The organism is Rhizobium sp. 01N424 (genome assembly GCF_056399485.1).
Map to the genome: position 1 here is coordinate 110,875 of NZ_JBFTRK010000002.1, position 223,973 is coordinate 334,847.

Here is a 223,973-nt window from a genome sequence, read left to right on the forward strand (position 1 = left end):
GACAGCAGGCCGATATAAGTGGTGACGACGATCGCGCCCGTGATGATCAGCTGGGTTGCGACGAAGCGTGCCAGGCCAACATAGCCCGTCAGCGCGGTGACGATCAGGCCGACGCCAAGCACCCGGAGGATGATTGCCATGCCGCGCGGCCAATGGCGGCCCGGCGCATCCGGATCGCCGCCCCGGGCGAGCATCGGCCGTCCGAAAGAAGCGGCAATCAGGATCAAACCGATGATCATCGCGGCTATCAGGCTGCGCACCACCGTCAGAACCAGCGGCGATCCCATCGCTTCGCTGACGCTGCCGAACAGATAATCGAGCGCGTTGACGACAGCCATGGCCAGCAGGCAGGCGCCGATCGACTGCGCGCCGCGGTTTGAAAGCCTGACCAGCCGCCAATGCGGTTCGCGCGGTGCAAACACGGCATTGGTGAAACGCCGGACGAAATAGATGAGCCCGATCGCACCGAACAGCGCGGCAATCACAGGGGCGATATCGGGCCGGAGCACATTGAAACTGTCGAGGAAGAAATAGGACGTGACGAGCAGTGCGGCCAGCGACGATGTGCGGATCACCGTTGCCCAGAAGGCAATCGACAGGCGGCTGATATAGCTCGGATGCTCGATGCCATCATCGCGCTTCAGGTAGCCGCCGAAGATCCGGTAGCCCCCCGACAACAGGATCAGCGCGGTCGCCAGCGACAGCAAGAGCGCGGTGAACAGCGGCAACCGCTTGAACTTCCAGACGAACACCATCCAGCCGGTCATGGCGTCGTTGAACTTGCCGATCTCGGTGAGGAAGGCGCTGCCGGCATCGTCGAGAACCGACATAGACACATCGGTGCGGCGCAGCAGCGTTGCGGCAAACAGACGGCGGCGGGTTTCGGCAACCTCGTTGATCAGCTTGTTGACCGCCATCGACAGGTTCTCGGCATCACCAGTCACGGCGTTGATCTGCGACCGCTCGGCGGTCAGCGCGTTGCGCTCGTTGGTGACGATCTCCGCTTCCGGCGGCTGCCCTTCCTTCGGCGGCTCGCCGATTTCGGCAAGGCGGTTCTTGATCTGATCGAAGCGCGGACGCAGGCCGACGGATGTAGCGATCACGGCACGGCCGAGCTCGTCGACCTGACCGGAGAGCGTCACCAGCCCATCGTCATTGTCGGAATTGACTTTGGCGCTCTCCTGATAGGCCGCGAGCTTCTTCTTCGCCGCCTCGATATCCTTCAGCGCCTGATCGAGACCGCTATTGGCGAGCGGCGCATCGGCCGCCGGGGCAGGAGCAGGAGTTGCGGCGGGCGCGGGTGCGGGTGCCGGCTGCGGTTGGGAAACGGCGGGAGCAGCCGGCTGGGTGGCCTGCGCCAGCGGCACACCCACGGACTGCACGAGCGTCGCCAGCGTCAGCGCCACGAGTACGAAGGGTCGAAGCAGGAAATGATTGAGCCGCAAAATAATCCCCGCAGGATTCGCTTTTATCGATGAGGCCGCTTCTTATAGCAAAGAAAGGCGACAGAAAGGCGGAAGTCGAAATCCGCCGTTAGAAGCCTGCGCCGGGCTTTGCCAGATACGCAAGTTCTGCCGCGCTGGAATCGCGCCCGACAATGGCGTTCCGATGCGGGAAGCGCCCGTAGGCAGCAATCACCTCCCGGTGACGCAGGGCATAATCCGCATATTCCTCATCGCCGAGAGCAGCAAACAGCGCCACCGAGCGATCCTGCTCTGCCAGCACCTCGGAATGCTCGAACGGCATGTAGACGAAACAGCGATGCGCCGCGTCGATCGCCATGTCGGCGCCCGCATCGACGGCAAGCTTCGCTTCGCGCAGTGCCAGTGGATCAGTGGCAAAGGCCAGCGGCGTTGCCCTGTAGATATTCCGCGGAAACTGGTCGAGCACGATGATTGCCGCCAGCCGCTGCTCCGGGCTTGCCCGCCATGTTTCCACGGCACCTCCGGCCAGAGCCAGATGCGTGTCGCGAAACCGCGCCGTGATTTGCGAGTCCAGCTCCGGGGACGAGCGAAACCATTGATCGCGTCCGCATTCCTCCAGCCAAAAACGCAAAACTTCATCGGGCGTACAGATCGCTGCCAATACGGCCTCCAGCTCAGTTGATCGAAAAGACGAGCGTAGCCCGGGTGCCGCGATGCTGGCGGTCGTAACCGAGCTCGGATTTCAGACTTGCGGCCATCGCCGTCAGGATCTTCGTGCCGAGACCGGTTCCCTTGGCCGGGCTTGCATCGTCGAACCCTGCCCCGTCGTCCTCGACAATCACGGAAAGCTGGCCGTCCGTATGGTCGATGATGACGCGAACCTCGCCCTCGACGCCGTCGCCATAGGCATATTTGAAGGCGTTGGTCACCAGTTCGCTGACGATCAAGCCGAGCGTGATCACCTTGTCGGTGGCGAGATTGACTGCCTGGGCCGTCAGCACCACGCGATGCGGCCGCTTGTCGTCACGCATCGACGCCTCGAGCTCGCTGAGCAGGCTGCCGAGATACTCATCGATCTGGACAGTGCCGACCTGCCGGTTGGTGTAGAGGCGCCGGTGTACGCTGGCGATCGCGTTGATGCGCATCTGCGTTTCCTGCAGCGCGTCGATCGCCACCTGATCCGTCGTCACCGAAGACTGCATGCGGATCAGCGCGCCGACGAGCCCAAGGCTGTTGGCGATGCGGTGGTTGACCTCGGCGAGCAGCATTTCCGCGTGATCGCGCTGCTGGCGGATAACCTCCTGCGCATGCGCCGTGTCGCGGCGGAACCGTGCCCGCTCCAGCCCCTGCTCGAGAGCCGCCGCCAGAAGGTCGAAATAGTCGTGCGAGATTCCCTTCAGCACATAGTCGTCGGCGCCGGCCTTCAAGGCGGCGACGGCAACGCTGGTATCGCCGGAAGCCGTGGCATAGATCACCGGCGGATGATCCGGCAGTTCCATCAGCTTCGGCAGAATGTCGAGCCCGGTCTCGGTCTTCAGGAAATGGTCCAGAATGACGGCATCGATTGCACCTTCGGCAACCCGCTTCAGGCCGGTCGCGCCATCTTCGGCCCATTCGACGGTGAAGCCGCGCCGCGACAGATTCCGGCGCATGAGCATCGCCAGCGCTTCATCGTCGTCGATGTAGAGGATACGGATCGTCTTCTCCGTATCGCCTTTGACCTCACCCATTCCGCCTCCGGACTCTGCCGCGCAGAAACGTGGCAGCCTGTCGGCCGAATCGTCTGCTCCCGATTGTGGTATTGCATCGATCATCGCGCGTAAACAGCGGCAAATCCTCCGCTTCCCGGCAACTGAATCGACTGTCCGATTTCAAACGAACTCATCCGGCAATAAGACCTCAGCCTCCCGGAAAAACCGGCAGAGGCGCAATATGTGAAAGGTAAAACTCAGGAAGACACACTCACCCGCGCTGAAAACGCCTGCGGGCGGAAATGGTTCCATCACTTTTCCAGTTTTTTCACATAACGGCGGTGGCGCGAAACCTCGGCCCCCGCATTATCGGGAAGCTTGATGAAACGCAGGCAGGCGATCACACCGACGATACCAATGGTCAGAAACGCCCAGCGGAAATCCGCAAGCTCCGGACGCAACGCGCCGCGGCTCGCAGCCGAGATGTTGAGGGCGGCGGCAGCGACCGCCACGCCAAGCAGCATCGACACCTGCTGCAGCATGCTTGACAGGGTCGACGCAGAACTGCGCTGCGCTGCATGGATATCGGCGAAAGACAGCGTGTTGAGCGCCGTAAACTCCATCGACCGCGAAAGCCCGGCAATGAAGAGAACCGCGTAGATCAGCAGCGTCGATGTATTCTCGCCGAAAAATCCGCAGGCGATGATCGAGCCCGAGGCGATGAGACCGTTGACGACAAGGACGGTACGGAACCCGAAGATCGCCAGCAACGGCGTCGTCACCGTCTTCATGCCGAGATTGCCAAGGAAATAGACGAGCAGATAGGCGCCCGCCGCGATCGAGCTCATGCCGAAGCCCAATTGAAACAGCAGCGGCAGCAGGAACGGCGTCGCATTGATGGCGACCCGGCAGGCAGTACCCGCCGACAGTGTCGAGAGGGCAAACGTCTGCACTTTGAAGGCAGACAGGTCGAGCAGCGGATTGGGCACTTTCAGGAAATGCCGCGTGGCGAGGTAGGAAAACAGCACGCCGCCGCCAAACATCGCCGCGACGGGCAGCAGCCCGCCGTTCCATTTCACCGACAACTCAAGTGCCGCCAGCAGCAGCGTCAGCCCTGCAGCACTCAGCACGAAGCCCAGGACATCGAGCCGCCCGGCCTCCTCTTCCCGCTGTTCGGGAACGAAGCGCAGCACCAGCGCGAGACCGATCAGGCCGATCGGAATATTGATGAGAAAATTCCAGTGCCAGCTGGCATAGGTGGTGATGAAGCCGCCAAGCACCGGGCCGACGACCGGTGCCGTCAGCGCCGGCCAGGTGATCAACGCGATCGCCTGGACCAGCTCCGATTTCCGGGCGTTCTTCAGGACGATGATCCGTCCGACCGGCGTCATCAGGGCGCTGCCTGCGCCCTGGATCGCCCGGGCAACGATGAATTCGCTTAAGCTGCTGGAAAGACCACAAAACAGCGACGCCGCAGTGAACACGGCGATCGAGATCAGAAACACCCGCCGGGCGCCAAAGCGGTCCCCGAGCCAGCCGGACAGCGGAATGAAGGCCGACATGGTCAGCATGTAGACGGTGATTCCGATGCTCATCGAGACAGGCTGCACGCCAAAACTCGCCGCCATCTGCGGCAGCGAGGTCGCGACGATGGTGCCGTCGAGGATCTGCATGAAGAAGGATACGGCGACGACGAGCGCCACGATCTTCGCCTGGCGTGCGCTGGCGGCTTCGTTAGAAGTGTCTGTCATGTCCGCCGGGGTCATCGAGTGGCCAATGCGATTGCAATTCCGTAGCACCGGCATGAAGCAGCCGAAAAGGCCAGCCGGCAGGGCGATGACAGTGCATACGCCGGTTATCGGATACCGGAAAGGCCAAATCTTGCATCATCTGACGGTTCGCTTGGCACAAAACGCCTCGCCGCACGTTCTTCGATCGTAAGGGCAATTCGCCACTTTTTTCGATTGAGGACATTTTCATGACGCCGGAAGACAGACGCACCGTTTTCAGCAACCGTAAGATTGAAGCAGTCGTTGAAGGAATGACCCAGGATGACGGCACAGACAATCCGATCACCGGCAAATCGCTTGGTGATGCCATTCTCTTCGTCGTCGAACAGGCGGCCACCGATGCATCGAGCGTTCATATCATCTATGGCGGCAAGGGCACGCTCAGCTATACGGATTGCCTGAGCATCTATCGCGAATACGGAGCGCAGCTGCGCAGCGAGGCAAGCTGACCGGGTACCGCATGGCAGCTATTCGCGGTCACCCCTGCCCGCGCCTGCTTTTCTTGCGTATGTGAGGGTGCGATCCCTCTCAAACGCGATTCTATATCATGCCCTCTTCTGCCTCGCCGCTCCGCGGCGTTCTCGTCGCGTTTGCGGCTTACGCCGTTTTTGCCTTCAGCGACGCCTCCATCAAGATCCTGCACGGCGCCATCCCCGCCTATCAGATCGCCTTCCTCGGCTGCGCTTTCGGTCTCGTCGTCATGCCGTTCATCAAGTCCAGGGACGACAGCTGGTTCGACATGGTCAAGACATCAAACCGCACGCTCTGGATGCTGCGTTTCGTCTGCGGTGCCGTCGGCGCCATCGCCTCGATCATCACCTTCACCAAGCTGCCGATGGCCGAGGCCTTCTGCCTGCTCTTCCTGCTTCCGTCCTTCGTCACCATCCTGTCGGTCATCTTCCTCAAGGAAGATGTCCGCTGGCAGCGCTGGACCGCCGTCGTCGTCGGCTTCATCGGCGTGCTGATCGTTCTTCGCCCGGGATTCCGCGAATTGTCGGTCGGTCATCTGGCGGCCGCGATCGGCGGCCTCAGCGCGGCGATCTCCATCGTCATCCTGCGCGCCATGGGACCGGCCGAAAAGCGGCTGTCCCTCTATGGCGCCGGTCTTCTCGGAACATTGACGGTCAGCGGCCTGCTGATGATTTCCAACATCGCCGTACCGACCGCGCAGGAATGGTTCTTCATCGCCAGCTACGGCATTCTCGGCGCCATCGGCAACGTGCTGCTGATGAGCGCCGCCCGCCTGGCGCCAGCGAGCCTTGTCGCGCCGCCGCAATACAGCCAGATGATCTGGGCAATCGCCTTCGGCTACCTGATCTTCGACGACGCCATAGACCTGCCGATGGCAGGCGGCATCGCGCTGATTATCTGCTCCGGACTGCTAACGCTGATCCGCGAACGCAAGCGCGGCACTCCGCTGCCAACGGCCGTGGTATCGACCGACAATCAGGCGCCCGCCGTCACCACGGCAGCAACCGACTGATCCGATTTGAGGCTTCGTAAGCGGAACAATCCCGTCAGCGGCCTGTTCCCCATAAAACAACGGAGGCTTCATGGCTGACACAAAACCAGACGAGGGCCGGCAACCCTCGCTTTCCCCGGCAGAGGAAGAACAGCGTATCTACGCGGCGGAGCGCCGCAGCTGGCTGATCTGGACCTTCGGGATCGCCGGCGCCATCGTCGCGGTCATCATCGCCGGAACGGTGGCGATTTCGCCCTGGCCGGATCCGGCAACCACAGGCTCGACGCCGAAACCACAGCATATCGAGGCGCCGGCGCCGTGAACGGCTTTCCCGGCGCGGATTTCGTCTGTATGACCGGCTCAGTTGAAGAGGATAGCAGATGGCCGCACGCGACCGTTTTTCGAAGAAGCTCACTTGCCCGCAATGCGGCAACAGCGGTATCGCGGAAGTCTCGGAAGACGATCACCCGACCCGCAAGCACCCGGCTTTCCTGGTCGATGAAATGCCGCGCGGATTCTTCGAGGAAAAGGCCTCCAACTTCCAGGAGACCTATATCATCCGCTGCGAATGCGCCCGGAAATTCCCCTTCCGGGCATTGACGGAAAAGACGGCCTGACGCCGGAGAAAGCGCTCAGGCAAGCCCGAGCGGCATTTCTGCAACCTTGCGGCCCGGACCGTAGTCACGCTCATGCGAAGAGCGGTACCGCCCGTCGCGGCGGGTGCTGACATCGATGCGCTGGCTGTCGAAAAGGCCATCCGCATAGGTACCGGTATCGTCGCTCTGGACTTCCGATTTTGCGGCAAAAATTTTAAAGATCATCGTTTCCTCCAGTTCGCTGCCTTAACGGCAAGCAGCTCGCTTCCGTTCCACCCTAACGCCCATATAGTTAAAAAATTAACCATAACCCGGCGAGAAATTTCCGCTCCCCAGGGCTGGCCTGTCGCTGGCCGTGCCCTACCTCATTCCTGGCGATGGAGATCGCTTTTACTCTCACTTCCCCAGCTACCCCCGCTTCGGCGGGGTTTCTTTTTCCTCGAAGAAAAAATAGGACGAGACCACTAACAAAGCATGGATTTTCCCATGCCGGAACAGGTGGTATTCTTGCTGTGGGTTAACAGAGGGAAAATGTCATGCCGCGCTTAGCAGAACTGTACTTCAAGACTGCCGTTATCTTCTTCATCATCGGTATATCGATCGGACTGAAGATGGCGATATCGGAAGATCACACCGTCATCGGCGCCCATGCGCACTGTAATCTCTTGGGTTGGGTCAGCATGGCGCTGTTCGGAGGCTACTATGCGCTCAATCCGAAGAAGGCAGAGCGGCGGATCGCGATGATTCAATATTATGTCTATACGCTGGGCGTCGCGATCATGGTCCCGGCGCTCTACATGATGCTCGAAGGCAACATGGCGATGGAGCCGCTGGTGGCGGTCTCCTCTCTGATCGTCTTCGCCGGCGTGCTGCTGTTTGCTTTCGTCATCTTTTCGCCGAAAGACAGCGTCGCCACACCGACGCCGCAGCCGCTGCGCTAGCCGCATCCGGCACCAGCATCAGGCGCCGTTCGCCAGCGGACGGCGCTATTTCTTCGCGCCTGCAGACAGCACGCGATGCGTGGCATTGTCCATCGCGTGGCTCGCGTCCTGGCCGTCACGCTTCAGGCCCCAGGCGGTATTTCCGCAGGATGCAAGCAAGAGAGCGGAAAGGCAGACGAAAGCGAGAGAAAATTTCGGCATTGATATCCCCTGTGTCGAAACTGGCAATGGGATGAAGATGTTACCAAGCTCGCCGAAATCAATAGCCGCGGCAGGCACGCGCCACTTTATTCAACGCGGCCGCGAAAAGGCCTGTGTCACGGCCATGTCACGCGAAATCCTCAGCGGCGGATGTTACAAGAATAACGAGGCGTCTGTTTTGCGTTATGCCTCCTGTTCGTAGGCCCGCCTCACCCCAAAAGCGGCGGGCCTCTCCACCTTCGGGATCCGACATGTTCAAGAGATTGGCCAAGTTCCTGAATCCGCCACCGCCGAACAGCTATATCTGGCACGAATGCACGCCACCCTACCCGCCGCGCAGCACCGTCGACGGCGCCTTCACGCGCGACGGCCAGCCGACATGGCGCCGGATCACCGCTGATGGCTGGGAGTACCGCCAGGACGGCGAAACCGCAGCCCTCCACCGCCTCTCCGCCTGAGGCCGCCACCGGCCATTTCTAGCAGCTTGCACTACAGCGAGACTCACGGCTGACTGTGGCAATCGCAAAGCCGTTTCAGCGAGCCGTCTGCACATGCTGGTCTATGAAGGCGAAAGCCGGACATCGAAGATCGATCTGCTTCTTGCAACCGCCCTCGCCTTCGTCGCTGGCGGCGTCAACAGTGCCGGATATCTGGCCTTCGGCTATTTCTCGGCGAACATGACCGGCAACGTCTCGATGATCTCCGATCATCTGTCGATCCGGGAGCTTAGTGCCGCCATCGCCTTTACGACCATCGTCGTGATGTTCATCCTCGGCGCCTTCTGCGCCTCGCTGTTTATCGAGATTGGCAGGCAACGGCGGCTTTCGAACATCTATGCGCTAACTCTTTTGGCCGAATCCGCCCTGCTGATGGGCGTCGGCCTCTATACCGCTTCATCGGCCGCCGGCGGCATCACCATTGCCGGCCTGCTCGGCTTCACAATGGGCATCCAGAACGCCGCCTCGACCCGCATATCAGGCAGCCGGGTGCGAACCACCCATGTCTCCGGCATCGCAACCGATATCGGTGTCGGCCTTGCGCTTCTGATCGGCAACAGCACCGCATCCGACCGGGCGCAGACCGTCCGCCGCCTGAGCCTGCACGGCACCACGATCCTTTCCTTCCTGCTGGGCGGCATCGCTGGCGTGCTTGGCTACAAGCTGGCAGGCGGGATGGTCTTCTGTGTCTTCGCAGTCATCCTGCTGGCTCTGTGTGCCCGCTATCTGCGCAGCCGCACAGCAGCGGCCTTGCCGGGGACGAAAACATAACCATCTGATTGGGATGAGGCCGCAAGAGAGCGATCAGCGGCCCGAATTGGAGGCTGGAATGAAGATCCTGATTGCCGCCCTTGCCGTCGCCACCCTGTTGCCATCGGCAGCCCTTGCGCTCGACGCGATCGAGGTCAAAGCTCGCGACCATTCCTGCGAGGAACTGGCAAAGATCATCCGCCAGAACCCGGCGGTCTTCGTCCGGATCGGCATCGGTGGCCGCAGTTTTCGCCACCCGCCGTCGCAGTGCCGTCTGGGCGACAAGTGGGCAACCACGAGCCTCAGAGACGCCACGGGCAAGCAATGCGTGCTCGACTACGCCTGCGTCTACGATCCGGAATCTTTCTACAACAAATTCCCGCACTGACAGCCGCAGACGCATGGCCGAAGAAACGAAAAAGCGGCCTTTCGGCCGCCTGCGTCATCAGCGATATATCTAATCTTTTCAAAGAGAAGATGGTGGGTGATGTAGGGCTCGAACCTACGACCCGCTGATTAAGAGTCAGCTGCTCTACCAACTGAGCTAATCACCCATTCCCTAGCGTTTCCGCCGGTGTCCCGTGCATCTCTGCGCGGTGTGAGGGGGCGTATAAACAGGATATTCGACCTTGTCTAGCGCCCCTGGAAAAATTCTTCGATTAATTCGGAGATTTTTCTGCATGGCTGAAATGCAATGAAATCAAAGGTCGAGCGAACCCGTTGCCAGACGCACTGCCTGGCCGCCGATCCGGGCATTCGAGATCGCCCCGCCCTCCACATCCATGTGAAGATGGATCATCGAGGGCCGCCCCATTTCCACACCCTGCTCGACGGTGATCGGGTGATGGCCATCGGGCAGCCGGTCGAAATGATGGATCGCGCCCGACAATGCGGCGACCGCGGAGCCCGTCGCCGGGTCTTCGGTGATCCCCATTCCGCTCGCAAACATCCGGGCATGGAACCTCGCCGAATGGTTCGGTCCGCCGCGGCAATAGATATAGGCGGACGCCAAGGCCCCATCGACGAAGGGCACGGTCTTTTCCCAAAGCTGCGGATCGAACTCCATGCGCTTGGCCGCGCCGATATCGTGGATCGGCACCAGCAGGAACGGCACGCCGGCGCTCCAGATGCAGGGCACATGATTCTCGAAGCCGATCTCGGTCACCTTCAGCGACAGCGCGTTGGCGATCCCGAGCTTTTCGAGCGGCATGCTGATCTGCTGCGATTTGCGCGGCAGGTCGAACTCGGCGAAGCTCGCCTCGCCCTCGCGCAGCTTCACGGCACAGCGCACCGGGCCGACATTCTCCTCCAGCACGCAGACGAGATCGAGCGCCCCATCCTTGCCATGTGTCCGCTCGGCCAGCGCGATCGCCGTGCCGACGGTCGGGTGACCAGCAAACGGCAGTTCGCGCCCCGGCGTGAAGATGCGGATCCTGGCGCTGTAAGCCGGGTTCGTTGCCTTCTGGACGAAAACGGTCTCGGAAAGATTGGTCTCACGGGCGATCGATTGCATCGCCTCATCGCTCAAGTCCTCGCCGTCGAAGATGACGGCCAGCGGATTGCCGGCGAGCTTGCGGTCGGTGAACACGTCATAGACGCTGTAGCTGCGCGCCACATCGGCCTCCTTGAATCGGTCATCGAAGGCTCAACCTGCCCGACCGGCGAAACGAGTGCAAGATATTAGGTTTCGATTGGATTACCGAAATACCAATCGATGACGGGGAACATCGCGACGTTATAGGGAAAGGCGGCGTGATCGGCCGAACGGATAGCAACCGCACCGGCGATTTCCTTGTCCTCGGCAACAAGCATATGGGCCGCGATCCTCTCGACGATCTCGTCGGCGGTCAGATCGAAACGGAACAGCCGGAAGACCGTGACCGTGCGCCTGAAATGGCTGGCATAATAGCGTTCGCCCGGCGTCGAATCGGCAAGGTCGAGGCCGGTTTCCTCCAGCACCTCGCGGCGCATGTTGAATTCGACATCGCAGACACCGGATACGATATCCTCGGGCTCCAGCGAACCGGCGGCGAAATAGACCTGCCCGGGATTGGCGGTATGCGCGCCCATGCGGATCGCCACCAGCGCGCCGTCGAAGCTTTCGATGACAGGATAGGCGAAGAGATGCATGCCGCCCATGCGATCCTGCTGGCGGCGCCAGTACATGAAGGTCGAGAAGGGTATGATATATCCCTGCCCCTGTAGCCCCTCCTCCCCGAATGCCAACTGGTGCTGAAACACCATGCGCCCGTCGAACAGAGCCGGATTGGCCTCGACTTCAGCCTTCCAGTTCGCGGCGATCTCGTCTCGCCGCGATTCGCGGTACGGATGTTCGCCATCGAGCACCCGAAGGTTCAGGGCGGCGACGGGAAATACGGTCTGCTCCGGCGGCCAGCCGGCAAAATCCTCGGAAAATATGGAATTCATTTTAAATCCAATGTCATGACTACGGGGCAATGGTCGGATGCTTTCGGCCGGTCCCAGCCTGTGCGCGGATAGCGCTCCACCTCCTGGCCCGGCGGAAACACGGTGCGGAAGGGCTGGCCGTGGCGGATGATCTCGGGCTTGCGCCCGGCATTGGCGGCGGAAAGCGCCGGTGACAGCCAGATATAGTCGAGCTGACAAAGCCACTGCTCCTGCGGGCCGCGGGCGTGGTAAAGCGTCCAGCGATCGATCGGGTCGCGGCGGCGCATGACATTCTCCGCAAAACCGTCATGGCTGAAAGCGTCGAGCGCACTTTCCGTCTCGTCGCGATGCTCGAAGCGGTAGCCGGTCCGCCGGCTTCCGATCACGTCGACGCGCTCCTGATAATCATTCATGTCGCCGCAGATGGCGAAATTCTTCGAGGCTGTCGCGCCCGCGCCGAATCGATCCTCGATGATCCGCCGCACCGCCCTCACCTCGGCCCGCCGCACCGGCATGGTCGATTGCCTTCCATCGAGGCCATCGCGCGGACTGCCCATCGATTTGAAATGCACGACATAGAGCGTCAACGGCACGCCGCCGATCAGGAGATCGAGCTCCAGGCAGTCGCGCTTGAACACCTTGTCGTCGATATGTCCATGCGACGCCAGCGTCTCGTCGAACAGGCCGAGCTCGCGATAGGTCACCATCGCATGGCTCTTGATCTCACGTAGTTCGATCTTCTGGCCGTCGCGCGTCTCCTCGCGCATCAGCACGGCGACGTCGATGCCGCGGCTGTCGTTCCCCTCGACAAGATATTTCTGCCGGTAGCCATTGCCGACCATGCGGAACAGATAGCCGTATTCAAAGGCCTGCAGCGCCGCCATGTTGTCGATCTCCTGCAGGCAGAGGATATCGGCGTCGGCATCGGCAATCGCGAGCGCCGTCATCTGCCGCGTGTCATCGGTGGAGGCAATCACACGCGCCTGCTCCAGCTGCTGGTAGACACCTTCGTTGCGCACTTCGAAGAGCTGAATGACCCGGTCCTGACGCAGCTGGTTGCGAAAGCCGGTGAAGTCGAAACGCGTCATCAGGTTTTCGACATTGAACGTGGCAAGGCGAAGCGACATCAGGCATTCCCGGTTGGCATCGCAGCCATTAGTAGAGTCGAAAATCGCGTTCGTGAAGGCCGCAAAGTGATCAGAGCCGCCACGCTGACCGCACGGTGACAGCCAGCCGGTCGCCCGCCGAAACCGGCTCGCGGCTGAAGGCCCGCAGGATCTGCCCATCGGCCAGCGACAGCTTCAGCGCGTAGCGCTCGCCCTCGAACAGCACGGATTCGACCAGCGCAGGGATGCCTTCGCCGCCAATGGTCACATCTTCAGGGCGAACGAGGATATCGCAGCCGGGGCCATCGGCAGCCGCGCCACCAAGCGCCTCGCGCATCGCTTCCCAGTCAAGGCTTCTGGCGTCACCGGTAGGAGACTTCAGATGAAGGATCGCTCCGCGGCCGATCAATCCGCTGACCATGCGGCCCTCCGGGCGGGCATAGATTTCGGCGGGTGGTGCGACCTGCAGCAGCCGTCCTTCGGACATCACGGCGACATCGGTCGCCAGTGCCATCGCCTCGCTCTGATCATGCGTCACATAGATCATCGTCGCGCCCGAACGCTGGTGAAACTCGCGAAAGGTCTCTTCCATTTCCTGCTTCAGGTGGCGATCGAGATTGGCAAGCGGTTCGTCGAGCAGCACGACATCCGGCGACGTCACCAGGCAGCGGGCGAGCGCCACCCGCTGCCGCTGGCCGCCCGACAGGTCTGCAGGGCGCCGCTCCGCATAGTCGGCAAGCCTGACGGTCGCCAGCGCCTCCTGCACCTTGCGGCGATAGGCATCGCCGGAAATGCCCCTGACCTTGAGCGGATAGCCGGCATTGTCGGCGACACTCATATGCGGCCACAGCGCATAGGACTGGAAGACCATCGCCATGTTGCGCTTCTCGGGCGGCAGCGCCTGCGATGCGTCGGCAAGCAGCCGCTCGCCGAGATGGATAGAACCGTCCGTCGGCGTCTCGAAACCGGCGATCATCCTCAGAACCGTCGTCTTGCCGCAGCCGGAGGGGCCGAGCAGCGCCAGGAACCCGCCTTCCCGCACATCAAGCGACAGCCCATCGACCGCCGCTCGTCCGGTGCCGAAATCCTTGCTGACATGATTGAGCGTCAGTTTCGCCACGGCACCACTCCCTTGGGCAGCCGCTTTGCCAGCAATTCCAGAAGCAGCATCATGAAGACGACCATCAGCACGACAAGCACGGACAGCGCCGAGGCGAGGTCCGAGCTGCCGCTGTCGTCGAGATTATAGATCGCCACGCCGAGCGTCTGCGTCCCCGCCGACCAGAGCAGCGCCGAAATCGTCAGCTCGTTGCAGGCGATCAGGAAGACGAGAATGACCGAGGCACCGGCCGCAGGCGCGATCAGCGGCACGATGATATCGGCCAGCCTGCGGAAAAAGCCGGCGCCCGAAAGGCGCGCCGCCTCTTCCAGCGCCGGATCCAGCTGATGGAAGGCGCTGACGACGGGCTTCAGGCTGACGGCAAAGAAGCTCGAGAGATAGGCAAGCAGGATGATCCAGATCGTACCGTAGAGCGTGATGTTCAGCACCGGCAGCGGCGCGGCAAAGACGAGGATGAACGAAACGGCGACGACGATGCCCGGCAGCGAATAAGGAATTTCGATCACGCTCGAGACGGCACGCGCCAGGAGATCGCGGCGGCGGCTCAGGGCATAGGCGGTCAGGACCGTCACCAGCAGGAGACATACCGCGGCACCTGCGGCCAGCGACAGCGAATTGACGAAGGCCGTCCGCGTCACCGCCTGCCGGAACAGGATCTCGTCGAAGGCGTGGAAGGTCATGGTCTTGAAGGTCAGCGGCACGCCATAGGCAGGCACCAGCGCACCGGCGACGAGCGCGAAGAACGGCGCAGCCAGCATGAACAACAGAATGAGCCAGAGAAGCGGCGTGAAGAAAAGCCTCCACGATCCGAGCTCGAAGGCGGCGGTTGCGCCCGACAATCCCAGCACCCGGTAATCGCGGCCGCGCAGTGCCCTGTCCTGGATCGCCAGACCGGCGACCGAGATCAGCGCGATGATGGCGGAGAGCAGCGCAACATCGCCGAATGTCCGGCTGGTGAAGGCCGAGAATTTCGAGAAGATCAGCGTCGGCAGCGTATAGATCGATGCCGGGATGCCGAGAATGGCAGGGATGCCGAAATTGCCGGTACAGGAAACGAAGGATATCGCCGCACCCGCGATGACACCGGGCAGTGACAGCGGAAGGATGATATCTCGGAACACGCGAAGGCTCGACGCACCCGATAGCCGCGCCGCCTCGACGCCATCGCGCGGCAGGCTCATCAGACTGGCCCGCAGCGCCAGGTAAACCAGCGGCGCATGCTGCACACCGTAGAGCAGCGCGATTCCGCCGACCGAATAGAGCGGCTGCGGCGTGCCGAGCGGCGGGGCGATATGCAGCGCCTTCAGAAGCGGACTGGAGGGTCCGGACATCTGCACCCAGGCAAGTGCTGTCACCTGCGGCGGGATCATCATCGGCAGCACGAAAAGGAAGCTGACGAGCCCCCTGCCGCGGATATCCGTCAGCGTCAGCACGAAGGCGAAGATGCAGCCGATGACCAGAGAAATGACGGTGCCGAGAATAGCGGTCACCAGCGTGTAATAGATCGCGGACCAGAGCGCCGGATCGGAGAGCACCGCTGCTGCGCCGCCCTCTGCGAAAGCCTCAACGCCGGCGACGGCAAGCCGCGCCAGCGGCAGGACGCTGAGAATAAGCACCACCAGAACGATAAAAGGAAACAGCCAGACTGGCTGGCTGTTTCCCGGACGAACATAACCTTGCATCGGCGATCCGGTTCGATCAATTCGATCCGTAGATGCCCGAGAAGGTCTTCAGATCCTGATCCGTGTTCTTCAGTGCTTCAGCGGCATTGATCGGCAGCACCTTGATGCTGTCGCGTGCCGGAAAGCCTTCCGGAACCTTCATGCCGTTGCGGGCCGGAATATAGCCGAGCTTCAGGAAGCCTTCCTGGCCTTTTTCCGACAGAACGTAATCGACGAATTTCTTCGCGGCGTCGGCATTCTTGGCGCCGGCGAGAATGCCGACCGGTTCGGTGACGGCCGAAACACCCTCTTCCGGGAAGACGAATTCGACGGGCGCGCCCTTGGCCTTTTCGCGGATCGGCATGTAGTCGACGACGACGCCGTAGGCCTTCTCGCCCGAAGCCACCGACTTCAGGATCGCGCCGTTGCCACCGGCAGCCGTCGCACCATTGCCGGCAAGCGCCTTGTAGTAATCCCAGCCGAGGCCCGGAACGGCCGCCAGCGTCTGCGTGTGGATCAGCGCCGCACCGGAGGTCAGCGGGCTCGGCATGGTCACGAGGCCCTTGGCTTCCGGCTTTGCCAGATCCTTCCAGCTCGTCGGCTTCATTCCGGCCGAAGTGTTGTACATGATGCCTGTCGTGATCAGCTTGGTCGAATAGTAGTAGCCGTCGGCATCGTAGAGCGCCGCGTCGTAATTGACGGCTTCAGGCGACTTGTAGGCGAGCAGCTTGCCCGCTTCCTTCAGGCGCTCGAGCGTCACGGTGTCGGCGATCAGCAGCACGTCGGCAACCGGATTGCCGGCTTCGATCTCGGCCTGCAGCTTCGCCATGATCTTCGGCGTGCCGTCGCGAACCCAATCGACCTTGATATCGGGACTGGCGGCCATGAAGCCATCGACGGTCGCCTGCGCGTCTTCGTTCGGCTGGCTGGTATAGAGAACCAGATTGCCGGCATGGGCCGAAACGGAGGCAAGACCTGCCGCGATCAGCGCGGCCAGTGCGGAGAGCTTCTTGGTCATGGCGATATCCCTGAGCGTGAATGTTAGCCGTTCCATAGACAGGCCGAATAACATGATTGTGACATCCGGCCAAAGATGCCGGAGGCGTGACATCAGCTCTGCGCTTGACCGCAGCGCGCCAGCGCTATTTTCTTGCGGCGGATTGCGTGTTTCCGTTCAAATTTTGGGAGAGAGAATTATGGAATACCGTCTGCTTGGCCGTTCCGGCCTGAAAATTTCGACAGTCACCATGGGCACCATGACCTTCGGCGGCGTCGGCTGGGCCAAGGCAACCGGCAGCCAGGACGTGGCGGAGGCAAGCCGCCTTGTCGAAATGTGCCTGGATGCCGGCGTCAACCTGATCGATACTGCCGACGTCTATTCGTCCGGCGCCTCGGAGGAAATTATCGGCGAGGTGCTCGGCGGCAAGCGCAAGAGCGGCGTCATGCTCGCCACCAAGGCGCGCTTCCGCATGGGCGACGGACCGAACGACGTCGGCTCCTCGCGCCAGCATCTGATCGAAGCCTGCGAAGCCAGCCTGCGCCGCATGAAGACCGATGTCATCGATCTCTACCAGCTGCATGAATGGGATGGTCAGACGCCCGTCGAGGAAACCATGGAAGCGCTCGACACCCTCGTGCGCCAGGGCAAGGTCCGCTATATCGGCTGCTCGAACTTTTCCGGCTGGCACATCATGAAGGCGCTCGGCGTCTCCAGGGAGCACAACTACCAGCGCTTCGTCAGCCAGCAGATCCACTATACGCTCGAAGCCCGCGATGCCGAATACGAGCTGCTGCCCGTGTCGATCGATCAGGGTCTCGGCGTTCTGGTCTGGAGCCCGCTGGCCGCTGGCCTCCTTTCCGGCAAGCACCGCCGCAATCAGGCAACGCCCGAGGGTACGCGCCAGTTTGCCGGCTGGCCGGAGCCGCCGATCCGCGACGAGAACCGCCTGTGGAATATCGTCGATGTGCTGGTCTCGATCGCCGAAAGCCGCGGCGTCTCGGCCGCCCAGGTGGCCCTCGCCTGGCTCATCGGCCGCCGGGCGGTGACTTCAGTCGTCATCGGCGGGCGCACCGAAGCGCAGTTCAAGGATAATCTCGCCGCCGCCGAGCTGACGTTGACCGCCGAAGAGCGCAAGCGCCTCGACGATGTCAGCGTCCCGCCGCTGCTCTATCCCTACTGGCACCAGCGCAACACGGCGAGCGACAGGCTGAGTGAGGCCGATCTCGAACTGCTCGCCCCGCATCTCAACCCGTAATCAGAGCATGATCGGCGCCCTCGGGCGCCGATTTCCTTTGCGATCAGCGAGGCGTTTATCCGCCGGGCCCATCAAGCGTCTTCGTGAATCTCAAGCCGGTATGTTGATACCCGCAACGTTCATAGAGGCGGTGCGCGTCTTCGCGGCGGGAGCTGGGTTTCACTGTCGCGAGGCGGGCACCGCAATCATAGAGCCAGCGCTCGCCATGAGCGACCAACAGTCCTGCGATGCCTTTGCCTCTGAAGTTCGAGGAAACGACCAGCGCTGTGATGGCGCCATCGAGATCGTCTCGATAGAGAGTAGGAATGACGGACAAGGCGATCATTCCCGCCACTGCACCCTCTTCATCGGCGACGAAGATCGCGTAGTCCTCGCGGTCGGTAAGCCGCTCGATTCGGGCGGCCATTTTGTCCGACGTTGTCGGATAGCCCAGCTCGGCCATCAGTTTTGCCAATTCCTCGACATCCGACGGAGTAGCACTCCTGACCTTGATCCCGCTCATCGTCTTCCCTCAATCTTCCAAATGGGCGGGAAGATGCAGCGCGAGGCGAGTCGATGCAACCGTGTATCCGTGTAGGAAGAACGGTAACGAACAGCGTGAGCGGCAGGGGAGCGCTACCCCTCGCCATGCCCCCTAAAGCGCACCAATCTCACCGGCGACCAGCTTGCCGAGGCGGCCGATACCCTCCTCGATCATCGTATCGTTGGCACAGGAGAAGCTGAGGCGGATGGTGTTGGCGCCCGAGCCGTCGGCGAAGAACGCCTTGCCGGGCACGAAGGCCACCCTCGTGGTCTCGATCGATTTGGCCAGCAGCGCCGCGCCATCCATGCCCTCAGGCAGGGTGATCCAGATGAACATCCCGCCCTCGGGCTTGGTCCAGCTGACGCCGGCAGGCATGTGCCGTGCGAGAGCATCAAGCATCGCATCGCGGCGATGGCCGTAGGCCGCCTTGATCTTCGCCACCTGCGCATCGAAACCACGTTCGGCAACCTCGGCAATGGCCATCTGGTTGATGGTCGAGGAATGCAGATCAGCCGCCTGCTTCATCAGCACCAGCTTGCGGATGACCTGCGAATTGGCAACGATGAAGCCGACGCGCAGACCGGGCGCCAGCGTCTTCGAGAAACTGCCGCAATAGATCGTGCGGGTAAGGCTGATATGACCCTTCCTGGCGATCTCGAGCGCCAGGATCGGCGGGATCGCCTCGCCGTCATAGCGCAGGTTCTGATAGGCCGCGTCTTCGATAACCGCGACATCCAGCTCTTCTGCCAGTGCCAGCACCTTTTCGCGTCCCTCGCGATCCACGCTCTCGCCGGTCGGATTGGAGAAATCGGCGGAGAGATAGGCGAACTTCACCTTGCCGCCATGCTTTTCGGCCGCCGCACGATAGCTGTCCGGCGTCCGGTTGCCGTTGGGCGTCAGCTGGTCGTAGGCCGGCTCATAGGCGTTGAACGCCTGCAGCGCACCGAGATAGGTCGGCCAGGTGACCAACGCGGTATCCTTCGGCGACAGGAACAGCTTGCCGAGATAATCGAGACCCTGCTGCGAACCCGAGACAATGAAGACGTTTTCGGTCTCGCAGGCAATGCCGAGCCCGGCCATCTGCGTCACCAGCCATTCGCGCAGCGGCTTGTAGCCTTCGCTGACGGAATATTGCAGCGCCGAGTTGACCGCCGCGCCGTCGAAGATGCCGGCATAGGCAGCCTTGAATTCCTTGTCCGGAAACAGCGCCGGATCCGGTATGCCGCCGGCAAACGAGATGATATCGGGCTGGTCGAGCAGTTTCAGCAGCTCGCGGATCTCAGACGCACGCATCCGCGACGAACGCGTCGCAAACATTTCATCCCAGTTCAACATGGGGTTTCCTCGCACTCTTTTTATAATATCAGCAGATCATCACGCTCCGGAATTTATGTCAACAATACTGACCTATTTTCTTGTCGCGGTGACAAGTTCGTACAGATTGGCATCCAGAAGGCCTGCGCATGCGGAAATCGGGCGGAACTCCCCGGACATTCGGCGCAACCCGCCATCATTCCGCTCACGAAATGCCGAAACTCGGTGAAACAGACCTTTCCAAAACGGGGGCGGCAGCAGTAGTGTGCCGCCCATTATTCAATGGACTACCAAGGTGCCAGCAATGACCGCGACGTCGCCCTCTCCTGAAATCACAATCGAATTCCACAAATCTCCCGTCTCCGACGCAGACCGCACCAAGGCGATCGAAACGCCCGGCTTCGGCAAGGTCTTCACGGATCACATGGTTTTGGCGAAATGGACGGCCGACAAGGGCTGGCACGACGCAAAGGTCACCGCCCGCCGCCCGCTGGAACTCGACCCGGCGAGCGCCGTGCTGCACTACGCCCAGGAAATCTTCGAAGGCATGAAGGCCTATAAGGCCGATGACGGCCGCGTGCTGCTCTTCCGGCCGGAAGAAAATGCCCGCCGTTTCGCCCAGTCTGCCGCTCGCATGGCGATGCCCGCCGTGCCGGAAGAACTGTTCCTGAAGGCGGTCGAAGAGCTCGTCCGCGTCGACAAGAACTGGATCCCCACGGGCGATGCCAGCCTCTACCTTCGCCCCTTCATGTTCGCCAATGAGGCATTCCTCGGCGTGCGCCCGGCGCAGGAATATATCTTCTGCGTCATCGCCTCGCCGGTCGGCGCTTATTTCAAGGGCGGCGCCAAGGCCGTCTCCCTCTGGGTCGAGACCGAATATACCCGCGCAGCAGCCGGCGGCACCGGTGCAGCAAAATGCGGCGGCAACTATGCAGCCAGCCTCGTGGCGCAGGCAGAAGCCTCGAAGAAGGAATGCGACCAGGTCGTCTTCCTCGATGCCGCCGAACACAAGTGGGTCGAAGAACTTGGCGGCATGAACGTCTTCTTCGTCATGAACGACGGATCGGTCGTCACCCCACCACTCGGCGGCACCATCCTGCCGGGCATCACCCGCGCTTCCGTCATCGTGCTGGCCGAGGAAAAGGGCCTGCGCGTCGAGCAGCGCCCCTATTCCTTCGCCGAATGGCAGGCTGATGCCAAGAGCGGCAAGCTCGTCGAAGCCTTCGCCTGCGGCACGGCCGCCGTTCTCGCCGGTATCGGCCTCGTCCGCCATGCCGGTGGCGAATTCCTGGTCGGCGACGGCCAGACCGGCAAGCTGACCACCGACCTGCGCCAACAGCTCGTCGGCCTGCAGAAGGGCACCACCAATGACCAGCGCGGCTGGACCCGCCTCATTCCGGCCTGATCTGCATTTGGCCGAAACACGACACGCACTACGGAAACCGGGCCTCACGCCCGGTTTCTTGCTTTAGGGAGAGGAACAGAATGCCCAAGGACGAAACCTCAGCCTTCTACGACGGCAACCCCGCGGTCTACGCCTCCCGCGAGCGCCGCCTTCCGGCGACACGGCTCGATGCTTTCCTCGCAGCCTTGCCACCCGGCGCGAAAATCCTCGAACTCGGCTGCGGCGGCGGGCAGGACAGCGCCTACATGCTGGAGAAAAGCTTCGACGTGACGCCGACCGACGGCTCGCCCGAGCTCGCCAGGCAGGCGGAAAAACTGATTGGCAGGCCCGTGGCGGTGATGCGCTTTCAGGATCTGGAGACGGTGGAGACGTTCGATGGCGTCTGGGCCGAAGCCAGCCTGCTGCATGTTCCCCGCGCCGAACTCCCCGATGTCTTCACCCGCATCCACTGCGCGTTGAAGCCCGGCGCATCGCTGCATGCAAGCTTCAAGAGCGGCGAGGCCGAGGGCCATGACGGCCTCGGCCGCTATTACAATTACCCGTCTGTCGATTGGCTGACCGAATGCCTGTCTTCAGGCGGCTGGCGCGACATTGCGCTATCGGAAGCCGATGGCGGCGGATACGACGGCAAGCCGACCCGCTGGCTTTTTGTTACCGCCCGCAAATGAAAAAGGCTGGAGCTTTCGCCCCGGCCTCTCTCGCAAAATCAGTCGCAGAACCGATTAGTTGACCGACTTGTCGACCAGCTTGTTCTTGCCGATCCACGGCATCATGCCGCGCAGCTTGGCGCCGACTTCTTCGATCTGGTGGCTGTCGTTCATGCGGCGGATGCCCTTGAAGCGCGAGCCGCCTGCGCGGTATTCCTGCATCCAATCCGACGTGAACTTGCCGGTCTGGATGTCGTGCAGGACGCGCTTCATTTCAGCCTTGGTTTCAGCCGTGATGATGCGCGGGCCGGTGACGTATTCGCCCCATTCTGCCGTGTTCGAGATCGAGTAGTTCATGTTGGCGATACCGCCTTCATAGATCAGGTCGACGATCAGCTTCACTTCGTGCAGGCATTCGAAATAAGCCATTTCAGGAGCATAGCCTGCTTCCGTCAGGGTTTCGAAACCGGCGCGGATCAGCTCGACGAGACCGCCGCAGAGAACGACCTGTTCGCCGAAGAGGTCGGTTTCGCACTCTTCGCGGAAGTTGGTTTCGATGATGCCCGAACGGCCGCCGCCGACGCCGCAGGCGTAGGAGAGAGCGAGTTCAAGAGCGTTGCCCGAAGCGTTCTGGTGAACGGCAACGAGGCAGGGAACGCCGCCGCCCTTCTGGTATTCGCCGCGAACCGTGTGACCCGGGCCCTTCGGCGCGATCATGACGATGTCGACGGATGCCTTCGGCTCGATGAGGCCGAAATGGATGTTGAGGCCGTGCGCGAAAGCGATCGCAGCGCCGTCACGGATGTTGGCGGCGATGTCGGCCTTGTAGATGTCGGCCTGGAGCTCGTCCGGGGTCGCCATCATCATCAGGTCGGCCCAGCCGGCAGCTTCGGCAACGGTCATGACCTTGAAGCCGTCAGCTTCGGCCTTCTTGATCGTCGGCGAACCGGCCTTGAGGCCGATGACGACGTTCTGTGCGCCTGAATCCTTCAGGTTCAGCGCATGGGCGCGGCCCTGCGAACCGTAGCCGATAATGGCGACCTTCTTGGACTTGATCAGGTTGAGATCGGCATCACGATCGTAATAGACGCGCATTGTAAAGTTCCTTCCCTTTTGCTTGTCGCATCGTTTGATAGAAGCGGAAAATCAGGCGAGTGCCGGCATTTCCGCGAGAACCTTCTCCGTTCCGTACAGACGCAGGAAGGCGGTGACCGCCCTCTCCGCCTGACGGGCGGTATCCTTGAGGCCCGGTTCGCCGAGCAGCATGCGCACATGCAGATCGGAGACAACAAGGCCGTAAAGCGTGTGATATGCCTCGTCGGCATCATGGAAGCGCAGGAGCCCCGCCCGCTTGCCGGCATCGATCAGCGCCATGGCGCGGCGATCGATCTGACGACGGCCGCGTTCGAGCAGAAGCTTTCCGAGCTTGGAGCCGTCGCGATGCGACTGGCCGATCGCCAGCCGGTTCAGCGCCAGCGACACGTCGCCTGCCAGAACCTCCAGCAGATCGCGCGCAAAGATGACGAGGTGATCATGCAGGCTGGCCGACGTCAGGCGTTCGCCGTTGCGCTCGAAGGTTCGTACCTTGCTCGCCTGATAGGCGATCATCGCCGACAGCAGGCCGTCGCGGTCGCCGAACCACTTGTAGAGGCTTTCCTTCGAGCAGTTGGCGGCGCGCGCCACACCCGAGGTCGTCAGCGCTTTTTCTCCGCCATCGACGAGAAGCTGCAACGCCTGCTCCAGAACAGCGTTCTGACGCGGCGAAAATTCGCTGGGCTCCAAGGTTTCGACAGACACGATATGCGCTCCCAAATACGTACCGTACCGTACGGTTCGCGACGTCTTATGCCGGAGCCTCTAATCGCCGTCAAGCGAAATTCGTTGCTGCAACGCATCAAAAAACAGCGGCTATTCGGCGGCCATCTGCCCGCGCATGGCGTCGATATCCTTCAGCGGCGGCAGACCGTAGAGGCGGCCATATTCGCGGCTGAATTGCGACGGGCTCTGGTAGCCGACGCGGTAGCCGGCGGTGGCGACATCCACACGCTCGGTCAGAAGCAGGCGCCGCGCCTCGTGCAGCCGCAGTTGCTTCTGATATTGCATTGGCGTCATCGCCGTCACCGCCTTGAAATGGTGATGCAGCGACGAGACGCTCATGCTGACATGATCGGCCAGCGCCTCGATCCGCAACGGTTCGGCAAAATTCGTCCGCAGCCAGGCGACGGCGCGGGCAACCTTGTGGCTCTGGCTTTCCGCCAGCGTCATGTCGAGCAGCCGCGAACCGTCGGGTCCCGTCAGCAGCCGGTAGGAAATCTCCTGCTCGATCAGCGGCGCCATGGCGGCGATATCATCGGGATTGTCGAGAAGCCGCAGGAGACGGGCCGATGCATCAATCAGCTCCGGCGGCGCCGTCTTCACGACCAGGCCGCGCGAATCCTCCGGCGACGGCGTGGCGCGCGAAACCTTGGTGCGCGGCAGCAGGTCGCTCAGCTTTTCGCTGTCGATGAACAGCGTGAAGCAGAGATAGGGAACATCGGCCGTCGCCTGCGTCACATGCGAGGCGACAGGCAGATCGAGCGACGTCAGCACATATTGACCGGCGCCGTAGACATGCACGTCGGAGCCGACCATCAGCCGCTTGCTGCCCTGCAGGACGAGCGAGAAACTCGGCTTGTAGGCCACATGCTGCAGCCGTGTCGGACAGCTGCCCTTGAACACATGCAGGTTTTCGATCGCCGTTTCGGAATTTCCGTCCTTCTTGGCGTAACGGGCAATGATCGATGTCATTTCATCGAAGGGGCCAATATGTAACGTCATAACATTACCGTTTATTTTCTTGATGTTACGCCTGCGGCGCTTGCCCAAATGATGGGATGGATCGTGCTCTTGCGCAAGGAGATTTGCAGGATCGTACAAAAAGCTTGCAGGATCGCTATACCGCTTTTGATGCGACCCGGGGCATAGTCCACCATCCCTTCCACCCTCCCTGAAATGAAGGAAACTACCCATGCCCATCGCAAAAGGCTACGCCGCTACCGATGCATCCAAGCCGCTGACGCCGTTCACCTTCGAGCGCCGCGAACCCAATGCAGATGACGTCGTCATCGACATCAAGTTTGCCGGCATTTGCCATTCGGACATTCACACTGTCCGCAACGAGTGGAAGAACGCCGTTTATCCGATCGTTCCTGGCCACGAAATCGCCGGCGTCGTCACGGCCGTCGGATCCGCCGTCACCAAGTTCAAGGTCGGCGACCATGTCGGCGTCGGCTGCTTCGTCGATAGCTGCGTCGGCTGCGCCAGCCGCGATGTCGACAACGAGCAGTACATGCCCGGCCTCGTCGGCACCTACAACAGCGTCGAAGCCGACGGCAAGACGGCGACCCAGGGCGGCTACTCCGACTCGATCGTCGTCAAGGAAGGCTACGTCCTGTCTATTCCGGAAAACCTGCCGCTCGACGCTTCCGCGCCGCTGCTCTGCGCCGGTATTACCCTCTACTCCCCGCTGAAGCACTGGAATGCCGGCCCCGGCAAGAAGGTGGCAATCGTCGGCATGGGCGGTCTCGGCCATATGGGCGTGAAGATTGGCGCCGCCATGGGCGCTGACATCACCGTGCTCTCGCAGTCGCTGTCGAAGAAGGAAGACGGCCTGAAGCTCGGCGCCAAGGAATATTACGCGACCAACGATGCCGAGACTTTCAAGAAGCTCGCCGGCACCTTCGACCTGATCATCTGCACGGTCAGCGCCGAAATCGACTGGAATGCCTATCTCGGCCTGCTCAAGGTCAACGGCTCGATGGTCGTGGTCGGCGCCCCCGAAAACCCGATCCCGGTTCACGCCTTCTCGCTGATCCCGGGCCGCAAGAGCATCTCCGGCTCGATGATCGGCTCGATCAAGGAAACCCAGGAAATGCTGGATTTCTGTGGCGAGCACAACATCGTTTCGGAGATCGAGAAGATCAACATCCAGCAGGTCAACGAAGCCTACGAGCGCGTCCTTAAGAGTGACGTCCGCTACCGCTTCGTCATCGACATCGCCTCGCTGGCAGCTTGATTTTTGTGAGGGTGGTGCCAAACGCACCACTCTCATTCCTTTGCTCGTCACAGAGACGAGGGGCGCTAGGACGACCGCCGCCTTGCAAAAAGCGGAAGCCCGGCCTCCCCTAATTCTCCTCCCGCATCGTCTCCTTCTGGGTAATCAGCCGTGCGCTGTGCTGGCCGCTGAGATAGATCCACAGCCAGCTCCAGGCGACGGCGAAGCGCGAGCGGGTGCCGATCAGGAAGTAGATGTGGGCAAGGCCCCAGACCCACCAGGCCAGCCACCCCTTCAGCTTGATCCTGCCGAAATCCATGATCGCCGCGCTCTGGCCGATGGTCGCAAGGCTGCCCTGATGCCGGTAGCGGAAATCGCCGGGCGGCTGCCTGCCCGCGATCCGGGTGCGAATGACTTTCGCGGCATAGGCGCCCTGCTGCTTGGCGGCCGGCGCAATGCCCGGCACCGGCTTACCGCCCTCCTGGATCACCGACGCCGTGTCGCCGATAACGAAGACATCGGGTAGTCCCGGCGCTGTCAGGTTCTTTTCGACCACGGCACGCCCTGCCCGGTCGGCCTCCACACCCAGCCATTTCGCCGCCGCCGACGCCTGGACGCCGGCAGCCCAGACGATCGTTCGGCTCGGAATGAATTTCTCGCCGATCGATACACCCTCGGCACTGCAATTGGTGACGGGTTCGCGAAGATGCACCTCGACGCCGAGCTTTTCGAGCTCGCGCTGCGCGTAGGCCGACAGCTCCTCGGCAAAGGCCGGCAGCACGCGCGGCCCGGCCTCGACCAGCACCACCCGCGTCTTGCGGGTATCAATGTTGCGAAACTCACCGGGCAAGGTCTTGTGCGCCAGCTCGGCGATGATGCCGGCCAGTTCCACGCCTGTTGGACCCGCGCCGACGATGGTGAAGGTCAGCAGCGCCTCGCGGGCAAAGGGATCGGTCTCGACCTCGGCACGTTCAAAGGCGATCAGCAGGCGGCGACGGATGGTCGTCGCATCCTCCAGCGTTTTCAGCCCCGGCGCCACCGGCTCCCATTCGTCGCGGCCGAAATAGGCATGCGTCGCGCCGGTGGCGAGCACCAGCGTGTCGTAAGGTAAGGACTTCCCGTTACGCAAGGTGACGGTCTTTGCCGCGGTATCGACACCGGCGACCTCGCCAAGCAATGTCGTTACGTCAGGACGGTTGCCATAGAGATGACGGATCGGCCAGGCAATCTCGGAGGTCGAAAGGATGGTCGTTGCGACCTGATAGAGCAGAGGCTGGAAAAGATGATGATTGCGCCGGTCGACGAGCGTGATTGCCGCCCCCGCGCCCTTCAGATCGTTGACGAGCTGTAGCCCGCCGAAACCGCCGCCGACAACGACGACGCGATGTTCGCTCATGACAACCCCCTTGTGCGCCATTCAGCCAACGCCAATGTCGTCAATTCCGCGGGGCTTTCAATGGATGTTTGCGAATAGCTCCCTTGCACTTACCCGGCATAACCAACGGGAATGGTGGTGCCGCTCTTCAATATCTCCATCGAGATCGATGCCGAGACGTCGAAGAGCTCTATCTTGCGGACGATCTGCTTGTAGATCACGTCGTAATGCTCGACGCGCGGCAGAACGATCTTCAGGATATAGTCGTGATTGCCAGTCAGCCTGTGTGCCTCGACGATCTCTGGAACGCCGCTGATCGCCCTGCGGAAGCTCTCGATCCATTCGTCCGAATGATGTGCCGTCTTGATCAGCGCAAAGACGGTGGTCGGCACGCTCATCTTTTCGCGGTCGAGGACGACGATCCTCCGGGCGATATAGCCGCTTTCCTCCAGCCGCTGGATGCGCCGCGAGCAGGCCGAGACCGACAGCGAAACACGCTCCGCAAGATCGCTGACGGATATGCCTGCGTCCGCCTGTAGCAGGTCGAGAATCTTCCGATCGCGATCATCCAGCATTGCCAAACCTTAAATTGACGCCGATTTTTTGCACATTACTGGAAAATGGCGCAAACTCAAAGCCGCTTGCTGCAATATCGCCCGAACAATGCAAACATTCGGCGCCACACCTGCGGCATGATTTGCCTATCGAAATCAACAAACGGGAACATGGAAATGCGGACAATCGGCCTGATCGGCGGCATGAGCTTCGAAAGCTCGGCAGTCTACTATCGCCTGGTCAACGAGATGGTGCGCGAGCGCCTCGGCGGCCTCGCCTCGGCCGAAGTGCTGATGCATTCCGTGAATTTCGAAGAGATCGTCTCGATGCAGAAGGCCGGCGATTGGGATGGCGCGGCACGCCGCCTCGGCGACGTTGCTTTGAAGCTCCAGGTCGGCGGCGCCGATTGCGTGCTGATCTGCACCAATACCATGCACCTGATCGCCGAACAGGTCGCCGCACGCATCTCCGTGCCGCTGATCCACATCATCGACGAAACGGCTTCGGCGCTGAAGGCTGCCGGGCGCAAGCGCCCCTTGCTGCTCGCCACCCGCTACACGATGGAGCACGGCTTCTATGCCGACCGCATGAAAAGCCTCGGCGTCGAGATCGCCGTACCGGAAGCCGAAGACCGCACCATCGTCCACGACATCATCTTCAGCGAACTCTGCGCCGGCAAAGTGCTGGATTCGTCGCGCGAAAAGCTGATGCGGATCATCGAACGCGAAAAGGCCAAGGGCGCCGACAGCATCATTCTCGGCTGCACCGAAATCTGCCTGATCCTCGACCAGAACAATCTACCACTGCCGGGCTTCGACACCACGACGATCCATGCGAAGGCCGCGATTGAATTTTCGCTGGGTGCCGATCGTAAACGGGAAGCCGCATGATAAATATTTGACTCAGTCAACTAAATATTGGACGAGGTCTCCAACAGGAGATTTTGTCCATGACCGATTCCGCGCTCATCGAAGCCGCACGCGATTTCAACCGCTTCTGTACGAACCTGCTCGGCGTGCTGAACAAGGCCTATCTCGATACGCCCTTCACGCTGACGGATGCGCGGGTGCTGTTCGAAATCGGCTCGCATGACGGCATCGGCGCCACGGCACTTGCGGGAGATCTTCATCTCGACCCTGCCTATCTCAGCCGCATCCTCAAGCGCTTCAAAGCCGAAGGGCTGATCGAGACTGAGGCCGATCAAAGTGACCGGCGCAGCCAGACCATCCGCGTTACCAGTAAGGGACAGACACAGTTCGAGGATTTCGGCCGCCGCTCCAATGCCCAGCTGGCCGAACGCTTCGACCGGCTGGCTGATGGCGAGCCGCAGAGTGTCGTGTTCGCAATGCAGACGATCCGCTCGCTTCTCGATCCCAAGACGCAGCCACCCGCCCCGGTCATCCGCGCCCACCGCCCCGGCGACGTGGGCTGGATCGTCCAGAGCCAGGGCAAGGCCTATGTCGAGGAATATGGCTGGAACATGCGCTTCGAAGGTCTCGTCGCCGAAGTCGCCGGCAAATTCCTGGCGAATTTCGATCCCGCCATGGAATATTGCTGGATCGCCGAGCGTAACGGCATCAACATCGGCTCGGTGCTGATCACCAATGGCGGCGATGGCATTGCAAAGCTGCGTCTGCTCTATATCGACAAGGCGGCGCGCGGCCTCGGCCTTGGCAGAACGCTGGTCAACGAATGCATTCGCTTCGCCCGCGCAAAGAATTACCGGCAGATTTCGCTCTGGACCAACGACATCCTGCATTCGGCGCGGGCAATCTACGTCAAGGCGGGATTCCAGCTTGTCTCCGAAGAGCGACACAGCATGTTCGGCACCGAAGAGAACGGCCAGACCTGGGTGCTCGATCTCTGAAATCAGCCGTCACGAATATTTCGCTTGATTTGGAAACGATCATTTCCTAATTGAGTGAGCCATGACCACGCTCGCCCCCGAAGATATGAGCCGCAGCCGCGGCCGCCCGCGCGAATTCGACATGGACGCCGCCCTCGACAAGGCGCTAGCAGTCTTTTCCGAACGCGGCTACCACGCCACCTCAATCAGCGAACTGACCGAGGCGATGGGGCTAACCTCCGGCAGCGTCTACAAGGCCTTCAAGGACAAGCGCGGCGTCTTCCTCGCCGCCTTCGACCGCTATCGCAAGATCCGCCGTGGCAAGATCACCGAGAGCATGGCGGGTGCAGAGACCGGACGGCAGAAACTGCGCGCCCTGCTCCGCCTCTACGCCGTCTCGTCGCACGGCGAATCCGGCCGCCGCGGCTGCCTCGTCGTCGGCAGCGCCAATGAGATCGCCACCTTCGATCCAGAAGCCGCCAAGCGCATCGAGGATGCCTTCACCTCGAACGAAGAGTTCATCCTCGACCTCATCCTGATTGGACAGGCCGACGGATCCGTTGCTCCGTCGATCGATGCCGCATCGGCGGCGATCAGCCTGCTCTGCGTGATGAACGGCATGCGCGTCGTCGGCAAGACCGGCAGCACCGCGGCCGAAATGAATGCCGTCGCCGACACCGCCATGAAATTACTGACCTGACGCCGCCCGCCAAAGCAGGTGGCCTGAACCGACTTTTTATACCGATCCTCCCCCAGATCCGCATACTGGAGTTCCCATGAGCATTTCCTCAGCAACGGATGAGACGGCCGCCGCCCCGGCAATCTCGTCCCTGATGACATTTCTATTTGCAGCCACTTGCGGTCTCGTCGCCGCCAATCTCTATTACGGCCAGCCGCTGGCAGGCCTCATCAGCGCCGATCTCGGATTCACGCCTGCCGCCACCGGTCTCATCGTCACCTTGACCCAGATCGGCTACGGCCTTGGCCTGCTGCTGATCGTGCCGCTCGGCGATCTTCTCGAAAACCGCCGCCTGATCCTGCTCCTGATCGGCGTCTCCGCCGTCGCCCTCATTGGTGCATCCTTCGCCTCGACCCCGGCGCTCTTCCTGCTGGCCTCGCTCTGTATCGGCCTGTCCTCCGTCGCCGTTCAGGTGGTCGTGCCCTTCGCCGCCCACATGGCGCCGGATGCAAGCCGCGGCCGCGTCGTCGGCAATGTCATGAGCGGCCTGCTCTGCGGCATCATGCTGGCCCGTCCCTTCGCCAGCTTTGTCGCCGAAGCCTCGTCATGGCACATGGTCTATTACGTCTCCGCCGTCTTCATGGTGCTGCTGGTCCTGTTGCTGCGCGCCACGCTGCCGGTGCGCACGCCGCATACGAAGCTGAGCTATGGTGCGCTCCTCGCCTCCATGGGCCATCTCGCCATGACCTCCCGAGTCCTGCAGCGCCGTGCGCTCTACCAGGCCGGCATGTTCGGCGCCTTCAGCCTGTTCTGGACGACGACGCCCTTGCTGCTCTCCAGCCCGGCTTTCGGCTTCAGCCAGAACGGCATTGCGCTCTTCGCCCTTGCAGGCGCTGCCGGCGCCATCGCTTCCCCGATCGCCGGACGCCTCGCCGACCGCGGCCTGACGAAGGTGGCATCGACGCTTGCCATGGTGCTTGCGATGGTATCGTTCCTCGTCAGCCATTTCGCCACCGACGGATCGACGCTGGCGATCGGCCTACTGACGGCTTCCGCCATCCTGCTCGACTTCGGTGTCACCACCAATCTCGTCTGCAGCCAGCGCACGATCTTCTCGATCAGCGCCGAACATCGCAGCCGCCTGAACGGCCTGTTCATGGCGACATTCTTCATGGGTGGTGCTGCGGGCTCGGCGATCGGCGGCTGGGCCTATGCCACGGGCGGATGGACGATGACGGCCTGGATCGGCTTCTGCTTCCCGGCCTTCGCCTTCCTGCTCTTCCTCACCGAGGGACGCGGCAAGTAAGCCGCGTCTCAGCCTTCCTAGAGCGTTTCCTGGTTATATTGAAGCATTCTGTTGGCTCAAACGGAGTCGGATGGTCGACCGGCTGGCGCGCGCCGTAGCCCAGATCTACGGCCAAGCCAGCCGGTCGATCAGGCGGCCCGTTTCAGCCAACCCCGCAGGGGCCGGGCATCTTTCCGCCAGGATCAAAGACGATCGGCTCGACCATACCTAGGGGTATGCCCTTCGCCAATCGCCTTTGCCCTGTCGAAAACCTGCTCCGGCAGAATGCTTCAATATAACCAGGAAACGCTCTAGGCATCGAAACGAATTCGGGCGGCGCGAACGGCTTCATGGTTCGCTTCCGCCCAATTCAGCAAAAGCGCCAGCGTCGCGTAGAGCGAGACGCCAAGCTCGGTGATCCGGTACTCGACGCTCGGCGGCTTCGTCGCAAATACCTCGCGCTCGATATAGCCTTCGCGCTGCAGGTCCCGCAGCGTCTGCGTCAGCATGCGCTGTGAGATATCGGGGATCTTGCGTCTCAGTTCGCCAAAGCGATACGGCCGCGCTGCAAGCGCTTCCAGCATCAGCGTCGACCATTTTCCGCCGATCTGCTGCATCATGTCCCTGACCGGGCAATTGCCGAAATCGAGCTGCTCGAAATCGATCTCGCGGCGAACGCCGGGGGCCGGCTTGCTCTTCAGGCTGACGACAGTGCCACTCATGACGGGTGGTTCCCTTTTGGTAACGTAGAGCTAAAAAACTGCCTCCTTTACAGAAGGACGTCAATTCCTATTTTAGTGCTAGTCTCTTCTAGAGACCATAAAAAGGATAGATCCATGAGCGATACAATTCTCGTCACTGGCGCCGCCGGTCAGCTTGGCCAGCGCGTTCTCCACCACCTGCTTGAGACCTACAAGGTACCCGCTTCACGGATCATCGCCGCGACGCGCGATCCGTCGAAGCTTGCCGATCTGGCCGCCAAGGGCGTTGCCACCCGCAAGGCGGATTTCGACGAAGCCGCAGGCCTCGTCTCGGCCTTTGAAGGCGCAGGCACGGTCCTCATCATCAGTACCGATGCGCTTGCCGTCCCAGGCCAGCGCCTGAAGCAGCATACGGCTGCCGTCGATTCCGCCAAAAAGGCAGGCGTCAAGCAGCTCGCCTACACCTCGATGCCCTCGCCCGACAAATCGCTCGTCACCTTCGCGCCCGATCATCTCGGCACCGAGAACACCATCAAGGCCAGCGGCATCTCCTACACGATCCTGCGCGACGCCTGGTATTTCGACAATTTCATGCATTCGCTGCCGCATAATCTGCAGGGCGGCAAGTGGTACACCGCCACCAAGGGCGGCAAGGTGCCTTACATCTCGCGCGAAGACTGCGCGCTGGCGATTGCCGCCACGCTCGCTTCCGGCAAGGCTGAAAACAAGACCTACACGCTGACCGGTTCGACCTCCTATTCGATCGCCGATGTCGCCTCCGCCGTCAGCGCCGTCACCGGCCGCCCGCTGGATGTCGTCGAGGTCAGCGACGAGCAGCTTTCCGCCGGCATGACCGGCGCCGGCCTGCCCTCTTTCGTGGTCGAGATGCTGGTGTCTGCCGATGCCAATATCCGCGCCGGCAATTTCGATAGCCTGAGCGGCGACTTCACAACGCTGACAGGCAAGCAGCCGCAGACGCTGCGCAGCTTCATCGAAGAGAACAAGGCAGCGCTCACCGCCTGAGCGAAGCCTGTGAGCCCGCCGTGCACCACCGCGGCGGGCTTTTCAGATCAGATCTTTTGGCCGCAGGCGCGGCAGAAGCGGCGCACGGTTTCGGCCATCCCGTATTCCAGCGCATCCGCCGTCAGCCCATGGCCGATCGAGACTTCCGCGAGAGCGGGAATACGCTTCACCAGCGGCGGCAGATTGGCAACCGTGAGATCGTGACCGGCATTGACGCCGAGGCCGATCGCCAGCGCCGCATCCGCCGTCTTTCCAAGTGCTTCGAGAATGGGGCCGACCCGCTCCGGCGCGTCGTAACAGCCCCCATAGGGGCCGGTATAGAGCTCGATACGGTCAGCGCCGACAGCCTTGGCGATCTTCACCGCTTCCACATCGCCGTCACCATCGGCAAACAGCGACACCCGGGTTCCCATCGCCTTCAGCTTGGCGATCACATCGGTCAGGAAACGCTCGTCCTTGCGGAAATTCCAGCCGTGATCCGATGTCGCCTGCGTCGGGTCGTCAGGCACCAGCGTCACCTGTTCAGGCGCAGCGCTGCGGCAGAGATCGAGAAATTCTTCGGTCGGATATCCCTCGATATTGAACTCGGCTTCGGGGAATTCATCGTCGATCAGGTTGCGGATCACCGGCAGGTCGGAGAAGCGGATATGCCGCTGGTCCGGCCGCGGATGCACCGTCAGCCCGCTTGCCCCCGATTTCAGCGCGATACGGCCAAGGCTTTCGACACTCGGCCACGGCAGATCGCGGCGATTGCGCAGCATGGCGACGGCGTTGAGGTTCACGGAAAGCGTGGTCGGCATGACGATGATCCATTCGATGGCAGATGCGTGCTCCGCTTTTATGCCAATGGCGCCGCCAAGGCCAACGAGATTCGCAGATGGCAGCATGCAAATTCGTGATGCTTCACGCTGCGTGACGCGATCCGTACCGCGAGGAGTATTTCCCGTTCCGCTGGAAGAAACGCTGACCCTCGCGCAAACGGCATCCGGCTATCTTTTCGCGATGTTTCAAGCTTTTCCGTCCGCATTGCTATCCTATTTAAAAACGATTATTTTTAGCACTTACAAAAAAGACCGTTCACGCATAACGTGAAGAATATGTATCGAGTTTAGTACGCCGCGTACTGCTTCCTTCCCCAACGACAAGAACGCCTCGAGGAAAACCCCACTCCGCAGCGCCGTCGAAAGCAACTGGCAACCGCATGAGGTGCAACAGTATGCCCTAGGAGGGTTCATGCCAGACGGTTCCAAACGCATGTTTGCTGCCGCCGGCAACGCTTCGGAGGCCCGGTCGAAATACCGGTTCCTGCCTTCTGCCGCGCTGCCGCCGGATCTCCCTGATGGACCGGTGCCGATCGCCGACATGGCGAATGCATTCGGTGTCACCCACAGGACCTTACATTTCTACGAGGAGAAGGGCCTGCTTTCGGCCAATCGCATCGGCCTGATGCGAGTCTATGGTCAGGACGACGTGATGCGCATGGCCGTCATCAACGTCTGCCGCGAGACCGGCATGCCGATCGCCGTCATCCAGGATCTGATGGATGAGCTGCGCCATGCAAGGTCGCAGGAGGAAGCAGAGACGATGTTTCGCGAAGCGCTGGGGGTGCGCAAGCGTGAACTGACGGCCGAAATGTCGACGCTGCACCGCCAGCTGCAGCAGGTCGGCGACCTGCTCGATCTCGACGCCCATGGGGAGATGCCGCCGCTCAACGACAACGAGGATCCGGACGGGCTCTCTGAGAAGGAACGGCGCTGCCTGTCGCTGATGGCCGAGGGCTATTCGACACAGCGGATCGCCAGAGCGCTCAGCCTTTCCCATGACGAGGCAAAGGCGCTGGAATCGGCAATCATCCTGAAGTTCCGGGCCAATAACCGCTTCCAGGCAATCGCCAAGGCTGTTCTGCTCGGCATCGTCCAGGTCTGAAGACTTTTCACTCCCACGGGAACGGCGTCCGCCACGCCTGCCCGCCTAACGAACGATGGTCAAAGTCTCGGCTGCACGGGTGATTGCCGTGTAAAGCCAGCGCTCGCGCGTATCGCGGAAGGCCCAGCTTTCATCGAACAGCACGACATTGTTCCACTGCGAGCCCTGCGCCTTGTGAACCGTCAGCGCATAGCCGTAGTCGAATTCGTCGTAGCGCTTACGGGTGTTCCAGGGAATTTCGCCCTCGACATCCTCGAAGGCCTGCTTCAGCAATTTGATCTTCGCAGCACCACGATCCATGTCGTCGTCTTCCGGACGGATCAACAGGTTGATGCCGGGCTTCGTCGTTTCCTTGGAGGACGTCATCACCTGCCAGAGCGAGCCGTTGAGCAGCCCCTTGGCCGGATCGTTGCGCAGGCAGACCAGCTTGTCGCCTGTCTGAGGATATTCGGCATTGAAGCCTTTCAGCTCGCGCAGCCGCTGATTATAGCGCCGCCGCGTCCGGTTGGTGCCGACGAGCACCTGATCGGCCTTCATGACGAGGTCCTGATTGACCTCGTTCTTCGAGATCACCTGCGCGGCGCCATAGTCGCCATACATGATCTCGTTGCCTTCGCGTACCTGCATGGCAAGCTTGATGATCGGATTGTCGCGTGCCTGGCGGTGAATATCCGTCAGCAGGTAATCCGGATCCTGATTGGTGAAATAGCCTCCGCCCGAAACCGGAGGCAGCTGGCCGGGATCACCGAGCACCAGGATCGGCGTGCCGAAGCTCATCAGGTCCCTGCCGAGCGCCTCGTCCACCATCGAGCATTCATCGACGATGATCAGCGCCGCCTTGGCGACAGGGCTCTGGCGGTTGATGGTGAACATTGGCGCGATCGATGTCTTGCCGGTCTCCTCGTCCTCGACCGCCTCTTCGCCGCGCGGGCGGTAGATCAGCGAGTGGATGGTCTTGGCATTCGATGCGCCGCGCGAACGCAGCACCTGCGCCGCCTTGCCGGTAAAGGCCGCAAACAGCACGTCACCATCGACATTCTCGGCGAAATGGCGCGCAAGCGTTGTCTTGCCGGTTCCGGCATAGCCGAAAAGACGGAAGAGCGGCGACCGTCCCTCCTTCAGCCATTTCGAAACGGCCTTCAGGGCTTCATCCTGTTGCGGAGCAAATTGCATGATGCGCGACTTGGCAGGATTCGCGCGCCGGACGCAAGGCGAAAACGCCTCTCAGTTGCGCGATCACCAGATTGAAAGCCGGAGCGCACGCCACTAGTCTCACAGCAGTCCGGCGAAAGGGATTCGTGTGAAGAAAACGGCCGCGTTGTTTCTCCTGACGGTATCGGCATCGATGCCGGTTGCCGCCCATGCCGACTGGCAACCTGTCGAACAGATCAAGACCTATGCAATCTCGGGCACAACAGGCGCCGGGCTTTACCAGTCGATCGGCGAACGCGGCCCGGCGGCAGGCAACGGCCAGGTCATCGCCCACACGACGTTCAAACTGACATGGACGCGCAAATACGAGGTCCAGCCGGACAAGTCCTGCAAGATCACCGTCGCGCGCCCGAAGCTGATCATCATCTACACGCTACCGAAGCCATCCTCGGCGCTTTCGCCCGCCGTTCAGGCAAGCTGGCAGAGCTTCATCTCCGGCGTCGAGACCCACGAGCGCTGGCATGGCGGCACGATCAAGGAGATGGTCAAGCAGATCGAAGGCTACAGCCTCGGCCTCAGCGCCACAGACGATCCGCAATGCAAGAAGATCAGGGTCACCCTGCAGCAGCGGCTGGGCGAGCTTTCCGGCTACCAGCGCCAGCAGGGCCGCGATTTCGACAAGGTCGAGATGGGCGACGGCGGCCATATTCAGAGCCTGATCCTGAAGCTGGTGAACGGCCCCTGAACCTTCGAAAGCAAGGAGCTGATGTGACCATACCTGACGCAACGCTCCTAACCCGAAGCACCTATTCGGACCGCGCCTGCGCACCGGAGGAAACGCTCGCCCGCATTACCCCGCTGCTTCCCCGCTTCGGCATCACCCGGCTCGCCCGAGTCACCGGCCTCGATTGCATCGGCATTCCGGTCTGGAACGCCATCGTCCCCAATGCTCGGTCGATCGTCGTCAATCAGGGCAAGGGCCTGACCGATATCGACGCCAAGGTCTCCGCCGCCATGGAAGCGCTGGAGCGGACCATTGCAAGCAATCCGGTGCTGACCACGCGGCTTTGCAGCGGACTGGACCTCACCGCCCACGGCCACGCCTGGCATCCGCTGAACGAACTGATCGCCGCGGGCGCCGCCGATATCGAGCCGGACGAGACAATCGGCTGGGTTGCCGGCACAAGCCTCGAAGACGGCAAAACCATTTTCGTCCCGAAGGATGCAATCCTGCTCGACCGGACCATCGGCCATTGCCGATTCTGGCAATCCTCCGACGGCCTCGCCTCCGGCAACACCATCGACGAGGCACGCCTTCACGCCCTTCTCGAACGGATCGAGCGCGACGCCTACGCGCTTTGGCAGATGACGCCGCCGGAGCGTATCGAGGCGATTGCCCCGGAAAACTTCGCCGATCCGGCCATCGGCGCGCTTTGTGCGAAGATTGCCGCTGCCGGTCTCGCCCTTCGGCTCTTCGAGGTGACCAGTGATATCGGCATTCCCTGCATCGCCGCCCTGCTCGGCCCCGGCGATGTCACCGCTGCCAGACATACCCGCTATGTCGACGTCACCCACGGATGCGGCGCCCATCCCAATCCCGTCCGCGCCGCGATCCGCGCCATCACCGAGGCCGCACAGTCACGCCTGACCTTCATCAGCGGCGCCCGCGACGATATTCTTCCGGAGGTTTTCGAACGTCCGCTTCCGCCGGGAACACGCGCACTCTTCGCCGTGTCGGTTCGGGAGCTGGTGGTCGAGAGGCCCGATCTGCCGGATGGCGCTGCCGCACTGCTGGCAGGCGTGGTGGGCAAGCTCAGCCATACCGGCCTCGGCCCTCCCATCGCCGTCGAGCTGCACGAACCCGGCCTCGCGATCTCCGTCTCCAAGGTCTTCGTCCCCACGCTGGAAAATCCCGAGGGAGACCGCAAGCACCGTTTCGGCCCGCGCGCGCTCTCGCGGTCGATGGAGTTCCTATGAAGACCGTCTTCGTTGGCCCCACCCTGCCCGATGCCGCAGCGCTGACCGGCGGCCGCCTCGATATCCGGCCACCAGCTGCCCAGGGCGATATCCTGACAGCCGTCAGACAGGGTGCTACGGCGATCGGCCTGATCGACGGCTATTTCGAATATGCCGCCCCCGTCTGGCACAAGGAAATCCTCTTTGCGCTATCCAAAGGAATACCGGTCTTCGGCGCGGCCAGCATGGGCGCGCTGCGCGCCGCCGAATGCGCCGCCTTCGGCATGACCGGCATCGGCAGGATCTATGCGATGTATGCGAGCGGCGCGCTGGAGGATGACGATGCCGTCGCCCAGCTGCATGCGCCAGGCGAACTCGGCTACAAGGCGCTCAGCGAACCGCTGGTCAACATCCTGTCTACGCTTGGTGACATGCTGGCACGCGGCGTCATCGATGAGGCCGAGCAGCAGGCGCTCCTGGCCGCATCCCGCACCATCTTCTTCAAGAAACAAACCTGGCGATCAATCCTCGACGGCGCGGCACTTCCAGCTGCACGCTGCACCGATCTGCTGCAATGGGTTGGCGGCAACGCGGTCAATCAGAAGCGCCGAGATGCCGAGGAGCTGATCGCAGTGCTTTCGGCTTACAAGCCCGCAACCGCACCCCTCGCCCGCGATTGGACCTTCGCCCGCACCTCGCTCTGGAACGCTCTTGAAAACGGCATGGAATAAACCGGCGGGCTCGCGTGTCTCATATCCGGCAAAGCAACAAAGCCTGCCGAACGTGAGGAGAGACCGCATGAAAATCGTATCATTCGCAACCGCATTTGCCGTTGCCGCCATGGCTGCGACCGCCGCCTTCGCCGCCGCCCCCGTCCAGACCGTCGATTCCGCCAAGGGCAAGGTTCTTGCCGGCGAAAATGGCATGACGCTCTACACCTTCAAGAAGGACGCCATGGGCACCTCCAATTGCAACGGCGATTGCGCCAAGAACTGGCCGCCGCTCGCCGCCGCTGGCGACGCAAAGGCAGATGGGGCATACTCAGTCATCGATCGTAAGGACGGGACGAAGCAGTGGGCCAAGGACGGCATGCCGCTCTATTTCTGGGTCAAGGACAAGAAGAAGGGCGATGTCACCGGAGATGGGGTCGGCGGCAACTGGGACCTTGCCAAGCCCTGAGTATCCGCGCGTGAAAACACCCGCACCCGAAACCTTCGAGGGCCAGATCCTGGCCCTCCTGCCCTCGCTGCGGCGCTACTCGCGAAGCCTCACCCGCTCCGACAGCGAAGGCGAGGATCTGCTCCAGGACTGCGTCGAAAAGGTCCTGGCCCGCCGTTCGCAATGGCGCGGCCTGAACCTGCGCGGCTGGGCGCTGACGATCATGACCAATCTCTACCGCAACGCCCGGCGCAACGGCCCTCGCCACATGACGGTGGAGCTCGATGCCGCCGAAAGCCTTCCCTCGCCCGCCGTGCCCTCCGATCCGCTGGAGCGCGCCAGGCTGGAGGATGCGCTGAACGGGCTTTCGGAAGAAAACCGCGCCGTGCTGATGCTTGTGGTCGTCGAGGGCTACACCTACAGCGAGGTCGCGACCGCCCTCGATATCCCCATCGGCACCGTGATGTCGCGCCTGTCGCGCGCGCGCCAACGGGTCGCCGAGAGAATGAAAGCCGATAATGTGATTACGCTTCGGAGACCGAAATGACCGAATCCAACCCGACCGTGACCGAAGCGGATCTGCATGCCTATGCCGACGGCCAGCTGCCCGAAGCCGAGCAAGCCCGCATCGAGGCATGGCTGAAGGACAATCCCGAGGAAGCGGCAGCCGTCGCCGAATGGAAATCGCAGAGTGCCGCCATCCAGAAAATGTTCGGCCCCTATGCCGTTGCCAAGCCCAATGACGTCCTGCTCGTCACACCGCGCAACGCTCGCCCGTCATGGCCGCGCCGCGCCGCGATCGCCGCCTCCATTGCCGCCATATTCGCGGCAGGTGCGGTGAGCGGCCACTATGGCCCCGCGCTGTTCGAAAAGCCGCAACTGCAGCTCACCGCCTCCGAGACCTTGCCGCAGCAGGCGCAGAACGCCTTTCTCGTCTATGCCAGCGAAGTCCGCCATCCCGTCGAAGTCTTTGCCAACGAGGAGGCGCATCTCGCCACCTGGCTCGGCAAGCGGCTGGCGATCCAGAACCTGAAGGTACCCGACCTGCAGACGCTAGGTTTCCACCTCGTCGGCGGCCGTCTGCTGCCTGTCGATGGCAAGCCGGGCGCGATGTTCATGTATGAGGATCAGGGCGGCGAACGTCTGACGGTTCTGGTCGGGCGCAATGCCGGCAACCACACCACCAGCTTCCGCTTCGCCTCGGCCGATAATCTCGAGACCTTCTACTGGATCGACGGCGAGCTCGGCTATGCCGTGACCGGCGAGATATCGCGTAACCAGCTGCGGCAAGTGGCCGAGGAATGCTACCGGCAATTCCCGTCCTAAACTTCAGCGCAGCGGATCGTTGGCAAGCTCGATCGGCCTGCCATGCGGCGTCGCCTCGGCGGCGCGCTGCCAGCTCTGCTGCAGCGACAGGATCGTCTCACCGTCCGTGACGCCCTTGCTGGCGAGGATATGCGAGAGCGCCGCCACCCAGCAGTCGAAATAATCGCTGCCATCGATGGCGCGGCCGGGCTGGTGCAGCTCGGCAGACAGCGTCTTCGCCCATTCGCTCCAGGTGAACAATCCGCGCTGGTGCAGATGCACGGTCATCGCGAAGGCTTCGGCTGCCCAGGGTTCGGGAAAGACCGGATCGCCCTCGGCCGATTTCGGCAACTGCGGCGAGTCCCGCAGCGGTGACATGTGATCACACTGGCTCAAGATAGCTCTCCCAGGCGTCGATCGACACCATCAGCGACGGATCTGCGCCCTCGCCCCAGATCTCTCTGCCATCGAAAACAACGGTGTAGATCCATTGCGGGTTCTCGCCTTTTCCATGCGCATGATCGTCAGGAAAGACGAAGGAGCCCTGCACCGCCTCGACGACACCGGTCTTTGCCCGGGCGTAGCGCGGCAGCCGCGTATGGGTCTCGGGATTGAAGTTTCGCGTCCGCACCCGTTGCCCGGCGGCGAATTTCGCGGGCGCATCGACCGGCCGGTCGCAGGGTGCGCCCTTGGCCAGCACACCCGCGACCATGTCGGCCTTCAGCACACGTTTCGGCACCGCGCCGTCGTCACGCTTGTGGCCTTTGGCGATCTCGTCCTGTGCCACGAAGCCGTGGCGTTCCAGCAGCACTTCGAGCGCCCGGGTCCATATCTCGTAATAGCTGGCCGACAGGTAATCGGCTGGCGGGATGCGCTCGCGCGCATGGCGGCTTTCATCGATCGTCCAGGCGCCGAAGGCACCGCAGGAAAGCACGACGCCAAGTGCCCGCTTTTCCCATTCCGCATGGAAATACGGCTCGTTCGGTTCTGGCGCCACCGGCCCGAAGCCCATCTGTCCGCCGAGATCGTGCGGCCCGTTCATGCGCAGGCTCCCGGAGCGGCCGCAATACCGGTGCCGATCATCGCGTCGCGGCTGACGAGGTCGGCCAGCGCCTCCTCGCCGAAACCATCGGTTCCCTCAGGACGTTCGGGAATCACGAGGTAACGCAGCTCCGCAGTCGAATCCCAGACGCGAATCTTCTTGTCTTCAGGCAGTGACACCCCGAATTCCGCCAGCACGCCGCGCGGATCGATGACGGCGCGCGAACGGTAGGCCGGTGCCTTGTACCAGACAGGCGGCAGGCCGAGCACCGACCAAGGATAGCAGGAGCAGAGCGTGCAGACGACGAGGTTATGCGTCTCGGGCGTGTTGAAGACGGCGCGCATATGCTCGCCCTGGCGGCCCGTGTAACCGAGGCTGGCAATCGCCGCCGTTGCATCGCGCTTCAGCCATTCGGAAAATTGTGGATCGCTCCAGGCCTTGGCCACGACCCGTGCCCCGTTGCGGGGACCGATCTTCGTCTCGTAGGTCTCGACGATGGCGTCGATCGCTGCCGGATCGATCAACCCTTTCTCGGTCAGCACCGTTTCCAGCGCCCGGACCCGCGCCTGCATGTCGGTATAGCGGTTGTCGTGATGGTGGTCGTGCCCATGATCGTGGTCATGGTGATGGTGATGGTCGTGATCATGATCGTGCAAGACGATGCCCTCCGCGATGTCGAACCCTGTTTAGGCCTTTGCGATCCAGCCGCCAAGCCACATCAGGCAAAACTCATTTCAGCATAGGCCAAAGGCTGAGCACCAGAAGCAAGGCCATGGTGATGTTGAACCATTTGAGCCTGGCCGGATCAGACAGCCAGTCGCGCAGCGCCGAGCCGAAACCGGCCCAGGTGGAAACGCTGGGCACATTGACCAGCGCGAAAGCCAGGCCGACGATCAGGACGCTGACGACATAAAAATCCGGGTTCGTGTAGGTCGCCATCGCCGTGACGGCCATCACCCAAGCCTTCGGATTGATCCACTGGAAAGCCGCGGCCGACAGGAAGGACATCGGCACAGCACTTGTCTTGCCCTCGCTCAGCGAGCGCGACGAACCGATCTTCCAGGCGATCCACAGCAGATAGGCGCCACCGGCAAACTTCAGCGCCGTATAGAGCGCCGGAACCGTATGGAGGACAGCACCGAGCCCCAGCCCGACGGCCAGCAGCAGCGACAGGAAGCCGGCGCCGATGCCCAGCATATGCGGGATCGTCCGGCGGAAGCCGAAATTCACCCCCGAGGTGAACAGCATCATGTTGTTCGGCCCCGGCGTGATCGATGTCGTGAAGGCAAACAGCACCAGTGCTGCGAACGTATCCAATGGCATTGCGTCCTCCCGGAAGGGCCGGTTTTTCGCGGCCCCTTATTTAGGTCAGTATAACTGTCCTAATTTTCCTGTTCTACCAGATCATTGTCACCGTGACAGGATTGCTTGAAAGATGGACTATCGGCGCAATCTCCTCAACTACATCAGGAAAGGCAGAGCCATGCAGGAAGACATCATCCCGGCCATCGCGTTCCCGGATGGCACCGAAGTCCCCGCCCTTGGCCAGGGCACCTGGAACATGGGCGAGCGCGCTTCCGAGGCCGACCGCGAGATAGTAAGTCTGAAGGCCGGCATCGAGCTCGGCATGACATTGATCGACACTGCCGAAATGTATGGCGAAGGCGGTGCCGAACGCATCGTCGGCCGCGCCATCAAGGGCCAGCGCGACAAGGTCTTCGTGACGAGCAAGGTCTATCCGCACAATGCCAGCCGCACCGGCACCATCGAAGCCTGCAACCGCAGTCTCTCGCGCCTCGGCATCGACCGGATCGACCTCTATCTGCTGCACTGGCGCGGCGAATATGCACTCACGGAGACGGTGGAAGCCTTCGAAGAATTGATGGACGCCGGAAAGATCGGTGCCTGGGGCGTCTCGAATTTCGATGCCGACGATATGGAAGAGCTCTTCTCGGTCCCAGGCGGCCGCAGATGCGCCGCCAATCAGGTGCTCTTCAATCTGGCGCGCCGCGGCATCGAATACGACCTACTGCCCTGGTGCCAGAAACACGGCGTCCCCGTCATGGCCTATTCGCCGATCGAGCAGGGGCGCATCCTGCACAATCCGGAGCTGATCCGTATCGCCAAGGCCAATCAGGCGACACCGGCGCAGATCGCGCTTGCCTTCGTGCTGGAACGCGACGGCGTCATCGCCATCCCCAAGACATCGAGCGCCGAGCGCGCCGCCGAGAACCGCGACAGCGTCACGTTCGATCTCAGCGATGAGGATTGGGCAGCACTCGACAAGGTCTTCCCGCCACCCGGCCGCAAGTCGTCGCTGGAGATGCTCTGACCGGCCGTGGCAAAATGAAAACGCCCGGGCCAAAGACCCGGGCGCTCTCGAATTTTGCCGATCAGCGTCAGGCTTACATGCCCTGCGCCCCGCGGTTCATCGCCGCAATGCCGGTGCGGCAGACCTCGATGAGGCCGAGCGGCTTCATCACCGAGACGAACTGGTCGATCTTCGAGGACTTGCCGGTGATCTCGAGAATGAAGTGATCGACTGTGGCGTCGACCACCTTGGCATGGAAAGCATCGGCAAGGCGCAGCGTCTCGGCACGTGCATCGCCGGAGCAGACGACCTTGATCAGCGCCACTTCACGCTCGATCGGCCGGTCCTGGCCGAGTTCGCGGGCCCGGACCGTCAGATCGACGACGCGGTGAACGGGAACGATGCGTTCCAGCTGCGCCTTGATCTGCTCCAGCACCTGCGGCGTGCCACGGGTGACGACGGTGATGCGCGACAGATGCGCCTGATGCTCGGTTTCGGAGACCGTCAGGCTCTCGATGTTGTAGCCGCGGCCGGAAAAGAGACCGATGACCCGGGCTAGGACGCCGGGCTCGTTGTCGACGAGGACCGAGAGCGTGTGGCTCTCGGCTGCGGCGGTTTCCGGCGAAATGAAGTAGGCGGAACCGGTCGGCTGTAGGTGTGCGTTCATTGTCTTCTTCCTCTACTTCAGATCAAACGAGCGCACGGCCCTTGGCATCGATGGCATTGGCGACCGCTTCGTCTGTCGCTTCGTCCGGCAGCAGCATCTCGTTGTGAGCCTTGCCCGACGGGATCATCGGGAAGCAGTTGGCGAGATTGGCAACGCGGCAATCGAAGATGACAGGCTTCTTGACGTCGATCATTTCCTGGATCGTCGCATCGAGCTCGCTAGGCTTTTCGCAACGCAGGCCAACGGCGCCGTAGGCTTCCGCCAGCTTAACGAAATCAGGCATCGCTTCGGTATAGGAGTTGGACAGGCGGTTGCCATGCAGCAGCTGCTGCCACTGGCGGACCATGCCCATATACTGGTTGTTCATGATGAAGATCTTGATCGGCGCCTCATACTGGATCGCCGCCGACATTTCCTGAATGCACATCTGGATAGAGGCATCGCCGGCAATGTCGATGACCAGGCTTTCCGGATGGGCGATCTGGACGCCGAGCGCTGCCGGCAGGCCGTAGCCCATCGTGCCCAGGCCGCCCGAGGTCATCCAGCGGTTCGGCTTTTCGAAACCGTAGAACTGCGCTGCCCACATCTGGTGCTGACCGACTTCGGTGGTGATGTAGGTGTCGCGATCCTTGGTCAGCTCGTAGAGCCGCTCCAGCGCATATTGCGGCATGATCACGTCGTTGCTCTTGGTGTAAGCGAACGAGTTGCGCGCGCGCCAGCGGTTGATGTCGGCCCACCAATCGGCGGTCTGGCTCTTCGCCGGCTTGTTCGGCAGCGCCCGCCACAGGCGGACCATATCCTCGAGGATGCTGCCGACGTCGCCACGAACAGGGATATCGGCACGGACATTCTTGTTGATCGATGACGGATCGATGTCGATATGGATTTTCTTCGAGTTCGGCGAGAAGGCGTTGAGGCGGCCGGTGATGCGGTCGTCGAAACGCGCGCCGATGCAGACCATGACGTCGCAATCATGCATCGCCATGTTGGCTTCGTAGGAGCCATGCATGCCGAGCATCTTCAGCCAGTTCTTGCCCGATGCCGGATAGGCGCCGAGGCCCATCAGCGTCGAGGTGATCGGGAAATCGGTGAGCTCGACCAATTCGCGCAGCAGCTTCGATGCTTCCGGACCGGAATTGATGACGCCACCACCGCTATAGATGATCGGACGGCGCGCCGTCGCCATCAGCTCGATAGCGGCGTGGATCTGGTTCAGATCGCCTTCGAGCTTGGGCTGATAGCTCTTCTGAATGATATGCGCGGATGGCGGCGTGTAGGTGCCGGTCGCAAACTGGATGTCTTTCGGAATATCGACCAGAACCGGACCTGGACGGCCCGACTGCGCGATGCGGAACGCCTCGTGGATGATCGCCGCCAGCTGGTTGACGTCCTTGACCAGCCAGTTGTGCTTGGTGCACGGCCGGGTGATGCCGACGGTATCGGCTTCCTGGAAGGCGTCGGAGCCGATCAGCGAGGTCGGAACCTGACCGCTGAGGCAAACGAGCGGAACCGAATCCATCAGCGCGTCCTGCAGCGGCGTAACGGCGTTCGTCGCACCCGGACCCGAAGTGACCAGCATGACGCCGACCTTGCCGGTGGAGCGCGCATAGCCTTCGGCCGCATGGCCGGCGCCCTGCTCGTGGCGCACCAGGATGTGCTTGATCTCGTCCTGCTGGAAGATCTCGTCATAGATCGGAAGCACGGCGCCACCCGGATATCCGAAGATATGCTCGACGCCATTGTCCTTCAGCGCCCGGAGTACGATCTCCGCCCCCGTCATCCGATTGCTGTCTGCCGTCTGGTTGTCCGTGCCCGTCATTTTTCTGTTCCGTTTTGACTGCTGGGATTGAAGTTTGTGGTCGGCAAGCCTGAATTTCAGGCATAAAAAAAGGCCCCTTAGGGAGCCTGTCATCTAGCGCATGGGTGGCTACCGCCGGATGGTTACACCATCCTGCCCATGCGCTTTCCCACCACAATAAGAATTGCTGCTATTTTCATGGGCGCAATTGATAGACAGAAAATTTCGTAGCGTCAACGCCAGCCGAAATAAAAAACCGTCCTGCTGGAAAGCCTCTCCTACAGGTTCTCACCCTCCAGAATTAAGGGCCGGAACCATTTGTTAAAAGATAAATCATATCTTTGTCCGCTAACGCAGGGAGTAGGCCGTTGCGCAACAACGACTTGCAGACGTCAGGTAAAGCCGGCGAGCATGACCGCCGCGATATGGGGAAACGGGGAAACCGCTTTCTCGGCCGTGTCGTCGCGTGCAGCGGATCCCGCACAACGATCGCCGCCATTGCCGAAGCCGGCGGCACTGATCTCACCGAACTCTGGTCCGTCGGACGGTTGATTTCGATCAGCGTCGGACGCAATCGCGTCGTCGCCCTCGTCTATCAGATGAATACCGGCTCCCACATGTGGGGTGAAGGCGAGGATAACGGCTTCAGCATCGAGGCCGAACTGCTGGGCGAAGTGCGCGTCGAAGAAGACGGACGCGAGGAATTTTCCACAGGCATCTCGCGCTACCCCTATCTTGGCGCCGTAGCCCACCGCATCCGCTCGGCTGACCTGATGCGGATCTACGATGCAGGCGTAGGTACCACCGCTGTCATCGGCAATCTGACCCAGGACGAAAGCATCGACGCGGCGATCCACGTGCCCTCGATGCTGTCGAAGCATTTCGCCGTCGTCGGCTCGACAGGCGTCGGCAAGTCGACCGCCGTTTCGCTGCTGCTCAACAAGGCGATCGAAGCCGATCCGAAGCTGCGCGTGCTGATCCTCGACCCGCACAACGAGTTCGCAGCCGCCTTCCCCAAACATTCCGTCGTCATCGACACCGATACGCTCGACCTGCCCTTCTGGCTGATGCGGCTGGAGGAATTCGCCGAAGTGGTCTTCCGCGGCCGTCCGCCGGTTCCCGAAGAGCTGGACATGTTGCGCGACATCATGCCGGACGCCAAGCGCGCCTTCCGCGGCAGCGACAGCTCGCTGGTGCGCCGCACGACGGAAAAGAGCTCGATCACCGCCGATACGCCGGTTCCCTATCGCATGGCCGATCTGCTGGCGCTGATCGACGAACGCATCGGCCGCCTGGAAGGCCGCGCTGAAAAGCCGTTCCTGCGATCCTTGAAGATGCGCATCATCGCGGCGATCAACGATCCGCGCTATCACTTCATGTTCTCCAACAACACGATCTCCGACACGATCACCGAGACCGTGGCGCAGATCTTCCGCATTCCGGGCGAAGGCCGCCCGATCTGCACCTTCCAGCTTTCCGGCATTCCCTCCGAAGTCGTGAACTCGGTCGCCTCGGTACTCTGCCGCATGGCCTTCGAAGTCGGCCTCTGGAGCGAGGGCGCGATCCACATGCTGGTTGTCTGCGAAGAAGCACACCGCTACATACCGGCAGACCCGACGCTCGGCTTCGTGCCGACTCGCCAGGCGATCGCACGTATCGCCAAGGAAGGCCGCAAATACGGCGTCTCGCTCGGGATCATCACCCAGCGCCCCGGCGAGCTCGACCAGACGATCCTGTCGCAGTGCTCGACGCTGTTTGCCATGCGTCTTGCCAACGACCGCGACCAGGAAATCATTCGCTCGGCGATCCCGAACTCGTCGATCTCGACGACAAGCTTCATCTCCTCGATCGGCAATGGCGAGGCCATCGCCTTCGGCGAGGCGATCAGCGTTCCGATGCGCATGCGCTTCTCGCGCGTGCCGGAACACCTGCTGCCAAAAGCCAATGGCGCCACGGCCAAACATTCGGACGATGATCCGGATACCGTCGACCTGCGCAAGATCGTCAGCCGTATGCGCGCCGTCAGCGGCGCTGCAGGGCCTGACATCTCATCATTCCAGAATAGCTTCAGCGCCGCGATGCAGAGCGACATGTTATTCGACGACGAGGAGCCGCCGGAAGGGCAGCCCTATCCGCAGCCGGTCACAGCACCCCCGATGTCGCCGTCCGATCCTTACCGGCCGGATATGCTGCCCCGAGCCTACGCATCTCAGGATCAGCAGCCCGCAGCCGCCGGATCGATCGACAGCCGTCTTGAAGCGCTGCGGCGCGAGATACGCCGCGAAGAGGCCAGCCAGCCCCGCGCGTTCGGCAACCAGGAACCGGCCCCGTCGATCCGCCGGGAGCCCGGAACATCGCCATTGCGCGAAAGCATTCTCAAGAAGCCGCTGAGCAGCCTCTACAAGAAGGACTGATTGCTTAGGCGGCACCCGAAAGCCGCGACCAGCTCTCGTCCATCTGATTGCGGAACCAGGTCATCTGGCGCTTCGCATATTGGCGCGTCGCAGCCGAGCCCTTTTCGATCACCTCGGCGCGAGTCATCTGGCCTTCGAACATCGCGGCTATCTGTGAAACGCCGATCGCCTTCATGACAGGCATTTCGGCAGGAAGCCTCAACGCCAGCAGCGCCCTCACCTCGTCTTCGGCGCCCTGCTCCAGCATCTTTTCGAAACGGCCGTTGATGCGCTCATGCAGGACCGCACGATCCGGCAGCACGACGATCTTCTCTGCGGCATCAGGATCGACGATGACTGGTCCGGCCTTTCCCTGGAACTCCGCGATCGACCGTCCCGTCGCCTCGAAGACTTCGAGCGCCCGGACAATCCGCTGGCCATCGACCGGATTGAGGCTCTCGGCCATCGGCGGATCCCTGGATTGCAAGGCCGCGTGGAGTGCTGCTGGCCCCTCCTCGTTCAACTGCCGCCTGAGCCGCGCCCGGATCGCATCGGGAATTTCGGGCATATCGGAGAGCCCTCCCGTCAGCGCCTTGAAATAGAGCCCCGTGCCTCCGACGAAAACCGGCATCAGCCCCCTGCTCTGCAGCTCGGGAAGCAGCGCCGTGACGTCGCGCAGCCAGGCACCGGTCGAATATGCCGCGCCCGCCGGCACATGCCCGTAGAGATGATGCGGTACGCCTTCCATATCCTCGCCGGACGGACGGGCGGTCAGCACTCTCAGCGTGTCATAGACCTGCATGCTGTCGGCGTTGATCACGACGCCGCCATGCTGCTTTGCCAGCTTCACGGCAAGCGCGGACTTGCCGCTGGCGGTTGGCCCGGTTATCAGGATCGCACTCGTTGTGCTCAGAAGGTTTTCCATATGGCTCTCGTTGCCACGCTTGTTGCCAATCCGTCAAACCCCGTTCTGTCACCGGCGCTTGCCGAGAAGGCGCATGACAGCGTCAGCGCAGCCGGTCTCTACTGGCTGGCAGACGGAATTGCCTGCGATATCGCCCTTCGCGACGGCTCGAATGCAGCAGAGGCGGAGGCCGCGATCCGCGCTGTCATCGGCAGTGAGCCTGTGGATGTGGTGGTGCAGGAAGCCGAGACCCGCCGCAAGAAACTGCTGATCGCCGATATGGATTCGACGATGATCGGTCAGGAATGCATCGACGAGCTCGCCGCCGAAGTCGGCCTCAAGGACGAGGTCGCGGCCATCACCGCCCGCGCCATGAACGGCGAGATCGCCTTCGAACCGGCACTGCGCGAGCGCGTGGCGTTGCTGAAGGGCCTGCCAATTTCCGTCGTCGATGATGTCATCGCCAAGCGCATCACGCTGACTCCGGGCGGCCCGGAACTGATCGCCACGATGAAGGCCAAGGGCTTCTACACCGCTCTCGTCTCCGGCGGCTTCACCGTCTTCACCAGCCGCATCGCCGCCACCCTCGGTTTCGACGAGAACCGCGCCAACCTGCTGCTCGAAGAGAACGGCACCCTGTCAGGCTTCGTCGCCGAACCGATTCTCGGCAAGCAGGCCAAGGTCGATGCGCTGAACGACATCGCCGAAAAGCTCGGCATTTCGCCCGAAGAAGCGATGGCGGTCGGTGACGGCGCCAACGATCTCGGCATGATCCATCTCGCAGGCTCCGGCGTTGCGCTCCACGCCAAGCCGGCCGTCGCCGCCGAAGCGAAGATGCGGATCAACCACAGCGATCTCACCGCCCTGCTCTACATCCAGGGCTATCGCAAGACGGATTTCGTCACGCCATGACCGGGACCATCCTCACGACAGAGCGCCTGATAATCCGCAACTGGCGTGAGGAGGATCGCGAACTCTTCCACGAGATCAACTCCGATCCTGATGTCATGGAGTTCTTTCCGAAGCGGCGCAACCGCGCGGAATCGGACGAATTTTTCGACTATGCTCAAAGAATGATCGCCGAAACCGGCCTCGGCTTTTACGCTCTGGAACTGACGGCCACCGGCGAAACGCTCGGTTTCTGCGGCATCGTGCGGACCTCGCATGAGCCGGCGATCCCTGACGGTACCGTCGAAATCGGCTGGCGGCTGGCAAAGCGCCATTGGGGCGCGGGCTATGTGAGCGAGGCCGCAACGGCACTGCTCAAACACGGCTTCGAAAACCACGGTCTCAAGGAAATCGTCGCCTTCACCGTCCCGCAAAACCGCCGCTCCCGCGCCGTAATGCAGCGCATCGGCATGACTCACCGCCCCGAGCGCGATTTCAATCACCCGAAGGTCCCGGACACAGCGCCACAATTCGTGCGCCATGTCCTTTATGCCATCAGCGCGCCCGAGCGCGGCTAGGCTCTTACTCCATCGGTACGGCGATGAAGCGCAGGTCGCCGTTGGCGGCGGCGATCATCATCTGGGCGTTACGGCGGCCTTCCTGCTTCAGCGACTGAACCTTGGCGGCGACCGCATCCGGTGACTTCATGAATTCCTGCGCCACCTCGACGATCACGTCGCCGGGCTTCAGGCCCTTTTCGGCAGCAGCCGATCCGTGCGTCACTTCGGTCACAACGACGCCATCGACGCTCTCGGCGATGTTGAAGGTCTTGCGGATATCGGGGTTGAGCTGCGACAGCGACAGGCCGAGCACGTTCTTCGGCAATGCCGCATCCGGCGCCACCTGACCCTGCTGGTCCGTCTGGCCCTGATTGCCCTTGGCATCCGGTGCCTTGTTCTCCGTGCCCTTGTTGTCGGGCGACGGTTGAGCCTGACCGCTATCCGGCTCGTCCATATCGTCGTTTTCGCCAGGATCGGGGTTGATCACGCCGCCATCCGAAGAGCCGCCGCTATCGCCGCTCGCCGCGGCAGCCTGATCGCTATCCTCCAGACGCCCGAGCGTCACCTTGACGGTCTGCTCCTTGCCGTCGCGGAGCACCAGGACATCGACTTCCTTGCCGACAGGGCTTTCGGCAACGACACGCGGCAGATCGCGCATCTCGTTGACCGCCTTGCCGTCGAATTTCAGAATTACATCGCCGGCCTTGATCGAGCCGTTATCGACAGGTCCGCCCTTGATGACGCCTGCGACAAGCGCGCCCTTGGCGGCATCTAGGCCGAGGCTGTCGGCGACGTCGTCGGTCACAGGCTGTATGCGAACGCCGAGCCAGCCGCGCCGCGTCTCGCCATATTCGCGCAGCTGCGCCACAACACCCGAAGCGAGCTCCGACGGCACCGAGAAGCCGATGCCGATCGAGCCGCCGCTCGGCGAAATGATCGCCGTGTTGATGCCGATGACTTCGCCCTTCATGTTGAACAGCGGACCGCCGGAATTGCCCTTGTTGATCGCCGCATCCGTCTGGATGAAGTTGTCATAAGGGCCGGCATTGATGTTGCGGCCGCGGCCGGAAATGATACCGACCGTCACCGAGCCGCCGAAGCCGAACGGGTTGCCGATCGCCATCACCCAGTCGCCGATGCGCATGCCGCTGGAATCGCCGAACTTGACGAATTTGAGTGGCGCCTTCGGCTCGACCTTCAAGACGGAAAGGTCGGTCTTGGTATCCGTACCGATGAGCTTGGCCTTCAGCTTCGTGCCGTTGGCGAAGTTGATTTCGATGTCGTCGGCACCTTCGATGACGTGATTGTTGGTGACGATATAGCCGGCCGGATCGATGACGAAGCCGGAGCCGAGCGAGCTGACATTGTGGTTGCCGCCGCCCTTGCCGCCCTGCTGCTTGTTGAAGAAGTCGTTGAAGAATTCCTGAAACGGCGAACCATCGGGCGCGCGTGGCGCAGGGCCTGCCCCTTCGTCGCCCTTCACGTTCTGCGATGTCGAGATGTTCACGACGGCATCGAGAAGGCCTTCAGCAAGATCGGCGACGGAAGCCGGGCCATTCACCGGCGGCGTTCCCTGGGCTGCAACGGAGCCGGCAAGACCGATATTGGCAAGAAGGGCAGCGCCGGCCAGGAGAGCGAGCGATCGTCTGAAGGTCGGGCGTGTCGTGGGGGCCATCAAGCTTCCTCATGTCGGGTCAAAGCGGCAGTCTGACCACCAACATAGGGCGGAATGATGGAGCGTGAAATCACCTTTTCGCGAAATCCCGCGCAATCTCAACTTAGCGTCTCAGAAGCCAGACGAAGCCGACACCAAGGCCAATCGCGGCCAGCCCGAAGGCACGAATCTGCTGCTCGGGTATCGAGGGCAGAAGCTTGGACATGCGCACAAGAAAACGAGGGGCCAGTGCATAGACCAGCCCCTCGATGATGAGAAAGAATGCAAGTCCCGTCAGGAAATCCTGCATTCTTCTATTGTCAGTTTGCCGGTGCGGCAGGTGCTGCCGGAGCCGGAGCGGCCGGCGGTACCGACGGCACACCGGTCGAGCTGTCGAAGTAGCGGAAGAACTCCGAATTCGGCGACAGAACCAGCGTCGTATCCTGCGACGAGAGTGCCGAGGAATAGGCCGACATCGAGCGGTAGAACTCGAAGAACGACGGATCCTTGCCGAAGGATTCGGCGAAGATCCGGTTGCGTTCCGCATCGCCCTGACCGCGCAGGATCTCGGAATCACGCTGCGCTTCCGCAGTGATCTCGACAACCTGACGGTCGGCGACGGCGCGGCGGCGCTGACCTTCTTCGTTACCCGAAGCGCGGATACGCTCGGCTTCGGCCAGACGCTCGGAGCGCATGGCGTTGTAGGTGTTCGGCGCAACCTCCGGCGAAAGATCGGTACGGCGGATGCGGACGTCGTCGATGTTGAGGCCGAGGTTTTCGGCATCGATCCGGAGATCGTCACGGATCTCCAGCATCATCGCAACGCGCTCTTCGGAAAGAGCGGCGTTGTAGTCACGCAGACCGTAGACGCGGCGCAGCGACGAATCGAGCTGGGCGCGAAGGCGTGCTTCGGCAGCCTCGCGGTCGCCCGAAACCGTTTCGCGGAAGCGGCGGACATCGGCGATGTTGTAGATGACGAAGGCGTCGACATCGAAGGTCTGGCCGTCCTGCACCTGTACACGGATGTTATCGAGGTCGAGGCGAAGGGCTTGCTTCTCGACATACTGGACGCGGTCCGCATCCATGAAGGCGAACGGCAGCTTGAAATAGAGGCCCGGCTCGGTCTTGACCGACTGGATCTGACCGAAGCGGACGACGATCGCCTGCTCGCGTGCATTGACCACGAAGACCGACGAATAGACGATGAAGAGGATGACCGCGAGCGCGATCAGCACCGCGGGAAGTTTATTGGATGTCATGGCTCAACCTCCCTGCTGTGCCGGTTTGCCGATTTCGTTGAGCGGCAGGTAGGGTACGACCCCCTGCTTCTCGTCGATGATGACCTTCTTCGAATTCTTCAGCACCTGTTCCATGGTTTCCAGGAACAGACGCTTGCGCGTCACATCAGGGGCCTTCGCATATTCGTCGTTGATCGAAGTAAAGCGCTGCGCTTCACCTTCGGCTTCCTTGACAACACGGTCCTTGTAGGCGGCGGCGTCTTCGCGGATTTGAGCCGCCTCGCCTCGCGCCTGGCCGAGCCGCTGGTTGGTGTAGCGGTTTGCCTCTTCGATCGTGCTGTCGCGGTCGCGGCCTGCACGCTGCACTTCTTCGAAGGCATCGGAGACTTCACGCGGCGGAGCAACGTTCTGGATGGTCACGCCGGTGACAGTGATACCCGCCTTGTAGCGGTCCATCGTTCCCTGCACGATATTGAGAACATCGGTCTCGATCGGCTGACGGTTGCTGCGGAATGCGTCCTGGGCCGGGCGGCGTCCGACGATTTCGCGCATCGCGCTGTCGGAAACCTGCTGCAGCGTCTCTGCCGGGTTCTCGACGTTGAAGAGATAGGCCTTCGGATCGCTGACCGTGAAGAACACGGCGAACTGCACGTTGATCACACTGCGGTCACCCGAGAGCATCAGGCCGCTCGAGGATGCAGAGGATGTGGCACCGATATTCTGCTGCTGCACGGTGACCTTGACCGTTTCGACCGTTTCAAGCGGCCAGAAATGGAAATGCAGGCCCGGCATCGAAACTTCCTGCTTCGGCTGACCGAAACGCAGTTCCACGCCACGCTCATCTGGCTGGACGATGTAGATGCACTGGAAAATCCAGAACGCCACAAGGATCGCAACGACGATCAGTGCCACGCCGCCGTTAAAGCCGCCAGGTACGATCTTGCCGAGCTGATCCTGCCCGCGGCGAATGATGTCTTCGAGATCTGGCGGACCGCCCTTGCCCCCACCACCGCCTTTTGGACGGTTCGGGCCCTGCCCCCATGGTCCCTGATTATTGTTGTTACCGCCGCCGCCGCCCCATGGGCCGCCGCCGCCATTCTGATTGCTCCAGGGCATCAAAACCTCTTTGTTCGTTGAACTCCCGATCGCATAATGCCCGCGGGGGCGGCAGACGGTAAGCGATTGTGACCGTTATAGGTATCGCCGCCCCTGCTTTCAACGCGACATGCAGGACTTGGTGTTCTTTCTTGGAAAATAATTCGTTATCAGCCGTTACAGCGCTCGTAGACGACGTAACGCGTCGGATAGTTGTCCTTTTCGCCGGCGGGCACGTCGAGTGTCTCGACCGGCTTCCACAATGACGCGTCGATCGCAGGAAAGGACGTGTCGCCCTCGACCTCGGTCTCGACATGCGTGATGCACAGGCGATCGGCAATCGCCATCGACTGCGCATAGATCTCGCCACCGCCGGCGATGATGATCTCGCTGCCGCCGCTGGCCCGCGCCAAGTCTTCGGCAATAGTGACAGCCTCGGCAAGCGACTGCGCCATCGTCACGTCAGGGTGGTCGATCTGCGCCTGTCTGGAGATCACCACATGCGGACGACCCGGCAGCGGCTTGCCGCCAATAGACTCATAGGTCTTGCGGCCCATGACCAGCGGCTTTCCCGAGGTCAGCGCCTTGAAGCGTTTCAGATCGGTTGACAGCCGCCATGGCATATCGCCGTCCCGGCCGATGATACCGTTTTCGGAAACCGCAACAACGATTGTCTTCACGATGCCAGACATAGCCGCCCCTCTGCACTGATTGCCGAGCGCGACACCTAACCGCTTCTCAAAAGGAAAGCTAGCCGACCGCCCGCCCGGCTATCGCCTGCTGCGGATGCGGATTGCCGAGCCAGATGACGGCGACGCGGTCGCCCGTCTGCTTGGCAAGATACATGTAGTTGTCAGCCCGCTTGACGAAGGAAGCCGGCGTATCCGACGGCTCGAGCAGCGCGACGCCAACGGCCGCGCCGACTTCGGTAATGGCGCCGTCGATGGCAATCGGCTTGAAGATACGCTCCGCGGCGTCGTTGACCGTATGGCGCACATCATGAATGAGCACCGGATCGACCTCGATCAGCACGACGAACTCGTCGCCGCCGATGCGGGCGATGAAGTCGTTGGCCCTGAAACTATCGCGGAAGCGGCTGGCGAGCGTGCGGATCACCTCGTCTCCGGCGCCATGCCCGAGCCGGTCGTTGACCGCCTTGAAACCGTTGAGATCGATGAAAGCGAGCGCCATCGCCTTGTCGGCAGCACGCGCTGCTGCGATCTGCTCGGCAAGCGTCTCGTCGAAACAGGCCCGGTTCGGGAGCCCTGAAAGCGCATCGGTGCGCGCCGACGCCCGGAGCGCCAGTTCGATCTCGCGCTGATGGCGCACGCGGGCCGAGACATCCATGATCACTTCGACATCGAAGGAGACGCCGTCGACGATCGTTCTCTGCGCGGAAATCAACGTCGGGATGATCGTTCCGTCGGCATGGCGGATATCGACTTCCTCGAGGACATAGGCGCCCTCTTCGGCCAGCATACGGTGGCGCCGGTCGCGTGCCGGGTTGTCGATCGCAGCCCCATCCGAGGTCAGCTTCTTGCCGCTGATCTCTTCCCACTTCAGGCCGGTCAACTTCAGATAGGCATCGTTGACCTTCGCGTAGCTCGAGGTCCTCGTGTCGCTGGTGGTGATTGCCATGGCAATCGGCGCAAACTCGAACATGCGCATCAGCATCGACGAAAGAACGTCTGGAGGAAGGAGGTCAGTATCGTCCATAAAAGCCCCGGGAGCTTCACCTAAGCGGGCGAAAATAACCGAGATCTATTAAGATCTTACTGATGGAATGCCGCCGATTTTCAGACATTGCTGCAAAGTGACGTTTTCCGTCGCGGATGCGGCCTGTTCTTGCCTGAAGTTGCGAAGCCTCAAACGGCGATCGGCGCCTTGATGTTGGCATCGGCGTCATAGCCGACGAGTTCGAAGTCCTCGAACCTGAAGCCGAAGATATCCTTCACATCACGCTTGATCAGCATCCGCGGCAGCGGCTTCGGATCCCGCGTCAGCTGCAGCTTGGCCTGCTCGAAATGGTTGTGATAAATGTGTGTGTCGCCGAGCGTGTGAACGAACTCGCCGTATTTCAGCCCGGTCACCTGTGCCACCATCATCGTCAGCAGCGCGTAGGAGGCGATGTTGAAGGGTACGCCGAGAAAGACGTCCGCGGAGCGTTGATAGAGCTGACAGGAAAGCTTGCCGTCGGCGACGTAAAACTGGAACAGGCAGTGGCACGGCGGCAGCGCCATGTTGTCGACCTCGGCAGGGTTCCAGGCCGAGACGATATGGCGGCGCGAATTCGGGTTCTTGATGATGCCGTTCACCAGATTGACGATCTGGTCGATATGGCCACCGTCGGGCGCCGGCCAGGAGCGCCACTGGGCGCCATAGACAGGCCCGAGGTCACCGTTCTCATCGGCCCATTCGTCCCAGATCGAGACGCCGTTTTCCTTGAGGTAGCGGATATTCGTCTCGCCCTTCAGGAACCACAGAAGCTCGTGGATGATCGAGCGCAGGTGCAGTTTCTTCGTGGTCAGGACAGGAAAGCCGTCGTCGAGATCGAAGCGCATCTGATATCCGAAAACGGAGCGCGTGCCGGTACCGGTCCGGTCGCCCCTGTCGGTGCCCTTGTCCATCACATGGGTCAAAAGATCGAGATATTGCTTCATGGCCGCCGGCGACTCCGTTTCCGCCAATATTTAAGCTCTTCCGGGCGTGAAACCAACCGCCGCCGCTGAATTATCCAGCCATTTCCGCACCGTCTGCGATGGTTCTGTGACGAAGCCTCTTCCCATGCTGTCAGGAAAACACTATATCAACCCTTGCCGGTCTTCGGACCGGATATGGCGATAAATGAGCGGTGTAATAAACCTATTGGACCCGGGGGCGGTACCCGGCGCCTCCACCAAAAACAGCCGGTTGGCGACTGCTTTTGATGGGGGCGAAATAGGATCGACAAGGGTGTAAAGATCGTCTTTTTGCTCGGCATGATACCGCCGTTATCGGGTCACAAGTGTAGTTGCAAACGACAACAACGCTAAGGAATACGCTCTCGCTGCCTAACGGCGGTGCGGGAATTCCGCTCCAAGTCCTCTAGGTTAGCCCCTTGAGGCGGGGTCCGAAGGCACCTGGCAACAGAAGCCTTCACCTTCTCCCTGCTATTGAAATCATGTATGCTTCTCATCAAGCATGACTCGGAGCGAGACTTTCGCAGGGCGGCCAGACATGGCATATATCCCTGAGAAAAGACTCCCGAACCAACGAAAGACAGGAAAAGCATGGGGCAGGACCACATCCGCTACGACATTCTGGCACAGGACGCGCTTCGTGGCGTCATCCGTAAGGTTCTGTCTGAAGTCGGAACGACGGGCCGCCTCCCCGGCGACCATCACTTTTTCATCACCTTCCTGACCGGCGCTCCCGGCGTGCGCATCTCGCAGCACCTGAAGAGCAAATATCCGGAACAGATGACCATCGTCATCCAGCACCAGTTCTGGGATCTGAAGATCACCGAATCGCTGTTCGAGATCGGCCTGTCCTTCTCCGACGTTCCGGAAAAGCTGGTTATTCCGTTCAACGCCATCCGCGGCTTCTACGATCCCTCGGTGAATTTCGAGCTGGAATTCGACGTGCCGCTGGCCGATGGTGAAGAACTGCCGGAAGCCGAGATCACCGCCTATCCGGTTGCGGCCGAAAAGAGCGAGGAAACCCCGGCGGCCGCCCCTGCCGAAGGCGGCGAGGAGAAGAAGCCCGGTTCCGTCGTCTCGCTCGACGCATTCCGCAAGAAGCAGTAATCCGAAGGGAAGCAATCGCTTCCCTTTTTTCATTCCGGCCCATTTCCTTTGCAGATGGAGGCACGCCGTGAGCGCCGAAATCGTCAATCTCCGCCAGTTCAAGAAGACGCAGGCCCGTTCCGAAAAAGACAGGCAGGCCGAGCAGAACCGCATCAGCTTCGGCCGAACCAAGGCTGAGAAGCAGCTGACGAAGGCGCTGAACGACAAAGCCGAAAAGACGCATAGTGACGGCCGGATCGAAAAGGACGGCGGCGAAGAGCGCTGAAAAACCGTCTCACGCCAGCCATTTATCCTGGTCTCCTGAATCAATATCTCAAGCAAGCACCGAAACCGGACGATGATCCGCAAGCATTCCGCAACGCTTCATGGCCACCGCACCAGCTTCTCGCTGGAAGACGAATTCTGGTCTGAATTGAGAATGATCGCCGCGGCCCGCTCGATACCGCTTGCCGCCCTGATCTCCGAAATTGACGACGGCCGCGATTCCGAGAGCAACCTCTCCTCGGCATTGCGGCTACATGTCCTGGCATGGCTGAAGGCGCGGTAGATTTGGCGAGGTCGTTGCCGCACCCGTGGGCGCCCGGCAACGACCCCTTGATGGCTAGGTTAGCGGTAACCATCCAAGTTCATCTTATGCAATCTGCAGCCACATAAAACTTGGCCGTTTGTGCGAGCGGCACATCCTTCCAGCCAGCAGCATCGCTGAAAAGGAGAAGCTACTCCCGCCAATGCTTCTTCACCCACGGCGTAGGGCGTATGAAGTGCCGGAGGTGGGAGAACACACTCTCGCCGCCGCGAGACGTCCTGTTGACGATCCGTGAAAGGTGCTCGCGCGCATTGTCGGCAGCGCCGTCCCGATATTGGCCGGCTATCGCGTGTTCAGGCCGCAGCCCACGCGGGAAGATCACCACTTTGGCTCCGGATGGCAGCCGGGGGCCGAAGAAATAATTGAGCGGTGTCGGCCACCGGCAGTCCTGCCGGAAATGCAGCACCCAGCTGCGCGGGAAGAACTTCGGACCTCCCGGCACGTTCTTGGTAACGAACCGCTGCTCGAAACGATATTCGTCGGCGATCTTTTGCGGATTGGCAAAAAACTTGTCCTGCAGAGAAACCAGCTTGCCGACAGGAAACCGGAAAAGCGACGTCTGGCCAAGTCTCTCGAACGGGGTCGTCTGATTTCGGGTCATGACCACGTCATCTGGGCCGCCAACTTCGAAGAAGGCATCGAGCGAGCCGACAATCACCAGATCGAGATCCAGGAAGAGGACGCTGCCTTTCAAGTTCCCCAACGTTGGTCCCCAGAGGCGCGACTTGTTCCAGATCCCGGGCGTATTGATCGGCAGGCTCGGGATGTTGAGCGGCGGCAGATCCTCGCAGAGGATCTCGGGATGCAGTCCCTCGCGGCTATCCGTGAAGCAGGTGAAGGTAAAGGGCGGCGTGATGTTGCGCGCAACCATCGCATAGAGACGGTTGATATAGGCCGGGCCGAACATCGTGCCCCAACTGATGCAGATGACCTGCTTCACGCCATTGCTGCCATCCAAGACGCCTGTCATTCCTGCTCCATAAGTCATCGCGCGCGTTGTCCCGGTGCGTATCAACCTATCAGCATCCTGTGAAGACCGGTGAGAGCGAATTTAGGCATCCGCGGGAAACGGTAATCCCGATCCGCTCTGATTATTGCTGCACCGGCACGCCCGGCAGCGTGTCGAAATTCAGCTTGTTGCCGCTGACGGGCGGTGCCGGATCGACCAGTTGCCCTTCGGCACGGCGCTGCGCTTCCGCGGCAGCGGCCGCCTTGGCGTCAGCTTCTGCCTTGGCTCTCGCATCGGCTTCCGCCTTCTGCCGGGCAGCCTCCTCCGCAAGCGCTCTCAGGCGGTCTTCCTCGGCCTTGCGCTCAGCCTCGATCGCCGCTGCTCTGGCGCGCTCGGCGTCGTTGAACTTATAGAGGGCCACTTCGCGGCGCAGCCGCTGCTTTTCCAGTACGTTGGCCTGCAGCCGCTCGACGCGGCGGCGTTCGCGCTCGAAGGCGCGCAGCGACAGGTAACCGGTGATGTCGGTGACATCCATCGTCCGGCCGGGCGATGCCAGAAGGCCGGAGAAATCAAGCCGCAATGCCGGGTCGGCACCGGACAGCGCCTCGTTGCCGGGGTTGAGGCCGATATCGAGCGAGGCGTTCACCCGCTCCTGCGGCAGATCGATCTGCGCATTGCCGGTGACCTTGGCAAGATCATTGGCGACGGTGACGTTCTGCACGCGCAGCACGCCGTCGGTAATGTTGAAGGGAATACCCAGCGGCGGCAGCTTTGCCTCACCGTTGTTCAGCAGCGTTTCGACGATCGGATGCACCTTGCCGGCGTTCAGCTGGTCCTTCATCGGATCGGTGGCCGACAGCAGCGGCGCAAGGATCGCAAGGTTCAGGCCGCGCACGTTGGTCTCGCCCAGCCGAAGCTCGCCCGAGCCGGTCAGCGAACTCGCAAGCTCCGTCATCGTCTTGCCCGAGGCTTCCGAGCTCATCGACAGGCCGAACTTGCCGCTGGCAACAGGCGTTCCATCGCGCGCCCAGATCACACCGCCGAGATCGGCATCGGCAAGCGCCAGCTTGGTCTGGAAGAACCCGGTTCCGTCGGCATTGGTGAAGAGCATATTGCCGGAAAGCTTGCCGCCGTCCCAGTTGCCCTGCATGCCGTTCAGCTGCAGCTCGTCGCCCTTGTAGGCAATGGTGCTCGAAAAATCGTTGATCGCGCCGGACCAGCCCGGCCAGAACTGTTTCGCCGAGAACTTCAGATTGACGTCGGTGTCCTTGAACACCGGCTGTCCGAGACCCTGTGTCGTCAGATTGCCGGTCGCAGCATCGGTCATCGGCCCGTAGACGGTCTCGCCAAGCCAGATCGCATCCGCTCGGTCGAGCGCCAGGTCACCCGTCGCCGTGGTCTTGTCAGCCTTGCGGTCAACGGTCAGCCCGCCGGAAAACTTGTTGTCGGCGGCATGCCCTTTGAGATCGGCAAAGACGATCTTACCGCCATCGATGGTCGCCGTCGTCTGCAGCCCGAACGGCAGGCCGGTTCCGAGCTGCGGCAGCGCGATGCCGTTCATGATCAGGTATGGGTCGAGATCGGCGCTCTCAAGCGATATGCCGATCTGGCCGTTCATGAAGTTTTCCGGGCGGACATCGACCTTGCCGCTGGCGGTGAACGACGTCCGGTCGGTCGCAAAGGCCAGCGATGCATCGGCGGGATCCGAGTCGGTAACTTGAACCTTCAGCGACAGCCTGCCATTGGCATCGGCCTCTACAGGCAGCGGATCGAGCCCGGCCTGACCGAAGAGCACGGCCGTGGTCGCATTCTCCAGCGTCCCTTCCAGGCTGGTCGTCCCCTTGCCTGTCAGCGCCAGAAGATCGGACATCCGGTAATCAAGATTGACCCGGCTGCCATTCGAAACACCGGCGAGCGTCAGCGTCAGCCCGTCGCCCTGATCGCCGCCGAGCGTCAGCGCTCCGCGCAGCGCCGTGTTGGTGTACCAGGCGGCATTGCGCACCAGCCGGTCCATTACGGGATGACCAGGCAGATGCTCCTTCAGCATGGTGAAGAACGGGCCGGGGTCAGCCGATTTGAAGGTGATCTCGCCGGAGCCTTTGTAGTCGAGCAGCGAGCCTTCGGCGCGGCCGGTGGCAGTCAATTCCGCACCGGCAAAATTCTTAACCGCCAGCTTTTCGATCGCCAGTGCGCCATCGGCAATCGTGAAATTGGTCTCGACATTCGCAGCCTCGACGCCGAAAGCGGTAAACTTGTCGACCTTCAGCTGCGCGGTGATCTTGTGATCGAGCACGTTGTCGCCGCCGTCCTGGCCGGTGAACAGCCCGGTCAGCGCCCGCAGCGCATCGAGATCGAGCGCATCGCCGCCGAGCGCCACGTTCAGCGATGGCGTCTGGTCCTTCGGTGCCAGCCGCTCCAGCCTGCCCTTCAGCGTTGCCGGACCAACGGCGATCTCCAGATTGTCGAAAGCCTGCCTATGGTGGGTCAGGCTGACATCCGCCGAGAAGCCGGCCTGCCGCAACTGACGGATCGACGGATCGACGGAACCGGCAAGCCATGATGCAAGCCCGCTCGGCTGGTTGGATGCCACCGTCACGTGCCCGTTGAAGGACGGCTGACCACGCAGCGCAAGGCGCCCCGTGCCTTCCACCTGCGTGCGGCCGGGCAGCGTTCCGACCGCATCGTCGATCGTCCAGCCGTCGCCGGCCGGCTGCAGGTCGAGCTGCACGTCGCGGATCGTCGTATCGCCGGCAACGATCGCCGGTAGCCGGACGCTCGCCTTGCCGGGCACCTGCGGGATCGGCACCTGGGCAACGATATTGATCAGCGAATTGAGACGCTGGCGGGCCGACAGGCCAGGATCGCGCGCCGTCTTGCCGCCGGCGCCCTGATTGCCGATCCTGTTGACGTCGATCTGCTGGCCATTGGCGATCAGCAGGAATTCCGGCGCACTGCCGGTATCGAGCGTCGCTTCGCCTGTTATCACATAGGGATCGTCCGTCGAGCCAATTTCCAGCCGGTAATCAGGCACGCGGATGCGCTCGTTGGTCAGTTCGAAGCGACCCTTGACGCGAGGGGGCGGCGCGGTCTTGTCGCTCTTCGCCTGCCCGCGGTTCTCGATCGCCGCCGACATCGTGCCCTGATAATTCGGCTTGCGATCGACGAGCTTCAGCTCACCATCAAGATCGACGCTGACGGGGTGCTGATCCGGAACCAGCCGGGTGCGGACCTTCAGCGCACCGTTTTCATCCGGCTGACCGCTGGCGATCACGAAACTGCCATGCTCGCCATCGAGCGTCGCATCACCATCGATCCGCCAGGGACCGGCAAGCGATTTCGCCGACATCTCGGCATTGAGGCCAGTAATATGGCGCGAGCGGCCGGACTGATCGTCGATGAACTGCACGTCGCCGCCGCTGACATGAACGTTTTCGAGCACGACTGTCTTGGCCGGGATCTCAGACTGGCTGCCGCGCGTCCAGTCCAGCGTTCCGTCTTTCTGCAGCCGCAGGCGGATCTTCGGATTGACGACCCGCATGTCGAAAATCAGCGCTTCGCCCGACAGGAAAGGCGCCAGCTCTGCATCCATCGAAAACTGCTCGACCTGCACGATCGGCTGTCCATCGGGCTCCTGGCCGACACGCACGTCATGCAGCGTCACTGACGGAAACGGCAGAAGCCGCGCATCGACGGTGCCATGCACGGTGACTTTCTTGCCGATGATGCGGCTTGCCTGATCCTCGAAATTCTTGCGGAAATCGGTCCAGTCTATGAATAGCGGTGCGAATAGCGCCACAACGAGCACTACGACGATCACTCCCCCTAGAAAGACGAGGAACCGGCCTATCAAATCAAGGATTCTCCATTCGGAATTCTGTTGCCGACACTACTGTTATTCATGCCGGTAGCAAGACCGAAGATCATGAGATTGTTCCGTTTTCAGCCGAGATGGAAAATCTTGCCGGGGTTGAAGATATTGTCCGGATCGAGCGAGCGCTTGACCTGCCGCATCAGATCGACGGTGCCGCCGAGTTCCTGTTCCAGAAATGACATCTTCCCCTGCCCGATCCCATGTTCGCCGGTGCATGTTCCATCCATTTCGAGCGCCCGGGCATTCAATCGCGCCACGAAATTCTCGACGGCCGAAATGCCCTCGCTGGTCTTGTCGTCGAAAAGCACAAGCACATGAAAATTCCCGTCGCCGGCATGCCCGACGATCATCGCCAGCAATCCGTTCGCTTCGATATCTGCCTGCGTCTCGGTGATGCAATCCGCCAGCCGTGAGATAGGAACACAAACATCCGTCGAAAGTGCGGCAAGCTCGGGCGCCAGCGCCCGCGAAGCCCAGTAGGCGTTATGGCGGGCCTTCCAGAGCTTGGCGCGCTCTTCGGCATTGACGGTCCACAGGAATTCGCCGCCGCCGCATTCGGTAGCGATCTCGGCAAACTGCTGCGATTGCAGCGCGACGGTCTCGTCGGTACCGTGGAATTCCAGAAACAGCGTCGGCGTTTCCTCATAGTCGAGGTTCGAATAGGCGTTGCAGCACCTGATCTGCAGCGCATCGAGAAGCTCGATGCGGGCGACCGGAATGCCCATCTGAATGGTCATGATGACAGCGTCACAGGCTGCCTTGATCGTGGGGAAAGAGCAGACACCGCCGCCGATCTTCTGCGGAATGCCCTGCAGCCTGAGCGTCACGGATGTCAGGATGCCGAGCGTCCCCTCGGACCCGACAAAGAGCCGCGTCATGTCGTATCCCGCCGAAGACTTGCGCGCGCGGCGCGCGGTGCGGATTTCCTCGCCATTCGCGGTGACGGCTGTCACCGACAGCACGTTGTCCTTCATCGTTCCGTAGCGCACGGCGTTGGTGCCTGAGGCGCGCGTCGAGGCCATGCCGCCGATCGAGGCATTGGCACCCGGATCGATCGGAAAGAACAGGCCTGTATCGCGCAGATAGACGTTGAGTTCTTCGCGGGTGATACCAGGCTCGACGGTGCAGTCGAGATCCTCGGCATTGACTTCGAGAACACGGTTCATCCGGCTGAAATCGATCGAGATGCCGCCTGAGGGCGCATTCACCTGCCCCTCCAGCGACGAGCCGGTGCCGAAGCCGATCAGAGGTACTTTGTGCTCCGCGCAAACCCTGACGGTGGCTTTCACATCATCAGCGGTCTCGGCAAAGAGAACGCCATCAGGCAGCTGCGCCGGAATATAGGTGGTCGTGTGGGCGTGCTGGGCGCGAAAGGATTCGCCGGTCTGGAAGCGCTCGCCGAAGCTCTGTTTGAGGATGCCGAGAACGGCGGCGATCCCCGCCTCGTTGCGCAACCCGGATTTCGCGTCCTTGAGAGCCATCCCGTTGATCTCCAATACATTCCACCATCGACAGGCAGGCTGGTATGAGACAACTGGGAAGACATGTCCAGTCAAGATTGACCGCAATCAGGATGATGAAGGGGCGGCCTTTTGCATGAGGCCGCCCGCGCTACGAGCAGTCAGACGATCGGCGGATTGAGCCGGGCAAAGCCTTCCTGCCTACGGTACGGGAAGTAGGGATAGGGCGCCGTCTGCGCGCTGACGCTGTCAAGCCTGCCGATCTGCTCCTTGGTCAATGACCAGCCGACGGCGTCGAGGTTCTGGCGAAGTTGCGCTTCGTTGCGGGCGCCTATGATGACGCTAGAGACGGTCGGGCGGCTGGTCAGCCAGTTGATGGCGATCTGCGGCACCGTGCGGCCGGTTTCCGCTGCGATCGCTTCGAGCACATCCACAATGTCGTAGAGCTTCTCGTCGTCAACCGGCGGGCCGAATTCCGCCGTCTGATGCAGGCGGCTGCCTTCGGGCAGCGGCTGGCCGCGGCGGATCTTGCCGGTCAGACGGCCCCAGGCAAGCGGGCTCCAGACCAGCGCGCCGACGCCCTGGTCGGCACCGAGCGGCATCAGTTCCCATTCATAGTCGCGGCCTGCCAGCGAGTAATAGACCTGGTGCGCGACATAGCGCGGCTGGCCGTTGGCGTCAGCGGCGGCGAGCGATTTCATCAGCTCCCAGCCGGCGAAATTGGAGACACCAGTGTAGCGCAGCTTTCCGGCCGCGATGAGACCGTCGAGGGTGGCCAGAACCTCCTCAACCGGCGTGGAAGCATCGAAGGCGTGCAATTGCAGCAGATCGATATAGTCGGTGCCAAGACGGCGGAGCGCGTCGTCGACAGAGCGGATCAGACGCGACCGCGAAGTCCCCCAGTCTGCCGATCCGTCGCCGGTGGGCAGCCCGGTCTTGGTCGAGATCAGCACCTGATCGCGCTTGCCGCGGATCGCCTGCCCCAACACCTCTTCCGAAGCGCCAGCCGAATAGACATCGGCGGTGTCGAACAGATTGACGTCGGCCTCGAGGCAGATATCCACCAGCCGCCTTGCCTCGGTGGCATCGGTATTGCCCCAGGCGCCAAACAGCGGCCCGGATCCGCCAAAGGTGCCGGCGCCGAAGCTGAGCACCGGAACGCGCAGGCCGGATCTGCCGAGATTTCTGTATTCCATGGTCTTTCTCCTGTTGCTCCAGCAGAGATAGACACTGCCATTACCGCGATATAGATTGCCGCAAAGAAACTCATCTATGACTTGAATTCATCATGAGCAGACAGGACATCAACCGCTCGGGCGAAATGGAAGTCTTCGTCCGGGCCGTCGAACTCGGCGGATTCTCGGCGGCCGCCGCGGCCTGCCGCATGACGCCGTCAGCCGTCAGCAAACTGATGACTCGCCTCGAAGCCCGGCTCGGTACACGCCTGATCAACCGCTCGACCCGCAAGCTGCAACTGACGCCCGAGGGAACCGCCTTCTACCAGCGCAGCGTCACCATCCTCGCCGATATCGCCGAGGCCGAGCGCTATGCCTCGGCTGGCGAGCAGGCGACTGGCCCAATCCGCATCAATACCAGCGGCTCCTTCGGCAATCATATCCTCGCACCGCTGGTGCCGCAGTTCATGGCGCTGCATCCCGGCATCACCCTCGACATCACCCAGACAGACCGGATCGTCGATCTGATGGAAGAACGCGCCGACGTCGCGATCCGCGCCGGTCCGATGAAGAGCTCCAGCCTCGTCGCCCGCAAGCTTGGCAGCACGCGCAATTTCATTGTCGCCTCGCCGGACTATCTTGCCCGGCATGGCGAGCCGAAATCCATCGCTGATCTCGAAAAGCACTGCCGCGTCGGCTTCTCCTATTCGCGCGCCATTCAGGGCTGGCCGCTCATCAGCGATGGCCAGACGGTCAACGTGCCGGTAACGCCCGGCGTGCAGGTCAGCGACGGCGAAGCAATGCGCCATATGGCGCTCGCCGGCGCAGGCATGGCCCGGCTCGCGGCCTTCACGCTACGGCAGGACATTGCCGCTGGGAGACTTACCGTCGTCATGGAAGCCTTCAATCCCGGCGATATCGAGGATTTCTATGCCGTCTATATCGGCCAGGGCGGCCCGCTTCCCGCCCGCGTTCGCGCCCTCCTCGATTTTCTGGCTACCCACGCCAAGCTATGAGCCCCTCGCGGCTAGCTCGAAAAGGCGAATTGGCAGAGGCCGCAAAGCATAGTTGTGTTCTTCCCGGCAACGGAGGGACACCGAGATGCAAGCCAAGACCAACCCGAAAATGAGAGGAATGACCGTTCTGTCGTCGACAGGAGCGGTCCTTGCGATGCTGACATCGCCGGCAAGCGCCGAGACCAAGACGGTGACGACAAAGCCGACGGCGGCGACGATGACGCCGGGAGAGCCGGTGCTGTTCGACGACAAGACCTGCCCCGCCGGGATGATCGCAAAGTTCACCAAAGCGAAAAGAAACAACAACATCAGCAAGAAATGCGTTCATAAGTGAACGGACACGCCGCTCGACTCACACGCATCGCGTGCCACCGGTGATGGTGGCGCGCAATGCCAGATTTTGCAGTTGACCCTGACGCGCGCTGACAAATATACCGGCACTGCGCCCCGGCATCCCCCGCCGGTCTGAGAAGTCATGCCGATCCCTGCCTTCAATCGCCCCGCGCGGTAAACCCGATCGGCCAACAAGATCGCATCAATGCCGTTCAAAGCCCTTGCCAGCGTCCTGCCTTCAAGAGCGAGCCTGCCCCGCTGGGCGATCCTGCTGGCGTTTTCGACGCTTCTGGTTCTCGGGCTGGAAATGCTCGGCCTGCCGGCATCGCTGCTGATCGGACCGATGGTCGCCGCGATCGTTCTCGCGTTGACCGCCTCGAAATCGCAGCTCCGCGTCCCGCGCTGGCCGCTGCTCTTCGGCCAGGCACTCGTGGGCTTCCTGATGGCCCGCGCGATTACCGTCGATATCATCCAGACAATGGCCGACGACGCCCTGCTCTTCCTGTCGATGATCTTCTCGATCATCGCTGCCGCGGGTCTGCTCGGCTATGTCCTGACCAGATGGCAGGTCCTGCCAGGCACGACCGCCGTTTGGGGCTCGTCGCCCGGTGCCGCCTCGGCGATGACCATCATGTCGGAAGCCTATGGTGCCGATGCCCGCCTGGTCGCATTCATGCAATATCTGCGTGTCGTCTTCGTTGCCGTCGCCGCCTCGGTGGTCTCGACACTCTGGGCAAGTGCGGAAGGCACTGAGCCGCCGCCGCTGATTTTCTTCCCGCCGATCGACTGGCCGGCTTTTGCCGCAACAATGGCGCTGACCTGCCTCTGCACCTATGCCGCCGCCCGCTTCCGCATTCAGGGCGGCACGATCATCCTGCCGCTGATCGCCGGGTCGACGCTGCAGGGCCTCGGCCTGCTCACCATCGAGCTGCCGCTCTGGCTGCTCGCCATCAGCTACGCCCTGATCGGCTGGAGCATCGGCCTGCGCTTCACGCCTTCGATCATCGCCCATGCCGCCCGCGCCCTGCCGCGCGTGGCCGCCTCGATCCTGACGCTGATGTCGATCTGCGGATTGATGGCCTTCGCGCTTCACAAGCTCGCCGGCGTCGATCCGCTCACCGCCTATCTGGCGACCAGCCCTGGAGGCGCGGATTCCGTCGCCATCATCGCTGCATCGAGCGATGTCGACGTGCCCTTCGTCATGGCGATGCAGGTCGGGCGTTTCCTGGTGATCCTGTTGACCGGCCCGATGCTCGCCCGCTTCATTGCGCGAAAGAGCGGACTGGCGATGAGCCGCGTCTGAGCGAGGCCCACTGCCCCGGCGTCATCCCATAGGCCTTCTTGAAATGCCGGTTGAGATGACTCTGGTCGGCAAAGCCGGTCGCAAAGGCAACCTCCGGCAGCTTCTCGCCTGCAATGATCAACGCCTTTGCCTGCTGCAGCCGCCGCATCAGCAGATAGCGGTGCGGACTGGTGGCGAAGGCGGCGCGGAAATGCCGGGACAGCGTGAACCGGTCGAGGCCGGTCACCGTCTCCAGTTCGCTGGAATGAACGGCGCGCGTCGCATGGGCCTCGAGATAGTCCCGTGCCCGCCGCGCCTGCCGCCAGGCGATCTTGCCGATCGGGCGGACCAATGCACCAGCGTGCCGCACCAGGCCTCCCGCCACGTCGGTCAGAAAATCGTCGACGAACAATCCGTCCAGCTCACCATCGAGATCGGCAAGCGCGCCGAGCAACACGCCAGCCAACGCCGCATCGCCGAAAACAGGCTCATCGACAAATGGCAGGCCCACCTTCTCCATCTCCAGACAGTCGGCGACCAGCGCCGGTTCGATATAGAGCATGCGGTATTGCAGCCCATCCTCGGTTCCCGCACCGCCGTCATGTTCCTCGTCCGGATGCAGCACGATCACCTGCCCCGGCATGCTGAAACGCCTCTCGCCGCGATAGCTGAAGGTCTGCACCCCCTTCATCGTCACGCCGATCGCATAGGTATCGTGCCGGTGCGGTTCGAAGGCATTGCCTGAAAATTGCGCCTCGATGCGCTCGATCCCCGGAAATGCCGGCGCGGTCAGGATCCCGTCGCCAGCAAGAGGCGCGCACAAATGTTCAAGACCCGCAAAGACCGTTGAATTTACATCCTCGCTCAAGGCTACCTCGAAACGCATCTGAAAGACTGGAACATGTTTGATACCAAAATTGCGATCGTCCTGCGAAACAATCTTGCATCCTGGCAGACGCTGAATGTCACAGCCTTCCTGATGAGCGGCATCGCCGGACGGCACCCGGAAATCCTCGGCGAAGCTTACAGGGACCGCGCCGGAAATCTCTACAACCCGCTTTCCATACAGCCGATCATCGTGCTGTCGGCCGACGACGCGACGATATCAGCCGTTCACCGGCGATCTCTTGAGCGCGGCGTCGCGACGTCGATTTTCATCGAGGAAATGTTTGCCACCGGCCACGATGCCGCCAACCGCGCCGTCTTTGCAGAATTCGCGCCCGATGACGCCAAGGTCGTCGGCATCGCGCTGCGCGCCGACAAGAAGATCGTCGACAAGATCACCAAGGGCGCATCCATGCATGCCTGAACGAAAACGGCCGGGCGATGACCCGGCCGTCTGCAATCGAGAAAGACGAATCAGCCCTGGGTAACCGGAGCGATCTGGATTTCGACGCGGCGGTTCTGCGCACGGCCGGCTTCCGTCGCGTTCGATGCGACAGGCTGCGACGGACCGAAGCCCACGGCCGAAACGCGCCGCTGATCGATGCCCTGACCGCCGAGATAATCGGCAACAGAAAGGGCGCGGCGCTGCGACAGATCCTGGTTATGCTGCAGGCTGCCGGTCGAATCCGTATGGCCGTTGACGTCGATGAGCGTGCGGTTGAACTTGCGCAGCACGATCGCGACCGAATTCAGCGTCTGATAGAAGCCCGGCTTCACCGCATCCTGATCGACGTCGAAGGTGATGTTCGACGGCATGTTGAGGATGATGCTGTCGCCGTTGCGGGTCACCGAGATGCCCGTGCCTTCGAGCTGCTGGCGAAGCTCCGCTTCCTGTTGGTCCATGTAGTTGCCGATCGCGCCACCGGCAAGCGCACCGACGCCGGCCCCGATCAGTGCCGCGTTGCGCGCACCATGGCCGCGTCCGCCGAGCGCTGCCCCTGCCAACGCGCCGCCAACGGCACCCAGCATCGCACCACCCGCGGTGTTCGACATCTTCTGCTCGCCCGTATAGGGGTCGGTCGTGGTGCAGGCGCTCAGATAGCTGGCGGCAAGCGCCAGAAGAAGGAATTTCTTGATCATGGGCAGAAGGCTCTCCGTTCGAAGCTGACCCGAGCAAATATTAAGGAATGCGGCAACAAGATGAATGCGATCATCCGATAGCCCAAAATTCTGGAAATGCACACGCAGGACTGCCAACTGTGCCCGGATATCACCAGTTTTACGAAGTGGCCTAACGCAAATCGCCCGGGATGACCCGGGCGATTCGATTTCAGCTTATAGAACTCAGATGCCCTGGAAGAGCTGGGTGATCGTGTTGTAGCTCGCATTGGCGATCTGCAAAGCCTGCAGACCGAGCTGCTTCTGCGTCTGCAGGGCCGCCAGCCGGCCGCTCTCCTCTTCCATATTGGCGTCCACGAGGCGTCCGATGCCGGACGTGTAGGAATCGGTCAGCGACTTGGCGAAATCGTTCTGCAGATCGATACGCTTTTCGAGCGCCCCGAATGACGAGCCAACGGTCGTCATCTGCTTCAGCGCCGCATCGGTCACGCCGATCATATCCTTGATGTCGTCAGCCGAGCTATTGGCGTCGAGTCCGACCTCGACCTGACCGGCCGTATTTCCCTCTTTGCTGAACATCATCACGTAATTCTTCGCGGCGCCAAGCTCGGTCGCAAAATGATCCGTGGTCAGCGCCCCATATTCACCGGTGCCGCCGGCGCGGTCGTCGACCATGTAGCGGGCGTCCTGAGAGGTCGTCACACCAGTGGACGGCATATCGATGTGATAGGTGAGCGTCGAGACCTTGACCGATCCATCATCGCCACGAATGAACGCCGCCGGGATCTCCTTCGGCTTCGTCGGATCGTCTTCGTCGGTCAGAACCACCCAGTTGTCGCCGTTGAAGCTCGCAGCTTCAGACACCGAGCGCAGCTGCGCCTTCAGCTGGGTAATCTCATCGTTGATCTTGGTCTTGTCGACACCGTTCTCGGTGGCCGCAACCAGCTTCGATTTGATCGTGGAGACGATCTCGATGGCGCTGGAAACCGCGGTATAGGCGACCCCCATGGTGGCCGCCGCCATGCCCAGCGCGTCCTGGATCGCGCCGTTCGCCTTGTTGTCGGTGCGGACGGTCGTGGCAATCGCCCAATAGGCACCGTTGTCCTTCGCCTTTTCGACGCGAAGGCCCGAGGAAACATGATTTTGTGTCGTGGTCAAATTGCGGTTGGTATCGCGCAGGATATGAAGCGCCGCATCAACCGATGTGCGTTGAAAGATACTCACAGAACTAGAACTCCGAACACAACTATACGCAACTAACTGACATGACCGGGTCCGCGAAACGTCATGTTCGGGCGCTGAAAATCAGCGGAAAATGCACCTCCAAAAACGCTGGAGGCATTGATCGGTCACGAGGCGATCATTGCCGCTTATACTTAAAAAACGGCTAACATTCGCAATTGATTCACGCTGTTTTGCAATTGCTCGTTGACTATAAAAAGGTGCCGCGGACGAGCCTCGGCACCTTCTCGAAATAGAGTTGCAATGCACTACTCGGCGGCCTGGAGCTGCTGCGGATCCGGCACCGGTTTCGGGCGCGCCGCATCCGACATTTCCTCGTGCAGCCGGGCCTCTTCATGGGCATGCGGCTTGGCGAAGCGGGCGATCAGAAGGTAAGCGACGGGGGTGATGAACAGCGTCACCAGCGTTGCGAAACCCAGCCCGCCGACGATCACCCAGCCAAGCGCGACGCGGGCTTCGGCACCGGCACCATGCGCAAAGACCAGCGGAACGCCCCCAAGAATGGTCGCGATCATCGTCATCATGACCGGGCGCAAGCGCAGCTCGCAGGCCCGCTCGATCGCCTCGCGCACCGCTACGCCATGATCGCGCAGCTGGTTGGCAAACTCGACGATCAGGATGCCATTCTTCGCCATGACGCCGACGAGCAGCACCAGGCCGATCTGGCTGTAGATATTGAGGCTCGATCCGGTGATGATCAACGCAAAGACCGCGCAGGCAAGGCCAAGCGGCACCGTCGACATGATGATCAGCGACGACAGTACGCTTTCAAACTGCGCCGCCAGCACCAGGAAGATGATGACGATCGCGAAGCCGAAGGTCAGCGCCATGCCGCTGGAATTTTCCTCCAGCGTCGCCGCTTCCGCCAGCGGCAGCAGCCGGGCGCCCGGCGGCAGCAGCGGCGTTGCGATCTCGGTGACCTGCTTGACGGCATCGCCGAGCGACATGCCATCCTTCAGACCCGCGGTGATCGCCACCGAGGCCAGCTGCGATTCGCGGTTCAGCTGCGGCGCCACCGAGCCTTCCTTCAGCGAGGCGATGACCGACATCGGCACGATCTTGCCGTCCCCGGTTTTCAGGAAGACGTTTTCGAGATCGGTCGGATCGTCGATCGGCCGCGTCGTCGAGGTCAGAAGCACCGGATAGGACTCACCATCAACGAACACATCGACCACCGAACGCCCCTCCAGCAGCGACTGGATCGCCGTCGAAAGACCGGTGATATCGATGCCTAGATCGGATGCCCGCTCGCGGTCGATCGCCACGGAAACCTGCGCCTGTGACGGCTCGTTGGTCAGGCGCGGCGTGTCATACTGGCCGGTGGCATCGAGTGCCTGGACAAGCTTCAGCGCCGAAGCCGTGAGATCGTCGTAATTGTTGCCGATCAGCGCCAGCTGCAACCCGTTGCCCGCACCACGGATGCGCAGGCTGTTCGACGAGATCGCGTTGCCGCGCAGCGCCGGAACGCGCGATGCCGCCTGGTTGATATCCTGAACGATCTCCGCCTGTGTCCGCTCGCGCTCGCCCCAGGGCGCAAGGGTCAGCACCATGAAGCCGCTATTGGCCTGGCCGCCCTGTCCCGAAATCGAGAAGACGTTGCGGATATCGCCGCTATCGACCAGCGGCTGCAGATACTCCTCGACGCGCTGCATCTTGTCGCGCGTATACTCGAGGCTGGAGCCCTGCGGCGCCGTCAGCCGCATCATCACCATGGCGCGGTCTTCATTCGGCGTCAGCTCGCTCTTGACCGTCGAAAAGGCGATCAGCGCCGCGCAGCCGAACAGCAGCGAAGCGACGATGACCACGAAAGGCGCATTCAGGCAGCGCTGCAGACCCCATTTATAGGTGTCGGCAAACAGCGTTCCGAAGCGGCCGAGCAGGCCATGATCTTCCTTCATCGGCTTGGTCAGCATCCGCGACGCCAGCATCGGGCAGAGCGTCAGCGCCACCAGCGATGAAAGGCCGACCGAGAAGGCGAGCACGAAGCCGAATTCGCGGAAGAGACCGCCCACCTGCCCCGGCAGGAATGACAGCGGAATGAACACGGCGGCCAGCGTTGCCGTTGTTGCGATGACTGCGAAGAACACTTCGCGGGTGCCGAGAACGGCCGCAGCACGCGGCCCCATCCCCTCGGAGCGCCGCCTGACGATGTTTTCGAGCACGACGATCGCATCGTCCACGACGAGGCCCGTCGCCAGCACGATCGCCAGCAGCGTCAGGATATTGATCGAGAAGCCGACCATATAGATCGCCGCCAGCGTGCCGATCAGCGCCACCGGCATGCTGACCGCCGGGATCAGCGTTGCCCGCCAGTCGCGCAGGAAGAGATAGATGACGGCGGTGACGATGACGGCAGCCAGAATCAGCGCCAGCTCGACCTCATGGATCGCGCCGTCGATGAACACGGCATCGTCGCTAGTAATGGCGATCTTGGTGCCCTCCGGCAGCGTCTTCGACAGCTGCTCGACGGCGGCGTGGATACCGGTCGAGATGTTCAGCGTATTCGATTGCGCCTGGCGGATGATGCCGAGACCGATGCCCGGATTGCCGTTGGAGCGCAGCGCGGTTTCGCCGTCGCGCGGTCCGAGCGTGACGGTGGCGACATCGCCGAGCCGGACGCGATCCTGCAGGATGACGTTCTGGAAATCCTCCGGCGTCTGCAGATTGGCCGTGGCACGTACGACGATATCCTGCGTCGTGCTTTTCAGCGAGCCGGCAGGCACGTCAAGCGCCGAATTGGCGAGCGCCTGCGTCAAATCCCCGACCGTCAGGCCGCGGCTAGCCAGTGCGCTCTGATCGACATCGACACGGAACACCTTCTCCTGGTCGCCATATTCCTCGACGTCGGCAACGCCATCGACGGAAGCGAGCCGGTCGACGATCTCGTTTTCGACGAGCAGCGTCAGGTCGTCCATGTTGAGCGTGCTGGATGTCACCGCGAGGCGCATGATCGCCTGCGAATCCGAATCCGCCTTGACGATCTGCGGCGCATCCGCGTCATCGGGCAGGTTCTGGGTGATGCGGCCGATCGCGTCGCGCACGTCGTTGGCGGCAACCGCCAGATCGATGGAATCGGAAAACTCCAGCGTCACCCGGCTCTGGCCGAACTGCGACTGCGAGGAGATCGACTTGAGGCCGCTGACGCGAGCAACCGCGCCCTCGATCACCTTCGTCAACTCCTGATCGATGGTCTGCGGCGAGGCGCCATCGAATGTCGTGCGCACGGTGACGACGGGACGATCGACGTCAGGCAGTTCGCGCACCTCGACGCCGACATAGGCGGCAAGGCCTGCGACGACCATCAGTGTATTGAAGACCAGCGCCAGGATCGGTCGGCGCACGAAGAGCGCAGTGAAACTCTGCTTGCCGGAGGCGCGCTCGGGAATCTCGGTCACGCTCATTGGGTTGCCACTCCGTTGCTGGAGRCAACCTCGTTGCTGACGCGCACCGCTCCGCCCTCACGTACCCGCTGCAGGCCCTGGGTGACGATCGCGTCGCCATCCTTGATATCGGCCTTGACGAGAACAAAGTCCGGATTGCGCTGCACGATGCTGACGCGCACCTTGTGCGACTTGCCATCGCTTACCTGCCAGACGAAGGAGCCCTGCGAATCCCACTGGACCGACAGCGGATCGACCGCCGGATATCTGTCGCCCGCAAACTTCATGCCGACATTGAAGGACATGCCGGCGCGAAGCTCGTCAGATGTATTGTCGATACGCGCCCGGATCCGCAGCGTGCGGCTGGCGGCATCGATACGGTTGTCGACCGCCTCGACCGAGCCAGAGAACACTTGGCCCGCCCGCGCAACCGAAGTCGCATCGACTGGCTGGCCGACAGACACCGTGTTGGCGAACCGCTCCGGCACCCAGAAATCGACGAGGATCTCGCTGCGGTCATCGAGCGTCACGATCGGCGTGCTTGTCGTGACGTTGTCGCCGATATTCACCGGCACGATGCCGACGATGCCGTCGATCGGCGCAACGATATTGCGGCGCGTCAGGTTAAGATCGGCGGCCTGCAGCTGTAGCCGTGCACCCTGCTCGGCGATCTCCGCATCGAACACATCCATGCGCGACACGCTGGACTTGATGTTGTGGTAGAGATTGGACTTCTCAAGCGCTGCCTTCAGCGCCACTTCGGCCTGGCCCTTTGCGATCACCTGCTCTTCGCTGTCGAGCGTCGCCAGAACCTGACCGGCCTTCACCTTGTCGCCGGACTTGATGTGGATTTCGCGTAACGTGCCCGTCGCCTGCGGTGTCACGGCGACGGAGCGGATCGCATCGCCGGTGCCGATGGCGCTCAACTGATCGTTGACCACACCCTGCACCACGGCCTGGGTCACCACCAGCACGGCGCCGTTTCGTCCGCCGCCATTGCGCCGGTTGCCGCCCTCACCGCGGCTCTGGCCTTCGCCGGCCGCTGGCGCCGCTGCATCCGCGGTTTTCTCCGAAGAGGAAATCTTTGAAACGAGACTTTCGGGAACCCCGGCATTTCTCAAACTGTCAGCCGAACCCGGCACAAAAAATATCCATCCGGCAAAACCGGCCGCAATCACGATAATAGAAAGAATAAACTGCTTCCAGAAAGCCATTCACGTCTCCAGAGGGACTCGAGGTTGGACCAGGGTCGGTCGAAAGAGGCGTATGGGGCAAGATTCCCGCCTGTCTGCGGCAATATCACCCCTTTACAAACCGGCTTCAAGCGTATCCGTCCGTCATTACAGAATTGTAATCTGGACGCGCCCCGGAAAGAGGCGATGCAAGTCACTTTTGCTTGAGAATGAGCGATTATTCGGGAAATTTTACCGTTCACTTCTTTAGCAGCACCAGAAAAGCGCAATAAAACCGGCGACACTCCTCCCCAGAATAAGGCAGAACCATGCGCCGCGCCCTTCCCTTCCTGCTGAGTTTCACCGGCGGCTATGTCGATACCGCGGGCTTCCTGGCGCTCGGCGGATTGTTCACCGCCCACGTCACCGGCAACTTCGTGACGCTGGGTGCGGCGCTGATATCGGGGACATCGGGCATCATCGCCAAGCTTCTGGCGCTGCCGGTCTTCTGCCTGACGATCTTTCTGCTGCGTTATGTCACCCGCCGCACCGGAACGGTCGAAGACCGCAGCCTGCGGCTGATGCTGATCCTGAAGCTCCTGTTCCTGATCGCCGCCGCTGTCATGGCGATCCGCCTTGGCCCGTTTGCCAACCCGGACGGCCTGCCGCTTGTTGTCACCGGCATGCTGCTGGTGGTCGCCATGGCCATTCAGAATGCCGTGCACCGCATCCATCTAGCCAGCGCGCCGCCGACAACGCTGATGACCGGCACGACGACGCAGATGATGATCGATCTCGCCGACCTGGCGCAGGGAACGCCCGTTGACGCTGCTGCACCGGTAAAAACCCGGCTCTCGAAGATGGCGCTAGCCGTCGCCTCCTTCGCGCTCGGCTGTGGACTGGCAGCACTGGCTTATGTCCTCGTGGGCATCTGGTGTTTCGCCCTTCCGCCGCTCCTGGCGCTGGTTTCGGTGACGCTGGCCTTCCAGCAACAGCAAACTCCATAAAAGCCTGGGGGTACGGAAGCAGAACATCTTTTCTGGTCTTTCGATACCGAATCACTACATTACGCGGCATGAGCAATAGTTTCGACGATATTCCCTTCTTCGACGAAGAGCCGCAGGCACCGCGCAAGCCGGTCCCCGCCGCGCAAGGTGGCGGCCTCGCGGCTCGCGCCATGGCGGCGCGAAATGGCGCAAACCAGAAGCCGGACTATCTCTCGGGCCTCAACCCGGAACAGACAGAAGCCGTCGAAACGCTTCAAGGCCCCGTCCTGGTGCTCGCCGGCGCCGGCACCGGCAAGACACGGGTGCTGACCACCCGCATCGCTCACATCTTGAACACCAACAGCGCCTTCCCCTCGCAGATCCTCGCCGTCACCTTCACCAACAAGGCAGCCCGCGAGATGAAGGAGCGTATCGCCCATCTGGTCGGCGGCGCCGTCGAGGGCATGCCCTGGCTCGGCACCTTCCACTCGATCGGCGTCAAGCTGCTCCGCCGCCATGCCGAGCTGGTCGGCCTGCGCTCCGATTTCACCATTCTCGATACCGACGACGTCGTGCGCCTCATCAAGCAGCTGATCCAGGCCGAAGGCTTGGACGATAAGCGCTGGCCGGCCAAGCAGTTCGCCGGGATGATCGACACCTGGAAGAACAAGGGCCTCAGCCCCGCCGATATTCCCGAAGGCGATGCCCGCGCCTTTGCCAATGGCCGCGGCCGTGAGCTCTATTTCGCCTACCAGAATCGCCTGTCGACGCTGAACGCCTGCGATTTCGGCGACCTGCTGATGCATCCGATCCATATCTTCCGCAAGAACCCGGATCTGCTGAAGGAATATCACGGCCGCTTCCGTTACATCCTCGTCGACGAGTATCAGGACACCAACACCGCCCAATATATGTGGCTGCGGCTGCTGGCGCAGCGTCCCAAGGGCGAGCCGCAGAATGTCTGCTGTGTCGGTGACGACGACCAGTCGATCTATGGCTGGCGCGGCGCCGAGGTGGACAATATCCTGCGCTTCGAGAAGGATTTCCCGGGCGCCAAGGTCATCAAGCTGGAGCGCAACTACCGCTCGACGGCCCATATTCTGGGCGCCGCCGCCCACCTGATTACCCATAACGAGGGCCGCCTCGGCAAGACGCTGTTCACCGATCGCTCCGACCCTGACGACGTCAAGGTGCAGGTGCATGCCTCCTGGGACTCGGAAGAGGAAGCCCGCGCCATCGGCGAAGAGATCGAGCAGCTCCAGCGCGACAAGCACAATCTGAACGACATGGCGATCCTGGTGCGCGCCTCCTTCCAGATGCGCGAGTTCGAAGACCGCTTCGTGACGCTTGGTCTCAACTACCGCGTCATCGGCGGCCCGCGCTTCTACGAGCGTCTCGAAATCCGCGATGCGATGGCCTATTTCCGCCTCGTCGCGCAGCCTTCCGACGATCTGGCTTTCGAGCGCATCATCAACACGCCGAAGCGCGGCCTCGGCGACACCACGGTGCGCGCCCTGCACGATTATGCCCGCGCCCGCGACATCCCGATGCTGGCGGCAGCCGCCGACATGATCGAGACCGACGAACTGAAGCCGAAAGCCCGCAAAGCGCTGTTCGACGTGATTCAATCGTTCCGCCGATGGCAGGAAATGCTTGAAAGAACTCCGCATACCGATCTCGCCGAGCAGATCCTCGAAGAGTCGGGCTATACCGATATGTGGAAGAACGACAAGAGCGCCGAAGCGCCCGGACGCCTCGACAACCTGAAGGAACTGATCCGCTCGATGGACAGTTTCGAATCGATGCGCGGCTTCCTCGAGCACGTCTCGCTGGTCATGGATGTCGAGCAGAACGAGAACCTCGACGCCGTCTCGATCATGACGCTGCACTCCGCCAAGGGTCTGGAATTCGAAACCGTCTTCCTGCCCGGCTGGGAGGAAGGCCTCTTCCCGCATCAGCGCTCGCTCGACGAAAGCGGCCGCGCCGGCCTCGAGGAAGAACGCCGCCTCGCCTATGTTGGCATCACCCGGGCCAAGCGCCGCTGCCACATCTGGTTCGTCTCCAACCGCCGCATCCACGGCCTCTGGCAATCGACGATCCCCTCGCGTTTCCTCGACGAATTGCCGGAAAGCCACGTCGAAGTCGCCGAAGTCGAGCAGAGCTACGGCGGTTACGGCCGCGGCGGCTATGGCCAGTCGCGCTTCGACAAGTCGGATCCCTTCTCCAATTCCTATTCGACACCCGGCTGGAAGCGCGCCCAGCAGAACAAGACCGAAGCCACCCGCGACAACTGGGGCAGCCGCTCCGGCCACGCCGTCGAGCGCATCGGCTATGGCGAAAGCGGCCCCAAGGGCCGCACCATCGAAGGCGAACTCGTCGCCAAATCGACCTCTGCCGAGCCCTCGAAATTCAGCACCGGCGACCGCGTCTTCCACATGAAGTTCGGCAACGGCAACATTACCGGCATCGAGGGCAACAAGCTGACGATCGATTTCGACCGGGCGGGGCAGAAGCGCGTGCTTGATGGGTTTGTGGAGCGGGTTTAGCTGGCGCCATTCTTTAGATAAGACTGGATCACCGAAACAATCTGGTTCTTCGCTTTGAAGATGTCGGTGACCTGCACGACGTCAAACCGGCTTCCTGCCTTGTCGGCATCGAAGATGGTAAGAAACTTCGTCTTGCCATTCAAATGCAGCCGAACGATCGGCTTTCGATTGTTGTCGTCGAAATTGATGCCGCAATATGACTTCTGATCACGCATGACGATCCTGTCGATATCGGCAACTTCAGCACCGATAGCACGCACGATGTTGAAGCCGTCAATTTCTTCCTGGGTTGTTTCGATGCCGTCAGCATCCTCAGTCAGTTGGGTGACTGAATCGATGTCCTTGATCGTTGGAATGTTGACGTTCTCGTTGAAGGCGGCGGTCAGGCGCTTTTGGATTTTCTGCCGGACAAGGTCCTCGAACGCGCGCTTGATGATAGGCTTGAATTCAAGCACAACCGACGCTGTCAGCTTTCCATCATAGAAACCTCGCGAGATCATTCGAACGAATTCATCATCCGGCTCATTGAACTGAGCTTCGATCGAACTGATGGCAGCCTTCATCCGCTTAAGAGTGCTGGCGGAACTTTTGATGTCCTCAATCGAAAATTTATCGTGATGAAATTTCTCGAGCTCTTTCAGGTCATTGTCATTGTAGTCAAACAGATCAAATTTGAAGAACGGATTGGTGTCGAGCTTGTTGGCTGCGTCGAGATCGGTAAAAAACCAAATCTGAATTCCGTTCGTCAGAATGGCAATCGAGCAATCGGTGGTCGAGAAATACCGATAGAGCTGGCTGTATTGAGCCTCTGAGAGGTTGGCGCTGACGGCTTTTGCTTCCAGGATATATTCAATCTTCCCTTTGATCTTGACTGCGTAATCGACCTTTTCGCCCTTCTTTAGTCCCACATCCGCGACAAACTCCGGAACAATCTGTGTTGGATCGAACACGTCGAATCCAAGAGTTCTTAGAAACGGCATAACCAAGGCATTTTTGGTTGCCTCTTCAGTCAGCGCTATGTTTTGGGCGGAAATAGCTCTCTTCGACAGTTCTGCGACATGCTCTTTAAACGACATGAAAGACCCCTCCGGCTCTGCACGGAGAAGTATTAATTCAGCCCATCAAAAGAGCAATCCAGGCGAGCGCGAATTTTTTCAACACCACCCACGTATAAGGTGCATCGACCTCCGCGCGCTCATCCCAGCATCTGCATCGACCCCAATCCCAGGATATCATTCAGCAGCGCGATCCCCATCCCCAGCGCCACGATCACCAGTCCGATCAGAAACAGCCGGCGTGAGCGGTCGTATTTGGCGGCGATCAGCGAGTCGCGGGCGAGAAGGTCGGCGAAGACCTTGACCTGGATGGCGATGCCGATGGTCAGGAAGACCATTGGCACGATGTCGATGCGGCTCCAGTCGTTCGGGTTCGAGACCCAGCGGCCGATGAAATTCAGTGAGAAGCCGAGGATGATCCCGGCCGCGGTCAGCGAACCGTTGCGGAACGTCGAATCGATCTTCTCCTCAGGGTCCGGCTCGGCCATCGCTCTCCTCCCGATGACGGTCATCGAAAGAAAGGCAGAAATGGGCGGGATCGGCAAGAGCCCGTCTGCAGGTGCCGCGCGCCACGAAGCTTCGGTGGCCCGGGCATCGGCGATGTCACCCATTCGTGACTTCGTCCACGGCGCCTCTTCCCGCATACTGCGCGCGGGCTGGCAAAGGAGGATGCAGATGAAACGCTACTCGCTGCCGATGATCGCCCTCGCGCTCCTGGCCGTCGTGCTCGGCAATCCGGGCATCGCCATGGCTTGCAACAGGATCATCGGAACTTGAGCCCTTGATGCGAACGAAGCGGAGGCGCGGGCCGGGGTTCGCGCCTTCATTGTTTTCGGCGAACGGAAACGAGCGTGCTGATTCTTCCGCCGCGCGGGACGCGCAAAATCGCCCGACAATTTGCCGCAGCAGCACAAGCAGCGTCAAACAGCGCATTGCACCCGCTGGCTGCCGAGACGGCTGGCCATGCGCAACCGGCGGACGCCAACAGCACATAGATTCCACCGCGGCAGACAAAAATTCAATAACGATTTCAATGAAATAAATACGGTAAACGAAAGATTAAACTGCGTCGCCGCCATCCGTCAATGGCAGTTATCCCCTGTCAAAACGTCGCTTTGACCACCTCCGCAAATCGGCTTAGCCCGGCTCCTGTCCGGCCATGAAGACCGGGCTTCACGAAGAACTCGCAAAGGAGGTTCCAGTGACCAGCGTTTCATCCTTGGGCAGCGCCCTCACCCAGTATCAGTCCCCGATTTCGAGCCTCGACAAGAACGGCGACGGCATTATCTCCGCCGACGAGCTTGCAGCGGCAAACATTTCCACCGGTGCTTCGACGACCGCCAACAGTACTGCGAAGGCGTCCTCCACCAGCAGTGACGACGACAGCGGTTCCACCACAGACGTCGTGCAGCGCATCACCGCCGATATCCTCAACATGATGCTGCAGATGCAGCAGCAGTCCGATAGCGGCGCCAGCGATGACGGCAGTGACACCAGCAGCGATGCAAGCGGCCCGCAGGGCATTCTCGCCTCGCTCGACGCCAATGGCGACGGCAAGCTGACGACAGACGAAATCCTCTCCGGCGATACGCAGGCCCTTTCAGGCGATGCCTCCGGCGGCGAAGACGATCAGTTCCTGACCAATATGCTGACCGATATCCAGAAATCGCAGCAGGCTTACCAGAGTACCTACGGCTCTTCGCCGGCCGCCGCTGATGCGGCAGACCATCAGGGCGAAATCCAGGCTATCTGACCCGTGCTAGGCTCCGCCGGGGGAGCCTTGCCGGTGAAGACCATTGTTTGAAGAAGGCCGCAGCATTTCGCGGCGCCGTCAGATTGGCGGAACTGCTTAAAGTACCGCACCATCAATCGAAATACCCGAAAAATAGGGCTTGCATGCTGAGCGCCAGCCCCCCACTAATCGGTGGATACTCACGATCCCGATTGCGGACGGCACGCTTTGACGGAGTCCTTGCATGAGAGCTCTTCTGCTCGTCGATATCCAGAATGGCTTTTGTCCCGGCGGCAATCTTCCTGTTCCCGAGGGCGACAAGGTGGTGGCGGTCGCGAACCGCCTGATCGACAGCGGAAAATACCAGCTCATCGTTGCCTCGCAGGACTGGCATCCGCCAGGTCACGGCAGCTTCGCCTCCTCCCATCCCGGCAAGCAGCCCTTCGAGATGGGCGAGCTTGCAGGCAAGCCGCAGATGATGTGGCCTGATCACTGTGTCCAGTACACCATCGATTCCGAGCTGCATCCGGAACTGAAGGCCGAAGAGATCGATCTCATCCAGCAGAAGGGCGAAGATCCGCGCGTCGACAGCTACTCCGCCTTCCGCGACAACGATCACGACGCCTCGACAGGCCTTTCCGATTTCCTTGAGGACCAGGGCGTCACCGATCTCGACGTCTGCGGCCTGGCGACCGACTACTGCGTCAAGTTCTCGGCCATCGACGCGCTGGACATGATCCCCGGCGTCCGGGTGCGCTTCATCGAGGATGCCAGCCGTGGCATCACGCCCGAGGGTGTCGCGACCGCAATCGCCGAGATGAAATTCCGCGGCATTGCCATCATCGACAGCCGCGACGTGCTCGAAGGCTGAGCCTCAGTCGGTCGCTGCCCGTTCCAGCCCGTAGATATCGTCGGCCAGATCCTCGGCGCGCTTGGCGAAAGCCGCATGCGCATCCTGCAGCCCCTTCTTGTAATAGGCCGCCCCGACCTCCTTGGCGAAGAAATCCATCACCAGCTCCGCCTTGATGATACCGATGGATTGATCGAGTTCGGCATCGAAGAAATGCTGGATACTCGCCATCAGCTGCGCCTTCTCATCCTTTGAAAACTCGATCGCGACCATCTGCTGTCTCCGTGGTTTGCAGCCCACCGTTCAGCGAAATCAATCGTTCAATCAAGGAAATTCGATTGCGGCGGCAGCCTTTGCCTCCTAGAGGAAGCCTATTCGAGAAAAAGGAAGCATGCATGCCGATGAGTCGGTCGGAATTCGTTGACGGCTTGCGGGGCGGCTCTGCCGTGGCCCTCGCCTCCGCCCCTTTCGGTGCGCTGTTCGGCGCCCTTGCCGCCGATCACGGCATGTCGCTTGCCGAGCTCACCTTCATGAGCGCCACGGTCTATGCTGGCGCCAGCCAGATGGTCGGCATCGAGCTTTTTGGCGGAAACGTCCCTGCCTGGGTCATCATCGCCTCGATCCTCGCCGTCAATTTCCGCCACGTTCTCTATTCGGCGGCGATCGCCAAGCACATCCGCCATTTCACGGCGCTGCAGAAATTCTTCACCTTCTTCCTGCTGGTCGATCCGCAGTTTGCCGAGACCGTCAAGCGCAGCGAATCCGGGAGGCAGGTCACCTTTGCATGGTACTTCGGCTTCGGCATCATCATCTACGTTCCCTGGGTGCTGATCAGCCTGCTCGGCGGCGTGCTCGGCAGCTTCATCGGCGATCCCAAGACCCTTGGCCTCGATATCCTGCTGCCCGCCTATTTCCTGGGCATCGTTCTCGGCTTCCGCAGCCGTGACAACTTCCTGCCGGTCGCAGCGGTCAGTGCCGTCGCCTCTGTTATCGCCTATCATCTCGTCGGCTCGCCCTGGCATGTCAGCCTCGGTGCAGCAGCAGGCATCGTGCTCGCCGCCGTCCTGCCGCTTCCCGCCGTCCACCAGCCAGAACCGGCCAACGAACCGCACGAGGTCTGATCATGGAATTCGATCTTCACATGGTCCTGGTCATCATCGCGGCCGCCATCGCCACCTATGCGACACGTATCGGCGGCTATGTATTGATCACCACGATGAAGCGCATCCCGCCGCGCATGGAAGCGGCGCTGAATGCCGTCCCGGCAGCGGTCCTGACCACGCTCGTCGCCCCCGCCTTCTTCGACGGCGGCTGGGATTCGAAGCTGGCGCTCGCCGCCGCGCTGGTCATCGGCCTGCGCTATTCACATATGTGGATGCTGGGCGTCGCCTGGGTCATCGTCATGGTCTGGCGCCACACGATCGGCATGTAATGAAAAAGGGCGGCCAGACCGCCCTTTCCTTTATCCGCTCGTTGAGCCGCTCAATATTCCAGCGGCAGCGTCGCATTCTCCAGCCACGCCTGGATATCCCTGTCATGGATCAGCGGCATCAGCGCCTCGCGGGTGCGGGCGTGGTAGTCGTTGAACCAGTGCAGCTCGTCATGGGTCAGCAGCTCAGGGATGACGATCGAGCGGTCGATCGGGCAGAAGGTCAGCGTCTCGAAGCTGCGCATCGGCGTATCGCCGCCCTCGACCTCCTCGGCCTCGCGCACATAGATCAGGTTCTCGATGCGGATCCCGAAACTGCCCGGCCGGTAGTAGCCGGGTTCGTTGGAGAGAATCATGCCGGGCAGCAGCTCCTGCGTCGAAAGCTTGGAGATGCGCTGCGGCCCCTCATGCACCGAAAGATAGGAACCGACGCCATGGCCGGTGCCATGGCCGAAATCGGCCCCTGCCCGCCAGAGCGCGATACGTGCCAGTGGATCGAGGTCGCAGCCGCGCGTCCCCTTCGGGAAGCGCGCCGTGCTGATCTGGATCATCCCCTTCAGCACCAGCGTGAAGAAGCGCTTGTGCTCCTCGGTGACGGCACCGATCCCGACAGTGCGGGTAATATCAGTCGTGCCGTTGATATATTGCGCCCCTGAGTCAATCAGGAACAGCTCGCCCGCCTGGATCGGCCGGTCGGTATCGACGGTAACGCGGTAATGCATGATCGCCGCGTGCTCACCGGCACCGGAGATCGTATCGAAGGACACATCCTTCAGAGGGTTCTGCATGCTCTGGCCAACGCTGGCGCGCACCGCCTCGAGCTTTTCGGCCGCCTGGATCTCGGTAATACCGCCGGGCTTCTGCGTCGAAAGCCAGTAGAGGAACTCGACCATGGCAGCACCATCCTGCAGATGGGCGGCAGCCGAGCCATTGATCTCCACGTCGTTCTTGATGGCCCGCGGCAGCTTGGCGGGATCGGCGCCCTCTACCACTTCGCCGCCTGCCTTGCGGATGATCTCGGCCAGCGCATAGGAGGCGATCTCGGGGTCGATCATCACCCGGCCACCATCCTCGGACACGGCAGCCAGCCGTTCATCCAGTGAAGACGGCGGCAGCTGGGTGGAAATCTGCGCCAGATAGGCTTCCTGCTCGATACCGGTCTTGCGCTTGTCGAGGAAAAGCTCGGCTTTGCCGTCGGCATGGATGATGGCGCGCGCCAGCGGATGCGGCGTATGCGGCACGTCGGCGCCGCGGATATTGAAGATCCAGGCGATCGACGACGGATCGGCGATCAGCACCGCCGCCGCCTTCTTTTTCGCAAGGTCGGCGGCAACGGTGGCGATCTTGTCGCGCGCCAGCACGCCGGCCTGGGCAATATTCTGGATCGCCACGGCGCCGAGCGGTTCGGCGGGGCGGTCGCTCCAGAGCTTGTCGAGCGGATTGTGCGGCAGGAACACCAGACTTCCGCCGATCTCGGCGAGCGCCTGCTGCAGCTTGCGGACTTCCGAACCGGAATGCAGCCACGGATCGATGCCAAGGCGCATGCCTTCTTTGCCGTTCTTCGGCAACCAAAGATGCGGCGGCTCGTTCACCAGATCACCGCCGGTAAAGACCGAACCGTCCACCTGCTCCGCAAGCTGGGTCACGTAACGGCCATCGACAAAGACCACGGCCTGGGTGCGGGCGATCAGCGCGATACCGGCCGAACCGGTGAAGCCGGTCAGCCATGCCAGCCGCTCGGCGCATTTCGGCACATATTCGCCGTTGAACTCGTCGCCGCGCGGCACGAGGAAGCCATCGATGCCGAGCGCATCGAAACTTTCACGCAAGGCGCTGACGCGATCGCGGCCGAATTGCGGCGTGGAGGTCACTTCGAAAGACTGAAACATGCTGAAAACCCAATGCTGAAGGCCGAATCCGCTCAGAGCGGTTGGCGCTATGTTACCGGAATTCCTAGGGAAGTGGAGAAAAACAAGATCACCTCCCCTTAAGGCAAGCCGCCCATTATTTTGGCAGAAATGTGACAACAAAACCGAAACTGGCACGCTTTATGCATTCCGTGCATGGCTCCCATGACGCAAACCCTCTGCCAGAGTTTTTTCGGATGGTTATATAGGGCGCATCAAACGGGTTCGAGATGAACCTCAAACGAAAAAGGAATTATGAAATGACTGCCTCTCTGTCGCGCTTCGCTTACAGCAGCCCGGTGCAGGCTGGCGAGCGCCAGACTGTCCGTCACGTCATCGGCGCGCGCCGCCCGCTCAACGAGGATAGCCTCAAGATGCTCGGCACCAGCCACAAGTCTACGCGCCACAAGGGCGCACCCAGCTACGCGTTCTGAGCTATTTGCCGCTTCGTCTCTCCTCCTCCCTCGACGGACCGGCAATCAGAACTGTAGAGCCCACTCGAGCGCTCCTCCTCCTTTAGCTCGTGGGCACGACCGTTTGACGGTCAAAAGGCGGTGCCACTGGCACCGCCTTTTCTTTTTCCCGGTATTGCTCTTCCCTGACCTTACGGGCGATCGAGGTGGATCGTCACCCAGCCGTTGCGCCAGATGGTGCGCACATGGCGAAGCTTCTGGCCGTTATAGGCCGACAGCACCTTCCAGCGCTGCGATGCCAGAATGCCAGACAGGATCACCGTACCGCCGGCCGCCAGATTGTCGGTCAGCTTCGGCGCCATGCGGATCAGCGGCCGTGCCAGAATATTGGCGATGATCAGGTCGAAAGGCCCGTGTTCGGAAAAGGCCGTCGAATGAAAACCCGGCGCCGTCTTGGTGACGATGCCGTTGGCAATGCCGTTGGTGCGCACGTTCTCCGCGGCAACGCGCGTCGCGATCGGATCGATATCGGTCGCAAGAACCGGAATGTTCTTCAGCTTGCGCACGGCAATCGCCAGCACGCCGCTGCCGGTGCCGAGATCGAGCGCGTTCCGGATGGTGCGCGAACGCATCACGCTGTCGATGACTTCGAGGCAGCCCGCCGTCGTTCCGTGATGGCCGGTGCCGAAGGCCTGACCGGCATCGATCTCGATGCCGATATCGCCGGAGCGCACCTTGTCCCGGTCATGCGAGCCATGCACCAAGAAACGCCCTGCCCGGACAGGCTTCAGACCTTCCAGCGACTTCGCCACCCAATCGACATCCGGGATCACTTCGCGCTCGATGGAAAGTTCGGGATAGGCGGCCGCCAGCGCCTCGCCGACGCGCTGCCGCACCTCGTCCTCGTCCTCGCGCATCATGTAAACGGAAGCTTCCCAGATGTCCTTCTTCTCGTCGATCTCGGTCGTCGCGATGGCGAAATCCTCTTCGCCGAAAACTTCGCTCAGGAGGTCGAGAACCTGCTCGGCCTGCTTCTCGGTGGTCGAGACGTAGAGGCGGATTTCACTCACGAATTCGTCTTTCTTTATTTGGCGCCGTCGATCCAGGGCGGAGGCGGCGTATCGTAACCTGCAATGCCGCGCAGAAGGCGGTCTGCAACGAATGGGATGCGGACGGCGATCGGCATCAGCGCGTTTCGCAGTCCTGTCACCACCGGATTACGCATCGTCACCAGCGACGTCAAACCATAGGTTTGCTTCAGCACCGTTTTCACCGCGGGAAGACGCAGCCCGGAATACTCCTGTTCGCGCCCTTCGGAGATCAGATAGGCAAGCCAGCAGGCATCCTCGATGCCGAGATTCATGCCGCGCGCACCGGCCGGCGAATGAATATGCGCCGCATCACCCGCGAGAAAGATGTTGCCCGATGACATGCGCTCGACATGGCGGAAATGGATGCGGAAATTCGAAACCCAGACGGCCTGGCCTCCCGCAACCGGATGCCGGATCCGCTTTTCAAAATCCGAGAGCGTCGAGAGATAGCGCACCGTATCCGAAGATACCGGCAGACGACCGATCATGCCCGGATTGAACAGATCGATTTCGACATAATGCGGATCGATCGGCTCCGGATAGCGGAAGTCGGCAATGTAGAAGCTCTCTTCCAGCGCCTGCCCGGGAAAGCCGAGCCCAGCGCCCTTGCGCACAGCCGAATGCGCTCCGTCTGCACCGATCAATATATCGGGCGCCAGCTCTTCCGACGAACCATCAGGACGCCGAAGCACGACATGCGGCTTGCCGCCCGTATTTTCAACGCGCTCCAGCACCGTCTGCCATTCCGGCACCACTTCATAGTCGGAGAGCTTGCTGAGCAGTAGCCGCTCGGTCTGCCCCTGCGCCAGCATCTGGATGGCAGGGAATCGTCCAGTGACCCGGCCGGGATCGAGTTCGAAAAGCAGCTTGCCGCCGGAGCGGGCTCGAAACCGGTCGATGCGATAGGCATCCTGCAGCACGACATCGCTCACCCGGGAGGGCGAAAGCAGCGTCAGCGTCCGGGCATTGATACCGAGCGCCCGGCTTTCCACCATCGGCACCGGCCCCTCATCGCTGTCGATGATGCGCGGCCGGTGACCCCGCCGCACAAGTTCCAATGCTGCCGTAAGCCCGGTGGCACCTGCCCCGGCAATCAGAATGTCACGATGTCCCCCCGGCATGTGTCACCCCTTGGTAACCAGGTTCTCCAGCTTCTTTACAGCCGTATCGGGATTTTCGCCATAGGCGATGGTTCCGGCAAAGCGGCCCTGCCCGTCGAGCAGGAAGACCGATGCCGTATGGTCCATCGTGTAGTCACCGTTCGGATTGTTCTCGTCGACCGGCACCTTCTTGGCGTAAACGCGGAAGCCCTTGACGACATCGGCTATCTTGTCCGGCGGGCCGGAGATGCCGGTGATGCGCTTCGAGACATTCGAGACATACTGGTTCATGATCTCCGGCGTATCACGCTCCGGATCGACGGTAACGAAATAGGCATTGAGCTTGTCACCTGCCGGATCGACCTTCTCCATCCAGCCATTGAGCTCGAACAATGTCGTCGGGCAGACCTCTGGGCAATGCGTGAAGCCGAAGAACAGTGCGCTCGGCTTGCCCCGCAACGCCTGCTCGGTGATCGGCTTGCCGTCCTGAGCCACCAGCGTGAACGGAACACCATAGGGACCCTCAGCCGCCAGCGGCAGGTCCTTGGTCTTGGTAATATTGAGCGTCAACCAGCCCAACACACCGGCAACGAGCAGCACGGCAATCCAGACGGCAATACGAAAATTCTTCATCATCCAACCCCTAGCGGCGCCAAAGCGCCCATCGACAGCGGGATATAACCTCCCGCCCGTCCACGCAATTCAACAACCCGTTTTCTTACCCGTGATTAATTGCCTCACCTTGCAAGATCCGAAATGTTGAAAACCGGCAAGGCAAGTTTCCTAAATTGCATATCCTGCAAGCATTTAGATGGTATTTCTGTATCACCTCCAAGAAATACATCGTTATCGAACGCTTAATTTCTGGAAGCTATATTTGACACTGCGTCCGGCGCTATTGGTGCCGTACTGACATGATGTCTGCGCGGGCGGAAAGCTCCAGCGATCGCATAGTGAAAACCGTATTTTATCCGGCGTTTTCAGGCGGGGGACATCATTTCATGAGCAGCAATACCATACGTAAGACTTTTTCCGTCAGCCAAAGGCTGTGGACACTCGCCGGCGCGGCACTCATCGGCTTCGGATCGATGGTCGCCGTTGGCTGGTATGAAAATATCCGGATCGACCGCGCCCTCAATCGTGCAAACGACATTCAGCTGAGTGTCGATCGCATCAACGAGATGCGCATGGCCAACCTGACATTGGTCCTTGCCGCCATGGACACGATTGTTGACCGCGGCGACAAGAAGGTCGATCCGGCCCGCCTCACTTCAATGTCGAAATCGATCGAACAGCTGAAGAACGGATCGAAGGAAATGGCGCTCCTCGCCGACGAGCTCAAAGCCGGCAGCCTGGTCGCCAGCTATGACGCTGACGTCGCAGCCCTGCAGAAGGCGATCCTCGTCGATCTCAAGGCGGCCGTTGAAGCGGGCGCAGCAGACGATGCCTTCGACAAGCTGGACGATGCGATTGATGGCGGCGGCGAGAAGCTGACGGCGACGCTCGACAAGCTTGCGCAGGATGGCAGCGCCGTCGCACAGCAGCGGATCGACCAGGCCAACGAGATATCGGCCGGCGCGCTCTGGATCCAGATCGGCCTCGGCGCCTTTGCCATTCTGTCCATGTCCCTTCTCCAGTACATTCACGGCGGTTCCATCCGCAACGGCATCGAAGCTGTTCGCTCAAGCATGGCGCGCATCATGCAGGGTGATCTCTCCAGCGAAGTTCCGGCGACGGAGCGCGGCGACGAGATCGGCGAAATGGCCCGTGCGGCCGAGAGCTTCCGTCAGTCGGCGATCGACAAGCGCAATCTCGAAAGCCAGACGGAGACCGAGCGCCGCAAGAGCGATACGGAACGCCGCGAACGCGAAGCCCTGAAGCTTGCCGACACCGAGGCGTTGAACAGCGCGGTCAACGCTCTCGGCCAGGGCCTGAACCGCCTTGCCGGCGGCGACGTGACGACGACGATCGATCAGCCGTTCAAGGCCGAGCTCGAACGCCTGCGCAGCGACTTCAACCAGACGACCATCAACCTGCGCCGGGCGATGTCCGATATCACCTCCAACAGCAGCTCCATCCAGGCAAACAGCCGTCAGATGAGCTCTGCCGCCGACGACCTTGCAAAGCGCACCGAGCAGCAGGCAGCCTCGCTGGAGCAGACATCCGCAGCACTCGACGAAATCACGGCAACCGTGCGCAGCGCCACCAGCCGCGCCGAAGAGGTCGGCCACATGGTCGCGCATACGCGCCAGAACACCGAAAAGTCGGATCTGGTCGTCACCCAGGCCATGGCCGCTATGGAACGCATTGAAGGCGCCTCGCGCGAAATCGGCCAGATCATCAACGTCATCGACGAGATCGCCTTCCAGACCAACCTTCTGGCACTGAATGCCGGTGTCGAAGCGGCGCGTGCCGGTGAAGCCGGCAAGGGCTTTGCGGTCGTAGCCCAGGAAGTCCGTGAACTCGCCGGACGCGCCGCAGGTGCCGCCAAGGACATCAAGGCGCTGATCACCAAGTCAGGCGCCGAAGTGAAGACCGGCGGCGAGCTGGTGACGGCCGCAGGCGAGGCTTTGCGGCAGATCGGCGAAGATGTTTTGCGGATCGATGAACATGTTAAATCAATCGTAACCTCTGCACGCGAACAATCCACCGGACTGCACGAGATCAATACAGCCATCAGCCAGATGGACCAGATGACGCAGAAGAATGCGGCAATGGTCGAGGAAACGAACGCTGCGAGCCACACGCTCGCCTCGGACGCCGACAATCTGATCAGGCTGGTTGGACAGTTCCAGATCGGCGAAGGCATGAATGCCCGTTCCACGCCGCGAGAAGCATCCGCCGCCTCGCATCCTAAACCTTCACCCGCACGGAGCTTGATCGGCAAGGTCGCGGGCGCATTCAGTGGCGGCGCCGCCGCCAGAGCCATGGCCGCTCCGGCCGGAGACAATTGGGAAGAATTTTGATGACCAACGCCATTATCACACAGGCCGGTTCCCACCTGGAAATCGTCTCGTTCCATCTCGGCGAGCAGGAATTCTGCATCGACATCATGGCGATTCGCGAAATCCGCGGCTGGGCGCCGGTAACCCCGATGCCGCATACCCCGCCTTACGTCCTCGGCCTCATCAACCTTCGCGGTGCCGTGATCCCGGTCATCGACATGGCCTGCCGCCTCGGCATGAAGATGACCGAGCCGTCCGAGCGCTCCGCCATCATCGTCACCGACATCGCCGGCAAGCTGGTCGGCCTTCTGGTCGAGCAGGTTTCCGACATGATGACCATCAAGAGCGAAGACCTGCAGCCGGCGCCGGAAATCATCCCGGAGCAGCAGCGCGCCTTCTGCCGCGGCATCGTCGCGCTGGAAAAGACCATGGTCTGCTTCCTCAACCTCGACACCGTCATCGCCGACGAACTGGCGCGCGAAGCAGCCTGATCGGCAACATATCGCAGATACGGAAAGGCCCGGTCATCGCCGGGCCTTTCTGCTTATTGCGGCTTGCCGTTCTTCCAGACCGGATTCTGCCCATAGAGCGGCACGGTCGAGATCGACATCTTCGCCGAGCCATCCGTCAGCTCGCGCGAATGGGCGAGATAGATCAGCGTATCATTGGTCTTGTCGTAGATGCGGTTGACCACCAGCTTCTTCCAGATCAGCGACATGCCCGCCTTGAACACCTCGTCGCCATCCTTCGACAGGTTGATGTCGCCGATTTCGATCGGCCCCGTCTGGCGGCAGGAAATCGAGTTGTTGGACGGGTCCTCAAACCAGTTGCCGTTCTTCACCCGGTCGATCAGGCTGCGGTCGAAATAGGTGACATGGCAGGTCACGCCCTTCACCTCGGGATCGGGAATGGCATCGACGATGATATCGTTGCCGATCCAGTCGACCCCGACCTTGCCGACCACTTCGGCAGAAGCCGCACCCGCACAAAGCGTGGCAGCTGAGGCAGCGGCAAGAACGATCTTACGAAACATGGATGGAAGCTCCCTGGTTGGCCCGCTTTGTAGATAAGCAGCACGAGGGACAATGCAAGAAACCGCTGATAAATCAGGCGCGCTTGCAGGTGCAAGGTTCGTAGCCGGTGGCGAGCAGCCGCCCGGGCTTCATGCCGATCGCAGCCGGGATCGCATGCACCGCCGCCGCCTTCACCGCCTTGGCCATCTCGATCGCCGCCTGGGCGCAGACGACGGCATCCTCGGCCGCGTTATGATGCACGAACCGCAGGCCGAGATGCTCGGCGATGATGTTCAGCCGGTGCGACAGGAACTGCGGCCAGATGCGCTGCGCCATCTTCAGGCTGCAGAGATAGGTGAGTTCGGGATAGGCCTGCCGGTAGAGATCGAGCGAGGCCCGCCAGACGCTGAAATCGAAGGCCGCGTTATGGGCGATCATCGTCGCGCCGCGGAAATCGTCATGAAACTCGTCCATGACCTCAGGGAACTCCGGCGCATCCTCGACATGTTCAGGGCGGATGCCGTGGATCGCGATGTTCATGCCCGAAAAGCGCATATCCCTGGGGCGGATCAACCGCTCCTCGACGCGGGTCACCTTGCCGTCCTCGATCCAGGCAAGCCCGACCGAGCAGGCGCTGCCGCGCTGTTCGTTGGCCGTTTCGAAATCGATGGCAATGGTCTTCAAGGTAGGCCCGTGATTCGCTGGTGATGACTCAGGCTTAGCGGCGCGCGCAGGCGCAGGCAAACGCACCAGTTGACTTCGCACCTGTGATCAACGACTTTTCCCGTCATGATCGTATCGAACGCGCATCTTGCCACCATGCATCTCACCACGGCCCCTGCAGGGCTCGGGGAGGCATTGGCGCGCTGAGCGTACGATCTGTCCCGAAGACCCTGCCGAGGTGAGCAGGGTTTTCAAACCGGCTCTCCTCCATCATTTCAAAGGAGAGCATTTTGAGAATCCCGGAAGACAATCCACCCAAGCGATCGGCCGCCGCAGGTCTCACCATCCGCGCCATGCGCGTCAGCGATGCCGAGGCCGTCACCACCCTCGTCAATCTGCCTGCCTTTCGCTACGGCACGCTTCGCATTCCTTTCCAGACGCCAGAGGAAACGCGAAAACGCATCGAGACCATGCCGCAGGGCAATATCAGCATCGTCGCCGAACTCGACGGCACGCTAGTCGGCGACGCCCACCTGATGCGCAACCAGGGCCGCCGCGCCCACGCCGCCAGCATCGGCATGGGCGTTCACGACGACTATGCCGGCAAGGGCATCGGCAGCGCGCTGATGGCCGCCCTCGTCGATACCGCCGACAACTGGCTCGATATCAGACGGCTGGAATTGACCGTCTACACCGACAACCCGGCAGCCCTCGCCCTCTACCGGAAATTCGGCTTCGAACAGGAAGGCCTGCTGAAAGCCTTCGCCTATCGCGCCGGGGACTATGTCGACGCCTATACGATGGCGCGGGTCAGGGTTTAGGCGACTTCGAGCTTATACGGCTTGATAAGACATTCCGCAGGCAGGCCCCAGGCCTCGCCAAGCTTAAAGATCATATCCACCGTAAGCCCGCGCTTGCGGTGGAGAATTTCAGAGGCACGCGACCGCGATGACAGGAGATCGCCGAGATCCGTCTGGGTGCGGCCCGTCATATCCATGAAAGCTTGGAGAAACTCGACGGGATCGAGTTCACCAGCCGGAAAGTGCCTAGCTTCATACGCCTCGATAAGGTCCGAAAGGACATCGAAGCGATCGGCTTCGGCCGTGCCCTTTTCTGGCGGGCTCTCGAAGTACGGGGCCACTTCACCAATCGCCCAGGCGAGATCGCTGTCGTTCCTGATCGGTTTGATATCCATCACACGGTCTCCGGGTCGATCCGGTCATAATCCGAATGCGTGCCGACGAATTTGATAAGCACGCGGCGATATGCGTAGGCAACATGGACGATCAGCCGATACTTGTTACCGCCGATGTCGAAAATGATGCGGTTGTCTCCGACAAAATCGACATTCGCACCAAACATCCGTTTGACGTCCGAAGGGCCCGTCCAATCAGCTTTGCTGACAGCGGCATACCAAACGCTCAGCGGCACCCTCGCCTGCGGATGCAACTCCCAAAACGCGCGCAACGTCGATCTGGCAATCACCTGCATTGATCAACTATATTCCCAATACGGGAACAACGCAAGATCACCCACCGATCAACGCCAGCCACTCGTCTTCATCCATCGTCTGGACGCCGAGTTCTTTGGCCTTGTCGAGCTTGGAGCCGGCGCCCGGGCCGGCGACGAGGATGTCGGTCTTTTTGGAGACCGATCCGGCAACCTTGGCGCCGAGGCTTTCGGCGCGGGCCTTGGCTTCGTCGCGGGTGAATTTTTCCAGCGAGCCGGTGAAGACCACGGTCTTCCCGGCGACCGGGCTTCCCGATGTTACCGGCTGCTCGGCCTTCTCAGGCACAACCTCTTCCAGCAGACGGCTGATGACCTCGACATTGCGCGGCTCCTTGTAGAACTCGACGATGGCGCGGGCGACGATCTCGCCGATGCCGTCGATGGCGTTCAACTCGTTCCAACCATCACCGGACAAGGGCGCCGCATCCTGCATGGCCGCGGCAAAGGCCTCATAGGTACCGTAGGAGCGGGCAAGCAGCTTGGCGGTGGTCTCACCGACATGGCGGATGCCGAGCGCGTAGATGAAGCGGTGCAGCGCGATGTTGCGGCGCTCGTTGATCGCCGTGTAGAGCTTGCCGACACTGACCTTGCCGAAGCCGTCGATATTCTCGAGCTTCGTCAGCGTCGAGGCCTGCTGGCGTTTCTCCAGCGTGAAGATGTCGGGCGCCGTCCGTATCTGCAGCGAGGCGTCGTCGCTCTCGAAGAAGAAATCCACCTGCTTGGTGCCGAAGCCCTCGATATCGAAGGCGTTGCGCGAGACGAAATGCTTCAGATGCTCGGTTGCCTGGGCGCGGCAGATGAAGCCGCCGGTGCAGCGCGTCACGGCATCGACCTTGCCGGTCTTCTCGTTGACTTCGCGAACGGCATGCGAGCCGCAGACCGGACATGTCTTCGGGAATGTATAGGCCGCAGCCCCCTCCGGCCGCTTTTCCATCACCACGTCGAGCACCTGTGGGATGACGTCGCCTGCGCGCTGGACGATCACGGTGTCGCCGATGCGGATATCGTGTTCTTCCTCGCGGATGCGCTCGCCTGAATTCCCGATGCCCCGGATGTAGTCCTCATTATGCAGCGTCGCGTTGGTGACGACCACGCCGCCGACGGTGACGGGGGTCAGACGCGCCACCGGCGTCAGCGCGCCGGTGCGGCCGACCTGGATGTCGATATTCTCGACGACGGTGAATGCCTGCTCGGCCGGGAATTTGTGCGCCGTCGCCCAGCGCGGGCTGCGCGAACGGAAGCCGAGGCGCTGCTGCAGTTCGAGGCTGTCGACCTTGTAGACGACACCGTCGATGTCGTAGTCGAGATCAGGGCGCTTGAGACCGATGTCATCGTAATGCGCCAGGATATCGGCCACCGAGTTCAGCCGCTTCATCAGCGGATTGACTGGGAAACCCCATTCCTTGAAGGTCTGCACCATGTCGAACTGCGTCTTCGGCAGGTCGTTGGGCTCGGAGATTTCGCCCCAGGCATAGGCGAAGAACTTCAGCTTGCGGCTCTCCGTCACCTTGGCATCGAGCTGGCGCAGCGATCCCGCCGCCGTGTTGCGCGGGTTGACATAGGTCTGCTTTCCCTCGGCCTCCATCTGCTTGTTCAGCGCCAGGAAGTCGCTCTTGGCCATATAGACCTCGCCGCGTACCTCGACGATCTCAGGAACGCCCTTCGGCAGTACCTGCGGGACTTCCTTGATGGTGCGGATATTGGCCGTGACATTCTCGCCGGTCGTACCGTCGCCGCGCGTTGCGGCGCTGACGAGCTTGCCGTTCTGGTAGCGGATCGACATCGACAGGCCGTCGATCTTCGGCTCGGCGGTAAACGCGATCGACTGATCCGGCCGGCGCCCCAGGAAGCGGTAGACGCTGCCGACGAAATCCTGCACGTCGTCCTGCGAGAAGGTGTTGTCGAGCGACAGCATCGGCCGGGCATGAGTGACCTGCGCAAAGGTGACGGATGGCTCCGCCCCCACCCGCCGCGACGGGCTGTCCTCGCGAACGAGCTCGGGAAACCGCGCCTCGATCGCATCGCTCCGCCGCTTCAGCGCATCATAGTCGCCGTCCGAAATCTCCGGCTGGTCCTTGCCGTGATAGAGCGCGTCGTGATGGGCGATCTCTTTCGCCAGACGCTCCAGCTCAGCTGCGGCCTCTTCGATCGTCAGGGTTTCAACTTCGCTCGACATGCATGATCACTCCGGAGAATCTGTGATCGTTTTTAGCGCAAATTGCCCGGATGGGAAGTGGCGGGGTGGTGGCCACCCTCGTCCTTCGAGGCTCCCTGCGGTCGCACCTCAGGATGAGGGTGGAGGGAGCGTGCTCGGATTGGTCAGCCTTGAGGGTTGCTAATCGCAGCCTTCCCCAGAGCCCTCATCCTGAGGTGCGAAGCCGAAGGCGTAGCCTCGAAGGACGAGGGCGGCGCCCTCAACAGTCCCCTACCCGTTTCCCGACAGCAGCTTGGCCGCCGCAGCCCGCGCCTCGTCGGTGACCGAAGCACCGGCGAGCATACGGGCGATCTCCTCGGTGCGGTCCTTCGGCGCCATGGTGGCCACCCGGGTGGCGATCTTTTCGGATCCGGCATCGACCGGTCCCTTGGAGATAAGCAGATGAGTCGCCGCCCTCGCCGCCACTTGCGGCGCGTGGGTGACAGAGAGCACCTGCACCTTGTCCGACAGCCGCTTCAGCCGCTGGCCGATAGCATCGGCCACGGCCCCGCCCACGCCCGTATCGATCTCGTCGAAGACAAGCGTCGGCGCCGAGCCGCGATCGGCAAGCGCCACCTTCAGCGCCAGCAGGAAGCGCGAGAGCTCGCCGCCCGAGGCGACCTTCATGATCGAGCCCGGACGCGTACCCGGATTGGTCTGAACATGGAATTCGACGACGTCGATGCCTTCGGCGGCTGCCTGCTCCACATCCGTGGTGATTTCCACCATGAAACGGGCGCGCTCCAGCTTCAGCGCCGGAAGCTCGGCCATCACGGCCTCCGCCAGCGCATTGCCGGCGTGATGACGCTTTTCCGAAAGCGAACGGGCAGCTTCGCCATAGGCAGCCTTGGCGCGGCCGACCTCGGCGTCGAGCTTGACGAGCTTCTCCTCGCCGGCATCGACATCGGCGAGATCGGCGATCATCCTGACGGCAAGAGCCGGAAGCTCGACGACGGGCACCGAATATTTGCGGGATGCGGCGCGCAGCGAAAACAGCCGCTCCTCGACGCGCTCCAGCTCCTTCGGATCGTATTCGGTCTTGCGCAGCGCCGCCTCGACTTCCATTTGCGCGTTGGAAAGCTGGTCCAGCGCGGCGTCCAGAAGCGCCACAGTGTCTTCCAGCAATCCCGGCGCCTCATGGCTCTTGCGCTCCAGGCGGCGCACCAGCGAGGCGATATGGGGCACGGGAGAGGCATTGCCGTTCAGGAACTCGGACGCCTCGGCGATATCGCCTGCGATCCGCTCCGCCTTCATCATCTTCTGGCGGCGGTCGGCGAGCTCCTCCTCCTCGCCGTCACGCGGAGAAAGCTTTTCCAGCTCTTCGACGGAGGCGCGCAGATAATCAGCCTCGCGGGCGGCGTTCTCGACCTTCTCGCGATGCTTCTTCAGAGTCCGCTCGGCATCGCGCCAGATCCTGTAGAGCTCGGACACGCCTGAGACATCCTCGGTGATGCCGGCAAAGGCGTCGAGCAGGATGCGGTGGGCATTGGTATCGACAAGCGCCCGGTCGTCGTGCTGGCCGTGGATTTCGACCAGCATCTGGCCTGCCTGGCGCATCAACTGCACGCTGACGGGCTGGTCGTTGACATAGGCCTTGGTGCGGCCGTCGGAGGATTGCTGGCGGCGGAAGATCAGGTCGCCGTCGTCGTCGATGCCGTTTTCGCGCAAAAGCTTGCGGGCGCCGTGATCCATCGGCACGTCGAAGGCCGCAGTCACCTGCCCCTTGTCTTCGCCGTGGCGCACAAGCCCGCCATCGCCGCGCCCGCCGAGCGCCAGCGACAGACTGTCGAGAAGGATGGATTTGCCTGCACCTGTTTCCCCGGTCAGAACCGAGAGCCCGGCCTCGAACGAGAGATCCAGCCGCTCGATCAGAACGATATCGCGGATCGAAAGCTGGATCAGCATTGCGTTACTGGCCTCACGAGCCGAGGAGCAGCTTCTTGCCCGCTTCGGAGAGCCAGGAACCCTTGTTCTCCCGAGGCTCTGCGCCACCGCTCTTCAGCAGCTTGTAGGAATCGGCGTACCACTGGCTATCCGGATAGTTGTGGCCGAGAACGGCAGCGGCGGTCTGTGCCTCTTCGACGATACCCATCGCATAATAGGCTTCCACCAGACGCGAGAGCGCTTCCTCGACCTGATTCGTATTCGGGTACTTTTCAACCACGATACGGAAACGGGAGATAGCCGCAAGATACTCCTTGCGCTCCAGATAGTAGCGGCCGATCTGCATTTCCTTGCCGGCGAGCTGGTCGCGGGCGAAGCGGATCTTGGCCTGCGCGTCGTCGACATATTCGGAGTCCGGATACTTGTCGATGACGGCCTGCATTGCCTCGATGGTCTTCGATGAGGCACGCTGGTCCTGCGTCACGTCGGAAATCTGCTTCGAATAGCTGAGGCCGACCAGATACTGGACATAGGCCGCGTCCTTGGACTGCGGATACTGCGCCATGTAGCGGTTGCCCGATGCCAGCGCTTCGTCGATCTTGCCCTGGCGGTACTTGACGAAGGTGCTCATGACGAGCGCCTTGCGGGCCCATTCCGAGAACGGGTTCTCACGGTCGATGGCGTCGAACTTGCGCGCTGCCTCGGCCATGTTGCCTGCCTTCATGTTGGCAAGCGCCTGATTGTAGAGAACATCCGGCGGGTCATTGTCGAGGCCGAGTTTGGTGATGTCGATGTCCGGATCCGACTGGCAACCGGAAATCAAGGCGCCTGCACTCAGCACCACGAGCGATGCGAGCAAAGCGCGCGCTGTCTTCATCATACCTTCAGACCTTGCATAACCCATAGATTAATCCCGACTCCCGCTACCCACTCTTAACGGCAGCCACACCTCGCTGGCGTTTCTAGCCACAAATGCGAGGCGAGAGCAACGCAATGATGACGCATTAACGCATTTTTGTGGCATAGGCCCAGAGAATATCCGGGTTTTCATCTTTGATTTCCCGTGTTGCAGCTAAGCATCTGCGCCGAAAACACTATCGGCCGGAAAATCCGCATAAAAAAACCGCCTCCCGAAAGAGGCGGTCCTGGTCTAGGAAATCGTTCTGGAGGTCACGCCGACCAGGGGGCGAATCCGGGAGCATTCACGGCAATGAAATCACGCGCGGCAACGCGCGGACGGGCAGCAGAGGTCTCGACGACCTCATAGGCGCTGGGATCGCTGAGCAGTGCCTTGAGCGCATTGGCATTCATCTTGTGACCGCCGCGATAGGAACGGTAGCAACCGATGAACGGCGCGCCCGCCAGCGACAGGTCGCCGACGGCATCGAGCGTCTTGTGACGCACGAACTCGTCCTTGGCGTAACGCAGGCCTTCGACATTGATCACGGTGTTGTCGTCGGAGATGACGACCGAATTTTCGAGCGACGAACCGAGAGCGTGGCCGGACGCCCAGAGACGCTCGACGTCGCGCATGAAGCCGAAAGTACGGGCCCGCGACAGTTCGGTCTTGAAGGTCTGGGCTGTCAGGTCGCCTTCCCACTTCTGGCGGCCGATCAGCGGGCAGTCGAAATCGATCTCGACTTCGAAGCGCGTGCCGTCATAGGGGCGGAATTCGCTCCACGAACCGCCATGTTCGATACGCACGGGCTTGGTGATGCGGATATAGCGGCGCTTGACGCCAAGAGAAACCAGACCGACCTGCTCGATCGCATCGATGAACGGAGCAGAGCTGCCATCCATGATCGGCATTTCGGCGCCGTGAACTTCGATCAGCACGTTGTCGAGGCCAAGCGCGTAAACGGCGGCCATCACATGCTCGATCGTCGCGACCGAATGTGCAGGAGAGAACCCGAGAACGGTGCAGAGATCCGTATTGCCGACCTGCGAGGAAACCGCGCGCAGCTCGGTGACGGAACCGTTGTCATGCATGCGATGGAAAACAACGCCCGTATCGGTCTCGGCCGGATTGAAGGTGATCGAGACTTCCGCGCCAGAATGTACGCCGGTACCCGAAAGCGTTACCGGGCGAGAAACCGTCGTCTGGAAGCCAAGCATGCCAATAACCATAAAATCTGCCTTCATTGCCCTTCAAGGTTCGTAGCGCTCAAGGCACAGGAATCAAACCACGAAGTTCTTTTGTCCACACCGCTGAATTGTCGCCAAAATGCGTCAAAGTGCGGTCATTTGACCTCATACATACGTGTGCCCGCTCTGCATTCCAAATCACTGTTCGTTTCGGATTGTTACGAAACCATGCAATTGAAATGACTTGTTAATTTGGCCTTCACGAAAGGCTTTGAAACAGAAGCGCCCGGGACTGTGATCCCGGGCGCTGAGCGTGGCGATTCTGTGTCGCGTCAGTTCGACTGGCGGCGCAGGAATGCGGGGATTTCGAGCTGGTCGTCTTCCTGCATCATGCGGGCCTGCGGAACGGCGCGGCCCTGGTCGTCGAGGTTGCCGCGGCGCGGTGCGTAGAGGCTGGCTTCCGGCGAAAGCGGACGGCGCTGCTGCGAAGCGGCTGCCGGAGCAGACGTCATCTCAGGAGCAACCTCCTCTTCGCGGCGGTTCAGCGAGTTCGTGATCCGCTTGAGCAGGCCCATCGGACCGCGCTCTTCGTGAGCCTGTGCTGCGACAGGCTGCGAGCGGTGATCGATCTCGGCCTGAACGACCGGCGGGAAGTCCTCGACCTTCGGCATGCGCGTCGGCTGCTGCATGGCAGGTTCCTGACGGACCGGCTGTGGCGCCACCGGTGCAGGCTGCTGCATCATGACAGGCTGCGGAGCAGGCTGGCTCATGACCGGAGCCGGAGCGGGCTGCATCTGCATCGGTGCCGGACGGGCAACAGGAGCTTCCGGTGCTGCTGCGAAGATGCGGCTCTGCGGACGGAAGGTTTCCTGTGCGACAGGCTGCTGGACCGGAGCCGGAGCGCGCGGAGCAACGATGTCGAGTTCACGTTCCATCTGGGCTTCTGCCATGCGGATCGTCTGCGCAACGGTATCAACCGGCTTCGGTGCCTGCATGACCGGAGCAGGCTGAACTGCGGCCGGAGCCGGAGCAACGGCCGCCGAAGGACGGATGATCGGCTTTGCGGCCGGCTGGAAGGTCTTGGTGGAGGCTTCGGCGGCAGCGCGATCGATACCGGTCGCAACGACCGATACGCGGATGATGCCTTCGAGCGATTCGTCGAACGTGGCGCCGAGGATGATGTTGGCGTCCGGATCGACTTCTTCGCGGATGCGGGTTGCGGCTTCATCGACTTCGAAGAGCGTCAGGTCACGGCCACCGGTGATCGAGATCAGCAGGCCCTGCGCGCCGCGCATCGAGGTTTCGTCGAGCAGCGGGTTGGCGATTGCGGCTTCGGCAGCCTGCATAGCACGGCCCTGGCCCGAAGCTTCGCCGGTACCCATCATCGCGCGGCCCATTTCGCGCATGACCGAACGGACGTCGGCGAAGTCGAGGTTGATGAGACCTTCCTTCACCATCAGGTCGGTGATGCAGGCAACGCCCGAGTAGAGAACCTGGTCGGCCATAGCGAAAGCGTCGGCAAAGGTCGTCTTGTCGTTGGCGATCCGGAAGAGGTTCTGGTTCGGAATGACGATCAGCGTATCGACCGACTTCTGCAGCTCTTCGATACCGGCTTCGGCCAGACGCATGCGGCGGCCGCCTTCGAACTGGAACGGCTTGGTGACAACGCCGACGGTCAGGATGCCCTTGTTACGGGCGGCCTGCGCGACGACAGGAGCAGCACCGGTACCGGTACCGCCGCCCATGCCGGCGGTGACGAAGCACATATGCGTGCCGTTCAGGTGATCGATGATCTCATCGATGCACTCTTCGGCAGCCGCACGGCCGACTTCCGGCTGCGAACCTGCACCGAGGCCTTCGGTGACGTTGGCGCCGAGCTGGATGATCCGCTCCGCCTTGGTCATCGTCAGAGCCTGCGCATCCGTGTTGGCAACGACGAAATCGACGCCCTGGAGGCCAGCGGAGATCATGTTGTTGACAGCATTGCCACCGCCGCCGCCGACACCGAATACGGTGATACGCGGCTTCAGCTCTGTGATGTCAGGCTTTTGCAGCTTGATAGTCATGGTACCCGTTCCTTCTCTTTATGGCCGCATCGCCACGCCGGCCAATTCACTCAATGTTCAGAAGCTTTCCTTCAGCCACTGGCCCATCCGGGCTATGCGGCTGTTATTTCCCCCAAGCGACAAGAGCAGCCCGCTCTGTGACGCATGTGTTTCCATGTCTGCGACCTGCGGATAGATCATCAGGCCGACCGCCGTCGAAAAGGCCGGGCCCTTGGCTGCCGTCGGCAGACCCGAGACGCCCATCGGGCGGCCGATACGAACGTTGCGGGCCAGAATCTTGCGGGCAACGTCTGCAAGGCCGGTGAGCTGGCTTGCGCCGCCCGTCAGCACGACGCGCTTGCCGACGATCGGGCTGAAGCCCGAGCGCTGGATCCGGTCGCGGATCAATTCCATCGTTTCCTCGATACGGGCGCCGACGATGCGCGACACCAGCGCACGCGGGACCTGCGTCGGCAGATCACGCTCATCTTCGCCGATCGGCGGGATCGAGATCAGTTCGCGCTCGTCGGACGAATTCGCCATCGCCGAAGCGTGAACCACCTTGAGACGCTCGGCATCTTCGATGCGGGTCGAAAGGCCGCGGGCCAGATCGGTGGTCACGTGATGACCGCCAAGGCCGACGGCGTCGGTATGGACAAGCTTGCCTTCGGCGAAGACGGAAATCGTCGTCGTGCCGCCGCCCATGTCGATCGCTGCACAGCCAAGCTCGACTTCGTCATCGACGAGAGCAGCAAGGCCGGAAGCGTAAGGCGTCGCGACGATGCCTTCGACGGAGAGATGCGCACGGTTGACGCTGAGCTCGAGGTTCTTGAGCGCAGCGCGCTCGGCGGTGACGACATGCATGTCGACGCCGAGCATGTCACCGTACATGGACAAGGGATCGCGGATACCGCGTTCGCCATCCAGCGCGAATCCGGTTGCCAGCGAATGGAGCACGGCACGATCCTGGCGCAGCGACTGCTGGCAGGCTGCAGAAAGAACCTTCTTCAGGTCGTTGAGTTCGACTTCCTGACCGCCGAGATCGATGGTCGCCGTATAGACGTCGCTGCCGAGACGGCCGGCCGTCAGGTTGACGATCAGGCTTTCGACGGTGAGGCCAGCCATGCGCTCGGCGGCATCGACCGCGAGACGGATGACGCTTTCGAGCGCATCGAGATCGGCGATGACGCCGGTCTTGATGCCGCGGGAACGCTGATGGCCGATGCCGATGATCTCGATGTCATGCGTGCGGCCCGGGAGAATCTCACTCTCCTCACGCGGCGTCAGCCGGCCGATCATGCAGACGACCTTGGTCGATCCGATGTCGAGCACCGAAACGATATGCGACCGCTTCGACGAAAGCGGCTTCAGGCGCGGCAATCCGAAATGGGATGAACCGAACAAGCTCATATATTTTGCCCCGCCTTTTTCAAATCCTTCGTCCGCTGGTCGAGTACCACCTGCCGCCGGGCCATGGCCTCGGGGGTGAGCTGGATTGCGGTCCGGTCTGCCAATCTGAGATCGACGGCTGCGATGTCGCGCGCCAGAAGATCCTGTTCCTTGTTGAGCTTCGACAGCGTCGCCAGCGCCTGATCGACATCGTCGGCCGGCAGCTTCACGACAACACCGTTGTCGAGATGCAGATCCCAACGGCGGCTGGAAACCCAGACATAGGCTTTCACCCGCGCCTTGATGTCGGGCCAGTTGGCGAATTCGCCTTCGAGCGCAACAGCAGCCGTCTCGGCATCGCGGCCGACGACGAGCGGAAGGTTGGAAAACTTGTTGTCGCGCAGTGGCGCGATGACGCTGCCATTGCGCTCGATCAGCGAAAGCTCCTGGCCGTGCTGCCAGATTGCATAGGCCTGGCGCTCCTTGAGCTTCACTTCGATCGTCTTCGGATAAATCTTGCGAACCTCGGCGCTCTCGACCCAGGGAAGCTTGGCGATCTTCTGGCGCGCCGTATCCACATCGAGAGCAACCAGCGAGGTCGTGCCGTCGAGACCGAGGAGATCGAGGATCTCGATTTCCGAGGTCGCCAAATTGCCAGATACCTTCACGTCTTCGATGGCAAAGCCGGCAGCCGTGGTCGTCGCCTGAGCGACCGCTTCCGTGTGACCGCCGAGCGACATGCCGTAGAGGCCGGTCGCAGCCAGAAACGCCAGAGCCGAAACGGTACCGGTATGCGCAGGAATATAGATGCGGCCAGTGCCGAGGCTGACGAGAAAGCGAACGGCGCGGCGCAGCGGACGCGGCAGCACCATGCGGCTATCACCCTCCGGGAAGGCAATATCGTCGCGATGGCTCGGGCGCCCCATCCTTTTGACCGTCAACGAGAACAAGAAGCGTCCTCCACCATCCAGCGCAGAAACTCACCAAAGGAATAACCGGCATAACCGGCCATTTCGGGCACCAGAGAGGTTGGAGTCATTCCCGGCTGAGTGTTGACCTCGAGCCAGATGATTTCGCCATCTTCGGAGAAGCGATCGTCGTAGCGAAAGTCAGACCGGCTGACGCCACGGCAACCAATTGCTTGATGCGCCCTTAGTGCCAATGATTGTATTTTTTGGTAAATTTTCGGTGAAATTTTCGCCGGAATGACGTGTTTTGAACCGCCAGCCGCATACTTGGCGTCATAGTCATAAAAGTTGTGGCCCTGCGGCACCACTTCCGTGACACCCAGCGCCGTATCGCCCATCACGCCGCATGTCAGCTCTCGGCCATGGATATAGCGCTCGACGAGAACCTCTTCCCCATAGCGCCACTCCGAAGAACTGATGACCTGCGGCGGATGCGACTGATCCTCTTGCACGATCAACACACCGAAGCTCGACCCCTCGCGAACCGGCTTCACCACGTAAGGCGGCTTCATCGGATGCTCGGCAGGAAAGGCGAAGCGGTTGATGACTTCGGATTGCGCCACCGGAATACCGGCAGCAGCAGCAACGCCCTTGGCCTTGCTCTTGTCCATCGCGAGAGCCGAGGCAAGAACGCCGGAATGCGTGTAGGGAATTTCGAGATATTCGAGAATGCCCTGGATCGTACCATCCTCACCGAACGGGCCGTGCAGAGCATTGAACGCGACATCCGGGCGGGCAGCAACGAGCTTGGCGGAAACATCGCGATCGACATCGATACGGGTCACCTGAAAGCCTTCGGCTTCCAGCGCGTCGGCACATGCCTTCCCCGAAGACAGGCTGACAGGCCTCTCCGAGGAAAATCCGCCCATCAGGACAGCGACATGCTTGCGACTCATACGTACCCCCAAAATAACTTACGGCATGAATTCCGACGCTTGCGCGAGGCTTTCGCCCACCGAATCTTGCCCACTCAGGCTTGATGGCAGTTTGACAACAATATGGTTAACGAAGCGTTTACTTTTGTTAACCTGCCGCCTCCAGGCCGCCCAACAGCGCGGCAAACCTGTGCCGTTTCGACTCGAAATCAGTGGCTTGCACCGGCATCCGGAAGTTCGTTCGGAGGATGAAAAAACCCGCACAGACGAGCTGTGCGGGTTGGCATGCGCAGCGTGATTACGACGGCGCTTAGTCGTCTTTCTCAAGCAGTTTCCAGACCGTCCCGCCGAGCGCGCCGCCCACGATCGGCGCCAGCCAGAAGAGCCAAAGCTGCTGCAGAGCCCAGCCGCCGGCAAAGAGCGCCTGCCCTGTCGAACGCGCCGGATTGACCGATGTGTTGGTAACCGGGATCGAGATCAGATGTATGAGTGTCAGTGCCAGGCCGATCGCCAGCGGCGCGAACCCGGCAGGCACGCGCCCATGCGTGGAGCCCAGGATGACGATCAGGAAGAACATCGTCAGCAGGACCTCGATGATCAGCGCCGATGTCAGCGAATAACCACCGGGCGAATGCTCGCCATAGCCGTTCGAGGCAAAGCCGCCGAGTTCGAAGCCGGCTTTTCCGCTGGCAACCAGATAGAGAAGTGCCGCCGCCGCAACGGCACCGATGACCTGCACGATGATGTAGGGAATGACGCGGCCCACCGGAAACCGTCCGGCAACCGCGAGACCGACGGACACCGCCGGATTGAAATGCCCGCCGGAAATGCCGCCGACCGCATAGGCCATCGTCAGCACCGTCAGTCCGAATGCCAGGGCGACACCGGCAAAGCCAATTCCGAGCGCCGGAAATGCTGCCGCCAGCACAGCACTGCCGCAACCGCCGAAAACGAGCCAGAACGTACCCAAAAACTCTGCAATAAGATTTCTTTGCATGGATTTCCCCTCCGAGGCTCTCAACCAGAGCGAGAACAGCAAGCCGCCTCAAATCGAGTCCCGTCAATCTGGTAATTCTGCTAGAAACGCGGATTGGCCCGTCTGGAAACGCCCCCAACACCGGCCAGGGATTTCATCAGTTTATTGCTCATTTAGCGTTTGCTGAGACCGAAAATTGCGCTATGAGCCGGTTGCCTCCCAAGGCAAACAGCAATCCTGATTGGAATGACAATGTCTGACGCGATATCTCCGGTATCGCCGACGCCCTCCTCATCGAACAATGCGCAAGTCAATTCGCCGGCGCGTGTTCTGATCGCGAGCCTCGTCGGCACGACCATCGAATTCTTCGACTTCTACGTCTACGCGACGGCCGCCGTGCTGGTCTTCCCGCACCTCTTCTTCCCGACGAGCGATCCGGCGTCTGCGCAGCTGCAGTCCTTCGCCACGTTCTCGATCGCCTTCTTCGCCCGCCCGCTTGGCGGCATCCTTTTCGGCCACTTCGGTGACCGTATCGGCCGCAAGGCGACACTCGTCGCAGCGCTGATGACCATGGGCCTGTCGACCGTGGCGATCGGCATGCTCCCGGGCTATGATTCGATCGGCATCGTCGCGCCTCTGCTTCTCGCACTGTGCCGTTTCGGCCAAGGCCTCGGCCTTGGCGGCGAATGGGGCGGCGCAGTGCTGCTCGCAACCGAAAACGCCCCTCCTGGCAAGCGCAGCTGGTACGCCATGTTCCCGCAGCTCGGCGCGCCGATCGGCTTCATCCTCTCGTCCGGCTTCTTCCTGATCCTGACCGAGACGATGACCAACGAGGACTTCTTGGCTTTCGGCTGGCGCATTCCCTTCGTCGCCAGCCTGGCACTCGTCGCCGTCGGCCTCTATGTCCGCCTGAAGATCGCCGAAACGCCGGAGTTCCAGAAGGCCGTCGAGAAGCACGAGCGCGTCGCCGTTCCGGTCGCCGTCGTCTTCCGCAAGCATTTCCGCAGCCTGGTTCTCGGCACCTTCATCGCCGTCGCCACCTTCGTGCTGTTCTACCTGATGACCGTCTTCACGCTGTCCTGGGGCACGTCGAAGCTCGGCTATTCGCGTGAGCAGTTCCTGGTCATTCAGCTCGTAGGCGTCGTGTTCTTCGGCCTGACGATCCCGATCTCCGGCCTGCTTTCGGACCGCTATTCGCGCCGCCTGATCCTGATCCTGGTGACAATCGGCATCGCGATCTTCGGCTTCTTCTACGCGTCGCTGCTGACCGCAGGCCTGATGGGCGCCTTCCTGTGCTCGATCATCGGCCTGGCGCTGATGGGCTTCACCTACGGTCCGATCGGTGCAGCACTTGCCGCCCCCTTCCCGACCACGGTGCGCTATACCGGCGCCTCGATGACCTTCAACCTCGGCGGCATCTTCGGCGCCTCGCTGGCGCCGAACATCGCCAGCTGGCTGGCAACGACCTACGACCTCTCCTATGTCGGCTATTATCTTTCCGGCGCAGCAGTGATCTCGCTGGTCTGCATCCTGCTGTCAGGCCGCGAAGAAGTCTGAGGACTTCGGGTTCAATTGATCGAAGGCCGCAGCGGAAACGCTGCGGCCTTTTTTTGATTCTTGTCTGTTAACGGCTTGCTCCTACTCTTCCATTTCAGAAAGACGGGAGACCACGATGCTGACAAGACGATCGCTGCTGACACAGGGCCTCGGCGCCGGAATGGCCCTTTCACTGCCGTCGCTGTCGCGCGCCGCCGTCCCTGATGTCAACGTCACCTTCCTCGTCATCAACGACGTCCATGCCTGCCGCATCGGCGATGGGCTCAGCCCCAATTGTCAGCAGGAAGGCAAGACCGACGCCAATCTGCTGCGCCATATCCTGGCGCTCAACAACATCCACCATCAGACATGGCCGGAAGAGATCGCTGGCAAGCCGAGCGGCCTCAGCGTTGCCGGTCAGACGATTGCCCGGCCTCAAGGCATCATCGTCTGCGGCGACGTCACCGACGACGGCGGCGGACAGATGGCGGAGTTTGCGGAAGGGTCGCAGCTCCTGCAGTTCTCGCACCGCTACCAGGAGGGCCGCGGCCCTGACCATGTGCATTTCCCCGTCTATGTCGGCCTCGGCAATCACGATCTCGATCAGGACGGCCGTCCGCCGCAGGTCGACTGGTATCGCGACGAGCTGCGCGACTACGTGCAGATGAATCACAAGCCGAGCGTCTTCTTCAAACCGGCCGTGCCTGTCGACAATTACGACGAAGCCTCCGACAACTACTCCTGGAGCTGGGGCGGCCTGCATCTGATCCAGGCGCAGCGCTATGGCGGCGACAACAGCAAGGGAACGGCCAGCAGCCTCGACTGGATGAAGCAGGATCTTAAGACCTACGCATCCGACGGCCGGCCCGTCGTCATCTTCCAGCACTACGGCTGGGATCATTTCTCCACCGAACGCTGGGATCCGGCCAAGAGCACCTTCGATGACACGGGCACCGGAACGCCGCATTGGTGGGATGAATCAGAACGTCAGGATCTGCTCGCAACCCTCAGCGGCTACAATGTAATCGGCATCTTCCACGGCCACGAACACGACACGGCGATGGCCTACAAGGTCAACGGTATCGACGTCTTCAAGGCCAAGGCCGCCTTCATGGGCGGCTTCACGCTGGTGCGCGTTGCCAACGGCCGCATGGACGTAGCGATCGGCGAAGCCGCAGACGACAAAGGCGGCGTCATCTTCGACACCGCCTTCAGCAAAGCTCTTCGATAGAAAGCAATCAGTCGCTGGTGACGCCCTGGAACGGGCGGACTTCGCGGCCCGGCATGAACACGCCGAGACGCTTGATCTCCCATTCCAGCTTGACGCCGGAATTTTCGAACACTTCGCGGCGAACCTGTTCGCCGAGATATTCGAGATCGTAGCCGGTCGCCTGGCCCATGTTGATCATGAAGTTGCAATGCAGCGACGACATCTGCGCCCCGCCGATGACCAGACCGCGGCAGCCCGCTTCGTCGATCAGCTTCCAGGCCGAATGTCCCTCGGGGTTCTTGAAGGTCGAGCCGCCGGTCTTCTCGCGGATCGGCTGTACCGTCTCGCGATGGTTGCGCACCGCATCCATGTCGGCGCGGATCTTGGCGCGGTCTTCGGCATAGCCTTCGAACAGCACCGAGGTGAAGATCAGGTCCGATGCGGCCGAGGAATGACGGTAGGAATAACCCATCTCGGCATTCGAAAGCACGACCTTGTTGCCCTTGCGGTCGATCGCGGTCAGTTCGACGAGACGCTCGCGGGTCTCGCCGCCATTGGCGCCGGCATTCATGCGTGCCGCGCCACCGATGCTGCCGGGAATGCCGTAGTAGAAATGGAAGCCGCCGATGCCATTGTCCATCGCCATGGCAGCAACATGCTTGTCCGGGCAGATCGCACCGGCGCGGATGCGGTTTTCACCGGCAATCTCCAGCCCACCGAAACCCTTGGCCGACAGGCGCAGAACAACGCCCGGAATGCCGCCGTCGCGCACTAGGAGGTTGGAACCGACGCCAACGACGGTTACAGGCACGTCCTCGGGCAGAAGCTTCATGAAAGCGATGAGATCGTCTTCGTCATGCGGCTGGAACATCAGCTCGGCGAGGCCGCCGGCACGGAACCAGGTCACGCGGTCCATGGGGGCATCCGGCGTGATACGGCCGCGGATGTCCTTGACGCCTTCTCCGAGAGTTTCGAGAAGCTTTTCCCCATTTACCTGTTTCATGCCGACTTTCCCGAAAGGCCTTCCAGTTGTTTTGGCAGGGCCGCTGCCCAGTAGGTGATACTTCCAGCCCCCAAGAGAACCACAAAGTCGCCCGGCTTTGCAATCTCTCCAACCATCTCCGGTAGTACGTCTTGCGACGGAAGATAGCGTGCGTCGCGATGGCCGCCAGCCTTGATGCGCGAGACCAGCATCTCGGAATCGGCGCCCTCGATCGGGTCCTCACCGGCGGCATAGACAGGCGCCAGGAAAATGCTGTCGGCATCGTTGAAGCAGTTGGCGAATTCCTCGAAGAGGCTCGAAAGGCGCGAATAGCGATGCGGCTGGTGGACGGCGATGACGCGGCCCTTGCAGGCCTCGCGCGCGGCCCTGAGCACGGCCTTGATCTCGACCGGGTGGTGACCGTAGTCGTCGAACACCTGAACGCCGTTCCATTCGCCGGTCAGCGTGAAGCGCCGCTTGACGCCGCCGAAGGAGGCCAGCCCCTTGGCGATGTCCTCGTTGGAAATGCCGAGGCGGTTGGCAACGGCGATCGCCGCGGTCGCATTGGAAATGTTGTGACGGCCGGGCATCGGCATGACGAGATTGTCGAGCTTGAAGACCTTGCCCGTGCGGCGGCGGCGAATCTCGACGTCGAAGATCGAGCGCGGCCCGTCGATACGCACATTGGTGAAGCGCACGTCGGCCTGCGGATTTTCGCCGTAAGTCACGACCTTGCGGTCCTCGATACGGCCGACCAGCGCCTGCACTTCGGGATGATCGAGGCACATGACGCCAAAGCCGTAGAACGGCACGTTCTCGACGAACTGCCGGAACGCAGCGCGCACGGCATCGAAATTGCCGTAGTGGTCGAGATGTTCAGGATCGATATTGGTGACGACGGCAACGTCGGCCGGCAGCTTCAGGAAGGTACCGTCGGACTCGTCGGCCTCGACCACCATCCACTCGCCCTCGCCCATGCGGGCGTTGGTCCCGTAGGCATTGATAATGCCGCCATTGATGACGGTCGGATCGAGCCCGCCGGCTTCGAGCAGCGTAGCCACCAGCGAGGTGGTGGTCGTCTTGCCATGCGTGCCGCCGATGGCGATCGCATTGCGGAAGCGCATCAGCTCGGCCAGCATCTCGGCGCGCCGAACGACGGGCAGCAGCTTCTCGCGCGCCGCGATCAGTTCCGGATTGCTCTTCTTGATCGCCGTCGAAACGACCACGACTTCGGCATCGCCGAGATTCTCGGCCTTATGGCCGACGAAGACCTCGATACCTTTTTCGCGCAGACGCTGAACGTTCGCACTGTCGGACTGATCGGATCCCTGGACCTTGTGACCGAGATTGTGCAGCACTTCGGCAATGCCGCTCATGCCGATGCCGCCGATGCCGATGAAATGGACGAGGCCTATAGCCTTCGGCAGTTTCATGACTGTGCCCCCTTGAACTCTGCAATTGTACGTCCGGCGGCAATAGCCTCTACCATGCCGGCAAGCAAGTTCGCAGCATCCGGTTTCCCGGTCTGCTTTGCCGCCGCCGCCATCCGCGCCAGCTTTTCCGGGTCGTTCATCGCATGCGTCAGGATCGCAGCGATCTTCTCGGAGGAAAGCTCCGCCTGAACGATGACCTTGGCGCCACCGGTCGCGGCAAGTGCTGCGGCATTGGCAGCCTGGTCATGATCCAGCGCATGAGGATAGGGCACGAGAACGGCCGGACGGCCGATTACCGAGATTTCCGAAACCGTCGAAGCGCCCGAACGGCAGATAACGAGATGCGCTTTTGCGAGACGCTCGGCCATGTCGGTGAAGAACGGCGCGATATCCGCCCCCATCTTCAGCTGCGCGACACAGCCGCCGACCATCTCCATATCCTCGGGCCGCACCTGCTGGGTGATCTGCAGCCGCGCCCGGAGATCGTCGTCAAGCAGGCTGATCGCCGTGGGCATCGCCTTGGAGAAATACTGTGCGCCCTGGCTGCCGCCGAAGACCACGAGATTGAAGGGTTCGCCGGGATGCGACGGCGCATAGGGAACCTTGGCGGCCTCGATGATCGCCGGACGTACCGGATTGCCGGTTGTGACAGTCTTTTCGGGATAGACGCCGCCATTCTCCGGCAGGAATCCGCCGGCAATCGCCTGGACACGCGCCGCCAGCGCCTTGTTGGCGCGGCCCATAACGGCATTCTGCTCATGGATCATGGCGGGCACGCCGAGGCGCGTTGCGGCCAGCAGCGGCGGCACGGTCGGATAGCCGCCGAAACCGACGACAACGGCAGGCTTCAGCTTCTGGATCAGCTTCTTCGCCGCCCGCATGCCGCTCCACAGCGTCCACAGTGAGCGGGCGACGGCGATCGGGTTCTTCGAACCGATCGTTGCCGACGGCACGACATGGATCTGCTCGGCCGGGAACTTTCCGGCATAGCGTTCGGCGCGGCTGTCGGTGACCAGATGAACGGAATAACCGCGGGCCTTCAGCTCATAGGCCAAGGCTTCCGCGGGAAAGACGTGGCCGCCGGTTCCCCCGGCGGCAAGAAGGACGATGCCTTTACTCATAGTTCTTTTACTCCGCCGGCATTCCGTGCGGCACGCGGAAGAGGCTCCGATCCTGTGCACGTTTTTCCGGGCGATGGCGCGTCAGCGCGAGAATGAAACCGGCGGTCACGCAAATCGCCACCATCGACGAACCGCCGTAGGAGATCAGCGGCAGCGTCATGCCCTTTGCCGGCAGCAGCTCGAGATTGACGCCGATATTGATGATCGACTGGATGCCCATCTGCAGCACGAGGCCGGCGACGGCAAACCGGTTGAAATCGTTCTTCTCCTTATATGCGTGCGACAGCCCCCTCAAAACAAGGGCCGTGAACAGCGCAACAAGGGCGATGCAGAAGATGATGCCGAACTCTTCGGCGGCAACCGAGAAGATGAAGTCGGTATGGGCGTCCGGAATGATCCGCTTGACGATGCCCTCGCCAGGCCCCTGACCGAACCAGTCGCCGCGGATGATCGCCTCGCGGGCGGTATCGATCTGGAACGTGTCGCCCTCGCCGGTCATGAACTTGTCTATTCGTCCAGCCACGTGCGGGAACACATAGTAAGCCGAGACGAGGCCGCCTGCCCCGCCGACGCCGAGCACGATGATCCACAGCCACGGCATTCCCGCCATGAAGAACATGCCGCCCCAGACGGCGGTTGTCAGGATCGTCTGGCCAAGGTCGGGCTGGGCCACGAGCAGCGAGGCGACCATGCCGAACAGGATGATGGCGAAAAGATTGCCGGGAATTTCCGGCTGGCGCGCATGCTCGGCAAACAGCCAGGCGCAGACGACGACGAAAGCAGGCTTCATGAATTCCGACGGCTGGATCGAGATGCCGGCCAGCGTCACCCAGCGCCGGGAGCCCTTGACCTCGACGCCGAAGAACAGTGCCAGCAGCATCATCGCTATCGCGACGATCAAAAGCAGGATCGCCGTGCGCCTCACCTGGCGCGGCGTCAGGAACGAAAGCCCGATCATGACCATCAGCGACGGGATCATGAAGGCCGCGTGGCGCTTGACGAAATGGAAGGGTTCAAGCCCGATGCGCTCCGCCACCGCGGGCGATGCGGCAAACGACAGCATGAATCCGATGCCCATCAGGAAGACGAACATCGCCAAGAAAAAGCGGTCGATGGTCCAAAACCAATCGGCCAGAGGCCCACGTTCCGCACGGCTTACCATGTCACTTATCTCCTGTTGCCGAACCGATCAGCATGGTGATTCCGTCGAGCGCTGCCACATGGCTAACAAATGCATCGCCCCTGACTTCGAAGTTCTTATATTGGTCGAAGCTTGCGCAAGCCGGGGATAACATCACCGCGACAGGACCAGTTTCATCTTTTTCCGCATCGGCAGCCGCATGCGCGACGGCGCGCTCCAGCGTACCTGATATCTCGTAAGATACCGCCTCGCCGAGCGTTGCCGCAAACTCCGCTGCCGCCTCGCCGATCAGATAGGCCTTGGCGATGCGCGGAAAGAACGGCGCAAGCGTCGTGATGCCACCGGATTTCGGCAGGCCGCCGGCGATCCAGTAGATCCGGTCGTAGCTCGACAGTGCCGGTGCCGCCGCATCCGCATTGGTCGCCTTCGAATCGTTGACGAAGACGGCATTGCGGCGCATGCCGACCGGCTGCATGCGATGCTTGAGGCCGGGGAACGAGGCAAGCCCCGCACGGATCTCATCGGCAGAGACGCCGACCGCAAGGCAGGCCGCGACGGCGGCTGCCGCGTTCTGCGCGTTGTGGCTGCCGCGCAGCGTCTGGATGCCGTCGAGATCGGCCAGCGGAAGCGCCGCGCCATTGGTTGCGTGAATGAGTTTCGTGCCCTCGGCATAGATGCCATCGGCCAGCGGATGGCGGCGCGAAATGCGCACCACCTTGGTGCCGGCGCGCTCGACGCGGTCGGCAATCATTTCGCAATGGCTGTCATCGACACCGACGATCGCCGTATCGCTGCCCGCCACCAGCCGCTCCTTGACGTCGGCATAGTGCTGCATCGTTCCATGGCGATCGAGATGGTCGGGCGTCAGGTTGAGCAGGATACCGGCTGACGGGTTCAGCGTCGGTGCCAGATCGATCTGATAGGACGAGCATTCGACGACATAGAAGCGCTGGGCCTTCGGCGGATCGAGGGTCAGCACCGCCGTACCGATATTGCCGCCGAGCTGCGTGTCGCGGCCGCTGGTCTTCAGGATATGGGCGATCAGCGCCGTGGTGGTCGATTTGCCGTTAGTGCCGGTGATGGCGATGAACGGGCAATCCGGCGCATGCGCCCGGCGCTCGCGGACGAAGAGCTCGACGTCACCGACGATATCGACACCGGCGCCACGCGCCAGATCGACGGTCCAGTGCGGCTTCGGATGCGTCAGCGGCACGCCGGGAGAGAGCACGAAAAGCGATTGCGACGCCCAGTCGATGCTACGCAGGTCCGCGGTCGCAATCCCCTCGGCGCCGGCTTTCGCAACGCTGTCAGGATTGTCGTCCCAGGCAATGACATCAGCCCCGCCCGCGACCAGCGCCCTCGCCGTCGCAAGGCCGGAGCCACCGAGCCCGAAGAGCGCGACCTTTTTGCCAGCAAGTGTGGTGACCGGGATCATCGTCCGCTTACCGCAGCTTGAGGGTCGAGAGGCCGAGCATGGCAAGGCCGACCGCGACGATCCAGAAACGGATGACGACCTGGCTTTCCGTCCAGCCCTTCTTTTCGAAATGGTGGTGGATCGGCGCCATCAGGAAGACGCGCCGTCCGGTCATCTTGAAGAAACCGACCTGGATGATGACAGACAGCGTTTCCATGACGAACAGACCGCCGATGATCGCCATAACGATCTCGTGCTTGGTGGCAACTGCAACCGTGCCGATCGTGCCGCCGAGCGCCAGCGAACCGGTGTCACCCATGAAGATTGCAGCGGGCGGCGCATTGAACCAGAGGAAGCCGAGACCGGCGCCGATGACGGCACCGAGAACGACCGCAAGCTCACCCGTGCCAGGGACGAAATTGATCTGCAGATAGCCCGCGAACACCGCGTTACCGGCGAGATAGGAGATGATGCCGAAGGAGGCGGCTGCGATCATCACCGGCACGATCGCCAGACCATCCAGACCATCCGTCAGGTTCACGGCGTTGCCCGCAGCAACGATGACGAAACCGCCGAACACCACGAACATGATGCCGAGATTAATCAGGAAATCCTTGAAGAAGGGGAATGCAACCGACGAACCGAAGGTCGAGCCTGCAGGTCCCGACGCCAGCGACGTGCGCATCATGAAATAGACGGCAATGCCGGCGATGATGAATTCGATGCCGAGGCGGGCCTTGCCGGAAAAGCCCTTGTCGCTCTGCTTCGTCACCTTGAGATAATCGTCATAGAAGCCGATGGCGCCGAAACCGAGCGTCACCAGCAGTGTCGCCACGACATAGACGTTCGAAAGGTCGGCCCAGAGCAGCGATGCCCCGACGATACCCGCCAGAATCATCAGGCCGCCCATGGTCGGCGTCCCGGCCTTCTTGAAATGCGTCTGCGGCCCGTCTGCACGGATCGGCTGACCCTTGCCCTGGCGGATGCGCAGCGAACGGATGATCACCGGCCCGAACAGGAAGACGATGAGCGCGGAGGTAAAGAGGGAGGCCCCTGTGCGGAAGGTAATGTATCTGAACAGGTTCAGAAATTTAAAATGTTCCGACAGTTCGACTAGCCAAATCAGCATTCAGGGCCCCTTGTTTACCCGGTCAAATCTCGCGCTGCGTGTCCGCAAATGGCGCAAACTTGTCAAGGAGCGCGGCAACGATCTTGCCGAAACCTATCCCCAATGACGATTTGACCATCAAGACATCGCCCGGCTCGACCGAGTTCAGTACATAATCTTTGAGTTCTGCCGTCGTCTCGCGATACTCGACGGCGACACTGTCAGGAAGCGATTCCCTCAGCGCCTGCATATCCTTGCCTGCCAGCCAGACATGCTCGATGCCAGCCGCCAGAAGCGGACTGGCGAGATCAGCATGCACCCGTTCGGCGAATTCACCCATCTCAAGCATGTCGCCGAGAACGGCGATCCGGCGTCCGTAGCCCGAGGGTACGGCAGCCGCGAGCAGCGCGATCGCCGCGCGCATCGAGGCCGGATTGGCATTGTAGCTTTCGTCGATCAGCGTCAGGCTGCCTGCGCCGAGCCGCAGCTTGTGGCGCTGCCCCCTGCCCTTTTCGGGCTGCAGGGTCGCCAGCGCATCGATCGCCTTGTCGAGATCGGCGCCGACGAGCGTCACGACGCCGAGGGCGGCAAGCGCGTTTTCGGCAATGTGACGGCCAGGCGCGCCGATCGCCACTTCCAGCGTATCGCCGTCGATCGTCAGCCACAGCGCCGAGCTCTCGTCCGAGCCGTTGAACTCGGCGAGACGGTACTCGGCCTTGGCATGCTGGCCGAAGGAATGGATGTTGCTGATCCCAAGCGCCTGCGCCGTGCGCTCCAGGAAATTATACTGGTCGTTGTCGCGGTTGAGAACGACATGACCACCGGGCACCAGACCTTCGAAAATCTCGGCCTTGGCGGTGGCGATTTCCTTGATGCTCTTGAAGTTGCCGAGATGCGCCGGTGCGATCGTGGTGATGACGGCGACATGCGGGCGGATCATCTGCACCAACGGACGAATTTCGCCCGGGTGGTTCATGCCGACTTCAAAGACACCAAAATGCGTGTCGAGCGGCATGCGTGCCAAAGTCAGCGGCACGCCCCAGTGATTGTTGAAGGACGCCACCGACGCATGCACCTTGCCGGATGGCGAGAGCACATGGCGCAGCATTTCCTTGGTCGTCGTCTTGCCGACCGAACCGGTAACGGCGATGATCTGCGCCCGCGACCGCTGGCGCGATGCGATCGCAAGACGCTCGAGCGCCGCCAGCACATCCTCGACGACAATCATCGGCACCGTCAGACGGCCAAGCCCCGCAAGCCGCGCCTCACTGACGACAAGCAGCGACGCACCGTTGGCCATCGCCATCGAGGCATAGTCGTGACCATCGACGCGATCGCCCTTGATGGCGAAGAAAGCTTCGCCTGAAGCAATCGAGCGGCTGTCGATGGAAATGCCTGTTATGCCCTGGGGAAGCGTCCCGAAAGGACGCCCCGCCATGGCGGCAATCATGTCTTCAGTGGTCCAAAGCCAGTTCAAGGTTTCGCCTCCTCCAAGGCTTCACGCACTTCGGCGTGGTCGGAGAAAGGCAGCGTCACACTCCCGATGGTCTGCCCCTCTTCATGCCCCTTGCCCGCAACGATCAGCGTGTCGCCAGCCTTCAGCATCGCCACCGCCTTGCTGATCGCCAGCGAGCGGTCGGCGATTTCGGTGGCGCAGGTCGCGGCCGCCATGATCTCGGCGCGGATCGTCGCCGCGTCTTCCGAGCGCGGATTGTCGTCGGTGACGATCACCACATCGGCCAGACGGCAGGCGATCTCGCCCATGATCGGCCGCTTGCCCTTGTCGCGGTCGCCGCCGCAGCCGAACACCACGACGACACGGCCGGTGGTGAACGGGCGGACGGAATTCAGAACGTTTTCAAGCGCATCCGGCTTGTGGGCGTAATCGACATAAGCGAGCGCGCCATCATGGGTATGGCCGACAAGCTCCAGACGCCCGGAGGCGCCCTGCAGCTTTTCGAGAGCCGCCATCGCCACCTTGGCCGGCACGCCCGTCGACATCGCAAGACCCGCGGCAACCAGTGCATTGGCGATCTGGAAGTCGCCCGCCAGCGGAATATCGACCTCGAAGATTTCGCCGCCGACATGCACTTCGGCCACCTGCTTGTGACGGAAATGCTCGACGCGCTTGAGAGTGAGGTAATCGCCCTTGCGGCCGACGGTACGGACGTCGTGACCGGCATCGGTCGCCGCCTTGATCGCTTGCGCCGACCAGGCATCGTCGGCGAAAATGATCGCCGGCGCGCCCTTCGGCAGCAGCGTATCGAACAGCCGCATCTTGGCCGCCATATAGTCTTCGATCGTCGGATGGTAATCCATGTGATCGCGGCCGAGATTGGTAAAGGCGGCGGCGGCAAGCTTCACGCCGTCGAGACGGCTCTGGTCGAGGCCGTGGCTCGACGCTTCCATCGAGGCATGGGTGACGCCTTCATCAGCAAGTTCCGCCAGCAGCTTGTGCAGCGAAACCGGATCCGGCGTCGTCAGCGAGCCGTAATCGTTGCGCGTGGGCGAGACGACGCCCGTCGTGCCGATCATCGCTGCCGGGTGTCCGGCATGGGCCCAGATCTGGCGCGTGAAGGAGGCGACCGAGGTCTTCCCCGCAGTGCCTGTCACGGCAACCATGGTGGCAGGCTGCTTGCCATAGAAATTGGCCGCAGCGAGCGACAGGAAGCGTCGCGATTCCTTGACGGCGAGAACGGGAATGGAGGCTTCGACCGGCTGCGAGGTGATGGCGACGGCGGCACCGTTCTTCGCCGCATCGGCGATGAAGCTTGCGCCATCGGCCTTGGTACCGGCGACAGCGACGAAGGCCATGCCAGGCCCGGCCCTGCGGCTGTCAGCCGTGAGGCCCGATATCTCCAGCGCGCCCACCGGTCCGTCGAGTTGATCCTTGATTTCCGGAAATGCGCTTCCGGCAATGTCCCGCAGTTTCATCGAACGTCTTTTCTCTCTGGCGCCGTTCACCCCACGCGAATCGGCGCCGTATTCATTCAGACTCAATAAGACACCAACAAGGCCGATCCGTCTTCGCCGAATTGCGGCTCGACGCCGAGAATGGGGGCAGCGCGGCGGATAATGTTCTTGACCATCGGCGCGGCAGTATAGGCCGCGATGTTCTGGCCCTTCTCGCCGTTATGCGGCTCGTCGCAGAAGGTCAGCACCACATAGCGTGGGTTGTCGATCGGGAAGGCCGCCAGGAAGGCGTTGAAATTGAGGTTATGGGCGTATCGGCCATTGACGACCTTGTCGGCCGTCCCCGTCTTGCCGCCGACATTGAAGCCCGCCACATCGGCGTTACGGCCCGAGCCCTTCAGACCGTTCAGCTTGAAGAGATAGCGGATCGCGTCGCTGGTGCTTTTCTTGACGACGACTTCGGCGGTTTCGTCAGCCTGCTCGCGGGTACGCGGCAGGAAGGTCGGCTCGATCAGCTTGCCGCCGTTGACGAGCGCGGCACCGGCAACCGCCGTCTGCATCGGCGTCGTCGAGACACCGTGGCCGAAGGAGATCGTGATCGAGTTGATCTTCTTCCAGACCTTCGGTTGGCTCGGCATCTTCACTTCGGGAAGCTCGGTCTTCATCCGCGTCAGCAGGCCGAAGCGCGTCAGGTAATCCTTCTGCATCTCCATGCCGACGATATCGATCATCTTTGCCGTACCGATATTCGACGAATATTCGAAGATTTCAGGCACGGTCAGCCAGCGGCGCTGGCCGTGGAAGTCGTTGATGGTGAAACCGCCGATGCGGATCGGGCGGCTGGCATCGAAGCTGTCATTGATGCTGACCTTGCCGCTGTCGAGCGCCATGGCTGTCGAGAAGGTCTTGAAGGTCGAACCCATCTCGAACGTGCCGTTCGACATGCGGTTCAGCCAGCCTTCCTTGGCGCCCTCTTCCGGATTGTTCGGATCGAAATCGGGCGCGGAGGCCATGCCGAGTACTTCGCCGGTATGGATGTCGAGAACGACGGCACCGGCACCCTTGGCTTCGTAATTGGTGACGGCGCTGGTGACGACATCGCGAACGATGTTCTGGACACGGATATCGATCGACAGCTTCACCGGCTCAAGCGGCTGGTCGCTGGTCATGCCGACGGAGGCGAGATCGGCAAGCCCCTGGTCGTCGATATATTTCTCCATGCCGGAGACGCCGCGGTTGTCGATGTTGACGTAACCGAGAATGTGAGAAGCGGTCGGGCCACCCGGATAGAAGCGGCGCTTTTCCGGACGGAAGCCGATGCCGGGAATGCCGAGCGCCAGGATCTGGCTCTGCTGCTTCGGCGTCAGCTGACGGCGCAGCCAGGCGAAGTGCGAGGTCTTTACCGACAGTTTCTTGTAGGTGCCCTTGGCGTCGAGATCAGGCAGCACCGTCGCCAGCTTCTCGATCGCTTCGTCAACGTCGACAATCTTGTTCGGCTCGGCAAACAGCGAGACGGTGCGAATGTCGGTGGCCAGCACCTCGCCGTTGCGGTCGAGAATATCGGGACGCGAGGCCATGAGACGATCGGGCGGCAGGATCGAGGAAACGATCTCCTGATCCTTCATCGCGTACTCGACCAGACGGCCACCGATGACGCCGTAAAGCGCTGTGAAGCCGAGGATCAGCAGACCGACCCGGCTTTTCGCCTGCCCGGCCTTCTTCTTGCGCGAGCCCTCGAGCGGAATGCTGCCCGACGGGCCGCCGAAGCGGTTATAGACGCCGGAGGAGAAATGCGCCTGGCTCTTCAACACCATGATGCGGGAGAGAAACGACATGGCCTACTCCACCGATCCGGTTGCGATCTGATCCGTATCGTCCTCAGGCTCTTCGACCCGCGGCACCGGCTTCGGCGTTACCTTTGCGGCAACCTTGGCACCGGCGGCAGGCTTTGCGGCGGACGCCACAGCACCCGTCGCATGCTTCTGGTCCGCCTTGGCCTCCGTCACATCCGGAACCGGAACCTCCGCCTTCAGCATCGGCAATTCGCGGGCATGAACGAGAGCGGTGGAATCGGTCGGCTGCAGCTTGAGTTCGTCATTATAGGTGTTGACGAGGCGCTCCAGCCGGTTCGGCTGCGATTGCAGCGCCCAGTCGGCCTTCAGCAGCTCGATCGTATCCTTCTCGAGCTTGATCTCGGATTCGAGGCGGTGAACCTCCTCGAGCTTCAGCTCGGCGCGATGCTTGATCGTATAGGTCACGGCCGCCGCGGCCGTCATCACACCGATCAAGACGAAGTCGAACGTTCTCAGCACATCAACCCCCAAGTTTTCCGAGACTGGCCAGACTAGGCAGACCGAAGATGGACATGTCCGCCGCTTCGGCCGGAGCCGATGTGCGCTCCCCAGCGCGCAACTTGGCGGAACGTGCCCGTGGATTCACTTCGGCTTCCGCCTGGCTGGCAGCAACCATAGACTTCCCGACAGCGCTGAACGTCGCGGCGCGCTCATGCGCTACCGGCAGGTGACGCGAGCCCGAGGCCTTGCCTGCGCGGTCGGAGAAGAATTTCTTGACGATCCGGTCTTCCAGCGAGTGGAAGGTGACGACGACGAGCCGCCCGCCGGGCTTCAGCGCCCGCTCGGCGGCAAACAGCGCCTGCGCCAGCTCGCCAAGCTCGTCATTGACGAAGATGCGCAGCGCCTGGAACACCTGCGTTGCCGGATGGATCTTGTCCTTCATCTTGCGCGGCGTCACCAGCTCGATGAGACCGGCAAGATCGCGGGTCGTTTCGAACAGCTTTTCGGCGCGGCGCTTTTCGATCGCGTGCGCGATGCGCGGCGCCTGATCTTCTTCGCCGAGGAAATGAAAGATACGGATCAGTTCGGCCACTTTGGCGCGATTGACGACGTCGGCAGCAGAAACCCCGGCAGCCGACATGCGCATATCGAGCGGGCCGTTCTTCGAGAACGAGAAGCCGCGCTCGGCCTCGTCAATCTGCATCGAGGAGACGCCGATATCGAGCACGACACCGTCGAGCCCCGCATCAGGCGCGTGATCGGCAAGATGGGAAAATTGGGAATGAACGAGCTGCAGATGACCGGCATGGTCCGCGACCAGCGCCTGACCGGCAGCGATTGCCGTCGGGTCGCGATCGAGCGCGATTACATCGGCGCCAGCCGCAAGGATTGCAGACGTATAGCCGCCAGCCCCGAACGTGCCGTCGAGAACGATCTTGCCGGATGAGGGCGCCAGCGCATCAAGGACTTCGCGCAGAAGAACCGGAATGTGACGAACCGGTCCGCCACTGGCATCAGAAGAATCTCCGCCAGGATTCGTCACCATTCCGCGCCCTCGCTTGTTCAGGAGCGCTTGCCCGCCAGCGCGCGCTCCCCTCGTGCCTGAAGCTGGGCCGCCTGAAATGCCTGCGGCTGCCACAGCTGAAAATGATCTGCCCGACCAACGAAAGTCACTTCGTCCGAGATCCCCGTGAAATCCCGCATGAAATCCGTGACCATCAAACGCCCCTCGGCGTCGAGCTTCATGAAGACCCCGCCCCCATGAATGAGAAGCGACATCTCGTTCGCAACCGGCGAAAACGGATCCTCCGCAGCAATCTGCCGTTCGAACCTTTCGAGAAGATCCGGACCGCCGACGCTGATCGCCGGAAACACAAAATCCTGGAAGCAATACAGCTCCTGGATATTGCGCTGCGCCAGCACGGAACGAAACGCCGCCGGCACGGAAACCCTGCCCTTGGAATCGATCCTGTTGGTCGCATTTGAGAGGAAGCGGCTCATGACACGAAACATCCGTTCCCGAAAGAGCCCGGACAGAAACAACGCGCCCAAAACTCCCAAAATCAGACACAGCTTCGCTAGCCGGATGAATGGAATTCCATCCGGCGCTTCCGGAGCGGAAGGCGCCTTGGCTTTGCGATTGATGGGCAGATGATTGCCCTTGTGCAGTGCTCTTATGGGATACCATGGGACCATATGGGCGTCAATGGGAAACGCCCCTCTCGCGATGAGCGCAGTATCGAAAATTTATAAGCTGTTAAGTTTAACAAAGGGTTAGGATCGGCATTTTCCGGCACCCGGAAAAGCATCCGTAAGAAAATGGAAATATAGACTGGAGGCCCGATTTCGCGCCGCGAAAATCACGCGATAACAACACCTTCGGCTTTTACGCCGAATGCGCTGAGAGACAGAAAGTGTAATCGCCAGTTGGCCTGTAAGCCGGGTTCTGTATGGCTCCGGTTTGATCCGGAACGTGGCAGCCATTCCTCTGGGACGGCGTTTGCACGCCGCCTCTCGCAACCCACCCGGATGACTGGCCTGGAAACCGGCCGGAAGGCTTGCGCCAACCACGTCATCCCTATTCGGTCTTGCTCCCGGTGGGGTTTACCTTGCCATCGCCGTTGCCGGAGACGCGGTGGGCTCTTACCCCACCCTTTCACCCTTACCTGCGCAAGCGCAGGCGGTTTGCTTTCTGTGGCACTTTCCCTGAGGTCACCCTCGCCGGACGTTATCCGGCACCGTATTTCCGTGGAGCCCGGACTTTCCTCACCTTACCACCTTTCGGCATTGTAAAGCGCGGCTGCCCGGCCAACTGGCAGCGCTCCCTTAGCGGAGCCGTCAGCGAATTGCCACAGCAAATATCGCCGCCAGCTACCGGAAAGACGGTTTGAAATCCGTCCGATAGCCCTGAGGAGCAATCTGGCCGGTCAGCAACAGCTCCGCCCCGAGCCGCCCGATCTCGTCCGAGCTCTTTGCCGAGGTCCCGGCGCAACCGGTCAGGACAGCAATATTGGGCGACGAGGTGAAACCGATCATCGGATGTTTGCTGGATGTCTTCGACACCACGCAGGAGGCCGTGGAGACCGAAAGCGGCTTCAGTTCCGGAATCAGACGTCTGGCAATCAGCATCAGGTGATCGCGCGCCCGCGGCCTGCCGTCGGTGCGAAACCACGCCCGCAGTTCTGCATCGGTCTTCAGCTGGTAATCATCAGGGTCGCCACCGATCTTCAGGTAGAGCTTGCCATCAGGGTAGCGGATCGGAGGCAGCAGGTAGATGTCGATACTAGGCGCATCCAGAATGAGCGACGGCATGCCGGCAAAAGCTGCTGCCTGCTCCTCGCTGACTTCGAACAGCGTCACCGTCCGCCCATAAACCGCCATATCAACAGTTTCAGCCAAGAGATTCTCACTGATGGAGAAACCGCCTGCGGCGAGCAGGACTTTTTCGGCCGTGATGGTCTCGCCTGATGCGGTGATTACGGCGACCGTATCGCCCCGCTCCCGGATCGCCGTGACATAGTCACGGATCACGGTGGCACCACGTTTTTCAGCGATGATCGACTGCGCCTTCACCAGCCGGCGCGGGCTGATATACCCAGCGTCCTTCGGCTGAAAGACACCCTCGCAGCCCTGCGGCAGCGAGAAATACGGAAAGGTTTGCGCCAGTGCTGCAGCGTCCAGCGTCTGGACATCGACTTTGAGCGAATCCGCCGCCGCCCTGGTATCGCCGACATAATCACCACCGGCGGGGGCGACCACGACACAGCCTGCTTCGGTATAGAAATCTACACCGCTCTCTGAAGCAATCTCGGCGTAGCGCGCGATCGAGCGGTTGGCGAGAAGCGCCCAGTCACGGTCCGGATCGACCGTGCGGGTGATGCGGCCCTCGTCGTAATGGCTGGCAAAGATGCCTTGATGCGCTTTGCGATTCTCCGGTTCGTCGGGGCCGATGACAGCCACACCATCCGCCTGCATCGCAAGATGCTTGGCCGCAGCCGCACCCATCATGCCCCGGCCGACGACGATATACTTGAAATCTGCTGCCATCGCTGCCTTCCCTGCCTGCCGGAACACGATCCCGGAAAATTCGGGGATAGGGATAGCCGCCTGCGAGGTGAGCGACAAGGCGGCCGAACCGTTGTCAACCGGGCCGTGCCTCACCTCGCTTCGCGACGTCAGGCACTAAGGCCGGCAAGTTGAATCATTTTCTGAAGTGCAGGCGGAAAGGGATTCCGCATCAACAGGTTACGGGCGCCCTCAGAGAAGCGCCAGAACCTTGCCGCAATAGGCCTTGGAGACCGGATTCATGCGCTTGGCGGCATGACCGGCATTGTATTTCAGGATCGTGCCGCAGGTTTCGCCGCCGCCGAGTTCATGCGCCATGGAGAGATACTTCATACCGTATTTGATGTTGGTCTCGGGATCGAAGAGACCTTTCTTCGTACCGGCATAGCCCATCATCCGTGCGGTTGCCGGCTTGATCTGCATCAGGCCGACCTCGCCGGCGCTGCCGCGGGCGTTCGGATTGAAGTTGCTCTCCACCCGCACCACGGCGGACGCCAGCGCTACGGGGACATCGTACTGCTTTGCGTATTTTGCGATCAGCACCGAATATTTGTTGGTCGCAAAGTCTGGCATGGCGTAGCCGCTGCCACGATCGACGGTCTTGAATTTAACGGTCTCAATCTTATCAGTTTTATTATCTGCTTCGCCCGCAAAGGCACAGTTATACCCTGCCAGCAGCACGCCCACGCATGCCGCAGCACCAACAATCGCATTTCTCATGTAGTCTTGACACTCCGACCCAAAGAATTGCCGGACTGCGCGCCTCGCCGTCTCACGGTAACACGCAGCCAAGGAATGACTGCATGCCGCAGCAATTCTTATCGTTTCAGTTGGCGCCCTTCTGCTACACTATACCCAAGGCGGCGGACGCTGTTCAGCGGCAGGGGTTAGACCATCGCAATGAGGAGATAATAGGGAAATGATGTGGCACTGCACAATTCAAGTGTGAATCGGCAAATTCGCCGGTGAAGGCACCGGCACGCCGCTTAGAAATAGCGGGGCAGCGCGGCAAGCAGGCGATGCAGCGTGTCGATCGTCGAGAAATCGGCTATCCCATCCACCCGCTCAGGGCGGAAATGGCGCTGAAAAGCCTCCAGTTCGCCGGCCATCTTGTCGGAGAATTCACCCGTGATTTCCGTGCCGTAACCATAAAGCGACAGCATCGATTGCAGTGCCTCGATCGGCTGCCCCCGGTCGCCTCGCTGAAAGAACCGCCCGCCGGTGATCGGCGCCGGTTCGACCCAGTGCCCGACCCCTGCTTTATGCAGCTCTCCCCAGGGGAATCTCTCGCCCGGATCGACCTTGCGAACCGGTGCCACATCGGAATGCCCGAGCACCCTTTCGGGCACGATGGACCAACGTTCGCCACAATCCCGACACAGTTCGATCACCGCCGCAATCTGCTCGTTCGGGAATTCGGGCAGCCCGCCGGGATGGCCGGCATTGGCGATCTCGATGCCGATCGACGCCGAATTGACGTCGTCCTGGCCGTGCCAGCTGCTCTTGCCCGCATGCCAGGCGCGACGGGTCTCCGGCACCATCTGCACGACCTCGCCATTCTCGTGCACGAAGTAATGCGACGAGACCTGGCTTTCCTCGCGACAGAGCCAGTCGAGCGCCGAGTCTGGCGTCGACATGCCCGTATAATGGAGAAGAATGATATCCGGCTTGCGTCCATCCGCACGCTCGCCATGGTTCGGCGACGGCTTGACGGTGGCCTTGCGGTAATCGGCCTCGAAGGAGGTCATGCTGCCCGGCGTTCCTTTTCGATCGCCGCATAGGCGTCGTTGAGGGCTGCCATCCGCTCGTTGGCGATGGCATGAAACTCCTCCGGCACACCGCGCGAGACCAGCCGGTCAGGATGATTTTCGCTGACCAGCGCCAGATAACGGCGGCGGATCGTCGGGAAATCATCGGCCGAGGAAACGCCGAGAACCTTATAGGGGTCACGGCCGATCGAGACGTGACGGGCGGCGATCTGCTCGAAGCGCTGCTCGCTCATCTGAAAGATTTCGGCAATGTGGCGAAGGAAGTTCATTTCCTTCTCATGGATGAGCCCGTCAGCCTTGGCGATGTGGAAGAGACCATCGAGCACATCTTCCAGCACCGGGCAGTTGGCCGCGCAGGTGACGCAGAGCGACGACAGCTTCTCGGCATAGGCCTCGTAACCGGCCACGTCCTGGCGCGCCAGATTATAGAGACGGGCGACATTCTTCGCCTGATCCTGCGGAAATTCAAAGATGTCGCGGAAAGCCTGGACTTCCTTCTCGCTGACGATGCCGTCGGCTTTCGCCATCTTGGCGGAAAGCGCGATCACCGCCACAGAGAAAGCCACCTTCCGGCGCGTCTCCGGATCGCCTTCGAAAACCGTCCGCACAGCCTCGACAACCGCGGAGAGCACGTTGCCCGCGGTATTGCCAATGGCGTTCAGCAGTTTTTCCCAGAAGGACATCGAAGTTTCTCGCATCGCAATATCTGACAACACCATGACCAAATAATCGTTGCTAATGCAAGGCAGCGATTAGTCGTAGGGTTGAAAACACTTTTCACAATTCGGTAATTGTGCGCCGATCTGATGCCGCAATTTGCGTCTCGTCTGAGACAGTTTCCACAGATCTCGGCGATACAGTTTCGCCGCCTGAACCGATTATATCGCCGCTTCCACAGACCCTTCGCCTGGAGCGCTGATTTTTCGTCAATTCTTTACTTTACAGGCCTCTTTCCCTGCCGCATGCATGCATTAGCTAAGCGCGTGCAATCGCGCATCGAAGCCGTCTAGGAGGGACTATGGCCAAACAAAAAGTCGCAATGCTGACCGCCGGAGGCCTCGCCCCCTGTCTGTCATCAGCCGTCGGCGGCCTCATCGAACGCTATAGCGATGTCGCTCCCGATATCGAGCTGATCGCCTACAAATCCGGCTATCAGGGCGTACTCCTCGGCGACAGCATCAAGATCACCAAGGACATGCGCGAGAAGGCACCGCTGCTCCACCGCTACGGCGGCTCGCCGATCGGCAACAGCCGCGTCAAGCTCACCAACGCTGCCGATTGCGTCAAGCGCGGCCTGGTCAAGGAAGGCGAAAACCCGCTGCGCGTCGCGGCCGAACGGCTCGCCGCTGACGGCATCACCATCCTTCACACCATCGGCGGCGACGACACCAATACGACGGCAGCCGATCTCGCTGCCTATCTCGCGGCCAACAACTATAACCTGACCGTCGTCGGGCTACCGAAAACCGTCGATAACGACGTCGTGCCGATCCGCCAGTCGCTTGGCGCCTGGACGGCTGCCGAAGTCGGCGCGCATTTCTTCGACAATGTCAGCAACGAGCAGAGTGCCGCCCCGCGCACCCTCGTCATCCACGAGGTCATGGGCCGCCACTGCGGCTGGCTGACGGCCGCGACCGCCGATGCCTATCTGCGCCGCACGAAGCACAATGAATATGTCGACGGCATGCTGATGAATGCCGGCATGAAGAGCATCGACGCCGTCTACCTGCCCGAGATGGCCTTCGACCTGCAGGCCGAAGCCGCCCGTCTCAAGGAAGTGATGGACCGCACCGGCCACGCCACCGTCTTCGTCTCGGAAGGCGCCTGCCTCGATGCCATCGTCGCCGAGCGCGAAGCCGCCGGCGAGACCATCAAGCGTGACGCCTTCGGCCATGTGAAGATCGATACGATCAATGTCGGCGGCTGGTTCCAGAAGCAGTTTGCAAGCCTTTTGAATGCCGAACGCTCGCTCGTTCAGAAGTCCGGCTATTTCGCCCGCTCGGCCCCTGCCAACGGCGACGACCTGCGCCTGATTCAGAGCATGACTGATCTTGCGGTCGAAAGCGCGCTGAACAGGATCTCCGGCGTCACCGGTCACGACGAGGACCAGAACGGCAAGCTGCGCACCATCGAATTCCCCCGCATCAAGGGCGGCAAGGCCTTCGACACCTCGACCAAGTGGTTCGCCGAACTGATGAATAAGATCGGCCAAAAATACCGCGCCGCATGATTGACGCAGGGTTGATATGGTGTCTTTGCTTGTTTCTTGGGGAATAGGAGGAGATTCCATGTCGCTCGAAGCCTGGCTCGCTTTTGCCGCTGCTTCCGCCATTATGCTGGCCATTCCGGGGCCGACGATCCTGCTCGTCGTCTCCTATGCGCTAGGCCATGGCCGCAAGACGGCATTGGCGACCGTATCGGGCGTGGCGCTCGGTGATTTCACCGCGATGACTGCCTCTCTCTTTGGCCTCGGCGCCCTGCTCGCGGCGTCCGCGACTCTCTTTACCGTTTTGAAATGGGTGGGCGGCGCCTATCTGATCTGGCTCGGCATCAAGCTCTGGCGCGCCCCGATCATCCCCGGCCCTGTCGCCGACAACGACAATCTTCCAGAAGAAAAGTCGCTTAAGATCTTTCTTCACGCCTATGTGGTGACCGCTCTCAATCCGAAGAGCATCGTCTTCTTCGTCGCCTTCGTCCCGCAGTTCCTGAACCCCGCTGCTCCCTTCTTCGAGCAGATGCTGATCATGGAACTCACCTTCCTAGTGCTGGCCACGATCAACGCCTCCAGCTATGCCCTGCTTGCCCATGCCGCCCGCGGCCTGATCCGCAAGGCAAGCGTCCAGCGCGCCGTCAACCGGACAGGCGGAACGTTGCTGATTGCCGCCGGCGCGGTCACTGCCGGCTACCGCCGCATCGCGGCCTGAGTGCAATCGCAATTTTCAGCGGGTTGCGACGCCCAGTCGAATAGGTTAATGGGAAAAATCAGTGCTTAGCTTCTCAGTAACTTTTTAAACGCTGCCTGGGCGGCGCGATTCCCGAAAGTGACAGAATGGTAGCGAACGGATTTTCCGGCCTGAAACGCAGTCTGGTCGTTTCGACGATGCTCTGCGGGATCATGACCGGATGCTCGACCGTCGAGTACACCTCTCAGGCTGAGTTGAGCGCGGTGCAGACCGTCGTTCCGACGCCGAAGCCGGGTGAAGACGCGATGATGATGGCCGCCGTTCCGTCTGCCGACGGCTCCGCTCCGCAGACCCCGATGGCATTCGCCTCCGCCAATCCACAGGCAACGCCTGCCCTTTCGGCGCAGGCAGCCGTCCTGCCGATGGCCGTTTCGCCTGCCGATGCAGCGTTCCAGCCCGTGGCCGGCGCCAGCGTTGCGACCGAAATTCCGCTGACGCCAGAGATGACCGCGATGCAGTCGGTGATCCCGACGCCGCGTCCGGCAACCCCGGCCTCGCCGTCGACGCAGCTTGCCTTCGCGGCAACGACGCCGCAGAACGGCGCGCTTGCAGCGCTCGCCGTTCAGGCCAGCGCGCCGCGCTCGATGTCGGACTTCTCCTTCGACGAATCGGCCCCGATGGATCCGCCGACGGCACCGCCGATGTTCAGCGACAACGACGCCGACGATGCGCCGACCGCAGAAAAGGGCTTCGTCAGCAAGCTGATCGCCAAATATGCCAAGCTCTACGAGATGCCGGAATCGCTGCTGCATCGCGTCGTTCACCGCGAAAGCCGCTACAATCCGCGCGCCTATAACAAGCGCGGCTACTTCGGCCTGATGCAGATCAAGTACAACACGGCGAAATCGATGGGTTATGACGGCCAGCCGTCCGGCCTGCTCGATGCCGAGACCAACATCAAGTATGCCGCGAAATATCTGCGCGGCGCCTGGCTCGTTTCCGACAGCAAGGAAGACGATGCCGTTCGACTCTATGCTCGCGGCTATTATTACGATGCCAAGCGCAAGGGCATGGACGACGTTGCCCAGGGCAATTACTGAGCCTCACCCTCTGTGAATCGAATGGTCAGGGCGCCGACAGCGCCCCGACGATCTGCTTGACGAGCACCTGCGGCCTGTAGCCGAGGCGGCTCGGCGTCAGCCCCATGCGGACGACGATGAGACCGGCGGATGGCACGATCGCAACGCTCTGCCCGTCATGCCCTTCGAGCCAAAACGTATCGCCCGGAAGTCCCGCAGCCGCGCTCAGATCGCCGCCGGGGGCCGCAAGCCAGGCCTGCGCCTGCGTATATTTCCCGCCAGACGACTGCGTCGGCGTCCGCATTGTCGCCACGAACCCTTCCGGCAACAGCCGCTGGCCGCTCCAGACGCCATCCTGGATCAGGAATTGCCCGAAGCGCGCCCAGTCGCGCGCCGTCGCGTAGAGATAGGAGCTTCCGGCGAAGGTGCCGCGCGCATCGACCTCCAGCACGGCGCTGGACATGCCGAGCGGCCCGAACAGCGCATCGCGCGGATAATCGAAAGCACTCTGCGGATCACCGAGCCTATCCATCCAGATGCGGGACAGAAGCACCGCCGTGCCGCTCGAATAACGGAAGCGCTGACCGGGCTTGTCTTGCAGCGCCGCATTTACCGGCAGTGTCACCATATCGGGGTCGAGATAGAGCATGCGCGTCACATCGGCGACGGCGCCGTAATCCTCATTGAATGCCAACCCGCTTTCCATGCCGAGCAGATCGGCAAGGGTAATCGCCGCCCGCCCATCGCCATGCCAGGCGGCAAACAGCTTGGCGTCGTCGAAATTGAGCTTGCCCGACAGCATCACCCGGCCGACTAGCGCCGCATTGACGGTCTTGGTCATCGACCAGCCGAGCAGCGGTGTGCGCGCATCAAATCCGTCGCCATAGCGCTCGGCGACGATCCGGCCATTGTGGACGACGACGATCGCTCGCATCTCCGGCCCGGCCAGCGCCTCGTCGGCAAGCAGCGGCGCAAGCTTGCCGTTATTGGCGGCAGCGACACGCTCGCCCTCGGGCCACAGATCGTCGCTCGGCGGCGGCGCAGCGAGATCCTCTTCGGGCGCAGCGTTCATCGCAGCGTTGAAGTCGCCATCGGGAACGCTGGTGCAGCCAAAGGCGCCGCGGTAGAGCGCATGGCCCGGCGCAAACAGGCCGAGGATGCGGGCCGAGACCTTCCCCTCCTCACGGTTGACGGAAACGCGGATCAGCCGCAGCAGCGGGTTTCCTGGCGCCTGAACGTCCTCGGCAAGAACGGCATCCGGATCGCGCCCGGCCATGAATACATTCGAGCAGACGATCTTTGCCGCATAGCCGTCACCGACGCGTAGCAGTTCCGGCGGACGAACATAGAGCCACAGCGCCCCGCCGATGACCGCGACGATCACCAGCGCCAGAAGCGCCTTCAGGATACGCAGAACTACTCGCATGTTTCTTCCTCCACAGGTGGAGAGAAGCAGCAAACGCCACCATAGAAAAGGGCACAAAAGCGAGAGCGCCGTTTCATCCACGCTATTGCCCGCAAAACGCTGCCCACAGCCCGCGTCATCAAACTGTAGCAGCGCCGCGTTAAACGCCCTGAACGCTAAAAACGGTGATGGAATCAGATGACCGAGTTTGCACCGGATGCCGGCTTCCGCAAGAACCGGAAACTCAAGGACGCACTCCTCCGCCATAAGGCATTCTCCAAGGAAGGCCTTTCCGAGCGGCTTTTTGGCTTGCTTTTCTCCGGCCTCGTCTATCCGCAGATCTGGGAAGATCCGGATCTCGACATGCAGGCCATGGAGCTGCAGCCGCACCACCGTATCGTCACCATCGGCTCAGGCGGCTGCAACATGCTGGCCTACCTTTCCAAGGCACCGGCCTCGATCGACGTCGTCGATCTGAACCCGCATCACATCGCCCTGAACCGCCTGAAGCTTGCCGCCTTCAAGCATCTGCCTGGTCATGCCGATCTCGTTCGCTTCCTCGCCATGCCGAACGAAGCATCGAACAGCCGCGCCTTCGACCGTTACCTCTCTCCGGTTCTCGATGATGCGACGCGCAGCTATTGGAACGGCCGCAAGTTCGGCCGCCGCCGCGTCACCGTCTTCGATCGCAACATCTATGAGACGGGCCTGCTTGGACGCTTCATCGGCGCCGCCCATCTGCTAGCCCGCCTGCACGGCGTCGATCTGAAGCAGATCACCAAGACGCAGTCGCTGGAAGAGCAGCGCGCCTTCTTCGACCAACAGGTCGCTCCCCTCTTCGAAAAGCCCGTCGTGCGCTGGATCACCGGCCGCAAGAGCTCGCTGTTCGGCCTCGGCATCCCGCCGCAGCAATATGACGAGCTGGCAAGCCTGGCTGCCGATCACTCGATCGCGCCGGTTCTGCGCCATCGTCTCGAGAAGCTCGCCTGCCACTTCCCGATGCGCGACAACTATTTCGCCTGGCAGGCCTTCGCACGCCGCTACGCCGCCAGCGACGAAGGTCCGCTGCCGACCTATCTGAAGCCGGAGCACCATGAGGTGATCCGCGCCAATGTCGATCGCGTCACGGTTCATCATGCGAACTTCACCGAGCTGCTCGCTCGGGAGCCTGCCGCCTCGCGCGACCGCTATATCCTGCTCGATGCGCAGGATTGGATGACCGACGAGCAGCTGAACGGTCTCTGGGCCGAGATCAGCCGCACCGCCCGCCCCGGCGCCCGCGTCATCTTCCGCACGGCTGCGGAGAAGAGCATCATCGAGGGACGTCTGTCGCCGGCGATCCGCGATCAGTGGGACTACTTCGAAGACAAGTCGCGCGATATGACGGCACTCGATCGCTCGGCGATCTACGGCGGCTTCCACATCTACGGGAAGAAGGCGTGACAGAGATCCGCACACTTCCGGACGATCGCTCCGAGGCACATGCCGGCCTGATGGACGGCATGTACCGTTACCAGCGCCATATCTACGATCTGACGCGCAAATACTATCTGCTTGGCCGCGACAAGACGATCCGCGGCCTCGACGTGCCCAAGGGCGGCACGCTGCTCGAAGTCGGCTGCGGCACAGGCCGCAACCTGGCGCTCGCCCACAAGCGCTTTCCGGATGCCCGGCTCTACGGCCTCGACATCTCGCAGGAGATGCTGATCTCCGCCCGCAAGACCTTCGCGACGAAGGCCACCCTGCCCGACTTCCGCGTCGCCGACGCCACCGCCTTTACCCCGCGCGAATTCGGCGCCGCCGGTTTCGATCGCATCCTCATCTCCTATGCCCTGTCGATGATCCCCGACTGGGAACGCGCCATCGACGCAGCGATCGCCGCGCTCAACCCGGGCGGCCAGCTGCATATCGTCGATTTCGGCCAGCAGGAGGGTCTTCCCGGCTGGTTCAGAGCCCTGCTCCGGGGATGGCTGACAAAATTCCACGTCACCCCGCGCGCCAATCTGCGTGAGGTTCTGGAAGCCCAAGCCCATGAAAACGGTGCAGGATTGGCTTTCGAGACGATCGGCGGCGGCTATGCCTGGCAGGCCGTCATATCCGCCAAGCGCGCATAATTCGCTTGAAACTAACCGATTTTTTACGTTGATATGGTGAAAAGAGGATTATTCCTCGGCTGCATTCGTCTTCGAAGGTCATGCTGTGGGGCAAGTAGATCATTCGTTACATGACGGGATAACCATGCGCAGGCTGTTGTTTTGCGTTTTGCCGCTGGCTCTTATGCTCGCCGGTTGCAGCTCCACGGGCTATGACTATCTCGAAACCGCCTCGATAAAGAAGAGCCGTTTCCAGGACACCGATCCGCAGGATTTCGGCGCAAAGACCCCGCATCAGAACGATATCCACGGCATCGACATCTCCAAGTGGCAGGGCGATATCGACTGGCAGACGGTGAAATCCTCCGGCGTGTCCTTCGCCTTCATCAAGGCGACCGAAGGCAAGGATCGCGTCGATCCGCGCTTCAGCGAATACTGGCAGCGCGCCCGCGCCGTCGGCATTCCGCATGCGCCCTATCACTTCTACTATTTCTGTTCCTCCGCAGACGAACAGGCCGACTGGTTCATCCAGAATGTGCCGAAGGAGGCGATGCGCCTGCCGCCGGTTCTCGATGTCGAATGGAACGGCGAATCCAAGACCTGCCGCCTTCGCCCGGATCCGGCCACCGTGCGCTCAGAGATGAAGCGGTTCATGGACCGGCTGGAAGCTTATTACGGCAAGCGGCCGATCATCTACACCTCCGTCGATTTCCACCGCGAGAATCTGCAGGGCTATTTCCAGGACTACCATTTCTGGGTCCGTTCCACCGCAAAACACCCCGAAGTCACCTATGCCGACCGCCGCTGGGCCTTCTGGCAATACACCTCGACGGGCGTCATTCCGGGCATTCAGGGGCCGACGGACATCAATGTCTTCGCAGGCAACCAGAAGAACTGGAACAATTGGGTCGCTGCGGTTTCCAAGGATAGAAATTCTTAGTAACGTCCACCGAACTTTCTTGCTTCCGTCACATTCATCTGTGAAAGCGGCGGACATATTTCGGATATAAGGACGAACCCATGCACCGCTCGCTCGCAAGCCGCTCTGCACTTGCTCTTCTGTTTGCCGTCACCTCAGCAACCACGGTATTTGCGCAGCAGGCGGCAGCCCCTGCCCCGGCGGCTCCCGCCACTCCGCAGGCGCCGGCTGTTGCCTGCGACGGTGACCTCTCGCAGTTCCTGGCAGGCGTGAAGGCCGATGCGATTGCAGCCGGCGCCACCGCCGAGGCCGCCGACCAGGCGCTTGCAGGCGCCGAGATCGACCCCAAGGTTCTGAGCCGCGACCGCGCACAGGGCGTCTTCAAGCAGACCTTCCTCGAATTCTCGCAGCGCACCGTCAGCCAGGCGCGCCTCGACATCGGCCGCCAGAAGATGAAGCAATATGCCGACGTCTTCGCCAAAGCCGAGCAGGATTACGGCGTACCGGCAGGCGTCATCACCGCCTTCTGGGCGATGGAAACCGACTTCGGTGCCGTACAGGGCGATTTCAACACCCGCAACGCGCTGGTGACGCTCGCCCATGATTGCCGCCGCCCCGAGCTCTTCCGTCCGCAGCTGATCGCACTGATCGAGATGGTCCAGCACGGCGACCTCGACCCGGCCACCAACACCGGCGCATGGGCCGGCGAAATCGGCCAGGTGCAGATGCTGCCACGCGACATCATCGCCTACGGCATGGACGGCGATGGCGACGGCCACGTCCGCCTGAAGCAGAGCGGCCCGGACGCCATCCTGACCGCCGCCAAGTTCATCCAGCATCTCGGCTTCGAGCGCGGCCAGCCCTGGCTGCAAGAAGTCACCCTTCCCGATAACCTTCCATGGGAAAAGTCGGGCCTCGGCGGCACGATGAAGGCGGGCGACTGGTTCGCCCTCGGCGTCAAGCCGCGTGATGGCAACACGAATTTCGGCGAGCTCGAAGGCGATCTCGTTTTACCGCAGGGCCGCCTCGGACCGGCATTCATCGCCTATCCGAACTTCAAGATCTATCTCGAGTGGAACAAGTCCTTCATCTACACGACGTCGGCCGCCTATTTCGGTACCCGCCTCTCCGGCGCTCAGCCCTATCAGAAGGGCACGCCGGAACAGGGCCTTGCCAACGACGAGATGAAGCAGCTGCAGACCAAGCTGCAGTCGCTCGGCCACGATGTCGGCGAGATCGACGGCATCCTCGGATCAGGCACCCGCGTTGCCATCCAGAAGGAACAGCAGCGCCTCGGCATGCCGGCCGACGGCTGGGCAACCCCGGGGCTTCTCGGCGCGCTCTGAGTCGCCATAACCGGCCATTCACAAGCAATCCCATCGCGTCCGTCCGTCCGTCAGGCCGGGCGCGATTTTCGTTTTAGCTCAGGATTTCAGCAGCTTCCGGCGAAGCCTTGATATCGGCGCAGGCCTTAACGCCCACTCGCCGACTTTAACGCGCCGTTAAAATGTGTGAATAAAATTTCACCGCGCTTTTTCGAATGATTTCAATGCCGTGGTTACATTGCGCAGCAGTTATCCACCGGCTGTTGCTGCAATGCAACATTGATTTCGCTTTTCAGCCGACACATTTCAGACATAGTATCGGCTCGTTAACGCAAGGAGGCAGACATGGGTATCACACGATCCTTGAATGTCCTGTTGGTCAGTGCAGCGTTCGCGTTCGTCTTGTCTATGCTCTTCATCTGAGCAGCAAACGGACCCTATGACTGGAATACCGGACTCCTGAGTAACTAACAGTTCAGCCAATTAGAAAAGCGCATGTCCCGCCTGACATGCGCTTTTTTATTGCGTTCGAAGAGCTGCCTGATCAGGCAGCAGCACCCGCTGCCGTAGGCTTCGTCTCGCCGCGGCGCAGGCCGAGATTGGTGAGCACGGCCGAGACCAGCGGCGAACGGTTCATCGTATAGAGATGGAATTCGTGGAGCCCGCGGGCCACCAGATCCTCGATCTGTTCGGCCGCAACATCCGCCGCCACCTTGGCGCGCTCTTCCGGCTTGTCGTCGAGACCAGCGAAGCGCTTGTCGAGGAAAGCGGGGATGACGGTACCGCAGGCGCCGGCAAAGCGCTTCAGCTGCGTCAGATTGAGGATCGGCATGATGCCGGGCACAATCGGCATCGTGACGCCCGCCGCCCGCACCTTCTCGAGGTACCGCTCGAAATTGTCGTTGTCGAAGAAGAACTGCGTCAGCGCACGGTTGGCGCCGTTATCGGCCTTGCGCTTCAACATGTCGATATCGGCGGTGACATCCTTGCTCTCCGGATGCTTCTCCGGATAGGCCGACACGGAAATCTCGAAATCGCCGATTTCGCGTAGCCCGGCCACCAACTCAGAGGCATTGGCATAGCCGCCCGGATGCGGCTGGTAGGGCGCGCCGGCACCGCCGGGCGCGTCACCGCGCAGCGCCACGAAATGCTTCACGCCCGCCTTGCGGAAATTGTCGATCACCTGATGCGTCTCTTCCTTCGTCGCGCCGACGCAGGTGAGATGCGAGGCGGTGGCAAGCGGCGTCTCGTTCAGAAACCGCGTGACGGCCGTCAGCGTCGGCGCTTTGGTCGTGCCGCCGGCGCCATAGGTGACGGAGACGAAATCCGGATTCCAGTCCTGCAGCTCGCTGACGGCTTTCCAAAGCTGACCTTCCATCTCTTCCGACTTGGGTGGGAAGAATTCGAAGGAAATGCCGATATCGCGGCGGCCACTAGTGTTCAAAGTCATAAATCAAACCTCCGCTGCCAATATTGTTCCGGCGCCTTCGGATGCCATCAGGCGCCGCGGGTCGCGGGCGAGCCAGATCGTGACCGTGAGGCCCTGCTCGCCGGCCTGACCCGGATGAAGATCGACGGCCTGCTCGACATCGAGCCCCGCCTTGCGCAGCCAGTCGGACATCGACTGGTGCGAGAAACCGAGACGGACATGGGCATGCTCGTCCCTGAGATATTCGAGCCCATGCGGGGCCAGATCGATGACCAGCAGCCGCCCGCCGGGCGCCAGCATGCGCGCCGCCTCATTGATGGCGATCTCGGGTTGGTCGAAGAAATGCAGCACCTGATGGATGGTCACCAGGTCGAAGTCCTGCCCGTCGAACGGCAGGTTCAGAATATCGGCATGGCGCACCGACGCCTTGTTGATCCCTGACTTGTCGAGATTGGAGCGCGCCACGCTCAGCATGTCGCGGCTGGCATCGACGCCGATCGCCCGGCGGTAGAGCCCTGACAACAGCTGCAGGATACGGCCGGTCCCGGTGCCGAGATCGAGAAGCGAATAGACCGGCTGGCTGCCGAGAAGCTTGATGACGGCCGCATCGACCTCTTCGTCGGCGGCATGCAGGCGGCGCAACTCGTCCCACTCGGCCGCATTGCGGCTGAAATAGGCCTGTGCCCGCTCGGCGCGCTGGCGCTTGACCGAAGACAGGCGCTCGCCGTCGCGCTGGACGACCGGATCGTTTTCAGAGGAATGCTGCAGGAGCACGCGCACCAGCGATGCCGCCTTGCCCTCCTGCTTCAGCCGGAAATAGGCCCAGGCGCCTTCCTGGTAACGATCGATGAGATCGGCCTCGCCGAGCAGCTTCAGGTGACGGGAAATGCGGGGTTGGGACTGGCCGAGAATTTCGGTAAGATCGGTAACGGTCAGATCGCCGGCCGCCAGGAGCGCCAGCAACCGCAGACGGGTCGGCTCGCCGGCCGCCTTCAAGACGTCCACGATCGCATCCAATCCAAGCTTTACCGGTTCAGCCATATTCTGCCCAATCAAGATATAAAGATATCTTTATGTGATTTGCGTAGCGGTAGCAAGCTTCAATTCAGATAATCGCGAAATTCATTGGCCAGATCACGACGCCGCAGACATGCAAAAGCCCCGGCCATGACCGGGGCTTTCCAAAGGCATAAAGGCAGATATCAGCGAGTCAGGCGCTTGTAGGCTTGGCTGCCCGGATTGAGCGCGTCGGGGCCGAGGCGGCGGACCTTGTCCTGCTCGTAGTCCTCGAAGTTGCCTTCGAACCATTCGACATGGCCGTCACCTTCGAAGGCGAGGATATGCGTCGCCAGGCGGTCGAGGAACATGCGATCGTGGCTGATGATGATGGCGCAGCCGGCGAAGTTCTCGAGCGCCGTTTCCAGCGCGCCCAGCGTTTCCGTATCGAGGTCGTTGGTCGGTTCGTCGAGCAGCAGCACATTGCCGCCGGCCTTCAGCATCTTGGCGAGGTGAACGCGGTTGCGCTGACCACCCGAGAGATTGCCGACCTTCTGCTGCTGATCGCCGCCCTTGAAGTTGAAGGCGCCGCAATAGGCTCTGGAGTTCATGTCGAACTTGCCGAGCTTGATGACTTCGGCGCCGCCCGAGATTTCTTCCCAGACCGTCTTGTTGCCATCCAGCGCATCGCGGCTCTGGTCGACATAGCCGAGATGCACGGTGTCACCGATACGCACCGAACCGGCATCCGGCTTTTCCTGGCCGGTGATCATCTTGAACAGCGTCGTCTTGCCGGCGCCGTTCGGACCGATGATACCGACGATGCCGCCCGGCGGCAGCTTGATCGACAGGTCGTTGATCAGCGTGCGGCCTTCGAAGCCCTTGGTGATGCCTTCCATCTCGATGACGACATTGCCGAGACGCTCGGAGACCGGGATGATGATCTGCGCGTCGCCGGGACGGATGCCTTCGGCGGCATCGACCAGCTGTTCGTAGGCCTTGATACGGGCCTTCGACTTCGCCTGACGAGCCTTCGGGCTGGAGGCGATCCATTCCTGTTCGCGCGAAAGCGCCTTCTGGCGGCCGGCTTCTTCGCGGTTTTCCTGCAGCATGCGCTTGGCCTTGGCCGTCAGGTAGGCAGAGTAGTTGCCTTCGTACGGAATGCCGCGGCCGCGGTCGAGCTCAAGGATCCAGCCCGTGACGTTGTCGAGGAAGTAGCGGTCGTGGGTGATCATCATCACGGCGCCCGGATAATCGCGCAGGTGCTTTTCGAGCCAGGCGATGGTTTCGGCGTCGAGGTGGTTGGTCGGTTCGTCGAGCAGCAGCAGGTCCGGCTGCGACAGGAGCAGGCGGCAGAGTGCGATACGGCGGCGTTCACCGCCCGAGAGAATGGTGACGTCGGAATCCTTCGGCGGGCAGCGCAGCGCTTCCATCGCCATTTCGACCTGCTGTTCCAGATCCCAGAGGTTCTGGCTGTCGATGATATCCTGCAGCTTGGCGCCCTCGTCCGCCGTCTCGTCGGAATAGTTCATCATCAGCTCGTTGTAGCGGTCGATGATCGCCGTCTTGTCGGCAACACCCATCATGACGTTCTCGAAGGCGGTCTTTGTCGGATCGAGATGCGGCTCCTGCTCAAGGTAGCCAACGGTCGCGCCGTCGGCGAGCCAGGCTTCGCCGGTGTATTCCTTGTCCTGACCGGCGATGATGCGCAGCACCGTCGACTTACCGGCGCCGTTCGGGCCGAGAATACCGATCTTGGCATCCGGATAGAACGACAGGTTGACGTTCTCGAGAATTTTCTTGGCGCCGTAAGACTTGTTGAGTCCCGACATGTGATAAATGAACTGACGTGCCATCTTTAAACTGCTCCGCGCGCAAACGTGTAAATCCGTGGCCGCTATGTAGGCGAAACCCGGCTCCCGGGCAACGCCGAAACCGGCCTCTCTTGCGCTTTGCAGCAGTCTTTACGTCAGAAACCGGCCGCGTCGACCACGCCCTGGTCGCATCCGAACGAGGTTCGTCCCGCCCCCCGGATCAGCTTTCCGAGATTATCGGCAGAGCCTGACGCCACCGCGTCCTCAGACAAGCCGATCGTCAGCTCGCTGATAACCCGCACGCCGCCTGCCCGGCGGCAGCTCATCTTCACCCGGTCGGAAGCGCCAGCGCCAAAACTCTTGTCGAAGGCCGCCTTGATCTGATCGGCGCTGACAGACTTGCCGACATTGGCGGCAAACAGCTCGCGCACCGCCGATGCATTAAGATCGCCGATCAGCCGCACGGCCGTGCCGAAATAGGCGTCGGCCGAGAGTTTCGTGCAGGTGCCGTGCTTGGTCCACTCGTGACGCTCGAGCGCCGATTGAGTGCCGGGCATCGCTTTTGCCAGCGCCGCGGCATTCTCCGGCGTCAGCTTGACCTCAGGCAACGACCGCCAGTCGCCATCCTTGTCCGCCGCCTGCTCCTCCTTCGAGACGCCGCAATAATTCTGCCGCATCGGCCAGAGACCATGGAGGGTAAAATTGGTCGCGTCGAAGCGATCCCGCGTCTGGCTGGCGCATTCCGGCTTCTTCTGGTTCGTCTGGCAAAAGGCCGGTTGCCAGCTTGCAGCGAGAATGAAACGCGTGCGCCCCTGGCCTTCCTGTGCGAAAGCCGAAGCCGCCAACAGGCCTGACAAAGCCACAATTGCCGCATGCAGAAAGAACCTGCTCATCTCCATCCCCTAGATAGAACAATACAAGAACAAGTAAGCACGAAGCGCAACGTTCCGCAACCCTGAATCGCAGCATTTTCCCCTGCAAATCGCCGCAGGCCCGCTTGCATTTGACGGCCGATCTGATCTTCTGCGCGCCGGGAGGATCGGATGTTTTCGCAAACACAATGGCTTAACGTGGCAGGCGCCTCGCTCGCCTTTCACAGCGAGACGGCCGCAGGCGCGCCACGCGGTATCCTCGTCGTCTGCCACGGCCTAGCCGAGCATTCGAAACGCTATCAGCGCTTTGCGGAGGCTATGGCGGCGCGTGGCTATCATGTCTTTGTGCACGATCATCGCGGCCACGGCGAGACCAAGGCGCCGGATGCGCCGATCGGGCAGTTCGCGAGGCGCGACGGTGTATCCCGCGTGATCGATGACGTCGCCGCCATGCGCGATCATGCAGCGAGTCTGCACCCGGGGTTCCCCGTTATCCTCTTCGGCCATTCGATGGGCGGGCTGATCGCGCTCAACGCCGCGCAGACCTATCCGGAAAAATTCGATGCGGTCGCCATCTGGAACTCGAACTTCGCCGTTGGCCTTTCCGGTCGCGCCGCACAGGTGATCCTGCGCGCCGAAAAGGCGCTGAAGGGCTCAGACGTGCCGAGCGGTATGCTGCCGAGATTGACCTTCGCCGCCTGGGGCAAGTCCATTCCCGGCCACACCACGGAATTCGACTGGCTGTCACGCGATCCGGCGGAGGTCGCGAAATATATCGCCGACCCGCTCTGCGGCTTCGATGCCTCGGTATCGATGTGGCTCGATGTCTTCGAGCTTACCTTCCGGGCAACGGAAAAGGAGCAACTCGACCGTCTTCCGAAGGATCGTCCGATCCATCTTATCGGCGGTGGGCAGGATCCGGCAACGGAGCGCGGAAAAGCCGTTCTATGGCTCTCAAACCATTTGAAACGGCAGGGCTTCTCCCGTATCACCACTGAAATATATCAGGACTTCAGGCACGAGACCTTGAACGAGACCGGCGCAGCAGGCGCCATCTCGGCCTTCGCCGATTGGTGCGACGGCGCGGTCATGCGGTCCTGACGGGAACATTCCACATGGCAGGCGCGGCAATGAAGACGAACACCTCCTCCGAAGTCACCATGGGCCTGGCGCTCATGCTTCTGTCGGTGCTGTTTTCACCGCTGATCGACATCTTCGCCAAGCTGGCGATCGCCACCGTCCCGTCGGCGGAGATCACCGCCGCGCGTTTCGCCGTCCAGGCGATCTGCATGCTACCTGTCGTCATCTGGCGCAAGAACCTCGCCGACCTGTCGTGGAAGCAGACCTTCTATCACGCGATCCGCGGGATCATCATGACCATCTCGATGATCTCCTTCGTCGCGACGCTGAAATACATGTCGGTCGCCGATGCCATCGCCATCTTCTTTGTCGAGCCGATCATCCTGACGATCCTCAGCAGCATCTTCCTCGGCGAAGCCATCGGCTGGCGGCGCTACACAGCCTGCGGCGTCGGCTTCTTCGGCGCCATCCTGATCATACAGCCGAGCTTCCAGGAAGTCGGCTTCGTGGCGCTGCTGCCCGTCGTCAGCGCCGTCTGCATCGCCATTTCGGCGATGATGAACCGGGCCTTGGCGCAACGCGAAGACCCCTGGGTCATGCAGTTTCAGATGGGCCTCTGGGGCCTGCTGTTCTGCGCCATCATTCTCTATGTCGGCGAAGGAAGCGGCTCCGACGTCTTCGATCCGGTCATGCCCTCCACTATCGCCTTCGGCTACCTCGCGGGCGTCGGAGTCATGGCAGCGATCGCCGGCATTCTCGGCGTCTATGCCTATCGCGCCGCCCCGGCATCGACGCTGGCGCCGCTGCAATATTTCGAGATCGTCTCGGCGACGATCTTCGCCTGGCTGGTCTTCGGCGATTTCCCGGATGCCATCAAATGGCTCGGTATCCTGATCATCATCGCTTCGGGCCTCTACATCATCTGGCGCGAGCGGCGCTTTGCATCCAAGCCCGTATCCGATACATCTGAGGCAACACGGGCGCCGTAATCCGCACGCGGGAGGAACATGACGGTCAGCAGCAAAAAGCCGCCGCTTGCAGGCATCAGGGTCATCGAACTGGCCCGCGTGCTTGCCGGTCCCTGGGCCGGGCAGATGCTGGCCGATCTCGGCGCCGACGTCATCAAGGTCGAAAACCCCGATGGTGGCGACGATACGAGGCAATGGGGGCCGCCCTTCGTCGAGGGCGCTGACGGCGAAAATCTTTCCGCCGCCTACTACCATTCCACCAACCGCAACAAGCGCTCGATCACCGCCGACCTCAAGACAGAGGAAGGCCAGGCGCTGGTCCGCCGTCTGGCTGCGACAGCCGACGTGCTGATCGAGAATTTCAAGCTCGGCGGTCTCGTCAAATACGGTCTCGATTACGAGAGCCTGCGCCAGATCAATCCCAAACTCGTCTATTGCTCGATCACCGGTTTCGGCCAGACCGGCCCCTATGCCAATCTCGCCGGCTACGACTACATCGTCCAGGGCATGTCGGGCTTCATGTCCGTCACCGGTGAACCTGATGGCCAACCGATGAAGGCCGGCGTTGCCATCGCCGATATCTTCACCGGCATCTATGCCGTCTCGGCCATCGAGGCGGCACTGATCCACGCGCTGAAGTCAGGCGAAGGCCAGCTGGTCGATATGGCGCTGCTCGATGTGCAGTCCGCCATTCTTGCGAACCAGAACATGAACTATCTGGTCTCGGGCAAGGCGCCGGTGCGGCTCGGCAACGCGCATCCGAACATCTCGCCCTACGAAGTCATCCCGGCCGCGGATGGCTATCTCATTCTCGCCGTCGGCAATGACGGCCAGTTCCGCCGCCTCTGCACCATCCTCGGCCTCGACGGCATCGGCGAGGACGAGCGTTTCGCCACCAACAAGGCGCGCGTCGCCAACCGCGACGAGGTTCGCCGCCTGGTTTCCGGCAAGACATTGAACTGGCAGAAGGCCGATCTCCTGAAGGCCTGCGAGGACAATGCCGTGCCGGCCGGCGCGATCAATACGATCGAGGAGATGTTCGCCGATCCGCAGGTCATTGCCCGCGGCCTGCGGCTCGATCTCGCCGATGCCGCAGGAACGATGATCCCGACGGTTCGAACCCCAGTGGTTCTCTCGGAAACACCGCTACGCTACGAAAGACCGAGCCCGCGCCTCGGCCAGCACCAGGAGGAGGTGCTGGCCGAACTCGAAGCGTTGGAACGGAAGGCACAAGGGAGGGAACAGGCATCATGAGAAAGACCGGCGGAGAATTGATCGTCGAAGCGTTAAAGGCAAATGGCGTCACCCGCCTTTCCTGCGTGCCCGGCGAAAGCTTCCTCGCGGTCCTCGATGCCCTTCACGACAGCGATATCGAAGTCGTCGTCTGCCGCCAGGAAGGTGGTGCTGCGATGATGGCCGATTGCTGGGGCCGCCTGACCGGCGAGCCCGGCATCTGCATGGTCACCCGTGGCCCCGGCGCCACCAACGCTTCGGCCGGTCTCCACATCGCCCGCCAGGATTCGATCCCGATGATCCTGTTCATCGGCCAGGTCCAGCGCGATGCCCGCGAGCGCGAAGCCTTCCAGGAGGTCGAGTTCCGCAGGGCGCTGACGGAATATGCCAAATGGGTCGGCGAGATCGATGATGCAGCACGTATCCCGGAATTCGTCACCCGCGCCTTTTCCATCGCCACATCCGGCCGTCCCGGCCCCGTCGTCTTGTCATTGCCCGAAGATATGTTGCGCGACGCGGTCGAAGCACCCCGCGCCAAGCCCTATGCCCGCGTTGCCGCCTATCCCGGCCGCCGTCAGGTCGATGATTTCTACATGCGGCTGCTCAAGGCCGAGCGCCCTCTGGTGATCCTCGGCGGCACCCGCTGGGATGCCGATGCGGTCGCCGATTTCCGCGCCTTCGCCGAGCGCTTCCAGCTGCCGGTCGGCTGCTCCTTCCGCCGCCAGATGCTGTTCGATCATCTGCATCCGAGCTATGCCGGCGATGTCGGCATCGGCATCAACCCGGCTCTGGCGAAAGAGATCAAGGAAAGCGACCTGCTGATCCTGCTCGGCAGCCGCATGTCGGAAATGCCGTCGTCAGGCTATACGCTGATCGATATCCCCTATCCCCAGCAGCAGCTCGTCCATATCTACCCCGATGCATCTGAGCTCGGCCGCATCTATCGCCCGGATCTCGCCATCTGCGCGTCGCCGCAGGATTTCGTCGATGCACTGGCCGATCTCGAAGCGCCGGGCGAACCGCGCTGGGCAGAGCGTACCGAGCGCATGCACCAGGCCTATCTCACATGGTCGAAGCCGCCGCAAACCGGCCCCGGCCCGGTGCAGATGGGGCCGATCATGGACTGGATCGAAGGCAATACCCGCGCCGATGCGATCTTCACCAATGGCGCCGGAAACTACGCCACCTGGCTGCACCGCTTCCATCGCTTTCGGCAGTTCAATACGCAGGCAGCCCCGACCTCAGGCTCGATGGGCTACGGCGTGCCCGCCGCCGTTGCCGCCAAGCAGCTCTTTCCGGAGCGCGAGGTGATCTGCTTTGCCGGAGACGGCTGCTTCATGATGCATGGCCAGGAATTCGCCACCGCCGTGCGCTATAACCTGCCGATCATCGTGCTTGTCATCAACAACGGCATCTACGGCACGATCCGCATGCATCAGGAGCGGGAATATCCGGGACGCGTCAGCGGCACCGATCTCACCAACCCTGACTTCGCCGCCCTTGCCCGCGCCTATGGCGGCCATGGCGAAACCGTCGAAACGACCGCAGAGTTCGTGCCCGCCTTCGAGCGCGCCCGTGCCAGCCGCAAGCCGGCGATCATCGAGATCAAGCTCGATCCTGAAGCCATCACACCGGCCCGCACGCTGACGCAGATCAGGACGAAGAGCTGAGGGCTCTAAACAAAAAGCCGGTGAGCGAACCCACCGGCTTCAGATTTCGGCGATGGCCGAAAAATCAGTCGATCGCCGCGGTGACGATGAACTCGACCTTGTATTTCGGTGCAGCAAGCTTGGCTTCGCTGGTGGCGCGGGCCGGGGTGTTGGCCGGATCGACCCAGGCTTCCCAGGCAGCGTTCATTTCCGCGAAGTCGGCAATGTCGGAGAGGTAGATCAGCGTCTGCAGGATCTTCGACTTGCTGGAACCGGCAGCCGCCAGCAGGCGGTCGACTTCCGCAAGAGCGGCCTTGCACTGATCCGTAACGCTCTCGCCTTCGGCAACCTGGCCGGCGAGATAGACGGTGTTGCCGTGGACGACGGCGCCGCTCATGCGGGGACCGGGGCCAATGCGCTTGATGCTCATGGTTTTCTCCTGATTTTCTTATGGAATGAAGGGCGCGGACAAAACCGCGCCGCAGGGTCAGCCGCGAATATGAAGGGTCTTCTGATAGATCGCGGTGGAACGGGCGCCGGAGCGGCAGTAGCCGAGCATCGGGCGCGGGAATTCTTCAAGCGCGTCGACCATGCCGGTCACGGCTTCCTCGGTAACACCCATGGTGCCGACAGGCACATGTGCGATCTCCAGGCCAAGCTCCTTGGCGCGTGCCGCAATCACGGAAAACGGCGTCTGGTCAGGGCTTTCCTGGTCCGGGCGATGACAGACGATCGACTTGAAACCCAGAGCCTTGATCTGGTCGAGATCCTCGACCGCAATCTGGCCGGATACCGAATAGTCGTCGTCGATCTGGCGGATGTCCATCACGCGTACCTCCTGAAAATGAACGGCAGAAGCTCTACGATGCGCGACCGCGAGCGTCAACAATTGTTAGCTCATACAAAGGCGAAGGTCAGCGCATAGCTGCGGCTTTCGCCGGGCTTCAGCATGTTGAATTCGCCCGCCGCCTCCAGCTCGCTGCGCAGCACCCAGCGATGCGAGACCGGCTCGATGCCGAGAATATGCGCCGGTGCATTCTGGTTGCGCCAGACCTGCAGGTGCGGCAGCGTATCGGAGCGCGTGCGCACCCTCAGGGTCTTGCCATGCACGGCCTTCATCGGCCCGAGGCGTACTTCGGCAAAGCCACCTTCGGTCGCCGGTGCCTCGACGCAGAACAACCCGCCGAGTTCGTCGCCGAAGGTCCAGGGGAGGCCGCCGTCTTCCAGCATCTTGCCTTCGAGCCGGGTGCCCTCGTCGAACCATTTGCCGCCGACATTCATATGATACATCAGGAAGGTCGGGACGGTCTGATCGCTGGTATTGATGACCTTGTCCTCGAGTGAGACCTCGCCTGTTTGGCCATCGATCTTCCAGAGGCGCTCGATGCGCTGCGGCAGTCCCTCGACAGTGATGAGGTCGATATCGGCGCGGCATTCGGCATTGCCGTTTTCGAACTTGGTCCACAGCACCTTCGCCTTGTGGCCGGAAACCGAGCCATGCAGCGGATAGATCGCGCCGTCGGCGCGGCCCGGGATCGGCTCGCGGTGACGGATATGGTCGGGGCCGCAGGTAAACAGGAAGCCTTCGAGCGAATGGTCGATACGCGGGTCGCCGTCATCCGGAATGGCGCGCTTGGGCGAAATATCGACGCCATCGACGACGCAGGCGCCGATATCCATCACCGACGTTTCGTCCAGCATCAGGCGCGGCCCCTTGGCGGCTGCAAACTCGATCATTTCAATCCCTCCCCCTGTCTCAAAACTGCCGTAGCGTTAGGGGCAGCGCAAGGTTTCGTCAATCACGTCGCGCATGATTGCCCGCGACCGGCGATCCGCTGAGGAACCACCGTGGCAAACCAAACGTTTAGCTTCACGCAAGTGATCACGGATATTTTCATAATTTGTTCAGTACGAATTCATAAATTCCACACTAGCGTCAAAATTCGCGGGTGTGTGTCGGCCCAGTCCCTGCTTGAGGTGCAAGACGTGAATCGCATTCTGAAATACGGCCTTTCGCTCGCCGCTGTCGTTCTGGCCGTCACATCCGTCGCGCCGGTCGCGGACGCGCAGCAATATGGCCGCCGCCAGCGCGACGTTGTCATGGTCACGCCGGATGGCCAGATCGTTGACTATATCCCGCCGGGCGCCGACGTCTATTATTCGCGCGACCGCAACGGCAATCGCGTTCTCGTCGACAGCTACGGTAATGTCGTCGCCACCGAAATGCGCTCCAAGGGATATTATCCTGCGGCTCCATCGCGCGATCCCTATAACAACGATCCCTATAATGCCGAGAGCGGCGATCAGACGCGCTATGGCAGCACCCGCTACATGGAGCGCGGCGCAGTCACCGGCGCGATCCCGCGTGACGGAAGCATCGAGCGTCAGCCGCTCGATCAGCCCTATCCTGATAACGGCGACTATGCGGCGATCGATCCCGATCAGCAGGCACCTCAGGCACAGCAGCCAAGGGCACCCGAAGAGCCCGCGATCACCCTGAAGGGCAAGTCGAAGCCGGAGATCGTCGCACTGCAGGTGTTCCTCGACCGCTCCGGCATCTCGCCCGGCGTCATTGACGGACACATGGGCTCGAACGTCACCAAGGCGATCTATGCCTATAACCAGATGACCGGCGAAAATCTCGATCCGAACAATACCGACGCGATCCTTGAACAGCTGCGCCTGTCGGGCGGCCTGCCTGTTATCAGCTATACCATCACCCCTGCAGACGCGGCTGGCCCCTATGTCGCCGAGATTCCGGAAGACTACGCACACAAGGCGCTTCTGCCGTCGCTCGCCTATACGTCCACGACCGAGATGCTGGCCGAGCGTTTCCACATGGACGAAGCCTTCCTGAAGGAAATGAACCCCGGCGCCGACTTCACTGTCCCCGGCACCATCATCAAGGTTGTCAATCCGGGCGACCCGAAGACCGGCACGGTCGCCAAGATACTGGCGGACAAGGCCAAGAAGCAGGTCTTCGCCTACGACGACGCGGGCAACCTGATCGCCGCTTACCCGGCCTCGATCGGTTCCAACGACACGCCCTCGCCGTCAGGCACGGTGCAGGTCGATCGCGTCGCGCTGAACCCGGGCTACACCTACAATCCGAAGATCAACTTCCAACAGGGCGCCAACGACAAGGTCCTGAACATTCCGCCAGGCCCGAACGGCCCGGTCGGCACAGTCTGGATCGCACTCTCCAAGCCGACCTACGGCATTCACGGTACCCCGGAGCCCTCGAAGATCGGCCGCACCCAGAGCCATGGCTGTATCCGCCTGACCAACTGGGATGCGACGGAACTGGCCAAGATGGTCAAGCCCGGCGTCACGGTCGAATTCGTCGATTGATCGCCATGCATTGAAACAAAAAAAGCCGCCGGTGTCCCGGCGGCTTTTTTGTTTTCGGCTTGTGAGATCAGGCTGCGTCACGCATCAGCAGGCCGGAGAGACGTGCCGCAACCGGAAGCTTGACCGGCAGCTTGCGCATCATTTCCTCGGCGAAACAGAGCGCATTCTCGCGGGCCTTTTCGAGGTTCGAGACCCGGGTCGCATCCATGGTGGCGAGCGTGCCGCCGCAATCGAAGATGTCGCGGAAAGCCGAGCGTTCGATGATCGCCGTGTCGAGAACCGGCACGTGACGCTCATTGAGCAGCGCCTTGACCAGCTGCAGCGCGCGGGTCGTGACCATCGAGTTGACGCGGGTCAGGACGACGGAATGACCGATCTTGATGCCTGCCTTCTCATCCAGATACTGCAGCAGTTCCAGAACCTGCGCGCCGCCACGGGCATCCATGGCACAGCCCTGGATCGGGATCAGCACGTGGTCGGAAAGACCGACGGCAGTGGCAAGCAACGGATTGCGCGCGCCCGGCAGATCGATGATGAAATAGTCGGTATTGGCCTTGTTCTCGCTGATATGCAGCGGCAGCGATGCCGAAGTGACGAAGTCGATGACAGAGACGTTCTTCACGTTGCCGGAAATCTCATGCCAGCGGGAAATCCAATGCTGGGGATCGGCGTCCAGAATGGTGACGCGATACCCCTTGCGCGCAAGCTCGGTCGCCAGCAGCAGCACGGCCGTGGTCTTGCCGGCGCCGCCCTTGGTATTTGCAAAAGTAATGACTGGCATATCAGGTCCTCGAAGGGAAAAGTGGCGAGCCGGTTATCGCTCTCATACGCACTTTTCGATTCATCGTGCGGTTAATGCATCCTTTCCAATCGTGGTTAACAAAATCTAAACGGACGACCCGAAATTGCAGCCCGGATTTCTTACATCCCAAGAATTTGGGATGTTTGCAGACAAAAAAAGCCCGGAAAGCCTGCGCTTTCCGGGCCAGCTGGTTGGTCCGCCTTGGTTAACTCAGAAGCAATCTTTGAACAAAGCCTTGGTGTTTTCGAGCGTCATCGTGACAGGATTGCCACCGGCGCTCGGGTCTTCGATCGCCATCGCTGACAATTCGTCGATCCTGTCAGGTGCGATTCCCATCGCCGAGAGGCTTTCGGGAACGCCGAGTTCGGAGCGCAGCTTCAGCACGTAATCATAGAAGCCGTCGAAACCTCCGGCGATGCCGAGATAAGCCGCCGCACGGGCGATCTTCTCTTCGATCACAGCGCGATTGAAACGCAGCACGGCCGGCATCACGACGGCATTGGTCATGCCGTGATGGGTGTTGTAGACGGCGCCGATCGGGTGCGACAGCGCGTGGATGGCACCGAGGCCCTTCTGGAACGCGACAGCGCCCATGGCGGCGGCTGCCATCATGTTGGCGCGGGCTTCCAGATCCGTGCCCTCCTTGTAGGCGCGCGGCAGGAATTCCTTGACCAGACGCATGCCTTCAAGCGCGATACCGGCCGACATCGGATGGTAGAAGGGCGAGGAATAGGCTTCCAGGCAATGCGCGAAGGCATCCATGCCGGTGCCGGCGGTGATGATCTTCGGCATCCCGACGGTCAGTTCCGGATCGGAGATCACGACGCCGGGTAGGAACTTGGGATGGAAGATGATCTTCTTCACATGCGTCGCCGAATTGGTGATGACGCTGGCGCGGCCGACTTCCGAGCCGGTTCCCGCCGTCGTCGGCACGGCAACGATCGGCGCGATGCCTTCGATGCTCGCGCGCGTCCACCAGTCGCCGATATCCTCGAAGTCCCAGACCGGGCGCGTCTGGCCTGCCATAAAGGCCACGCACTTGCCGAGATCGAGACCGGAGCCGCCGCCGAAGGCGACGACGCCGTCATGACCGCCATCCTTGAAAGCCTTGACGCCGGCTTCGAGGTTCTTCTCGTTCGGGTTCGGATCGACATCGGCGAAGATGGCGCGGCCGAGGCCGGCGTCTTCGAGAATGTCGAGGGCGTTCTTGGTGATCGCCATCGAGGCCAGGCCACGGTCGGTGATCAGGAGCGGCTTCTTCATGCCGAGGCTCTTGCAGGCGTCGGCGAGCTCCTTGATGCGGCCGCGGCCGAGCTTGACCGCTGTCGGGTAGCTCCAGTTGGCTGTGATATTGCTGCTCATGCTGTTGCTTTCTTCAGATGGTAGGATTTCGGACGCGTCAGGTTCTGGAAGCCGATGATCGACAGCGAGCCGCCGCGGCCGGTTTCCTTGACGCCGGTCCAGCAAAGCGCCGGATCCAGATAGTCGGCGCGATTCATGAACACCGTGCCGGTTTCAATTTCGCGGCCAAGCCGCCCTGCCCGCTCGGCGTCCTTGGTCCAGAGCGAGGCCGTCAGGCCGTACTGGCTGTCGTTCATCAGCGCCAGCGCTTCGTCATCGCTCTTGACCTTCATGATGCCGACAGCCGGACCGAAGGTTTCTTCGCGCATGAAGGCCATCGAGTGGTCGACATTGACGAGGATCTGCGGGGCGAGATAGGCGCCGCCGTCGTCCTGAGGGAAGAGCTTCGGATCGACCAGCGCCTTGGCGCCCTTGGAAACCGCATCGGCGATCTGATCGCGCACCACCTTGGCAAAGCGCTTGTGCGCCATCGGGCCCAGCGATGTTTCAGGATCGAGCGGATTGCCGAGCTTGTAGTTCGAGACCCAGGCAACCGACTTCTCGACGAAGCTGTCGTAGAGCGACTCGTGCACATAGATGCGCTCGATACCACAGCAGCACTGACCGGAATTGTAGGTCGCGCCATCCATCAGCGTATCGACGGCAGCGTCGAGATCGGCATCTTCCATGACATAGCCCGGATCCTTGCCGCCGAGCTCAAGGCCGAGACCGGTGAAGGTACCAGCCGCCGCCCGCTCCATGGAGCGACCACCTTCGACCGAGCCGGTAAAGTTGACGAAGTTGAAGCTACCAGCCGCGATCAGAGCCGAGGTCGTCTGGTGATCGAGGAAGACATTCTGGAAGACATCTTCAGGGACACCGGCCTCGACGAAAGCCTGTACGAGACGCTCGCCGACCAGCAGCGTCTGCGACGCATGCTTCAGCACAACGGTATTGCCCGCCATCAACGCCGGAGCGATCGTGTTGATCGCCGTCATGTAAGGATAGTTCCAGGGCGCCACGACGAAGACGACGCCATGGGCTTCGCGCTCGATGCGGCGCTCGAACTTGTCGCTCTCTTCAACGACGAGCGGTGCCAGCGCCTCAGCCGCGATCGAGGCCACGTAATTGGAGCGCTCGTTGAAGCCCTTGTACTCGCCGCCATAACGGATCGGTCGGCCCATCTGCCAGGCGATCTCGGGCACGACGACGTCCGACATCTCGTTGAGACGCGCGACACCCTTTAGAACCAGCTGAACGCGATCTTCGAGCCGGCGCTTCGCCCAGCTCTTCTGCGCCTTGCGCGCCCGCGCCACGGCTTCCTTCGCCGCCTCGAGCGGCAGCGCCGGACGCTCCGCGTAAACCGATCCGTCGACCGGCGATATGCATTGGATCATTGCCATGATCTTCATCCTATGTTTTTCGCGACCTAATGGCGGACGCAGCCACCACCATCTCCGGATATATGGAGATCATGTGGCGCTTATTGCATCCGCCTTCGACACGCCTCTTATGCTCTCTCGAAACCGCGCGCCACTTCCCAATCGGTGATGCGGCGATCGTATTCTTCCTGCTCCCATTCGGCAGCGCGCGTGTAGTGGTCGATGACATCATCGCCGAAGGCGCTGCGCAGCATCTTCGACTTGGTCATGGCAACCGTCGCGGACCGGAGCGTCCGCGGAATCTCGCGCACCTTGCGGGCGCCGTAGGCATCTCCCACGAAGGGTGCTTCGAGTTCAAGCTTGTTCTCGATGCCATCGATGCCTGCGGCAATCAGCGCCGCGAAGGCCAGATAGGGATTGAGGTCGGAGCCGCCGACGCGGCATTCGATGCGGATCGCCTTGCTGCCATCGCCGCAGAGACGGTAGCCGGCGGTTCGGTTGTCCTTGCTCCAGATCGCCTTGGTCGGCGCGAAGGTGCCGGCCATGAAGCGCTTGTAGGAATTGATGTAGGGTGCCAGGAAATAGGTGATCTCGCTTGCATGCGCGAGAAGACCGGCAACGTAGTTTTCCATCAGCGGCGACATGCCGTATCTGCCCTTCTCGTCGAAGAACAGCGCCTTCTTGCCATCGAGGCTCCAGAGCGACTGGTGGATATGCGACGAGCTACCGGCGGCATTGTAATGCCACTTGGCAAGGAAGGTGATGGCCTTGCCCTTCGACCAGGCGATTTCCTTGCAGCCGTTCTTGATGATCGTATGGCGGTCGGCCATCGTCAAAGCTTCGGCATAGCGAACGTTGATCTCTTCCTGTCCGGCAGAGGCCTCGCCCTTCGAATTCTCGACGGGGATTTCGGCGCCCTGCAGACCGGTGCGGATCGCCCGCATTACCTCTTCTTCCTTGGTGGTCTGGAAGATGTGGTAGTCCTCGTTATAGGCGCTGGCGAGCTTCAGGTTGCGATAGCCCGAGGCGTGAGCCGACTCGTAGGTCTGGTCGAAAAGGAAGAATTCGAGCTCGGATGCCATAAACGGCTTCATGCCCATCGCTTCCAGACGCTTCACCTGCTTTTTCAGGATGGCGCGCGGCGAATGCGCCACTTCCTCATGCGTATGATGATCGAGCAGATCGCAGAGCACCAGGGCGGTACCTTCGAGCCACGGAATGCGGCGCAGCGTCGAGAGGTCCGGCTTCATCGTATAGTCGCCGTAGCCCTTTTCCCAGCTGGTCGCCTTGTAGCCGGAGACGGTTTCCATCTCCATGTCGGTGGCGACGAGATAGTTGCAGCTGTGGGTTTCCTTCCAGGCGCTGTCGAGGAAATACTCGGCCTGGAAGCGCTTGCCCATCAAGCGGCCCTGCATGTCGATCTGGCACGCCAGAACGGTATCGATGCGGCCCTCGGCCACGTCCTTCTTGAGATCGTCGAGAGTGTAGCTGGTGGTCATGATTTACCCGCCTGAATTTTTGATTTTGCAATTTCGGAACAACGAAAGGGCATGCAGCGGCGGGCGAAGCCCGCCTGATGCTTTTTCATTGAACCGGGGATGGGGCCGCGTGCGCCGCGGCCCCGCCATTCGAGAGGGAAGCCTCTGGCCTTAGTGTTCGCCCACGGCCTTTTCGGCAGCAGCGATTTCTGCCTGACGGCGTGCCACTTCGTCGCCGATCGGCGGACCCTTGAAGCGGCGCTGCTCGAAGCCGAACCAGACGATGCCGGCCAGGACAAGGAAGCCGACCGTGACGTAGAGAGCCGGACCGTTCGGCGGCTGAACACCGAGAACGAAGATCAGGATCATCGCCAGGACCGTCAGCACCGCGAACAGCTTGAAGGCGCCCTCACCGATGTTCCACGGGCCCATCTTGTCCCACTTCGACGTACCCCAGGCGAAGAGGCCGAGCGTGATCGGGATCGCGAAGGAGAAGAACAGGAAGATGACCGTGCACGAGACGACGATCGTATAGACCGGCGTATCGCCGATCGAGACGAGCGAAGAGCCCCAGACAAAGAGGACGGAGAGAATCGAACCTGTCCAGATCGCAGCAACCGGCGTGCGGTATTTCGGGCTGACCTTGGCAAGCGCCTTGGAAGCAGGCAGGCCGCCGTCACGCGAGAAGGCGAAGATCATGCGCGACACCGAGGTGACCGTTGCAAGACCGCACAGCCACTGGCTGACCAGAATTGCGAAGTACAGGATGTCCTTGACGAGAGGATTCACCTGCGCGTCCATCGCCCAGAAGAATACGTTCCAGCCCTGCTTTGCGGCATCGTCCATGTTCGGCAGCATGAGGACGAACGAGCACAGCATGATGTAACCGAACAGCGCCGACCACAGCACCGAGGAAACCATGCCGCGCGGCACGGAATGTGCCGCCTTGACGGTTTCTTCGGACGTATGCGCCGAAGCATCATAGCCGGTGATCGTGTAGATCGGCAGCAGCAGACCGAGCAGGAACACCCAGGTGCCCGATGTCGCCGGCCAGACATTGCCGCCAGCTTCGCCGGAATAGTTGGCGAAGGTGAACAGGCGGCCGATTTCGTAGGACGGGGCTGCAAAAAGGCAGACGGCCGAAAGCACGATGGCCGTTGCGAAGATCAGATAGCCCGAGAAGTCCGTGAGCTTGGCGGTGAGGCCGATACCCATGTGGTTCACGAGAGCCTGTGCGCCGGTGATGATGATGAGGAAGACGATACGCACGACAGTCGTATCGGTCAGGCCGAAATAGCTGGTGCCGAAGGAACCCATGAAGAAATAATAGGTACCGACATTGATGGCGCCGAGAACGGTGACCAGACCGAGCAGGTTGAACCAGGCGGTCAGCCAGCCGGTGAAGCGGTTGCCGAGGATCGAACCCCAGTGATAGAGGCCGCCGGCCGTCGGATAGGCAGAGCTGATCTGCGCCATCGCCACGGCGAAGACGAGCGAGACGAAGCAACCGATCGGCCAGCCGATGCCGATTGCCGCGCCGCCGGCACCTGCCGTTGCCTGAGCCAGCGAGTTGATGCCGCCGGAGAGAATGCAAATGATCGAAAATGAGACTGCGAAGTTCGAGAACGAGCTCATGCGCCGTTCAAGTTCCTGGGCATAGCCCATGGAATGCAGGACACTCATGTCCTGCTTCTTATCCAGATCGGTATAGTCAGACATGACTTCCCCCTGTTCCCGATCGGCCGCGGGATTGCGGTCGATCTTGTGCCAAATTGCCCGTGGCATTTGCCATCGGGCGGTCCGCAGCAAAGCTGCTCCCTGGGGCCGTTTTCTTTTTAGTGCGAGCCTTCCAGACATTGCTGGAGAAGCCCTGAGAGATAGTCGGCCATGACCCCTTGGCCGGCATCGTCCTTGATGAGGTCGTTTCGGACCTCGATCATTACATTGCGGAACCCGCTGGAAACCCCGTGCAGGATCAGCGTATGCGTCACGCCGTCTTGAGGGCCGTAGGGCTCGTTGCGTTCTGTCTTGTAGAGCGGCGCGTCAACCGCAGCTGAAAGCATATCGTCTGCCAGGCGGCTGTCGGCATCGTGCAGGATACCGAGCTCGACTGCACGCGGCTTGCCGTTGAAAACAGGCGTAAAGCTGTGGATTGTGACGACGACAGTCTCCTGTCCCCTCGCCTTTCGCTCCGCGATCAGCCCGCGCACGGCATCGTGAAAAGGAATGTACAGCGCTTCGGTGCGAGCCTTGCGCTCGTCAGCACCGAGATTCTCGTTGCCTGGAATCGGATAGATCTCGCTCTTTTCCGGCATCGCGCCCGGCGCTTCCGGCGGGCGGTTGCAATCGTAGATCAGGCGGGAAAAACGCTGCGAGACGAGCGTGGCGTCAAGTGCGGCGGAAATACCGCGCGCAACCGCCAAAGCCCCCGGATCCCAGGCGATGTGGCTCTCCCGCGCATCCTTCGAAAGGCCGAGATCGCCATAGCGTTCAGGCAGCGTTCGCGACGCATGCTCGCAGATGATCAGCAGCGCGCTCTTGCCGTCGCGCCGCTCGATGCTGACGCAACTTCCTTCTGCTTCGCTTAGCACCTTCAGTTCAGTGAGCACGGGGGCAACGCCTCGCCAGATGGCTTTATAAAAAATTAATAAGAAAAGAATTCTTCAGGTTCTCCACACTGTCAAGCGCATCCTGAAAATTTCTTTTCATGACAGTAGTTGACATGGATTGTGACAGCGTTGTTAACTTTGAGTGGGAAAGTGGCACCTGACGCAAAGGGAAAGCGTCGGGATCAAAACAAGCCATTCCCGGGGAGCATGATCGAGTGAACGCCGCGTCGAAGACGGTCTCAGACGTCATCCACTCGCATTTCGACGCGCTGACGCGCGCCGAGAAGCAGTTGGCTGAAAGTCTGCTGGACAACTACCCAGTCTCCGGGCTGGGCAGCATCACCACCATTGCGGAAAATGCCGGCGTCTCGACGCCGACGGTGGTGCGCATGGTGCAGAAGCTCGGCTTCAAAGGCTATCCGGATTTCCAGGCGCATCTGCATCAGGAAGTCGAAGCAACAATCTCTAACCCGATCGCCAAGCACGACCGCTGGGCCTCGAATGCCCCGGGCACACATATTCTCAACCGCTTCGCCGATGCCATCATCGGAAACCTGCGCCAAACGCTGACTGATCTCGACACGGCAACCTTCGAGAACGTCGCCTCGCTTCTGTCTGACCGCAAGCGCGGCCTCTATTTCGTCGGCGGCCGCATCACCGGCGCGCTGGCCGAGTACTTTTTCACTCACATGCAGGTCATCCGGCCAAACACCGCCCTGCTCTCCTCGAATTCGTCGAGCTGGCCGCAATATGTTCTCAACATGAATGCCGGCGACCTGCTGATCATCTTCGATATCCGCCGCTACGAGCAGGAGATGGTGAGTCTGGCGCAGGCCGCCCGCAAGCGCGGCGCCGACATCATCGTCTTCACCGACCAATGGGGTTCGCCCGCCGCCAAGCTCGCAAGGCACGCGTTCCGCGTCCAGATCGAGGCACCGTCGGCCTGGGATTCCTCGGTCGTCACGCTTTTCATCGTCGAGGCCCTGATCGAAGCCGTCCAGAGCTCGACATGGGACGAAACGAAGGAGCGCATGAAAACGCTGGAGGGCCTGTTTGAACAGACCAGGCTCTTCCGCAAGCTGGGTTGAGAGGGAAAGGGGCAAGACTAAACGAAATCAATGAGGGCGTAGATAAAATAGAATAGCGCGTCGCAAACAAGACAGCGGCCGCAAGCACCTGCAATCATAAGAAAAATTAACGTCACGCGGCTGTCATACAAGCTTCATGCAACGTCAGTAACAGCTTCGCCAGACCACTGAAAACCGAAGGAGAACAACAGTGATCTCTAACATTTCTCGACTGCTTTCGCTTTCTACTGCGATCGTCGTAGCTTCGACTGCGATTGCCGCGGCTGAACCGAGCGCCGACCTCATCGCTGCCGCCAAGAAGGAAGGCACGCTGACGACCATCGCTCTCCCGCACAACTGGTGCGGTTACGGCGACGTCATCGCAGGCTTCAAGGCCAAGTACGGCATCGAAGTCAACGAACTGAACCCGGACGCTGGTTCGGGCGACGAAATCGAAGCCATCAAGGCCAACAAGGGCAACACTGGCCCGCAGGCTCCTGACGTCATCGACGTTGGTCTCTCCTTCGGCCCGTCTGCCAAGGCCGATGGCCTGATCCAGCCCTACAAGGTCTCCACCTGGGATTCCATTCCGGACTCCGCAAAGGACGCTGACGGCTACTGGTACGGCGATTACTACGGCGTTCTCTCGTTCGTCGTGAACACCGACATCGTCAAGAACGTCCCGAAGGATTGGGCCGACCTGAAGAAGCCGGAATACGCCAACTCGGTTTCGCTCGCTGGTGACCCGCGCGCTTCGAACCAGGCTGTTCAGGCCGTCTACGCTGCTGGCCTCGCTGCCGGCGAAAAGGACGCAACGAAGGCTGGTGAAGCAGGTCTCTCCTACTTCGCAGAACTCAACAAGGCCGGGAACCTCGTTCCGGTTATCGGCAAGTCCGCTTCGCTCGCTCAGGGCTCGACCCCGATCGTCGTCGCATGGGACTACAACGGTCTCTCCTGGCGCGACAGCCTGAACGGCAACCCGCCGGTTGAAGTCGTCGTTCCGACCTCCGGCGTTGTCGCTGGCGTTTACGTTCAGGCGATCTCGGCTTTCGCTCCGCACCCGAACGCTGCCAAGCTCTGGATGGAATACCTCTATTCGGACGAAGGTCAGCTCGGCTGGCTGAAGGGCTATTGCCACCCGATCCGCTTCAACGACCTCGCCGAAAAGGGCAAGGTTCCGAAGGAACTGCTCGACAAGCTGCCGCCGGCTGAAGGCTATGCAAAGGCCGTCTTCCCGACGCTCGACGAGCAGGACAAGGGCAAGGCTGCTATCACCACGAAGTGGGATAGCGTCGTCGGCGCCAACGTTCAGTAATATCTGCCACGCCTCCCCGCCCATCCGGCGGGGAGGCTCTTTTTCACCTCGACGCCCCCGGATAGCTTCCATGAGCACTGTGACTGCGCCTGTGGCAAGCACTGCCCCATTCTTCAACCGCGATCGCGTGGTGGATTGGCTCGGCATTGCGCCCTTCATCATCTTCGCGCTGCTGTTTTTGATCATCCCGACGCTCTATCTGGTCATCGGCGCCTTTTTCACTCCGGATGGCCAGTTCACGCTGAAGAACATCTCGGATCTCTTCACGCCCTCGATCATGAACGCCTACTGGATCAGTATCCGGGTTTCCGTGGCCTCGGCTCTCGGCGGCGCGCTCATCGGTTTCTTCCTTGCCTGGGCCGTGGTGCTCGGCGGCCTGCCCTCCTGGGTGCGCGGCACGCTGCTGACCTTCTCGGGCGTTGCCTCCAATTTCGCCGGCATCCCGCTCGCCTTCTCGTTCCTGGCGACGCTCGGCCGCACCGGCCTTGTCACCATCTTCCTGCGTGACTGGTTCGGCTTCAATCTATACGGCACGGGCTTCAACCTGCTGTCCTTCTTCGGCCTGACCATCACCTACATGTATTTCCAGATCCCGCTGATGGTGCTGATCCTGACGCCGGCCCTCGACGGCATGAAGAAGGAATGGCGCGAGGCCTCCGAAATTCTCGGCGCCACCAATCGCCAGTACTGGACGATGGTCGCCCTGCCGATCCTGTGGCCGAGCCTGCTCGGCACCACGCTGCTCTTATTCGCCAACGCCTTCGGCGCCATCGCCACAGCCTACGCGCTGACCGGCTCCTCGCTCAACATCGTGCCGATCCTGCTCTACGCGCAGATCCGCGGCGACGTGCTGCACAACGCCAACCTCGGCTACGCGATCGCGCTCGGCATGATCGTCATCACCGGTGTGTCGAACGTTCTTTACCTCATGCTGCGCATGCGCGCTGAACGGTGGCAGAAATGAAGGGTTCTCGTATCGGCGCCTGGTTCGCCATCATCATTGGTGCGACCTACTTCATCGTTCCGCTTCTCGGCACGCTCGAGTTCTCGCTGCGCATGCGCCGCGACGGCTACAGCTTCGATGCCTACAAGTCGGTCTTCTCCGATGCCCAGTTCCAGCAGACCTTCGGCTATTCGATGCTGATGGCGCTGATGACCATCATCTTCGGCATGCTGCTCGTTGTGCCGACGGCCTATTGGGTTCGCCTGCGCGTACCGCAGATGCGCCAGATCATCGAGTTCATCACGCTGCTGCCGCTGGTCATCCCGGCGATCGTCATCGTCTTCGGCTATCTGCGCCTGTACAATTCGTCGTCGATCCTGCCGCTGACCGGCTCGACCATGGGGACCAACGTGCTGCTGGTCTTCGCCTACATCACGCTGTCGCTGCCTTACATGTACCGCTCTGTCGATACGGCGATGCGCGCCATCGATGTGCGGACGCTGACGGAAGCCGCCGAAAGCCTTGGCGCCAAGTGGCCGACGATCATGTTCAAGTGCATCTTCCCGAACGTCATGAGCGGCGTGCTCTCGGGCGCCTTCATCACGCTGGCGATCGTCATGGGCGAATTCACCTTCGCCGCCTTGCTGAACCGTCCGGCCTTCGGTCCCTACCTGCAGCTCGTCGGCGCCAACAAGGCCTATGAGCCGTCGGCGCTCGCCGTGATCGCCTTCTCCATCACCTGGCTCAGCATGGGCTTGCTCAATCTCGTCTCCCGCTTCGGCAAAGCCCGTCCGGCCAAGGCTTAAGGTATCCGTCTCATGTCATTTCTCACGCTGACCAACATTCAGAAGTCCTTCGGCCAGGTTCAGGTCGTCAAGAACTTCAACATGAATATCGAGAAGGGAGAATTCGTCTCCTTCCTCGGCCCATCGGGCTGTGGCAAGACCACCATCCTGCGCATGATCGCCGGTTTCGAAACGCCGACCGGCGGCTCGCTGACGATCAACGGCAAGGACCAGAGCCCGCTGAAGCCGAACCAGCGCAATATCGGCATGGTGTTCCAGGCCTACGCGCTGTTCCCGAACATGACGGTGCACGACAACGTCGCCTTCGGCATGAAGGTTGCCGGCAAGCCGAAGGCCGAGATCGACGCGCGCGTCAAGGAAATGCTCGGCCTGATCCGCCTCGACCACCTGGCGGAACGCTACCCCTACCAGATGTCCGGCGGCCAGCAGCAGCGCGTGGCGCTCGCCCGCGCGCTTGCCGTCAAGCCGCAGGTCCTGCTTCTCGACGAACCGCTCTCGGCTCTCGACGCCAAGATCCGCGTATCGCTGCGCGAAGAAATCCGCGCCATCCAGCGCCAGCTCGGCATCACCACCGTCTTCGTCACCCATGACCAGGAAGAGGCGCTGTCGATCTCCGACCGCATCGTAGTCATGAACGCCGGCAAGGCCGACCAGATCGGCACGCCTTTCGAGATCTACAACACGCCGTCGACCCGCTTCGTCGCCTCCTTCGTCGGCACGCTGAACCTGATCGAAGCCAAGGTCGTCGACCCCGCCGCCAACCGCATCCAGATCGGCGATCAGGGCGTGACGCTGAAGCAGTCGGTGCAGACCTACAAGGCTGGCGATACCGTACAGCTGGCACTGCGCCCGGAAGCCGGATCGCTGGCCGAAGGCGTCAAGAGCGACACGGCGCTGACCGGCGAAGTCGTCTCGGCCCACTTCCTGGGCTCGGTCATCCGCACCCGCATGAATGTCGGCGGCAACATCATTTCCTTCGACATGTTCAACAACCCGGGCGTCACCCCGCCCCAGTCGGGCGAAAGCGTCACGCTGCGCTTCATGGCGGCGGATCTTCTCGTCATCCGCGACTGACCGGACAAGCATAACCTCCTGCCAGGCGCCGCTCTCAGCGGCGCCTTTTTTCTGCGGTTTTTACAATGGCGCGGGGCAGGCATCACAAATCGCCCCTGAATAGCTGACACCCATGGCGTAAGGACCGAGTATTCTGGATCGAAGGATGATGGCGTCGAAACGGCAGCCGGCATCTGGGAGGCGGCGGAGTGGATCGCGCAGAAGGCTTAATTGTTTGAGGTAGCGACATCACATGCCGCCCTCATTCCTGTGCTCGTCACAGGAATCCAGCCGGCCCAAGTCCTTGGGCCGGAAAGACTCACTTCACCGCGCGGACGCGCGGCGGCTGGATCCCTGTGACAAGCACAGGGATGAGGGAGTACCCTCCCCAAAAGCCGCCGCATCTTGAACTCGCGGCCGCCGCCCTCACCCCGTCACACCCTACCGTATCGCCTGATCATTCCCATCAAACCGGTGCATATGCCCCCGATCCGGTGTCGCATAGACGATCTCGTCAGGCGCATACTGATGCTCGCCGAAAAGTCGCGCCGTCAGCAGCCCGCATTGATCGGAGTCCAGATAGACGATCGTATCGGCGCCGAGATGCTCGACATGGACGATCTTCGCCGTCCAGGTGCCGCTGTCGCGCGACAGCGTCAGATGCTCGGGACGCACGCCGATGGTCTTGGCTTCCGTGTCACCGAGCTTGTCCGCGGCGATGAAGTTCATCATGGGCGAGCCGATGAAGCCGGCAACGAAGACATTGGCCGGCCTGTTATAGAGTTCCATCGGCGAACCGACCTGCTCGATGGCGCCGGCATTCAGGACGACGATCTTGTCGGCCAGCGTCATCGCCTCGACCTGGTCGTGGGTGACGTAGATCATCGTCGCCTTCAGCTGACGGTGCAGCTTGGCGATCTCCAGACGCGTCTGGACGCGCAAGGCGGCATCGAGGTTCGACAGCGGTTCGTCGAACAGGAAGAGTTCAGGTTCGCGCACGATCGCACGGCCGATGGCAACGCGCTGGCGCTGGCCGCCGGAGAGTTCCGCCGGGCGGCGGGCGAGATAGGGCGCCAGCGACAGCATGCCGGAGGCCTCCGTCACCCGCTTCTCGATCTCGTCCTTTGGCTTGCCCGCCTGCTTCAGGCCGAGGCCCATATTGTCCTTGACGGTCAGGTGCGGATAGAGCGCGTAGGACTGGAAGACCATGGCGATGCCGCGCTTGGCAGGCGGCGTCAGCGTCTCGTCGCGGCCGTTGATCAGCACCGAGCCAGATGTGACATCCTCCAGACCGGCAATGCTGCGCAGCAGCGTCGATTTCCCGCAACCGGACGGGCCGACGAAGATGACGAACTCGCCGTCCTTGACCTCGAGGTCGATGCCCTTCAGCACTTCGTGCGTGCCGTAGGTCTTGCGGATGGATTTCAGTTGAAGCGATCCCAAGGGTCGAATTCCTTACAGTTTGACCGGATGGCCGGTGCGTACGCTCTCGTCGGCGGCAAGGCAGATGCGCAGCGAAGCCACTGCATCGCCCATATGCCTGTTGAGGTCGATATCCTCGCGGATGGCCTTCAGCATGAAGGCCTGCTCGAAATCGCAGAGTTCCTGATGACCGGGCTCACCCGCCATCGTCATGTCCTGATCCGGCGTGATGAACTTGCCGGTAGGACCGGTCTCCGCGGTATGCAGGCGGATGACCGATGTCTTCGTATGCGTGTCGATATCATCGGACTTCGCGTTCGGATCCATGACGATCGAGACCGCGCCGTTCGGCGACATCACGTCCTTCACGAAGAAGGCCGTCTCGGAAATCATCGGACCCCAGCCCGCTTCGTACCAGCCGACCGAACCGTCTTCGAACAGCACCTGCAGCTGGCCGTAGTTGTACATGTCAGGCGCGATCTCATTAGAGAGGCGCAGACCCATGCCGCGCACTTCGACCGGCTTGGCGTCGGTGATCTGGCACATGACATCGACATAATGCACGCCGCAATCGACGATCGGCGATGTCGTCTGCATCAGCGACTTGTGGGTTTCCCAGGTCGGGCCGCTGGACTGCTGATTGAGGTTCATGCGGAACACATAGGGGCCGCCGAGCTTGCGCGCCTCTTCGATCAGCTTGATCCAGGACGGGTGATGGCGAAGGATGTAGCCGATGACAAGCTTGCGCCCGGACTTCTTGGCAGCCGCCACGACGCGCTCGGCATCGGCAACGGTGGTCGCCAGCGGCTTTTCGACGAAGACGTCGCAGCCAGCCTCGAAGGCGGCGACGGCGTAATCGGCATGGCTGTCGGAATAGGTGCAGACGGCGCAGAGATCGGGCTTCAGCTCGGCAAGCGCCGCATAGAAATCCGGATGGATCTTGTAGCCCGACAAAGCCGGATCGAGCTTCGGTGCCGAGCGGTTGACGAGGCCGACGATCTCATAGCCGGGGTTGTTGTGATAGGCGAGCGCATGGCTGCGGCCCATGTTGCCGAGACCGGCAACGAGGACGCGGACGGGCTTCTGTGAACTGGTCATTTCACTGCTCCGGAAGTAATGCCGCGGATCAGCTGCCGCGAGAAGATGACGTAGAGAACGAGGATCGGCAGGATCGCCAGCGACAGCGCCGCCAGAACCGCGTTCCAGTTGGTGACGAACTGGCCGATAAATATCTGCGAACCGAGCGTCACGGTCTTGGTGGCTTCCGCCGGCGCCAGGATCAGCGGGAACCAGAGGTCGTTCCAGATCGGGATCATGGTGAAGACGGCAACCGTCGCCATCGCAGGCCGCACCAGCGGCAGCACCAGGCGGAAGAAGATGGCGTATTCCGAGAGGCCGTCGATGCGCCCGGCATTCTTCAGATCGTCAGAGACAGTGCGCATGAACTCAGAGAGAATGAAGATCGCGAGCGGAATGCCTTGCGCCGTATAGACGAGAACGAGCGCCGTCAGCGTGTTGACGAGACCGGCAGCGACCATGCCCTGCAGGATGGCAACCGTGCCGAGGCGGATCGGGATCATGATGCCAATCGCCATGTAGAGGCCGACGAGCGTATTGCCCCTGAAACGGTATTCCGACAGCGCGAAAGCCGCCATGGCGCCGAACAGCAGCACCAGGAAGATCGCCACCACGGTGACGATGAAGCTGTTCTGGAAGTAGAGCGCGAAATCGCCCTGCCCCAGCACGGTCTGATAGCCGACCAGACTGAAGGTCGATGGCGTCGGAATCTGCAGCGGCGAGCGGAAGATCGCGTTGCGATCCTTGAACGAGTTGATGATCGTCAGGAACACCGGGAAGATGGCGATCAGCGTGTAGCCGAGGAGCGCCAGGTGGACGAGCCCGGTGCGCAGAGGAGACGTGCGTGCTTTATTGGACATGTCGCGCTCCTCAGAACTGGTACCGGCGCATGCGCCGCTGGATGGCAAAGAGATAGAAGGAGACGCCGGCGAGAATGATGACGAACATCACGGTGGCGATCGTCGCCCCCATCGAGCGGTCGCCGAGCTGCAGCTGGAAACCGAAGAAGGTTCGGTAGAGCAGCGTGCCGAGAATATCGGTCGACATGTCGGGCCCCGCGAGAGCGCCCTGCACGGTATAGACAAGGTCGAAGGCGTTGAAATTGCCGACGAAGGTCAGGATCGAAATGATACCGATGGCAGGCAGGATCAGCGGCAGCTTGATCTTCCAGAACTGCGCCCAGCCGGTAATGCCGTCGCATTCGGCAGCTTCGATCACCTCTTCGGGGATAGACAGCAGCGCCGCATAGATCAGCATCATCGGTATGCCGATATATTGCCAGTTGGAAATCAGCGACACGGCAATCAGCGCCGGACCGGACTGGCCGAGCCAGGGCGCGAAAAGCCCCTTCAACCCGACAAGGCCCATCAGCCAAGGCGCTACCCCCCAGATCGGCGACAGGATCAGCTTCCAGATGAAGCCGACGATAACGAAGGACAGCAGCGTCGGCAGGAACATGGCGGTGCGGTAGAAGGCCACGAACCGCAGCCGCGGCGTCGACAGCAGGGCTGCCAGCGCAATGCCGATCGGGTTCTGCACGCACATGTGAATGACAAAGAAGATCAGGTTGTTGACCAGCGCGTTCCAGAAATCCCGCGCCCAGCGCGCATCTCCGAACAGCACCTTGTAATTCGCCAGCCCAACGAAGGCCGGCTGACCATCGACGAGATTGTAGAACGAAAGCCTGAGCGTTTCGATCAGCGGCAGGATCATGATCGCCGAATAGACGACGAATGCCGGAAAGAGAAAGACGCCGATATGCCAGCGTATGGGGCGCTTGATCGGTTTGGGTTCTACAGATGGAATGTCGGTCACACTTCGCTCCGAGGTCAACGTCTCCCTCATTCCTGTGCTTGTCACAGGAATCCAGTGGCGCCGCGTCTGCGGCGCCGGAGACTCCTTCCACGCGAAAGACTTCGCGTGGTTGGATCCCTGTGACGTCCCGTGGGCAAAGCCCTAAGGCGGCACAGGAATGAGGGTGGCAACAGAGTTGCCACCCGTCTTTAGGCTATAGCACTTACTTGGCAGCGCCCGGCTTGTACCAGCTGTCGAGGCCCTTCTGGAGCTTCTCGCCGGCAACGGCAGGCGTGTCGGTGCCATTGATGACGTTGGCCGATTCAACCCAGGTCTCGTTTTCGAGGTTCGGGGTGCCGCGCGACAGGATCTGGTAGGTCGAGCGGACGGTCGACTTGTACGGGCCGCGCCAGGAAACGAATTCCTGAGCCAGCGGATCGCTCATCTTCACCGGGTTGGAGTTCAGGCTGAAGAAGCCCGGCAGCGAGTTCGCGTAGATGTCGGCGAATTCGCTCGAAGCAACCCATGACAGGAACTTCTTGGCTTCTTCGGCATGCGCGCTCTTCGCGTTCAGGGCAACGCCGATATCCGGATGATCCGAGATGTAGCCCTGGTCGCCAGCCTTCGGAACCGGCGGCGGGAATGCGCCCATCTTGAACTGTGCCTGCGTGTTGAACAGCGCGATTTCCCACGAACCGGCAGGATAGATCGCTGCGCGGCCGAGCGTGAAGAGGTTCTGGCTGTCCGAGTAGGTCTGCGCCTCGAAACCGTCGCCGAGGTAAGGCTTCCACTTGGCAAGCTCTTCGTAAGGCTTGACCCAGTCGGCATCCGTCAGCTTCTGCTTGCCGGAGATCAGAGCGGCGCGGCCGTCTTCACCCTTCCAGTAGTTCGGACCGATGTTCTGGTAGCCCATGGTTGCGGCTTCCCAGAGATCCTTCGTGCCCATGGCGAGCGGGATATAGGTGCCGTCGGCCTTGATCTTGTCGAGGGCTGCGAAGAACTCGTCTTCCGTCTTCGGAATGGCGATGCCCAGCTTGTCGAAGGCATCCTTGTTGTAGATGAAGCCGTGGATGACAGAGGCCATCGGCACGCAGAAGCTCGACTTGCCGTCGTCGGTGGACCAGGCAGCCTTGGCGACCGGCGTGAAGTTCTCCATGCCCGGCAGGCTCGTCAGGTCGGCCAGCTGCTTCTTGTTGAAGAGCTCGAGCGAAGCGTCGAACGGACGGCAGGTGATGATGTCGCCAGCGGAACCAGCATCGAGCTTGGCGTTCAGCGAAGCATTGTATTCAGTCGGAGCGGTCGGCGAGAAGACGATCTTGATGCCCGGGTTCTTGGCTTCGAAAGCCGGGATGATCTTTTCCTGCCAGATCTGCAGGTCGTCGTTACGCCAGCTTTCGACCGTCAGCGTCACGTCGGCGCCATAGGCAAAACCGGCCGACGTCAGCAGGCTCGACGCCAGCAGGAAGCTTTTCAGAGCAGTGTTTTTCATTTCCCTCTCCTGTTTTTAAGCGCCATCAGGCGCGTCTTTGGTTCTGAAACAAGCAATCGGAGTGTCTGAGGAAACACCCAACGCCCCTTTGGAGGATCGCCAGGGCTGGCGGTCCCTTAAGCTCGAACCGGCATGAAGGCTTCAAACCTCTGGGCCGGATTGCACCCTCCCATACACAAGCGGGGCGCGGTGTTTTCATGAGGAAAAAGCTGATGATGACGGACTGGCGGATTGCCTGAACGGGCAGTTCCGCGTCAAACCCAATCACCTTCAGGAGCGTCCCGGCATTTGGTTTTGGCGCCGGTGTAAATTTGCCCCTGTTTGCTGTTCCCTTTTTCAGAATTAAGGCCAAAAAAATACCAATTGTCCAGCCGAATTTAACTTTTGACGGTCCGAATTTTCATAAAAAATTTTTATCATTAAATATCRACATGATAGAAATATGAAATTTCAAAGCCAATTTTGCTTGGTAAATGGTATTTTTTTGGTATGGTAATAAAAAACGACGGGAACAGCGTTATCCGGGGGTCCGATGACGGAACTGGCAATCGGCATTGATGGCGGCGGGTCAAGCTGCCGCGCCGCGGTCGCAGACCGGAGCGGCAAGATTCTGGGCCGCGGCACCGCAGGCCCCGCCAATATCCTGTCCAATCTCCAGGGATCCCTGGAAAACATCATTCTCGCCGCGAAAGAAGCATTGCGCGATGCCGCATTGCATCCTGAAACCGTTTCCAGCGTCTCCGCCGTCGTCGGCGTGGCAGGCGCCAATGTCGGCGACTACGGCAGCCGTATCGAAAAGGCCCTTCCCTTTGCCGATGGCAAGGTTGTGACCGATGCCTTGATCGCGCTGCAGGGCGCACTCGGCGATTCCGACGGTGTCATCGGCGCCTTCGGCACCGGCTCCGTCTACAATGCGCGGCGCAACGGCACGATCAGCGGCATCGGCGGCTGGGGCTTCGTCGTCGGCGACCAGGCAAGCGGCGCCCGCCTCGGCCGCGACCTGCTGGAAAGGTCACTCCTCGCCTATGACAAGGTGCGGCCCGGCTCTGCCTTGACCGAGAGGATCATGGCCGAGTTCGGAAACGATCCGGAAAAGCTCGTCGAATTCGCCCATGTCTCCAAGCCGAAGGATTTCGCGCACTACGCGCCAGTGATCTTCGATCATGCGAACAACAATGACGAAGTCGCAGCAGCCATCGTCAGCGAAGCCGCATCCGCGATCGGCGAAAACCTCGATGCGCTGATCTGGCCGGAATGCCCGGCGATCTGCCTGCTGGGTGGCCTGGCAAATGCCTATCGCCCCTGGCTCGCGGAGCGTCACGCCGCGCTGCTCGCCGAGCCCAAGGGCGACGTGCTGCAGGGCGCCGTCGAACTGGCCGTCAAACGCCTTGCCATCGAGACGCGGGGGGCGGCATGACCGAAGATCTCTCCGCCATCCTCTCGCCCGAACGCGTCCAGGCCGGCGGCACCGGGCCACTCTACGTCAAGCTTCGCCGCACGCTGGAAGAGGCCGTCCGCACCGGCACGCTGGGACACGGCGATGCCCTGCCCCCGGAACGTGACATCGCCGAATTCGCCGCCGTCAGCCGCGTCACCGTCCGCAAGGCGATCGACGATCTCGTCGCCGATGGCCTGCTGGTGCGCCGTCACGGCTCGGGAACCTTCGTCACCAAGCCGGTTTCCAAGGTTGAGCAGCGCCTGTCGCAATTGACCTCGTTTACCGAAGACATGGCGCGGCGCGGTATGACCTCGCGGTCCGAATGGCTGCACAAGGGCATCCACACGCCCTCGCCCGACGAAATGATGATCCTCGGCCTCGGCACCGACATCAAGGTCTCGCGCCTGTCGCGTCTGCGCATCGCCGACGACCAGCCGCTGGCCATCGAAAATGCCAGCGTCTCAGGCGAATTCCTGCCCGATCCGTCAGTGGTCACCACCTCGCTCTACGCCGAACTCGAACGCCGCCAGGTCCGCCCGACTCGCGCCGTTCAGCGCATCTCCGCCACCAACATGAAGGAAGCCGACGCCCACCTCCTCGGCGTTGCGGTCGGCGCCGCGGGCCTGTCGATCGAGCGCATCTCTTACCTCGCCTCCGGCCGCGCCGTTGAATTCACCCGCTCGCTCTACCGCGGAGATGCCTACGATTTCGTCGCGGAGCTGACGATCGCCTCGTAGTCATGCAGATCGCATTGAAGAGCCGCTCGCCTGGCGCTATTCCTTGAGATCATGATCACAGGACCCAGAATATCCGTTCTCGACGCGGTTTCCGACCCGGGCAATCCGGCAAAGGCAAACGAAGACCGCCTCGGTCACAACGAGGCCTGCGCCTTCGTCATCGACGGCGCAACTGGTCTCGGCGATCGCCAATATATCGATGCTGATGGCAGTGATGCCGCCTGGATCGCCGCACGTTTCGCGGATGGTTTTCAGCGCGGCATTGCGCGCAACACGGCAATATCGGATATCGCCCGCGCTATATCCGAGGGCGCCCGCAAGGACTTCACCGACAGCCACCCGGGCGTCCCCCGCTATGCCTGGCCGCTCTCGGCCTTCGCCATGATTCATGCGACGGATGAGGCCTTCGACTTCTATGGTCTCGGCGACTCCTGCGTATTCCTGCTTCAAGACGACGGCTCGGCAAGCCTCCACACGGCGATACCGGGTGCCTATGCGCGCGAGCAGGAGCACGCGCGCAGCCACATCGCCCGCACCGGCGGCATCAACAAGGGCGGCGGCGCGCTCGGTGACACCGAGACGCTCGCCGCACTTCGGCGGCATCGCGAAACCCAGAACACTCCGGGCGGCATCTGGACGCTCGGCCTCGTTCCCGAGGCAGCCGACCATCTTGTCTATCAGCGGCTACCGGTCAAAACCCGCGCGCACGCCGTCATCTGCAGCGACGGCCTGGCTGACCTCGTCGTGCTCTACGCCCGCTACGACGCGGCAAGCCTGGTCCGGACGGCGCTCGACAAGGGATTGCGCCCGATGATCGAAGAACTCCGCCAATTAGAACGGGAGATCGACCCGGAAGGGCTGCGCTATCCCCGATTCAAGCAGAGCGACGATACGACGGCGATCTTGGCGGAACTCAGCGCCTAGCCGCGCTACATTCCCTACCAGAGCCGCGCCAGCCACCGGCTGTGACCTGATAGCTCGTCGAAAACCGTGTCCGCGGAGACAAGCGGAAGCCCCTCGGCCATAGCCGTTGCCGCGATCAGCCGATCGAAGGGATCGCGATGCTGCCAATCCATCGTCGATGCATGCAGACAGATTTCAGGCGTCAGCGAGGCACTGCTGCCGCCCTGGCGTTCGAGGATATCGGCCAGCTTCAGAACATGGGGCTCCATCTCCGGCCATTTGCCGATCCGCACCTTCTGACCGATTTCAAACAGGGAAATCGGCGAGACGAAGACTGCGTCCGCCTGGCCGATGACATGGATGGCCTTCCGGCTCAGCCGGTCGTCGCCAGTCAGTGACCAGGCCCAGGCATGGGTATCGAGCAGGACAGCGGTCAATTGCCGCCTTCCCAATCCGCGAGGGTGGCCTCATCAAGCGGCTCGAAGAAATCCGGACCGCCGCCGGTGATCTCGCCTTTCAGCAGACCGATCTGAAATGTGTTTTGCGGGATCGGCACAAGCTTGACCGCGGGCTTCTGGCCCTTGGCGATAACCACCTCTTCGCCCGACAAGGCGGCGTCGATAAGTTTCGAGAGATTGGTCTTCGCGGCATGGACGGTCACGCGCATCGCACAGTTCCTTAGCTAACTTAGCTAAGATACGCGAAACTGCAGCAATTTTCCAGAGCACTGATGCGTGGTAGCCCAAAACAGCATCATTTCAAAATGATAAGGGCGGAAAGGGAATCACTTTCCGCCCTTCTTGATTCAATCTCTGAACTTGAGCAGACGATCAGGCCGCGTCCTCGATCGCGTCGTTGACCTTGGCAGGCACATAGTTCAGTACCGGGCCGAGCCAGCGTTCGACTTCGGTGACCTCCATACCCTTGCGGGCCGCGTAGTCTTCCACCTGGTCGCGCTCCACCTTGGCAACGCCGAAATAGTAGGAATCGGGGTGGCCGATATAGATGCCTGATACCGAAGAACCCGGCCACATCGCGTAGCTTTCCGTCAGCGTCACGCCGGCGGCCTTCTCGGCGTCGAGCAGTTCGAACAGCGTCTTCTTCTCGGTATGATCGGGCTGCGCCGGATAGCCGGGCGCCGGGCGGATACCGGCGTACTGCTCCGTGATCAGCTCGTCGTTCGAGAGCGTCTCGTCCTTGGCATAGCCCCAGTATTCGCGGCGAACCTGCTCGTGCATGCGCTCGGCAAAGGCTTCCGCGAAGCGGTCTGCCAGCGCCTTGACGAGGATCGACGAGTAATCGTCGTTCGCCCGCTCGAAGCGTTCGGCGATCGCCACTTCCTCGATACCGGCCGTCACCACGAAACCGCCGACGTATTCCTCGATACCGGTTGCTTCGGGTGCCACGAAATCCGACAGCGCTACATTCGGACGGCCGTCCCGCTTCGAGAGCTGCTGGCGCAGCGTGTAGAAGGTCGCGAGCTCTTGCTTGCGGTCCTCGCCGGTGAAGAGACGGATATCGTCGCCGACGGCATTTGCCGGCCAGAAGCCGATCACCGCGCGCGGCCGGAACCATTTCTCGTCGATGATCTTCTTCAGCATCGCCTGCGCATCGTTCCAGAGAGCCCGCGCCGCCTCGCCCTGCTTCTCGTCTTCAAGAATGGCCGGATAGCGGCCGCGCAGTTCCCAGGTCTGGAAGAACGGCGTCCAGTCGATATAGCGGGCGATATCGGCCAGATCGTAATCTTCGAAAACCTTGGTTCCCAGGAAGCTCGGCTTGGTCGGCTTGTAACCGGCCCAATCGACCTTGTGAGCATTTTCACGGGCTCGCGACAGCGGCAGGCGCACCTTCTCAGCTTCGCTACGCGCATGCGCGGCCGCGACCTTGGCATATTCGGTGCGGATATCGGCGACATAGCCGTCCCGGTTGTCAGGTGACAACAGCGACGACACCACGCCGACCGCGCGGCTGGCGTCTGTCACGTAGATCGCCTGGCCCTTGTTGTAGCCCGGATGGATCTTCACCGCGGTATGCACACGGCTCGTCGTCGCGCCGCCGATCAGCAGCGGGATCTCGAAGCCCTGGCGCTCCATTTCGGCCGCCACATGCACCATCTCGTCGAGTGACGGTGTGATCAGGCCGGAGAGGCCGATGACATCGACCTTCTCGGCCACCGCCGTCTCCAGGATCTTCGTTGCCGGCACCATGACGCCGAGATCGATGATCTCGTAATTGTTGCAGGCAAGCACGACGCCGACGATGTTCTTGCCGATATCATGCACGTCGCCCTTGACGGTCGCCATCAGGATCTTGCCGGCAGACTTCTGCTCGCTGCCGCCATTCAGCCGCTTCTCTTCCTCCATGAAGGGAAGCAGAACGGCAACGGCCTGCTTCATGACGCGGGCGGATTTCACCACCTGCGGCAGGAACATCTTGCCCGAGCCGAAGAGATCGCCGACGACATTCATCCCGGCCATCAGCGGGCCCTCGATGACATACAGCGGACGCGCAGCCTTTAGTCGCGCCTCTTCCGTATCGGCCTCGATATACTCGGTAATGCCGTTGACCAGCGAATGCTCAAGACGCTTCTCGACCGGCCATTCACGCCAGGAGAGATCCTGCACGCGGCCCTCACGCGCGGCTCCGCCCCGGAACTTCTCGGCCACCTCAAGCAGGCGCTCGGTGCTGTCAGACCGCCGGTTCAGCACCACGTCTTCGCAGGCTTCGCGCAGCTCGGCATCGATATTGTCATAGACGGCCAGCTGACCGGCATTGACGATGCCCATGTCCATGCCCGCCTGGATGGCGTGATAGAGGAACACGGCATGCATCGCCTCGCGCACCGGCTCGTTGCCGCGGAACGAGAAGGACAGGTTGGAGACGCCGCCCGAAATATGCACCAGCGGCATTTCCTTGCGGATCGTCCGTGTCGCCTCGATGAAGTCGACGCCGTAATTGTTGTGCTCTTCGATACCGGTCGCGACAGCGAAGATGTTCGGATCGAAGATGATGTCCTCGGGCGAGAGACCAGCTTCCTCCGTCAGCAGCTTGTAGGCGCGGCGGCAGATTTCGACCTTGCGGTCGTAGCTATCGGCCTGCCCCGTCTCGTCGAACGCCATGACGACGACGGCAGCACCGTAGCGATGCAGCAGCTTCGCCTGCGCCAGGAAATTCTCTTCGCCTTCCTTCAGCGAGATCGAGTTGACGATCGGCTTGCCCTGGACACACTTCAGGCCCGACTCGATGATCTGGAACTTCGAACTATCGATCATCACCGGCACGCGGGCGATATCCGGCTCCGCGGCGATCAGGTTAAGGAACTCGACCATCGCCTTCTCGGAATCGATCAGGCCTTCGTCCATGTTGATGTCGATGACCTGCGCGCCGTTCTCCACCTGGTCGCGCGCCACATCCAGTGCCGCCGTATAATCGGCATTGGTGATCAGCTTGCGGAACTTGGCGGAACCCGTGACGTTGGTGCGCTCGCCGACATTGACGAACGGAATGTCCTTGGTCAGCTCGAAGGGCTCGAGGCCCGACAGCGACATGAACGGGCGATGTTCCGGGATCGGCCGCGGCTTGTACTTGGCAACGGTCTCGGCAATGACGCGGATATGTTCCGGCGTTGAGCCGCAGCAGCCGCCGACGATATTGACCAGGCCTTCGCGGGCAAAGCCCTCGATCTGCGCCCCCATCAGCTCGGGCGTCTCGTCATACTGGCCGAATTCGTTCGGCAGGCCGGCATTCGGATAGGCGCAGACGAAGGTGTCGGCGACGCCCGACAGCTCCTGCAGATGCGGACGCATCGCGTTGGCGCCGAGCGCGCAGTTGAGGCCGATGGTGAATGGATTGGCGTGCCGCACAGAGTTCCAGAAGGCCGACGGCGTCTGGCCCGACAGCGTACGGCCAGAAAGATCGGTGATCGTGCCGGAGATCATCACCGGCAGACGAATGCCCTTGGCCTCAAAGCGCTCTTCGCAGGCAAAGATCGCCGCCTTGGCGTTCAGCGTATCGAAGATCGTCTCGATCAGGATGATGTCGGCGCCGCCGTCGATCAACCCATCGATCTGTTCGCCATAGGCGATGCGCAGATCGTCGAAGGAAACCGCGCGGTAGCCCGGATTGTTGACGTCGGGCGAAATCGAGGCGGTGCGGTTGGTCGGGCCGATGGCACCGGCCACGAAACGGCGGCGGCCATCTTCGCGTTCGGCGCGGATGGCCGCGCGACGGACGATCTCGGCACCCTCCTTGTTCAGCGCGTAAACCTCGCCTTCCATCTCGTAATCGGCCTGCGCGATGCGGGTCGAGGAGAAGGTGTTGGTTTCGAGAATGTCGGCGCCGGCCTTGGCATATTTATAATGGATCTCTTCGATCGCGTCCGGCTGGCTGAGGATCAGAAGGTCGTTATTGCCCTTCTGGTGGCAGGCGCAACCGATGAACCGATCGCCGCGGAATTGGTCCTCATCATAGCCGAGCCCCTGGATCTGCGTGCCCATGGCGCCGTCGAGAACTAGGATGCGTTCGCTGGCAGCTTTCTTCAGCGCTGCAAACACTTCACTGCCGTCGCGTTTTACCCCATCGGGGCCAAAAAGATTGTCGAACACGGGCGGACTCCTTGACGTCGCTAACAATAGGGCGATCAAATCACATAAAGATATCTTTATGTCAATATATGCAGCGCGATTCCGCCATTTGCAAGCCCCGGCGGATGACAGACTCGGCGGACCCCTATATAGGCGTTCCGCAAAGCTTTGTGCACGAATTCGGAGGAGTAGCATGGCACTCGCAACTGGCGGCACCGCCCTCGGCAATTGGACGAACCGGGCCTATCACCGGAACTGGCTTCTCGCGCAGGCAAACGGCCTCTTCGACTTCTTCCAGCACAATTCCATCAACCCGAAGGGCGGCTTCTACGATCTCGACGATGAGGGCAAGCCGCTGGATGCCGAAGGACAGGTGCGCAGCATCCACATCGCCGCCCGCTCGGTGCATTGCTTCACCCTCGGCGCGCTGCTCGGCCGCCCGGGCGCATCCGATGCCGTCGACCACGGCATGGATTATCTCTGGAACCACCACCGCGACCGCAAGAATGGTGGTTACTTCTGGTCCCTCGACAACAATGGCCCTGTCGATTCCAACAAGCAGGGCTATGGCCACGCCTTCGTGCTGCTCGCCGCCTCCTCTGCCAAGACCATCGGCCATCCGCTCGCCGACGGCATGATCGCCGATATCACCGAGGTACTGAACACCCGCTTCTGGGAAGCCAAGCACGGCGCCATCGCTGAGGAATTCACCGCCGACTGGCAGCCGCTCGATGGCGGCAACTACCGCGGCCAGAATTCCAACATGCATCTGACCGAAGCGCTGATGGCCGCCTTCGAGGCGACCGGCGACCGCGAATACCTGACCAAGGCCGAAAGCATCGCCGATCTCGTCATCCGCCGCGCTGCCGGTTCCGTCGGCTGGCGCGTTGCCGAGCATTTCGGCGCCGATTGGCAGCTCGACAAGAATTACTACCACCCGAACGAGATGTTCCGCCCTGCCGGCACCACGCCCGGCCATTCGCTCGAATGGTGCCGCCTCATCCTGCAGCTCTGGGTGCTCGGCGGCAAGAAGCAGGACTGGATGCCGGAAGCCGCACGCGGCCTGTTCTCACAGTCGATCGCACTCGGCTGGGACAACGACAAGGGCGGCTTCTTCTATACGGTCGACTGGGACGACAAGCCCGCCAAGCGCAATAAGCTCTGGTGGCCGGTCTGCGAAGCGGCCGCTGCGGCGCACTTCCTCAACGAGCATCAGCCGAGCGATTTCCACGAGGAAAGCTACCGCAAGGTCTGGAACCTCATCGAGCGCCGCTTCATCGACCACAAGAACGGCGGCTGGCACGAGGAACTGACGGAAGACCTCGTGCCCTCGCACAGCCTCTTCCCCGGCAAGGGCGATATCTACCACGCCCTGCAGGCCTGCCTGATCCCGCTCTTCCCGGCCACCGGCAGCATCACCAAGGGCATCATCGAGGCCGGCGGCAAGATTTGAACGGCATCTGCCATTCCCGCTCCGGTGGGAATGGCTTTCCGGCCTCAGGCAAGCCGCAGCGAATCCAGGTCCTTGGCGAGCATCAGCGCCAGCGCCTCGACCGCGAGATTGTGGTCGTCGCGCTGCGGCAGGCCCGAAACCGTCACCGCACCGATACAGCCGGTGCCTTTCACAGTGATCGGAAAGCTGCCGCCATGGGCGGCGTAATCGGCGCTCGAAAGCCCGTTGGTCTCGATCGTCTTGCCGTCCGATTTCAGCTTCAGGCCAGAGGCATAGCTGCTCTTCGAATAGCGAAAGACCATATTGCGTTTGCGCCTCACCCACTGGACGTTGTCAGGAGTGACGCCCGGCAGCGCCGCATAGAACACCGGCATGGAATGCAGCGACACATCGATCGCCACGCCGAGGCCGCGCTCTGTCGCCAGCTCCTGCAGGAGCTTGCCGAGCTGCCAGGCAGTCGTCAGGTCGAAACTGTCGAAGGCCAGCACCTTTTCCTGCTCGGCAATGCGAACCAGATCGTCCTCGATGGTCATGACAAGCAATCCTCTTCCGAAACAAGCAATCGGAAGAGAACATCCGCAGGCTGCGGAAAAAAGTAAAGCGAAATCGTAGTGATAGCTGTTGGTGCGGCATCACGCCGGTGCCGCGTACGAGCTCCTCGTCAATGCGGCATCGTTGCAAGCGCCCCGATGATCTCTTCCGGCCGCATCGGCTCGCTGGCGCGCAGCTTCACCTTGCCGTCGCGGTCGATCAGGATTAGCCCGAACTCGCCCGGCTGCGGACCATCCAGATCCTCGCGCAGTTCGTCGGCATCGAGATCATGCGGATCATCGAACAGCGGAAACACCCCGCCACCGGCGACATTGAAAACCTCGATGTCCTCCTCGATGAAGCGCATATGCGCTTTGCGCAGCAGATCGTCCTGCCTGCTGGCGCGGTCGTCCTCGGCATCGGCAAACACCAGGAGAACGCGTTTCTTGCCGGCGAACTGCCTGAGGCATCGCGGCGCCGGCAGTTTATGCGGCGCCGTTCCCATGATTTCCCGTACGAATGATTTCAGCATGATGCCCGTCCTTCCTATCACCATCAACGGCTGGAAGCGTGAGCGGTTCCCGTTGCAGGGATGGGATCGCCGCGTGGCAGCGATCCCGAGCCTTCTGAGGCTATTCGCAGGATTCGCGCGCTGCGCGTCCCTCGATGGCGACGACATCGGTCACGCCATTGGCGAGAAGCCGTTTGCGGACGAGAACGCGCATGACGCGCGCCGCCGTCGAAAACGTCATCTGGTCGAGCGGCCCCTCGCCTTCCCAGGGCTTGGTGAGCCGTTCGGTGACGGCGCCGACGATATTTCGCGGCACGATGTCATCGCATTCGCGCATGGCTTCGAACACCATGCTGATCGGCAGGACCTTCCCTTCGAAGGTCACGATCGGTTCCGTGAGTTCCGTATCCCATTCTTCGAAGGCATAGAGCGCCTCGCGAAAGAGTTCCTGAAGGGTGAACGGGGCGTGTCCGTTGTGAAGTGGCGGCAAGGCATTCGTCATGTCTGTCTCCTCTTGGCAGGGATGAAGCCATTTCCTCCTCATCGGCCGGGTACAATGCGGAAAACAGAACTCGGGTTCCCTCGCGCGGCCGAATAACACGATCGATTTTATAGTGTAACAGTCGCGTGATAAAGCGATTTATGCCCGGGGCTCTCTGCAAGCGCCTGCCGGAAACAGACAAGCCGTTGATATCGCTCAGGATACCAACGGCCATTTTTTGACACCGGAAAGCGATGTTAGCGCTTACTGCTCAAGCGCGAAGGTGACGTTGACGGTTACATTATAGGTATTTTCGCCGCCCTGAACCGGCACGGAGGAATCGGCGGCCTCCTTCATCATCGCGGCGCGATAGACCGGCTGCGGCATCGGCCGGCCGCTGTTTTCGCTGATTTCGATGATCCGGCCGAGCTTGACGCCGGCCGCCTGCGTCAGCGTCTTCGCCTTCTTCAGCGCCGAGGCGACAGCATCCTTGCGGGCTTCATCGATCACGCCCTCGGGCTTGTCATTGGTGAAGGAGATATCGCCGCCCTGATTGATGCCCATGGTCACCGACTGGTCGATGATGGCGCCGAGCTTGGAAAGATCGCGCACCCGCACCGTGATGCCGTTCGACACCTGATAACCGATCAGCTCCGGCTGCTTCGGCTGGCCGTCGCTGCTCTGCGGATAGTTATATTGCGGCTGCACCGAAAAACCTGATGTCTGCAGGTCCTTCTCGGCGATCCCGCCCTTCTTCAAGGCGGCAAGCACGTCTGTCATTGCCTTGTTGTTCTCGTCGAGCGCCTCGCGCGCCGTCTTCGCCTGCTTGACGACCGAGAGATTGATGACCGCCATATCGGGCGCCACCGAAGACTGCCCGTCCCCCGAAACGGTGATGACAGCCTCGCGCGGCTTTGAATCATCGGCCAGAGCCGCCGCCGTCACCGGCAACACGGCCGCCGCCGTCATCAAAAGGCCAAGCACAAGCTTTGTGGAATTCCGCAGCGCCATGATTCACTCCTTGGTTGTCGCTACCCCTTTTCCTTCTTTGGCGTTTGATTGTGAAGCTATTGCGGCAACGTCTTGTCGCTGCATCCGAATTACGCTAGAGCGGAACCGCTGCGGGGAACCATTGCCCCAAAGCAGCGCAGACACCTGCGCCAGGGCCTGTAGCTCAATGGTTAGAGCCGGCGGCTCATAACCGCTTGGTTGGGGGTTCGAGTCCCTCCGGGCCCACCATTATTATTTTACTTCAATATCTTAGCATACAGCGATGCGAAGTTCCTTCTTGGTGATCAAGTGGCCGGTAGGATTAAAGATCCTGTCCGATAAAATTCTCCAGCATCGGCGGCTGGAGGGGGAAATAGATTCCCGGAATGTCTCGGAAGAGGACCGTGGTCGATTGACCGACGAGATCGCCGACGTCGAGGATAAGCTGATAAGATGAGGGCGTCGCGCCCTTGACGTCGTTGCTGCTCCCATATCTGAAGGTGGACCGGCGCCAAGTTCGCACACCGGCCCAATTGTTCTCCTAAGGTAACAAGATCGGCTGAGCATGGCTGCGCGAAACAGCGGTAAGGCTAGTGCAAACCTTATGTCCTTCTTAAGGGTTATACCGCACACTGTGCGGCGTGATTGTGTTTTCATCGAAAAACGCTATAAGCTCGCTCTCAACAATGAGAGTCGCCTAAGTGGCGACACCGAGGAACTATGAGCTACGACCCCAAAAAGGCTGCTCAGTTGATTGCGTCTCTGATCATCAAGACGGGCAGCAACTCGATAAATGTTCTTAAGGCGGTCAAACTGGTTTATCTGGTCGATCGCGAGAGCATTCGCCGATACGGCTTTCCCGTACTTGATGAAACGCGCGTATCGATGCCCCGCGGCCCGGTCAATTCTACGACATACAGCCACATCAACGGCGAGTACGATCTGGAAGAATGCGGCTGGTCGGCGATTCTGCAGGATCGTGCTGACCACAAGATCGCACTCGCTGACCAGAATATGACAACAGACGATCTGGACGAGCTGAGTGACGCGGATCTAGCGTGCGTGGATGCAGTCTGGGCAGAATTCGGTCAGATGGGCAAGTGGGATCTAGTTGAGTGGACGCATAATCCGAAGAACGTTCCTGAGTGGGAAGATCCTGATGGCGGATCGACTGTGATTCCGCTTCAGCGCATTTTGCATTCCGTTGGCGTTCAGGATGCCGAGGAATTCGCGGCCGTTTCCGCAGAGCTAAAGTCAGCCGATCGTGCTTTTGAGAGCGCGCGAGTGAATTGAGTGGTTGCGGCGGCTGGCACCCTTCTGATTTCGTCAGGTCCGAGCCACAATCCCGCGATCAAGCACCTTCATGTTGTGTGCACTGATCCCTGCAAGGATGGGCTCCAGTTGATCGTGTCCATAACTAGCTGGACGAACAATTTGTGCGACGGCACCTGCACACTGGATCAAAACGATCACAATTGGCTTAGACACCTCTCGTGGGTGATGTACCGCGGGGCACGGCTCGAAGCCGCGAACACGCTCGATAACGGCGTTCAGCAAGGTATATTCATTCCAAAGGCAGCAATGGATCAGGTCGCGTTCAACCGGATCACAAGCGGCATTTGTACGAGCCCGCACACGCCTAGGAAAATAAAGAAGTATTTCGGATGCCCGGCACCTGCAGCGGCGGCCCCCGCCGCTGAAAGCTAGCTTACTTGTTGCTTTGCCGTCGACAGCGAATACGCCGATCATCATGAGCTTGGAGCAACGCGCTAGCCACCCGCACCAATATCCCCTAAATCTCCCCCATGACCAAATCCTCCCAAAGCCCCCAAGCTCGAACATTCCGAACTCTCCGGCAAATTCACCGAGAACGATATCACCGTGCTTGTCGATATCTTCCGCAAGGTCGGCAGCCAGGAAGACTGGACGATGGAGGTCGTCACGCAGAATGAGGATCTCATTCGCTAAGACGAGCCGTTTGCGACAGATCGGGAAGCCTTTGACGAGTTTCTGGCGACGATTGCCCGGGATGGCATCGCCTCGTTCGTCGAGGATGACGACATCTCGGTGCATTGAAACCCGCCGCACTTTTCTGCGGCAGGCGCCCACTCCCACCTTGCGCCGCAGGCAGGATGCTATAAATCCTGCCTGAGAACGCGACTGCCATTAACTTTAGAATGGGGTCGGGCGGCCGATTGACGTCACGCTGCTGCCACGAGATCACGTGGCCGTTCTTCAGCCCCTCAATAGCCCGCCAGCAAATTCTGCCCGAAATCCGGTTCGACGCCGAGCAGCGGTGCCGTCCGCGCGATGATGTCGTGCACCATCGGGGCGGCCGTTTCAGCGGCGAGGTTCAGGTTGTGCACCCCTGTCAGCGGCTGGTCGATGAAGGACAGCACGACATATTTCGGATTGCTCATCGGGAAGGCGGCGAGGAACGAGTTGAAGCTCAGCTTGTGCGAATAGACGCCGTTGATGACCTTGTTGGCCGTCCCCGTCTTGCCGCCCACATGAAAACCCGGAACATCGGCGGCGCGGCCGGTACCCTGCTCGCCATTCAGGCGAAACAGGTAGCGGATCGTGTCGCTGGTGCTCTTCTTGACCACCTGCGTTTCGGTCTTTTCCGCCTCTTCCTGCGTGCGCGGGAAGAAGGTCGGCTCGATCAGCTTGCCGTCGTCGATCAGCGCTGCACCCGCGACCGCCGTCTGCATCGGCGTCGTCGCAACGCCGTGGCCGAAGGCGATGGTGATCGAATTGATCTTCTTCCAGACCTTCGGCTGGCTCGGCGCCTTCACTTCAGGCAGTTCCGTCTGCATCCGTGACAAGAGGCCGAAGCGCGTCAGGTAGTCTTTCTGGATATCCATGCCGACCTTGTCCATCATCCGGGCGGTGCCGATGTTGGACGAGTAGCGGAAGATTTCCGGGATCGACAGCACGCGGCGCGGCACGTCGCGGTCGTCATGGATGGTGAAGCCGCCATAATGCAGCGGCGCGCTGGCATCGAAACTGTCGCTGAGCTTCACCGTTCCGGTGTCGATCGCCATTGCGATCGAGAAGGTCTTGAACACCGAGCCCATCTCGTCGGTGCCGTTGCTCATGCGGTTCAGCCAGCCCTCGCCGCCGGTCGCCTTCGGATCGTTCGGATCGAAATCCGGCGCCGAGGCCATGGCGATCACCTCACCCGTATGGATATCGAGGATGACGGCGCCGGCCGCCTTGCTCTGATAGGTGGTCAGCGCGTCGGAAACGACGTCATGGACGATATTCTGGGCGCGGATATCGATCGACAGCTTCACCGGCTCCAGACTGTTGTCGCTGGCAAGCCCGGTCGAGGCAAGGTCCGACATTCCCTGGTTATCGAGATACTTCTCCATGCCGGCAACGCCGTGGTTGTCGATATCGACATAGCCCAGAATATGCGCGGCCGTGCGCCCCGCCGGGTAGAAGCGCTTCACTTCCGGCCGGAAGCCGATCGCAGGCAGACCGAGCGCCAGAACCTCGCTCTGCTGCTTCGGCGTCAGTTGGCGACGCAGCCAGGTGAAGTGCGATTTGCGGTCGGAGAGCTTCTGGTAGAGCGATTTGCGGTCGAGATCAGGGAAGACCTGCGTCAGCTTTTCCACCGCCTCGTCGGCATCGACGACATGAATCGGCTCGGCAAACATCGAGACGGTGCGCACATCCGTCGCCAGCACCTGTCCGTTGCGATCGACGATATCGGGGCGCGAAGCAACGATGGCGTTCGGCGGAATGCTCGACGTCTCGTCGTCGGTCAGCATCGCGTAATAGACGAGCTTTCCCGACATTGTCGAAAAGACGAGCAACAGGGCACCCGCGAGCGTGAAGATACGCGATCGCGTCTGCTTGTCCCGGCGATGGCTGGCCCCGCGGCTGTTGGCGCGGGATCCGGAGCCGAACGTCAGTCTGACGACCCGGCCACTTCTGGAGGTAACGGCATGAATAATAGACATGGGCTATGCACATTGCGGAGGATGAAGCCGGCGCGCCTCTTTCCGCACATGAGACCAGCTAGCGCCGGTAAGGCTAACAGACCCTTAATCCGGATTATGGATTGTCATATTTCGGCCGCGAACTGCCGCCGCAGGTGGCAAGCGCGCGGCAAGATCACGAGAACGTGATCGCAATGCGGCCCTAGAACAGCTTGCCGCGCGGGCTTGCATGGTGCTCGGCGACGACAGCGTCGCTGCCGTCGATCTCCTGCAAAAGAACGTCGTAGCCCCAGAGATCGGCGAGGTGCTGGAGGACGAGCTTGGTGTCGTTTTCCTGCAGCATCCAATCGTTGGTGACCTTGTGCTGGACCAGCAGGCGCCGGTCGCCGGCCAGATCGACATCGACGATCTCGATGCCCGGATCCGTCCAGCCGATATCATATTCGCGGGAGAGCTGGCGGCGGATGCGGCGGTAACCGCGTTCGTCGTGGATCGCCGAGACCAGGATCCCCTCCTCCTGCTCCGGATCGTCATAGAGGTGGAAGAGCCTGAGCTGGCGGATGAGATTGGGGCTGAGGAACTGGCTGACGAAGCTCTCGTCGCGGTAATCGGCCCAGATGCCGCGCAGCACGCCCATGACATCACCGCGCCCGGCAATATCGGGGAACCAGGCGCGATCCTCCTCTGTCGGGTTGGTGACGATCCGCTCGATGTCCTGCATCATCGCAAAGCCGAGTGCATAGGGGTTGAAGCCCGAGAAGCGGCGGTCGTCATAGGTCGGCTGGAACACCACGTTGGCGTGGGATTTCAGGAACTCGAGATAATTTCCGTCCGACAGCTGCCCCTTCTCGTGCAGCCGGTTCATGATCCGGTAGTGCACATAGGTGGCAGTTCCCTCGTTCATCACCTTGGTCTGGCGCTGCGGATGGAAATATTGCGCCACGTGGCGGACGATGCGCAGGATCTCGCGCTGCCAGGGTTTTAGCCGAGGGGCTGATTTTTCGAGGAAATAGAGGAGATTGTCCTGCGGCAGGCCAAGCGCTGCCCGCCGGCGCTCCAAATCGACATTGGCAGCCGTTGCCGTCTTGCCTGCAGGTACCGTGCGCCAGAGATCGTTGAAGATCTGCTCTTCGTGGCGCCGGCGCTCTTCCTCGCGCTTTTGCTCCTCGCGCAGGTTGAGCTTCACCTTGCCGGCATGGCGGTGGACACCGTGCGACATCAGCGCATGCGCCGCATCCAGCGTCCGCTCGACGGCGATCTCGCCATAGCGCTCCTCGCAGCGGGCGATATAGCCCTTGGCGAAGTCGAGATAGTCGAGAATGCCCTCGGCATCGGTCCAGAGCTTGAAGAGATAGTTGTTCTTGAAGAAGTGGTTATGGCCGAAGGCGGCATGGGCGATGACCAGCGTCTGCATCGTCGCCGTGTTCTCCTCCATCAGGTAGGAGATGCAGGGAGACGAATTGATGACGATCTCATAGGCGAGATCCCGCATGCCGCGCCGGTAGAAAGCCTCGTGATGGGCAAAATGCTTGCCGAACGACCAGTGGCGGTAGAAGAGCGGCATGCCGGTCGAGGAATAGGCGTCCAGCATCTGTTCCGAGGTGATCACCTCGATTTGGTTGGGATAGACGTCGAGGCCGAGCTCCTTGAGCGCGATCTCCTCGCAGGCATCATGAATGCGTTGCAGCGTCGGGAAGTCCCAGTCCGATCCGTCGAAAAGCAGCCTTTCCTTCACCGCAGCCGTCATGGCGCCACCCTTTCGCCCTCGCGTTTCTGGAAGAGATCGTGGAAGACGGGGAAGATCTCGTTCTTCCGGCAGACCTTGCGCATCGACAGCGGCAGCGCCTCGGCGCGGATGCTGTCGTAAAGCTGCCAGAGGGGCGAGCGCGACACGGAGGAGTCGCCGCTTTCCTCATCGACCTCGATATAGGCGAAGTACTGGCAGAGCGGCAGAATTTCGTGGCGCAGCAGCTGGCCGGTCGTCGAGCCGTCCGAATAGGAATTGTCGCCGTCGGACGCCTGGGCGGCATAGATGTTCCATTCGGCCGGATCGAAGCGGGCGGCAATGATCTGGCGCATGCAGGCCAGCGCGCTCGAAACCAGCGTGCCGCCGGTCGCCGGACCGTAGAAGAACGTCTGTTCGTCCACCTCTTCGGCACGATCCGTGTGGCGGATGAAGACGATCTCCACCTTCTTGTAGCGCTGCGACAGGAACAGATAGAGCAGCAGATAGAAGCGCTTGGCGAGATCCTTCATATGCTCCGACATCGAACCTGACACATCCATCAGGCAGAACATCACGGCTTTCGCGACCGGCTTCGGCTCGTCCTCGAAGCGGCGGTAGCGCACGTCGAGCGGATCGATATAGGGAATACGCTTACTCTTTTCGGTGAGCGACTTCAGCTCGGCCGTCAGCGCGATCTTCTTCTCCTCGTCGTCGGTCTCCTCGATCTCCCGCTTCAGCGCCTCGATCTCGTCGGTGCGCGGACGCTTGAGCGCGATGCGCCGCATCATGGCAAGCCGCGTGGTGCGCCCGACAGCGATGTTTGATGGAGAGCCCGAGACGGAGAACCCCGCCCGCGCCGGGCTGTATTCCTCGGTCTCGCTGAGACGGCGCTTGGCGAGATCCGGAAGCTCGAGATCATCGAGGAAGACGTCGAGGAACTCCTCGCGGGTCAGCACGAAACGGAAACTGTCTTCCGCTTCGCCATCGCCCGCTTCCTTCGGCTTTCCGCCGCCGCGGCCGGGCGGCCGCGGGATGATGTCGCCTTCGACGAAGGCTCTGTTGCCGGGCAGCACCTGATCGCTGATGCCGCCCTCGCCGCGCCGGAAGCTCGGCTCGGTCATCCCGTCGATGGGCAGGCTGATCTCGCCGCCATCGAGCACATCACGGATGCTCCGGTTCTGCAGCGAGCGTTTTACCGCTTGCTGCACGGCGCTCTTGGCACGCCGCAGGAACCGTTGACGATTTTCCAGACTTTTACCGCGCGGATTCAGCCGGCGGTCGACGATGTGCATGTTGGCTCCAGTTTTACATTAACCCGCCTGTTTGACGCGCATGTACCACTCCACCAGGCGGCGCACCTGCCGCTCGGTATATCCGCGCTCCGTCATCCGGGACACGAATTCGCTATGCTTCTTCTCGCTATCGCTATCCTTCTTCGAGCCGAAGGAGATGACCGGCAGCAGATCCTCGACTTGCGAGAACATGCGTTTCTCGATCACTTCCCGGATTTTCTCATAGCTCGTCCAGGATGGGTTCTTGCCTGTGTTGTTCGCCCGCGACCGCAAGCAGAACTTGACGATCTCGTTGCGGAAGTCCTTCGGATTGGCGATGCCGGCAGGCTTTTCGATCTTTGTCAGCTCCTGGTTCAGGAGCTCGCGGTCGAGCAGCTGGCCGGTGTCGGGATCCTTGAAATCGACATCCTCTATCCAGGCATCGGCATAATCGACGTATCGGTCGAAAAGGTTCTGTCCGTAGTCGGAATAGGATTCTAGATAGGCTTTCTGGATCTCGTTGCCGATGAACTCCGCATAGCGCGGCGCAAGATCGGCCTTGATGAACTCCATATAGCGTTTCTCGGTATCGTCAGCGAACTGCTCCCTGCGGATCGCCTGTTCCAGCACATACATCAGATGCACGGGATCGGCGCCGACCTCGCTCGTATGATGGTTGAAGGTCGAGGCGAGGATCTTGAAGGCGAAGCGGGTCGAGACCCCATCCATGCCCTCATCGACACCGGCCGCATCCTTGTATTCCTGGACGCTTCTGGCCCGCGGATCGGTCTCCTTCAGGCTCTCGCCGTCATAGGCCCGCATCTTCGAGAAGTAGGTCGAGTTTTCATGCTTGCGCAGCCGCGACAGGACCGAGAAGCGGGCCAGCATTTCGAGCGTGCCGGGTGCGCAGGGCGCATCAGCCAATTCGGATCCCTCGATGAGCTTGTCGTAGATCTTCTCTTCTTCGGTCACCCGCAAACAATAGGGAACCTTGATGACGCAAATGCGGTCGATGAAGGCCTCGTTGTTCTTGTTCGCCTTGAAGGTCTGCCATTCCGCTTCGTTGGAATGGGCAAGAATGACGCCGGAGAACGGAACCGCGCCGATATTCTCGGTGCCGATATAGTTGCCCTCCTGAGTCGCCGTCAGCAGCGGATGCAGCATCTTGATCGGCGCCTTGAACATCTCGACGAATTCGAGAATGCCCTGGTTGGCCCGGTTGAGGCCGCCGGAATAGGCGTAGGCATCGGGGTCGTTCTGCGAATAGTGCTCGAGCTTGCGGATATCGACCTTGCCGACCAGCGAGGAGATGTCCTGGTTGTTCTCGTCGCCCGGCTCCGTCTTGGCGATGCCGATCTGGCGAAGCCGCGACGGCTGCATCCGGACCACCCGGAACTTGGAGATATCGCCGCCGAATTCATCGAGGCGCTTCAGGCACCACGGGCTCATCAGCCCGGTCAGCCGCCGCGTCGGGATGTTGTACTGCTCCAGCAGCATCGGCCCCATGATCGCGGGATCGAAGAGGTTGAGCGGGCTTTCGAAGACCGGGCTGACATCGTCGCCGGCTTTCAGCACATAGATCGGATGCACTTCCATCAGCTGCTTCAGCCGCTCTGCGAGCGACGACTTGCCGCCGCCGACCGGGCCGAGCAGATAGAGGATCTGCTTGCGTTCTTCGAGACCTTGGGCGGCATGTCGGAAGAAGGACACGATCCGCTCGATCGTCTCTTCCATGCCGTAGAAACCAGTGAAGGCAGGATAGGTTCGGATGGTGCGGTTCATGAAGATCCGCCCGAGGCGGGCATCCTTCGAACTGTCGACCATCTCAGGTTCGCCGATCGCCGCGAGCAGCCGCTCGGTGGCGTTGGCATAGGCCATCGGATCTTTCTTGCAGAGGGTCAGATAGTCGGCGATCGACATATCCGTTTCGCGTCGCGCTTCGTAACTCCTCGCAAACGCATCGAACAACGATTCATTCAGCATGGGGCCTCCATTGCGGGTTGTGCCACAGCCTCCGGAGTGCCCGATCACGTCACACGTGATCTTGCATCCCATTGGGAATCAATATGTTTCGTGAATTGATAGGACACCTGACGGTCAACCATTTCAATGCACGTTTACGTGCATTCACCGAAGTCGAGGGTCGTACCAAACTATCTGCTATATTAGCGAATTACGCCGTCGAGCGGTATCGGAAAATTTGGGGACATGACATATCCGTCAAAAAGGTGTGTTATTTCGCCACTGATTCTTTTGGCGTATTACCGACTCTGCCGCGCAGGTTTTTCGCAATGCACTCGGTTATTTTTGCGCCGCACAATCACCGGAAGGCTTAGGCCGCTACGTTTATGTGGATATGTGCCTCGTTTGCCGCATCGATGAATGCGCGCCGCGCGGTGGCGGGCTGCTTCTTTCCACGAATCGACAGCAGGCACATTCTGATTGCCCGGTCATAGGCCTCGCCGTGATCGACTGGCCACTCCTCCATCAGATAGGCCGCCGCGTCATAGGTATTCTCGACCGTGCGAAGGCCGAGATGCGGAAGGCGAAGAGCGACCGGATTTTCCCAATAGTTCTTGTCCATCGTGAACACCTCCTGCATGGTTAACGGCGCAGGCGCGCATTTGGTTTTCACCGGCTGGCATGTGTGGTTTACGCTTCGTTTGCCGATCGCCTCTATGGTGTCGCGCCATGGCACACCGGAAAATCGCCGGAGGTTCGCGCTGAGCGGGAACTTTACGCTTCCGCATGTGTTTTTGCTTGAACGGGGAATAGTCAGATGTTGCTAAAGTCGCCGGTGTTCCGCATATCCGTTTTGGCCATCATCATGGCGGGGCTGGTCGTACTCAACCCCTTCGGGCGCAACCTCGGCGACCCGGTGACCACGGGAAGCATTCCCGCGGCGTTCCCGGTGCATTGAACCTCAGAGCGTTCTGACAAGGTTGCAGACATGCGCGCCGACGATCGATCGGGCGATTTCGCCGGCTTTTTCGATCACCGACGTGCTTGGTGCCGTCCCTTCGAGAAAGATCGTGCCGGCCTCTTCAACGACTTCGATATGGGCATCTTCCATACCAACGCCATAAGCGATTGCAGAAGAGACACTCTCGGCCGCTCCGGCGAGCGTGGCGCCGACAAGCCGGCTTGATTGAATGAATGAGCTGAACATCGTCGTGTTCCTCCTGTGATGGTGAAACGCACAACGGCGCATTCCGTTCATCTAGCATTCATCTTTGTGCAGAAGATGGCAGCCGGGAACAAAGCCGAACCCGCACCGTTAGCCGGAAAGGAACACCCGGATGCCACGCATGGCGCGCGGGACCGGGTAACCGGAGGAAAACGGCAATGGCAAATCTCTACAATGACAATGCCCCGGCTGGCACGCTGGGTTCCGCCTATAACACGCTGACGGCCTTTTTCGACAGCCGTGCCGATGCAGACCGCGCCGTCGCGCGGCTGAAGGATGCAGGCGTCGCCGATGAAAGCATCCGCTTTATGCCTGGCTACGAAGCGGACCCGGAAGCCGCCGCCAGAGCCGGCGAACGCTCGGGCTTCTGGGCAGCGCTCGAAGACTGGTTCTTCCCGGTTGACGATCGCGAAACCTATGCCGAGGGCCTGCGTCGCGGCGGCTTCCTGATCTCGGTCAGTGTCGGCGATGCGCTTTATGACACCGCCCACGACATTCTCGATGACGAAGGCAGCATCGACATGGACGAACGTGCAGACATGTGGCGCAGCGACGGTTGGGAGGCCCGCAACAGCGGCTTTGCCGGCAGCGCCAATAGCGGCCGCGCTGCCGACGATCTTTCCACGTCAGAGCAGGCCATGCCGGAGGAAAGCCCGGTCGGCAGCCGCGATCCCGATCACAGCTCGCCGCGGGTGCGCGCCTATCATTTCGACCAGATGGCGCCAGGCTATCGCCGCGACCACTGACCTGAAGACAAGGGAGGCCGCCGAATGCCGGCCTCCCCTGCTTGGCAGTAAAACGAGACGCGCTATTTCACCCGCATTGGAAACCGGGAGTTCGGCATGAGCGACAAGAAGAAATCCGGCAAAGAGCAGAAGACCGACAAGGAACAGGACGACTATCTGGAAGAAGCCCTGGAAGAAACCTTCCCGGCCAGCGATCCGATAGCACCCGGCCATACCGGCAAGAAGCCGTCGGACAAGAAATAGCCTGCTACGTGCCGGCGATAGACAGAGAAAAACTATTGAGCGCTGACGCGATCAGCGGTGGCGTCAGCATCTTCGGCCGGAACATGGCCGTTATTGGTGACCTCGCCGGCAATCGCCGACAGATCGATGTTACCCCAGATCGACTTTTCCTTGCTGCGATCGACGCGGCGGGACGATTTGACTTCTACGATGAACGGCTTCGATTGAGCGCGCATAAATGTCCTGTCGAAATATGTTGATGCGAATCTTTCAACGCTCTCAGCCTACGAAGCGTTCCATCACCGTGCAAGACGGCCCTCACCGCTTATCCAGCCCCACGCATGCCTCGTCCTCAGGAACCGGCAGCACCGCCAAGCGTTGATCCCTGTGCATGGCAGCTGCCCCGAAAAAATCAACATTAAACGCTTGAAGGAAAAACCGATGTCGATTACCTACCACGTCGGCGAACATGACGAGGCTTGGGCTTACCGCTTGGGCGATGTCTGGTCAGAAGCCTTTCCAACTCACGAACTCGCATTGGCCGCGGCAAAGCAAGCCGCAGAGCGGCAACAGCTTGGCGGTCAGGATGCGGAGATTACCTTTCAGCGTGCGGATGGCACGTGGGCAACAGAGCGTGTGAGCGGTGGTGACCGCCCGCAGGCTGATGTCGTCGACGATGCGCCGGACACATAATGCAGATCAATAAAAGGCTTCGGCCGAAAAAGACGACGGAATGACCCTGAAAGAACGTTTCTTGAAATCGCAGCACGCGTGGATGATCGGCGCCTGCTACTCCTCGAAGCACCCGGACTTCTCGCGCTATGGCGGCATCGACGTGGCTGTCGCGCCGCGCTGGCGTGAATCCCCGGATGCCTTCATCAACGACATGATGGACAGCCTCCCCCGGCGTCTGGCCGAGCGCCAGTTGGCGCTGCGCAACCCGCGCCGCCCCTTTGAGCCGGGCAATGTGGAATGGGTGTTTACCAGCAAGCACCGCGGCCTTCGTGCGCCTGACGGCGCCAGACCGGGTACCGGCTCCTCTCTCAGCCGCCAGCGGCGGATGTGACAATCAGAAGCTCGCGGCGATGAAAATTTCCGCGAGCTTTTCGATTCCGGCCTGATCTTCGGAATCGAAGCGCGATGGCACCGGGCTGTCGAGATCGATGACGCCAAGCACGCGTCCCTCATGGATCACAGGCACCACCAGCTCCGAGCGCGACGCGGCATCGCAGGCGATATGCCCCGGAAACGCATGCACGTCCTCGACGACCACTGAAGCCTTGCGCTCGACGGCTGCGCCGCAGACACCTTTGCCAACCGGGATGCGCACGCAGGCAGGCTTGCCCTGGAAGGGACCAAGCACCAGCTCGTCTTCCTGCTTCAGAAGATAGAAGCCTGCCCAGTTCAGCTCCGGCATCATCTGGTACATCAGCGCTGATGTGTTGGCGGCATTGGCGATCATGTCGCTCTCTCCCGACAGCAGCGCCTCGAGCTGCTGCGCAAGCTCGCGGTAGAATTCCGCCTTGCTGGTGGTGTCGATCGTCGCTGCCTGGAACATGGGAAACCCGCCTTTTCGTTGCCGCAGATATAGTCCCGCCCACCACCCGGCTTCAAGGGCAAGGAAGCAAAGGTCAGGCATCGCGGAGATATTCCAACAGATATAACGCTATGCCATAGTGCGGCTCCGATCCAACGAGCCAGCCCTTCCCATGAAGCTTTTTACCGCCCTTCTCGTCGCTGCCTTCAGTCTTCTTTCCGCAGGCGCCGAGGCCCGCGTCATCACCGATGCGGCCGGCCGCAAGGTCGAGATCCCGGACAAGGTCAGCCGCGTGCTGGCCGCCGGCCCTCCGGCGTCGGTTCTGATCTACGTCCTGGCGCCGGATAAGCTGACGGGCTGGGTGCGCCAGCCGGGTGATGCCGAAAAGGCCTTCCTGCTGCCGTCGGTCCGGGATCTGCCCGTTTTCGGCCAGCTGACCGGTAAGGGCGGAACCGCCAATATGGAAGCGGTGCTCGCCGCCAAGCCCGATATCATCATCGATGTCGGCACCGTCAATCCCACCTATGCGTCGCTCGCCGACAAGGTGCAGGCCCAGACCGGCATCCCCTATGTGCTCGTCGATGGCAGTTTTGCCCGAAGCGCCGAAACGCTGCGCCAGACCGGCGAGATCCTCGGCGTCACCGAACGCGCCGCCAAGCTTGCCAACTACGCATCGACGGCAATCGGCGGGCTGAACGCCAGGCTGGCCGCCATTCCACAGAGCGACCGGCCGCGCGTCTATTACGGCCGTGGCCCCGAAGGTCTGGAAACCGGCCTGGCGGGCTCGATCAATCTGGAGATTCTCGAAGCCGCCGGCGCGGCCAATGTCGCGGCGGCTGCCGGCAAGGGCGGACTGACGCAGGTTTCGCTCGAACAGATCCTCTCCTGGAAGCCGGACACCATGCTCGCCGCCTCCGGAAAATTCGCGGCCAGCGTCAAGACCGATCCGCTCTGGGCCGGCCTCGATGCCGTCAAGAACGGCCGCGTCTTCGTCACGCCCAGCCTGCCCTTCGGCTGGTTCGATTCCCCGCCGGGCATCAACCGGCTGATCGGCATCGCCTGGCTGGAGCGCCTCTTCTACCCGACAGTCTTCACCGGCGATCTCAAAGCCGAGGTCCGTGATTTCTTCAAGCTCTTCTATCAGGTCGACCTGACCGAGGATCAGCTCGCAACGCTGCTGAAGGGCTCCGGCGTTTCGCCGCAATGATGGCCGCGCGGGATCAGAGCGAGGGAGCCGCGCCACCCGGCAATCGATGGCTCTGGCCCGGACTTGCCGGTCTGCTGCTGCTCGCCCTGCTGTCGATGATGACCGGAAAATATGGCGGCGGGCCACGGCCCCTGATCGAGGCGTTGACAGCGCTGGCCGGTGGAAAGGCCGGCGATCCCCTGCTTGCAACCGTCCTCTGGAACGTCCGCCTGCCCCGCGTTGCCGCAGCAATCGTAGTCGGCGCGGCGCTGGCAGCGGCCGGCGCCACCTATCAGGGCATCTTCCGCAATCCGCTTGTCTCACCCGATATTTTGGGTGTCTCCGTCGGCGCCAGTCTTGGCGCGGTGCTCGGCATCTTTCTGTCGCTGCCGGTGCTCGCCATCCAGGCGCTCGCCTTTGCGGGCGGCCTGCTCGCCGTCGCCGCCGTCTATACAGTCGGCGCTGCCGTGCGCCAACGCGATCCGGCGCTGACGCTGGTTCTGGCTGGCATCGCCACCCAGGCGCTGGTCGGTGCCGGCATCTCGCTGATCAAGATCCTCGCCGACCCCTATGACCAGCTCCCCGCCATCACCTATTGGCTGCTCGGCAGCATGACCGCCGTCACCCGCTTCGACGTGCTCTCCATCCTGCCCGCCGTGCTGATCGGCCTCGTCCCACTCATCCTCCTGCGCTGGCGAATGAACGTCATGACGCTCGGCGACGAGGAGGCGCAGACACTCGGCATCGACACCAAGAAAACCCGGCTGGCGCTGGTCTGCGGCGCCACGCTGATCACCGCGGCGACCGTCTCGATCACCGGTATCGTCGGCTGGATCGGCCTGATCATCCCGCATATCGCCCGCATGCTTGCCGGGCCCGACTTCCGCAGGCTCCTCCCCGCATCGATGATCCTCGGCGCCGCCTATCTGCTGATCGTCGACATGCTGGCCCGCAGCATCGCCACCATCGAGGTGCCGCTCGGCATCCTGACGGCCGTGGTCGGCGCCCCCTTCTTCCTCTGGCTGCTGACATCGGGAAAGCGGGGCTGGCAATGAGTTACGAGCTGAAATCGCTGACCTTCGGCCATGGCAACAGGGCGATCGGCAGCAACATCGACCTCGCGCTGAGATCGGGCGAAGTGCTCGCCCTGCTCGGCCCGAACGGCGCCGGAAAGACAACGCTCTTCAAGACCATGCTTGGATTGCTCCCGGTCAAGGCGGGCGAAATCCTGCTGGATGGCCGCCCGCTCTCCGGCTGGTCAGGCCGGGAACGCGCTGCCCGCATCGCTTATGTGCCGCAAGCCCATGCCGCGCTCTTTCCCTTTGCTGTGCTCGATGTCGTTCTGATGGGCCGCGCCGCCCGCATCGCTCCCTTCGCCATGCCTTCAAGGCAGGATCGCATCATCGCCCAGGATGCGCTGGAGAGCGTCGGTATGGCGCAGCTTGCGGCCAAGCCCTATACCGAAATCAGTGGCGGCGAGCGGCAGCTGGTGCTGATTGCCCGCGCCCTGGCGCAACAACCGCAGATCCTGATCATGGACGAGCCCTCCGCCAGCCTGGACTACGGGAACCAGATGCGCCTTCTCGCCCTTATCCGCCGGCTTGCCCGCCAGAACCTTTCGATCATCCTGTCGACCCACAATCCGGATCACGCCTTCCTCGCCGCCGATCGCGTCGCGCTTTTGAACGGCGGTTCGCTGACGGCGCTCGGAACACCGGCTGACGTGCTGACACCCGAGACGCTGAAAGAGCTTTACGATATCGACGTCGTCGTCGGCGCCCTCGACGGCAGCGCCCGCATCTGCGCTCCGCGCCTCGATCAATTTCCCGCCTAGAAAGGAAGAACTATGGTCCGCGAAAACGAATTACGGGAAAACGAGGTGGCGATCGAACCGCCGGAGGCAAGCGATGCCGGGCTGGTCTTCATCGGCCGCGTCCACACGCCCTGGACGTCGCGCATGGAAACCCCGCGCCAGGGCAGGCACGACGGGCCGCTCTGCCGGATCGAGATCTTCGAGCCATGGATCGCCGCGCTGAAAGGTGTCGATGCCTTCGAACGGCTGGAAATCCTCTACTGGCTCGACCGCTCACGCCGGGATCTGGTGCTGCAGAGCCCGGCCAGCAACGGCAAGGTCCACGGCACGTTTTCGCTGCGCTCCCCCGTCCGCCCCAATCCGATCGGGACCTCGATCGTCAAGCTGGAGCGGGTCGAAGACGGCATGCTCTTCGTGCGCGGCATGGATTGCCTCGACGGCACGCCGCTGCTCGACCTCAAGCCCGACCGGACGCTGTTCAAGCCGATCGCCCCTCCGCAGAAGGGCGACTACGAGACCGGCGATACCGGCACCGCAACCCACTGCCAGAAGGCGTGACCGGACGAATGTCAGTCGACGGCGACCATGACGTCCGAAGCCTTGACCACGGCGTAGGCTTCGGCGCCTGGCTTCAGCCCGAGCTCATCGACGGCCTCGTTGGTAATCGACGCGGTGACGATGGCACCACTGCCGATATCGATACGGACATGCGCCGTCGTCGCGCCCTTGGTGACTTCGACAACCTTGCCCTTCAGACGGTTGCGCGCGCTGATTTTCATCCAATGTCCTCCTTGATTTGGCGAGACCTTAGACGGCCCGCACCATTCATGTCAAAAGCCGTGCGAATAGCCAGTGGATCGCGCGTGGCATCATGGAGGGGAAGGTAGTCGTGAAGGTGATACGGATCGCAGCGGCGCTGATTGCCCGCGAGAATGGCGACGTGCTGCTGGTGCGCAAACGGGGCAGCGCGGTTTTCATGCAGCCGGGCGGCAAGATCGATGCCGGGGAAACGGCGATTTCCGCGCTGGTGCGTGAGCTCGATGAAGAGATCGGCCTGCAAACGCATGACGAGCGACTTGAACCGCTCGGCACGTTCGAAGCGCTTGCGGCGAACGAACCGGATCACCGCGTTATCGCCGATCTCTTCCTGCTGGCCGAGCCCGCGGGAACGATCGCGCCGCGCGCCGAGATCGAAGAGATCCGTTGGATCGATCCGCACCAACCGGGAGACCTCCCGATGGCGGCCCTCACAGCGGACCACATCCTGCCTTTCTGGCGTCAGCGGCTAGCAGGCACCTGAAGAGTGCGCAAAGAGAAGCCCGGCGCTGGGGCCGGGCCTTTGACTATTCGCTGATATTTACTGCGCCGAAGGGGCGGCCGGAGCCGGTGCTGCGGGCGCCGGAGTTGCTGGCGCTGGTGCGGCAGGAGCCGGAGCAGCGGCCGGTGGCGTTTCCGGAGCAGCCGGTTCGCTCGTTGCTGCCGGCGGAGTGGCCGGAGCAGCAGGAGCCGCCGGTGTCGTCGTGGTGCTGGTTTCGCCTGCAGGCGCCGTTGCCGGAGCCGGGCCAGAACGCGGCCAGTAGGATGCGGCCAATGCAATAATTACAATGACGGCCGCAATACCGATCCACATCGTCCAGGGCGAACGGCGATCGGCCACGGGCGGCGTGGTACGCAAATCAGGGTTTGGTCTGTTGAAATCATTTGTCATGGGTGTCCTCCTGTACGCGCTAAACGGAGAGCTGCGGCAAAAGGTTCCACTTTACCGCTAGGAGACGGCAGCAATGCCCTGCCTGCCGCGCCCCGCCCGCTCGCGTCCGCCTGCGGCACGCGCAGCGCAGAGCGCCCCTGCCCGGATTGCATCACCGGCATCGATCGCCTCGGTGATCGCCCGCAGCTCGGCAAGCCGCTCGCCGCGCTTTCCGCCAGTCTTGCTGGACAGCCGCCTCAGCATGATGACGCGTCCATTCAGCTGCCGGAAGAAGCCGGCTGCGACCTTGTTTCCGCATCCAGCCGCCAACAGCGAAAAGAACTCGTTCTCCTTCATCAGCGCATCGCGCTCGTCCGCGGCAGCTTCCAGAGCGGCGAGAATGGCGTGAAGTTCGAGGACCTGCGCCTTCGTGGCATTGCGGGTAAAGCCCTCGCCGATCAGCCGTTCCAGGGCCTCGCGCGTCTCTTCTATCTCCCACGCTTCCTGCATCTCGATCGCAATCACCGAGCGCCCGCGCCGCGCATTGATCAGCAACCCCTCGGCATCGAGATGCTGTAGCGCCTCGCGCAACACGGTGCGGCTGATGCCCATCTCTTCGCAGATCTGCCGCTCGATCAGTTTCTGACCGGGCTTCAACGTGCCGAAAAGGATCGAGTTGCGGAGCGCATCCGTCACCTGCTCGCGAAGCGAGATGCTTCGCGGCAGGCTGAGCCCGAGATTGCTCATGCCGGCACTCTCCCGCCTTGCGGCCCGGTTGCGGCCAGGTCGCCGAGGGCAGTGATGAAGCTCGCAAGGCTGGCCGAGCGCAGCGGCATGAACGGCTTGCCGCTGTCCCGGCAGTGCCGCTTGACGATCCCGGCGGCGGTATGGCTGACGCAATCGACCGGAAACAGCGTCACCGACGTCTGCGCGATCAGCCCGGGAAGCAGCGACGTGCTTTCCTCGACGCCGCCGTCGTGAAACAGCAGCTCGATGCCCGCCTGCCCGGCAAGCAGCCGCAGCCGCTCGAAAAGGTTCCGCCGCCCGCCGACATAGAGAAGCGTGGTGCCGGATTGCGCAGCAGCAGACGGCGCGTCTGCATCCCCGTCATCGAGCAGCGCTCGCTCAAGACCGGCATTTTCACGCAGCAGCGCCAGATTTTCTCGGACCAGCGCCGCCGCGCGTTTGCCGGCCGCCAGCGCCTGCGCTTCGCTCTCGTCAAGCCGCCGCTCTAATGCCTCGGCCCGCTCACGCGCCGCCTGAAGCTTCTCGATCAGCGCGGCATTGACACCATCACCATGCTCCGCCGCCACATTCACGGCCTTGGCGCGTAGCACGACCTCCTCAAACGCGTCGACCCGGCGCTGCAAGGCACTCCGTTCCTCAGAAGACCGGCGCAGCTGCGCTTCCTGCCGGGCAATCTTCTCGTCTCTCAAGGCAAGCTCGGTCTGCAGCGCGCGTAGCCGGGCGATATCCAGGCGGCTGGAACTGCCAACGAGATGCGAGAGCATATGCACCTCGCCGAAGACATCCTGCAGCAAGCCATGATCGGCCGCCGGATGGCTGATCACCGCCCAATAGGCGCCGGAAATTTCTCCCTCCTCCAGGCAGGTATTCCAGAGCGTTCGAAGCTCCGCTGCGGTGCCGAGCCGCGCGAAGCGCTTCAGAACAGCCTCATGGCGCCGGTCGAGCGCCTTGTTCAAAAGCTTGCCGGCCAGATCGCGCTGCCCGGCAGCGCGGACGCCGCGGCTGTGCAGCGCATGATCGCTCGCCGTCTTCGCATCGATATCACCGAGCTTGGCGATGACCTGCCGCAATTCGCCGGCCGTCAGGCACGTGCCGATGATTGAGCAATGGAAGGTGGGAGAAATCTCCCAGGTCTTCCGCCTCTGCATCTTTACGGAAACACCCACCAAGCGATCGCCTCCCGAAAGGAGAGTCAGTTCGCTGGAGAAGCTCTTCTGCGGTCGGTTGTAATCGGCCAGAGGCGGCATCGTGAACTCGAAGCGTTATATTCGAAGAAATATGACGCTATCACCAAGGGCATGGAACGGACAAGCGCTTCGGGCGGCTCCGTCACATCGCGAAGGCCGAAATTGTTCGTCCTCTCCACCATAAATTTCCGTAACAGCCTGTCCCGCAAGGTGACGGCGCCGCGCAGATGCGGCCGGAACCTCTGGCTGCATCCGCCGTTCCCTCTCCATCGCTAAACGGAGGTATTCGATAATGCGAAAGATGATTTGTGCTACGATGGCTGCAGTGGCAGCATTGAGTTTCAGCGTTCCTGCCATGGCCGAGACGGTCGTGGTCAAGAAGCGCGTCTATACCGAAGACCGCGGCGAAGTCCGCCCGGACATCAGGATCAGCGACCGCGGTGTCGCAATCGGCGCCTACCGCGAGCGGGATCGCGATCGCTGCGTCACCAAGAGCATCACCCGCGATGACGGCGAGCGCACCGTCACCAAGACGATCAGGCACTGCCGCTAAAAATCAGCAAGGAGGCCCGGCCGAAGCGGAGCCCGGGTCTCCAGACAACCAGAACATCTCCGCATCGCCCCACGGGAGGGAACCATGTCTGACCAGCTGCCGATGTTCATCCTGCAATCGATCGCAGTCTTCGGACTCGTGGGAGCCCTGTTCATCCGGGCGTGAAGCCCTGAATTCCGGCGGCTATCAGCATTCTTGATACCAGCATCAGAATCAATGAAGCAAAAGCGTACCGGAATAGACAAAAGTGTCCTTTGCAACCGTACCGCGGAGTACTAGATAACTCCCCGTCGCCTCTTCTTTTCCCCGAGGCGGCCTAGAACTCAGCCTCGCTCGTGCGAGGCTTTTTTCGTCTTGGGCAATAAAAAACCGCCCTTGCCGCGATCCGGGGAGACTTTGGCAAAGGGCGGTTCTGTGGCGCCGCATCGGGGAGACCGGCGCCTGCTACTGTTAGCGACGGATCAGCGGGCAACCGCGAACGTTCGCAAAGGTCATTCTATCAAGGCCACGGCGGTCACGGCCGGTAACGACGACGCGGCGCGGCGTAACGGCAGTGATACGCACATCGCGCAGGCCGCTCCAGCGCGCCTTGCGCACAGCTTCCATCGGCGAGCAACCGCGCATCGGCGGACGATACTGCACATCGACGACAGCGGCGCGGTCAGCACCGGCTGCGGAAGCCGCCGTGGTGCCGAACGGAATAGAAGCGATGGCAAGCAATGCTGCAAAGGAAGCCTTGGCAATAAAGGTGGTCATGGGGTTTTCCTCGTTTCATGTGGCGGTCGAAGCTCCCTTGCGGGGATGATTCGACAATAGAGAGCTAATTCTGAATGGTGTTCGAATTGCGCATTCAGTTTCGGTTCAGCTACTGAAATGAAACAGGATTTCGCGATGATGGGGCCGGTCGCGGTGTTCGAAAAGATAGATCCCCTGCCATGTCCCGAGCCCCAGCCGGCCGTTGATGACAGGGATGCCGATCGACACCTGCGTCAGTGCCGACTTGATATGGGCCGGCATGTCGTCAGGCCCTTCCATCGTGTGGACGACCCAGCGCATCGACGGATCCGATGTCGGCGGCACGAGGCGGGCGAAGAAGGCCTTCAGGTCGGTGCGCACGTCGGGATCGGCATTTTCCTGGATCAGCAGCGAGCAGGACGTATGCCGCACGAAGACGGTCAGCAGCCCCTCTTCCCCGTCCTGCGCCCGCACGAAGGCCTCGGCCTCACCGGTGAATTCATAGAGGCCCTGGCCGCGCGTTGCGACCGTGATCGACGTGACTGGCATGCTAAAGGCTCCGTTCTTGCGTCCGAATCACCTGTCGCGCCGCATGCCCGAAGTCAATGCCTGCGATGACCGCCTAGAGGCGCAGCAGCTCCTTGAAGCCGCCATAGATCATCCGCTTGCCGTCGAATGGCATCTGCCACTTGTCGCCTTCCAGCCTGGGATCGGCCATCACCTTCTTGTTGATCTCGTCGCGCACCTCGCGGGACGGATAGAGGATCCAGGAAAACACGGCGATCTCGTCGTCCTTGAGATGCACCGCCCGCGGGAAGGACGTCACCTCGCCATAGGGCACGTCGTCGCCGACGCATTCGACATATTCGAGGGCGCCGAATTCCTTCCAGATCGCTCCGGCATAGGCGGAGAACTCCTTGTAGGCCTCGAGCTTGTCCTTCGGCACGGGAACGATGAAACCATCCACATAAGCCATGTCTCTTCCTCCTTTTCGTCTGTCGATGGACATAGGACGAATGACGCCCCGTCAAACCGACAGACCGGAAAAAGAAAATCGCGGACCGGCTATCCCTGCAGCGTCTTCACCTTGGCAAGGTCAGGGAAGAGCCGCGTCCAGAGCAGCACGACCACGATGGTGCCGACGCCGCCGATGATCCCTGCGGCGACCGGCCCCATGAAGCCCGCCAGCATGCCGGATTCGAATTCGCCGAGCTGGTTCGAGGTGCCGATGAACAGCGAGTTGACGGCGTTGACGCGCCCGCGCATCTCGTCCGGCGTCAGCAGCTGCACCAGCGAACTGCGCACCACGACGCTGACCGTATCGGACGCGCCGACGACCAGCAGGGCCACCACCGACAGCGCGATATTGGTCGAAACCGCAAACACGATCGTCGCCAGCCCGAAGACGGCGACGGCAGCGAACATCTTCTTGCCGACATTGCTGCTCAGCGGACGCCGCGCCAGCACGATCGACATGGCAAGCGCGCCGATGGCAGGTGCTGCACGCAAGAGGCCAAGCCCCCAGGGACCGGCATGCAGGATATCGCGGGCAAACATCGGCAGCAGCGCCGTGGCGCCGCCGAGCAGAACCGCGAACAGGTCCAGCGAGATCGTCCCCAGCATCACCGGCCGGCTCTTGATGAAGGACACCCCGGCAAACACCGAGGTCAGCGTAACCGGCTCGCGCTTCGAGGGCGTCCAGCTCATGCGGATCGATATGACGTTGATGCTGGCGGCCGTGAACATCACCGCCGAAAGCGCAAACGGCGCCACCGGATGCGCGCCATAGAGCAGACCGCCGAGCGACGGGCCGATGATCAGCGCCGTCTGCATCATCGAGGTCGAGGTGGCCACCGCCCGCTGCAACATCGAAGATGGCACGATATTCGGCAGCAGCGCCGCCATCGTCGGCCGCTCGAAGGCGACCGTCGCGCCCATGATCGTCACCGCGACGAGAATGCCCGCCGGCGTCAGCCAGTCCTGCCATGTGGCGATCGCCAGGACCGCGGCGGTAACCGCCTCGATCAGCTGGCAGATGAGCCCGATCCGCCGCCGGTCGAACCGGTCTGCGACATGGCCGACGACGAAGGTCAGCACCACCATCGGCAGAAACTGGCAAAGCCCGACCAGCGCCAGCGCAAAGGCGCTATGCGTCTTGTCGTAGATCATCCAGCCCATCGCGATTGCGGCACACTGGAACGAAAGCGACGAGAAGACGCGCGAGGCGGCGAAATTGAGATAGCCGGGGTGCTTGAGAACGCTGTCCCGGGGAGCGTGAAATGTATCCATTTGGAAACTTCCGGCCGGCGGAACCCACGGGCCATTGATAGGAATTTTATAAGCCCCTGTTCTGCCTCTATGAACCCGATGTCAACTGCGGCGAAAGTGCACTACCGATTTGGGGATTCGGGACGATTGTTCCGATCGCGACAAAGCATTTAAGCAATCGTTGAAAGAAAGCGCCATTGCGCCATATTCTGACGCAATCGGAATGGCGCTTGCACGCCCTGTGCAGGCTCAATGTGCTTGCTGGCAGACGCGGTGCTGCCAGCGCCCGGGTTCACGTTGCACCGCGACCAGAGGGAACAAAAAAATGAAAGCACTTTTGGCTTCTACCGTCCTTGCTGCCGGCCTGTTGGCTATGGGCGGCGCAGCATCCGCTGCTGAATGCGGCAATGTCACGATCGCAAGCATGAACTGGCAGTCTGCCGAAGTTGCTGCAAATCTCGACAAGGTCATTCTCGAAACCGGTTACGGCTGCACCGCCGAAATCGTCACCGGCGATACCGTTCCGACACTGACCTCGATGGCTGAAAAGGGCGAGCCCGATATCGCGCCGGAAGCCTGGGTCAGCCTGCAGCCGGAACTCGTCAAGCGCGGCCTCGAAGGCGGCAAGGTCGTCGCCGCTGCCAAGATCTTGTCCGACGGCGCCATCCAGGGCTGGTGGATCCCCAAGTATGTCGCCGACGCCCACCCTGACATCAAGACCATTCCCGATCTCTTCAAGCACCCGGAACTGTTCCCGGCCCCTGAAGACAAGAGCAAGGGCGCCGTCTTCAACGGCCCGCAGGGCTGGGGGGGCACTGTCGTCACGACGCAGCTCTTCAAGGCGAACGGCGGCGACAAGGCAAACTTCACGCTCGTCGACACCGGCTCGGCCGCCGGCCTCGACGGCTCGATCGCCAAGGCCTACGAAGGCAAGCAGCCGTGGGTCGGCTATTACTGGGCGCCGACTTCGCTGCTCGGCAAGTATGAGATGGTGAAGCTCGGCTTCGGCGTCGATTATGACGCGGCTGAATGGAAGCGCTGCACCTCGATCGCCGACTGCGCCGATCCCAAGCCGAACGCTTGGCCGTCCGACGACGTTCAGACCCTCGTTAGCAAGAGCTTCGCCGACCGCGCCGGTCCTGCCATGGACTACCTCAACAAGCGCGCCTGGACCAACGACACGGTCAACAAGCTGATCGCCTGGATGAGCGACAACCAGGCAACCGGTGAAGACGGTGCGAAGCACTTCCTCAAGGAAAACGGCGATCTCTGGACCAAGTGGGTCTCCCCCGAAGTCGCAGAGAAGATCAAGGCTTCTCTCTGATCCCCGATATTTCGCAAGCGGGCGGCGTCTTGACACCAGGACGCCGCCCGCCCGATGTTTTCAAGCGACGCCCGTAACAAGAATGGGCCGCCGCTGCTTTTGCCATGGGGACCGACATGGATTGGCTTTGGAAATTTCCAACGATGAACGACGATATGCTGCGCGACCTGAAAAGGGCCGTGGATGAAGGCTTTCGCGGCTTCACCCGCGCCTATGGCGACAGCATCGAAGGGCTCTTCAGCCCGCTGCAAAGTTTCCTGATCTGGGCCGAAAGGCTTCTCACCGGCGCACCGTGGCCGGTCGTCATCCTGGCCGTTGCCGCCATTGCCTGGGTGGCCAGCCGCAGCTGGAAGATCGTCGCCGGCTGTGTGGTGACCCTGCTTCTGATCGGCTGGTTCGACATGTGGCAGGATACGATGAAGACGGTATCGATGATCTTTGTCTGTACGGTTCTGTCGATCGTCATCGGCATTCCGATCGGCATCGGCATGTCGCGCTCGAACCGCATGCAGAACATCGTCAATCCGGTGCTCGACGTCATGCAGACCATGCCGAGCTTCGTCTACCTGATCCCCGTCGTCATGCTGCTCGGCATCGGCCGCGTTCCCGGCGTCATCGCGGTCGTCATCTACGCCCTCCCCCCGATGATCCGCCTGACCAATCTCGGCATCCGCATGGTCGACAAGGATGTGCTCGAAGCCGCCGACGCTTTCGGCTCCTCCAGCTGGCAGAAGCTGCGCAACGTCCAGCTGCCCCTGGCGCTGCCGACCATCATGGCCGGCATCAACCAGACCATCATGATGGCGCTCGCCATGGTCGTCATCGCCTCGATGATCGGCGTCCAGGGCCTCGGCCAGCCAGTGCTGAAGGCGATCGCCAACCAGTATTTCACCCTCGGCGTCTTCAACGGTCTCGCCATCGTCGGCATCGCCATCATCTTCGACCGCATCAGCCAGGCCTATGGTCTGCGCCTGCAGAAGCACCGGGAAATCGTGCATGGCTAGTCAATCGATCGAAATCCGCAATCTCTACAAGATCTTCGGTCCCCGCGGCCGCGACTTCGTGGAAGCCGTCACCAAGGGGATGTCGAAAACCGAGCTCAACAAGGAGCACGGCCACGTTCTCGGTCTGAAGGACATCAACATCCATATCCCCGGCGGCAGCATCACCGTCATCATGGGGCTTTCAGGCTCCGGCAAATCGACGCTGATCCGCCACATCAACCGGCTGATCGACCCGACATCGGGCGAAGTGCTCTATGGTGGCACCGACGTCTGTCAAATGAACGAGGAAGAACTTCGCGAATTCCGCCGCCACAAGACGGCGATGGTCTTCCAGAAGTTCGGCCTTCTGCCGCACCGCACGGTCCTGCAGAACACCGTCTACGGCCTGGAAATCCAGGGCGTGGCGAAATCCGAGCGCGAGGCCCGTGCCGATATCTGGATCAAGYGGGTGGGTTTGGAAGGCTTTTCCAATCACTACCCGAACCAGCTTTCGGGCGGCATGCAGCAGCGCGTCGGCCTCGCCCGCGCATTGACCAACGACGCAGACATCCTGCTCATGGACGAAGCCTATTCGGCCCTCGATCCGCTGATCCGCGTCGACATGCAGACCGTGCTTCTCGAGCTGCAGCGGGAACTGAAGAAGACCGTCGTCTTCATCACCCACGATCTCGACGAGGCGCTGCGCCTCGGCGACAAGATCGCCATCCTGCGCGACGGCGAGGTCATCCAGCAGGGCACGGCGGCCGATATCGTCCTCAGCCCCGCCGACGACTACATCAAGGCATTCGTCAAGGAAGTGAACCGCGGCCGCGTGATCCGCGTCGACGCGCTGATGGAGCCGCTCAGCAACCCCGCAGGCGACTCGTCGGTCCGGATTCCCGGCAGCTACAATGTCGAAGAAGCCATGCGGATGATGACGGAGAACAACGTCATGCAGGCAACCGTCATCGGCGAGAGTGGCACACCTGCCGGCCGCGTCTCGCTGGAAGGCCTGGTGCGCTGTCTCGTCCGGACGAACTGAACGCGATGCGCGGCGAGAGGCCGCGCATCGTCACCCCGCGTCAGAACTGCCCGGCTTCGGGCACCTGCAGCTCCTCGATGGAATCGACGCGATCCGGATAGAAGGCCATATGGTCCTTGATCTCGCTGACCGCAGGGTTCGGCGTCGCATAGGTCCAGATGGCATTCTTCGAGCGATCGCCGCCCGGCACGATGCTGTAATAGGAAGCGTCACCCTTATACGGGCAATGGGTCGAATGATCGGTGCGCGCCAGCAGCGACATGTCGACATCCTTGCGCGGGATATACTGCACCGGCGGATAGGACGCCTCGCGCAGCGTCAGCGCATCATGCGTATCGGCGACCACCTTGCCGCCCAGTTTCACGACGATACGGGCCGGATTGTGCTCGACGCTGATCGGATGATCGGGTCCGGGAATCTTGACGGGCCTGCCTGACATGGGTGCCTCCAATGGATTGATCCATGGAGAGATAGGGAGGATTTGTAGGATGCCCAAGGGGCGGGAGTGCCGGACACGCCGATTGTGAGCGGAGAGCGCTCCCCAACCTCCCCCTCATTCCTGTGCTTGTCACAGGAATCTAGCCGGCCCAAGTCCTTGGGCCGAAAAGGCTCTTCCCACCGCGCAGACGCACGGTGACTGGATTCCTGTGACAAGCACAGGAATGAGGGCACCTAAGAGGCGCCCCCCGCAAAATCAAACTCCGTGGCGGTACCCCATCAACCCCAGCGATCCAACCCCAGCAACTTCCGCCCCAGCGGCGTCAGTTCCGCGGTCGTCGCATTGTTCTTCTCCCATTCGCGCGGGTCGCCCGGGAAGGCGTCGCGCTTCGGGCTGTCGAGCTCGCGCCACAGGCGGATGCGCTCGTCGCGTTCCTCGGCATTGTCGTATTCGGCCGGATGCATCGAGATATACTGCGCCATGCGGACGCGGTTGTCGGAATGGTTCGGGCGCACACCATGGGCCAACAGCGAATTGAAGATCATCAGGTCGCCGGGCTCCATCGAGATATTCTCGGTCGACAGACCGGTCATGTCAGGATGCATCGGATCGCGGTCTGCAGGCTGCGTCTTCACCCATTCCTCGTAATGCTCAAAGAGATAGGGAACGCACTGGAAGCCGCCGACATCGCCGTCCTGCTTCTTCAGGCTGAGAACCGCCTGGACGCCGATCGGCAGAGGGTCGATCGAGGTGTCGACGTCCCAGTGGATGAAGCCGTTCGGATTGCCCTTGACCTTCTTCGGCGGATTAAGATTGGCGCGGTCGATCGTCACCCACAGGTCTTCGCGGTCCCAGATGTCGACGAACACGTCATAGACGCGCTTTTCCATGCGGTTGTCCCACAGCGCCTGGTGATTATAGATCTCCAGCATGCCGGTATTGTTGAGTTCCTTCATCTTGTGCTCGCGGCGCTGCGGCGCGTACCAGGTCGAAGGATCGTTCGGGTCCTTCTCGTCAAAACGCCAGAGCACCTCCACAAGCCGCTCGACATTCTCCGCAGGCACCGCCTGACGGACAATGACGTAGCCCTTCTTCGTCCAGTGCTGCCAGTCGGCTTCCGAGAGCACGCGAAGCGGAAGCTTCTTCTTGATATCCTTGAGCTGCGTGGTGACCGAACCTGCGGTCGGATGCGCGTCGCGCTTCATGGCTGTCTGCTGCATGTCTCTCTCCCATTGCGGTAATCCCTGTCGGTTCAGGCGATGGAGAGAGTGTAGCTGCAGCGTGGCGGCAATGTTGCCTGCCTATGGCCTATTCTGATACTATTTTGGCGTCGTCAACGTGATCAGCGCCCGATGAGACCCTATCTCGAAGTCCTCCCCCGCCAATCCGATGTCAGCTGGCCGATGCTGAACAGGCGGCTCGACGACGCCATTCCCTTTGTCTGGCACCATCATCCGGAGTTCGAGCTGACGCTCACCCTCAATTCCGTCGGCCAGCGCTTCATCGGCGATCACACCGGCGAATATGAGGATGGCGACCTCGTGCTGGTCGGCCCCAACTTGCCCCACACCTGGGCGTCGCGGGAAAAGCTCAATCCCGCCGCGCCGCACCGCGCTCTGGTTCTCTGGTTTCACCCGGATTGGATGCGGCAGATGACGGCAGGCGCTGTCGAGCTTCGGCCGATCGAGCAGCTGATGGCCCGTGGACAGAACGGCCTACAGTTTTCCAAGGAGACCGGAATGGCCGTCCGTGCCCAGTTCGAAACCATCTTCGACCGGCCACCGTCCGAGCGCCTGCTCTCGCTGCTGTCGATCCTCACCCAGGTCGCCGCCGACCGCCAGGCTGTGCCCCTTGCCAGCACGCCCGGCCAGCAACCTGCCCTGCAGGAAAGCCGCGAGCGGATCGACCGGGTACTCACCCATCTTCATCTGAACTATGCGCGGCCGCTCGGGCTCGACGAGCTTGCCGATATTGCCGCCCTCAGCGTATCGGGCCTGCACCGGATGTTCCGCCGCCATACCGGCACGACGGTCAGCGACTATCTGATCCGCATGCGGATCGGTGATGCCTGCGCCCGCCTCTCCTCGACCAGCCAGCCGGTTGCCCATATTGCCGATGCCGTCGGCTATGCCTCACTCGCCAATTTCAATCGCCAGTTCCGCGCCGAAAAGGGCATGACGCCGCGCGATTACCGCGCCCATTTCCGCCGCGATGAAGGCTAGGCCGCCCCACGTCTGCGGCCAGCGAGGGCAAGCCCTGCGACCGCCGCCAGCACGGCACCGATGCCGATGACCTGGTTGAGGCTGACGGGTTCGCTGAGCAGCACAAAGGCGAAAATGACGGCCGAGACAGGTGCAACAGCCGTGAACAGCGACGCTTCCGAGCCGCTGACCCGTTCGGCCCCGGCATACCACAGCATGAACCCCGCCACCGTCGGCACCAGGGCGTAGTAGAGCACGGAAAGCAGCGCCGTTCCTGACTCCGCCGACATCACGTGGCTTTCGAACAGCGCCGGGATGGCAGCAGCCACAAGGCCGATCGCCGCCATCAGCGACGATTGCGCCAGCGGCGGAATGGCAGTCCTCAGCCGCTTGTTGAGCAGAATGAACAGCCCCTCGCAGAGAACCGCGCCGGCGATCATGACGTCACCGACAAGAGACCCATGACCGGCGCCGGGCGCAAAGACGATCGATAGCACACCGGCCGCCGCAAGGCCGATCGCCAGCAGCAGAAAGCGATCCGGCCGCTCGCCGAGCAGCAGGATGGAGATGGCAGCCGAGACGACCGGCAGTGTTCCGATGATGACCCCGGCATTGGCGGCCGAAGTGATAGACAGCCCCGAGATCAACAGTGTCGTATAGCCGACGCTGCCCGCTGCCGCCTGGATGACGAGGATACCCCAGTCGTGGCGCGCCAGCCGCGGAAAGCGTGTCCCGGTTGCCCGCATCAGAAGCAGGAAGAACGGCAGTGCCGCAGCAAAGCGCAGCGCCGTCGCCGTGAACGGCGGCAAGCCCGCCGCAATCAGTTTGCTGGCGATCACGGTGCTGCCGACCGTCGTCATCGCTAATGTCAGATAGAGATAGCCATGCTGCTGCCGTGTCATGTTCTGCTCCCTGGATCGAAGCCAGATGAACGGGAAAGCAGGTTCTGGTCTTGAAGGAAATTGCAGGCGCTCAGGAGGCGCCGCGGGCATAGATTCCGGGGGAAAGCCCGTAGCGCGCCGTAAAGGCCCGCGTCATATGGCTCTGATCGGCAAAGCCGCTGGCCGCCGCCACTTCGGCAAGCGGCATCTTGCGGCCGATCAGCCGTCTCGCCAGATGAACACGGCTCTGGATCAGATAGGCATGCGGCGTGAGACCGGTGGCGCGGCTGAAGGCCCGCACCAGCTGAAAGCGGCTGAGCCCGCTTTCCCGCGCCAATGCGGCAAGCGAGACCGGTGCTGCCGGATCGTCATCAATCAGCGACCGGGCCCGGCCGACCGAAGTTGGAACCGGCGCGGCATCCGTGATCTCGCGCCCCTCGCGAAGAATATCGGCCGTCAGCGTCACCAGAAGTTCGTCTGAGCGCAGCGGCTCCCCGCTGCCGGTGACGGCCGAAAACAGCGCCAGGAAGCGCTGGGCCATCCGGTTGTCGCGAAGCACGGGATGCGGAATTTCGCAGCGCCGCGATCCACCGTCGGCCGCTTCGATGGCGAGATCGCCGAAGACGCCGGGATCGAAATAGAGGATACGCCAAGCCCTGCCCTCGCCGAGCGGCATGCCGTCGTGCACTTCATTGGGATTGACGGTGATGATATCGCCCGCCTCGGCCTCGACCATGCCGCGGCCACTCAGCGATTTCTGGGCGCCGCGATGGATCAGCCCGATCCCGAACTGCTCATGCGTATGGCGCGCGAAACTCTGCCGGCTCACCGCCTCGACAGCGTCGATACCTGATACCGCCGAGCGGTACATTCTGAATCCGCCATCCATGCTGCACTCTCCGCAATAGCCGAGAGTGCCAGCCGCCGGATGGCGGCACAAGGCGTCAAGCGATCAATGGACCGTCTGCGGGCCAAATTCCTGGGAAAGGATCTGCAGCGCATCTTCAAGGGCTGCGACAAGGATGTCGGTCAGTTCGTCCGACTTGTTTTCGATAAAAGCCATAGCCACGGCTTCATCCTGGGATTCGAGGAAGTGCTCGACATCGTTCGACATATCATCGTCCTTTCATTCACCGGAACATCGGCGATGACGGGAGAATACGGGGGCTGTCTTGCGCAAAGCTGGCGCTACTCGGGAAAGCCGCGGCTGCGCCAGTTGCTGCGTGGCACCGCGTTGCCGACATCGAGCGCAAAGGACACGACCTCAGTCGCGTTGTCATTGACCTCGCAGCGGAAATGCACGTCATACCAAGTTTCAGCCGTGCGGAAGGCGCCGCGCTTCACCTCAAGAACCGTGCCCTTCGACAGCCTGTACATCGGCACGATCACTGGGCGATAGGCTGGCGATCCGTGAACCAGCTGCTCGCGCAGTTCGGTGCTGCAGAGCTGCGCAGCGCGGCGGCCGCGCGGAATACCGTTCATTGCTGTACTCGCCACCTGATCGCCGTCGTCATCCTGCGAAAACAGCGTCTTTGCCTCGGCAAGGCCGTCCTTCGGCGCATCCGGCTTCGCCGCATCAATGGGCTTTTCGACAGGCTTTGCCTGCTCGATGCTGGTCATCGCCGTGCCCGAAGCATCGATCTCAGGCGCGTTGTTCTCCGAATGCGCGTCGGCAATATCCACCTGCGGCAGATCGATGTCGTCAGGCACCGGCTTTGCAGGCGGCTCCTTGGCGCCATCGGGCTTGTCGCCGGCATCGGCCTTGGGTTTCGGCTCGCCCGCGGCATCCTCATGGGTTGGCGCGCTGGTGGCAGGCTTGGCTTCGCCCTCGGCGCTATTGCCGGTATCGGACTTCTTCGGGCCGCTATCCTTGTCGCCGAACTGGAAGACCGGGCGGAGCGCAGGCATGGGCGAACCCTCCCCCTGCTTGCCTTCAGCCTGCTTGTTCTCAGCGTCCTGCTCGGCTTTCGGCGGCTCGGCTTTGGGCTCCTCAGCCTTCTTCTCTTCCGGCGGAGGCGGCGGAGGAGGAGGTGGTGGCGGAGGGGGCTCCTGCTTCACCTGCTCTTCCGGCTTCTTCTCTTCCGGAGGCGGCGGTGGGGGCTCTTCCTTCTTGACCTGCTCCTCGGCCTTCTTTTCCTCAGGCGGAGGCGGCGGCGGCGGTTCCTGCTTCGCCTCCTCCTGCGGCTTCTTCTCTTCCGGTGGCGGCGGAGGTGGCGGCTCTTCCTTCTTCGCCTGCTCTTCCTGCTTTTTCTCCTCGGGCTTCGGCGCCTCGGGTTTCGGTTCTTCCTTCTTCTCTTCCGGCGGCGGCACCATTTCGACCTGCACGGCCTCTTCCTGCTGCGGCTCAGGCTGCGGCGTCGGAAGCTTCACCAGAAGCACCGCAGCGACCAGCACATGCAGCGCAACCGATGCCGCCACACCCCAACTGATCCCTGCCAAATGCTTCTTCGTGAGTTTCTGCATTGCACCTAAAACCGCTTGATGCCGATGTGGCGTCAAAAGCAGGCAGCATCAAGCCGCAAAACAGAAAGATGCATGATTTCCAGTCAATATAAGGCGTCAGTCGGCCGGGCCGTCGTCGGCCACGAGATTGTGATCCCGCCAGAGGTTGCGCGGAATGGGATCGCCGGCGGCAAAGGCAAACGAGCGCACCACGCCGGAAGCAATATCGACCTCGCAGTGGAAACGGATCGCGTACCACATCCTGCCGCTGCGAAACGCGCCGCCTTCGACATCGATGCTGCCGCCCCTGATCTTTTCCGGCGCCATGGCATAGGGCGCGATAGCATCGGGACTGACACCCGGCCGCGACCGGCGCAGCTGTTCCATCGCCTCGAGCCCGCAAAGCTGGAGATTGCGTTCGTCACCGGAAAGCTGGCGCAGCGCCGCCTTGGCTCTTCTGCTGCGGGGATCGCTGAGCGTCCGGCCGGAGAACAGCTGGCTCGCTTGCACCAGCGCATCGGCAGGCGGATCGATCTTGCTCACCGGCCGTAGCGGCTTGAAGACTGGGAGGGCGGGTGAAGGCTCTGCGGGGGCCGTACCCACTTCGGTTTGCTGCGGAGCAGGATCAGCGCGGTGTTCGGAAAGCACATCCGTCGGCGGCGCCGGGACGATATCGACACTGACGCTATCCTCGCCGGAGGCATTGAAAATCGCAGGCTTCGGCAGATAGATGAGAAGCAAGGCGATGAACAGCGCGTGCACCAGCAGGGAAGCCGGAGCGCCCCAGTTGAAACCCGCCTCTGGCTGTCGCCCGGCCCACGCCACCGGTCATCCCGCCGTTGTCTTTGGATGCGACGTGATCGTCATGCACTGCGGCCCGTTGTTTGCTGGAACTCCGGCCATCCTCTGCCGAATTGTGGCATGACGGCGGCAGGCAAACGCCTTAGTTGCACCCTGCCCAAAAGAAAAGCCCGGCACATGGCCGGGCTTTGTATGTCGTGACGCCGTCCGCTCAGCTGTCGAGGAACGAGCGCAGCTTCCGCGAGCGACTCGGGTGCTTGAGCTTGCGCAGAGCCTTCGCTTCGATCTGGCGGATACGTTCGCGGGTCACCGAGAACTGCTGGCCGACTTCTTCGAGCGTGTGGTCGGTATTCATGCCGATGCCGAAGCGCATGCGAAGAACACGTTCTTCGCGCGGCGTCAGCGAGGCCAGAACCCGGGTCGTCGTCTCGCGCAGGTTCGCCTGGATGGCGGCATCGATCGGCAGAAGCGCGTTCTTGTCCTCGATGAAATCGCCGAGGTGTGAATCTTCTTCGTCACCGACAGGGGTTTCGAGCGAGATCGGTTCCTTGGCGATCTTCAGGACCTTGCGGACCTTTTCGAGCGGCATGGCAAGCTTTTCGGCCAGTTCTTCCGGCGTCGGCTCGCGGCCGATTTCGTGCAGCATCTGGCGCGAGGTACGAACGATCTTGTTGATCGTTTCGATCATGTGCACCGGAATACGGATCGTGCGGGCCTGGTCGGCGATCGAGCGGGTGATCGCCTGACGAATCCACCACGTCGCATAGGTCGAGAACTTGTAACCGCGGCGGTATTCGAACTTGTCGACCGCCTTCATCAGGCCGATATTGCCTTCCTGAATGAGGTCGAGGAACTGCAGGCCGCGGTTCGTGTACTTTTTGGCGATGGAGATGACGAGGCGAAGGTTCGCTTCAACCATTTCCTTCTTGGCGATGCGCGCTTCGCGCTCGCCCTTCTGCACCATGTGCACGATGCGCCGGAATTCCGAGATCGAGATACCGGTTTCGGTCGCCAGATTCTGGATTTCCTGGCGGATGTCGCGGATCGTCGTGTTTTCGCCCTTGGCGAATTCCTTCCAGCCGCGGGCGGCTAGATTGGCGATCGACTTCATCCAGTTCGGATCGAGCTCGGCGCCCTGGTACTGTTCCAGGAACGAGTCGCGCTTGACGCCGTAGGATTCGGCCAGACGCAGCAGGCGGCCTTCGTTCTGAACGAGACGCTTGTTGATGTCGTAGAGCTGCTCGACCAGAGCCTCGATGCGGTTCTGGTTCAAGGACAGCGACTTGACGGCCTTGATCAACTCGTCCTTGAGCTCCTTGTAGCGGCGCTCCTGGGCCGACGACAGGGTACCCGTCGCGGCAAGGCGCTGCTCGACCTGCTGGTCCTGCAGCTTGCGCAGCTTCTTGTAGGTCTCGGCGATCAGGTCGAGAGTTTCCATGACCTGCGGGCGCAGCTCGGCTTCCATCGCGGCCAGCGAAAGGTTGGACTCGTCTTCGTCCTCTTCCTCTTCCTCGATCGGCATGCCTTCGCCGCCGACATCGGTGATGTCGTCGTCGCCGGTACGGGCGCGGCGGGTCTTTTCCTTCTCTTCGGCAGCCTTGCGGTCCGCCTCGATCTTTTCAGGGCTCTGGAACTGCGGCGCAGCCTTGGCTTCCGGACCCGAATAGGTCGTTTCGAGATCGATGATCTCGCGCAGCAGCGTCGTGCCTTCGTTCAGTTCGTCGCGCCAGATGATGATGGCCTGGAAGGTCAGCGGGCTCTCGCAGAGACCGGCGATCATCGTTTCGCGGCCGGCCTCGATGCGCTTGGCGATGGCGATTTCGCCTTCGCGCGATAGAAGCTCGACGGAACCCATTTCGCGCAGATACATGCGCACCGGATCGTCGGTACGATCGGTCGGTTCCTTCTTCTTCGCCGTCGCAAGCGCGGTGCCGCTCGAAGGCGCGAGTTCGCCGCCTTCGTTGTCGTCATCGCTGCCGCTATCGTCGTCGTCGCTGTTGCCGCCGCCCTGGGCTTCTTCAGCTTCTTCGTCTTCGATCACGTTGATGCCCATATCGGAGAGCATCGACATCGTGTCTTCGATCTGTTCGGACGTCACTTCTTCGGACGGGAGAACGGCGTTCAGCTCGTCCATCGTCACATAGCCGCGCTTTTTCGCGGCCTTGATCATCTTCTTGACCGCGTCATCGGAAAGATCGAGAAGAGGGCCGTCGGTTGCGCCGTCGCGTTCGACTTCCGCTTCTTCGTTCTCTTTGACCTTCGTTGCCATTTATGTCGTCGCCTTCCTGACGCTATTCAAACTCGCTGGTGATGGCCGCTACGAGACTGCGTGCCACCGCCGGTCTCGAATCACCAATTACCCACCTAACGGGATGACCTTTAAAGCCTGATTAACCACGATTGCCGGCGCCGGATGACAGAGCTTCAATGCTTCTAAATTTCCGGCCATGGTTTGTGCGATCCGCCTTGACCCAAGTTCACCGCTTTAAGTCGAACGGTGATTCCCACAATTTTTCATCTCGTCAAGCTTTTCCACAAAAAAAGCTGACGAAAACACGGAAAATGCCTTATCCACAGGCTGACGAACCGCTTAAGCGATTGCCAGCCTTAGATAGGATGTCACCAGTGAAAGACAAGGGCGTAAAGCTCTCGTCCCCTCTTATCCGAGTCAATGGCGGTTTTATAGTGGCATTTGCGGCCCTATGTCTTGGCGCCGCAGTATAGGCCGCTACCGCGACGCGCCATCAAAGGGATTGATCTTCAATGCCCCGATATCGACCGCCGGAATGCAGCGCAGGTTGATCGCCGCCATTGCCGTTCCATCCGGTGCCGTCGCCTCGCTATACGGCGCAATACCGCAATCGGCACAGAAATTGTGCCGGATTGCGTGGCTCTTGAACGTATAGGTCGACACCTTCTCGCGCGGCGTCTTCAGCTCGAACTGGGTCATCGGCACGAAACCGAGCAAGCCGCCGCGCTTGCGGCAAAAGCTGCAATTGCAATCCAGTGCCTCGGCGAATTCTCCCTCGACCTCGAAGGCGACGTTGCCGCAGTGACAGCTTCCCTCGTATTTCATGCCGGTTTCCTCCTCTTTTACAGCCAGTCCATGACCACCTTGCCGGAATTTCCTGAGCGCATCGCCTCGAAGCCATCGCGGAATTCACCGATCTTGATCCGGTGAGTAATGACAGGCGCAAGATCCAAGCCGCCCTGGACGAAGGCGATCATCTTGTACCAGGTCTCGAACATCTCGCGGCCATAGATGCCCTTGAGGTTTAGCATCTTGAAGATCACCTTGTTCCAGTCGATCTCGAAGCCGGCCGGCGCGATGCCGAGGATGGCGATCTTGCCGCCATTGTTCATCTTGTCGATCATGTCGCGGAACGCGGGTGCCGCACCCGACATTTCAAGCCCGACATCGAAGCCCTCGGTCATACCGATCGACTTCATCACGTCGGCCAGGTTCTCCTTGGATGCATCGACCACGTAGTCGATCCCGAGCTTGCGGGCGAGATCCAGACGGTTCGGGTTGATATCGGTGATCACGACCTTGCGGGCGCCGGAGCGCTTGGCAACCAGCGCGCCCATGATGCCGATCGGCCCGGCACCAGTGACCAGCACGTCTTCGCCGACGAGATCGAAGGACAGAGCGGTGTGAACGGCATTGCCGAACGGATCGAAGATCGCCGCGATCTCATCAGGAATATCATCCGGGATCGGTACGACATTGGCTTCCGGAATGCAGACGAACTCACCGAAGGAGCCCGGGCGGTTGACGCCGACGCCGAGCGTGTTGCGGCAGAGATGCCCGCGGCCGGCACGGCAGTTGCGGCACTTGCCGCAGACGATATGCCCCTCGCCGGAGACACGCTCGCCGACATGGTATTTGGTGACCGCAGAACCGATCTCGGCGATCTCGCCGCAGAATTCGTGACCGACGACCATCGGCACCGGAATGGTCTTCTGCGCCCACTGGTCCCAGTTCCAGATATGCACGTCGGTGCCGCAGATCGCCGATTTCTTCACGCGGATCAGCACATCGTTCGGGCCGACCTCGGGAACCGGCACGGTCTCCATCCAGAGCCCGACCTCCGCCTTCGACTTCACCAGCGCCTTCATCATGTTCGACATAATTTTCTTCCTTCGATTGGCGCCCGGCCTCACTGTCCCTTCTCCCAGCGGGGAGAAGGTGCCCGAAGGGCGGATGAGGGGCTGCCCCCGTAAACATCAACTGCTCTTCGCTTGCGCTCCGAGCCTCGCTTCGCTCGCCCCCTCATCTGTCCTGACGGACATCTTCTCCCCGCTGGGGAGAAGGGGGAAACCGCATCTAGATAACCCCAAGCTCCCTGCCCGCTTCGGCAAAGACGGCAATCGCCCGCTCGACATCGGCTTTCGAATGCGCCGCCGACATCTGCGTGCGGATACGGGCCTGGCCCTTCGGCACAACCGGGAAGGAGAAGCCGACCACATAGACGCCCTTCTTCAGCATCAGCGCCGCCATATCCTGCGCCAGCCTGGCGTCGCCGAGCATCACAGGAATGATCGCATGCCCCTCGCCGGCCAGCGTGAAGCCGAGCTTTGTCATTTCGGTGCGGAACAGCGTGGCGTTGGCCGTAAGCTTTTCGCGCAGGCTATCGCCGTTCTCGATCAGGTCGAAGACCTTCAGCGATGCTGCCGCGATGACCGGCGCCAGCGTGTTCGAGAACAGATAGGGGCGCGAGCGCTGGCGCAGCCAGTCAATGACCTCGGCCTTGCCGGACGTGTAGCCGCCCGAAGCGCCGCCCAGCGCCTTGCCGAGCGTCCCGGTGATGATATCGACCCTGCCCTCGACGCCGCAATATTCGGGCGAACCGCGGCCGTTTTTGCCGACAAAACCGACCGCATGGCTGTCATCGACCATGACCATCGCGCCGTATTTATCGGCGAGATCGCACACGCCCTGCAGATTGGCGATGATGCCGTCCATCGAGAAGACGCCATCGGTGGCGATCATCTTGAAGCGGCTGCCCTCGGCCTTCTTCAGCTCTTCTTCGAGCGCTGCCATGTCGTTGTTGGCATAGCGGAAGCGCTTGGCCTTGGAGAGGCGCACGCCGTCGATGATCGAGGCATGGTTCAGAGCGTCCGAAATGATCGCATCCTCTTCGCCGAGCAGCGTCTCGAAGAGACCGCCATTGGCATCGAAGCAGGACGAATAGAGGATCGTGTCTTCCATGCCGAGGAAGGAGGAGATGCGCGCCTCGAGCTGCTTGTGCTCTTCCTGCGTCCCGCAGATGAAGCGCACCGAGGCCATGCCGTAGCCATACCGGTCGAGCGCCTGCTTGCCAGCTTCGGCAAGCTCCTCGTTGTCGGCAAGGCCAAGGTAATTGTTGGCACAGAAGTTCAGGACGCGGTCGCCGGAAGCCACGGCGATCTCCCCCGCCTGCTTCGAGGTGATGACACGCTCAGATTTGTAAAGCCCTGCTTCCTTGAGGGACGCGAGCTCGGTGGTGAGGTGTGAAAGAAATGCTTTTGTCATTGTAAACGCCATAATCCCCAAAAATTCCTCCGATGGGCGCTGCAATTAGCACAAAGCAAGTGCAGATGTCGCCGATCCGGTACGAAATATTTTCGAGGGCACGCATTTTTCGCGCACGATGCCGGTGGGTCGTCGTTCAGTCGTCGTGACTGAGGATCACGTCCAGGAAGGCGTCGCCGTAGCGCTCGAGCTTCGATTGGCCGACGCCTGATATGTCGAGCAGTTCCTTGCGGCTGCGGGGCCGTTCGGTGGCGAAGGCGATGAGCGTCGTGTCGGGGAAGACGACATAGGGCGGCACGCCGAGCGATTTGGCGATCGACGTGCGCTCGGCCCGGAGTGCCTCGAACAGCAGCCCGTCGGCACCCGACAATCCGGCATGGCGATTGGTCCGCTCCGCCTTGCGCGCGCTGCGCCCCGCAACCACCCGATCCTTCCGGAAAAACACCTGCCGCTCATGCTTAAAGACGGCACGTGCCTCCGCTTCCAGCTTCATCGCCCCATAGGCGTCATGGTCGATGCGGATCAGGCCCATGGCGAGAAGTTGCCGGAAGATCGATTGCCAGGTTTTCGCGGCAATATCCTTGCCCGCACCGAAGACCGGCATCGTCGTGTGGCCGAAGCGCTCGGTCTTCTCGTTGGCATTGCCGAGCAGCACGTCGATGACATGACCGGTGCCGAAGCGTTCGCCGGTCCGGTAGACAGCGGCAAGCGCCTTGATCGCCGCCTCAGTCCCGTCCCAGGTCTCGACCGGCTTGGTGCAGGTATCGCAGCTGCCGCAGCCGCCCGCATGCACCTCGCCGAAATGCGCCAGAATAGCCTGGCGGCGGCAGGAGGCGGTCTCGCAGATGGCGAGTAATGCATTCAGCTTGCCGCGCTCGATACGCTTGATTTCATCGGCCGCGTTGCCCTCGTCGATCATCCGCCGCCGCTGGATGACATCGGCCATGCCATAGGCCATCCAGACCTCGGAGGGCAGCCCGTCGCGCCCGGCGCGTCCCGTCTCCTGATAATAGGCCTCGACCGAGCCCGGCAGATCGAGATGCGCGACATAGCGCACATTCGGCTTGTCGATCCCCATGCCGAAGGCGACGGTGGCGACGAGGCAGAGCTCGTCTTCCTTGAGGAAAGCATCCTGATTGGCGTCGCGCATCGCCCGGTCCATGCCGGCGTGATAGGCGAGCGCCCGGATGCCCTGCGTGTTCAGCCACTCCGCCGTGTCCTCGACCTTGGCGCGCGACAGGCAATAGACGATGCCGCTATTGCCCTTGTGTCCGGACAGGAACCGCAGCAGCTGCTGGCGCGGCTGGTCTCGCTCGACGATTTCATAGGCGATGTTCGGCCGGTCGAAACTGGTGGTAAAGACTTCTGCGCCCTCGAGCCTCAGCCGCTCGATGATGTCCTCGCGCGTATGCGGATCGGCCGTCGCCGTCAGCGCGATGCGCGGCACGCCGGGATAGTGCTCGGAAAGCCTGCCAAGCTCGCGATATTCCGGCCGGAAATCATGTCCCCACTGGGAGACACAATGGGCCTCATCAATCGCAAACAGCGCAATCCTGGCATCGCCGATGATGTCTCGGAAGCCATCCATCAGGATACGCTCCGGCGTCACATAGAGCATATCCAGCGTGCCCGATGAAATGCCCCGGCGAATCTCGACATATTCTTCGCGGCTGATCGAGGAGTTGAGTGCTGCGGCGCGGATGCCGAGCTGCTTCATCGCCTCCACCTGATCGCGCATCAGCGCAATCAGCGGCGAAACGACGATGCCGATGCCATCGCGGCAGAGCGCCGGAATCTGGAAACAAAGTGATTTGCCGGCACCCGTCGGAAACAGCACCACGGCATCGCTGCCAGAGGCGACATGCTCGACCACTGCCTGCTGCTTGCCGCGAAAGGCCGGAAAGCCATAGACGCGCTTCAAGATGTCGAGCGGCGCCTTGCCATTGCCGAACAACGCGCCACCCGCCGAAAATGCCTTGTCACCGCCGTCCATCAATGGCTCGCCGCGCCCTTGACCCGGCCGGAAAGCACGCCGAAGCCGTCGATGATCGCTTCCTGGTTTTCAAGCCGCAGACCTTCGAAATGCACTTCCTGCAAGGCCCGCATCAGCTGGTCGATGATCTCGGCATTGCCCTCTTCCGTCGCCTCGGCGATTTCCCGCTCGAGCTCGATTTTTTGCCAGCGTAGCGCCTTGGCGCGCTTGTGGAAGGCAAGCGCCTGACGGTAGCCCTCGCGCGCATCCTCCATCGCCGCCTCTTCGGTGGCGGTCCAGAGCCGCGCGTTGCGCACCTGCTGATCGAGCCCCTTGAGCAGACCGCCAAAGTCCTGCCGCTCCAGCTCTTCGAACAGATACTCGCGCGTCAGATGCGGACTGGCGACCATAGCCGCCGCCCCCAGCATCGCCGACCACAGGCGCTGCAGATCGCGGTTGTCATATTCGATGGCGGCGATTTCGTCGTAGTCATCCTGCATCAGCACCGGATG

The 223,973-nt window shown here is 61.5% G+C and carries 221 protein-coding genes, 2 tRNA genes, 2 other RNA genes and 1 pseudogene (2 of these 226 only partly in view); 88 read left to right on the forward strand and 138 right to left on the reverse strand.

What is annotated here, in order from left to right:
* From AC1DNK_RS06230 to AC1DNK_RS06245, 4 genes are all read right to left on the reverse strand, one after another.
* Positions 1-1,445, reverse strand: the 5' portion of a protein-coding gene (locus AC1DNK_RS06230) for a mechanosensitive ion channel family protein (protein ID WP_477940052.1). Its footprint begins 1,150 nt before the window's first position; 1,445 of the gene's 2,595 nt are visible here — the first part of the coding sequence; its start codon is at positions 1,443-1,445; its stop codon lies beyond the left edge, outside the window.
* 88 nt (positions 1,446-1,533) lie between these two features.
* Positions 1,534-2,085, reverse strand: coding sequence for a DUF924 family protein (locus tag AC1DNK_RS06235; RefSeq protein WP_477940054.1), 552 nt, complete (start codon positions 2,083-2,085; stop codon positions 1,534-1,536).
* Between the two features lie 13 nt (positions 2,086-2,098).
* Positions 2,099-3,154 carry a sensor histidine kinase gene (locus AC1DNK_RS06240; RefSeq protein WP_477940055.1) on the reverse strand — a complete coding sequence of 352 codons (1,056 nt, stop codon included), beginning with the start codon at positions 3,152-3,154 and terminating at the stop codon, positions 2,099-2,101.
* Positions 3,155-3,426: 272 nt separating this feature from the next.
* Positions 3,427-4,881, reverse strand: a complete 1,455-nt coding sequence (locus tag AC1DNK_RS06245) for an MFS transporter (protein ID WP_477940056.1) — start codon at positions 4,879-4,881, stop codon at positions 3,427-3,429.
* 212 nt (positions 4,882-5,093) lie between these two features.
* On the opposite strand from AC1DNK_RS06245, the gene AC1DNK_RS06250 reads away from it, so the two are divergent.
* The 4 genes from AC1DNK_RS06250 to AC1DNK_RS06265 all read left to right on the forward strand — a co-directional run bounded on the left by AC1DNK_RS06250 (position 5,094) and on the right by AC1DNK_RS06265 (position 6,984).
* On the forward strand, positions 5,094-5,354 hold the full coding sequence (locus AC1DNK_RS06250; RefSeq protein WP_112387080.1) for a hypothetical protein: 261 nt from the start codon (positions 5,094-5,096) through the stop codon (positions 5,352-5,354).
* Positions 5,355-5,452: 98 nt separating this feature from the next.
* On the forward strand, positions 5,453-6,388 hold the full coding sequence (locus AC1DNK_RS06255; RefSeq protein ID WP_112387079.1) for a DMT family transporter: 936 nt from the start codon (positions 5,453-5,455) through the stop codon (positions 6,386-6,388).
* A 70-nt stretch (positions 6,389-6,458) separates the two neighbouring features.
* Positions 6,459-6,689, forward strand: a complete 231-nt coding sequence (locus tag AC1DNK_RS06260) for a hypothetical protein (protein WP_112387078.1) — start codon at positions 6,459-6,461, stop codon at positions 6,687-6,689.
* Between the two features lie 58 nt (positions 6,690-6,747).
* Complete coding sequence (locus tag AC1DNK_RS06265) at positions 6,748-6,984, forward strand: hypothetical protein (RefSeq protein ID WP_112515970.1); 237 nt, start codon at positions 6,748-6,750, stop codon at positions 6,982-6,984.
* A 15-nt stretch (positions 6,985-6,999) separates the two neighbouring features.
* Here AC1DNK_RS06265 and AC1DNK_RS06270 read toward each other — a convergent pair whose 3' ends face one another.
* Positions 7,000-7,188 (reverse strand): hypothetical protein, encoded by a 189-nt coding sequence (locus AC1DNK_RS06270; RefSeq protein WP_112387076.1) that lies wholly within the window; start codon positions 7,186-7,188, stop codon positions 7,000-7,002.
* A gap of 311 nt (positions 7,189-7,499) precedes the next feature.
* Here AC1DNK_RS06270 and AC1DNK_RS06275 point away from each other — a divergent pair, with 311 nt between their 5' ends.
* On the forward strand, positions 7,500-7,904 hold the full coding sequence (locus tag AC1DNK_RS06275) for a hypothetical protein (RefSeq protein WP_112387075.1): 405 nt from the start codon (positions 7,500-7,502) through the stop codon (positions 7,902-7,904).
* Positions 7,905-7,949: 45 nt separating this feature from the next.
* Here the strand turns inward: AC1DNK_RS06275 and AC1DNK_RS06280 are convergent, their stop codons facing one another.
* Positions 7,950-8,105, reverse strand: coding sequence for an entericidin (locus AC1DNK_RS06280; RefSeq protein ID WP_112387074.1), 156 nt, complete (start codon positions 8,103-8,105; stop codon positions 7,950-7,952).
* A gap of 251 nt (positions 8,106-8,356) precedes the next feature.
* On the opposite strand from AC1DNK_RS06280, the gene AC1DNK_RS06285 reads away from it, so the two are divergent.
* From AC1DNK_RS06285 to AC1DNK_RS06295, 3 genes are all read left to right on the forward strand, one after another.
* Entirely contained in the window at positions 8,357-8,563 is a 207-nt protein-coding gene (locus AC1DNK_RS06285) for a hypothetical protein (RefSeq protein WP_310294763.1), read from the forward strand.
* A 93-nt stretch (positions 8,564-8,656) separates the two neighbouring features.
* A complete protein-coding gene (locus tag AC1DNK_RS06290) occupies positions 8,657-9,373 on the forward strand; it encodes a YoaK family protein (RefSeq protein WP_477940057.1) in 717 nt (238 codons plus the stop codon).
* A 58-nt stretch (positions 9,374-9,431) separates the two neighbouring features.
* Positions 9,432-9,740: a hypothetical protein gene (locus AC1DNK_RS06295; protein ID WP_477940058.1), complete on the forward strand. Its 309-nt coding sequence runs from the start codon at positions 9,432-9,434 to the stop codon at positions 9,738-9,740.
* Positions 9,741-9,830: 90 nt separating this feature from the next.
* Here the strand turns inward: AC1DNK_RS06295 and AC1DNK_RS06300 are convergent.
* From AC1DNK_RS06300 to AC1DNK_RS06330, 7 genes are all read right to left on the reverse strand, one after another.
* Positions 9,831-9,906 (reverse strand) — tRNA-Lys (locus AC1DNK_RS06300).
* A gap of 146 nt (positions 9,907-10,052) precedes the next feature.
* Complete coding sequence (locus tag AC1DNK_RS06305) at positions 10,053-10,967, reverse strand: PhzF family phenazine biosynthesis protein (RefSeq protein ID WP_112387070.1); 915 nt, start codon at positions 10,965-10,967, stop codon at positions 10,053-10,055.
* Between the two features lie 65 nt (positions 10,968-11,032).
* On the reverse strand, positions 11,033-11,779 hold the full coding sequence (locus AC1DNK_RS06310; protein WP_477940060.1) for an NUDIX hydrolase: 747 nt from the start codon (positions 11,777-11,779) through the stop codon (positions 11,033-11,035).
* Positions 11,776-12,885 carry an endonuclease/exonuclease/phosphatase family protein gene (locus AC1DNK_RS06315; protein ID WP_477940061.1) on the reverse strand — a complete coding sequence of 370 codons (1,110 nt, stop codon included), beginning with the start codon at positions 12,883-12,885 and terminating at the stop codon, positions 11,776-11,778. The genes AC1DNK_RS06310 and AC1DNK_RS06315 overlap by 4 nt, the downstream gene beginning before the upstream one ends.
* 70 nt (positions 12,886-12,955) lie before the next feature.
* A complete protein-coding gene (locus tag AC1DNK_RS06320; protein WP_477940062.1) occupies positions 12,956-13,984 on the reverse strand; it encodes an ABC transporter ATP-binding protein in 1,029 nt (342 codons plus the stop codon).
* Positions 13,972-15,666 (reverse strand): ABC transporter permease, encoded by a 1,695-nt coding sequence (locus AC1DNK_RS06325; protein WP_477940063.1) that lies wholly within the window; start codon positions 15,664-15,666, stop codon positions 13,972-13,974. Before AC1DNK_RS06325 ends, AC1DNK_RS06320 begins: the two co-directional genes overlap by 13 nt.
* 16 nt (positions 15,667-15,682) lie before the next feature.
* On the reverse strand, positions 15,683-16,663 hold the full coding sequence (locus AC1DNK_RS06330) for an ABC transporter substrate-binding protein (RefSeq protein WP_477940065.1): 981 nt from the start codon (positions 16,661-16,663) through the stop codon (positions 15,683-15,685).
* 178 nt (positions 16,664-16,841) lie between these two features.
* Between AC1DNK_RS06330 and AC1DNK_RS06335 the strand changes: the two genes are divergently transcribed.
* Positions 16,842-17,900: an aldo/keto reductase gene (locus AC1DNK_RS06335; protein ID WP_477940066.1), complete on the forward strand. Its 1,059-nt coding sequence runs from the start codon at positions 16,842-16,844 to the stop codon at positions 17,898-17,900.
* A 55-nt stretch (positions 17,901-17,955) separates the two neighbouring features.
* Here AC1DNK_RS06335 and AC1DNK_RS06340 read toward each other — a convergent pair whose 3' ends face one another.
* Together AC1DNK_RS06340 and AC1DNK_RS06345 are read right to left on the reverse strand one after the other, a co-directional pair.
* Positions 17,956-18,402, reverse strand: coding sequence for a GNAT family N-acetyltransferase (locus tag AC1DNK_RS06340; protein ID WP_477940068.1), 447 nt, complete (start codon positions 18,400-18,402; stop codon positions 17,956-17,958).
* A 132-nt stretch (positions 18,403-18,534) separates the two neighbouring features.
* The gene (locus tag AC1DNK_RS06345; RefSeq protein ID WP_477940069.1) at positions 18,535-19,758 is read right to left on the reverse strand and encodes an aminotransferase-like domain-containing protein; all 1,224 of its coding nucleotides are present in this window, start codon (positions 19,756-19,758) and stop codon (positions 18,535-18,537) included.
* Positions 19,759-20,041: 283 nt separating this feature from the next.
* Here AC1DNK_RS06345 and AC1DNK_RS06350 point away from each other — a divergent pair, with 283 nt between their 5' ends.
* Both AC1DNK_RS06350 and AC1DNK_RS06355 read left to right on the forward strand, forming a co-directional pair.
* Positions 20,042-21,142, forward strand: a complete 1,101-nt coding sequence (locus AC1DNK_RS06350) for a branched-chain amino acid aminotransferase (protein ID WP_477940070.1) — start codon at positions 20,042-20,044, stop codon at positions 21,140-21,142.
* 80 nt (positions 21,143-21,222) lie between these two features.
* Complete coding sequence (locus AC1DNK_RS06355; protein ID WP_477940072.1) at positions 21,223-21,810, forward strand: class I SAM-dependent methyltransferase; 588 nt, start codon at positions 21,223-21,225, stop codon at positions 21,808-21,810.
* Positions 21,811-21,864: 54 nt separating this feature from the next.
* Here the strand turns inward: AC1DNK_RS06355 and ilvC are convergent, their stop codons facing one another.
* From ilvC to AC1DNK_RS06370, 3 genes are all read right to left on the reverse strand, one after another.
* On the reverse strand, positions 21,865-22,884 hold the full coding sequence (ilvC, locus tag AC1DNK_RS06360; RefSeq protein WP_112387060.1) for a ketol-acid reductoisomerase: 1,020 nt from the start codon (positions 22,882-22,884) through the stop codon (positions 21,865-21,867).
* Positions 22,885-22,935: 51 nt separating this feature from the next.
* Positions 22,936-23,601, reverse strand: a complete 666-nt coding sequence (locus AC1DNK_RS06365) for a TetR/AcrR family transcriptional regulator C-terminal domain-containing protein (RefSeq protein WP_477940073.1) — start codon at positions 23,599-23,601, stop codon at positions 22,936-22,938.
* A 96-nt stretch (positions 23,602-23,697) separates the two neighbouring features.
* A complete protein-coding gene (locus AC1DNK_RS06370; protein WP_112515954.1) occupies positions 23,698-24,606 on the reverse strand; it encodes an AraC family transcriptional regulator in 909 nt (302 codons plus the stop codon).
* A 190-nt stretch (positions 24,607-24,796) separates the two neighbouring features.
* Here AC1DNK_RS06370 and AC1DNK_RS06375 point away from each other — a divergent pair, with 190 nt between their 5' ends.
* The gene (locus AC1DNK_RS06375; protein WP_477940074.1) at positions 24,797-25,843 is read left to right on the forward strand and encodes an NAD(P)-dependent alcohol dehydrogenase; all 1,047 of its coding nucleotides are present in this window, start codon (positions 24,797-24,799) and stop codon (positions 25,841-25,843) included.
* Positions 25,844-25,952: 109 nt separating this feature from the next.
* Here AC1DNK_RS06375 and AC1DNK_RS06380 read toward each other — a convergent pair whose 3' ends face one another.
* A complete protein-coding gene (locus tag AC1DNK_RS06380; protein WP_477940075.1) occupies positions 25,953-27,218 on the reverse strand; it encodes an NAD(P)/FAD-dependent oxidoreductase in 1,266 nt (421 codons plus the stop codon).
* Between the two features lie 89 nt (positions 27,219-27,307).
* Positions 27,308-27,772 (reverse strand): Lrp/AsnC family transcriptional regulator, encoded by a 465-nt coding sequence (locus AC1DNK_RS06385; protein ID WP_477940077.1) that lies wholly within the window; start codon positions 27,770-27,772, stop codon positions 27,308-27,310.
* 156 nt (positions 27,773-27,928) lie between these two features.
* On the opposite strand from AC1DNK_RS06385, the gene AC1DNK_RS06390 reads away from it, so the two are divergent.
* The 4 genes from AC1DNK_RS06390 to AC1DNK_RS06405 all read left to right on the forward strand — a co-directional run bounded on the left by AC1DNK_RS06390 (position 27,929) and on the right by AC1DNK_RS06405 (position 31,583).
* Positions 27,929-28,642, forward strand: a complete 714-nt coding sequence (locus tag AC1DNK_RS06390) for an aspartate/glutamate racemase family protein (protein WP_477940079.1) — start codon at positions 27,929-27,931, stop codon at positions 28,640-28,642.
* Positions 28,643-28,701: 59 nt separating this feature from the next.
* Positions 28,702-29,619, forward strand: coding sequence for a bifunctional helix-turn-helix transcriptional regulator/GNAT family N-acetyltransferase (locus AC1DNK_RS06395; protein WP_477940080.1), 918 nt, complete (start codon positions 28,702-28,704; stop codon positions 29,617-29,619).
* Between the two features lie 61 nt (positions 29,620-29,680).
* Complete coding sequence (locus AC1DNK_RS06400; protein ID WP_477940081.1) at positions 29,681-30,298, forward strand: TetR/AcrR family transcriptional regulator; 618 nt, start codon at positions 29,681-29,683, stop codon at positions 30,296-30,298.
* A gap of 76 nt (positions 30,299-30,374) precedes the next feature.
* Entirely contained in the window at positions 30,375-31,583 is a 1,209-nt protein-coding gene (locus AC1DNK_RS06405; RefSeq protein WP_477940082.1) for an MFS transporter, read from the forward strand.
* Positions 31,584-31,873: 290 nt separating this feature from the next.
* Here the strand turns inward: AC1DNK_RS06405 and AC1DNK_RS06410 are convergent, their stop codons facing one another.
* A complete protein-coding gene (locus AC1DNK_RS06410) occupies positions 31,874-32,284 on the reverse strand; it encodes a winged helix-turn-helix transcriptional regulator (RefSeq protein WP_310294720.1) in 411 nt (136 codons plus the stop codon).
* 114 nt (positions 32,285-32,398) lie between these two features.
* Here AC1DNK_RS06410 and AC1DNK_RS06415 point away from each other — a divergent pair, with 114 nt between their 5' ends.
* Positions 32,399-33,286, forward strand: a complete 888-nt coding sequence (locus AC1DNK_RS06415) for an SDR family oxidoreductase (protein WP_477940083.1) — start codon at positions 32,399-32,401, stop codon at positions 33,284-33,286.
* Positions 33,287-33,333: 47 nt separating this feature from the next.
* Here the strand turns inward: AC1DNK_RS06415 and AC1DNK_RS06420 are convergent, their stop codons facing one another.
* Positions 33,334-34,086 carry a pyridoxine 5'-phosphate synthase gene (locus AC1DNK_RS06420; RefSeq protein ID WP_477940084.1) on the reverse strand — a complete coding sequence of 251 codons (753 nt, stop codon included), beginning with the start codon at positions 34,084-34,086 and terminating at the stop codon, positions 33,334-33,336.
* Here AC1DNK_RS06420 and AC1DNK_RS06425 point away from each other — a divergent pair.
* Positions 34,085-34,378: a hypothetical protein gene (locus AC1DNK_RS06425; RefSeq protein ID WP_477940085.1), complete on the forward strand. Its 294-nt coding sequence runs from the start codon at positions 34,085-34,087 to the stop codon at positions 34,376-34,378. The genes AC1DNK_RS06420 and AC1DNK_RS06425 overlap by 2 nt on opposite strands.
* Positions 34,379-34,519: 141 nt before the next feature.
* A complete protein-coding gene (locus tag AC1DNK_RS06430; protein WP_112515946.1) occupies positions 34,520-35,212 on the forward strand; it encodes a MerR family transcriptional regulator in 693 nt (230 codons plus the stop codon).
* Between the two features lie 45 nt (positions 35,213-35,257).
* Here the strand turns inward: AC1DNK_RS06430 and AC1DNK_RS06435 are convergent, their stop codons facing one another.
* Complete coding sequence (locus AC1DNK_RS06435; RefSeq protein WP_112387048.1) at positions 35,258-36,385, reverse strand: ATP-dependent DNA helicase; 1,128 nt, start codon at positions 36,383-36,385, stop codon at positions 35,258-35,260.
* 172 nt (positions 36,386-36,557) lie between these two features.
* On the opposite strand from AC1DNK_RS06435, the gene AC1DNK_RS06440 reads away from it, so the two are divergent.
* The 6 genes from AC1DNK_RS06440 (at position 36,558) to AC1DNK_RS06465 (ending at position 40,804) form a co-directional block, all read left to right on the forward strand.
* Complete coding sequence (locus AC1DNK_RS06440) at positions 36,558-37,109, forward strand: DUF922 domain-containing Zn-dependent protease (RefSeq protein WP_477940894.1); 552 nt, start codon at positions 36,558-36,560, stop codon at positions 37,107-37,109.
* A gap of 23 nt (positions 37,110-37,132) precedes the next feature.
* Positions 37,133-38,341 (forward strand): YcaO-like family protein, encoded by a 1,209-nt coding sequence (locus AC1DNK_RS06445; RefSeq protein WP_477940087.1) that lies wholly within the window; start codon positions 37,133-37,135, stop codon positions 38,339-38,341.
* On the forward strand, positions 38,338-39,051 hold the full coding sequence (locus AC1DNK_RS06450; protein ID WP_477940088.1) for a TfuA-like protein: 714 nt from the start codon (positions 38,338-38,340) through the stop codon (positions 39,049-39,051). Before AC1DNK_RS06445 ends, AC1DNK_RS06450 begins: the two co-directional genes overlap by 4 nt.
* 67 nt (positions 39,052-39,118) lie before the next feature.
* The gene (locus AC1DNK_RS06455) at positions 39,119-39,499 is read left to right on the forward strand and encodes a COG4315 family predicted lipoprotein (protein WP_477940090.1); all 381 of its coding nucleotides are present in this window, start codon (positions 39,119-39,121) and stop codon (positions 39,497-39,499) included.
* Positions 39,500-39,509: 10 nt separating this feature from the next.
* Entirely contained in the window at positions 39,510-40,025 is a 516-nt protein-coding gene (locus AC1DNK_RS06460) for an RNA polymerase sigma factor (RefSeq protein ID WP_477940092.1), read from the forward strand.
* On the forward strand, positions 40,022-40,804 hold the full coding sequence (locus AC1DNK_RS06465; protein WP_477940093.1) for an anti-sigma factor family protein: 783 nt from the start codon (positions 40,022-40,024) through the stop codon (positions 40,802-40,804). The genes AC1DNK_RS06460 and AC1DNK_RS06465 overlap by 4 nt, the downstream gene beginning before the upstream one ends.
* Positions 40,805-40,807: 3 nt before the next feature.
* Here the strand turns inward: AC1DNK_RS06465 and AC1DNK_RS06470 are convergent, their stop codons facing one another.
* The 4 genes from AC1DNK_RS06470 to AC1DNK_RS06485 form a co-directional block, all read right to left on the reverse strand.
* Positions 40,808-41,161, reverse strand: a complete 354-nt coding sequence (locus AC1DNK_RS06470) for a nitrile hydratase accessory protein (protein WP_477940896.1) — start codon at positions 41,159-41,161, stop codon at positions 40,808-40,810.
* 4 nt (positions 41,162-41,165) lie between these two features.
* A complete protein-coding gene (gene nthB / locus AC1DNK_RS06475) occupies positions 41,166-41,825 on the reverse strand; it encodes a nitrile hydratase subunit beta (protein WP_477940095.1) in 660 nt (219 codons plus the stop codon).
* Positions 41,822-42,481 carry a nitrile hydratase subunit alpha gene (gene nthA, locus AC1DNK_RS06480; protein WP_477940096.1) on the reverse strand — a complete coding sequence of 220 codons (660 nt, stop codon included), beginning with the start codon at positions 42,479-42,481 and terminating at the stop codon, positions 41,822-41,824. The genes nthB and nthA overlap by 4 nt, the downstream gene beginning before the upstream one ends.
* Positions 42,482-42,554: 73 nt before the next feature.
* On the reverse strand, positions 42,555-43,148 hold the full coding sequence (locus AC1DNK_RS06485; protein WP_477940097.1) for a LysE family translocator: 594 nt from the start codon (positions 43,146-43,148) through the stop codon (positions 42,555-42,557).
* 160 nt (positions 43,149-43,308) lie between these two features.
* On the opposite strand from AC1DNK_RS06485, the gene AC1DNK_RS06490 reads away from it, so the two are divergent.
* Positions 43,309-44,157, forward strand: coding sequence for an aldo/keto reductase (locus tag AC1DNK_RS06490; RefSeq protein ID WP_477940897.1), 849 nt, complete (start codon positions 43,309-43,311; stop codon positions 44,155-44,157).
* 73 nt (positions 44,158-44,230) lie between these two features.
* Here the strand turns inward: AC1DNK_RS06490 and ilvN are convergent, their stop codons facing one another.
* Positions 44,231-44,803 carry an acetolactate synthase small subunit gene (gene ilvN, locus AC1DNK_RS06495; RefSeq protein WP_477940098.1) on the reverse strand — a complete coding sequence of 191 codons (573 nt, stop codon included), beginning with the start codon at positions 44,801-44,803 and terminating at the stop codon, positions 44,231-44,233.
* Between the two features lie 22 nt (positions 44,804-44,825).
* Complete coding sequence (locus AC1DNK_RS06500; RefSeq protein WP_112387038.1) at positions 44,826-46,622, reverse strand: acetolactate synthase 3 large subunit; 1,797 nt, start codon at positions 46,620-46,622, stop codon at positions 44,826-44,828.
* 347 nt (positions 46,623-46,969) lie between these two features.
* Between AC1DNK_RS06500 and AC1DNK_RS06505 the strand changes: the two genes are divergently transcribed.
* Positions 46,970-49,015, forward strand: a complete 2,046-nt coding sequence (locus AC1DNK_RS06505) for an ATP-binding protein (RefSeq protein WP_477940099.1) — start codon at positions 46,970-46,972, stop codon at positions 49,013-49,015.
* 4 nt (positions 49,016-49,019) lie between these two features.
* Here AC1DNK_RS06505 and miaA read toward each other — a convergent pair whose 3' ends face one another.
* A complete protein-coding gene (gene miaA / locus AC1DNK_RS06510; RefSeq protein ID WP_477940100.1) occupies positions 49,020-49,919 on the reverse strand; it encodes a tRNA (adenosine(37)-N6)-dimethylallyltransferase MiaA in 900 nt (299 codons plus the stop codon).
* Here miaA and serB point away from each other — a divergent pair, their 5' ends adjacent.
* Positions 49,920-50,810 carry a phosphoserine phosphatase SerB gene (gene serB, locus AC1DNK_RS06515; protein ID WP_477940101.1) on the forward strand — a complete coding sequence of 297 codons (891 nt, stop codon included), beginning with the start codon at positions 49,920-49,922 and terminating at the stop codon, positions 50,808-50,810.
* Positions 50,807-51,364, forward strand: a complete 558-nt coding sequence (locus tag AC1DNK_RS06520) for a GNAT family N-acetyltransferase (protein ID WP_477940102.1) — start codon at positions 50,807-50,809, stop codon at positions 51,362-51,364. Before serB ends, AC1DNK_RS06520 begins: the two co-directional genes overlap by 4 nt.
* A gap of 4 nt (positions 51,365-51,368) precedes the next feature.
* Here the strand turns inward: AC1DNK_RS06520 and AC1DNK_RS06525 are convergent, their stop codons facing one another.
* From AC1DNK_RS06525 to AC1DNK_RS06555, 7 genes are all read right to left on the reverse strand, one after another.
* On the reverse strand, positions 51,369-53,021 hold the full coding sequence (locus AC1DNK_RS06525) for a Do family serine endopeptidase (RefSeq protein WP_477940103.1): 1,653 nt from the start codon (positions 53,019-53,021) through the stop codon (positions 51,369-51,371).
* 103 nt (positions 53,022-53,124) lie between these two features.
* Positions 53,125-53,310, reverse strand: coding sequence for a DUF2065 domain-containing protein (locus AC1DNK_RS06530; RefSeq protein WP_112515930.1), 186 nt, complete (start codon positions 53,308-53,310; stop codon positions 53,125-53,127).
* A 10-nt stretch (positions 53,311-53,320) separates the two neighbouring features.
* The gene (gene hflC, locus AC1DNK_RS06535; protein ID WP_112515929.1) at positions 53,321-54,259 is read right to left on the reverse strand and encodes a protease modulator HflC; all 939 of its coding nucleotides are present in this window, start codon (positions 54,257-54,259) and stop codon (positions 53,321-53,323) included.
* A 3-nt stretch (positions 54,260-54,262) separates the two neighbouring features.
* On the reverse strand, positions 54,263-55,354 hold the full coding sequence (gene hflK / locus AC1DNK_RS06540) for an FtsH protease activity modulator HflK (protein ID WP_112387030.1): 1,092 nt from the start codon (positions 55,352-55,354) through the stop codon (positions 54,263-54,265).
* Between the two features lie 149 nt (positions 55,355-55,503).
* Complete coding sequence (locus tag AC1DNK_RS06545; RefSeq protein WP_477940104.1) at positions 55,504-56,025, reverse strand: dihydrofolate reductase; 522 nt, start codon at positions 56,023-56,025, stop codon at positions 55,504-55,506.
* A 58-nt stretch (positions 56,026-56,083) separates the two neighbouring features.
* Complete coding sequence (locus AC1DNK_RS06550; RefSeq protein ID WP_477831257.1) at positions 56,084-57,049, reverse strand: GGDEF domain-containing protein; 966 nt, start codon at positions 57,047-57,049, stop codon at positions 56,084-56,086.
* A gap of 149 nt (positions 57,050-57,198) precedes the next feature.
* A complete protein-coding gene (locus AC1DNK_RS06555) occupies positions 57,199-57,993 on the reverse strand; it encodes a thymidylate synthase (RefSeq protein WP_477940106.1) in 795 nt (264 codons plus the stop codon).
* A gap of 115 nt (positions 57,994-58,108) precedes the next feature.
* On the opposite strand from AC1DNK_RS06555, the gene ssrA reads away from it, so the two are divergent.
* From ssrA to AC1DNK_RS06575, 4 genes are all read left to right on the forward strand, one after another.
* Positions 58,109-58,473, forward strand: a transfer-messenger RNA (tmRNA) gene (gene ssrA / locus AC1DNK_RS06560).
* Between the two features lie 129 nt (positions 58,474-58,602).
* A complete protein-coding gene (locus AC1DNK_RS06565) occupies positions 58,603-59,118 on the forward strand; it encodes an SspB family protein (protein ID WP_112387028.1) in 516 nt (171 codons plus the stop codon).
* Between the two features lie 67 nt (positions 59,119-59,185).
* Positions 59,186-59,383: a DUF4169 family protein gene (locus AC1DNK_RS06570; RefSeq protein ID WP_112387027.1), complete on the forward strand. Its 198-nt coding sequence runs from the start codon at positions 59,186-59,188 to the stop codon at positions 59,381-59,383.
* A gap of 72 nt (positions 59,384-59,455) precedes the next feature.
* Positions 59,456-59,665 carry a ribbon-helix-helix domain-containing protein gene (locus AC1DNK_RS06575; protein ID WP_112387026.1) on the forward strand — a complete coding sequence of 70 codons (210 nt, stop codon included), beginning with the start codon at positions 59,456-59,458 and terminating at the stop codon, positions 59,663-59,665.
* A gap of 169 nt (positions 59,666-59,834) precedes the next feature.
* Here the strand turns inward: AC1DNK_RS06575 and AC1DNK_RS06580 are convergent, their stop codons facing one another.
* From AC1DNK_RS06580 to AC1DNK_RS06595, 4 genes are all read right to left on the reverse strand, one after another.
* Positions 59,835-60,674, reverse strand: coding sequence for a glycosyl transferase (locus tag AC1DNK_RS06580; protein ID WP_477940107.1), 840 nt, complete (start codon positions 60,672-60,674; stop codon positions 59,835-59,837).
* A gap of 121 nt (positions 60,675-60,795) precedes the next feature.
* Positions 60,796-64,503 (reverse strand): AsmA family protein, encoded by a 3,708-nt coding sequence (locus AC1DNK_RS06585; RefSeq protein WP_477940108.1) that lies wholly within the window; start codon positions 64,501-64,503, stop codon positions 60,796-60,798.
* Positions 64,504-64,592: 89 nt separating this feature from the next.
* Positions 64,593-66,005, reverse strand: a complete 1,413-nt coding sequence (locus tag AC1DNK_RS06590; RefSeq protein ID WP_477940109.1) for an FAD-binding oxidoreductase — start codon at positions 66,003-66,005, stop codon at positions 64,593-64,595.
* A gap of 140 nt (positions 66,006-66,145) precedes the next feature.
* Positions 66,146-67,180, reverse strand: a complete 1,035-nt coding sequence (locus AC1DNK_RS06595) for an aldo/keto reductase (RefSeq protein ID WP_477940111.1) — start codon at positions 67,178-67,180, stop codon at positions 66,146-66,148.
* A 92-nt stretch (positions 67,181-67,272) separates the two neighbouring features.
* Here AC1DNK_RS06595 and AC1DNK_RS06600 point away from each other — a divergent pair, with 92 nt between their 5' ends.
* The 3 genes from AC1DNK_RS06600 (at position 67,273) to AC1DNK_RS06610 (ending at position 69,811) form a co-directional block, all read left to right on the forward strand.
* Positions 67,273-68,175, forward strand: coding sequence for a LysR family transcriptional regulator (locus AC1DNK_RS06600; protein ID WP_112537726.1), 903 nt, complete (start codon positions 67,273-67,275; stop codon positions 68,173-68,175).
* An 85-nt stretch (positions 68,176-68,260) separates the two neighbouring features.
* Positions 68,261-68,509 (forward strand): DUF6719 family protein, encoded by a 249-nt coding sequence (locus tag AC1DNK_RS06605; protein ID WP_310294668.1) that lies wholly within the window; start codon positions 68,261-68,263, stop codon positions 68,507-68,509.
* A 204-nt stretch (positions 68,510-68,713) separates the two neighbouring features.
* A complete protein-coding gene (locus AC1DNK_RS06610; RefSeq protein WP_477940113.1) occupies positions 68,714-69,811 on the forward strand; it encodes an AbrB family transcriptional regulator in 1,098 nt (365 codons plus the stop codon).
* On the opposite strand, the gene AC1DNK_RS06615 is transcribed toward AC1DNK_RS06610, so the two are convergent.
* Entirely contained in the window at positions 69,771-70,676 is a 906-nt protein-coding gene (locus AC1DNK_RS06615; RefSeq protein ID WP_477940114.1) for an AraC family transcriptional regulator, read from the reverse strand. The genes AC1DNK_RS06610 and AC1DNK_RS06615 overlap by 41 nt on opposite strands.
* 15 nt (positions 70,677-70,691) lie before the next feature.
* Here AC1DNK_RS06615 and AC1DNK_RS06620 point away from each other — a divergent pair, with 15 nt between their 5' ends.
* A complete protein-coding gene (locus tag AC1DNK_RS06620) occupies positions 70,692-71,099 on the forward strand; it encodes a DUF2000 family protein (protein ID WP_112387019.1) in 408 nt (135 codons plus the stop codon).
* 50 nt (positions 71,100-71,149) lie between these two features.
* Here AC1DNK_RS06620 and AC1DNK_RS06625 read toward each other — a convergent pair whose 3' ends face one another.
* The 4 genes from AC1DNK_RS06625 to AC1DNK_RS06640 form a co-directional block, all read right to left on the reverse strand.
* Entirely contained in the window at positions 71,150-71,815 is a 666-nt protein-coding gene (locus tag AC1DNK_RS06625) for a YiaD family glycine zipper/OmpA-like lipoprotein (protein WP_112515899.1), read from the reverse strand.
* Positions 71,816-72,019: 204 nt separating this feature from the next.
* Positions 72,020-73,018, reverse strand: a complete 999-nt coding sequence (locus AC1DNK_RS06630) for a flagellin N-terminal helical domain-containing protein (protein ID WP_112387017.1) — start codon at positions 73,016-73,018, stop codon at positions 72,020-72,022.
* Between the two features lie 266 nt (positions 73,019-73,284).
* Positions 73,285-76,437 (reverse strand): efflux RND transporter permease subunit, encoded by a 3,153-nt coding sequence (locus AC1DNK_RS06635; protein ID WP_112537729.1) that lies wholly within the window; start codon positions 76,435-76,437, stop codon positions 73,285-73,287.
* Positions 76,434-77,630: an efflux RND transporter periplasmic adaptor subunit gene (locus tag AC1DNK_RS06640; protein WP_477940116.1), complete on the reverse strand. Its 1,197-nt coding sequence runs from the start codon at positions 77,628-77,630 to the stop codon at positions 76,434-76,436. The genes AC1DNK_RS06635 and AC1DNK_RS06640 overlap by 4 nt, the downstream gene beginning before the upstream one ends.
* A gap of 287 nt (positions 77,631-77,917) precedes the next feature.
* Here AC1DNK_RS06640 and AC1DNK_RS06645 point away from each other — a divergent pair, with 287 nt between their 5' ends.
* A complete protein-coding gene (locus tag AC1DNK_RS06645; protein WP_477940118.1) occupies positions 77,918-78,595 on the forward strand; it encodes a YoaK family protein in 678 nt (225 codons plus the stop codon).
* 68 nt (positions 78,596-78,663) lie between these two features.
* Positions 78,664-81,120, forward strand: coding sequence for an ATP-dependent helicase (locus AC1DNK_RS06650; RefSeq protein WP_477940119.1), 2,457 nt, complete (start codon positions 78,664-78,666; stop codon positions 81,118-81,120).
* Here the strand turns inward: AC1DNK_RS06650 and AC1DNK_RS06655 are convergent.
* Positions 81,117-82,196, reverse strand: a complete 1,080-nt coding sequence (locus AC1DNK_RS06655) for a type I restriction endonuclease (RefSeq protein WP_477940120.1) — start codon at positions 82,194-82,196, stop codon at positions 81,117-81,119. The two genes, AC1DNK_RS06650 and AC1DNK_RS06655, sit on opposite strands and share 4 nt — an antisense overlap.
* Positions 82,197-82,315: 119 nt before the next feature.
* On the reverse strand, positions 82,316-82,663 hold the full coding sequence (locus AC1DNK_RS06660; protein WP_112387011.1) for a hypothetical protein: 348 nt from the start codon (positions 82,661-82,663) through the stop codon (positions 82,316-82,318).
* A 713-nt stretch (positions 82,664-83,376) separates the two neighbouring features.
* Between AC1DNK_RS06660 and AC1DNK_RS06665 the strand changes: the two genes are divergently transcribed.
* Both AC1DNK_RS06665 and pncA read left to right on the forward strand, forming a co-directional pair.
* Positions 83,377-83,928, forward strand: coding sequence for a hypothetical protein (locus AC1DNK_RS06665; RefSeq protein ID WP_477940122.1), 552 nt, complete (start codon positions 83,377-83,379; stop codon positions 83,926-83,928).
* A 223-nt stretch (positions 83,929-84,151) separates the two neighbouring features.
* Positions 84,152-84,778, forward strand: coding sequence for a bifunctional nicotinamidase/pyrazinamidase (gene pncA, locus AC1DNK_RS06670; RefSeq protein WP_477940124.1), 627 nt, complete (start codon positions 84,152-84,154; stop codon positions 84,776-84,778).
* Between the two features lie 3 nt (positions 84,779-84,781).
* Here pncA and AC1DNK_RS06675 read toward each other — a convergent pair whose 3' ends face one another.
* Entirely contained in the window at positions 84,782-85,030 is a 249-nt protein-coding gene (locus AC1DNK_RS06675; protein WP_112387009.1) for a DUF2164 domain-containing protein, read from the reverse strand.
* A 128-nt stretch (positions 85,031-85,158) separates the two neighbouring features.
* On the opposite strand from AC1DNK_RS06675, the gene AC1DNK_RS06680 reads away from it, so the two are divergent.
* Both AC1DNK_RS06680 and AC1DNK_RS06685 read left to right on the forward strand, forming a co-directional pair.
* A complete protein-coding gene (locus AC1DNK_RS06680) occupies positions 85,159-85,878 on the forward strand; it encodes an AzlC family ABC transporter permease (RefSeq protein WP_112387451.1) in 720 nt (239 codons plus the stop codon).
* A gap of 2 nt (positions 85,879-85,880) precedes the next feature.
* On the forward strand, positions 85,881-86,189 hold the full coding sequence (locus tag AC1DNK_RS06685; RefSeq protein ID WP_477940125.1) for an AzlD family protein: 309 nt from the start codon (positions 85,881-85,883) through the stop codon (positions 86,187-86,189).
* A 50-nt stretch (positions 86,190-86,239) separates the two neighbouring features.
* On the opposite strand, the gene AC1DNK_RS06690 is transcribed toward AC1DNK_RS06685, so the two are convergent.
* The gene (locus AC1DNK_RS06690; protein WP_477940126.1) at positions 86,240-88,075 is read right to left on the reverse strand and encodes an aminopeptidase P family protein; all 1,836 of its coding nucleotides are present in this window, start codon (positions 88,073-88,075) and stop codon (positions 86,240-86,242) included.
* A gap of 278 nt (positions 88,076-88,353) precedes the next feature.
* Between AC1DNK_RS06690 and AC1DNK_RS06695 the strand changes: the two genes are divergently transcribed.
* Positions 88,354-88,527 (forward strand): hypothetical protein, encoded by a 174-nt coding sequence (locus AC1DNK_RS06695; RefSeq protein WP_310294647.1) that lies wholly within the window; start codon positions 88,354-88,356, stop codon positions 88,525-88,527.
* Positions 88,528-88,697: 170 nt separating this feature from the next.
* Here AC1DNK_RS06695 and AC1DNK_RS06700 read toward each other — a convergent pair whose 3' ends face one another.
* From AC1DNK_RS06700 to AC1DNK_RS06710, 3 genes are read right to left on the reverse strand one after another with little or no spacing between them, the layout of a single operon-like run.
* Positions 88,698-89,576 (reverse strand): 50S ribosomal protein L11 methyltransferase, encoded by an 879-nt coding sequence (locus AC1DNK_RS06700; RefSeq protein ID WP_477940127.1) that lies wholly within the window; start codon positions 89,574-89,576, stop codon positions 88,698-88,700.
* A gap of 14 nt (positions 89,577-89,590) precedes the next feature.
* On the reverse strand, positions 89,591-90,718 hold the full coding sequence (locus tag AC1DNK_RS06705) for an FAD-dependent oxidoreductase (protein ID WP_112387005.1): 1,128 nt from the start codon (positions 90,716-90,718) through the stop codon (positions 89,591-89,593).
* A 3-nt stretch (positions 90,719-90,721) separates the two neighbouring features.
* Entirely contained in the window at positions 90,722-91,330 is a 609-nt protein-coding gene (locus tag AC1DNK_RS06710) for an SCO family protein (protein WP_112516109.1), read from the reverse strand.
* A 368-nt stretch (positions 91,331-91,698) separates the two neighbouring features.
* Here AC1DNK_RS06710 and AC1DNK_RS06715 point away from each other — a divergent pair, with 368 nt between their 5' ends.
* Together AC1DNK_RS06715 and AC1DNK_RS06720 are read left to right on the forward strand one after the other, a co-directional pair.
* Complete coding sequence (locus AC1DNK_RS06715; protein ID WP_310294638.1) at positions 91,699-93,663, forward strand: methyl-accepting chemotaxis protein; 1,965 nt, start codon at positions 91,699-91,701, stop codon at positions 93,661-93,663.
* Positions 93,663-94,133: a chemotaxis protein CheW gene (locus tag AC1DNK_RS06720; RefSeq protein WP_112387003.1), complete on the forward strand. Its 471-nt coding sequence runs from the start codon at positions 93,663-93,665 to the stop codon at positions 94,131-94,133. Before AC1DNK_RS06715 ends, AC1DNK_RS06720 begins: the two co-directional genes overlap by 1 nt.
* Positions 94,134-94,186: 53 nt before the next feature.
* Here AC1DNK_RS06720 and AC1DNK_RS06725 read toward each other — a convergent pair whose 3' ends face one another.
* On the reverse strand, positions 94,187-94,675 hold the full coding sequence (locus AC1DNK_RS06725) for a CreA family protein (RefSeq protein WP_112387002.1): 489 nt from the start codon (positions 94,673-94,675) through the stop codon (positions 94,187-94,189).
* Between the two features lie 73 nt (positions 94,676-94,748).
* Positions 94,749-95,339 carry a 3'-5' exonuclease gene (locus tag AC1DNK_RS06730; RefSeq protein ID WP_477940128.1) on the reverse strand — a complete coding sequence of 197 codons (591 nt, stop codon included), beginning with the start codon at positions 95,337-95,339 and terminating at the stop codon, positions 94,749-94,751.
* A gap of 269 nt (positions 95,340-95,608) precedes the next feature.
* On the opposite strand from AC1DNK_RS06730, the gene AC1DNK_RS06735 reads away from it, so the two are divergent.
* On the forward strand, positions 95,609-96,139 hold the full coding sequence (locus tag AC1DNK_RS06735; protein WP_477940130.1) for a GNAT family N-acetyltransferase: 531 nt from the start codon (positions 95,609-95,611) through the stop codon (positions 96,137-96,139).
* Here AC1DNK_RS06735 and AC1DNK_RS06740 read toward each other — a convergent pair.
* The 11 genes from AC1DNK_RS06740 to aqpZ form a co-directional block, all read right to left on the reverse strand.
* On the reverse strand, positions 96,136-96,513 hold the full coding sequence (locus tag AC1DNK_RS06740; RefSeq protein WP_477940131.1) for a helix-turn-helix domain-containing protein: 378 nt from the start codon (positions 96,511-96,513) through the stop codon (positions 96,136-96,138). The genes AC1DNK_RS06735 and AC1DNK_RS06740 overlap by 4 nt on opposite strands.
* Complete coding sequence (locus AC1DNK_RS06745; RefSeq protein ID WP_477940133.1) at positions 96,513-96,809, reverse strand: type II toxin-antitoxin system HigB family toxin; 297 nt, start codon at positions 96,807-96,809, stop codon at positions 96,513-96,515. The genes AC1DNK_RS06740 and AC1DNK_RS06745 overlap by 1 nt, the downstream gene beginning before the upstream one ends.
* Positions 96,810-96,846: 37 nt before the next feature.
* On the reverse strand, positions 96,847-99,003 hold the full coding sequence (gene ligA, locus AC1DNK_RS06750) for an NAD-dependent DNA ligase LigA (RefSeq protein WP_477940135.1): 2,157 nt from the start codon (positions 99,001-99,003) through the stop codon (positions 96,847-96,849).
* 249 nt (positions 99,004-99,252) lie between these two features.
* Positions 99,253-100,926 (reverse strand): DNA repair protein RecN, encoded by a 1,674-nt coding sequence (gene recN / locus AC1DNK_RS06755; protein WP_477940137.1) that lies wholly within the window; start codon positions 100,924-100,926, stop codon positions 99,253-99,255.
* A gap of 13 nt (positions 100,927-100,939) precedes the next feature.
* Positions 100,940-101,809 carry an outer membrane protein assembly factor BamD gene (locus tag AC1DNK_RS06760; protein ID WP_477940138.1) on the reverse strand — a complete coding sequence of 290 codons (870 nt, stop codon included), beginning with the start codon at positions 101,807-101,809 and terminating at the stop codon, positions 100,940-100,942.
* 266 nt (positions 101,810-102,075) lie between these two features.
* On the reverse strand, positions 102,076-103,032 hold the full coding sequence (gene lpxC, locus AC1DNK_RS06765; protein WP_112387448.1) for a UDP-3-O-acyl-N-acetylglucosamine deacetylase: 957 nt from the start codon (positions 103,030-103,032) through the stop codon (positions 102,076-102,078).
* 290 nt (positions 103,033-103,322) lie between these two features.
* Positions 103,323-105,056, reverse strand: a complete 1,734-nt coding sequence (gene ftsZ / locus AC1DNK_RS06770) for a cell division protein FtsZ (RefSeq protein ID WP_112386995.1) — start codon at positions 105,054-105,056, stop codon at positions 103,323-103,325.
* 57 nt (positions 105,057-105,113) lie between these two features.
* Positions 105,114-106,445: a cell division protein FtsA gene (gene ftsA / locus AC1DNK_RS06775; RefSeq protein ID WP_477940139.1), complete on the reverse strand. Its 1,332-nt coding sequence runs from the start codon at positions 106,443-106,445 to the stop codon at positions 105,114-105,116.
* Positions 106,442-107,374, reverse strand: coding sequence for a cell division protein FtsQ/DivIB (locus AC1DNK_RS06780; protein WP_112386993.1), 933 nt, complete (start codon positions 107,372-107,374; stop codon positions 106,442-106,444). Before AC1DNK_RS06780 ends, ftsA begins: the two co-directional genes overlap by 4 nt.
* Positions 107,362-108,288, reverse strand: a complete 927-nt coding sequence (locus tag AC1DNK_RS06785; RefSeq protein WP_112386992.1) for a D-alanine--D-alanine ligase — start codon at positions 108,286-108,288, stop codon at positions 107,362-107,364. Before AC1DNK_RS06785 ends, AC1DNK_RS06780 begins: the two co-directional genes overlap by 13 nt.
* 289 nt (positions 108,289-108,577) lie before the next feature.
* Positions 108,578-109,264 carry an aquaporin Z gene (gene aqpZ / locus AC1DNK_RS06790; RefSeq protein WP_112386991.1) on the reverse strand — a complete coding sequence of 229 codons (687 nt, stop codon included), beginning with the start codon at positions 109,262-109,264 and terminating at the stop codon, positions 108,578-108,580.
* A gap of 225 nt (positions 109,265-109,489) precedes the next feature.
* Between aqpZ and AC1DNK_RS06795 the strand changes: the two genes are divergently transcribed.
* Positions 109,490-110,800, forward strand: a complete 1,311-nt coding sequence (locus AC1DNK_RS06795) for an MFS transporter (RefSeq protein ID WP_405049589.1) — start codon at positions 109,490-109,492, stop codon at positions 110,798-110,800.
* 115 nt (positions 110,801-110,915) lie between these two features.
* On the forward strand, positions 110,916-112,010 hold the full coding sequence (locus tag AC1DNK_RS06800) for a metallophosphoesterase (RefSeq protein WP_477940140.1): 1,095 nt from the start codon (positions 110,916-110,918) through the stop codon (positions 112,008-112,010).
* Positions 112,011-112,017: 7 nt separating this feature from the next.
* Here the strand turns inward: AC1DNK_RS06800 and murB are convergent, their stop codons facing one another.
* The 17 genes from murB to AC1DNK_RS06885 form a co-directional block, all read right to left on the reverse strand.
* Entirely contained in the window at positions 112,018-112,992 is a 975-nt protein-coding gene (gene murB, locus AC1DNK_RS06805; protein WP_112386988.1) for a UDP-N-acetylmuramate dehydrogenase, read from the reverse strand.
* Positions 112,989-114,404, reverse strand: coding sequence for a UDP-N-acetylmuramate--L-alanine ligase (gene murC / locus AC1DNK_RS06810; RefSeq protein ID WP_477940141.1), 1,416 nt, complete (start codon positions 114,402-114,404; stop codon positions 112,989-112,991). Before murC ends, murB begins: the two co-directional genes overlap by 4 nt.
* On the reverse strand, positions 114,401-115,525 hold the full coding sequence (gene murG, locus AC1DNK_RS06815) for an undecaprenyldiphospho-muramoylpentapeptide beta-N-acetylglucosaminyltransferase (protein WP_477940143.1): 1,125 nt from the start codon (positions 115,523-115,525) through the stop codon (positions 114,401-114,403). The genes murC and murG overlap by 4 nt, the downstream gene beginning before the upstream one ends.
* A gap of 7 nt (positions 115,526-115,532) precedes the next feature.
* Entirely contained in the window at positions 115,533-116,687 is a 1,155-nt protein-coding gene (gene ftsW / locus AC1DNK_RS06820; RefSeq protein WP_112386985.1) for a putative lipid II flippase FtsW, read from the reverse strand.
* Between the two features lies 1 nt (position 116,688).
* Positions 116,689-118,101 carry a UDP-N-acetylmuramoyl-L-alanine--D-glutamate ligase gene (murD, locus tag AC1DNK_RS06825; protein WP_477940144.1) on the reverse strand — a complete coding sequence of 471 codons (1,413 nt, stop codon included), beginning with the start codon at positions 118,099-118,101 and terminating at the stop codon, positions 116,689-116,691.
* 7 nt (positions 118,102-118,108) lie between these two features.
* On the reverse strand, positions 118,109-119,209 hold the full coding sequence (gene mraY / locus AC1DNK_RS06830; protein ID WP_112386983.1) for a phospho-N-acetylmuramoyl-pentapeptide-transferase: 1,101 nt from the start codon (positions 119,207-119,209) through the stop codon (positions 118,109-118,111).
* A gap of 22 nt (positions 119,210-119,231) precedes the next feature.
* On the reverse strand, positions 119,232-120,665 hold the full coding sequence (locus AC1DNK_RS06835; protein ID WP_477940145.1) for a UDP-N-acetylmuramoylalanyl-D-glutamyl-2,6-diaminopimelate--D-alanyl-D-alanine ligase: 1,434 nt from the start codon (positions 120,663-120,665) through the stop codon (positions 119,232-119,234).
* Complete coding sequence (locus tag AC1DNK_RS06840) at positions 120,662-122,122, reverse strand: UDP-N-acetylmuramoyl-L-alanyl-D-glutamate--2,6-diaminopimelate ligase (RefSeq protein WP_477940147.1); 1,461 nt, start codon at positions 122,120-122,122, stop codon at positions 120,662-120,664. Before AC1DNK_RS06840 ends, AC1DNK_RS06835 begins: the two co-directional genes overlap by 4 nt.
* Before the next feature lie 62 nt (positions 122,123-122,184).
* The gene (locus AC1DNK_RS06845) at positions 122,185-123,936 is read right to left on the reverse strand and encodes a peptidoglycan D,D-transpeptidase FtsI family protein (protein ID WP_112386980.1); all 1,752 of its coding nucleotides are present in this window, start codon (positions 123,934-123,936) and stop codon (positions 122,185-122,187) included.
* Between the two features lie 3 nt (positions 123,937-123,939).
* A complete protein-coding gene (gene ftsL, locus AC1DNK_RS06850; RefSeq protein WP_112443980.1) occupies positions 123,940-124,413 on the reverse strand; it encodes a cell division protein FtsL in 474 nt (157 codons plus the stop codon).
* Between the two features lies 1 nt (position 124,414).
* Entirely contained in the window at positions 124,415-125,440 is a 1,026-nt protein-coding gene (gene rsmH / locus AC1DNK_RS06855; RefSeq protein WP_477940149.1) for a 16S rRNA (cytosine(1402)-N(4))-methyltransferase RsmH, read from the reverse strand.
* A gap of 17 nt (positions 125,441-125,457) precedes the next feature.
* Positions 125,458-125,895 (reverse strand): division/cell wall cluster transcriptional repressor MraZ, encoded by a 438-nt coding sequence (gene mraZ, locus AC1DNK_RS06860; protein ID WP_112538005.1) that lies wholly within the window; start codon positions 125,893-125,895, stop codon positions 125,458-125,460.
* A 418-nt stretch (positions 125,896-126,313) separates the two neighbouring features.
* An RNA gene (gene rnpB, locus AC1DNK_RS06865) (RNase P RNA component class A) lies at positions 126,314-126,710 on the reverse strand.
* Positions 126,711-126,765: 55 nt separating this feature from the next.
* The gene (locus AC1DNK_RS06870; protein WP_477940150.1) at positions 126,766-127,941 is read right to left on the reverse strand and encodes an NAD(P)/FAD-dependent oxidoreductase; all 1,176 of its coding nucleotides are present in this window, start codon (positions 127,939-127,941) and stop codon (positions 126,766-126,768) included.
* Between the two features lie 210 nt (positions 127,942-128,151).
* The gene (locus tag AC1DNK_RS06875; protein WP_477940151.1) at positions 128,152-128,679 is read right to left on the reverse strand and encodes a lytic transglycosylase domain-containing protein; all 528 of its coding nucleotides are present in this window, start codon (positions 128,677-128,679) and stop codon (positions 128,152-128,154) included.
* A gap of 266 nt (positions 128,680-128,945) precedes the next feature.
* Positions 128,946-129,707, reverse strand: coding sequence for an N-acetylmuramoyl-L-alanine amidase (locus tag AC1DNK_RS06880; protein ID WP_477940153.1), 762 nt, complete (start codon positions 129,705-129,707; stop codon positions 128,946-128,948).
* Positions 129,704-130,411: a J domain-containing protein gene (locus tag AC1DNK_RS06885; protein ID WP_112386973.1), complete on the reverse strand. Its 708-nt coding sequence runs from the start codon at positions 130,409-130,411 to the stop codon at positions 129,704-129,706. The genes AC1DNK_RS06880 and AC1DNK_RS06885 overlap by 4 nt, the downstream gene beginning before the upstream one ends.
* Positions 130,412-130,746: 335 nt before the next feature.
* Here AC1DNK_RS06885 and AC1DNK_RS06890 point away from each other — a divergent pair, with 335 nt between their 5' ends.
* The 3 genes from AC1DNK_RS06890 to AC1DNK_RS06900 all read left to right on the forward strand — a co-directional run bounded on the left by AC1DNK_RS06890 (position 130,747) and on the right by AC1DNK_RS06900 (position 133,731).
* Positions 130,747-131,958 carry a pyrophosphate--fructose-6-phosphate 1-phosphotransferase gene (locus AC1DNK_RS06890; protein WP_477940155.1) on the forward strand — a complete coding sequence of 404 codons (1,212 nt, stop codon included), beginning with the start codon at positions 130,747-130,749 and terminating at the stop codon, positions 131,956-131,958.
* A gap of 58 nt (positions 131,959-132,016) precedes the next feature.
* Entirely contained in the window at positions 132,017-132,652 is a 636-nt protein-coding gene (locus AC1DNK_RS06895) for a LysE family translocator (protein WP_112386971.1), read from the forward strand.
* A gap of 125 nt (positions 132,653-132,777) precedes the next feature.
* Positions 132,778-133,731, forward strand: a complete 954-nt coding sequence (locus AC1DNK_RS06900; RefSeq protein ID WP_477940156.1) for a transglycosylase SLT domain-containing protein — start codon at positions 132,778-132,780, stop codon at positions 133,729-133,731.
* A gap of 25 nt (positions 133,732-133,756) precedes the next feature.
* Here AC1DNK_RS06900 and AC1DNK_RS06905 read toward each other — a convergent pair whose 3' ends face one another.
* Positions 133,757-135,136 carry a serine hydrolase domain-containing protein gene (locus tag AC1DNK_RS06905; protein ID WP_477940157.1) on the reverse strand — a complete coding sequence of 460 codons (1,380 nt, stop codon included), beginning with the start codon at positions 135,134-135,136 and terminating at the stop codon, positions 133,757-133,759.
* A 177-nt stretch (positions 135,137-135,313) separates the two neighbouring features.
* Here AC1DNK_RS06905 and AC1DNK_RS06910 point away from each other — a divergent pair, with 177 nt between their 5' ends.
* The 4 genes from AC1DNK_RS06910 to AC1DNK_RS06925 all read left to right on the forward strand — a co-directional run bounded on the left by AC1DNK_RS06910 (position 135,314) and on the right by AC1DNK_RS06925 (position 139,473).
* The gene (locus AC1DNK_RS06910; RefSeq protein WP_477940158.1) at positions 135,314-136,558 is read left to right on the forward strand and encodes a BtaA family protein; all 1,245 of its coding nucleotides are present in this window, start codon (positions 135,314-135,316) and stop codon (positions 136,556-136,558) included.
* Between the two features lie 50 nt (positions 136,559-136,608).
* Positions 136,609-137,229 carry a class I SAM-dependent methyltransferase gene (locus AC1DNK_RS06915; protein ID WP_477940898.1) on the forward strand — a complete coding sequence of 207 codons (621 nt, stop codon included), beginning with the start codon at positions 136,609-136,611 and terminating at the stop codon, positions 137,227-137,229.
* Positions 137,230-137,353: 124 nt separating this feature from the next.
* The gene (locus AC1DNK_RS06920; protein WP_112386966.1) at positions 137,354-138,148 is read left to right on the forward strand and encodes a glycoside hydrolase family 25 protein; all 795 of its coding nucleotides are present in this window, start codon (positions 137,354-137,356) and stop codon (positions 138,146-138,148) included.
* An 80-nt stretch (positions 138,149-138,228) separates the two neighbouring features.
* A complete protein-coding gene (locus AC1DNK_RS06925; RefSeq protein ID WP_477940160.1) occupies positions 138,229-139,473 on the forward strand; it encodes a lytic murein transglycosylase in 1,245 nt (414 codons plus the stop codon).
* Between the two features lie 523 nt (positions 139,474-139,996).
* Here the strand turns inward: AC1DNK_RS06925 and metF are convergent.
* The 4 genes from metF to AC1DNK_RS06945 all read right to left on the reverse strand — a co-directional run bounded on the left by metF (position 139,997) and on the right by AC1DNK_RS06945 (position 144,584).
* Positions 139,997-140,902, reverse strand: a complete 906-nt coding sequence (gene metF, locus AC1DNK_RS06930; protein ID WP_477940162.1) for a methylenetetrahydrofolate reductase [NAD(P)H] — start codon at positions 140,900-140,902, stop codon at positions 139,997-139,999.
* A gap of 3 nt (positions 140,903-140,905) precedes the next feature.
* A complete protein-coding gene (locus AC1DNK_RS06935; protein ID WP_477940164.1) occupies positions 140,906-141,922 on the reverse strand; it encodes an ArsR/SmtB family transcription factor in 1,017 nt (338 codons plus the stop codon).
* Positions 141,923-142,083: 161 nt separating this feature from the next.
* Complete coding sequence (gene ettA, locus AC1DNK_RS06940; protein WP_112386962.1) at positions 142,084-143,733, reverse strand: energy-dependent translational throttle protein EttA; 1,650 nt, start codon at positions 143,731-143,733, stop codon at positions 142,084-142,086.
* A 113-nt stretch (positions 143,734-143,846) separates the two neighbouring features.
* Complete coding sequence (locus AC1DNK_RS06945; RefSeq protein ID WP_477940166.1) at positions 143,847-144,584, reverse strand: ribonuclease T2 family protein; 738 nt, start codon at positions 144,582-144,584, stop codon at positions 143,847-143,849.
* 150 nt (positions 144,585-144,734) lie between these two features.
* Here AC1DNK_RS06945 and AC1DNK_RS06950 point away from each other — a divergent pair, with 150 nt between their 5' ends.
* The 4 genes from AC1DNK_RS06950 to AC1DNK_RS06965 are packed head-to-tail and all read left to right on the forward strand — an operon-like array spanning position 144,735 to position 149,514.
* A complete protein-coding gene (locus AC1DNK_RS06950) occupies positions 144,735-145,664 on the forward strand; it encodes a lysophospholipase (protein ID WP_477940167.1) in 930 nt (309 codons plus the stop codon).
* Positions 145,665-145,693: 29 nt separating this feature from the next.
* Positions 145,694-146,632: a DMT family transporter gene (locus tag AC1DNK_RS06955; RefSeq protein ID WP_477940168.1), complete on the forward strand. Its 939-nt coding sequence runs from the start codon at positions 145,694-145,696 to the stop codon at positions 146,630-146,632.
* A gap of 18 nt (positions 146,633-146,650) precedes the next feature.
* Positions 146,651-147,865 (forward strand): succinate--glutarate CoA-transferase, encoded by a 1,215-nt coding sequence (caiB, locus tag AC1DNK_RS06960; RefSeq protein WP_477940170.1) that lies wholly within the window; start codon positions 146,651-146,653, stop codon positions 147,863-147,865.
* Positions 147,862-149,514, forward strand: coding sequence for a thiamine pyrophosphate-binding protein (locus AC1DNK_RS06965; RefSeq protein WP_477940171.1), 1,653 nt, complete (start codon positions 147,862-147,864; stop codon positions 149,512-149,514). Before caiB ends, AC1DNK_RS06965 begins: the two co-directional genes overlap by 4 nt.
* A gap of 64 nt (positions 149,515-149,578) precedes the next feature.
* Here the strand turns inward: AC1DNK_RS06965 and AC1DNK_RS06970 are convergent, their stop codons facing one another.
* The 3 genes from AC1DNK_RS06970 to AC1DNK_RS06980 form a co-directional block, all read right to left on the reverse strand.
* Positions 149,579-149,923, reverse strand: a complete 345-nt coding sequence (locus AC1DNK_RS06970) for a RidA family protein (RefSeq protein WP_112386956.1) — start codon at positions 149,921-149,923, stop codon at positions 149,579-149,581.
* A 57-nt stretch (positions 149,924-149,980) separates the two neighbouring features.
* Positions 149,981-150,319, reverse strand: a complete 339-nt coding sequence (locus AC1DNK_RS06975) for a protein tyrosine phosphatase family protein (RefSeq protein WP_477940900.1) — start codon at positions 150,317-150,319, stop codon at positions 149,981-149,983.
* 71 nt (positions 150,320-150,390) lie between these two features.
* On the reverse strand, positions 150,391-151,230 hold the full coding sequence (locus AC1DNK_RS06980; RefSeq protein ID WP_477940172.1) for a DUF4432 family protein: 840 nt from the start codon (positions 151,228-151,230) through the stop codon (positions 150,391-150,393).
* A 249-nt stretch (positions 151,231-151,479) separates the two neighbouring features.
* Here AC1DNK_RS06980 and AC1DNK_RS06985 point away from each other — a divergent pair, with 249 nt between their 5' ends.
* Positions 151,480-152,844 (forward strand): L,D-transpeptidase, encoded by a 1,365-nt coding sequence (locus tag AC1DNK_RS06985; protein ID WP_112387446.1) that lies wholly within the window; start codon positions 151,480-151,482, stop codon positions 152,842-152,844.
* A gap of 67 nt (positions 152,845-152,911) precedes the next feature.
* On the opposite strand, the gene AC1DNK_RS06990 is transcribed toward AC1DNK_RS06985, so the two are convergent.
* The 6 genes from AC1DNK_RS06990 to AC1DNK_RS07015 form a co-directional block, all read right to left on the reverse strand.
* The gene (locus tag AC1DNK_RS06990) at positions 152,912-153,625 is read right to left on the reverse strand and encodes a ParA family protein (protein WP_112386953.1); all 714 of its coding nucleotides are present in this window, start codon (positions 153,623-153,625) and stop codon (positions 152,912-152,914) included.
* 231 nt (positions 153,626-153,856) lie between these two features.
* Complete coding sequence (locus AC1DNK_RS06995; RefSeq protein WP_477940174.1) at positions 153,857-155,008, reverse strand: iron-containing alcohol dehydrogenase; 1,152 nt, start codon at positions 155,006-155,008, stop codon at positions 153,857-153,859.
* On the reverse strand, positions 155,005-156,390 hold the full coding sequence (locus tag AC1DNK_RS07000) for an aldehyde dehydrogenase family protein (protein WP_477940175.1): 1,386 nt from the start codon (positions 156,388-156,390) through the stop codon (positions 155,005-155,007). Before AC1DNK_RS07000 ends, AC1DNK_RS06995 begins: the two co-directional genes overlap by 4 nt.
* A gap of 107 nt (positions 156,391-156,497) precedes the next feature.
* Positions 156,498-157,868, reverse strand: a complete 1,371-nt coding sequence (locus AC1DNK_RS07005; protein ID WP_477940176.1) for a glutamine synthetase family protein — start codon at positions 157,866-157,868, stop codon at positions 156,498-156,500.
* A gap of 150 nt (positions 157,869-158,018) precedes the next feature.
* The gene (locus AC1DNK_RS07010; protein ID WP_477940178.1) at positions 158,019-159,566 is read right to left on the reverse strand and encodes an amino acid permease; all 1,548 of its coding nucleotides are present in this window, start codon (positions 159,564-159,566) and stop codon (positions 158,019-158,021) included.
* A 116-nt stretch (positions 159,567-159,682) separates the two neighbouring features.
* Entirely contained in the window at positions 159,683-160,456 is a 774-nt protein-coding gene (locus AC1DNK_RS07015; protein ID WP_477940179.1) for an N-formylglutamate amidohydrolase, read from the reverse strand.
* A gap of 215 nt (positions 160,457-160,671) precedes the next feature.
* Between AC1DNK_RS07015 and AC1DNK_RS07020 the strand changes: the two genes are divergently transcribed.
* The 5 genes from AC1DNK_RS07020 (at position 160,672) to AC1DNK_RS07040 (ending at position 165,661) form a co-directional block, all read left to right on the forward strand.
* Positions 160,672-161,544: a MurR/RpiR family transcriptional regulator gene (locus AC1DNK_RS07020; RefSeq protein ID WP_112386949.1), complete on the forward strand. Its 873-nt coding sequence runs from the start codon at positions 160,672-160,674 to the stop codon at positions 161,542-161,544.
* Positions 161,545-161,734: 190 nt separating this feature from the next.
* Positions 161,735-162,838 carry an ABC transporter substrate-binding protein gene (locus AC1DNK_RS07025; RefSeq protein WP_477940180.1) on the forward strand — a complete coding sequence of 368 codons (1,104 nt, stop codon included), beginning with the start codon at positions 161,735-161,737 and terminating at the stop codon, positions 162,836-162,838.
* A 70-nt stretch (positions 162,839-162,908) separates the two neighbouring features.
* Positions 162,909-163,802, forward strand: coding sequence for an ABC transporter permease (locus tag AC1DNK_RS07030; RefSeq protein WP_112515849.1), 894 nt, complete (start codon positions 162,909-162,911; stop codon positions 163,800-163,802).
* Positions 163,799-164,587, forward strand: coding sequence for an ABC transporter permease (locus tag AC1DNK_RS07035; protein WP_112386946.1), 789 nt, complete (start codon positions 163,799-163,801; stop codon positions 164,585-164,587). Before AC1DNK_RS07030 ends, AC1DNK_RS07035 begins: the two co-directional genes overlap by 4 nt.
* Before the next feature lie 12 nt (positions 164,588-164,599).
* On the forward strand, positions 164,600-165,661 hold the full coding sequence (locus tag AC1DNK_RS07040) for an ABC transporter ATP-binding protein (protein ID WP_112386945.1): 1,062 nt from the start codon (positions 164,600-164,602) through the stop codon (positions 165,659-165,661).
* 420 nt (positions 165,662-166,081) lie between these two features.
* On the opposite strand, the gene AC1DNK_RS07045 is transcribed toward AC1DNK_RS07040, so the two are convergent.
* From AC1DNK_RS07045 to AC1DNK_RS07065, 5 genes are all read right to left on the reverse strand, one after another.
* Entirely contained in the window at positions 166,082-167,083 is a 1,002-nt protein-coding gene (locus AC1DNK_RS07045; RefSeq protein ID WP_477940181.1) for an ABC transporter ATP-binding protein, read from the reverse strand.
* Positions 167,084-167,095: 12 nt separating this feature from the next.
* Entirely contained in the window at positions 167,096-168,160 is a 1,065-nt protein-coding gene (locus AC1DNK_RS07050) for a Gfo/Idh/MocA family protein (protein WP_477940182.1), read from the reverse strand.
* Complete coding sequence (locus tag AC1DNK_RS07055; RefSeq protein WP_112386942.1) at positions 168,157-168,999, reverse strand: carbohydrate ABC transporter permease; 843 nt, start codon at positions 168,997-168,999, stop codon at positions 168,157-168,159. The genes AC1DNK_RS07050 and AC1DNK_RS07055 overlap by 4 nt, the downstream gene beginning before the upstream one ends.
* A gap of 10 nt (positions 169,000-169,009) precedes the next feature.
* Positions 169,010-169,984 carry a carbohydrate ABC transporter permease gene (locus AC1DNK_RS07060; protein WP_477940183.1) on the reverse strand — a complete coding sequence of 325 codons (975 nt, stop codon included), beginning with the start codon at positions 169,982-169,984 and terminating at the stop codon, positions 169,010-169,012.
* Between the two features lie 172 nt (positions 169,985-170,156).
* Positions 170,157-171,422 (reverse strand): ABC transporter substrate-binding protein, encoded by a 1,266-nt coding sequence (locus tag AC1DNK_RS07065; RefSeq protein WP_310294558.1) that lies wholly within the window; start codon positions 171,420-171,422, stop codon positions 170,157-170,159.
* Positions 171,423-171,954: 532 nt separating this feature from the next.
* On the opposite strand from AC1DNK_RS07065, the gene AC1DNK_RS07070 reads away from it, so the two are divergent.
* Genes AC1DNK_RS07070 through AC1DNK_RS07080 form a run of 3 tightly spaced genes read left to right on the forward strand, consistent with a single transcriptional unit; the run spans position 171,955 to position 174,521 of the window.
* Positions 171,955-172,839 (forward strand): glucosamine kinase nucleotide-binding domain-containing protein, encoded by an 885-nt coding sequence (locus AC1DNK_RS07070; RefSeq protein ID WP_477940184.1) that lies wholly within the window; start codon positions 171,955-171,957, stop codon positions 172,837-172,839.
* Positions 172,836-173,597: a GntR family transcriptional regulator gene (locus AC1DNK_RS07075; protein WP_112515842.1), complete on the forward strand. Its 762-nt coding sequence runs from the start codon at positions 172,836-172,838 to the stop codon at positions 173,595-173,597. Before AC1DNK_RS07070 ends, AC1DNK_RS07075 begins: the two co-directional genes overlap by 4 nt.
* Before the next feature lie 51 nt (positions 173,598-173,648).
* Positions 173,649-174,521, forward strand: coding sequence for a hypothetical protein (locus AC1DNK_RS07080; RefSeq protein WP_477940185.1), 873 nt, complete (start codon positions 173,649-173,651; stop codon positions 174,519-174,521).
* Between the two features lie 14 nt (positions 174,522-174,535).
* Here AC1DNK_RS07080 and AC1DNK_RS07085 read toward each other — a convergent pair whose 3' ends face one another.
* The 3 genes from AC1DNK_RS07085 to metH form a co-directional block, all read right to left on the reverse strand.
* On the reverse strand, positions 174,536-174,937 hold the full coding sequence (locus AC1DNK_RS07085) for a type II toxin-antitoxin system VapC family toxin (protein WP_477940186.1): 402 nt from the start codon (positions 174,935-174,937) through the stop codon (positions 174,536-174,538).
* The gene (locus tag AC1DNK_RS07090) at positions 174,934-175,167 is read right to left on the reverse strand and encodes a type II toxin-antitoxin system Phd/YefM family antitoxin (RefSeq protein ID WP_310294549.1); all 234 of its coding nucleotides are present in this window, start codon (positions 175,165-175,167) and stop codon (positions 174,934-174,936) included. The genes AC1DNK_RS07085 and AC1DNK_RS07090 overlap by 4 nt, the downstream gene beginning before the upstream one ends.
* 163 nt (positions 175,168-175,330) lie before the next feature.
* Positions 175,331-179,104, reverse strand: coding sequence for a methionine synthase (metH, locus tag AC1DNK_RS07095; RefSeq protein WP_477940189.1), 3,774 nt, complete (start codon positions 179,102-179,104; stop codon positions 175,331-175,333).
* A gap of 172 nt (positions 179,105-179,276) precedes the next feature.
* Here metH and AC1DNK_RS07100 point away from each other — a divergent pair, with 172 nt between their 5' ends.
* Positions 179,277-180,536 carry an AGE family epimerase/isomerase gene (locus AC1DNK_RS07100; protein WP_477940191.1) on the forward strand — a complete coding sequence of 420 codons (1,260 nt, stop codon included), beginning with the start codon at positions 179,277-179,279 and terminating at the stop codon, positions 180,534-180,536.
* A gap of 44 nt (positions 180,537-180,580) precedes the next feature.
* Here the strand turns inward: AC1DNK_RS07100 and AC1DNK_RS07105 are convergent, their stop codons facing one another.
* From AC1DNK_RS07105 to AC1DNK_RS07120, 4 genes are all read right to left on the reverse strand, one after another.
* Positions 180,581-181,069 (reverse strand): heme-degrading domain-containing protein, encoded by a 489-nt coding sequence (locus tag AC1DNK_RS07105; protein WP_477940193.1) that lies wholly within the window; start codon positions 181,067-181,069, stop codon positions 180,581-180,583.
* Positions 181,070-181,197: 128 nt separating this feature from the next.
* The gene (locus tag AC1DNK_RS07110; RefSeq protein ID WP_112515838.1) at positions 181,198-181,599 is read right to left on the reverse strand and encodes a DUF4174 domain-containing protein; all 402 of its coding nucleotides are present in this window, start codon (positions 181,597-181,599) and stop codon (positions 181,198-181,200) included.
* 100 nt (positions 181,600-181,699) lie between these two features.
* On the reverse strand, positions 181,700-182,080 hold the full coding sequence (locus AC1DNK_RS07115) for a BRA0787 family protein (protein ID WP_112386932.1): 381 nt from the start codon (positions 182,078-182,080) through the stop codon (positions 181,700-181,702).
* 243 nt (positions 182,081-182,323) lie between these two features.
* A complete protein-coding gene (locus AC1DNK_RS07120; RefSeq protein ID WP_477940194.1) occupies positions 182,324-183,070 on the reverse strand; it encodes an SIMPL domain-containing protein in 747 nt (248 codons plus the stop codon).
* 152 nt (positions 183,071-183,222) lie between these two features.
* On the opposite strand from AC1DNK_RS07120, the gene AC1DNK_RS07125 reads away from it, so the two are divergent.
* The 3 genes and pseudogenes from AC1DNK_RS07125 (at position 183,223) to AC1DNK_RS07135 (ending at position 185,125) form a co-directional block, all read left to right on the forward strand.
* A tRNA-Ile gene (locus AC1DNK_RS07125) sits at positions 183,223-183,298 on the forward strand.
* A gap of 471 nt (positions 183,299-183,769) precedes the next feature.
* Positions 183,770-184,342, forward strand: a complete 573-nt coding sequence (locus AC1DNK_RS07130) for a Panacea domain-containing protein (protein WP_477940195.1) — start codon at positions 183,770-183,772, stop codon at positions 184,340-184,342.
* Positions 184,343-184,924: 582 nt separating this feature from the next.
* Positions 184,925-185,125: pseudogene (locus tag AC1DNK_RS07135) on the forward strand (hypothetical protein).
* Between the two features lie 167 nt (positions 185,126-185,292).
* Here AC1DNK_RS07135 and AC1DNK_RS07140 read toward each other — a convergent pair.
* From AC1DNK_RS07140 to AC1DNK_RS07160, 5 genes are all read right to left on the reverse strand, one after another.
* On the reverse strand, positions 185,293-187,017 hold the full coding sequence (locus AC1DNK_RS07140; RefSeq protein ID WP_112386929.1) for a peptidoglycan D,D-transpeptidase FtsI family protein: 1,725 nt from the start codon (positions 187,015-187,017) through the stop codon (positions 185,293-185,295).
* Positions 187,018-187,198: 181 nt separating this feature from the next.
* Entirely contained in the window at positions 187,199-188,743 is a 1,545-nt protein-coding gene (locus tag AC1DNK_RS07145) for a SpoVR family protein (RefSeq protein WP_442207821.1), read from the reverse strand.
* Positions 188,740-190,014 carry a YeaH/YhbH family protein gene (locus AC1DNK_RS07150; protein WP_477940197.1) on the reverse strand — a complete coding sequence of 425 codons (1,275 nt, stop codon included), beginning with the start codon at positions 190,012-190,014 and terminating at the stop codon, positions 188,740-188,742. The genes AC1DNK_RS07145 and AC1DNK_RS07150 overlap by 4 nt, the downstream gene beginning before the upstream one ends.
* An 18-nt stretch (positions 190,015-190,032) precedes the next feature.
* Positions 190,033-191,976: a PrkA family serine protein kinase gene (locus AC1DNK_RS07155; protein ID WP_477940198.1), complete on the reverse strand. Its 1,944-nt coding sequence runs from the start codon at positions 191,974-191,976 to the stop codon at positions 190,033-190,035.
* A 349-nt stretch (positions 191,977-192,325) separates the two neighbouring features.
* Positions 192,326-192,577: a DUF982 domain-containing protein gene (locus AC1DNK_RS07160; protein ID WP_162702681.1), complete on the reverse strand. Its 252-nt coding sequence runs from the start codon at positions 192,575-192,577 to the stop codon at positions 192,326-192,328.
* Between the two features lie 195 nt (positions 192,578-192,772).
* Here AC1DNK_RS07160 and AC1DNK_RS07165 point away from each other — a divergent pair, with 195 nt between their 5' ends.
* Positions 192,773-192,913: a hypothetical protein gene (locus tag AC1DNK_RS07165; protein WP_477940199.1), complete on the forward strand. Its 141-nt coding sequence runs from the start codon at positions 192,773-192,775 to the stop codon at positions 192,911-192,913.
* Positions 192,914-192,916: 3 nt separating this feature from the next.
* Here the strand turns inward: AC1DNK_RS07165 and AC1DNK_RS07170 are convergent, their stop codons facing one another.
* Positions 192,917-193,162 carry a BON domain-containing protein gene (locus AC1DNK_RS07170; protein ID WP_162702682.1) on the reverse strand — a complete coding sequence of 82 codons (246 nt, stop codon included), beginning with the start codon at positions 193,160-193,162 and terminating at the stop codon, positions 192,917-192,919.
* Between the two features lie 176 nt (positions 193,163-193,338).
* Between AC1DNK_RS07170 and AC1DNK_RS07175 the strand changes: the two genes are divergently transcribed.
* Positions 193,339-193,926 (forward strand): hypothetical protein, encoded by a 588-nt coding sequence (locus tag AC1DNK_RS07175; protein WP_477940200.1) that lies wholly within the window; start codon positions 193,339-193,341, stop codon positions 193,924-193,926.
* A 96-nt stretch (positions 193,927-194,022) separates the two neighbouring features.
* On the forward strand, positions 194,023-194,169 hold the full coding sequence (locus tag AC1DNK_RS07180) for a hypothetical protein (RefSeq protein WP_477940201.1): 147 nt from the start codon (positions 194,023-194,025) through the stop codon (positions 194,167-194,169).
* Positions 194,170-194,201: 32 nt separating this feature from the next.
* Here AC1DNK_RS07180 and AC1DNK_RS07185 read toward each other — a convergent pair whose 3' ends face one another.
* Entirely contained in the window at positions 194,202-194,384 is a 183-nt protein-coding gene (locus AC1DNK_RS07185) for a hypothetical protein (RefSeq protein ID WP_310294529.1), read from the reverse strand.
* A gap of 205 nt (positions 194,385-194,589) precedes the next feature.
* Between AC1DNK_RS07185 and AC1DNK_RS07190 the strand changes: the two genes are divergently transcribed.
* The gene (locus tag AC1DNK_RS07190; protein ID WP_112386920.1) at positions 194,590-194,841 is read left to right on the forward strand and encodes a DUF2188 domain-containing protein; all 252 of its coding nucleotides are present in this window, start codon (positions 194,590-194,592) and stop codon (positions 194,839-194,841) included.
* A gap of 40 nt (positions 194,842-194,881) precedes the next feature.
* Complete coding sequence (locus AC1DNK_RS07195) at positions 194,882-195,214, forward strand: hypothetical protein (RefSeq protein WP_112386919.1); 333 nt, start codon at positions 194,882-194,884, stop codon at positions 195,212-195,214.
* 3 nt (positions 195,215-195,217) lie between these two features.
* On the opposite strand, the gene AC1DNK_RS07200 is transcribed toward AC1DNK_RS07195, so the two are convergent.
* A complete protein-coding gene (locus tag AC1DNK_RS07200) occupies positions 195,218-195,706 on the reverse strand; it encodes a GAF domain-containing protein (protein WP_477940203.1) in 489 nt (162 codons plus the stop codon).
* 151 nt (positions 195,707-195,857) lie between these two features.
* Here AC1DNK_RS07200 and AC1DNK_RS07205 point away from each other — a divergent pair, with 151 nt between their 5' ends.
* The 4 genes from AC1DNK_RS07205 to tsaA are packed head-to-tail and all read left to right on the forward strand — an operon-like array spanning position 195,858 to position 199,242.
* Positions 195,858-196,892: an iron ABC transporter substrate-binding protein gene (locus tag AC1DNK_RS07205; protein ID WP_477940204.1), complete on the forward strand. Its 1,035-nt coding sequence runs from the start codon at positions 195,858-195,860 to the stop codon at positions 196,890-196,892.
* Positions 196,892-197,926 carry a FecCD family ABC transporter permease gene (locus AC1DNK_RS07210; RefSeq protein WP_477940901.1) on the forward strand — a complete coding sequence of 345 codons (1,035 nt, stop codon included), beginning with the start codon at positions 196,892-196,894 and terminating at the stop codon, positions 197,924-197,926. The genes AC1DNK_RS07205 and AC1DNK_RS07210 overlap by 1 nt, the downstream gene beginning before the upstream one ends.
* Positions 197,923-198,705 (forward strand): ABC transporter ATP-binding protein, encoded by a 783-nt coding sequence (locus tag AC1DNK_RS07215; RefSeq protein ID WP_477940206.1) that lies wholly within the window; start codon positions 197,923-197,925, stop codon positions 198,703-198,705. The genes AC1DNK_RS07210 and AC1DNK_RS07215 overlap by 4 nt, the downstream gene beginning before the upstream one ends.
* Before the next feature lie 12 nt (positions 198,706-198,717).
* On the forward strand, positions 198,718-199,242 hold the full coding sequence (gene tsaA / locus AC1DNK_RS07220) for a tRNA (N6-threonylcarbamoyladenosine(37)-N6)-methyltransferase TrmO (RefSeq protein WP_112386915.1): 525 nt from the start codon (positions 198,718-198,720) through the stop codon (positions 199,240-199,242).
* 11 nt (positions 199,243-199,253) lie between these two features.
* Here tsaA and AC1DNK_RS07225 read toward each other — a convergent pair whose 3' ends face one another.
* The gene (locus AC1DNK_RS07225; RefSeq protein WP_477940209.1) at positions 199,254-199,463 is read right to left on the reverse strand and encodes a TOBE domain-containing protein; all 210 of its coding nucleotides are present in this window, start codon (positions 199,461-199,463) and stop codon (positions 199,254-199,256) included.
* 110 nt (positions 199,464-199,573) lie between these two features.
* Here AC1DNK_RS07225 and AC1DNK_RS07230 point away from each other — a divergent pair, with 110 nt between their 5' ends.
* Positions 199,574-199,984, forward strand: coding sequence for an NUDIX hydrolase (locus AC1DNK_RS07230; protein WP_477940210.1), 411 nt, complete (start codon positions 199,574-199,576; stop codon positions 199,982-199,984).
* 57 nt (positions 199,985-200,041) lie between these two features.
* Here AC1DNK_RS07230 and AC1DNK_RS07235 read toward each other — a convergent pair whose 3' ends face one another.
* The 3 genes from AC1DNK_RS07235 to AC1DNK_RS07245 are packed head-to-tail and all read right to left on the reverse strand — an operon-like array spanning position 200,042 to position 202,284.
* Positions 200,042-200,392, reverse strand: a complete 351-nt coding sequence (locus AC1DNK_RS07235; RefSeq protein ID WP_477940211.1) for a hypothetical protein — start codon at positions 200,390-200,392, stop codon at positions 200,042-200,044.
* Between the two features lie 57 nt (positions 200,393-200,449).
* Complete coding sequence (locus AC1DNK_RS07240; protein ID WP_477940213.1) at positions 200,450-201,118, reverse strand: GntR family transcriptional regulator; 669 nt, start codon at positions 201,116-201,118, stop codon at positions 200,450-200,452.
* Positions 201,115-202,284, reverse strand: a complete 1,170-nt coding sequence (locus AC1DNK_RS07245) for a DUF2325 domain-containing protein (RefSeq protein WP_477940214.1) — start codon at positions 202,282-202,284, stop codon at positions 201,115-201,117. The genes AC1DNK_RS07240 and AC1DNK_RS07245 overlap by 4 nt, the downstream gene beginning before the upstream one ends.
* Positions 202,285-202,597: 313 nt before the next feature.
* Here AC1DNK_RS07245 and AC1DNK_RS07250 point away from each other — a divergent pair, with 313 nt between their 5' ends.
* Positions 202,598-202,858 (forward strand): hypothetical protein, encoded by a 261-nt coding sequence (locus tag AC1DNK_RS07250; protein WP_112386909.1) that lies wholly within the window; start codon positions 202,598-202,600, stop codon positions 202,856-202,858.
* 450 nt (positions 202,859-203,308) lie between these two features.
* On the opposite strand, the gene AC1DNK_RS07255 is transcribed toward AC1DNK_RS07250, so the two are convergent.
* The 4 genes from AC1DNK_RS07255 to AC1DNK_RS07270 form a co-directional block, all read right to left on the reverse strand.
* The gene (locus AC1DNK_RS07255; RefSeq protein WP_112386907.1) at positions 203,309-203,614 is read right to left on the reverse strand and encodes a hypothetical protein; all 306 of its coding nucleotides are present in this window, start codon (positions 203,612-203,614) and stop codon (positions 203,309-203,311) included.
* A 105-nt stretch (positions 203,615-203,719) separates the two neighbouring features.
* Positions 203,720-204,142, reverse strand: coding sequence for a secondary thiamine-phosphate synthase enzyme YjbQ (locus tag AC1DNK_RS07260; protein WP_477940215.1), 423 nt, complete (start codon positions 204,140-204,142; stop codon positions 203,720-203,722).
* A gap of 73 nt (positions 204,143-204,215) precedes the next feature.
* Entirely contained in the window at positions 204,216-204,569 is a 354-nt protein-coding gene (locus AC1DNK_RS07265; protein WP_477940216.1) for a DUF1428 domain-containing protein, read from the reverse strand.
* 89 nt (positions 204,570-204,658) lie between these two features.
* Positions 204,659-205,882 carry an MFS transporter gene (locus AC1DNK_RS07270; RefSeq protein WP_477940218.1) on the reverse strand — a complete coding sequence of 408 codons (1,224 nt, stop codon included), beginning with the start codon at positions 205,880-205,882 and terminating at the stop codon, positions 204,659-204,661.
* 304 nt (positions 205,883-206,186) lie between these two features.
* Here AC1DNK_RS07270 and AC1DNK_RS07275 point away from each other — a divergent pair, with 304 nt between their 5' ends.
* The 3 genes from AC1DNK_RS07275 (at position 206,187) to AC1DNK_RS07285 (ending at position 209,210) form a co-directional block, all read left to right on the forward strand.
* Complete coding sequence (locus AC1DNK_RS07275) at positions 206,187-207,185, forward strand: ABC transporter substrate-binding protein (RefSeq protein WP_112386903.1); 999 nt, start codon at positions 206,187-206,189, stop codon at positions 207,183-207,185.
* 116 nt (positions 207,186-207,301) lie between these two features.
* Positions 207,302-208,189, forward strand: a complete 888-nt coding sequence (locus tag AC1DNK_RS07280) for an ABC transporter permease (protein WP_112387442.1) — start codon at positions 207,302-207,304, stop codon at positions 208,187-208,189.
* A complete protein-coding gene (locus AC1DNK_RS07285) occupies positions 208,182-209,210 on the forward strand; it encodes a quaternary amine ABC transporter ATP-binding protein (protein ID WP_477940219.1) in 1,029 nt (342 codons plus the stop codon). The genes AC1DNK_RS07280 and AC1DNK_RS07285 overlap by 8 nt, the downstream gene beginning before the upstream one ends.
* A 40-nt stretch (positions 209,211-209,250) precedes the next feature.
* Here the strand turns inward: AC1DNK_RS07285 and AC1DNK_RS07290 are convergent, their stop codons facing one another.
* Together AC1DNK_RS07290 and AC1DNK_RS07295 are read right to left on the reverse strand one after the other, a co-directional pair.
* The gene (locus AC1DNK_RS07290; protein WP_477940220.1) at positions 209,251-209,649 is read right to left on the reverse strand and encodes a DUF427 domain-containing protein; all 399 of its coding nucleotides are present in this window, start codon (positions 209,647-209,649) and stop codon (positions 209,251-209,253) included.
* 278 nt (positions 209,650-209,927) lie between these two features.
* A complete protein-coding gene (locus AC1DNK_RS07295) occupies positions 209,928-210,869 on the reverse strand; it encodes a phytanoyl-CoA dioxygenase family protein (RefSeq protein WP_112537808.1) in 942 nt (313 codons plus the stop codon).
* 132 nt (positions 210,870-211,001) lie between these two features.
* On the opposite strand from AC1DNK_RS07295, the gene AC1DNK_RS07300 reads away from it, so the two are divergent.
* Positions 211,002-211,871, forward strand: coding sequence for a helix-turn-helix domain-containing protein (locus AC1DNK_RS07300; protein WP_477940221.1), 870 nt, complete (start codon positions 211,002-211,004; stop codon positions 211,869-211,871).
* Here the strand turns inward: AC1DNK_RS07300 and AC1DNK_RS07305 are convergent.
* The 11 genes from AC1DNK_RS07305 to dnaG all read right to left on the reverse strand — a co-directional run.
* Positions 211,868-212,752 carry a DMT family transporter gene (locus AC1DNK_RS07305; RefSeq protein WP_477940222.1) on the reverse strand — a complete coding sequence of 295 codons (885 nt, stop codon included), beginning with the start codon at positions 212,750-212,752 and terminating at the stop codon, positions 211,868-211,870. The two genes, AC1DNK_RS07300 and AC1DNK_RS07305, sit on opposite strands and share 4 nt — an antisense overlap.
* Positions 212,753-212,822: 70 nt before the next feature.
* Complete coding sequence (locus AC1DNK_RS07310; RefSeq protein WP_477940224.1) at positions 212,823-213,620, reverse strand: helix-turn-helix domain-containing protein; 798 nt, start codon at positions 213,618-213,620, stop codon at positions 212,823-212,825.
* Between the two features lie 63 nt (positions 213,621-213,683).
* Positions 213,684-213,845 (reverse strand): hypothetical protein, encoded by a 162-nt coding sequence (locus AC1DNK_RS07315; protein ID WP_477940225.1) that lies wholly within the window; start codon positions 213,843-213,845, stop codon positions 213,684-213,686.
* Between the two features lie 74 nt (positions 213,846-213,919).
* Positions 213,920-215,194: a DUF930 domain-containing protein gene (locus tag AC1DNK_RS07320; protein WP_477940227.1), complete on the reverse strand. Its 1,275-nt coding sequence runs from the start codon at positions 215,192-215,194 to the stop codon at positions 213,920-213,922.
* 96 nt (positions 215,195-215,290) lie between these two features.
* Positions 215,291-215,998, reverse strand: a complete 708-nt coding sequence (locus AC1DNK_RS07325; protein WP_477940228.1) for a DUF930 domain-containing protein — start codon at positions 215,996-215,998, stop codon at positions 215,291-215,293.
* Positions 215,999-216,185: 187 nt separating this feature from the next.
* Complete coding sequence (gene rpoD, locus AC1DNK_RS07330) at positions 216,186-218,243, reverse strand: RNA polymerase sigma factor RpoD (RefSeq protein ID WP_112386334.1); 2,058 nt, start codon at positions 218,241-218,243, stop codon at positions 216,186-216,188.
* A 459-nt stretch (positions 218,244-218,702) separates the two neighbouring features.
* Positions 218,703-219,050: a GFA family protein gene (locus AC1DNK_RS07335; protein ID WP_112537815.1), complete on the reverse strand. Its 348-nt coding sequence runs from the start codon at positions 219,048-219,050 to the stop codon at positions 218,703-218,705.
* A gap of 17 nt (positions 219,051-219,067) precedes the next feature.
* Positions 219,068-220,105, reverse strand: a complete 1,038-nt coding sequence (tdh, locus tag AC1DNK_RS07340) for an L-threonine 3-dehydrogenase (RefSeq protein WP_477940230.1) — start codon at positions 220,103-220,105, stop codon at positions 219,068-219,070.
* 196 nt (positions 220,106-220,301) lie between these two features.
* Positions 220,302-221,489 (reverse strand): glycine C-acetyltransferase, encoded by a 1,188-nt coding sequence (locus AC1DNK_RS07345; protein ID WP_112515799.1) that lies wholly within the window; start codon positions 221,487-221,489, stop codon positions 220,302-220,304.
* 136 nt (positions 221,490-221,625) lie between these two features.
* On the reverse strand, positions 221,626-223,482 hold the full coding sequence (recQ, locus tag AC1DNK_RS07350; protein ID WP_477940231.1) for a DNA helicase RecQ: 1,857 nt from the start codon (positions 223,480-223,482) through the stop codon (positions 221,626-221,628).
* Positions 223,482-223,973, reverse strand: the end of a protein-coding gene (gene dnaG / locus AC1DNK_RS07355; RefSeq protein WP_477940232.1) for a DNA primase. Its footprint extends 1,506 nt past the window's final position; the window shows 492 of its 1,998 coding nt (coding positions 1,507-1,998); the start codon falls outside the window, past its right edge — the gene reads right to left on this strand; it ends in the stop codon at positions 223,482-223,484. Before dnaG ends, recQ begins: the two co-directional genes overlap by 1 nt.

What these genes read in the sequence shown, in the direction of transcription:
- AC1DNK_RS06715 (WP_310294638.1), top strand. Translation starts at nt 91,699, where the DNA reads ATGAGCAGCAATACCATACGTAAGACTTTTTCCGTCAGCCAAAGGCTG.
- AC1DNK_RS06760 (WP_477940138.1), bottom strand. Translation starts at nt 101,809, where the DNA reads ATGGGTTATGCAAGGTCTGAAGGTATGATGAAGACAGCGCGCGCTTTG.
- ftsZ (WP_112386995.1), bottom strand. Translation starts at nt 105,056, where the DNA reads ATGACTATCAAGCTGCAAAAGCCTGACATCACAGAGCTGAAGCCGCGT.
- AC1DNK_RS06605 (WP_310294668.1), top strand. Translation starts at nt 68,261, where the DNA reads ATGCAAGCCAAGACCAACCCGAAAATGAGAGGAATGACCGTTCTGTCG.
- murB (WP_112386988.1), bottom strand. Translation starts at nt 112,992, where the DNA reads ATGAAACAGGTAAATGGGGAAAAGCTTCTCGAAACTCTCGGAGAAGGC.
- AC1DNK_RS07075 (WP_112515842.1), top strand. Translation starts at nt 172,836, where the DNA reads ATGACCGAAGATCTCTCCGCCATCCTCTCGCCCGAACGCGTCCAGGCC.
- AC1DNK_RS07030 (WP_112515849.1), top strand. Translation starts at nt 162,909, where the DNA reads ATGAGCACTGTGACTGCGCCTGTGGCAAGCACTGCCCCATTCTTCAAC.
- AC1DNK_RS07265 (WP_477940216.1), bottom strand. Translation starts at nt 204,569, where the DNA reads ATGGCTTATGTGGATGGTTTCATCGTTCCCGTGCCGAAGGACAAGCTC.
- AC1DNK_RS06260 (WP_112387078.1), top strand. Translation starts at nt 6,459, where the DNA reads ATGGCTGACACAAAACCAGACGAGGGCCGGCAACCCTCGCTTTCCCCG.
- AC1DNK_RS07090 (WP_310294549.1), bottom strand. Translation starts at nt 175,167, where the DNA reads ATGCGCGTGACCGTCCATGCCGCGAAGACCAATCTCTCGAAACTTATC.
- AC1DNK_RS07235 (WP_477940211.1), bottom strand. Translation starts at nt 200,392, where the DNA reads ATGACAAATGATTTCAACAGACCAAACCCTGATTTGCGTACCACGCCG.
- AC1DNK_RS06425 (WP_477940085.1), top strand. Translation starts at nt 34,085, where the DNA reads ATGACGATGATCCATTCGATGGCAGATGCGTGCTCCGCTTTTATGCCA.
- AC1DNK_RS07130 (WP_477940195.1), top strand. Translation starts at nt 183,770, where the DNA reads ATGAGCTACGACCCCAAAAAGGCTGCTCAGTTGATTGCGTCTCTGATC.
- AC1DNK_RS06800 (WP_477940140.1), top strand. Translation starts at nt 110,916, where the DNA reads ATGCTGACAAGACGATCGCTGCTGACACAGGGCCTCGGCGCCGGAATG.
- AC1DNK_RS06720 (WP_112387003.1), top strand. Translation starts at nt 93,663, where the DNA reads ATGACCAACGCCATTATCACACAGGCCGGTTCCCACCTGGAAATCGTC.
- AC1DNK_RS07300 (WP_477940221.1), top strand. Translation starts at nt 211,002, where the DNA reads ATGAGACCCTATCTCGAAGTCCTCCCCCGCCAATCCGATGTCAGCTGG.
- AC1DNK_RS06590 (WP_477940109.1), bottom strand. Translation starts at nt 66,005, where the DNA reads ATGGCTCTCAAGGACGCGAAATCCGGGTTGCGCAACGAGGCGGGGATC.
- AC1DNK_RS07290 (WP_477940220.1), bottom strand. Translation starts at nt 209,649, where the DNA reads ATGTCAGGCAGGCCCGTCAAGATTCCCGGACCCGATCATCCGATCAGC.
- AC1DNK_RS07100 (WP_477940191.1), top strand. Translation starts at nt 179,277, where the DNA reads ATGGCACTCGCAACTGGCGGCACCGCCCTCGGCAATTGGACGAACCGG.
- AC1DNK_RS06675 (WP_112387009.1), bottom strand. Translation starts at nt 85,030, where the DNA reads ATGGTCGCGATCGAGTTTTCAAAGGATGAGAAGGCGCAGCTGATGGCG.
- AC1DNK_RS06880 (WP_477940153.1), bottom strand. Translation starts at nt 129,707, where the DNA reads ATGACCTCCTTCGAGGCCGATTACCGCAAGGCCACCGTCAAGCCGTCG.
- AC1DNK_RS06485 (WP_477940097.1), bottom strand. Translation starts at nt 43,148, where the DNA reads ATGCCATTGGATACGTTCGCAGCACTGGTGCTGTTTGCCTTCACGACA.
- AC1DNK_RS06265 (WP_112515970.1), top strand. Translation starts at nt 6,748, where the DNA reads ATGGCCGCACGCGACCGTTTTTCGAAGAAGCTCACTTGCCCGCAATGC.
- tsaA (WP_112386915.1), top strand. Translation starts at nt 198,718, where the DNA reads ATGGTCCGCGAAAACGAATTACGGGAAAACGAGGTGGCGATCGAACCG.
- AC1DNK_RS06415 (WP_477940083.1), top strand. Translation starts at nt 32,399, where the DNA reads ATGAGCGATACAATTCTCGTCACTGGCGCCGCCGGTCAGCTTGGCCAG.
- ligA (WP_477940135.1), bottom strand. Translation starts at nt 99,003, where the DNA reads ATGTCGAGCGAAGTTGAAACCCTGACGATCGAAGAGGCCGCAGCTGAG.
- AC1DNK_RS07050 (WP_477940182.1), bottom strand. Translation starts at nt 168,160, where the DNA reads ATGACCAGTTCACAGAAGCCCGTCCGCGTCCTCGTTGCCGGTCTCGGC.
- recN (WP_477940137.1), bottom strand. Translation starts at nt 100,926, where the DNA reads ATGCTGATCCAGCTTTCGATCCGCGATATCGTTCTGATCGAGCGGCTG.
- AC1DNK_RS06420 (WP_477940084.1), bottom strand. Translation starts at nt 34,086, where the DNA reads ATGCCGACCACGCTTTCCGTGAACCTCAACGCCGTCGCCATGCTGCGC.
- AC1DNK_RS06330 (WP_477940065.1), bottom strand. Translation starts at nt 16,663, where the DNA reads ATGACCAAGAAGCTCTCCGCACTGGCCGCGCTGATCGCGGCAGGTCTT.
- AC1DNK_RS06620 (WP_112387019.1), top strand. Translation starts at nt 70,692, where the DNA reads ATGTTTGATACCAAAATTGCGATCGTCCTGCGAAACAATCTTGCATCC.
- AC1DNK_RS06955 (WP_477940168.1), top strand. Translation starts at nt 145,694, where the DNA reads ATGAAGACGAACACCTCCTCCGAAGTCACCATGGGCCTGGCGCTCATG.
- AC1DNK_RS06875 (WP_477940151.1), bottom strand. Translation starts at nt 128,679, where the DNA reads ATGAGAAATGCGATTGTTGGTGCTGCGGCATGCGTGGGCGTGCTGCTG.
- AC1DNK_RS06795 (WP_405049589.1), top strand. Translation starts at nt 109,490, where the DNA reads ATGACAATGTCTGACGCGATATCTCCGGTATCGCCGACGCCCTCCTCA.
- AC1DNK_RS06595 (WP_477940111.1), bottom strand. Translation starts at nt 67,180, where the DNA reads ATGGAATACAGAAATCTCGGCAGATCCGGCCTGCGCGTTCCGGTGCTC.
- AC1DNK_RS06490 (WP_477940897.1), top strand. Translation starts at nt 43,309, where the DNA reads ATGCAGGAAGACATCATCCCGGCCATCGCGTTCCCGGATGGCACCGAA.
- AC1DNK_RS06270 (WP_112387076.1), bottom strand. Translation starts at nt 7,188, where the DNA reads ATGATCTTTAAAATTTTTGCCGCAAAATCGGAAGTCCAGAGCGACGAT.
- aqpZ (WP_112386991.1), bottom strand. Translation starts at nt 109,264, where the DNA reads ATGCAAAGAAATCTTATTGCAGAGTTTTTGGGTACGTTCTGGCTCGTT.
- AC1DNK_RS06290 (WP_477940057.1), top strand. Translation starts at nt 8,657, where the DNA reads ATGCTGGTCTATGAAGGCGAAAGCCGGACATCGAAGATCGATCTGCTT.
- murG (WP_477940143.1), bottom strand. Translation starts at nt 115,525, where the DNA reads ATGAGTAAAGGCATCGTCCTTCTTGCCGCCGGGGGAACCGGCGGCCAC.
- AC1DNK_RS06575 (WP_112387026.1), top strand. Translation starts at nt 59,456, where the DNA reads ATGATCCGCAAGCATTCCGCAACGCTTCATGGCCACCGCACCAGCTTC.
- AC1DNK_RS06945 (WP_477940166.1), bottom strand. Translation starts at nt 144,584, where the DNA reads ATGAGCAGGTTCTTTCTGCATGCGGCAATTGTGGCTTTGTCAGGCCTG.
- AC1DNK_RS06405 (WP_477940082.1), top strand. Translation starts at nt 30,375, where the DNA reads ATGAGCATTTCCTCAGCAACGGATGAGACGGCCGCCGCCCCGGCAATC.
- AC1DNK_RS06925 (WP_477940160.1), top strand. Translation starts at nt 138,229, where the DNA reads ATGCACCGCTCGCTCGCAAGCCGCTCTGCACTTGCTCTTCTGTTTGCC.
- ftsA (WP_477940139.1), bottom strand. Translation starts at nt 106,445, where the DNA reads ATGAGCTTGTTCGGTTCATCCCATTTCGGATTGCCGCGCCTGAAGCCG.
- AC1DNK_RS06745 (WP_477940133.1), bottom strand. Translation starts at nt 96,809, where the DNA reads ATGCAGGTGATTGCCAGATCGACGTTGCGCGCGTTTTGGGAGTTGCAT.
- pncA (WP_477940124.1), top strand. Translation starts at nt 84,152, where the DNA reads ATGAGAGCTCTTCTGCTCGTCGATATCCAGAATGGCTTTTGTCCCGGC.
- tdh (WP_477940230.1), bottom strand. Translation starts at nt 220,105, where the DNA reads ATGTCGAACATGATGAAGGCGCTGGTGAAGTCGAAGGCGGAGGTCGGG.
- AC1DNK_RS06350 (WP_477940070.1), top strand. Translation starts at nt 20,042, where the DNA reads ATGACCGCGACGTCGCCCTCTCCTGAAATCACAATCGAATTCCACAAA.
- AC1DNK_RS07110 (WP_112515838.1), bottom strand. Translation starts at nt 181,599, where the DNA reads ATGCTGAAATCATTCGTACGGGAAATCATGGGAACGGCGCCGCATAAA.
- murD (WP_477940144.1), bottom strand. Translation starts at nt 118,101, where the DNA reads ATGATCCCGGTCACCACACTTGCTGGCAAAAAGGTCGCGCTCTTCGGG.
- AC1DNK_RS06550 (WP_477831257.1), bottom strand. Translation starts at nt 57,049, where the DNA reads ATGGACGATACTGACCTCCTTCCTCCAGACGTTCTTTCGTCGATGCTG.
- ftsW (WP_112386985.1), bottom strand. Translation starts at nt 116,687, where the DNA reads ATGGTAAGCCGTGCGGAACGTGGGCCTCTGGCCGATTGGTTTTGGACC.
- AC1DNK_RS07035 (WP_112386946.1), top strand. Translation starts at nt 163,799, where the DNA reads ATGAAGGGTTCTCGTATCGGCGCCTGGTTCGCCATCATCATTGGTGCG.
- AC1DNK_RS07320 (WP_477940227.1), bottom strand. Translation starts at nt 215,194, where the DNA reads ATGCAGAAACTCACGAAGAAGCATTTGGCAGGGATCAGTTGGGGTGTG.
- AC1DNK_RS06530 (WP_112515930.1), bottom strand. Translation starts at nt 53,310, where the DNA reads ATGCAGGATTTCCTGACGGGACTTGCATTCTTTCTCATCATCGAGGGG.
- AC1DNK_RS06710 (WP_112516109.1), bottom strand. Translation starts at nt 91,330, where the DNA reads ATGAAGAATTTTCGTATTGCCGTCTGGATTGCCGTGCTGCTCGTTGCC.
- AC1DNK_RS06990 (WP_112386953.1), bottom strand. Translation starts at nt 153,625, where the DNA reads ATGCCAGTCATTACTTTTGCAAATACCAAGGGCGGCGCCGGCAAGACC.
- ettA (WP_112386962.1), bottom strand. Translation starts at nt 143,733, where the DNA reads ATGGCACGTCAGTTCATTTATCACATGTCGGGACTCAACAAGTCTTAC.
- AC1DNK_RS06470 (WP_477940896.1), bottom strand. Translation starts at nt 41,161, where the DNA reads ATGTCACCGCTGCGGGACTCGCCGCAGTTGCCGAAATCGGCCGAGGGC.
- AC1DNK_RS06255 (WP_112387079.1), top strand. Translation starts at nt 5,453, where the DNA reads ATGCCCTCTTCTGCCTCGCCGCTCCGCGGCGTTCTCGTCGCGTTTGCG.
- AC1DNK_RS06685 (WP_477940125.1), top strand. Translation starts at nt 85,881, where the DNA reads ATGGAATTCGATCTTCACATGGTCCTGGTCATCATCGCGGCCGCCATC.
- AC1DNK_RS06625 (WP_112515899.1), bottom strand. Translation starts at nt 71,815, where the DNA reads ATGATCAAGAAATTCCTTCTTCTGGCGCTTGCCGCCAGCTATCTGAGC.
- AC1DNK_RS06965 (WP_477940171.1), top strand. Translation starts at nt 147,862, where the DNA reads ATGAGAAAGACCGGCGGAGAATTGATCGTCGAAGCGTTAAAGGCAAAT.
- AC1DNK_RS06240 (WP_477940055.1), bottom strand. Translation starts at nt 3,154, where the DNA reads ATGGGTGAGGTCAAAGGCGATACGGAGAAGACGATCCGTATCCTCTAC.
- AC1DNK_RS06355 (WP_477940072.1), top strand. Translation starts at nt 21,223, where the DNA reads ATGCCCAAGGACGAAACCTCAGCCTTCTACGACGGCAACCCCGCGGTC.
- nthB (WP_477940095.1), bottom strand. Translation starts at nt 41,825, where the DNA reads ATGAACGGGCCGCACGATCTCGGCGGACAGATGGGCTTCGGGCCGGTG.
- AC1DNK_RS06695 (WP_310294647.1), top strand. Translation starts at nt 88,354, where the DNA reads ATGACTGCCTCTCTGTCGCGCTTCGCTTACAGCAGCCCGGTGCAGGCT.
- AC1DNK_RS07195 (WP_112386919.1), top strand. Translation starts at nt 194,882, where the DNA reads ATGACCCTGAAAGAACGTTTCTTGAAATCGCAGCACGCGTGGATGATC.
- AC1DNK_RS07270 (WP_477940218.1), bottom strand. Translation starts at nt 205,882, where the DNA reads ATGGATACATTTCACGCTCCCCGGGACAGCGTTCTCAAGCACCCCGGC.
- AC1DNK_RS06245 (WP_477940056.1), bottom strand. Translation starts at nt 4,881, where the DNA reads ATGACCCCGGCGGACATGACAGACACTTCTAACGAAGCCGCCAGCGCA.
- AC1DNK_RS06615 (WP_477940114.1), bottom strand. Translation starts at nt 70,676, where the DNA reads ATGCGTTTCGAGGTAGCCTTGAGCGAGGATGTAAATTCAACGGTCTTT.
- caiB (WP_477940170.1), top strand. Translation starts at nt 146,651, where the DNA reads ATGACGGTCAGCAGCAAAAAGCCGCCGCTTGCAGGCATCAGGGTCATC.
- AC1DNK_RS07005 (WP_477940176.1), bottom strand. Translation starts at nt 157,868, where the DNA reads ATGACCACCAGCTACACTCTCGACGATCTCAAGAAGGACGTGGCCGAG.
- AC1DNK_RS07255 (WP_112386907.1), bottom strand. Translation starts at nt 203,614, where the DNA reads ATGACCACCTTTATTGCCAAGGCTTCCTTTGCAGCATTGCTTGCCATC.
- AC1DNK_RS06525 (WP_477940103.1), bottom strand. Translation starts at nt 53,021, where the DNA reads ATGGCCCCCACGACACGCCCGACCTTCAGACGATCGCTCGCTCTCCTG.
- AC1DNK_RS06375 (WP_477940074.1), top strand. Translation starts at nt 24,797, where the DNA reads ATGCCCATCGCAAAAGGCTACGCCGCTACCGATGCATCCAAGCCGCTG.
- AC1DNK_RS06380 (WP_477940075.1), bottom strand. Translation starts at nt 27,218, where the DNA reads ATGAGCGAACATCGCGTCGTCGTTGTCGGCGGCGGTTTCGGCGGGCTA.
- AC1DNK_RS06725 (WP_112387002.1), bottom strand. Translation starts at nt 94,675, where the DNA reads ATGTTTCGTAAGATCGTTCTTGCCGCTGCCTCAGCTGCCACGCTTTGT.
- rsmH (WP_477940149.1), bottom strand. Translation starts at nt 125,440, where the DNA reads ATGGTGACGAATCCTGGCGGAGATTCTTCTGATGCCAGTGGCGGACCG.
- AC1DNK_RS06970 (WP_112386956.1), bottom strand. Translation starts at nt 149,923, where the DNA reads ATGAGCATCAAGCGCATTGGCCCCGGTCCCCGCATGAGCGGCGCCGTC.
- mraY (WP_112386983.1), bottom strand. Translation starts at nt 119,209, where the DNA reads ATGCTGATTTGGCTAGTCGAACTGTCGGAACATTTTAAATTTCTGAAC.
- AC1DNK_RS06905 (WP_477940157.1), bottom strand. Translation starts at nt 135,136, where the DNA reads ATGCGAGTAGTTCTGCGTATCCTGAAGGCGCTTCTGGCGCTGGTGATC.
- AC1DNK_RS07305 (WP_477940222.1), bottom strand. Translation starts at nt 212,752, where the DNA reads ATGACACGGCAGCAGCATGGCTATCTCTATCTGACATTAGCGATGACG.
- AC1DNK_RS07170 (WP_162702682.1), bottom strand. Translation starts at nt 193,162, where the DNA reads ATGTTCAGCTCATTCATTCAATCAAGCCGGCTTGTCGGCGCCACGCTC.
- AC1DNK_RS07065 (WP_310294558.1), bottom strand. Translation starts at nt 171,422, where the DNA reads ATGAAAAACACTGCTCTGAAAAGCTTCCTGCTGGCGTCGAGCCTGCTG.
- AC1DNK_RS06650 (WP_477940119.1), top strand. Translation starts at nt 78,664, where the DNA reads ATGAGCAATAGTTTCGACGATATTCCCTTCTTCGACGAAGAGCCGCAG.
- AC1DNK_RS07120 (WP_477940194.1), bottom strand. Translation starts at nt 183,070, where the DNA reads ATGGCGCTGCGGAATTCCACAAAGCTTGTGCTTGGCCTTTTGATGACG.
- AC1DNK_RS06370 (WP_112515954.1), bottom strand. Translation starts at nt 24,606, where the DNA reads ATGACGTTACATATTGGCCCCTTCGATGAAATGACATCGATCATTGCC.
- AC1DNK_RS06315 (WP_477940061.1), bottom strand. Translation starts at nt 12,885, where the DNA reads ATGTCGCTTCGCCTTGCCACGTTCAATGTCGAAAACCTGATGACGCGT.
- AC1DNK_RS07210 (WP_477940901.1), top strand. Translation starts at nt 196,892, where the DNA reads ATGGCCGCGCGGGATCAGAGCGAGGGAGCCGCGCCACCCGGCAATCGA.
- AC1DNK_RS06280 (WP_112387074.1), bottom strand. Translation starts at nt 8,105, where the DNA reads ATGCCGAAATTTTCTCTCGCTTTCGTCTGCCTTTCCGCTCTCTTGCTT.
- AC1DNK_RS06915 (WP_477940898.1), top strand. Translation starts at nt 136,609, where the DNA reads ATGGACGGCATGTACCGTTACCAGCGCCATATCTACGATCTGACGCGC.
- AC1DNK_RS06890 (WP_477940155.1), top strand. Translation starts at nt 130,747, where the DNA reads ATGGCCAAACAAAAAGTCGCAATGCTGACCGCCGGAGGCCTCGCCCCC.
- miaA (WP_477940100.1), bottom strand. Translation starts at nt 49,919, where the DNA reads ATGGAAAACCTTCTGAGCACAACGAGTGCGATCCTGATAACCGGGCCA.
- hflK (WP_112387030.1), bottom strand. Translation starts at nt 55,354, where the DNA reads ATGCCCTGGAGCAATCAGAATGGCGGCGGCGGCCCATGGGGCGGCGGC.
- AC1DNK_RS07295 (WP_112537808.1), bottom strand. Translation starts at nt 210,869, where the DNA reads ATGCAGCAGACAGCCATGAAGCGCGACGCGCATCCGACCGCAGGTTCG.
- AC1DNK_RS06385 (WP_477940077.1), bottom strand. Translation starts at nt 27,772, where the DNA reads ATGCTGGATGATCGCGATCGGAAGATTCTCGACCTGCTACAGGCGGAC.
- AC1DNK_RS07165 (WP_477940199.1), top strand. Translation starts at nt 192,773, where the DNA reads ATGTTGCTAAAGTCGCCGGTGTTCCGCATATCCGTTTTGGCCATCATC.
- AC1DNK_RS06600 (WP_112537726.1), top strand. Translation starts at nt 67,273, where the DNA reads ATGAGCAGACAGGACATCAACCGCTCGGGCGAAATGGAAGTCTTCGTC.
- AC1DNK_RS06250 (WP_112387080.1), top strand. Translation starts at nt 5,094, where the DNA reads ATGACGCCGGAAGACAGACGCACCGTTTTCAGCAACCGTAAGATTGAA.
- rpoD (WP_112386334.1), bottom strand. Translation starts at nt 218,243, where the DNA reads ATGGCAACGAAGGTCAAAGAGAACGAAGAAGCGGAAGTCGAACGCGAC.
- AC1DNK_RS07250 (WP_112386909.1), top strand. Translation starts at nt 202,598, where the DNA reads ATGCGAAAGATGATTTGTGCTACGATGGCTGCAGTGGCAGCATTGAGT.
- AC1DNK_RS07070 (WP_477940184.1), top strand. Translation starts at nt 171,955, where the DNA reads ATGACGGAACTGGCAATCGGCATTGATGGCGGCGGGTCAAGCTGCCGC.
- AC1DNK_RS07000 (WP_477940175.1), bottom strand. Translation starts at nt 156,390, where the DNA reads ATGGCAATGATCCAATGCATATCGCCGGTCGACGGATCGGTTTACGCG.
- AC1DNK_RS06555 (WP_477940106.1), bottom strand. Translation starts at nt 57,993, where the DNA reads ATGAAGCAATATCTCGATCTTTTGACCCATGTGATGGACAAGGGCACC.
- AC1DNK_RS06660 (WP_112387011.1), bottom strand. Translation starts at nt 82,663, where the DNA reads ATGGCCGAGCCGGACCCTGAGGAGAAGATCGATTCGACGTTCCGCAAC.
- AC1DNK_RS06870 (WP_477940150.1), bottom strand. Translation starts at nt 127,941, where the DNA reads ATGGCAGCAGATTTCAAGTATATCGTCGTCGGCCGGGGCATGATGGGT.
- AC1DNK_RS06435 (WP_112387048.1), bottom strand. Translation starts at nt 36,385, where the DNA reads ATGCAATTTGCTCCGCAACAGGATGAAGCCCTGAAGGCCGTTTCGAAA.
- AC1DNK_RS06340 (WP_477940068.1), bottom strand. Translation starts at nt 18,402, where the DNA reads ATGAGCGGGATCAAGGTCAGGAGTGCTACTCCGTCGGATGTCGAGGAA.
- AC1DNK_RS06785 (WP_112386992.1), bottom strand. Translation starts at nt 108,288, where the DNA reads ATGAGTCGCAAGCATGTCGCTGTCCTGATGGGCGGATTTTCCTCGGAG.
- AC1DNK_RS06655 (WP_477940120.1), bottom strand. Translation starts at nt 82,196, where the DNA reads ATGTCGTTTAAAGAGCATGTCGCAGAACTGTCGAAGAGAGCTATTTCC.
- AC1DNK_RS06440 (WP_477940894.1), top strand. Translation starts at nt 36,558, where the DNA reads ATGCCGGTTGCCGCCCATGCCGACTGGCAACCTGTCGAACAGATCAAG.
- AC1DNK_RS06285 (WP_310294763.1), top strand. Translation starts at nt 8,357, where the DNA reads ATGTTCAAGAGATTGGCCAAGTTCCTGAATCCGCCACCGCCGAACAGC.
- AC1DNK_RS06295 (WP_477940058.1), top strand. Translation starts at nt 9,432, where the DNA reads ATGAAGATCCTGATTGCCGCCCTTGCCGTCGCCACCCTGTTGCCATCG.
- AC1DNK_RS06645 (WP_477940118.1), top strand. Translation starts at nt 77,918, where the DNA reads ATGCGCCGCGCCCTTCCCTTCCTGCTGAGTTTCACCGGCGGCTATGTC.
- AC1DNK_RS06310 (WP_477940060.1), bottom strand. Translation starts at nt 11,779, where the DNA reads ATGAATTCCATATTTTCCGAGGATTTTGCCGGCTGGCCGCCGGAGCAG.
- AC1DNK_RS07260 (WP_477940215.1), bottom strand. Translation starts at nt 204,142, where the DNA reads ATGCCAGTCACGTCGATCACGGTCGCAACGCGCGGCCAGGGCCTCTAT.
- ilvN (WP_477940098.1), bottom strand. Translation starts at nt 44,803, where the DNA reads ATGAACGCACACCTACAGCCGACCGGTTCCGCCTACTTCATTTCGCCG.
- AC1DNK_RS07055 (WP_112386942.1), bottom strand. Translation starts at nt 168,999, where the DNA reads ATGTCCAATAAAGCACGCACGTCTCCTCTGCGCACCGGGCTCGTCCAC.
- AC1DNK_RS06275 (WP_112387075.1), top strand. Translation starts at nt 7,500, where the DNA reads ATGCCGCGCTTAGCAGAACTGTACTTCAAGACTGCCGTTATCTTCTTC.
- AC1DNK_RS06840 (WP_477940147.1), bottom strand. Translation starts at nt 122,122, where the DNA reads ATGAAACTGCGGGACATTGCCGGAAGCGCATTTCCGGAAATCAAGGAT.
- lpxC (WP_112387448.1), bottom strand. Translation starts at nt 103,032, where the DNA reads ATGGTTATTGGCATGCTTGGCTTCCAGACGACGGTTTCTCGCCCGGTA.
- AC1DNK_RS07105 (WP_477940193.1), bottom strand. Translation starts at nt 181,069, where the DNA reads ATGACCATCGAGGACGATCTGGTTCGCATTGCCGAGCAGGAAAAGGTG.
- AC1DNK_RS06465 (WP_477940093.1), top strand. Translation starts at nt 40,022, where the DNA reads ATGACCGAATCCAACCCGACCGTGACCGAAGCGGATCTGCATGCCTAT.
- AC1DNK_RS06430 (WP_112515946.1), top strand. Translation starts at nt 34,520, where the DNA reads ATGCCAGACGGTTCCAAACGCATGTTTGCTGCCGCCGGCAACGCTTCG.
- AC1DNK_RS07315 (WP_477940225.1), bottom strand. Translation starts at nt 213,845, where the DNA reads ATGTCGAACGATGTCGAGCACTTCCTCGAATCCCAGGATGAAGCCGTG.
- AC1DNK_RS06565 (WP_112387028.1), top strand. Translation starts at nt 58,603, where the DNA reads ATGGGGCAGGACCACATCCGCTACGACATTCTGGCACAGGACGCGCTT.
- AC1DNK_RS07275 (WP_112386903.1), top strand. Translation starts at nt 206,187, where the DNA reads ATGAAAGCACTTTTGGCTTCTACCGTCCTTGCTGCCGGCCTGTTGGCT.
- metF (WP_477940162.1), bottom strand. Translation starts at nt 140,902, where the DNA reads ATGACTTTGAACACTAGTGGCCGCCGCGATATCGGCATTTCCTTCGAA.
- AC1DNK_RS07155 (WP_477940198.1), bottom strand. Translation starts at nt 191,976, where the DNA reads ATGCTGAATGAATCGTTGTTCGATGCGTTTGCGAGGAGTTACGAAGCG.
- AC1DNK_RS07345 (WP_112515799.1), bottom strand. Translation starts at nt 221,489, where the DNA reads ATGACAAAAGCATTTCTTTCACACCTCACCACCGAGCTCGCGTCCCTC.
- ilvC (WP_112387060.1), bottom strand. Translation starts at nt 22,884, where the DNA reads ATGCGCGTCTATTACGATCGTGATGCCGATCTCAACCTGATCAAGTCC.
- AC1DNK_RS06690 (WP_477940126.1), bottom strand. Translation starts at nt 88,075, where the DNA reads ATGTTTCAGTCTTTCGAAGTGACCTCCACGCCGCAATTCGGCCGCGAT.
- AC1DNK_RS06975 (WP_477940900.1), bottom strand. Translation starts at nt 150,319, where the DNA reads ATGGACATCCGCCAGATCGACGACGACTATTCGGTATCCGGCCAGATT.
- AC1DNK_RS07200 (WP_477940203.1), bottom strand. Translation starts at nt 195,706, where the DNA reads ATGTTCCAGGCAGCGACGATCGACACCACCAGCAAGGCGGAATTCTAC.
- AC1DNK_RS07150 (WP_477940197.1), bottom strand. Translation starts at nt 190,014, where the DNA reads ATGCACATCGTCGACCGCCGGCTGAATCCGCGCGGTAAAAGTCTGGAA.
- AC1DNK_RS06895 (WP_112386971.1), top strand. Translation starts at nt 132,017, where the DNA reads ATGTCGCTCGAAGCCTGGCTCGCTTTTGCCGCTGCTTCCGCCATTATG.
- AC1DNK_RS07215 (WP_477940206.1), top strand. Translation starts at nt 197,923, where the DNA reads ATGAGTTACGAGCTGAAATCGCTGACCTTCGGCCATGGCAACAGGGCG.
- AC1DNK_RS07205 (WP_477940204.1), top strand. Translation starts at nt 195,858, where the DNA reads ATGAAGCTTTTTACCGCCCTTCTCGTCGCTGCCTTCAGTCTTCTTTCC.
- AC1DNK_RS06580 (WP_477940107.1), bottom strand. Translation starts at nt 60,674, where the DNA reads ATGACAGGCGTCTTGGATGGCAGCAATGGCGTGAAGCAGGTCATCTGC.
- AC1DNK_RS07160 (WP_162702681.1), bottom strand. Translation starts at nt 192,577, where the DNA reads ATGGACAAGAACTATTGGGAAAATCCGGTCGCTCTTCGCCTTCCGCAT.
- AC1DNK_RS06325 (WP_477940063.1), bottom strand. Translation starts at nt 15,666, where the DNA reads ATGCAAGGTTATGTTCGTCCGGGAAACAGCCAGCCAGTCTGGCTGTTT.
- AC1DNK_RS06935 (WP_477940164.1), bottom strand. Translation starts at nt 141,922, where the DNA reads ATGGCTGAACCGGTAAAGCTTGGATTGGATGCGATCGTGGACGTCTTG.
- hflC (WP_112515929.1), bottom strand. Translation starts at nt 54,259, where the DNA reads ATGACATCCAATAAACTTCCCGCGGTGCTGATCGCGCTCGCGGTCATC.
- AC1DNK_RS06400 (WP_477940081.1), top strand. Translation starts at nt 29,681, where the DNA reads ATGACCACGCTCGCCCCCGAAGATATGAGCCGCAGCCGCGGCCGCCCG.
- AC1DNK_RS07335 (WP_112537815.1), bottom strand. Translation starts at nt 219,050, where the DNA reads ATGAAATACGAGGGAAGCTGTCACTGCGGCAACGTCGCCTTCGAGGTC.
- murC (WP_477940141.1), bottom strand. Translation starts at nt 114,404, where the DNA reads ATGAAACTGCCGAAGGCTATAGGCCTCGTCCATTTCATCGGCATCGGC.
- AC1DNK_RS06335 (WP_477940066.1), top strand. Translation starts at nt 16,842, where the DNA reads ATGGAATACCGTCTGCTTGGCCGTTCCGGCCTGAAAATTTCGACAGTC.
- AC1DNK_RS07180 (WP_477940201.1), top strand. Translation starts at nt 194,023, where the DNA reads ATGAGCGACAAGAAGAAATCCGGCAAAGAGCAGAAGACCGACAAGGAA.
- AC1DNK_RS07115 (WP_112386932.1), bottom strand. Translation starts at nt 182,080, where the DNA reads ATGACGAATGCCTTGCCGCCACTTCACAACGGACACGCCCCGTTCACC.
- AC1DNK_RS07010 (WP_477940178.1), bottom strand. Translation starts at nt 159,566, where the DNA reads ATGTCTGACTATACCGATCTGGATAAGAAGCAGGACATGAGTGTCCTG.
- AC1DNK_RS07060 (WP_477940183.1), bottom strand. Translation starts at nt 169,984, where the DNA reads ATGAGGGAGACGTTGACCTCGGAGCGAAGTGTGACCGACATTCCATCT.
- AC1DNK_RS06610 (WP_477940113.1), top strand. Translation starts at nt 68,714, where the DNA reads ATGCCGTTCAAAGCCCTTGCCAGCGTCCTGCCTTCAAGAGCGAGCCTG.
- AC1DNK_RS06845 (WP_112386980.1), bottom strand. Translation starts at nt 123,936, where the DNA reads ATGTCGTTTCTCTCCCGCATCATGGTGTTGAAGAGCCAGGCGCATTTC.
- AC1DNK_RS06520 (WP_477940102.1), top strand. Translation starts at nt 50,807, where the DNA reads ATGACCGGGACCATCCTCACGACAGAGCGCCTGATAATCCGCAACTGG.
- AC1DNK_RS06450 (WP_477940088.1), top strand. Translation starts at nt 38,338, where the DNA reads ATGAAGACCGTCTTCGTTGGCCCCACCCTGCCCGATGCCGCAGCGCTG.
- AC1DNK_RS06950 (WP_477940167.1), top strand. Translation starts at nt 144,735, where the DNA reads ATGTTTTCGCAAACACAATGGCTTAACGTGGCAGGCGCCTCGCTCGCC.
- AC1DNK_RS07185 (WP_310294529.1), bottom strand. Translation starts at nt 194,384, where the DNA reads ATGCGCGCTCAATCGAAGCCGTTCATCGTAGAAGTCAAATCGTCCCGC.
- AC1DNK_RS07080 (WP_477940185.1), top strand. Translation starts at nt 173,649, where the DNA reads ATGATCACAGGACCCAGAATATCCGTTCTCGACGCGGTTTCCGACCCG.
- AC1DNK_RS07145 (WP_442207821.1), bottom strand. Translation starts at nt 188,743, where the DNA reads ATGACGGCTGCGGTGAAGGAAAGGCTGCTTTTCGACGGATCGGACTGG.
- AC1DNK_RS06455 (WP_477940090.1), top strand. Translation starts at nt 39,119, where the DNA reads ATGAAAATCGTATCATTCGCAACCGCATTTGCCGTTGCCGCCATGGCT.
- AC1DNK_RS06500 (WP_112387038.1), bottom strand. Translation starts at nt 46,622, where the DNA reads ATGACGGGCACGGACAACCAGACGGCAGACAGCAATCGGATGACGGGG.
- AC1DNK_RS06910 (WP_477940158.1), top strand. Translation starts at nt 135,314, where the DNA reads ATGACCGAGTTTGCACCGGATGCCGGCTTCCGCAAGAACCGGAAACTC.
- AC1DNK_RS06900 (WP_477940156.1), top strand. Translation starts at nt 132,778, where the DNA reads ATGGTAGCGAACGGATTTTCCGGCCTGAAACGCAGTCTGGTCGTTTCG.
- AC1DNK_RS06635 (WP_112537729.1), bottom strand. Translation starts at nt 76,437, where the DNA reads ATGAGCGTGACCGAGATTCCCGAGCGCGCCTCCGGCAAGCAGAGTTTC.
- serB (WP_477940101.1), top strand. Translation starts at nt 49,920, where the DNA reads ATGGCTCTCGTTGCCACGCTTGTTGCCAATCCGTCAAACCCCGTTCTG.
- AC1DNK_RS06705 (WP_112387005.1), bottom strand. Translation starts at nt 90,718, where the DNA reads ATGCCGGGGGGACATCGTGACATTCTGATTGCCGGGGCAGGTGCCACC.
- AC1DNK_RS07240 (WP_477940213.1), bottom strand. Translation starts at nt 201,118, where the DNA reads ATGAGCAATCTCGGGCTCAGCCTGCCGCGAAGCATCTCGCTTCGCGAG.
- AC1DNK_RS07225 (WP_477940209.1), bottom strand. Translation starts at nt 199,463, where the DNA reads ATGAAAATCAGCGCGCGCAACCGTCTGAAGGGCAAGGTTGTCGAAGTC.
- AC1DNK_RS06390 (WP_477940079.1), top strand. Translation starts at nt 27,929, where the DNA reads ATGCGGACAATCGGCCTGATCGGCGGCATGAGCTTCGAAAGCTCGGCA.
- AC1DNK_RS06345 (WP_477940069.1), bottom strand. Translation starts at nt 19,758, where the DNA reads ATGTTGAACTGGGATGAAATGTTTGCGACGCGTTCGTCGCGGATGCGT.
- AC1DNK_RS07190 (WP_112386920.1), top strand. Translation starts at nt 194,590, where the DNA reads ATGTCGATTACCTACCACGTCGGCGAACATGACGAGGCTTGGGCTTAC.
- AC1DNK_RS06920 (WP_112386966.1), top strand. Translation starts at nt 137,354, where the DNA reads ATGCGCAGGCTGTTGTTTTGCGTTTTGCCGCTGGCTCTTATGCTCGCC.
- AC1DNK_RS07140 (WP_112386929.1), bottom strand. Translation starts at nt 187,017, where the DNA reads ATGTCTATTATTCATGCCGTTACCTCCAGAAGTGGCCGGGTCGTCAGA.
- AC1DNK_RS06995 (WP_477940174.1), bottom strand. Translation starts at nt 155,008, where the DNA reads ATGAGCAGCAATATCACAGCCAACTGGAGCTACCCGACAGCGGTCAAG.
- AC1DNK_RS06680 (WP_112387451.1), top strand. Translation starts at nt 85,159, where the DNA reads ATGAGTCGGTCGGAATTCGTTGACGGCTTGCGGGGCGGCTCTGCCGTG.
- mraZ (WP_112538005.1), bottom strand. Translation starts at nt 125,895, where the DNA reads ATGAGCCGCTTCCTCTCAAATGCGACCAACAGGATCGATTCCAAGGGC.
- AC1DNK_RS06885 (WP_112386973.1), bottom strand. Translation starts at nt 130,411, where the DNA reads ATGTCCTTCTGGGAAAAACTGCTGAACGCCATTGGCAATACCGCGGGC.
- recQ (WP_477940231.1), bottom strand. Translation starts at nt 223,482, where the DNA reads ATGGACGGCGGTGACAAGGCATTTTCGGCGGGTGGCGCGTTGTTCGGC.
- AC1DNK_RS06545 (WP_477940104.1), bottom strand. Translation starts at nt 56,025, where the DNA reads ATGTCTGGCATCGTGAAGACAATCGTTGTTGCGGTTTCCGAAAACGGT.
- AC1DNK_RS07280 (WP_112387442.1), top strand. Translation starts at nt 207,302, where the DNA reads ATGGATTGGCTTTGGAAATTTCCAACGATGAACGACGATATGCTGCGC.
- AC1DNK_RS06410 (WP_310294720.1), bottom strand. Translation starts at nt 32,284, where the DNA reads ATGAGTGGCACTGTCGTCAGCCTGAAGAGCAAGCCGGCCCCCGGCGTT.
- AC1DNK_RS06740 (WP_477940131.1), bottom strand. Translation starts at nt 96,513, where the DNA reads ATGGATATCAAACCGATCAGGAACGACAGCGATCTCGCCTGGGCGATT.
- AC1DNK_RS07040 (WP_112386945.1), top strand. Translation starts at nt 164,600, where the DNA reads ATGTCATTTCTCACGCTGACCAACATTCAGAAGTCCTTCGGCCAGGTT.
- AC1DNK_RS07310 (WP_477940224.1), bottom strand. Translation starts at nt 213,620, where the DNA reads ATGGATGGCGGATTCAGAATGTACCGCTCGGCGGTATCAGGTATCGAC.
- AC1DNK_RS06980 (WP_477940172.1), bottom strand. Translation starts at nt 151,230, where the DNA reads ATGATCGAGTTTGCAGCCGCCAAGGGGCCGCGCCTGATGCTGGACGAA.
- AC1DNK_RS06395 (WP_477940080.1), top strand. Translation starts at nt 28,702, where the DNA reads ATGACCGATTCCGCGCTCATCGAAGCCGCACGCGATTTCAACCGCTTC.
- AC1DNK_RS07175 (WP_477940200.1), top strand. Translation starts at nt 193,339, where the DNA reads ATGGCAAATCTCTACAATGACAATGCCCCGGCTGGCACGCTGGGTTCC.